The organism is Silvanigrella paludirubra (assembly GCF_009208775.1).
GTDB lineage: Bacteria > Bdellovibrionota_B > Oligoflexia > Silvanigrellales > Silvanigrellaceae > Silvanigrella > Silvanigrella paludirubra.
Genome location: NZ_WFLM01000004.1, coordinates 230,687 through 461,372, shown reverse-complemented (window position 1 = coordinate 461,372; position 230,686 = coordinate 230,687). Strand labels below are relative to the sequence as shown.

Annotated in this window: 194 protein-coding genes and 4 tRNA genes (2 of these 198 cut by a window edge); 110 read left to right on the top strand and 88 right to left on the bottom strand. The window is 28.4% G+C overall.

Translation table 11 applies throughout. From position 1 onward, the window contains the following. On the bottom strand, positions 1-823 hold the 5' portion of the coding sequence (locus GCL60_RS12685; protein WP_153421035.1) for a hypothetical protein. It extends 560 nt beyond the left edge of the window; only the first 823 of its 1,383 coding nucleotides appear in the window; it begins with the start codon at positions 821-823; the stop codon falls past the left edge of the window. A 68-nt stretch (positions 824-891) separates the two neighbouring features. After that, positions 892-1,311, bottom strand: a complete 420-nt coding sequence (gene rpsF / locus GCL60_RS12680; RefSeq protein WP_153421034.1) for a 30S ribosomal protein S6 — start codon at positions 1,309-1,311, stop codon at positions 892-894. Between the two features lie 61 nt (positions 1,312-1,372). On the opposite strand from rpsF, the gene GCL60_RS12675 reads away from it, so the two are divergent. From GCL60_RS12675 to GCL60_RS12665, 3 genes are all read left to right on the top strand, one after another. Continuing rightward, positions 1,373-2,224 carry a hypothetical protein gene (locus GCL60_RS12675; RefSeq protein WP_153421033.1) on the top strand — a complete coding sequence of 284 codons (852 nt, stop codon included), beginning with the start codon at positions 1,373-1,375 and terminating at the stop codon, positions 2,222-2,224. A gap of 17 nt (positions 2,225-2,241) precedes the next feature. Beyond that, a complete protein-coding gene (locus GCL60_RS12670) occupies positions 2,242-3,672 on the top strand; it encodes a neutral/alkaline non-lysosomal ceramidase N-terminal domain-containing protein (RefSeq protein WP_153421032.1) in 1,431 nt (476 codons plus the stop codon). Between the two features lie 67 nt (positions 3,673-3,739). Continuing rightward, positions 3,740-4,708: a glycosyltransferase family 2 protein gene (locus GCL60_RS12665; RefSeq protein ID WP_153421031.1), complete on the top strand. Its 969-nt coding sequence runs from the start codon at positions 3,740-3,742 to the stop codon at positions 4,706-4,708. 2 nt (positions 4,709-4,710) lie between these two features. Here the strand turns inward: GCL60_RS12665 and GCL60_RS12660 are convergent, their stop codons facing one another. After that, positions 4,711-6,207, bottom strand: a complete 1,497-nt coding sequence (locus tag GCL60_RS12660; RefSeq protein WP_153421030.1) for a hypothetical protein — start codon at positions 6,205-6,207, stop codon at positions 4,711-4,713. 113 nt (positions 6,208-6,320) lie between these two features. Then, positions 6,321-8,873 (bottom strand): CHASE domain-containing protein, encoded by a 2,553-nt coding sequence (locus GCL60_RS12655; protein WP_153421029.1) that lies wholly within the window; start codon positions 8,871-8,873, stop codon positions 6,321-6,323. Between the two features lie 127 nt (positions 8,874-9,000). Between GCL60_RS12655 and GCL60_RS12650 the strand changes: the two genes are divergently transcribed. Next, complete coding sequence (locus GCL60_RS12650; protein WP_153421028.1) at positions 9,001-9,381, top strand: hypothetical protein; 381 nt, start codon at positions 9,001-9,003, stop codon at positions 9,379-9,381. A 9-nt stretch (positions 9,382-9,390) separates the two neighbouring features. Here the strand turns inward: GCL60_RS12650 and GCL60_RS12645 are convergent, their stop codons facing one another. After that, on the bottom strand, positions 9,391-11,583 hold the full coding sequence (locus GCL60_RS12645; RefSeq protein WP_161998201.1) for an RCC1 domain-containing protein: 2,193 nt from the start codon (positions 11,581-11,583) through the stop codon (positions 9,391-9,393). 438 nt (positions 11,584-12,021) lie between these two features. On the opposite strand from GCL60_RS12645, the gene GCL60_RS12640 reads away from it, so the two are divergent. Further along, positions 12,022-15,045: an amino acid adenylation domain-containing protein gene (locus GCL60_RS12640; RefSeq protein WP_153421026.1), complete on the top strand. Its 3,024-nt coding sequence runs from the start codon at positions 12,022-12,024 to the stop codon at positions 15,043-15,045. A gap of 65 nt (positions 15,046-15,110) precedes the next feature. Next, complete coding sequence (locus GCL60_RS12635) at positions 15,111-15,593, top strand: hypothetical protein (protein ID WP_153421025.1); 483 nt, start codon at positions 15,111-15,113, stop codon at positions 15,591-15,593. A 77-nt stretch (positions 15,594-15,670) separates the two neighbouring features. Here the strand turns inward: GCL60_RS12635 and GCL60_RS12630 are convergent, their stop codons facing one another. Next, a complete protein-coding gene (locus GCL60_RS12630; protein WP_153421024.1) occupies positions 15,671-16,666 on the bottom strand; it encodes a hypothetical protein in 996 nt (331 codons plus the stop codon). A gap of 542 nt (positions 16,667-17,208) precedes the next feature. After that, a tRNA-Pro gene (locus GCL60_RS12625) sits at positions 17,209-17,283 on the bottom strand. Positions 17,284-17,396: 113 nt separating this feature from the next. Here GCL60_RS12625 and recD2 point away from each other — a divergent pair. Then, positions 17,397-19,736 (top strand): SF1B family DNA helicase RecD2, encoded by a 2,340-nt coding sequence (recD2, locus tag GCL60_RS12620; RefSeq protein ID WP_153421023.1) that lies wholly within the window; start codon positions 17,397-17,399, stop codon positions 19,734-19,736. Positions 19,737-19,767: 31 nt separating this feature from the next. On the opposite strand, the gene GCL60_RS12615 is transcribed toward recD2, so the two are convergent. Next, on the bottom strand, positions 19,768-20,436 hold the full coding sequence (locus tag GCL60_RS12615; protein ID WP_161998200.1) for a substrate-binding periplasmic protein: 669 nt from the start codon (positions 20,434-20,436) through the stop codon (positions 19,768-19,770). A 197-nt stretch (positions 20,437-20,633) separates the two neighbouring features. On the opposite strand from GCL60_RS12615, the gene GCL60_RS12610 reads away from it, so the two are divergent. The 5 genes from GCL60_RS12610 (at position 20,634) to GCL60_RS12590 (ending at position 28,008) form a co-directional block, all read left to right on the top strand. Next, positions 20,634-21,197, top strand: a complete 564-nt coding sequence (locus tag GCL60_RS12610; protein ID WP_153421021.1) for a flavodoxin family protein — start codon at positions 20,634-20,636, stop codon at positions 21,195-21,197. Between the two features lie 165 nt (positions 21,198-21,362). Continuing rightward, positions 21,363-24,587: an efflux RND transporter permease subunit gene (locus GCL60_RS12605; RefSeq protein ID WP_153421020.1), complete on the top strand. Its 3,225-nt coding sequence runs from the start codon at positions 21,363-21,365 to the stop codon at positions 24,585-24,587. Continuing rightward, positions 24,587-25,699: an efflux RND transporter periplasmic adaptor subunit gene (locus GCL60_RS12600; protein ID WP_153421019.1), complete on the top strand. Its 1,113-nt coding sequence runs from the start codon at positions 24,587-24,589 to the stop codon at positions 25,697-25,699. Before GCL60_RS12605 ends, GCL60_RS12600 begins: the two co-directional genes overlap by 1 nt. Positions 25,700-25,705: 6 nt before the next feature. After that, positions 25,706-27,118, top strand: a complete 1,413-nt coding sequence (locus GCL60_RS12595) for a TolC family protein (RefSeq protein WP_153421018.1) — start codon at positions 25,706-25,708, stop codon at positions 27,116-27,118. 167 nt (positions 27,119-27,285) lie between these two features. Continuing rightward, a complete protein-coding gene (locus tag GCL60_RS12590; RefSeq protein ID WP_153421017.1) occupies positions 27,286-28,008 on the top strand; it encodes an acetolactate decarboxylase in 723 nt (240 codons plus the stop codon). 74 nt (positions 28,009-28,082) lie between these two features. Here GCL60_RS12590 and GCL60_RS12585 read toward each other — a convergent pair whose 3' ends face one another. Beyond that, positions 28,083-28,940: an NmrA family NAD(P)-binding protein gene (locus GCL60_RS12585; RefSeq protein WP_153421016.1), complete on the bottom strand. Its 858-nt coding sequence runs from the start codon at positions 28,938-28,940 to the stop codon at positions 28,083-28,085. 120 nt (positions 28,941-29,060) lie between these two features. Between GCL60_RS12585 and GCL60_RS12580 the strand changes: the two genes are divergently transcribed. Continuing rightward, positions 29,061-29,996 (top strand): LysR family transcriptional regulator, encoded by a 936-nt coding sequence (locus GCL60_RS12580; RefSeq protein WP_153421015.1) that lies wholly within the window; start codon positions 29,061-29,063, stop codon positions 29,994-29,996. On the opposite strand, the gene GCL60_RS12575 is transcribed toward GCL60_RS12580, so the two are convergent. The 3 genes from GCL60_RS12575 to msrA all read right to left on the bottom strand — a co-directional run bounded on the left by GCL60_RS12575 (position 29,993) and on the right by msrA (position 31,921). After that, complete coding sequence (locus GCL60_RS12575; RefSeq protein ID WP_153421014.1) at positions 29,993-30,451, bottom strand: YybH family protein; 459 nt, start codon at positions 30,449-30,451, stop codon at positions 29,993-29,995. The genes GCL60_RS12580 and GCL60_RS12575 overlap by 4 nt on opposite strands. 333 nt (positions 30,452-30,784) lie before the next feature. After that, a complete protein-coding gene (locus GCL60_RS12570) occupies positions 30,785-31,171 on the bottom strand; it encodes a histidine biosynthesis protein HisIE (protein WP_153421013.1) in 387 nt (128 codons plus the stop codon). Positions 31,172-31,432: 261 nt separating this feature from the next. After that, entirely contained in the window at positions 31,433-31,921 is a 489-nt protein-coding gene (gene msrA / locus GCL60_RS12565) for a peptide-methionine (S)-S-oxide reductase MsrA (protein WP_153421012.1), read from the bottom strand. Positions 31,922-32,311: 390 nt separating this feature from the next. Between msrA and GCL60_RS12560 the strand changes: the two genes are divergently transcribed. Genes GCL60_RS12560 through GCL60_RS12540 form a run of 5 tightly spaced genes read left to right on the top strand, consistent with a single transcriptional unit; the run spans position 32,312 to position 37,951 of the window. Then, a complete protein-coding gene (locus GCL60_RS12560; RefSeq protein ID WP_153421011.1) occupies positions 32,312-33,898 on the top strand; it encodes a homocitrate synthase/isopropylmalate synthase family protein in 1,587 nt (528 codons plus the stop codon). Between the two features lie 10 nt (positions 33,899-33,908). Then, positions 33,909-35,306: a 3-isopropylmalate dehydratase large subunit gene (gene leuC / locus GCL60_RS12555; RefSeq protein WP_153421010.1), complete on the top strand. Its 1,398-nt coding sequence runs from the start codon at positions 33,909-33,911 to the stop codon at positions 35,304-35,306. A 14-nt stretch (positions 35,307-35,320) separates the two neighbouring features. Then, entirely contained in the window at positions 35,321-35,920 is a 600-nt protein-coding gene (leuD, locus tag GCL60_RS12550; RefSeq protein WP_153421009.1) for a 3-isopropylmalate dehydratase small subunit, read from the top strand. Between the two features lie 9 nt (positions 35,921-35,929). Beyond that, a complete protein-coding gene (leuB, locus tag GCL60_RS12545) occupies positions 35,930-37,009 on the top strand; it encodes a 3-isopropylmalate dehydrogenase (protein WP_153421008.1) in 1,080 nt (359 codons plus the stop codon). Positions 37,010-37,021: 12 nt separating this feature from the next. Beyond that, positions 37,022-37,951 carry a branched-chain amino acid transaminase gene (locus GCL60_RS12540; RefSeq protein WP_153421007.1) on the top strand — a complete coding sequence of 310 codons (930 nt, stop codon included), beginning with the start codon at positions 37,022-37,024 and terminating at the stop codon, positions 37,949-37,951. Position 37,952: 1 nt separating this feature from the next. Here GCL60_RS12540 and fliW read toward each other — a convergent pair whose 3' ends face one another. Then, a complete protein-coding gene (gene fliW, locus GCL60_RS12535; protein ID WP_153421006.1) occupies positions 37,953-38,474 on the bottom strand; it encodes a flagellar assembly protein FliW in 522 nt (173 codons plus the stop codon). A 93-nt stretch (positions 38,475-38,567) separates the two neighbouring features. Then, positions 38,568-39,686, bottom strand: coding sequence for a hypothetical protein (locus tag GCL60_RS12530; RefSeq protein ID WP_153421005.1), 1,119 nt, complete (start codon positions 39,684-39,686; stop codon positions 38,568-38,570). A gap of 72 nt (positions 39,687-39,758) precedes the next feature. On the opposite strand from GCL60_RS12530, the gene GCL60_RS12525 reads away from it, so the two are divergent. The 6 genes from GCL60_RS12525 (at position 39,759) to GCL60_RS12500 (ending at position 50,133) form a co-directional block, all read left to right on the top strand. After that, positions 39,759-40,115, top strand: a complete 357-nt coding sequence (locus GCL60_RS12525) for a hypothetical protein (protein WP_153421004.1) — start codon at positions 39,759-39,761, stop codon at positions 40,113-40,115. Positions 40,116-40,219: 104 nt separating this feature from the next. Beyond that, positions 40,220-41,464 carry an efflux RND transporter periplasmic adaptor subunit gene (locus GCL60_RS12520; RefSeq protein ID WP_161998199.1) on the top strand — a complete coding sequence of 415 codons (1,245 nt, stop codon included), beginning with the start codon at positions 40,220-40,222 and terminating at the stop codon, positions 41,462-41,464. After that, positions 41,464-44,586: a multidrug efflux RND transporter permease subunit gene (locus GCL60_RS12515; protein ID WP_153421177.1), complete on the top strand. Its 3,123-nt coding sequence runs from the start codon at positions 41,464-41,466 to the stop codon at positions 44,584-44,586. Before GCL60_RS12520 ends, GCL60_RS12515 begins: the two co-directional genes overlap by 1 nt. Beyond that, positions 44,579-47,665 (top strand): efflux RND transporter permease subunit, encoded by a 3,087-nt coding sequence (locus GCL60_RS12510; protein WP_153421002.1) that lies wholly within the window; start codon positions 44,579-44,581, stop codon positions 47,663-47,665. The genes GCL60_RS12515 and GCL60_RS12510 overlap by 8 nt, the downstream gene beginning before the upstream one ends. Then, positions 47,646-49,061 carry an efflux transporter outer membrane subunit gene (locus GCL60_RS12505; RefSeq protein ID WP_153421001.1) on the top strand — a complete coding sequence of 472 codons (1,416 nt, stop codon included), beginning with the start codon at positions 47,646-47,648 and terminating at the stop codon, positions 49,059-49,061. Before GCL60_RS12510 ends, GCL60_RS12505 begins: the two co-directional genes overlap by 20 nt. 76 nt (positions 49,062-49,137) lie before the next feature. Then, positions 49,138-50,133, top strand: a complete 996-nt coding sequence (locus GCL60_RS12500; protein WP_153421000.1) for a S1 family peptidase — start codon at positions 49,138-49,140, stop codon at positions 50,131-50,133. Here GCL60_RS12500 and GCL60_RS12495 read toward each other — a convergent pair. From GCL60_RS12495 to dapA, 5 genes are all read right to left on the bottom strand, one after another. Next, positions 50,125-50,442 carry an AzlD domain-containing protein gene (locus tag GCL60_RS12495; RefSeq protein WP_161998198.1) on the bottom strand — a complete coding sequence of 106 codons (318 nt, stop codon included), beginning with the start codon at positions 50,440-50,442 and terminating at the stop codon, positions 50,125-50,127. The two genes, GCL60_RS12500 and GCL60_RS12495, sit on opposite strands and share 9 nt — an antisense overlap. Next, positions 50,429-51,133, bottom strand: coding sequence for an AzlC family ABC transporter permease (locus GCL60_RS12490; RefSeq protein ID WP_153420998.1), 705 nt, complete (start codon positions 51,131-51,133; stop codon positions 50,429-50,431). The genes GCL60_RS12495 and GCL60_RS12490 overlap by 14 nt, the downstream gene beginning before the upstream one ends. A gap of 20 nt (positions 51,134-51,153) precedes the next feature. Then, on the bottom strand, positions 51,154-52,539 hold the full coding sequence (locus GCL60_RS12485) for a class I SAM-dependent methyltransferase (protein ID WP_153420997.1): 1,386 nt from the start codon (positions 52,537-52,539) through the stop codon (positions 51,154-51,156). Between the two features lie 321 nt (positions 52,540-52,860). Continuing rightward, the gene (locus GCL60_RS12480) at positions 52,861-53,775 is read right to left on the bottom strand and encodes a nucleoside monophosphate kinase (RefSeq protein WP_153420996.1); all 915 of its coding nucleotides are present in this window, start codon (positions 53,773-53,775) and stop codon (positions 52,861-52,863) included. 19 nt (positions 53,776-53,794) lie between these two features. Further along, complete coding sequence (gene dapA, locus GCL60_RS12475) at positions 53,795-54,721, bottom strand: 4-hydroxy-tetrahydrodipicolinate synthase (RefSeq protein ID WP_237639065.1); 927 nt, start codon at positions 54,719-54,721, stop codon at positions 53,795-53,797. A 137-nt stretch (positions 54,722-54,858) separates the two neighbouring features. Here dapA and GCL60_RS12470 point away from each other — a divergent pair. After that, positions 54,859-54,935, top strand: a tRNA-Ile gene (locus tag GCL60_RS12470). A 2-nt stretch (positions 54,936-54,937) separates the two neighbouring features. Here GCL60_RS12470 and GCL60_RS12465 read toward each other — a convergent pair. After that, positions 54,938-55,426, bottom strand: a complete 489-nt coding sequence (locus tag GCL60_RS12465; RefSeq protein WP_153420994.1) for a glutathione peroxidase — start codon at positions 55,424-55,426, stop codon at positions 54,938-54,940. 155 nt (positions 55,427-55,581) lie between these two features. Here GCL60_RS12465 and GCL60_RS12460 point away from each other — a divergent pair. Together GCL60_RS12460 and GCL60_RS12455 are read left to right on the top strand one after the other, a co-directional pair. Continuing rightward, a tRNA-Val gene (locus tag GCL60_RS12460) sits at positions 55,582-55,658 on the top strand. Positions 55,659-55,674: 16 nt separating this feature from the next. After that, entirely contained in the window at positions 55,675-56,394 is a 720-nt protein-coding gene (locus GCL60_RS12455) for a ubiquinone/menaquinone biosynthesis methyltransferase (protein WP_153420993.1), read from the top strand. Here the strand turns inward: GCL60_RS12455 and rfbB are convergent. Next, positions 56,364-57,383, bottom strand: coding sequence for a dTDP-glucose 4,6-dehydratase (gene rfbB / locus GCL60_RS12450; protein WP_153420992.1), 1,020 nt, complete (start codon positions 57,381-57,383; stop codon positions 56,364-56,366). The genes GCL60_RS12455 and rfbB overlap by 31 nt on opposite strands. Positions 57,384-57,412: 29 nt before the next feature. Further along, a complete protein-coding gene (rfbA, locus tag GCL60_RS12445; protein ID WP_153420991.1) occupies positions 57,413-58,282 on the bottom strand; it encodes a glucose-1-phosphate thymidylyltransferase RfbA in 870 nt (289 codons plus the stop codon). Between the two features lie 118 nt (positions 58,283-58,400). Between rfbA and groES the strand changes: the two genes are divergently transcribed. The 3 genes from groES to GCL60_RS12430 all read left to right on the top strand — a co-directional run bounded on the left by groES (position 58,401) and on the right by GCL60_RS12430 (position 61,820). Next, the gene (groES, locus tag GCL60_RS12440; protein WP_153420990.1) at positions 58,401-58,697 is read left to right on the top strand and encodes a co-chaperone GroES; all 297 of its coding nucleotides are present in this window, start codon (positions 58,401-58,403) and stop codon (positions 58,695-58,697) included. A 36-nt stretch (positions 58,698-58,733) separates the two neighbouring features. Continuing rightward, positions 58,734-60,416 carry a chaperonin GroEL gene (gene groL / locus GCL60_RS12435; RefSeq protein ID WP_153420989.1) on the top strand — a complete coding sequence of 561 codons (1,683 nt, stop codon included), beginning with the start codon at positions 58,734-58,736 and terminating at the stop codon, positions 60,414-60,416. Between the two features lie 93 nt (positions 60,417-60,509). Next, complete coding sequence (locus GCL60_RS12430) at positions 60,510-61,820, top strand: NCS2 family permease (RefSeq protein ID WP_153420988.1); 1,311 nt, start codon at positions 60,510-60,512, stop codon at positions 61,818-61,820. A 2-nt stretch (positions 61,821-61,822) separates the two neighbouring features. Here GCL60_RS12430 and GCL60_RS12425 read toward each other — a convergent pair whose 3' ends face one another. After that, positions 61,823-62,932, bottom strand: coding sequence for a glycosyltransferase family 9 protein (locus GCL60_RS12425; RefSeq protein ID WP_153420987.1), 1,110 nt, complete (start codon positions 62,930-62,932; stop codon positions 61,823-61,825). Positions 62,933-63,177: 245 nt separating this feature from the next. Here GCL60_RS12425 and fba point away from each other — a divergent pair, with 245 nt between their 5' ends. Then, on the top strand, positions 63,178-64,215 hold the full coding sequence (gene fba / locus GCL60_RS12420; RefSeq protein WP_153420986.1) for a class II fructose-bisphosphate aldolase: 1,038 nt from the start codon (positions 63,178-63,180) through the stop codon (positions 64,213-64,215). Further along, the gene (locus tag GCL60_RS12415) at positions 64,208-64,798 is read left to right on the top strand and encodes an NUDIX hydrolase (protein ID WP_153420985.1); all 591 of its coding nucleotides are present in this window, start codon (positions 64,208-64,210) and stop codon (positions 64,796-64,798) included. Before fba ends, GCL60_RS12415 begins: the two co-directional genes overlap by 8 nt. Here the strand turns inward: GCL60_RS12415 and GCL60_RS12410 are convergent. After that, entirely contained in the window at positions 64,782-66,371 is a 1,590-nt protein-coding gene (locus GCL60_RS12410; protein ID WP_153420984.1) for an Rnase Y domain-containing protein, read from the bottom strand. The genes GCL60_RS12415 and GCL60_RS12410 overlap by 17 nt on opposite strands. A gap of 149 nt (positions 66,372-66,520) precedes the next feature. Between GCL60_RS12410 and GCL60_RS12405 the strand changes: the two genes are divergently transcribed. Continuing rightward, complete coding sequence (locus tag GCL60_RS12405; protein WP_153420983.1) at positions 66,521-67,342, top strand: inositol monophosphatase family protein; 822 nt, start codon at positions 66,521-66,523, stop codon at positions 67,340-67,342. A gap of 41 nt (positions 67,343-67,383) precedes the next feature. Here GCL60_RS12405 and GCL60_RS12400 read toward each other — a convergent pair whose 3' ends face one another. Then, positions 67,384-69,981: a penicillin-binding protein 1A gene (locus tag GCL60_RS12400; protein ID WP_153420982.1), complete on the bottom strand. Its 2,598-nt coding sequence runs from the start codon at positions 69,979-69,981 to the stop codon at positions 67,384-67,386. A 277-nt stretch (positions 69,982-70,258) separates the two neighbouring features. Between GCL60_RS12400 and GCL60_RS12395 the strand changes: the two genes are divergently transcribed. Together GCL60_RS12395 and gloA are read left to right on the top strand one after the other, a co-directional pair. Beyond that, a complete protein-coding gene (locus GCL60_RS12395) occupies positions 70,259-71,203 on the top strand; it encodes a tetratricopeptide repeat protein (RefSeq protein ID WP_153420981.1) in 945 nt (314 codons plus the stop codon). 28 nt (positions 71,204-71,231) lie between these two features. Then, complete coding sequence (gene gloA, locus GCL60_RS12390; protein WP_153420980.1) at positions 71,232-71,621, top strand: lactoylglutathione lyase; 390 nt, start codon at positions 71,232-71,234, stop codon at positions 71,619-71,621. Between the two features lie 9 nt (positions 71,622-71,630). On the opposite strand, the gene GCL60_RS12385 is transcribed toward gloA, so the two are convergent. From GCL60_RS12385 to GCL60_RS12360, 6 genes are all read right to left on the bottom strand, one after another. Then, positions 71,631-72,680 (bottom strand): ABC transporter ATP-binding protein, encoded by a 1,050-nt coding sequence (locus GCL60_RS12385; protein WP_153420979.1) that lies wholly within the window; start codon positions 72,678-72,680, stop codon positions 71,631-71,633. Continuing rightward, positions 72,681-74,234: an ABC transporter permease gene (locus GCL60_RS12380; RefSeq protein ID WP_153420978.1), complete on the bottom strand. Its 1,554-nt coding sequence runs from the start codon at positions 74,232-74,234 to the stop codon at positions 72,681-72,683. Positions 74,235-74,262: 28 nt separating this feature from the next. Then, entirely contained in the window at positions 74,263-75,312 is a 1,050-nt protein-coding gene (locus GCL60_RS12375) for an extracellular solute-binding protein (RefSeq protein WP_161998197.1), read from the bottom strand. 166 nt (positions 75,313-75,478) lie between these two features. Continuing rightward, positions 75,479-76,393: a methyltransferase gene (locus tag GCL60_RS12370; RefSeq protein ID WP_153420976.1), complete on the bottom strand. Its 915-nt coding sequence runs from the start codon at positions 76,391-76,393 to the stop codon at positions 75,479-75,481. 17 nt (positions 76,394-76,410) lie between these two features. Further along, the gene (locus tag GCL60_RS12365; RefSeq protein ID WP_153420975.1) at positions 76,411-77,667 is read right to left on the bottom strand and encodes a hypothetical protein; all 1,257 of its coding nucleotides are present in this window, start codon (positions 77,665-77,667) and stop codon (positions 76,411-76,413) included. 367 nt (positions 77,668-78,034) lie between these two features. Continuing rightward, positions 78,035-78,502: a hypothetical protein gene (locus GCL60_RS12360; RefSeq protein WP_153420974.1), complete on the bottom strand. Its 468-nt coding sequence runs from the start codon at positions 78,500-78,502 to the stop codon at positions 78,035-78,037. 217 nt (positions 78,503-78,719) lie between these two features. On the opposite strand from GCL60_RS12360, the gene GCL60_RS12355 reads away from it, so the two are divergent. Together GCL60_RS12355 and GCL60_RS12350 are read left to right on the top strand one after the other, a co-directional pair. Then, the gene (locus GCL60_RS12355; protein WP_153420973.1) at positions 78,720-79,448 is read left to right on the top strand and encodes an alpha/beta fold hydrolase; all 729 of its coding nucleotides are present in this window, start codon (positions 78,720-78,722) and stop codon (positions 79,446-79,448) included. 149 nt (positions 79,449-79,597) lie between these two features. Then, positions 79,598-80,911, top strand: coding sequence for an MFS transporter (locus tag GCL60_RS12350; RefSeq protein WP_153420972.1), 1,314 nt, complete (start codon positions 79,598-79,600; stop codon positions 80,909-80,911). Between the two features lie 9 nt (positions 80,912-80,920). Here GCL60_RS12350 and GCL60_RS12345 read toward each other — a convergent pair whose 3' ends face one another. From GCL60_RS12345 to GCL60_RS12325, 5 genes are all read right to left on the bottom strand, one after another. Beyond that, positions 80,921-87,505 (bottom strand): TcdA/TcdB catalytic glycosyltransferase domain-containing protein, encoded by a 6,585-nt coding sequence (locus GCL60_RS12345; protein ID WP_153420971.1) that lies wholly within the window; start codon positions 87,503-87,505, stop codon positions 80,921-80,923. A 290-nt stretch (positions 87,506-87,795) separates the two neighbouring features. Further along, positions 87,796-88,320, bottom strand: coding sequence for a methyltransferase domain-containing protein (locus tag GCL60_RS12340; protein WP_153420970.1), 525 nt, complete (start codon positions 88,318-88,320; stop codon positions 87,796-87,798). A 95-nt stretch (positions 88,321-88,415) separates the two neighbouring features. Then, positions 88,416-88,703: a hypothetical protein gene (locus GCL60_RS12335; RefSeq protein ID WP_153420969.1), complete on the bottom strand. Its 288-nt coding sequence runs from the start codon at positions 88,701-88,703 to the stop codon at positions 88,416-88,418. A 132-nt stretch (positions 88,704-88,835) separates the two neighbouring features. Then, positions 88,836-89,849, bottom strand: coding sequence for a lysozyme inhibitor LprI family protein (locus GCL60_RS12330; RefSeq protein ID WP_161998196.1), 1,014 nt, complete (start codon positions 89,847-89,849; stop codon positions 88,836-88,838). Between the two features lie 19 nt (positions 89,850-89,868). Continuing rightward, positions 89,869-90,639, bottom strand: coding sequence for a GNAT family N-acetyltransferase (locus GCL60_RS12325; protein WP_153420967.1), 771 nt, complete (start codon positions 90,637-90,639; stop codon positions 89,869-89,871). Between the two features lie 230 nt (positions 90,640-90,869). Between GCL60_RS12325 and GCL60_RS12320 the strand changes: the two genes are divergently transcribed. The 3 genes from GCL60_RS12320 (at position 90,870) to GCL60_RS12310 (ending at position 93,559) form a co-directional block, all read left to right on the top strand. Further along, positions 90,870-91,481 (top strand): HAD family hydrolase, encoded by a 612-nt coding sequence (locus tag GCL60_RS12320; RefSeq protein ID WP_161998195.1) that lies wholly within the window; start codon positions 90,870-90,872, stop codon positions 91,479-91,481. Between the two features lie 82 nt (positions 91,482-91,563). Continuing rightward, on the top strand, positions 91,564-91,851 hold the full coding sequence (locus GCL60_RS12315; RefSeq protein WP_153420965.1) for an alpha/beta hydrolase: 288 nt from the start codon (positions 91,564-91,566) through the stop codon (positions 91,849-91,851). A gap of 412 nt (positions 91,852-92,263) precedes the next feature. Next, a complete protein-coding gene (locus GCL60_RS12310) occupies positions 92,264-93,559 on the top strand; it encodes a hypothetical protein (protein WP_153420964.1) in 1,296 nt (431 codons plus the stop codon). A gap of 4 nt (positions 93,560-93,563) precedes the next feature. On the opposite strand, the gene GCL60_RS12305 is transcribed toward GCL60_RS12310, so the two are convergent. From GCL60_RS12305 to GCL60_RS12280, 6 genes are all read right to left on the bottom strand, one after another. After that, positions 93,564-94,322: a DNA topoisomerase gene (locus GCL60_RS12305; protein WP_153420963.1), complete on the bottom strand. Its 759-nt coding sequence runs from the start codon at positions 94,320-94,322 to the stop codon at positions 93,564-93,566. 4 nt (positions 94,323-94,326) lie between these two features. Continuing rightward, positions 94,327-94,752 carry a hypothetical protein gene (locus GCL60_RS12300; protein ID WP_153420962.1) on the bottom strand — a complete coding sequence of 142 codons (426 nt, stop codon included), beginning with the start codon at positions 94,750-94,752 and terminating at the stop codon, positions 94,327-94,329. Between the two features lie 3 nt (positions 94,753-94,755). Beyond that, positions 94,756-95,484 carry a hypothetical protein gene (locus GCL60_RS12295; RefSeq protein WP_153420961.1) on the bottom strand — a complete coding sequence of 243 codons (729 nt, stop codon included), beginning with the start codon at positions 95,482-95,484 and terminating at the stop codon, positions 94,756-94,758. Next, positions 95,484-99,857, bottom strand: coding sequence for an AAA domain-containing protein (locus GCL60_RS12290; RefSeq protein ID WP_153420960.1), 4,374 nt, complete (start codon positions 99,855-99,857; stop codon positions 95,484-95,486). The genes GCL60_RS12295 and GCL60_RS12290 overlap by 1 nt, the downstream gene beginning before the upstream one ends. Positions 99,858-100,086: 229 nt before the next feature. Continuing rightward, on the bottom strand, positions 100,087-101,334 hold the full coding sequence (locus GCL60_RS12285) for a neprosin family prolyl endopeptidase (RefSeq protein ID WP_153420959.1): 1,248 nt from the start codon (positions 101,332-101,334) through the stop codon (positions 100,087-100,089). Positions 101,335-101,480: 146 nt separating this feature from the next. Continuing rightward, positions 101,481-102,392, bottom strand: a complete 912-nt coding sequence (locus GCL60_RS12280) for a LysR family transcriptional regulator (RefSeq protein ID WP_153420958.1) — start codon at positions 102,390-102,392, stop codon at positions 101,481-101,483. A 123-nt stretch (positions 102,393-102,515) separates the two neighbouring features. Here GCL60_RS12280 and GCL60_RS12275 point away from each other — a divergent pair, with 123 nt between their 5' ends. From GCL60_RS12275 to GCL60_RS12265, 3 genes are all read left to right on the top strand, one after another. Next, positions 102,516-103,064, top strand: a complete 549-nt coding sequence (locus tag GCL60_RS12275; protein WP_153420957.1) for a carboxymuconolactone decarboxylase family protein — start codon at positions 102,516-102,518, stop codon at positions 103,062-103,064. Between the two features lie 82 nt (positions 103,065-103,146). Further along, the gene (locus GCL60_RS12270; RefSeq protein WP_202614025.1) at positions 103,147-103,575 is read left to right on the top strand and encodes a nuclear transport factor 2 family protein; all 429 of its coding nucleotides are present in this window, start codon (positions 103,147-103,149) and stop codon (positions 103,573-103,575) included. A 197-nt stretch (positions 103,576-103,772) separates the two neighbouring features. Then, entirely contained in the window at positions 103,773-104,441 is a 669-nt protein-coding gene (locus GCL60_RS12265) for a peroxiredoxin (protein WP_153420956.1), read from the top strand. A 57-nt stretch (positions 104,442-104,498) separates the two neighbouring features. On the opposite strand, the gene GCL60_RS12260 is transcribed toward GCL60_RS12265, so the two are convergent. The 8 genes from GCL60_RS12260 to GCL60_RS12225 form a co-directional block, all read right to left on the bottom strand. After that, a complete protein-coding gene (locus GCL60_RS12260; protein WP_153420955.1) occupies positions 104,499-104,834 on the bottom strand; it encodes a hypothetical protein in 336 nt (111 codons plus the stop codon). 56 nt (positions 104,835-104,890) lie between these two features. Further along, the gene (locus GCL60_RS12255) at positions 104,891-105,229 is read right to left on the bottom strand and encodes a hypothetical protein (protein WP_161998194.1); all 339 of its coding nucleotides are present in this window, start codon (positions 105,227-105,229) and stop codon (positions 104,891-104,893) included. A 251-nt stretch (positions 105,230-105,480) separates the two neighbouring features. Continuing rightward, positions 105,481-105,801, bottom strand: coding sequence for a hypothetical protein (locus GCL60_RS12250; RefSeq protein WP_153420953.1), 321 nt, complete (start codon positions 105,799-105,801; stop codon positions 105,481-105,483). A 56-nt stretch (positions 105,802-105,857) separates the two neighbouring features. Next, complete coding sequence (locus GCL60_RS12245) at positions 105,858-106,193, bottom strand: hypothetical protein (protein WP_153420952.1); 336 nt, start codon at positions 106,191-106,193, stop codon at positions 105,858-105,860. Between the two features lie 39 nt (positions 106,194-106,232). Then, positions 106,233-107,102: a hypothetical protein gene (locus GCL60_RS12240; protein ID WP_153420951.1), complete on the bottom strand. Its 870-nt coding sequence runs from the start codon at positions 107,100-107,102 to the stop codon at positions 106,233-106,235. Continuing rightward, complete coding sequence (locus tag GCL60_RS12235) at positions 107,099-107,542, bottom strand: hypothetical protein (RefSeq protein ID WP_153420950.1); 444 nt, start codon at positions 107,540-107,542, stop codon at positions 107,099-107,101. The genes GCL60_RS12240 and GCL60_RS12235 overlap by 4 nt, the downstream gene beginning before the upstream one ends. A gap of 43 nt (positions 107,543-107,585) precedes the next feature. Then, complete coding sequence (locus GCL60_RS12230) at positions 107,586-108,635, bottom strand: C39 family peptidase (RefSeq protein ID WP_153420949.1); 1,050 nt, start codon at positions 108,633-108,635, stop codon at positions 107,586-107,588. 481 nt (positions 108,636-109,116) lie between these two features. Then, the gene (locus GCL60_RS12225; RefSeq protein WP_153420948.1) at positions 109,117-109,851 is read right to left on the bottom strand and encodes a substrate-binding periplasmic protein; all 735 of its coding nucleotides are present in this window, start codon (positions 109,849-109,851) and stop codon (positions 109,117-109,119) included. A 256-nt stretch (positions 109,852-110,107) separates the two neighbouring features. Between GCL60_RS12225 and GCL60_RS12220 the strand changes: the two genes are divergently transcribed. From GCL60_RS12220 to GCL60_RS12210, 3 genes are all read left to right on the top strand, one after another. After that, complete coding sequence (locus GCL60_RS12220; protein WP_153420947.1) at positions 110,108-111,355, top strand: hypothetical protein; 1,248 nt, start codon at positions 110,108-110,110, stop codon at positions 111,353-111,355. A gap of 258 nt (positions 111,356-111,613) precedes the next feature. Continuing rightward, entirely contained in the window at positions 111,614-111,907 is a 294-nt protein-coding gene (locus tag GCL60_RS12215) for a hypothetical protein (protein WP_153420946.1), read from the top strand. Positions 111,908-112,112: 205 nt separating this feature from the next. Continuing rightward, positions 112,113-112,631, top strand: coding sequence for a hypothetical protein (locus GCL60_RS12210; RefSeq protein WP_153420945.1), 519 nt, complete (start codon positions 112,113-112,115; stop codon positions 112,629-112,631). Between the two features lie 145 nt (positions 112,632-112,776). On the opposite strand, the gene GCL60_RS12205 is transcribed toward GCL60_RS12210, so the two are convergent. Continuing rightward, positions 112,777-113,532, bottom strand: coding sequence for a type 2 periplasmic-binding domain-containing protein (locus tag GCL60_RS12205; RefSeq protein WP_153420944.1), 756 nt, complete (start codon positions 113,530-113,532; stop codon positions 112,777-112,779). A gap of 683 nt (positions 113,533-114,215) precedes the next feature. Between GCL60_RS12205 and GCL60_RS12200 the strand changes: the two genes are divergently transcribed. The 10 genes from GCL60_RS12200 to GCL60_RS12155 all read left to right on the top strand — a co-directional run bounded on the left by GCL60_RS12200 (position 114,216) and on the right by GCL60_RS12155 (position 121,696). Further along, the gene (locus tag GCL60_RS12200; protein ID WP_153420943.1) at positions 114,216-114,725 is read left to right on the top strand and encodes a GNAT family N-acetyltransferase; all 510 of its coding nucleotides are present in this window, start codon (positions 114,216-114,218) and stop codon (positions 114,723-114,725) included. Between the two features lie 971 nt (positions 114,726-115,696). Then, positions 115,697-115,996, top strand: a complete 300-nt coding sequence (locus GCL60_RS12195) for a PAAR domain-containing protein (RefSeq protein WP_153420942.1) — start codon at positions 115,697-115,699, stop codon at positions 115,994-115,996. A 14-nt stretch (positions 115,997-116,010) separates the two neighbouring features. Continuing rightward, positions 116,011-116,541, top strand: a complete 531-nt coding sequence (locus tag GCL60_RS12190; RefSeq protein ID WP_153420941.1) for a PAAR domain-containing protein — start codon at positions 116,011-116,013, stop codon at positions 116,539-116,541. Then, the gene (locus tag GCL60_RS12185) at positions 116,531-117,433 is read left to right on the top strand and encodes a glycine zipper family protein (RefSeq protein ID WP_153420940.1); all 903 of its coding nucleotides are present in this window, start codon (positions 116,531-116,533) and stop codon (positions 117,431-117,433) included. Before GCL60_RS12190 ends, GCL60_RS12185 begins: the two co-directional genes overlap by 11 nt. A 13-nt stretch (positions 117,434-117,446) precedes the next feature. After that, positions 117,447-118,055 carry a hypothetical protein gene (locus GCL60_RS12180; RefSeq protein ID WP_153420939.1) on the top strand — a complete coding sequence of 203 codons (609 nt, stop codon included), beginning with the start codon at positions 117,447-117,449 and terminating at the stop codon, positions 118,053-118,055. Positions 118,056-118,131: 76 nt separating this feature from the next. After that, entirely contained in the window at positions 118,132-118,449 is a 318-nt protein-coding gene (locus GCL60_RS12175) for a hypothetical protein (protein ID WP_153420938.1), read from the top strand. A 253-nt stretch (positions 118,450-118,702) separates the two neighbouring features. Then, the gene (locus GCL60_RS12170) at positions 118,703-119,170 is read left to right on the top strand and encodes a hypothetical protein (RefSeq protein WP_153420937.1); all 468 of its coding nucleotides are present in this window, start codon (positions 118,703-118,705) and stop codon (positions 119,168-119,170) included. A 36-nt stretch (positions 119,171-119,206) separates the two neighbouring features. After that, complete coding sequence (locus GCL60_RS12165) at positions 119,207-119,785, top strand: hypothetical protein (protein WP_153420936.1); 579 nt, start codon at positions 119,207-119,209, stop codon at positions 119,783-119,785. Between the two features lie 288 nt (positions 119,786-120,073). After that, positions 120,074-120,481 (top strand): hypothetical protein, encoded by a 408-nt coding sequence (locus GCL60_RS12160; protein ID WP_153420935.1) that lies wholly within the window; start codon positions 120,074-120,076, stop codon positions 120,479-120,481. A 330-nt stretch (positions 120,482-120,811) separates the two neighbouring features. Then, complete coding sequence (locus tag GCL60_RS12155) at positions 120,812-121,696, top strand: hypothetical protein (protein ID WP_153420934.1); 885 nt, start codon at positions 120,812-120,814, stop codon at positions 121,694-121,696. Between the two features lie 47 nt (positions 121,697-121,743). Here GCL60_RS12155 and GCL60_RS12150 read toward each other — a convergent pair whose 3' ends face one another. Next, complete coding sequence (locus GCL60_RS12150) at positions 121,744-122,031, bottom strand: hypothetical protein (RefSeq protein WP_153420933.1); 288 nt, start codon at positions 122,029-122,031, stop codon at positions 121,744-121,746. A gap of 686 nt (positions 122,032-122,717) precedes the next feature. Here GCL60_RS12150 and GCL60_RS12145 point away from each other — a divergent pair. The 10 genes from GCL60_RS12145 (at position 122,718) to GCL60_RS12100 (ending at position 133,811) form a co-directional block, all read left to right on the top strand. Further along, positions 122,718-123,095 (top strand): hypothetical protein, encoded by a 378-nt coding sequence (locus GCL60_RS12145; RefSeq protein ID WP_153420932.1) that lies wholly within the window; start codon positions 122,718-122,720, stop codon positions 123,093-123,095. Then, positions 123,028-123,591 carry a hypothetical protein gene (locus GCL60_RS12140; protein ID WP_161998193.1) on the top strand — a complete coding sequence of 188 codons (564 nt, stop codon included), beginning with the start codon at positions 123,028-123,030 and terminating at the stop codon, positions 123,589-123,591. The genes GCL60_RS12145 and GCL60_RS12140 overlap by 68 nt, the downstream gene beginning before the upstream one ends. A 155-nt stretch (positions 123,592-123,746) precedes the next feature. After that, positions 123,747-125,480 (top strand): ATP-dependent nuclease, encoded by a 1,734-nt coding sequence (locus GCL60_RS12135; protein ID WP_153420930.1) that lies wholly within the window; start codon positions 123,747-123,749, stop codon positions 125,478-125,480. A 1,388-nt stretch (positions 125,481-126,868) separates the two neighbouring features. Further along, positions 126,869-127,120 carry a hypothetical protein gene (locus GCL60_RS12130; protein ID WP_153420929.1) on the top strand — a complete coding sequence of 84 codons (252 nt, stop codon included), beginning with the start codon at positions 126,869-126,871 and terminating at the stop codon, positions 127,118-127,120. Continuing rightward, positions 127,117-127,923, top strand: coding sequence for a hypothetical protein (locus GCL60_RS12125; RefSeq protein ID WP_153420928.1), 807 nt, complete (start codon positions 127,117-127,119; stop codon positions 127,921-127,923). The genes GCL60_RS12130 and GCL60_RS12125 overlap by 4 nt, the downstream gene beginning before the upstream one ends. A 228-nt stretch (positions 127,924-128,151) precedes the next feature. Further along, positions 128,152-129,342, top strand: coding sequence for an MFS transporter (locus tag GCL60_RS12120; protein ID WP_153420927.1), 1,191 nt, complete (start codon positions 128,152-128,154; stop codon positions 129,340-129,342). Continuing rightward, the gene (locus tag GCL60_RS12115; protein WP_153420926.1) at positions 129,343-129,501 is read left to right on the top strand and encodes a hypothetical protein; all 159 of its coding nucleotides are present in this window, start codon (positions 129,343-129,345) and stop codon (positions 129,499-129,501) included. It abuts the gene before it with no gap. Positions 129,502-129,604: 103 nt separating this feature from the next. After that, a complete protein-coding gene (locus GCL60_RS12110) occupies positions 129,605-130,567 on the top strand; it encodes a glycoside hydrolase family protein (protein WP_237639060.1) in 963 nt (320 codons plus the stop codon). Next, the gene (locus tag GCL60_RS12105) at positions 130,564-132,072 is read left to right on the top strand and encodes an ABC transporter substrate-binding protein (protein ID WP_153420924.1); all 1,509 of its coding nucleotides are present in this window, start codon (positions 130,564-130,566) and stop codon (positions 132,070-132,072) included. Before GCL60_RS12110 ends, GCL60_RS12105 begins: the two co-directional genes overlap by 4 nt. After that, positions 132,051-133,811: a sensor histidine kinase gene (locus GCL60_RS12100; RefSeq protein WP_153420923.1), complete on the top strand. Its 1,761-nt coding sequence runs from the start codon at positions 132,051-132,053 to the stop codon at positions 133,809-133,811. Before GCL60_RS12105 ends, GCL60_RS12100 begins: the two co-directional genes overlap by 22 nt. A gap of 125 nt (positions 133,812-133,936) precedes the next feature. Here GCL60_RS12100 and GCL60_RS12095 read toward each other — a convergent pair. From GCL60_RS12095 to GCL60_RS12080, 4 genes are all read right to left on the bottom strand, one after another. Beyond that, positions 133,937-134,011: transfer RNA gene (locus tag GCL60_RS12095), tRNA-Arg, on the bottom strand. Between the two features lie 77 nt (positions 134,012-134,088). After that, positions 134,089-135,900: a peptidoglycan D,D-transpeptidase FtsI family protein gene (locus GCL60_RS12090; protein WP_153420922.1), complete on the bottom strand. Its 1,812-nt coding sequence runs from the start codon at positions 135,898-135,900 to the stop codon at positions 134,089-134,091. A gap of 371 nt (positions 135,901-136,271) precedes the next feature. Next, positions 136,272-136,556, bottom strand: coding sequence for a hypothetical protein (locus GCL60_RS12085; RefSeq protein ID WP_153420921.1), 285 nt, complete (start codon positions 136,554-136,556; stop codon positions 136,272-136,274). 52 nt (positions 136,557-136,608) lie between these two features. Then, positions 136,609-138,159: a UDP-N-acetylmuramoyl-tripeptide--D-alanyl-D-alanine ligase gene (locus GCL60_RS12080; protein WP_153420920.1), complete on the bottom strand. Its 1,551-nt coding sequence runs from the start codon at positions 138,157-138,159 to the stop codon at positions 136,609-136,611. A 106-nt stretch (positions 138,160-138,265) separates the two neighbouring features. On the opposite strand from GCL60_RS12080, the gene icmF reads away from it, so the two are divergent. Continuing rightward, positions 138,266-141,544, top strand: coding sequence for a fused isobutyryl-CoA mutase/GTPase IcmF (icmF, locus tag GCL60_RS12075; protein ID WP_153420919.1), 3,279 nt, complete (start codon positions 138,266-138,268; stop codon positions 141,542-141,544). 1 nt (position 141,545) lies between these two features. On the opposite strand, the gene GCL60_RS12070 is transcribed toward icmF, so the two are convergent. Beyond that, on the bottom strand, positions 141,546-143,138 hold the full coding sequence (locus tag GCL60_RS12070) for a methyl-accepting chemotaxis protein (RefSeq protein WP_153420918.1): 1,593 nt from the start codon (positions 143,136-143,138) through the stop codon (positions 141,546-141,548). A gap of 147 nt (positions 143,139-143,285) precedes the next feature. Between GCL60_RS12070 and GCL60_RS12065 the strand changes: the two genes are divergently transcribed. The 10 genes from GCL60_RS12065 to GCL60_RS12020 all read left to right on the top strand — a co-directional run bounded on the left by GCL60_RS12065 (position 143,286) and on the right by GCL60_RS12020 (position 158,375). Beyond that, entirely contained in the window at positions 143,286-145,043 is a 1,758-nt protein-coding gene (locus tag GCL60_RS12065; protein WP_153420917.1) for a chemotaxis protein CheA, read from the top strand. A gap of 3 nt (positions 145,044-145,046) precedes the next feature. Continuing rightward, the gene (locus tag GCL60_RS12060; RefSeq protein WP_153420916.1) at positions 145,047-145,535 is read left to right on the top strand and encodes a chemotaxis protein CheW; all 489 of its coding nucleotides are present in this window, start codon (positions 145,047-145,049) and stop codon (positions 145,533-145,535) included. 8 nt (positions 145,536-145,543) lie between these two features. Further along, the gene (locus GCL60_RS12055) at positions 145,544-147,574 is read left to right on the top strand and encodes a methyl-accepting chemotaxis protein (protein ID WP_153420915.1); all 2,031 of its coding nucleotides are present in this window, start codon (positions 145,544-145,546) and stop codon (positions 147,572-147,574) included. A 2-nt stretch (positions 147,575-147,576) separates the two neighbouring features. Continuing rightward, a complete protein-coding gene (locus GCL60_RS12050) occupies positions 147,577-149,817 on the top strand; it encodes a methyl-accepting chemotaxis protein (RefSeq protein ID WP_153420914.1) in 2,241 nt (746 codons plus the stop codon). Next, positions 149,817-152,168, top strand: coding sequence for a chemotaxis-specific protein-glutamate methyltransferase CheB (gene cheB, locus GCL60_RS12045; protein WP_153420913.1), 2,352 nt, complete (start codon positions 149,817-149,819; stop codon positions 152,166-152,168). The genes GCL60_RS12050 and cheB overlap by 1 nt, the downstream gene beginning before the upstream one ends. Positions 152,169-152,186: 18 nt before the next feature. Further along, positions 152,187-152,903 carry a response regulator gene (locus GCL60_RS12040; protein ID WP_153420912.1) on the top strand — a complete coding sequence of 239 codons (717 nt, stop codon included), beginning with the start codon at positions 152,187-152,189 and terminating at the stop codon, positions 152,901-152,903. 201 nt (positions 152,904-153,104) lie between these two features. Next, positions 153,105-154,595: a leucine-rich repeat domain-containing protein gene (locus tag GCL60_RS12035; RefSeq protein ID WP_153420911.1), complete on the top strand. Its 1,491-nt coding sequence runs from the start codon at positions 153,105-153,107 to the stop codon at positions 154,593-154,595. 132 nt (positions 154,596-154,727) lie between these two features. Beyond that, positions 154,728-156,056 carry a P-loop NTPase fold protein gene (locus tag GCL60_RS12030; protein WP_153420910.1) on the top strand — a complete coding sequence of 443 codons (1,329 nt, stop codon included), beginning with the start codon at positions 154,728-154,730 and terminating at the stop codon, positions 156,054-156,056. Next, entirely contained in the window at positions 156,034-157,380 is a 1,347-nt protein-coding gene (locus GCL60_RS12025; protein WP_153420909.1) for a class-III pyridoxal-phosphate-dependent aminotransferase, read from the top strand. Before GCL60_RS12030 ends, GCL60_RS12025 begins: the two co-directional genes overlap by 23 nt. A gap of 35 nt (positions 157,381-157,415) precedes the next feature. Further along, a complete protein-coding gene (locus GCL60_RS12020) occupies positions 157,416-158,375 on the top strand; it encodes a sucrase ferredoxin (protein ID WP_153420908.1) in 960 nt (319 codons plus the stop codon). A 35-nt stretch (positions 158,376-158,410) separates the two neighbouring features. Here GCL60_RS12020 and GCL60_RS12015 read toward each other — a convergent pair whose 3' ends face one another. Next, the gene (locus GCL60_RS12015) at positions 158,411-159,331 is read right to left on the bottom strand and encodes an OmpA family protein (RefSeq protein ID WP_153420907.1); all 921 of its coding nucleotides are present in this window, start codon (positions 159,329-159,331) and stop codon (positions 158,411-158,413) included. Between the two features lie 427 nt (positions 159,332-159,758). Here GCL60_RS12015 and GCL60_RS12010 point away from each other — a divergent pair, with 427 nt between their 5' ends. Next, on the top strand, positions 159,759-160,541 hold the full coding sequence (locus GCL60_RS12010) for an ABC transporter ATP-binding protein (RefSeq protein WP_153420906.1): 783 nt from the start codon (positions 159,759-159,761) through the stop codon (positions 160,539-160,541). Position 160,542: 1 nt separating this feature from the next. Here the strand turns inward: GCL60_RS12010 and GCL60_RS12005 are convergent, their stop codons facing one another. The 5 genes from GCL60_RS12005 to GCL60_RS11985 are packed head-to-tail and all read right to left on the bottom strand — an operon-like array spanning position 160,543 to position 165,451. Next, entirely contained in the window at positions 160,543-161,544 is a 1,002-nt protein-coding gene (locus tag GCL60_RS12005) for a FecCD family ABC transporter permease (protein WP_272914826.1), read from the bottom strand. Beyond that, positions 161,537-162,475 carry a FecCD family ABC transporter permease gene (locus GCL60_RS12000; protein ID WP_161998192.1) on the bottom strand — a complete coding sequence of 313 codons (939 nt, stop codon included), beginning with the start codon at positions 162,473-162,475 and terminating at the stop codon, positions 161,537-161,539. The genes GCL60_RS12005 and GCL60_RS12000 overlap by 8 nt, the downstream gene beginning before the upstream one ends. A 55-nt stretch (positions 162,476-162,530) precedes the next feature. Next, entirely contained in the window at positions 162,531-163,436 is a 906-nt protein-coding gene (locus tag GCL60_RS11995; protein ID WP_153420903.1) for a DMT family transporter, read from the bottom strand. Continuing rightward, positions 163,427-164,488 (bottom strand): NAD/NADP-dependent octopine/nopaline dehydrogenase family protein, encoded by a 1,062-nt coding sequence (locus GCL60_RS11990; RefSeq protein ID WP_153420902.1) that lies wholly within the window; start codon positions 164,486-164,488, stop codon positions 163,427-163,429. The genes GCL60_RS11995 and GCL60_RS11990 overlap by 10 nt, the downstream gene beginning before the upstream one ends. 18 nt (positions 164,489-164,506) lie before the next feature. Then, on the bottom strand, positions 164,507-165,451 hold the full coding sequence (locus GCL60_RS11985) for an ABC transporter substrate-binding protein (RefSeq protein ID WP_153420901.1): 945 nt from the start codon (positions 165,449-165,451) through the stop codon (positions 164,507-164,509). 184 nt (positions 165,452-165,635) lie between these two features. Between GCL60_RS11985 and GCL60_RS11980 the strand changes: the two genes are divergently transcribed. After that, the gene (locus tag GCL60_RS11980) at positions 165,636-166,217 is read left to right on the top strand and encodes a YceI family protein (protein ID WP_153420900.1); all 582 of its coding nucleotides are present in this window, start codon (positions 165,636-165,638) and stop codon (positions 166,215-166,217) included. 22 nt (positions 166,218-166,239) lie between these two features. On the opposite strand, the gene GCL60_RS11975 is transcribed toward GCL60_RS11980, so the two are convergent. From GCL60_RS11975 to flgM, 5 genes are all read right to left on the bottom strand, one after another. After that, positions 166,240-166,848, bottom strand: a complete 609-nt coding sequence (locus GCL60_RS11975) for an NADPH-dependent FMN reductase (RefSeq protein WP_153420899.1) — start codon at positions 166,846-166,848, stop codon at positions 166,240-166,242. A gap of 80 nt (positions 166,849-166,928) precedes the next feature. Further along, on the bottom strand, positions 166,929-167,837 hold the full coding sequence (gene flgL / locus GCL60_RS11970; RefSeq protein WP_153420898.1) for a flagellar hook-associated protein FlgL: 909 nt from the start codon (positions 167,835-167,837) through the stop codon (positions 166,929-166,931). Between the two features lie 15 nt (positions 167,838-167,852). Next, positions 167,853-169,280: a flagellar hook-associated protein FlgK gene (flgK, locus tag GCL60_RS11965; RefSeq protein WP_153420897.1), complete on the bottom strand. Its 1,428-nt coding sequence runs from the start codon at positions 169,278-169,280 to the stop codon at positions 167,853-167,855. 9 nt (positions 169,281-169,289) lie between these two features. Further along, positions 169,290-169,868 carry a flagellar export chaperone FlgN gene (locus GCL60_RS11960; RefSeq protein ID WP_153420896.1) on the bottom strand — a complete coding sequence of 193 codons (579 nt, stop codon included), beginning with the start codon at positions 169,866-169,868 and terminating at the stop codon, positions 169,290-169,292. Positions 169,869-169,894: 26 nt separating this feature from the next. Continuing rightward, positions 169,895-170,260 carry a flagellar biosynthesis anti-sigma factor FlgM gene (gene flgM, locus GCL60_RS11955; RefSeq protein WP_153420895.1) on the bottom strand — a complete coding sequence of 122 codons (366 nt, stop codon included), beginning with the start codon at positions 170,258-170,260 and terminating at the stop codon, positions 169,895-169,897. Positions 170,261-170,604: 344 nt separating this feature from the next. On the opposite strand from flgM, the gene GCL60_RS11950 reads away from it, so the two are divergent. Together GCL60_RS11950 and GCL60_RS11945 are read left to right on the top strand one after the other, a co-directional pair. Next, complete coding sequence (locus tag GCL60_RS11950; RefSeq protein ID WP_153420894.1) at positions 170,605-172,341, top strand: AMP-binding protein; 1,737 nt, start codon at positions 170,605-170,607, stop codon at positions 172,339-172,341. Positions 172,342-172,378: 37 nt separating this feature from the next. Next, positions 172,379-173,359: an SGNH/GDSL hydrolase family protein gene (locus GCL60_RS11945; protein WP_153420893.1), complete on the top strand. Its 981-nt coding sequence runs from the start codon at positions 172,379-172,381 to the stop codon at positions 173,357-173,359. Between the two features lie 62 nt (positions 173,360-173,421). On the opposite strand, the gene GCL60_RS11940 is transcribed toward GCL60_RS11945, so the two are convergent. Both GCL60_RS11940 and GCL60_RS11935 read right to left on the bottom strand, forming a co-directional pair. Next, positions 173,422-174,057 carry a DUF4360 domain-containing protein gene (locus tag GCL60_RS11940; RefSeq protein ID WP_153420892.1) on the bottom strand — a complete coding sequence of 212 codons (636 nt, stop codon included), beginning with the start codon at positions 174,055-174,057 and terminating at the stop codon, positions 173,422-173,424. A 233-nt stretch (positions 174,058-174,290) separates the two neighbouring features. Continuing rightward, entirely contained in the window at positions 174,291-175,544 is a 1,254-nt protein-coding gene (locus GCL60_RS11935) for a leucine-rich repeat domain-containing protein (protein ID WP_161998191.1), read from the bottom strand. Between the two features lie 729 nt (positions 175,545-176,273). On the opposite strand from GCL60_RS11935, the gene GCL60_RS11930 reads away from it, so the two are divergent. Continuing rightward, a complete protein-coding gene (locus tag GCL60_RS11930; protein ID WP_153420890.1) occupies positions 176,274-177,017 on the top strand; it encodes a papain-like cysteine protease family protein in 744 nt (247 codons plus the stop codon). Between the two features lie 92 nt (positions 177,018-177,109). Here GCL60_RS11930 and GCL60_RS11925 read toward each other — a convergent pair whose 3' ends face one another. From GCL60_RS11925 to nuoD, 5 genes are read right to left on the bottom strand one after another with little or no spacing between them, the layout of a single operon-like run. Then, positions 177,110-177,700, bottom strand: a complete 591-nt coding sequence (locus tag GCL60_RS11925; RefSeq protein ID WP_153420889.1) for a NuoI/complex I 23 kDa subunit family protein — start codon at positions 177,698-177,700, stop codon at positions 177,110-177,112. Positions 177,701-177,710: 10 nt separating this feature from the next. Then, on the bottom strand, positions 177,711-179,180 hold the full coding sequence (locus GCL60_RS11920) for an NADH-quinone oxidoreductase subunit G (RefSeq protein WP_153420888.1): 1,470 nt from the start codon (positions 179,178-179,180) through the stop codon (positions 177,711-177,713). 5 nt (positions 179,181-179,185) lie between these two features. Next, a complete protein-coding gene (nuoF, locus tag GCL60_RS11915) occupies positions 179,186-180,478 on the bottom strand; it encodes an NADH-quinone oxidoreductase subunit NuoF (RefSeq protein ID WP_153420887.1) in 1,293 nt (430 codons plus the stop codon). Positions 180,479-180,489: 11 nt separating this feature from the next. Next, a complete protein-coding gene (locus GCL60_RS11910) occupies positions 180,490-181,008 on the bottom strand; it encodes an NADH-quinone oxidoreductase subunit NuoE family protein (RefSeq protein ID WP_153420886.1) in 519 nt (172 codons plus the stop codon). 10 nt (positions 181,009-181,018) lie between these two features. Beyond that, positions 181,019-182,722 (bottom strand): NADH dehydrogenase (quinone) subunit D, encoded by a 1,704-nt coding sequence (gene nuoD, locus GCL60_RS11905; protein ID WP_161998190.1) that lies wholly within the window; start codon positions 182,720-182,722, stop codon positions 181,019-181,021. Between the two features lie 183 nt (positions 182,723-182,905). Between nuoD and GCL60_RS11900 the strand changes: the two genes are divergently transcribed. The 6 genes from GCL60_RS11900 (at position 182,906) to GCL60_RS11875 (ending at position 190,679) form a co-directional block, all read left to right on the top strand. Then, positions 182,906-183,580 (top strand): L-threonylcarbamoyladenylate synthase, encoded by a 675-nt coding sequence (locus GCL60_RS11900; protein ID WP_161998189.1) that lies wholly within the window; start codon positions 182,906-182,908, stop codon positions 183,578-183,580. Between the two features lie 303 nt (positions 183,581-183,883). After that, positions 183,884-187,489: a TcdA/TcdB pore-forming domain-containing protein gene (locus tag GCL60_RS11895; protein WP_153420883.1), complete on the top strand. Its 3,606-nt coding sequence runs from the start codon at positions 183,884-183,886 to the stop codon at positions 187,487-187,489. After that, positions 187,479-188,006, top strand: coding sequence for a ribonuclease domain-containing protein (locus GCL60_RS11890; protein WP_153420882.1), 528 nt, complete (start codon positions 187,479-187,481; stop codon positions 188,004-188,006). Before GCL60_RS11895 ends, GCL60_RS11890 begins: the two co-directional genes overlap by 11 nt. A gap of 238 nt (positions 188,007-188,244) precedes the next feature. Continuing rightward, a complete protein-coding gene (locus GCL60_RS11885; RefSeq protein WP_153420881.1) occupies positions 188,245-189,372 on the top strand; it encodes an NUDIX hydrolase in 1,128 nt (375 codons plus the stop codon). A 274-nt stretch (positions 189,373-189,646) separates the two neighbouring features. Next, on the top strand, positions 189,647-190,414 hold the full coding sequence (locus GCL60_RS11880) for a hypothetical protein (protein WP_153420880.1): 768 nt from the start codon (positions 189,647-189,649) through the stop codon (positions 190,412-190,414). Positions 190,415-190,493: 79 nt separating this feature from the next. Next, positions 190,494-190,679, top strand: a complete 186-nt coding sequence (locus tag GCL60_RS11875; RefSeq protein ID WP_153420879.1) for a hypothetical protein — start codon at positions 190,494-190,496, stop codon at positions 190,677-190,679. Here the strand turns inward: GCL60_RS11875 and GCL60_RS11870 are convergent. From GCL60_RS11870 to GCL60_RS11860, 3 genes are all read right to left on the bottom strand, one after another. Next, positions 190,660-191,178 (bottom strand): hypothetical protein, encoded by a 519-nt coding sequence (locus GCL60_RS11870; RefSeq protein ID WP_153420878.1) that lies wholly within the window; start codon positions 191,176-191,178, stop codon positions 190,660-190,662. The two genes, GCL60_RS11875 and GCL60_RS11870, sit on opposite strands and share 20 nt — an antisense overlap. A 76-nt stretch (positions 191,179-191,254) precedes the next feature. Beyond that, positions 191,255-191,467, bottom strand: coding sequence for a hypothetical protein (locus tag GCL60_RS11865; protein ID WP_153420877.1), 213 nt, complete (start codon positions 191,465-191,467; stop codon positions 191,255-191,257). A 90-nt stretch (positions 191,468-191,557) separates the two neighbouring features. Further along, the gene (locus GCL60_RS11860; RefSeq protein WP_161998188.1) at positions 191,558-192,598 is read right to left on the bottom strand and encodes a class I SAM-dependent methyltransferase; all 1,041 of its coding nucleotides are present in this window, start codon (positions 192,596-192,598) and stop codon (positions 191,558-191,560) included. A gap of 323 nt (positions 192,599-192,921) precedes the next feature. Here GCL60_RS11860 and GCL60_RS11855 point away from each other — a divergent pair, with 323 nt between their 5' ends. Beyond that, the gene (locus GCL60_RS11855; protein ID WP_153420875.1) at positions 192,922-195,036 is read left to right on the top strand and encodes a sensor histidine kinase; all 2,115 of its coding nucleotides are present in this window, start codon (positions 192,922-192,924) and stop codon (positions 195,034-195,036) included. Between the two features lie 6 nt (positions 195,037-195,042). Next, the gene (locus GCL60_RS11850; RefSeq protein WP_153420874.1) at positions 195,043-195,432 is read left to right on the top strand and encodes a VOC family protein; all 390 of its coding nucleotides are present in this window, start codon (positions 195,043-195,045) and stop codon (positions 195,430-195,432) included. A 3-nt stretch (positions 195,433-195,435) separates the two neighbouring features. Here GCL60_RS11850 and GCL60_RS11845 read toward each other — a convergent pair whose 3' ends face one another. From GCL60_RS11845 to hutU, 3 genes are read right to left on the bottom strand one after another with little or no spacing between them, the layout of a single operon-like run. Next, positions 195,436-195,801: a DoxX family protein gene (locus tag GCL60_RS11845; protein ID WP_153420873.1), complete on the bottom strand. Its 366-nt coding sequence runs from the start codon at positions 195,799-195,801 to the stop codon at positions 195,436-195,438. Between the two features lie 44 nt (positions 195,802-195,845). Continuing rightward, positions 195,846-197,180: an amidohydrolase family protein gene (locus GCL60_RS11840; protein WP_153420872.1), complete on the bottom strand. Its 1,335-nt coding sequence runs from the start codon at positions 197,178-197,180 to the stop codon at positions 195,846-195,848. Then, positions 197,146-198,915 (bottom strand): urocanate hydratase, encoded by a 1,770-nt coding sequence (hutU, locus tag GCL60_RS11835; RefSeq protein WP_153420871.1) that lies wholly within the window; start codon positions 198,913-198,915, stop codon positions 197,146-197,148. The genes GCL60_RS11840 and hutU overlap by 35 nt, the downstream gene beginning before the upstream one ends. Before the next feature lie 36 nt (positions 198,916-198,951). Between hutU and GCL60_RS11830 the strand changes: the two genes are divergently transcribed. The 7 genes from GCL60_RS11830 (at position 198,952) to GCL60_RS11800 (ending at position 204,864) form a co-directional block, all read left to right on the top strand. Continuing rightward, positions 198,952-199,797, top strand: a complete 846-nt coding sequence (locus GCL60_RS11830) for a TrmH family RNA methyltransferase (RefSeq protein WP_153420870.1) — start codon at positions 198,952-198,954, stop codon at positions 199,795-199,797. Between the two features lie 58 nt (positions 199,798-199,855). Further along, entirely contained in the window at positions 199,856-200,845 is a 990-nt protein-coding gene (locus tag GCL60_RS11825) for a hypothetical protein (protein ID WP_153420869.1), read from the top strand. Positions 200,846-200,963: 118 nt separating this feature from the next. Beyond that, positions 200,964-202,145 (top strand): hybrid sensor histidine kinase/response regulator, encoded by a 1,182-nt coding sequence (locus GCL60_RS11820; protein ID WP_153420868.1) that lies wholly within the window; start codon positions 200,964-200,966, stop codon positions 202,143-202,145. Between the two features lie 8 nt (positions 202,146-202,153). After that, complete coding sequence (locus GCL60_RS11815; RefSeq protein ID WP_153420867.1) at positions 202,154-202,447, top strand: HNH endonuclease; 294 nt, start codon at positions 202,154-202,156, stop codon at positions 202,445-202,447. A 33-nt stretch (positions 202,448-202,480) separates the two neighbouring features. Continuing rightward, a complete protein-coding gene (locus tag GCL60_RS11810; protein ID WP_153420866.1) occupies positions 202,481-203,695 on the top strand; it encodes a tetratricopeptide repeat protein in 1,215 nt (404 codons plus the stop codon). Between the two features lie 3 nt (positions 203,696-203,698). Further along, on the top strand, positions 203,699-204,082 hold the full coding sequence (locus tag GCL60_RS11805) for an Hpt domain-containing protein (RefSeq protein WP_153420865.1): 384 nt from the start codon (positions 203,699-203,701) through the stop codon (positions 204,080-204,082). Positions 204,083-204,093: 11 nt separating this feature from the next. Continuing rightward, a complete protein-coding gene (locus tag GCL60_RS11800) occupies positions 204,094-204,864 on the top strand; it encodes a response regulator (RefSeq protein ID WP_153420864.1) in 771 nt (256 codons plus the stop codon). Between the two features lie 2 nt (positions 204,865-204,866). Here GCL60_RS11800 and GCL60_RS11795 read toward each other — a convergent pair whose 3' ends face one another. Next, the gene (locus GCL60_RS11795; protein WP_153420863.1) at positions 204,867-205,523 is read right to left on the bottom strand and encodes a phosphatase PAP2 family protein; all 657 of its coding nucleotides are present in this window, start codon (positions 205,521-205,523) and stop codon (positions 204,867-204,869) included. 28 nt (positions 205,524-205,551) lie between these two features. Then, positions 205,552-206,232, bottom strand: a complete 681-nt coding sequence (locus GCL60_RS11790) for a DUF6901 family protein (protein ID WP_153420862.1) — start codon at positions 206,230-206,232, stop codon at positions 205,552-205,554. 195 nt (positions 206,233-206,427) lie between these two features. Here GCL60_RS11790 and GCL60_RS11785 point away from each other — a divergent pair, with 195 nt between their 5' ends. Both GCL60_RS11785 and GCL60_RS11780 read left to right on the top strand, forming a co-directional pair. Continuing rightward, complete coding sequence (locus tag GCL60_RS11785) at positions 206,428-209,322, top strand: response regulator (RefSeq protein ID WP_153420861.1); 2,895 nt, start codon at positions 206,428-206,430, stop codon at positions 209,320-209,322. Between the two features lie 31 nt (positions 209,323-209,353). Beyond that, positions 209,354-211,579: a response regulator gene (locus tag GCL60_RS11780; protein WP_153420860.1), complete on the top strand. Its 2,226-nt coding sequence runs from the start codon at positions 209,354-209,356 to the stop codon at positions 211,577-211,579. Here the strand turns inward: GCL60_RS11780 and GCL60_RS11775 are convergent. Next, on the bottom strand, positions 211,569-215,126 hold the full coding sequence (locus GCL60_RS11775) for a transglycosylase domain-containing protein (protein WP_161998187.1): 3,558 nt from the start codon (positions 215,124-215,126) through the stop codon (positions 211,569-211,571). The genes GCL60_RS11780 and GCL60_RS11775 overlap by 11 nt on opposite strands. A gap of 120 nt (positions 215,127-215,246) precedes the next feature. Here GCL60_RS11775 and lgt point away from each other — a divergent pair, with 120 nt between their 5' ends. From lgt to GCL60_RS11725, 10 genes are all read left to right on the top strand, one after another. Then, on the top strand, positions 215,247-216,419 hold the full coding sequence (lgt, locus tag GCL60_RS11770; protein ID WP_161998186.1) for a prolipoprotein diacylglyceryl transferase: 1,173 nt from the start codon (positions 215,247-215,249) through the stop codon (positions 216,417-216,419). Then, positions 216,416-217,222 (top strand): phosphatase PAP2 family protein, encoded by an 807-nt coding sequence (locus GCL60_RS11765; RefSeq protein ID WP_153420857.1) that lies wholly within the window; start codon positions 216,416-216,418, stop codon positions 217,220-217,222. Before lgt ends, GCL60_RS11765 begins: the two co-directional genes overlap by 4 nt. Positions 217,223-217,306: 84 nt before the next feature. Continuing rightward, positions 217,307-217,798, top strand: coding sequence for an LOG family protein (locus GCL60_RS11760; RefSeq protein WP_161998185.1), 492 nt, complete (start codon positions 217,307-217,309; stop codon positions 217,796-217,798). A gap of 19 nt (positions 217,799-217,817) precedes the next feature. Then, complete coding sequence (locus GCL60_RS11755; protein ID WP_153420855.1) at positions 217,818-218,537, top strand: LolA family protein; 720 nt, start codon at positions 217,818-217,820, stop codon at positions 218,535-218,537. A 9-nt stretch (positions 218,538-218,546) separates the two neighbouring features. Then, positions 218,547-219,926: a diadenylate cyclase CdaA gene (cdaA, locus tag GCL60_RS11750; RefSeq protein ID WP_153420854.1), complete on the top strand. Its 1,380-nt coding sequence runs from the start codon at positions 218,547-218,549 to the stop codon at positions 219,924-219,926. Further along, positions 219,926-220,888 (top strand): CdaR family protein, encoded by a 963-nt coding sequence (locus GCL60_RS11745; protein WP_153420853.1) that lies wholly within the window; start codon positions 219,926-219,928, stop codon positions 220,886-220,888. Before cdaA ends, GCL60_RS11745 begins: the two co-directional genes overlap by 1 nt. Positions 220,889-220,901: 13 nt before the next feature. Then, complete coding sequence (gene glmM, locus GCL60_RS11740) at positions 220,902-222,251, top strand: phosphoglucosamine mutase (RefSeq protein ID WP_153420852.1); 1,350 nt, start codon at positions 220,902-220,904, stop codon at positions 222,249-222,251. Positions 222,252-222,295: 44 nt separating this feature from the next. Then, positions 222,296-223,336 carry an alpha/beta fold hydrolase gene (locus GCL60_RS11735; protein ID WP_161998184.1) on the top strand — a complete coding sequence of 347 codons (1,041 nt, stop codon included), beginning with the start codon at positions 222,296-222,298 and terminating at the stop codon, positions 223,334-223,336. Next, positions 223,326-224,357, top strand: coding sequence for an anthranilate phosphoribosyltransferase (trpD, locus tag GCL60_RS11730; protein ID WP_161998183.1), 1,032 nt, complete (start codon positions 223,326-223,328; stop codon positions 224,355-224,357). Before GCL60_RS11735 ends, trpD begins: the two co-directional genes overlap by 11 nt. A gap of 18 nt (positions 224,358-224,375) precedes the next feature. Next, on the top strand, positions 224,376-225,116 hold the full coding sequence (locus tag GCL60_RS11725; RefSeq protein WP_153420849.1) for a beta/alpha barrel domain-containing protein: 741 nt from the start codon (positions 224,376-224,378) through the stop codon (positions 225,114-225,116). Between the two features lie 30 nt (positions 225,117-225,146). Here GCL60_RS11725 and GCL60_RS11720 read toward each other — a convergent pair whose 3' ends face one another. From GCL60_RS11720 to GCL60_RS11705, 4 genes are all read right to left on the bottom strand, one after another. Then, a complete protein-coding gene (locus GCL60_RS11720) occupies positions 225,147-225,581 on the bottom strand; it encodes a glycine-rich domain-containing protein (protein ID WP_153420848.1) in 435 nt (144 codons plus the stop codon). 445 nt (positions 225,582-226,026) lie between these two features. Continuing rightward, complete coding sequence (locus GCL60_RS11715) at positions 226,027-227,004, bottom strand: L-histidine N(alpha)-methyltransferase (RefSeq protein WP_153420847.1); 978 nt, start codon at positions 227,002-227,004, stop codon at positions 226,027-226,029. Continuing rightward, positions 227,001-228,251 (bottom strand): ergothioneine biosynthesis protein EgtB, encoded by a 1,251-nt coding sequence (gene egtB / locus GCL60_RS11710; RefSeq protein ID WP_153420846.1) that lies wholly within the window; start codon positions 228,249-228,251, stop codon positions 227,001-227,003. The genes GCL60_RS11715 and egtB overlap by 4 nt, the downstream gene beginning before the upstream one ends. A 181-nt stretch (positions 228,252-228,432) precedes the next feature. Beyond that, positions 228,433-230,124 carry an SGNH/GDSL hydrolase family protein gene (locus GCL60_RS11705; protein ID WP_153420845.1) on the bottom strand — a complete coding sequence of 564 codons (1,692 nt, stop codon included), beginning with the start codon at positions 230,122-230,124 and terminating at the stop codon, positions 228,433-228,435. 523 nt (positions 230,125-230,647) lie between these two features. Here GCL60_RS11705 and cas3 point away from each other — a divergent pair. Further along, positions 230,648-230,686 carry the 5' portion of a CRISPR-associated helicase Cas3' gene (gene cas3, locus GCL60_RS11700; RefSeq protein WP_153420844.1) on the top strand. 2,937 nt of this gene lie beyond the right edge of the window, so 39 of the gene's 2,976 nt are visible here — the first part of the coding sequence; its start codon is at positions 230,648-230,650; its stop codon lies beyond the right edge, outside the window.

The window sequence follows — 230,686 nt, the reverse complement described above, 5'->3', positions numbered from 1 at the left end:
GACCTGGGAAGGATGCCGAATTTCTTCTAACATAATTCACAATAGCTCTTAAACGCTCAATCTGCTCAAAACCAAAATCAACGAACACAACATTAGCAAAACAAATAAGCAAAACAACCAAAAAAGTTAAAGATCCAGCTCCATAAACCAAAAAAGCTAATCTTTGCCATGGAGTGTAATTTATAAGCTCTTGAAATTCTTTCATTTGTCCAGAATCTTCAAGGACTGCTAAAATTTTCGAATAATTATCTGATAAGACTTGTTTTGAGTTTTCATCAATCGTAGTTTTTTCAGTGCTTTTGTTAAGAGTTTCATCCCCTTTTTTCTCTGCAAGAGAAGAATTAGGAGGTGTCACAGGCGAAACAAGCGCCTGGTTTTGTTGAATATTATTTTTAAATTCATCAAATTGAGCTTTATTTAATCCGAAAGTAAATATCCCAAAAATAAGTAAAGCAGGAATAAAATGAATTATGGCAGCAAGTACCCAAGAACGCTTTTTCTCACGAAGGGCAATTGCTGACATAAAAAAAGGAATCGCAATTAAAACAAATACCCCTGTAATTACAAAAGCATAGCTTCCAAAAAGATTTCCAAATAATATAAAACCAAATGAAACAGCAAGCATAAGATAAAAAGCTACCCTTTTTCCTAATATTGCAGCAACTTGAGAAACATTAAAAATAGCAAGCGGAATTAACATAACGGTAAAACTAATAGCCACAAATAAACCAGAAAATAACAACGCAGGCGTAAATTTCTTTACAGGCTGGTTATTTCCTTTTAATGGGTTTGAGCCTTGTGAATTATTTAATTTTTGAGTCATGAAAACCTCAATTTGTAACTCATATTCATTAAGATTTACTTTAATAAAGCTACCTTAAAAAATATTAATTATTCGTCGTCACGACCTCTACGAGCACCGAGAGATTCGGACTCAGCTTTTTCACGAGCGGCTTCTGCTGCTCTTTGAGCTGCTGCTTCTGCTTGTTTTTGAAGTTCTAAACGGCGATCTTCAACATTTACGTTGTCAGCAAGTTTAATAACCATAGAGCGAAGAACATTTTCTTCTAGTTTTAAAACGCGCTCTAGTTCATGAACATTAGCTTGATTTGTAGCAATGTCGTAAACAAAATAGTTACCGCGATTTTGCTTATTGATTGGATAAGCAAGGCGACGGACGCCCCAAGTTTCTTTTTTGACGACTTGTCCGCCATCTGTTCCAATGATAGTCTCCCATTTAGAAACCATCTTGGATAGTTCAGGTTCAGGTAAGTCAGCCTTAGCAATAATCATTGCTTCGTATTCACGCATAGAATTCTCCTTATGGATCGCGCAACTAAAACTTGAGCCCCAGACATGAGGAGCAAGGAGTTTGGTCGAAGTATGTCCCCTAACTTTATTTCTTACTTTTTTCAAGTCTAATTTAAAAAGACTGATCTGTTTTATTACAGGTGTAATAAGTTTTTTTTTAATAAGACCTGAAGCTTATGCTTATGAAAGGGAAATCACTTTATTTCCCTCATATGACGTACAACTATTAGATAATAATGAAAAAACTAAATTTATTCGACTAGGTGTTACGGAGTCCATTTTTAACACAAAGATATTGCCCTGTTTATTTATAGTCAATCAAATTCCTCTGCTCTACTCTGTATTTCAAATAGGGTTTAATTGCGCTTTTAAGCCTTCAGAAAGAAATAATTTAAGCATTTCTCTGGTACCTGAAGTAGCCTACAGAAATAGCAACGGAATTGGACAAAAAAAATACGCTTTTGGCCTTGGATTTGCGGATACATACGAACTTAGCAGCGAGAAAAGAGATTGGCTTGCTTCTTTAAGTTTAAATTACAAATTTTGGGATAACCAAGGAATCAACTCAACATATAACTTAAGCCCAAATCAACTCATTCAAATTTGGGGAGATGTTTTTGATTCAAACTTAACTGTAGGAATGATACACAATCACTTTGAACCGGAGACATCAAATAAAACAATATCTTCATTATTTGTTTATTATTTACAAAGTATTCCTTTAGAATGGAGACAAATTGGAGGCGCAAGAAATACAGCTTCTGTAGAGTACAACTCTATTGGAATTAAATATAGAAAAGAATTTGCGAATACATTTATATTTGGACTTGGAATTGCCTACTGGAGTTTGACATTTGATGGTATCAGAATATCAGGCCCACTTCCCGATGCTTATTTTGGTATTGATTTTTAAAGCATTGGAATATTTTTATGATACAATTAAATATTTTAATTATATTTTCTATTCTTTTTTTGAATTCATGCCAAATAGAACTAGCTAAATCTCTCTTTAATTCAAATAATTCCTCTAATGCATTATTTTTTTCTCCTGACTCCGTTGGTGGCTTTGGTACCTTAGCAGGGAATTTACAAGTAGGTTTTAGTTCAAGAACAATATATCCAACAGAACCCGTAAGTTTAACAGGATTTGGCTCGCCTTTAAGAAGATTAATTCCCCCTAATTTTGTAAATATAGGAAATGGACCTTCTTATTGCAAACCATATTTAAATGTTGATAAACAACCAAGAGTAAAAACATTGTTATTTAAAGGTCAAAACAATAATTCAGATTCATATTATTTAATAATAGATTTAGATGTTGTTGCTATTCCAATAGATTTAAATTTAAAATTATTAACTTTACTAAATAAAAATTTTCCAAATAAAAATTTCACACATGCAAATGTTCAATTTATAGCAACTCATACACATTCTGGACCGGCTGGATTAGCTGAAAACCCTTTTTGGGCAATAGCTGTTTGCGATCGATTTAATTCAAGTATTTACAATATTGTAGCAGATCAAATTATTCAATCAGTGACAGAGTCAATTAATAATTTGAACAGCATTCAATCAATTGATTTGGGAGAATCTATTATATCAGGTTATAATTTTACTCGATTTCCTGGAATGCCCGTCGATCAAAATTCATTATTTCTAAATTTCAAAGATATTAATTCAAACTCTATGGGCTGCTTTCAGATTTTTAGTGGACATCCGACTTGGTATGGAGCAGAAGATTTAACATTTAGCGCTGATTTTGCAGGATATATTGAAACATCTTTACAGAGTAAAACAGGAGCTAATACTTGTATTTTTTTTAATGCAACTGTGGGCAATGCAACAGTAGTAGCTCCTCCTGATAAAAATGCTTTCACAAATAACTTTACAAATGTAAACTTATCAAGTGCAGTAAATCAAACAGCGCCTACTTCTCTAAGTTATGGAACAATTTTTATTACTCTACCTGGTTTTCAAATTAATTATTCTGGCTGTGGAATTGATTTAGGATGGATTCCTCAAAGTTTTTTTGAAAGTGTTGTCTCTCTCAAATCTTCTGATATTACAAATAACATAACTAAAATATCATGGTTTTCTTATGGGGGAATCTATTTTTTCATGTTTCCAGGTGAACCCCTTTACGACACAAAAATGGCTTTAAAAGATTTACTCGCTCAGAATTTCCCAAATATTAGTAAATTTTATGTATTATCTACTGCAAACGACTATGTTGGCTATTTGATGACAAATGGAAATTATAGTACACAGAATATGGATACCTGCTCAACTATGCATGGTCCAAACGCAGCTTCCACAATTGTTAATGGATTTATAAATGGTTTACATCAATCAGGGTTATAAAACTTTCTTATTATATCCTACCTATTTTAAAATTTACCAAAAATGAAATATTATTTAAAGGATTTTTATGACTATTATTTCAATTGTTGTTCCTTGTTATAATGAAGAAGAAGTCATTATAGAAACGAATAAAAGGCTAACTAGTGAACTAAACAAACTTGCTGATAAAAGAAACTTAAAATATGAAATAATATATGTAAACGATGGCAGTAAAGACAATACTCTAAAAATTTTACATCAACTAGAAAAAGAAAATCTGGAAAAAAATTCAATAAATGGAAAACTTATTATTTTATCTTTAGCCAAAAATTTTGGTCATCAAATTGCTTTAAGTGCAGGCTTACATCATGCAAAAGGAAATGCAATAATCTCTATTGATGCAGACCTTCAAGATCCTCCTGAAGTCATAGAAGGAATGCTAGAAATGTGGAAAGAAGGTTCTGACATTGTTTATGGAGTTAGAACAGTCCGTGAAGGTGAAACCTGGTTTAAATTAATTACAGCAAAATTATTTTATATAATTGTTAGAAAATTAACAAACTGTGATATTCCTCTAAACTCAGGTGATTTTAGATTAATGAGTAGACGTGCATTGGATATATTCAATTCATTACCTGAAAAAAATCGTTTTATTAGAGGCATGATTCCATGGATAGGACTAAAACAAACTCCAATTTATTATGAAAGATCTGCAAGTTTTGCAGGAACAACTAAATATCCTCTTACAAAAATGATAAAATTAGCTTTGGATGGAATTATTGGTTTTAGCAATACTCCTCTTAAAAGTGCCTATTATTTAGGTTTTACAGTTGCCTTTTTATCCTTTATTTATGGGTTTTTTATTTTAGTATATTCACAAATTAAAGGTTTTCCCGTTCAAGGCTGGAGTAGTATTATGGTAACAATTTTATTTATTGGAGGAATTCAATTAATTACCATTGGAATACTGGGAGAATATATTGGTAGAATATATGATGAAGTGAAAAAAAGGCCTTTATTTATTATTAATGATAAAGAAAGCAGGTTTGGCAATTAATTTTATTCCGATTCTTCTTCTGGCGGTGTATATTCATCACATTTTATAATAACTACCTTACCCGATCTATCTATTACATTACAATGATGCGGAAGTTTTGTTTTTATTGTTATTAATCCATATCTATACTTATCTTTTAATTTTGGATTTTCAAAAGAGTTTTGTAAGTTTTCAGAAGGATAATTCGTTCTTTCTCCAAAACAGGCACCTAAATAAGGAGCTTCCGTATTTTCAGAGATAAAAACATAACCTTTATTCCATGGAAATTCGGGATTTCTATTTTTTAAAAGAAAACAATCGACAAAAGGAACATCCGCATTTACCCTTCTATCTGAGTGAAATAACAATCTTGTATCAAAGTAACAAACCTCAAAAAAACGTGCTATAAATATTCCAAAAAATATTACTTTTAAAAATATTTTGAAATAATTTGAGTCTTTAGAAAGAATATCCCAAGTACCAAGTGCTAATAAACAAAATGAAGGGGCAATTCCAAACCAATAATAAAAATGGACAATACTATGAGAACCATCAAGTATTCCTATAATAATAACCTGAATTACAATAACTATCCATAATTTAAAATGATAAAAAGTAAATCTTCTAAAGATATAGAAAAGATATATTAATAAAACAAAGACTATTCCATAAGGAAAAAGTGGATGATAATTAATAAATTCTAAAAATTCATTAAAATGTGAAAATAAATCTTTTAAAGAGGATAAACCAATATCTTTATGAACACCAAAATTTGTAGGAATTTCTCTGAATTTTTCTAAATAGCTTATTCCTTTAGTATAATATAAAAATGATAGTAATGTAGCAGGTATAAGCCAAAGAAGATTAAATGCCGATTTAAAAATGTTTTTATTAAGTAAAAATAAAGGAAATACAACTACAGTAACAGGTTTTAATAATAACCCTAAAAGCGCTAAAATAAAAGGCTTAATATAAGTTACTTTTTCCCAAGCAAGGCCAATAGCAATTAAACATAATTGAACCGAAATAAAATCGGGGATAAATCTCCAACCTATTGATGCAGAAAATGAAAAAATAGGGAATAATAAAATCATATTAAATGCACTAATGCCTAATATTTTAATATTTTTCCAAACTCTTAAATTTATATGTGTAAAAAATAAAACGAGAAAACAAACAAATAAACAAGCTAATATTTTACCAAAATATGGACCAAAGAAAAAAAAGGGAGCTGTAACCATATTTAAAATTGGAAACTCCATTGGCATAAAACCATAACTTTGGCCACTATTTAGAACAGCTGGATAAAAAATATTTTCAGAATAAGGCTCATAAGCCCAGCGTGACCAATATCTAATTGCAACAGAAATGGTATCTGTTTGTCTAATTATATGAGGTAAATCAAAAGGCAAAAAACAATTTATAACTGCGGCTAAAGCTCTGATCATTAAAAAAATAAAAAGAAATTTTTGGAATAGAGTTAAATTTTTTATATATTCAAATTTTTTAAAATTAATCAAAAGAACACCTCATCTCAACACAAACTAAAAAATCTTAGTTATTAGTCAAATTTTTTTAAACTAGCAAAATTTTTTAACTTGTCAATATATAAATATAAATTGAAAAATTCAAACTAAATATATTTTATTACTTTTAGAGTATTGCTTTCATTTATCATAAATTTAATATATTTTTTAGGAATGAATAATTGAAAAGTGGAACCTTCACCATTTTTAGTAACAATCTTACAATTAATTTCAAATTTATGGCAAGAATTTCTCACAGCGTCAAGCCCTATTCCTCTTCCACTCAATTCAGAAATTTCTTCTTTCGTTGAAAAACCCGGTGCAAAAAGTAGATCTATAATATCTTCTTCTTTATAAGAATCAAAAGAGTTAGAAATTAATTTTTTTTCAAAAGCAATATCATATACTTTTTTTAGATTAACACCTCTCCCATCATCAATTATTTGTAAAAGATATGAATTAGATATTTCTTCAAATTTCATATATAATAATCCTTCTTCATTTTTTCCTTTCTGTTTTCTTTCTTCTATTGTTTCAATTCCATGATCAAGAGCGTTTCTTAATGAATGAGTAAATGCTTCGGACAATGAAATACTAATTTTATTGTCCATATAAATATCCCAATTTGGAAGTTTAAGAATTATCTTTTTATTTAAATTTAAAGACAATTCATTTAAAGTATCATTAAATGAAATAAATAAATTTTTTAGACTAAAAAAAGAGTCACTTTTAAATTGAGATATCCAGGAAATAATATCTTCAATTGAATTATTTTTTTGAATCAAAAGTGAATCTATAATATCAATTGCTACTTTTGACGGATTGTATGAGTTATTTTTTTCAAATAAATTTTTATAATTTTCTCTATACTCTTTATATAGAATATTTAAATTTATTAATTCTTTATTATTAATATCAAATGAAATTTTTTCTTTATTAGTTAATGAAATTCTTATTGGTTCCAAGGCATCTTCAATAACGTGAACCTTTTTAGCTAGAAACTTTAATCCAACACTCCTTGCTGATCCTTTAATCGTATGAAGATCTCTTAACATGATTGAAGCTTCATTTTCATTTAATTTTTCATTGTAATTTAACAATGATTCTGCTCTTAAATCATTTTCTTTATAAAATGTAACTAAATTTTCTTGTTTTGAAAATAAATTCTCTTTTAAGATAGTTTCTTTTAGGCTTGTTTCTTCATTCTTTGCAGCAAGAGAGGCTCTTAGAGCTAAAACTTCTGTAATATCCGATATCACAAGAACAATTTTTTGAATTTGATCTTTTAAGAAGATGGGAGAATACTTTAATGACAAAGTTTTTTGGACTTTATTTATATTTATATTTATTACTTTTAATAAATCACTTGAAGATAGACCCCACTGAAAATCATCGGCAAACTTTAAAACACCTAATGTAAATAAGTGTCTAGAAACTTCTTCATTGTGTTTATCTAAATGCGAAAACAAAATATGTTTAAGATCTTTCAAATACAAATTATCAATTCCTAATATTTTTAAAGCTGCGGGAGAATATGTTTTTCCAATTATAAGATCTGGCGATACAGTTATAACTCCATCTTCTAGATTATCTAATATTTCTTTTATTTCAGAGTGTGCTAATGCTAATTCTTTAGTTCTTTCTTTCACTCTTTCTTCAAGAAATTGATTTGCATCTTCTAATTTATAATTACTTACTTCTAACTTTTGATATGTAATAATTAAATATATTGACAATAAGAATAAAATAATACATCCGACCAAAGTAATTAATATGATTCCAAAATTAATACGATCAATTGTCAAAAATCGATTAAATTTTAATCCAAATTTTTGACCAAATTTTTCAACATAATTTTCTGTATATAGTTTAGATAAAATAATTTTATTTTGCACTTCAGGATCTATTTTTCTAAATATATCCTTTTCAGTTTTTTCTCCACTTAGTATTGTTGTCAAAGTAATTTCAACACCCTTACTCCATTGCTCCTCGCCTAATAATTGAGTTAAATCAACTGTTACACCAATAATTCCAGACAATTTATTTAAATTATTTAATTCTAACACTGGAATAAATAACTCTATAGCAACATTCCCACTTTCTAATAAAAATGTTTTAGAAGCCTGAATATTTTTTGTTTGAATAATATAATTTAAAGTTTCTTTTTTTGTTTTATCGGAATAAATATCCCATCCAAAATAAGAAGATTCTATTGCTTTTAAGTTAACAAAAATAACTGGTAAATAAAATTCATGCTCTGCTGATGGACCTATTTTAGAGTTTTCTTCATCTCCTCCTTCAAGAATAGATTTCCCTAGTTTTAATTTTTGCAATTTATTTTCAAATTCAGTTCTTTTACTTTTTTCAACATATTCATAAAAATTGACACTTTTTAAAAAATTATTTTTTTTCATTAATTCAGTTGCAAAATTACCAAATTTAAACTGATTCATATCTTTATCAAGATATGAAAATGCATAAAATGCTGTTGAAACATCTTCCATTGCTTTAATTCCTTGATTAAAGCTTTGTTTTATTCGAATTGTATCTGTTTGAAATGTACTATCAGATACACTAATCGTATATCTCCATGACCCATATAATATAATAAGAATAACTAATGATAGAATTGTTAATATGGTATATTTCATATTTTTCATTCAATAAGACCTTTATTATATTTTAAATTTTAATTATATATATTTTTATTAAAATAATAATATTGGTATTTTGACATTTTGTTTAATCTTAAATTTATTATAATTAAATTTTACTAAGGAGATAAAAATGGATAATAAAAAAAAGCAAATTTTAAATGCTGTAATGGTAATTATATCAGCAAATGCCATTTCAATGAATTCAGATGCAGCTCCTCCAAAAAAAGGAGAAAGTCATGTTGAATGTTTTGGAATAAATAGCTGTAAAGGAAAAAACGGATGCAATGTTTCTAATGAACAAATTAAATATGCAAATCAGGTTTATAAAAATAAATTTACAAAATCGGTTAAAATTGAATGCTCTGGTATGTCTGATTGCAGCACGGATAAAGGATTTTTAGCATGGATTAGTAAAAATAATGAAAAAGAATGTATTGCATTAGGTGGATTTATCTTTGAAAAAAACTCCGATAAAACTTTATCTATTAAAGATAAATCCGGTAAAAGGTAAGATTAAATATTAGCCACCCCAGCATTGTGCAGTATTGTCTAAGCTAGAAACCCCACAAGCCTCACGAATACCAAGGTTTAAAGAAGAGAATCTTTTATCTGTTTGAACTTGCACAGGACTCAAAAATGATTTTGTGTCTTTATTATTTATTATTTTAGATTCATTGCTTCCAAAACAAAATGCTTTGTTATCTTGATCTACAGCACAAGTTGTATTTTGGCCTAATGCGACTGAAACAAAGTTTTTAGAGTTTTGGATTGCATATGGTGCCTTAGTAATATTATTTTTTGAACCTGTTTGTCCTAAAGAATTATCACCCCAGCAAACCATTTTATTGTCCGCATCTGCTGCATCTTTTAAAATTCCGCAATAATGATTTAATCCAGAAGAAATACTATCTAGCTTTAGATTAGGAATAATTTGAGGATTTGAATTCATTTGAACTCCAACATCGGAAATTCCTAATTCTCCATATTGATTAGATCCAAAACAATATACACTATTGTCATCTGCAATCGCACAAGTTGAGTTTTTTGTAACTGCAAAATCAATAAATTTTAAATTTGAAGTTGTAATTTTTTCAAATTCACTTAAATAATTTGTGTTTTTATAACTACCATCTCCTAATTGCCCCATTGTATTTTCACCAGAGCATTTTAAAGCGCCTTTATCTGTAATCAAACAAACATGATTAGATCCTAAAGCAACTTTTGTTACTTTTTCTCCACCAATGTTTACTAATTGAGGATAAATATCTTGAGGTGATGATGTTGGTACTTTAGACCAGCAATATAAATTATCATCCATAGAGACACCACAAACTTTATCTGAAATTGCAGAAAGATTTTTAAATCTTTGTTGACTTACCCAAGGAGTAGTTATAGGAGAATTCCAAGGATTAGCTAATTGATCAGCTAAACTATTTGATGAACTTGAGCACATTGCTCTGCCACCGTTTAAACTTATCCCACAAAAATTTCCACTTCCTACATTAAGACTAGAATAAGTATTTTTACTTATAAAACCCCAGCATTGTAAATTGTTATTTTTTGTTACTCCACAGGTTGATCTTGAATTTCCTGTTAAAGAAACAAAGCCATAGGATAAATTTTGGAATGGTATTTTTGGTTCAAAATGAGAATATAAAGAATTTCCAAAATCATCTTTTACAGAAATACTTCCTTCGCTTGGAGTACCACCTAATTGACCATAATTATTATCACCAAAGCAGTATGGAATTCCATCTGTAGTAAGAGCACAGGTTGAATTATTATATAAATAGACAGAACTAAATTTTAAATTTTGAAAATCAGGATAATTATTACTCATAATTTCCCTTGGAACAGGTGATAATGTAACGTATCTTGGATCATTTGAAAGCTGTCCAATACGATTATTTCCCCAGCATTCCACTTTTTGGTCAGTTGTAACAGCACAAACATGCGCTCTACCGGCTGAAACGCTTGTATAGTTTTTATTTCCAGCTAAAAATAATTTAGTTTCAGCAGTACTAATATTTCCATTACCCACTTGTCCAGAGCTATTATCTCCGGAACAATATACTTTTCCAAAATTCCCTATATTATTTTTGCCTTCATTTGTAATTGCGCAAAAGAAACGATCTCCTGCAGTAACAGCAAAAAAAGATTTACCATTTAAAGTAATTTCTTTTGGTGAGCGATTTACTGCAGGATTGATTACCGATGTTGCCAATTGACCTTTTGAGTTATCACCCCAGCCATACAACTTACCCTTAACAGTCACAGCATATGTATTTCGGTAACCTGTCGCATAAGAAATAAATTGTTCATTAGGTAACACTCTTACTGTTGTAGAAGCATAGACATCGGATCCATTTCCAATTTGTCCATAAAAATTACTTCCCCAACAATATAGATTTCCACCTTTTACAGATATTCCGCATTTATGCTCTGTGCCCAATGAAATAGAAATATATTTTCCTAACCAACCAGATTCATTTGGAGGTAATTTTGCACTGTCTTTATAGAGATCAAAGCAAACCAAATCACCACTTGGATTTTTAACAGTACAAAGACTGTTATCATTGCTAGATATATTAGAATACTCCTGATTATTATTCCATATTATTGAATAAGGAGTAATTTTTTGATCTTGTTTTGCTGCAAACGTATAATTTTGAAAAAGTATACCAGTTGAACAAATCAAAAATATATATTTCATTTTCATTTTTCCCATATAAAAATTTTTAACGATAGCAAGAAAATATATTTAATTACTGCAGATATATTAAAAAATTAAATAAATAAAATCAAGCACAAAAAAAATAAATAAATATTTTTAACTAGCCAATTTTTAAATAACTTCTTTTTAATTAATTTAAAAAATTTGAAAAATAATTATTATAAAATATTTATTATAAATTAATTTTTGGTTATCTTTTAGATAAATTATTTTTTTAATACAATAATATTATAAATAATTGTTATTTTAATTTATATTTATTAATATTTTTTATAAATATTTTAAATTTAAAAATTTTTTAATATTTATTTGCTTTATTTAAAATAATTTGTTAGGAGGGTTCTATCGTTATACAAATTTAAAATAATGAATATAAGCTTTATTAATTTTAATTATTAATAAAAAGGGAGATTAAATATGAACAAAGAGATTATTGTTCCAAAAATTTTATTGCCATATTATTACTCTTGGAAAATAAATAATAAAAACACAAATTACAATGTGTGTTTTTCATATAAATTAATAAAAAATATAAATCTAATAAAAATGAAAGAATCAATTTGCAAATTGGTTGATATTAGGCCAAACCTGAGGGCAAATTTTAAATTTAAAAATAATGAAATTAAATATGTTATAAACAATAACCTAGATCCAATTTTTTATGAGAAAGAAATTTATTCAGAAGAAGAATACAATATAACAGTTGAAAAATTGACAAAAATTCCTCATGATTTACATAATGAATCTTTACTAAAAGTAAATTTTCTAAAGAGAAATTATAATGAAGATATCATAATGTTATTTAATATTCACCACTCAATTATAGATGGAACATCTTTAGACAAATTTATATCTGATCTACCAAAAATTTATCATGATGAAGAAGTAATTGAAGAGACAACTGAAAGTCATTTAAGTAGTATGTTTATTCAAAAAAAGAATACGGAAATTTTAGAAAATTCAAATGACATTAAAATAAAAAATTATATTAAGCTTTTAAATGAAATATCAAGTGTTTCGGAAAAATATGATATAAAAGAAGATGAAAAAATTATTTCATCTTCTGAAATTTTAGATAAAAATATTTATTCAAAGCTTTCTAAATATTCAGCAGAAAATGAAATCAGTATATTTAATATATTATTAAACGCATGGTGTATTTTTGAAGCAAAATTATTTAATAAAGATAATTTAATTGTCAGCTATCCCGTTAATATCAGAAATGATAAAGATGAAACAGGTTGTATTATTAATAATATAAACTATCCTTTCATTTATAATAAAGATTTTACTTTTGATGAAGCAGTTCATAATTTCAAATTGCAAATGCCGCTTCTTAAAAAACTTCATTATTTAAATGCAATTGATATTTTTGATAAAAGCGACTCCTACTGTAGTCATTTTGCTTATTCTGGGTTTGCCAAACTAAAAGATCTTATTTTTAAAAATGAGATCATGAATCCAACTGCTTATCCTCAAATGGCTAAATCTGCCTTTGGAATGAAATATATAAAATTTGAAGATAATCTTTATTTTTTAAGCGAAGTATATGAAAATATTTTACCACAAAATATTTCATCCTCATTAGCTCATCGTTTTAATCAATTTCTTGATAAGATTTTAACTAATTCAAATGAGAAACTTTATAAATTAGACACCTTAAATACGGATGAATTTAATGACATTGTATATGAACAAAACAAAACAGAAAAAACGGTTAAAAATACATCATTACCGAAATACTTTAATGAAATTGTACAAAATTTTCCTGATAAAATTGCTGCAATTGATGAGTTTAAATCAATTACTTATATTGAATTAGACAAAAAATCAAATCAATTAGCAAGACTCCTAGAAAATCATACGGTAAAAAAAGATGATATTATTGCAATTTTAATAGATAATAGAATTGAAATGTTAATTGCAATATTAGGTGTTTTAAAAATAGGAGCCATTTACTTACCCATTTCACCAGATACCCCTAAAGAAAGAATTGACTATATTTTAAAAGATAGCAATGCAAAAAAATTACTAAGCACTAAAAAGTTGGAAAATGAAAACTTTAAAAATATTGATTTTATTGACTTGGAAGAAATAGATTATCATAATTTAAATTCAAACGATCTTCATATTGAGTTTTCAAATATGAGCGCTGCTTACATAATTTATACATCCGGATCAACAGGAAATCCAAAAGGGGTTTTAGTAAATCAAAACTCAGTTATAAACTTAATTGAATGCTGTATTCATAAATTTAATCTTACAAATGAAGATAGTCTTTCTAAGTATTCTTCATTTAGTTTTGATGCATCAGTCATTGAAATATTTTGTTCACTAATGAGTGGAGCTTGTCTTTATTTTATACCAAACCATATTAAATTTGATATATACAAATTAAATGAATTTTTTAATGAAAATAACATTACCTTTTCATTTTTAACTACAAAATTTGCTGAAATATTTATGAATTTAGAAAATAGATCATTAAAAAACTTGCTTGTTGGAGGCGAAAAGCTCAAATATTTAAAAAAGACATCCTACAATATTACAAATGCTTATGGGCCTACGGAAACAACTGTTTTAGCTACAATGCAAGATTTAGATGTTCATTCAGATAATATTCCAATTGGAAAACCCATTCAAAATGCTAAAATTTATATACTAGATAATGAATTTCATCCTAGAAACTATTCAATGGAGGGAGAAATTTATATTGGTGGTGAAATTTTAGCTCAATCTTACATAAATAACGATGTGTTGACTGAGAGTAAATTTATTTTAAATCCATTTCAAACTGAAAAAGAAAAAGAACTAGGATTGAATTCAAAATTATATCGAACGGGCGATATTGGTAAAAAATTGGAATCAGGTGAAATTTTAATTTCGGGAAGAACAGACTTTCAAATTAAAATATATGGCTATAGAATAGAGCTGAATGAAATTGAGCAACAGATTTTAAATTATCCAAATATCACAAATGTAACTATAAAAGCTTTTAATGACAAACAAGACCATAAGTATTTATGCGCTTATTTTGAAGCAATAGAAAATATTGAAGTTGATAACATAAAAAAACAAATTGAAAATCATTTACCCGCTTATATGATACCTAAATTTTTTGTACAATTAGAAAAATTACCGTTAAATTATAATGGCAAAGTTGATTTAAAATCATTAAAAGAACCCAACATCAATCTTGCAAAGACAAAACAATATATCGCACCTTCTACTCCGATTGAAGAAATGATTTCTCAAAAATTTTGCGAAATTCTTTGCTGTGAAAATATAAGTATTCATGATGATTTTTTTCTTCTTGGTGGAAACTCTATTAAATCTATTTTACTTCTTTCCAAACTCCAGGAAGACTTTGTTTTAGATTTGTCTCAAATATATTCAAACAAAACAATCTATAATTTAGCAAGAAATATTAAATTGAAATAATTCTAATTTTATTTCTTAATTTTGGTTTATTTTCTTTAACTTATTATGATATAAGGTTTTATAATATGATTAAAAATTTGATTCTAATAAGTATAATTTTATTTTTTGAAAAAAGTATTTATGCCGATAATACCTATGTTTTTTGTGCTACTGAAGAAAGAAAGTGGGAATGGTTAAAAGTAGATAATAAGTATGTCTCTGTTTCTGGTGATTGGAATGAGACAGAGATTTCATTAAAAAATTTTCATAATAATAAATCTTTTTATTTTTTATATTTTAAAATAATAGACAATACATTCAATTTAAAGCAATTAGAAACTGAGTGCCAAAAAAAATTTGGAAATGATTATATCTTTGCCCAGCCAGGAAATTATAGATTTGACAATAACTGGAATCTTTTTGGATCAAATAAAGATAACTTAGGAAGTGGATTTGTATCTTATTGTCTTACATCTGGTAATAATACGTGCTACCTAGGTATTTATAATTCGCTTATTAAGGAGTTCCACCCAAAACAAATGAATAATAGACCAAATACTAGGTTTTAAAAAAATGAAAAACTCATAGACAAATCTTTATAAGTCTATGAGTTTTATTTTCTCAAAATTTTTGAGGAAGGATAACCTTATTTTTTTATATCTAACTCAACATCAAGTGTAATTGTTTTAGAATAGCTTGAATTGTGCCATCCTTTAGCAAGAATATTAAATTTAGCAGTATAAAGTCCACTTTCTAAATTAGGATTTTTTGCTGGGTCAAATTTCACAGTTAAAGCAGAAATAAAGTTACTATAGCAAATTGCGGCATCATTCATATATTTTCTTCCGCAACCACGATCAGTAGATCCATTTAAAATAATTGGTACTAATTTATCGTTAAAATTTGCATAAACAGTAAAATCTGTTCCATTTACGTATTGACCAATTCCCCAAGCAGCTTTTAAATCATTAACTAAAAAGTAAACAGAACTTTTTTTGCTTTCTGTTGATGCTTCAATTGATAAATCTTTAGAAACAAATGGCTTATCCACTGTAATTAAATTAGCAGATTTGTAATCAATAGAAAGATCAATTGTAATTACTTTTTCAAAATCAGGATTATGCCAACCTTTTGCAAGAATTTCAAATTTACCAGTATATAAACCATTTTCCAAACCTGGATTTTTAATTGGGTCAAATTTTACTGTAAGAACAGATAAAGTATCTGAATAACATGATTGAATTCCATCATTCATATTCCAAATTCCACACGCTTGTCCGTCTTTAGATCCAGTAAGAACAATTGGAACTACTTTATCATTTAAATTTGCCAAAACAGTAAAATCTGTTCCTTTTGTTTTATATTGATCCACTCCCCAGACAGGTTTTAAATCATTAACTAAAAAGTAAACTGTACTTTTTTTGCTTTCTGTTGATGCTTGTAAAGATAAATCATCAGATACATAAGGTTTATCTGCAGTTATTATATTTTTAACTTCTTGGCTTGGATTTACATCTTGCGAAGTAAAATCAGCAGCATTACTTGTTACGTTATTTGAATTATCTTTTTTGCCACAAGAAGCTAATAATAATGAAGCCCCTAATGTTAAAGATAACATAATATTTGAAAAACTATTTGACATAAATATTTCCTAAAAAATAAAATAGTGAAAAAAAAATAAGTAACAAGAACTTTGTTACTTCGAATTAATTAGCACCTTAAATTTAATAATTAAACCAAAAATTAACATCACAATAACAATCTAATATTAAACAAATAAAACAAATATATCATTTTTATTACAGCATAATCACTTTATATTACTATATTTTTTAAATCTTAAATAAGTTTATATTTAATTAACGAAACATTAAGAAGCGATTACGGATTTTTATTTACAAGGATTTTTGTCTGAAATTTAAGACAGAATACTTCTTTATTTAAAAAAAAGTAAAAAAATAAAGGAATAATTTATCAAATTAGACTGAATTAATTGTGATTAGATCATTAAAATTATATTTATTTAACTAGTAGCCTAGTTATTATAAAGTTATCTAAGTTTAAATAAAAAAAAACAAAATCTTAAACTATTTTAAATTATTTCAAACTAGTATTTTAGTTAAGTGATTTAATAAATTCTAGGATGTTTCATAGGAAAAAAAGATAAAGGAGAGCATAAAAGAATGGTCGGGGATGCGGGATTCGAACTCGCGACCCTCTGCTCCCAAGACAGATGCGCTACCACTGCGCTAACCCCCGACTCAGTGAAACGATACTTGCCACAGAAAAAATTTAAGTGCAAGCTCTGAATCTGATTTTTTTGTTATGTTGCTTATATTTTTTTATAAGCAAATAATATCAAGGAGTTGCACGTGTCTCAAGAAGTTGTTGGCGTTCTTTCAAGGGTAATATTTGAGTCAGATAAGGGCGACTTCCTCGTAGCCGAATTTATCAATGCACAATCAGCTAAAAGATTTAAAGCCTCCGGTAGAATCCTTCTCTCTGGCAAAGCCGATGCCAAACAACGTTATCGTTTAATAGGACAGTGGGAAAATAATGGAAAATACGGTGAAACATTTGTCACAATATACTCTGAAGCAGCAAGGCCATCTGAACTTTCGGGTATCGCCCCCTATTTAGCTAACAATGTTAAGGGTGTTGGAGAAGTAACAGCAAAAAAACTAGTCGAAACCCTTAAAATTAAAGACATTGATTCTTTAGTTCTAGTCTGCCGCGATGAAAAAGAGAAAATTTATCAATTCTTTGGTGAAAAAAAGCGTAAGGTAGCAGAAAACGTAATTACCTCTATGGTAACAGATGAAGTTTTTCGAAACGTGATGATCTTTTTACATGAACACAATATTCCGCCACGTTTCGCGAAAAGAATTTATGAAAAATATGGATCTGCCTCTTTAACCAACCTCATGGAAAACCCTTACCGCTTAATTGCTGACTTCAGGCAAGTTGGTTTTTTACGAGCAGATGCTATTGCACAGAAATTAGGTTTACCTAATACCTCTCCATTTCGTTTAGAAGCTGCTTTTGTTTACTCCTTAGAAATTGCTCAAGAAGACGGACATTGCTGCCTACCAAGAGATCAACTCATTGATAAATCAAGAGATTTATTGGGAGGAAAAACAGATCCTACTTTTTCAAGAGAGTTTGTTTTAGAACAATTAAGACTTATTTATAAGAAAAATCGAGATTCAAAAAAAGAATCTTTTTTAATTCGTGAAACATCTGCTTTTACAAATTCAAAAGTAGAAAATGGAAATTCTGAAATATTATTTTATCTGCCCGAAGTTTTAAGAATGGAAGATGAAGTATCCGGATTTATTTCTAGTCTCCTGAATACATCACACGTCTATGAGCATAAAGAAAAAATAACTAACCAAGAAATTGAAACAGGAGAAAAATCTTTTGAAGAATTATTTCCAAATTTACCATGGGATAAACTTTCAGAAGAACAACAAGTAGCAGTAAAAATGAGTTTAAGCTCTCATATTATGGTACTTACAGGGGGCCCTGGTTGCGGAAAAACATTTGTCTTAAAAGCAATTTATGGAATTCAAAGAGCTTTAAATAGACGAGTTGCTTTATGCGCCCCAACAGGATTAGCAGCTAAAAGAATGAGTGCTTCAATTGGGGAACAAGCAAGCACTTTACATAAATTACTTGGTCTTGGAAAAAGAGCGCAACAAGATGAAACACAAAATGTAATTGAAGAACTCGAAGGTAACACAAGCGCACTTGATAATGTAAACGTCGTCATTGTGGATGAAAGCTCAATGTTAAGCCTTGACCTTCTGCATTCTCTACTCTCTTCCTTAGGCCCAAATCGCAGACTTATCTTAGTGGGCGATGTAGATCAATTACCCAGCGTTGGAGCGGGAAATTGCTTAAGAGACATCATTCAATCGACAAAAGTACCCATTGCAAGACTTACTAAAATTTTTAGGCAAAGCTCAGAGAGCCCAATTCCGATTGCAGCACGTGAAATTATTTCAGGTAACAAACCTCAATTTAGTTACATTAGCAGAATTGCCTCTTTTCCGCGTGCCGAACCTTTTGCTTTTATTCCTTGTTCGCAGCAAACATTTTACGATATTTTATTGCCTTTTTTAACAGATACTATTTCAAATATATATAATTTAGATCCTATAAAAAATGCTCAAATATTAGTACCTATGCGCAGAAGTGATGTAGGACAAGAAAATATCAATAAAATTATGCAAAATCATTTAAATCCCGCTTCAGATAATAAAAAAGAATGTTCCTTACCTTATGGTGGTATTTTAAGGGAAGGAGATAAAGTCATTCAAACAAAAAATAATTATGAACTAGATGTTTTTAATGGTGACTTAGGGTATTGCAAAACAATTATTAAAACAAAAGAAAAACTTGAGGCAATTATTGAATTTAGCGACCGCATAGTTACTTATGAAGATGAAGAAATTGATGATTTACAACTTTGTTACGCAATGACAGTACATAAATCACAAGGATCTGAGTTTCCTTTATGCATCATACCTATGTTTGGAGTTTATTTTACGATGCTTGACAGGAATCTTCTTTATACAGCAATTACAAGAGCTAGTAAATATGTTATTATCTTTGGGGAAGAGTGGTCTATTAAAAAAGCAATTGGTAGTCAAAACACAATTAAAAGAAATACTTTTTTAGATAAATTATTAATGGAAATAACAAAATAATGGAAGGATTTTCTGATAATAATAATATTTATTACTTAATTTGATATTCATATTTTTTTATAATTTTTTCTATTAAACCTCGTCTTTTTATATTTTTATATCCTTTTTCATATATTTCTAAAAATTTATTGTTTTTTGTAAAACCAACATGAGTTTCTTTTGTTAAAATTAAATCAGAACGAATTAATTTATCTTCTAAATTCAATTCTTTTACTAACCAAGGATATATTTGAAGATCGATAACCCCTATATCAGCTCTATTTGTAGCAATCATATTTAAAATTTTTGCATAAACAAAATCAGATGAAGTTACTTCTATCTTTTCAAAATTTTTAGCATCATTAAAATCTTTTGAAATAGAGTAACCCTTTCCTATTAACACAACTAATCCTTCTAGATCAGATATATTTTTTATCTTTTTTTTAAAGTTTTTATTTACGATAAAAAAATTTCCTCTTGTTCTCATTGAAGATCCCAATGAATATTTTAAATTTCTTTCTTCACTAAATACCATAGGAATAACGGCATCAATTTTATTTGAATCTAACTCAGATAAGCATCTATTCCATGGCATCATAATAAATTCAATTGCCACATTTTGTGAACCCATTGCGCTTTCTAATATATCAACATCTATTCCAACTGCTTTTTTATTTTCAAAATAAGCAGATGGTCTAAAGTCTTCAAAACAAACTTTCATTTTTTCACTTTTATTTTGTGCGTATAATTTAAAAATGAATATATTTATTATTAATATAATAATTAATTTTCGCATAACCAACCATTTTAAAATTTATTACTAAATTAAAATAAGTTTTTAAATATTTCAATAGATATAAAATTGACAAATAAACAAAGTGAATTAGAATAAATTGTTTTTATACAAAGGAGAATAATATGTCACAAATATCTATTGTTTATCATTCAGGATATGGTCATACAGGGCACGCTGCAAATGCTGTTTATGAAGGAGCAAAATCAGTTGCAAATGTCCAAGCTCATTTAATTTCTGTTGCCGACATTGATAAAAATTGGGACGTTTTAAAAAATTCACATGCCATTATTTTTGGGGCACCAACCTACATGGGAAGCGCATCGGCTCCCTTTAAAGAATTTATGGATAAAAGTTCTAAAATGTGGATGACTCAGGATTGGAAAGATAAAATTGCTGGTGGATTTACTGTTTCTGGAAGCCAAAGTGGTGACAAACTAAGTACCCTTGAACAATTTATGATTTTTGCGGCTCAACACTCCATGATTTGGGTTTCACTTGGATTAATGCCAGGCAACAACTCAAGTAAATCAAGCGTAAATGATCTCAATCGACTTGGCTCTTCGATTGGAGCTATGTCTCAAGCCAATGTCGATCAAGGTGCTGACGCTATGCTTGAAAGTGATTTAAAAACCATGAATTTATATGGGAAAAGAGTTGCTGAAATTGCTTCGCGTTTTCATAGATAATTATTTTTCATAATTGGTTATTTGTTTATTTATTTTTAATTCAAAATTAAAATCATTTCATTTAAACTATGCAATTTATTCCCAATTCAAACTTGCAAATAAGACAAATAAAATTAAAATAATAAGGAAACAGATTACAAAACTTAAATTAAGATAGGCTTACTAATGTGGATCATTGAACTTGCATTAAGAAGACCTTATACAATTGCAGTTGGCGTTATTTTAGTATTTATCCTTGGTTTTATTTCATTGCAAAAAATGATTGTTGATATTTTTCCAACTATAGATATTCCTGTTGTAAATGTAATTTGGAATTATCCTGGATTAACACCAAATGAAGTTGAAAAAAGAGTAATATTTCTTGCAGAAAGAGCTTTTACAACTACGGTTAATGGAATTTCTAAATTAGAATCAACATGCATTCAAGGTTTAGGATTACAAAGAGTCTATTTTGAAGAAGGAACTGATATTAGTTCTGCGATTGCACAAATTTCTGCTGTTTCTAATTCAGTACTGAGATCAATGCCTCCAGGGATGACATCTCCCGTTATTTTAAAATTTAATGCATCCAATGTTCCTGTAGCTCAATTAACTTTATCTAGTAATTCATTAAAAGAAGAACAAATATTCGATTATGCGATTAATTTTTTAAGAGTCCAACTTTATACATTGCCAGGAATTTCTCTACCCGCTCCCTATGGAGGTAAACAAAGACAAATAAATGTAGATTTAAATCCTTTTAACCTGCAAGCAAAAAAGCTTTCTCCTCAAAATATTGTCGATGCTTTAACCTCTTCTAATATTATAGTACCAGCTGGTAATGCAAGAATAAATAATTATGAATATAATATTTTAATGAATTCAAGTCCAAGTAATGTAAATGACTTTAATAAAATTCCTATAAAAGTTACCAATGGAGCTGCATTAACATTAGGTGATGTTGCTCATATATCAGACTCATTTGCAGATCAAAATAATATTGTACGCGTAAATGGAAAAAGAGCTTCTTATTTAAATATATTAAAAAAAGCGGGCTCCTCAACACTAAGCGTTATTGATTCTGTAAAAAATAAAATTCCTGAATTGAGAAAAATTGCACCAAATGATTTTAATATGCAACTCGACTTTGATCAGTCTGTATTTGTAAACGCTGCAATAGAAAACGTAATTACAGAAGCACTCATTTCTTCTATACTCGTTTCTTTAGTTATTTTATTATTTTTGGGAAGTTGGAGAAGTGTGATTGTAGTTTGTACGTCGATTCCTACAGCGATATTTACTGCATTTATTGTACTTTTTATTACTGGAAATTCAATTAATATTATGACCCTTGGAGGATTATCATTAGCAATTGGTATGCTTGTTGATGATGCCACAGTTGCAGTTGAAAATATTCATAGAATAAGAGATTTAGGAAAACCATTAACAATTTCAATTTTAGAGGGTTCTAGTCAAATTGCTTTACCCGCATTAATGGCAACACTCGTTATTTGTATCGTATTTTTTCCTGTAGTTTTGTTAACAGGTCCATCAAAATTTTTATTTTTTCCTTTAGCTCTATCTGTTGTTTCAGCAATGATTGCTTCTTATATCCTATCAAGAACTTTAGTTCCTTTATTATCTAAAATGCTACTTGAAAATGAAAATCATTATTTAAATAATAATATTTTAACAAAAATAACTGAAAATTTTAATCATTATTTTAATATTTTTCAAAATAAATTCTCTAATGTTTTAAATGTATGCTTAAAAAATCGTGGATTTATTTTATGGATGTGCCTTATATTTATATGCATCACAAGTTTTATTCCTTTTATCGTAGGAACTGATTTTTTTCCAAGTACCGATGCTGGTATTATGAAATTGCATTATAGAGGAAAAGCGGGAACAAGAATAGAAGTAACAGAAAAACAAGTTGCTAATATTGAAAATAGAATAAGAGAGATTATACCAAAGGAAGAAATTTTAACAATTAATTCTATGATTGGTATTCCAATCAGTTTTAATTTAGCTTTTGTACAAACGGATAATGTTGGCCCAATGGATGCCGAAATATCAATTTCATTAAATAAAAATCACAAACCATCAAAAAAATATATGTCTGATATTCGTAAATCAATTTCAGAGCTCTATCCAGAGTCTGTTGCCTTTTTCCAACCTGCAGATATCGTAAATCAGGTCTTAAACTTTGGAGTGAGTGCTCCTATTGATATTCAAATTGAAGGCACGGATGTCTATCTATCATATGATTATGCTACTAAACTTATAAAAAATTTAAAAAAAATCCCTGGACTTGAAGACATTGCGCTAAAACAAATATTTAATTATCCTGCTTTATTTTTAAATGTAGATAGAATCAAAGCAGCACAAGTTGGTATAAATCAAAGAGATATTTCAAATAGCTTGCTTGTTTCTTTATCATCGAGTTCATTAGTTGCTCCTTCTTATTTTTTAAATCCTAATAATAATGTAAACTATACTGTTGTAGTAAAAACTCCTTTAGAAAATCTTTCTAAAATATCAGACATATTACAAACACCAATTACAGGTTCAGGCAGTATTCTTGAAAGTAATTTAGCTTCTACATTTTTAAATCAACCAACCCAAAATCCTCTTGAAAAAGTAACAGTTCCTTTAGGAAATTTAAGTACGGTATCAACAACAGAATCAATTACTGCAAACTCACATTTAAATGTGCAGAGAGTTGTCGATATTTTTGCAACTCCTGAAGGAAGAGATCTTGGTTCTGTGATTAGAGAAATAGAAAAAGAAATTAAAAATCTAGGCGAATTGCCAAAAGGAATGAAAATTTCTATCAACGGCCAAAGTAGAGTTATGAAAGAAGCATTTTCAAAACTCAGCGTTGGTCTCATTTTAGCAATTATCTTAGTTTATTTATTAATGACTGTATTATTTCAATCTTGGCTTGATCCATTTATTGTTATGATAGCAGTTCCTGGAGCCCTATGTGGAATTTTATGGATGCTTTTAATAACAGGAACGACAATAAATGTGGAATCCTTTATGGGTGCCACTATGGCAGTTGGTATTGCTTCATCAAACTCAATTTTACTTGTTAGTTATGCAAATGACATAAGGATTGAAAAAGGCCTTTCTGCAATTCAAGCAGCATTAGAAGCTGCAAAAACCAGAATGAGACCTGTATTAATGACAGCAATTGCAATGATTATTGGAATGTTACCTGCAGCATTAGCTTTTGGAGAAGGTGGAGAACAAACTGCACCTTTAGGAAGAGCTGTAATTGGGGGATTATTAATGGCTACCATTGTAACCTTAATAATTGTCCCTATCGTTTATTCTTTATTAAGAACAAAACTTCCTCAAAAATATTTATTAGATGAACAATTAAGAAAGGATAGGCAACAATAATGTCTCTTTTTAATGTTCAAATGAAATTAAAAATAACTTTTTTAATTATAATTTTTATATCAATTATAATTTTTATTTATTTTTTAATAAGAAAAAATATTGAAATACGCAATGCCGAAATTCAAAAGTTAGAAGAAATTGCGAAAGGCCCACTTGTCCATACAGCTAAAATTTTAAAATCACCCGCTGAAAGAGAAATTATCATTAATGGAGAAACAAGGCCTTATCAAAGCGTTACTTTATACTCAAAAATTAGTGGTTATTTAAAAAAAATAAATGTTGATAAAGGTGATATTGTAAAAAAAGGTCAAATATTAGCTGTTATTGAATCTCCAGTTACAGATGAAGCTTATCTGGCGGCACTAGCTAATTTTAAAAATAAAGATCTTATTGCAAAAAGAGCCATTCAGTTACAAAAAGAAAATTTAGTTTCTATTCAGGAAAAAGATCAAGCTGTTTCTGATTCTGATATTGCTCGTGCACAATTAAACGCACAAAAAATATTGAAAAGCTATGAGACAATCCGAGCTCCCTTTGATGGAACGATTACAGCCCGCTTTGCGGACATGGGAGCGCTTGTTCAAAATGCAGAAAACTCTCAAAATAGCGCTTTGCCCATTGTAACTATATCAGATATTAATAAACTCGTAGTAAATATTTTTTTAGATCAAAATGATGCTCCTTTTATTCAGAAAAATGACCCCGTAAAAATTGAAGTAACAATCCCATCAATAAAACAAATTTCAGGAAACATTAATAGAATAACCAGCAATTTAGATCAAAAAACAAAAATGATGCTTGTTGAAGTTGATATTCCAAATAAAGAAAAATTTTTAGTTTCTGGAAGTTTTGTCAAAGTGTATATAAAGGTAAAATCACAGGCCTATTATATTTTACCAGTTGAATCCTTAATAATGAAAAAAGACAAAAGTTTTGTCGCATTAATAAACAATCAAAACAAAGTTCATTTTAAACAAATAAAATTAGAAAATAATGATGGTAAAATCATTGGTTTTCAATCCGATGTAAATGAAGGAGACCTTGTGATCATTAATCCAGGGAGCGAATTAAATGAAGGGACTCTCATACGACCTATTTTTGACCCAAAGTGAGGAATTGTGATAAAATTAGGTAAATATTTTATTTTAAGCCTTTTGATTTTTAAAATACCTCAATTTAAATCATATTCGATTGAAATTAAGGGAACAAAAGCATCGTTTGATCAAAACATTTATAAACTTAGTTTAGAAAGCTGCTTAAAAATTGCTATCCAAAACTCAACAGATATCTTAAAACAAAATAGTTTTAATGAATTAAATGGAGTACAAGTATTAAGAAATTATGCAAATTTTTTACCTAACTTAACGACACAAGTGGCAGCAAACTACACGACTGGAACTTCATATTTAACAACAGCTACTCCTACTTATGTAAATAGTTCAGGAACAACCTCAACAATTTCAATCTCAAGTAATTTCAATATTTTTAATGGATTTTCTGATACCTCTTCTTTAGAATCTTATCTTTTAAAGAAAGATGCTAGTGAATTTACTTTAAATCAAGTAAAACAACAAATTGTTCTTGATATTGTTCAAAATTACTTACAAATTATTTTAGATAACAAAATGATTGAAATTGCAGAACAAAATTTACAAGAATCTGAAACAAGAGAAAAATTACTTACAGCTCAGTCCCGATTGGGATCAAAAAGCATCGCTGATCTATATTTGCAGCAGTCACAAACAAGCTCCGCAGAATCTTATTTACAAACATTAAAAAATAAAATTAGGAATGATCAAATTATTCTTCTTCAAAAATTGCGCCTTGATATACAAAAAAATTATAAGTTTACAGAAGTTAATTTAGAACAAACACAATCTGAAAAAAAATATGAAGATGAAAATGAAATTATTAAATTAGCATTAAATAAAAGGCTTGATTTAAAAGCCTCTCAAAGGCTAACAAAAGCTTCTAAATATGATATTGAAGTTGCAAAATCTGGTTATTATCCTAAAATAGATTTTATGGTTTCAGCTTCATCAAGTGGAGCTATTTTAGATACACAAACGGTAAATGGAAATAATGTAGTACCAAATAGCCAAGATAATTTAAATGACCAACTATTTAGTAATATAAAATATAATTTTGGCCTTACGTTTAGTTGGACTGTATTTGATCGTCTTGTTACTTATGCAAATGTAAAACAATCTACGACAACCTCTTATCAACTAAAATTAGATGAAGAAAATATAAATGCAAAAGTTCTCGCAGATGCAAGGACAGCTTTTGGTAATTACAAATTAGCAATACAAGAACTAGAATCCTCGGCAAAAGGAATTTTTGCTTCTCAAAAAGCCTATCAAGTGATGACTGGCAGATACAAAGTTGGATCAGCGAGTTTTATAGATCTCATGACAGCACAATCAAATTTAGTCCAAGCAGAATCAACTAGAGCACAAGCGCTTATAAACTTTAAATTACAAAACTGGAATATAAGATATGCAACGGGAGATTTAGAAATAAAAAATTAAATCAATCATGAATCTTGGAAATAGATACGTATGAATGCCAATGAATCATACTGATGCATAGCAACAAAATGTAGCTTATATCAAATAGAATCTTTATAAAAAAGTGGATATAAAATTTTAAAACCAATCGGTTTTGACTTGTTTTTTTTTACATAAGGTTTCATAAAATGAATTCAAATTTATTCAACATTTTAAAAATTCTAAAATACTATTTTTGTATATTTTTATTCATAATGGTTACAAAAATTTACTCTCAAGAAGTATTTTATAAGGGAAGTATACAATCTGTAAAAAGCAGAGATTATTCTGCTAAAGTAATTTTAGAAGATTTTGTGAATAAAAAAAATCTTTATGCCTTAGGACCTGTGGAAAACCTAAATGGTGAAATTACAATCATGAATGGTAAATATTATATTTCTTCTGTAAATAACAATCAATTGATAACAATAAATTCAAATGAAAAAAAAGCAATTTTTTTAGTCTGGAGCGAAGTAAAGGAATGGAAAAAGGCCACAAATTTAAATAAAAAAGTAATTAACATAAAAGAATTTCAAGATGAATTGGAAAAATTAGCTATAAATTCAAAGATTGATTTGGACAAACCTTTTGTTTTTAAAGTGACGGGTATCATAGAATCTATAAATTATCACATATTGTCCCCTATCCCTTTAAATAAACCAAATTTGAACCACCGAGATTCATCAAAAAATATTTTTAAAGAAAATATGAAAGGTGATATAATAGGATTTTATTCTAAAAAACATGAGGGGATTTTTACTCATCACGGAAGTTTTATTCATTTTCATGTAGTCGATGATTCTGGTCATACAGGCCATATTGATAACATTACTTTAAATAAAAATGTAAGCGTCTATTTTCCGGAGTTTTAATAAGGACCCTTTATAGTGGGGCCCTATTAAATTTTATTTGACTGAAACGATTATAAAAAACTTTAAATTTTCAATTATAGCCAATATGTTTTATAATCATTTACATATTTACTTATACTTATCGCACTTCTTCCTAATATATTACTTACAGAATCAGTTACTTTTGAGTTAAAGCCTTCTCGTAAGAATCCCATTATAGTAACAAGAAAGTCTGCATAATGTTCAGGCAATTCAGCATTTAGTAAATCTTTTTTAAATTCTGAAGAAGATATATTTTGATAAAAAACTTTTTTATTTGTAATGCTTGAAATATAGTTAGCTACTGTATCATGTGTTATAGATTCGGGACCTGTTAAATCAAATGCTTTATTATTATGAATATTGCTTGTAAGTAGTTTTGTAGCGACATCCGAAATATCTCTTGCATCAATAAAGCTTACTTTAGCATCACCCGCAGGAAGTAAAATTTTATTTGACTCAATAATACCTTTTATCCAAAAGGTATTAAAATTTTGCATAAACCAATTTGGGCGAATGATATTATAATTCAATCCAGAATTTTCAAGTTCAACTTCTGCTCTTCTAAGTGGAGATGTTTCAATTAAGTTAACGCCCATAACAGACATTAATACTACTTTTTCTAAATTTTTATTTTTTGCTTCACGAATTAATGGTGAAAGCAATTTATATTGATCCAAATAACCTGCAGGAGAAAGAAAAAATGCTCTATCTGTATCTTGAAATGCCTCTTTAAGTCCTTCCGTAGTTTCTAAATCTAAATAAACATATTCAAAGTTTTTTTCTTTCACATTCAACAATTTTTTATCTTTTGTTGTTCCGCGAACAATATAGCCTTGTGAAATTAAATTTTTCACAATTTCAGAGCCTACTTTTCCTGTAGCTCCAACTACCAAAACTTTTTTAATTTGCATGATTATCTTCCTTCATTAATAGTGAATAATAGAAACAATTTCTATTATTCACTATTTTAGCTGAAGAATTATTGTTGATATATAGAAAAAATAGCAATATAGTGTTGCATTGGAGGAACAATGAGTTTAGATTTAAACACAATATATCTATTTGTAAAAGTTGTACTTTTTGGTAGTTATTCTCGAGCGGCTGAAAATTTAAAATTACCTAAATCCACTTTAAGTCGCGCCATATCAAGACTAGAAGAAGAAACAGGTACCAAGTTACTTTTAAGAACGACCAGAACCATTGCCTTAACAGAAGCTGGTAGAGCATTTTATGAAAACTGCGCTGAGCCATTACAATTACTCGAAGATGCGAAAAAAGCTTTAAACGAAAAAAATAATTCCATTTCTGGGATTATGCGAATCACAGCACCTGAAGATATTGGAATGAATTTAATATCTAAGGTAATTGCTAAATTAACAAAAGATTATCCAATTTTACAATTTGAATTATTTTTTACAAATGAAATTATTGATCTTATTAAAGAAGGATTTGATATTGCAATTCGAGTAGGGAAATTAAAATCGAGTAATTTAAAAGCAAAAAAGGTGGGCGATATTATTATGGTATTGGTTGCTTCACCAGAATATTTAAATAGTATAAACAAAATTGAACACCCTGCTGATTTGTTAAATTGTCATTGTTTAGATGTCACAACAAGAAATATCAAACCAAATTGGAAGTTGATTTTTGATACGGGAAAAACAATAAATTTAGAAATAAAAACAAAAATAATTGCAAATCAAATGGATAGTCTTAAAAATTTAGCGATTCAAGGTGCTGGTGTTGCTTTAATTCCAATATTTATTTGCCAAGAAGAATTATCTTCGGGTTCTTTAAAAAGAGTATTACCAAACTGGAAGAGTGAAGCTATGCCCGTTTATATTGTTTCTCCAGTTGGTTTTAATTCTTCAAAAAGGTTACAAGTAATTTCAACAGCCCTCATAAATTCTTTACAAAATTTATTAGATCAAAGCCTCTTTCTTCGTAATAATAAGGAACCAAACTAATTAGCAGGTTTTGGATCTTCTGGCTGTGGTGAAGTATGATCTACTATAATTTTCCATTTTCCATTTTCTTTAACAGCGACATCCGTAAACCGACCTTTAGCTGTAGTAATTGAATTATCTTTTTTATTTTTTATGGTTGTTATATAATCACCCCAAGTAACAACCATATTCCCCCTAATTTCATGGTATGGGTTTATAATTTTTGAATTTAATTCAACATTTGCAAATACATTCGTAAAATATTTTCTTATTTCTTCTCCTTTTAAAGGCTTTGCAACATCGCCAGCATACATTACAGCATCTTTTGAATAAGCCGCCATAAGATCATCTATTTTTCCTTCTCTCACAGCTTTTACCACTTTTTCACTTGATTCATGTAAGCCTTTTGATCCCATTGCCCAAACAGAATTTGGTATAATAGTAAGAATAAGAGCCAATTTAACAAAAATTTTCATAACGAAATCCTTTAAAAAATTAATCACAAAAACTAAAATATTAAACAAATGTAACAATTTAAATACAATTCCATACTTAAATCAAAAATAATTAGCAAAATTCCATAACAAAAAATATCATTATTTTTAATTTTCATCAAATATTATCTTAATATTTATAAAGATATTTAAATTGTAAGACTTATTATTTTTAATTTTATAGGTAGAAGGGAATTTATGTATACCCAATAAATATATAAAGTTTTATAAAAATTTATTTCATAGCAATAATTAAAAAAAATCAAATTATTTAAGAAATTATTTGATTTAAATTAATTATTTTAGCTATTAAAATTAATTTAGATTCATTCCAGAATCAGAACTTCCACCTTCTGAAGACTCAGATGCTGCTTTTTTCTTTCTAGGCGCTCTTGTTTTCTTTTTTAATTTATCGAGTTTACTTGGACGACCACGTTTCTTTACAGTTTTTGCTCCTGCTTTTTTTGGACGACCACGTTTAGCCGTTTTTTTCTTTGCTCCTGCTTTTTTAGTCGTTTTCTTTTTTACAGTTTTTTTAGTCGTTTTTTTAGCTGTTTTTCTTTTAGTTACTTTTTTCATTACTGCTTTTTTAGCAGTAACTTTCTTTTTCTTTGCTCCTGCTTTCTTTACAGTTCTTTTTTTTGTTGTCTTCTTTGTTCCTGTTTTCTTTGCTGCTGGTTTTCTTGTTTTTTTAACTACCATTTTTTTTCCTTTCTGATTAAGTTTCTCTTCATTTGATTTTATCAAGAATTTATAAGGATAAAAGTCAAATGATTGACTTTAAGTTTTTTGTAAATATTAATATAAAAACAAAATTATTATTTATAAATTTTTATATGCATAAAATTATTTCCATTTCAAAAAAATAAATATTACAAACCATTTTTGATATTAAATTTGTTTTCCAATGATCTTTTAAATTTTTGCTCTCATATCAAAAAAAAGAAGGAAAAAATTTCTCATTCAGTCTCTCAAAAAATGGCACGTATACCCATTTGGGTTTTTTTTCAAATATTTTTGATGAAAATCTTCAGCCGAATAAAATGGAGTGGCTTTTACAATTTCAGTAACAACAGGATTTTTCCATTTACCGGATTTGTTTATTTTAATTTTAATTTCTTCAGCTGATATTCTTTGTTTCTCTGTATGATAAAAAATGGCGGATCGGTATTGCGACCCGACATCATTTCCCTGTCTATTTAAAGTTGTGGGATCATGAAGCCTAAAAAAATATTCCAAAATTTTTTCAAAAGATGTTTTTGTCGGATCAAAGTGGATTTGAATTGCTTCTGCATGACCCGTTTTTCCTGTTTTTACGTCGTTATAAATAGGATTAACTGTTGAACCACCTGTATATCCTACTTCTGTTTTATGAACTCCTTCTAATTCAGAAAAAAGTTCTTCCACACCCCAAAAACAACCTCCCGCAAGGGTAGCTATTTCAAATTCCATGTCGTATCCTTTCCCAAATAAATTTTTTCATAGACGATAATATAGAAAAATTATTAAATTCACAAAAAATTCTTTACACGTTATTTTCCTTATGCTACTTTCTCATTGGTTGCCTAGCCAGATTGATGGCGTAATTCATAGTTAATATAAGGGCTTTTCTAATGAAGACTTTTGAGTATTATCAATATTCATATTTCAATCAAAATAAACCTCATACTTCTATTAGTTTAAAAACATCAATTCTTCTCGTCCCATCTCTTCTGATTAAACTCTAAAAAATTAAATCTCTTAAATTTAATATTTAACACTTTAAACAAAATTAAAGTTCATTTTACATAAAAATTACAAAATGATTACATTTAAAGTTTTACTTTTTATATGGGAAAACAAATGAATAATAAACAAATTATGATTTTTGATACGACTTTAAGAGATGGGCAACAATGTCCAGGTGCTGGCATGTCTTTTGAAAATAATATTGAATATGCAAGGCTTGCTGCAAATGCTCAAGTCGATATTTTAGAAGCTGGCTTTCCAAGTGCTAGCAAACTTGATTTTATGATAGTGAACACAATCGCTAAAGAAGTAACAAATACAAATTCTAGCCCAATTATCGCGGCTCTATGCCAATTAAAAAAAGAGCAATTTGAAATTACAATTCGATCTTTAGAACCTGCTATTTCAAACAAAAAAGCAAGGTTACACACTTACCTTCCCGTTGATCCTCAATTAATGGACGCACTTGGAAACTATGGTAAAAATTTTTCTAAAATAACGAAAGATGTATTTGAACTAATTAAAATGGCGCATCATGAAGGTGTTGAAATTGAGTTTAGTCCTGAAGGTTATTCACGAATGGGAGAAAATTTTGATTTTGTTACCGATGTGATTCGTGCTGCTGTTGAAGCCGGAGCCAAAATTATAAATTGTCCGGACACGATTGGAGGCGCATGTAAACTTCAAGGAGAAGAATATTTTGTAGAAAAAATGAAAATACATTCCAGAATTATCGAAAAAGAATTTCCAAATAAAAATATAATTTGGTCTACACATTGTCATAATGATTTTGGTCTAGCTCTTGAAAACTCGATGAATGCCGTATTTGAAGGACCAGCAACCCAAATTGAAGGATGTTTTAATGGCATTGGCGAAAGAGCAGGAAATGTTTCTTTAGAGCAATGTATTCTTTACTTAAAAACATTTGGAAAAAACTTAAAATATAAAGAAACATTTTACACCAATTTTAAAACTGAAACCTTACAATATATTTCAGACTTTGTTAGTTTAAATATGTTACAGCGACAAACTCATTGGCCTATCACAGGAGAAAATGCAGCAAAGCATTCTTCTGGAGGTCATACAAATGCAATTATAAAAAATCCTTTATCTTATCAACCGTTCGATCCACGAGAAATTGGAAATGAAATTACATTTCAATTTGGTCCTTTTAGTGGAGGCAATCATGCAAAAGATATTATTGAAAAATATGGTTACATTTGTAATGATGATGAAAAAGCAAATATTGCCCAATATATAAAAAATGAATATGCGGATCGAAGAAAAGGAATCACAGATAGAGAACTGATTCAAACCTATATTAAATTTAGAAATCCCATTAAAATGGAATTCATAAATTATACAAAAAAAGCTTTTGAAAGTAACTTAGAACTTTCTGGTGAATTTTTTGGGAATAAAAAAATATTTGAATTTAAGACAATGGAATCAGGATCGGCTTTTACATCTTTATACAATGCTATCGTGCAATATATTCCCGATTTAAAAATTGAAAAATATACGAGCCAATCTCTTTCCAAGGGAATAAACTCAATGAGTCATTCTAAAACGATTATCAAAGACGCAAACAAAAAAATATTTACAGGAATTGGAGAAGATTTAGATATTGAAATTTCAGCTTTGAAATCTTTAATAGATGCAACAAATCAATGTTACATTCAAAACAATTATATTCAAAAATAAAAGGACTGAAATGAAAAAAAATATTGTTGAAAAAATATGGGAAAATCATGTTATAGATAATTCATCGAACGGCATTTCGGTAATTGCGATTGATTTTGGATTTTTACATGAAGTAACATCAGCTCAAGCCTTTCAAACAATAGAAGATAGAAATATTCCTATTTTAAATCCAAAACAATTCATAGCTACTATTGATCATAGTATTTCAACAAGTGAAAATAGAAATGAAACGTTTGATCATGCTGCAAAAAAACAAGTAGAATTGCTTCGAAAAAATACAAAAAAACACGATATTCCTTTTTTTGACTTTGATAGCGGATACCAAGGTATTGTTCACGTTGTTGGTCCTGAACTTGGGATCACACAACCTGGATTAACAATTGTTTGCGGAGACTCTCATACGGCAACTCATGGTGCCTTTGGTGCATTGGCATTTGGCATTGGTACTTCAGAACTCACACATGTTTTTGCCACTGGATGTTTGTTACTTCATAAACCGAAAGTAATGAAAGTTGAGTTTAAAGGGGAAAGACCAAATGGAGTTTTTGCTAAAGATCTCATTATGAAATTAATTTCTGAAATTGGGATTGGGGGAGCGACAGGTCACATAATTGAATATACAGGAAATGTCATACGCAAAATGTCAATGGAAGAACGTATGACTATTTGTAATATGAGTATTGAATGTGGAGCAAAAGGTGGATTAATTTCCCCTGATGAAACTACTTATAGTTACTTAAAAAATCGCCCCTTTGCCCCCTCTCATAAAAATTGGGATAAATTAACAAATTACTGGAGTTCTTTTCAAAGTGATCCAAACTGTAATTATGATACTCAAGTAACAATAGACATAAACCATTTAAACCCAATGGTAACTTGGGGGACAAATCCTTCCCAGGCTATAGAAATAAATGGATTTATTCCTAAAGATAGTGAAATTTCTGAATCTGAAAAGTTAATGTACCAAAAAGCTATAGATTATATGAAAATTTCTCCAGGTACAAAAATTGAAGGAACTAAAATTGATTGGGCTTTTATTGGTTCATGTACAAATGGTCGGATTGAAGATCTTCGTATTACTGCTGAAATTCTTAAAAACCGTAAAATTCATCCTTCTGTTACTTTATATATTGTTCCTGGTTCAGAATCGGTATTAAAGCAAGCAAAAGAAGAAGGGTTAGATAAAATATTTATAAATGCTGGTGCTGACTTTAGAATGCCAGGATGCTCGATGTGTCTTGCCATGAATGATGACAAAGTACCAAATGGCAAAAGATGTATTAGTTCTACAAATAGAAATTTTGTTGGCAGACAAGGAACGGGTAGTTACACCCATTTAGCATCACCAGCAACGGTAGCTGCCAGTGCTCTGGAAGGTAAAATTACATCTCCCTTAAAATATTTATAAATAGGAAATTGAAAATGAATACAAATCAAACTATTTTTGGAAAGTGTATACCTCTAGAAATGAATAATGTAGATACCGATCTTATTATTCCAGCACAATATTTAACTTCCGTAACAAAAAACGGATATGGAATAAATTTATTTAAAAGATTAAGAGAAAATTCAAATGATTTTGTTTTTAATCAAAAAAAATTTCAAAATTCCAGTATATTAATAACACAAGAAAATTTTGGTTGTGGATCTTCCCGAGAGCATGCCGTATGGGCTTTAAAAGAATATGGAATACAAGTCGTCATTGCCTCATCTTTTGCTGATATTTTTGCTGGAAATAGTTTAAAAAATAAATTGCTTCTAATTCAATTAGATAAATTTACTATACAAAAATTAATATTAAATTCTTCTGAAAATGAATATTTTTTAAATATTGATCTAAAAAATAATTCTATTCATTCTTCTTTAAATGAGGATTTTGAATTTGTAATAGATTCCTTTCAAAAATCTTGCTTTATGAATGGATTTGATGAAATTGATTATTTAATGACCTTCAAAAATAAAATTGTAAATTTTAAAAATGCACAAATAGAACAAGGGATTATTCCTTCTCTAAATCATTAAGGATTCGTCATGAAAAAAACGATTTCAATTTTACCAGGCGATGGAATTGGCCCTGAAGTGATGGAACAAACAATCCGTATCATCAAAAAGATTGAAAATAAATTTGACCATTATTTTACTTTAAATCATGGTTATATTGGTGGAGCGGCCTTTGAAAAATATGGATGCCATTTTCCAGATACTACATTGCATGTTTGTAAAAATTCGGATGCCATTTTATTTGGATCTGTTGGCGGTCCCATTTTAGAATCCCATTCTGTAAAATGGAAAGATTGTGAAAAAAATTCTATTTTAGCTTTAAGAAAAAACTTTCAATTTAGCTCAAATATAAGACCAGCAAAAGTATATCCAGAACTTCAAGATATTTGCCCCTTAAAGGACAGTGTCATAGGAGAAAATGGGATAGATATTGTTATCGTTAGAGAATTGCTTGGTGATATTTATTTTGGTGAACATAAATCATATATCATAGATAATATCAGAAAAGCCCATGATATTTCGGAATATGATGAAAAACAAATTGAAATTGTGGCTCATCAAAGTTTTAAATTAGCTAAACTTAGAAAAAATAAAGTAACATCTGTTGATAAGGCTAATGTATTAGATACTTCTAAACTCTGGAGAACCATTTTAACTGAAATCTCAAAAGAATATCCAGATGTTACCTTAGAACATATGTTAGTAGATAATTGCGCTATGCAGTTTTTTATAAATCCCTCCCAGTTTGATGTTCTTGTTACGGCAAATTTATTTGGAGACATATTATCTGATGCTGCAGCTGCCATCCCAGGAAGTTTAGGTTTAATGCCTTCAGCAAGTTTTAATGTGAAAGGATTTGCTTTATACGAACCCTCAGGTGGTTCAGCACCTCAAATTGCAGGTAAAAATATTGCAAATCCAATTGCGCAAATACTTTCTTTTGCCATGTTATTAAAACAATCTTTTCATCTTATTGAGGAAGCAAACTCAATAGAGCAAGCGGTGCATTCTACATTAAAAGCAGGTTATCGGACTCAAGATATATGCTTAAATAAATCAAAAGCAATTACAACTTCAGAAATAACAGATAAAATATTAAGTTTTATATAAGGAATTGATACAATGTCATTAGAAAATAGAGATTTTGGTGAAATTTGGATGGATGGAAAATATGTACCTTGGCAAGAAGCAAAAGTACACGCATTAACAAATACGTTACATTATGGTGCTGGAGTTTTTGAAGGCGTAAGAGCTTATGAATCTGATAAAGATTCCTCTATTTTTAGAATGCACGATCATACAAATCGTTTATTTCAATCCGCTCATATTATTGGAATGAAAATTCCTTATACAAAAAAAGAAATAAACGATGCTCAAATTGAAATTTTAAAAAGAAATAAACTCAAATCCGCTTATATTAGACCAATGGCCTATTATGGTGGTGAAGCATTAGGTCTTTTAATGAATAAACTTTCTGTAAGGGTGATGATTGCCGCTTGGGACTGGGGATCTTATTTAGGAGAAGAAAATTTAATTCATGGAATAAAAGTAGGAACTTCTTCTTATACAAGAAACCATGTTAATAGTGTTTTATCTAAAGCAAAAGCGAATGGGAATTATTTAAATTCCATTATGGCACGTCAAGAAGCAGTTCATAATGGCCATCAAGAGGCTTTATTATTGGATCACCAAGGGTATGTGGCAGAAGGAAGCGGAGAAAATATTTTTGTAGTTAAGGATGGAAAAATATATACTCCAACTTTAACATCCGCTTTAGCGGGGATTACTAGAGATACCATTATTCATATAGCTCAAAATCAAGGAATGGAAGTAAAAGAAATTCAAATAACACGTGACATGATTTACATTGCTGATGAAGCTTTTTTTACAGGCACTGCAGCAGAAGTAACACCAATACGTGAACTTGATGGAAGAACAATTGGTTCTGGCAAACGCGGAGAAATAACAGAACATCTTCAAAAAACTTATTTTTCTATTGTTAAAGGGAAAATGCCTGATTATGAAAAATATTTAACGAGATATAGTATATAAATTATTTATTTACTGTTTCGTTATCCATTTTATTCGCAATTTGCTGTTGAATAGCTTTTTTGAGATCGTTTTGTGTGTCTCTTTGAGAATAACGTTTCATTTCTTCCATAATGAAGTGTTTTGTTTGATACTGAGGATCTTTTAAAACAACTTGTTTCCCTAACCTGTTACTTAAATTAAACACCAATGGGGCTTTTAAATTAGCACTCATTTTTTTAGGATCCATTGGAATAGTAACAATAACTGAAATAACGGCTTCATTGGGGTTTGATAATTTTAAAGCAGAAACTTCTTCTTCAGTTACCTCAACCATATAATCTGGTCTAAATGATAATGGACTTATAACGATAAATGCCATTGCAGGATCTGAAACAGATTGGAGCCACTTAAATGGAGAATCATTATCATGATCTAATAATATAAATTGATTAAGTTCAGGAAACCCAATAAGTCCTTCAGGCAGTGAAATCATATCACTTTCATTGACTTCAACTTCTCCGAAGCGTGATGTATTTATTTTCAAGCCAGCCCCCTTATTAAACAAAATTACATTCATTTATCAGGTTATGTGAGAAGCACAAATTGTGCAATAAGGCCTAATTTTTTTATTGACGTGTCAATTATCCTGTCTTCCCGATGAATCAAAATGATATTCAAGCAATAACGAAATTTTATATTTAGGAATAACAGGAACAGCTCCAGGACTTATTGAAATATCACTTGATTGTCCATAAGGTGTTGAAGTTTGATATCTGTATTCAAGTAGCGCATTCCAAGATTCCAAAAAATCTTGAGAAAATTTTACATCTAAAGCAGTAATTTGAAATCCTGGATAATAATAGGAAGATAATGAAGAAGGAGGAACTGAACTTTGTTCTGCATAATATTTTATATAAGCAAAACTTAAGGAATTTGTTTTAAAATGAATCTTCTCTTCTATTCCAAATATTTTACCTTCATTAAAAACATCGGAATCTAAATTTTTCCAATACTTTAAAAATATTTTTGAAAAAATCAAGTTATCATAGTCGAGACTAAAATCACTGTAAAAATTAACAATTCGATACTTTTGATCGTGATATGTTACTGTCTTATCAATATACTGCTCACGCCCAATACTTAAAGAACTTAGAGCATAGTCAGGATCCGAAAATTGATCATAGTTTGATTTTAAATTTAATTTTAATTCCAAATTTTGAGATGTCATTTTTGAATTTAAATCTAGCTCAACTCTTGTTCTTTCAATATTTGTTGCTGTAGATCTATTAGATTGATAGGAATATACAGACAAAAGATCTTGCCTGACAATTATAAAAGGATTTATTTCAGGGTCTTTATAAAAATCAATTTTTGAATATAAAGAATAGTATGGCCAATATAATGGTGTTGTTTCATCTGGTGTATCAGAAAATCTTCCAGCTTTAAGTTCGAGTTGATTAAAAATTTGATAACGTAACCAAAGTTCTGCTATTTTTGAGAAATCATAATCACGTAATGGGACTTCAATAAAACCATCATCTTCTTTTGATGGAGATTGTGTCATTATTTTAAATTTAGCTTCAAAGTTTTTATTTTCTTCAAAAGGTCTAAATAAAAGTGAGAAACTAGATTGAAGAATCCCTGTCTGAAAATTGTTCATATAACCAACATTACCTATACCAAAAGTAACAGTTGATTCCCAATCATTTTTAATTTCTTTTGCATAAATTTTAGAAACAAAAATACTCAAAAGCAAAAATAAAGCACTTATACAAATCTTCCGATAACTTTTTAAAGGTAAAAATAGAATCAAGATGTGGAGTATCATATGCCAATATTAGATGACCTCAACAAAAGGAAAAAAGATCTTGAATCAACAATAGAATCTTTGCATGAATTGATTGAGAGAAGAAATGCAATTCTTGCAAGTGTTGAAAGGTTGGCATTTGATCGTGTCATATCAAGAAAACGAACACTTTTAAATTTAAATAGCAAAGGTGATAAAGTAAATTACATGCATCGTTCAACTAAATCTTTAGATCTTGAATCTAAAAATAGCCGAAGATGTTTATTTATTTTAACAGCTAGAAGACGTTATCTTTTAAAAATACTCGATGAAATAATTGAAAGAATTGATGAATTACAAAGTCCTAATGATGATTTTGTCCCTAAAGAAACTGCCTAGTTACCATTTTTTCCTATTTACACCTATAAATAATATAAATATAATTAAAGCATAGAAAATATAGGGCAATTTTGCAGTGCAATTTATTCATGGTTGATAAATTTATGAATAAAGAAAAAATACATATTATATTAAACAAAATAAAAAGTAATTGGCGTATTTTATTTATTATAATTATTTCAATTACTGTGGCTATAACGACAATATTTTTTATCCTTAATTTTTCTCCATTAAAAATAATTTTTAATAATAATGATAAATATTATAAAAAAAATTCAAATGATAATTTAAATAAAAAATCAAAAGAAGATACTAATTTAAAAACAAATGAAAATTTAAATAAATTCAGCACTATTCTTGTTCAAACATCTAAAGTGCAAAAAAAAGACGTACCCGTTTATATAAACGCTTTAGGAACGGTAACTCCTATAGAAAGTGTTACTGTAAAAACAGAAATTAATGGAGAATTGCTTAAAATATTTTTTAATGAAGGACAACTTGTAAAACAAGGAGATATTCTAGCAGAAATTGATTCAAAACCATTAAAAGCACAATATTCACAATATCAAGGACAATTATTTAAAGATCAAGCTTTTTTAACAAATGCAAAATTAGATTTAAAAAGGTATAAAATTTTATATCCTTCAGGTGGCATTTCGAAACAAACATTAGATACACAAAGCTGGCTTGTAAAACAATATGAAGGAGTTATTCAGTCAGATAAAGGGCAACTTGACGCTGTTAATGTAAATTTAAATCATTGTAAAATAAAAGCTCCTATTTCAGGAAAAGTTGGATTAAGACAAGTGAATCCTGGAAATTATGTTCAAATATCGGATCCAAATGGAATTGTTATCATTAATAAAATACAACCTATTCATATTGTTTTTTCTATTTCAGAAGACTATTTGCCACAAATTCTTGAAAAGACAAAAATTCAATTTAAGATTCCTACCTTAGCATTTAATAAAGAACAAACAGAACAAATATCTTCAGGTGAATTAGTTTCAACGGATAACCAAATAGATTTAAATACAGGAACAATAAAATTAAAAGCTCAATTTTTAAATGAAAAACAGAATTTATTTCCCAATCAATTTGTAAATATAAAACTCCTAATAGAAACATTACCAGAAGCAAAAATTGTTCCTATTTCAGCTATTCAGCATGGAAAAATTGGTGATTATTTATTTATTTATGAAAATAAAAAAGCAAAACTTAGAAAAGTAACAACAGGCCCGACAGATGGGGATAATATTGTTATTAAAAGTGGTTTAAATTTAGATGAATTTGTCATAATCGATGGCTTAGATAAATTAGCTGATGGAATAGAGGTCTCTGTTCCATGATGAATATTTCTGCTCCTTTTATAAAAAGACCTGTTGCAACAACGCTATTTATGATTGCTATTTTTCTTGTGGGGTTACTTGCATATAAATTTATTCCCGTTTCCGCGTTACCTGAAGTAGAGTATCCAACAATCCAAATTTCTACATTTTATCCAGGAGCAAGTCCTGAAGTAATTGCATCTTCTATAACAGCACCACTTGAAAAACAATTTGGTCAAATGCCCGGCTTAAAGCAAATGACATCAGCAAGTTCTAATGGAGCTTCTTTAATAACACTTCAATTTAATTTAAAGATGAGTTTAGACATAGCAGAGCAACAAGTTCAAGCCGCAATGAATTCAAGCTCAAATTTGTTACCTTCTGATATTCCAAATCCTCCTGTTTATCACAAAGTAAACCCAGCTGACACCCCAATATTAACTTTAGCTTTAACTTCACAAGTATTATCTTTACCTAAAATTGAAGATCTTGTTGAAACAAGATTTGCTCCTAAAATTTCTGAAATACCTGGAGTCGGTTTAGTTAGCATAAACGGAGGGCAGCGCCCTGCCATTCGAATTCAAGCTAACCCACAATATTTAGCATCAAATGGATTAAATTTAGATGATATTCGAACAACAATTATGTATTCAAATGTAAATACGGCAAAAGGTAACTTTGATGGAACAAGATTGGCTTACACGATAAATTCAAATGATCAATTATTAACAAAAGAGTCCTATGAAAATTTAATTATTTCATATAAAAATGGCGCTCCTATTCGATTAAAAGATGTTGCTAACGTTATTAATGATGCTGAAAATAATAAACAAGCTGCTTGGATGAATTTAAATCAAGCTATTATATTAAATATTCAAAAACAACCAGGATCAAATGTTATTGAAGTGGTCGATAGTATTAAAAGCTTATTACCAAAATTAAAATCAACACTACCAAATAATATAGATGTAGAAATATTAAATGATCGAACAATTACGATTCGTAATTCGGTCAAAGATGCACAATTTGAATTAATATTAGCTGTTATTTTAGTTGTTTTTGTTATATTTGTTTTTTTGAATAATTTACCAGCAACATTCATTCCGAGTATAGCAGTTCCTTTATCCTTAATTGGAACTTTTGCTGTTATGTATCAATTAGGCTACAGCTTAAATAATTTAACCATAATGGCTTTAACAATTGCAACAGGATTTGTTGTTGATGATGCTATTGTTATGATTGAAAACATAGCAAGATATATTGAAGAAGGTGAATCTTCATTTCAAGCTGCACTAAAAGGATCTGCTCAAATTGGTTTTACAATCTTATCTTTGACTGTTTCTCTAATTGCGGTATTAATTCCATTGCTTTTTATGAGTGATATAATAGGAAGATTATTTCGAGAATTTGCTGTAACATTATCTGTTTCTATATTAATTTCAGCTATAGTCTCTTTAACTTTGACTCCCATGTTATGCAGATATTTATTAAAACATAAACAAATAAAATTAAAAAATAAGTTTGAAGTTTTTATTCAAGATATATTAGACAAAATGATTCATTATTATTCTATGAGTTTAAAATTTGTACTAAACTATCAAAAAACAACATTAATTATTGCCTTTTTAACTTTATTTTTAACAATTACTTTATTTTTAATCATACCTAAAGGGTTTTTTCCTATTCAAGATACTGGATTAATACAAGGAATTACAGAAGCCCCTCAATCCATTTCTTTTAGTGAAATGTATAAAAAGCAACAAGAAGTGATGTCTGAAATATTAAAAGACCCCGCTGTAGAAAATTTATCCTCTTTCATTGGTGTAGATGGTACTAATTTTACATTAAATAGCGGAAGAATATTAATTAAATTAAAACCAATAGAAGAAAGAAATTTACATGCCTCAAAAATTATCGATCGAATTCAAAATAATGTTTCTAAAACAAAAGGAATTACTCTATATATGCAACCCGTTCAAGATATAAATATTGATGATCGGATTAGCAGAACTCAGTATCAATTTAGTTTAAATTCACCTTATTCTTCAGAAATAGAAAAATGGGGAACATTATTAGTTGAAAATTTAAAAAAATCGCCTGAATTAAAAGATATTGCCAATGATACGCAAAGTTTTGGTCTACAAAGTAGAATAAATATTGACAGAAATAGTGCTGCACGCTTTGGAATTACAACAGCAAATTTCGATTCCACTTTATATAGTGCTTTTGGACAAAGACAAATTTCAACAATGTTTAGTCAAACAAATCAGTATCACGTTATTTTAGAAGTTAATCCTGATTTAAAAATTACCCCTAGCAATGTCTTAGATTCTTTATTTATTCAATCCAACTCAGGAAGCGCCATCCCATTATCTTCTTTTGCTAATATAAAACAAAGCTCAGAGCCTTTAGTTATTTATAGGCAAGGACAATTTCCTGTTTCTACAATATCTTTTAATTTAGCATCAAAAAAATCATTAGGAGACGCAGTAACAGCAATTGAAAATACAAAAAATAGTTTAAATTTTCCTGAAAGTATTCAGACAACTTTTGAAGGAGCTGCTAAAAGTTTCCAAAATGCTTTAGCAAATGAAAGTTTATTAATATTAGCTGCTATAGTTGTTGTTTATATTGTATTAGGAATTCTATATGAGAGCTATATTCATCCATTAACAATTTTATCCACCCTTCCTTCTGCAGGTATGGGAGCGTTATTTGCACTACAAATAACGAATTCTGATTTTGATATTATTGCTTTAATTGGAATTATTCTTCTTATTGGCATTGTGAAAAAAAATGCAATTATGATGATAGACTTTGCTCTAGAAATGGAAAGAAATGAAAAAAAAACTCCTCTAGAAGCAATTTTCCAAGCTTGTTTACTTAGATTTAGACCCATATTAATGACAACTTTAGCATCTTTATTAAGTGCAATTCCACTCGCTTTTGGCTCCGGTATGGGATCAGAACTAAGACGCCCCCTTGGCATTTCCATTATGGGAGGTTTGATTGTCAGCCAATTTTTAACTCTATATACAACACCAGTTATATATCTTTTATTCGATAAATTAGCTCGTTCCTTTAAAATATTAATTCATTCTAATTCAAAAAATTCAAAAACAATTGAGGATATAAATGAGTAATTTATCCTCTCCATTTATAGAAAGACCTAAAGCTACTTCTTTAGTAGGAGTTCTTATTATATTATCTGGTATTCTTGCTTATTATTTCCTACCTGTTTCTCAACTACCACAAATTGAATTTCCAACGATTTTTGTTCAAGCCTCACTTCCTGGAGCAAGTCCAGAAATTATGGCCACTTCAGTTGCCACTCCCATTGAAAAACAAATTGGTCGCATTTCTGGAGTAACAGAAATGACCTCAAGCAGCTCCTTAGGTAAATCCAGTGTTGTTATTCAGTTTGATTTAAATCGAAGTATTGATGCCGCAGCAAATGATGTTCAAGCGGCTATTGATGCTTCTTTATCCGATTTACCGAAAGATCTTCCGAGTAAACCAACCTACCGAAAAGTAAATCCAGCAGATGCTCCTATTATGATAATTGCATTAACATCTAAATTATATACAAAAGGACAAATGTACGATGTGGCATCTACTATTTTGCAACAAAAAATTTCACAATCAAATGGGGTTGGTCAAGTTATTGTAGGAGGTAGTTCTCTTCCAAGCGTTCGTGTTGAATTAAATCCGCTTGCTTTAAATCATTATGGTATTGCAATAGATGATGTGAGAACAACTCTTCAAAATGAAAATGCAAATAAACCAAAAGGACAACTAATAGAAAATACAAGGTCTTATAATATAGCAACAAATGATCAATTAATTCATGCTTATCAATATAAACCACTTATTATTTCTTACCATAATAAAACACCTGTTACATTAGGTGATGTTGCTGATGTAAAAGATTCTGTTGAAGATTTAAAAAATGCCGGTTTAGCAGATGGAAAACCTTCTGTTTTATTAATTATTTTTAAACAACCGGGTGTTAACGTAATAGAAACTGTAGATGGTGTTAAACAAATGATGCCTCAGTTAGAAGCTTCAATACCTCAAGGAATTGATTTAACAGTCGCAATGGATCGAACAACAACAATTAGAAGCTCTCTTGTCGATGTCGAAAAAACTCTTATTTTAGCAATTGTTTTAGTCATCATTGTTGTTTTTTTATTTTTAAAAAATTTAAGCTCTACTTTTATTCCCAGTGTAGTTGTTCCTATTTCTTTACTTGGTACTTTTACCATAATGTATTTCTTGAATTTTAGTTTAGATAATTTTTCATTAATGGCTCTCACAATTTCAACCGGATTTGTAGTAGATGATGCCATAGTTGTTCTTGAAAATATAATGAGACATGTTGAAAATGGAGTAGCACCTAAACAAGCTGCTCATCTAGGATCAAAAGAAGTTAGTTTTACCGTATTATCTATGAGTATATCTTTAATAGCCGTTTTTATACCAATATTGCTCATGGGTGGAATTGTCGGAAGATTATTTCGAGAATTTGCTATCACTATTTCCATTGCCATATTAGTTTCTTTATTTGTTTCTTTAACTATCACTCCATCAATGTGTTCTAAAATATTAAAAGCAAATCCAAAAGTTGATTTTAATAAAACAAAAAAAAGTAAAATAACAGAATTCTATAAAAAGAGTCTATTATGGTCAATAAATCATGAAAAAACCATGTTTTTCATGATTATTATAACAATAATATTAAATATTTTTCTTTATATTAAAGTTCCAAAAGGTTTTTTCCCTCAGCAAGATACGGGAAGAATTATGGGATTTATTGTAGCAGATCAAAATATATCTTTTAAAAATATGGAAAAAAAATTTACTGAACTTGTAAACATCATAAAAGAAGACACAGCCATTGATCATGTTGTTGGTTACGTTGGAGGAGGAACCGTTAATAGTGGTAATGTTTTTATAAGCCTTAAACCTCTTGAAGAAAGGAAAATATCTCCTGACCTGATTATTGGCCGACTTCGTAAAAAGTTATCTCAAATTGCTGGTGTGAATGTTTATTTACAATCAGCCCAAGATCTCATGATAGGTGGCCGACAAGGTGGTGCCCAATTTCAATACTCAATTTCTGCTTCAAATTTAGATGAATTAAATAAGTGGGGCGATAAACTGATTCAAAGATTATCTCTTTTACCTGGTATTGCAGATGTTAATAGTGATCAAAAAAATCATGGTCTAGAAGCGTTTATAAATATAAATCATGATAATGCAACAAAATTAGGAGTAACCCCCTTAGCAATTGATAATACTTTGTACGATTCTTTTGGCCAAAGACAAGTATCTATAATCTATAAATCAACAAATCAATATCATGTTGTAATGGAGGTTGCTCCCGAATTTTGGATGAGCCCAGAGTTTTTAAAAAATACTTATATTAAAAGCAAAAAAAATGTTTTAGTTCCATTATCTGAAATTGCTAATTTTTCTACTAAGTCATCCTTATTATCTGTAAATCATCAAAGTCAATTTCCAGCTACAACACTTTCGTTTAATTTAATACCAGGAACTCCTTTAGGAGATGCTGTTAACTTAGTTGAGAAAACAGTTAACGAAATGAATTTACCTTCCTCTTTTAATGCTTCTTTTCAGGGGGCAGCAAAAGCTTTTCAATCTTCTTTATCCAACCAACCCTATTTAATTTTAGCTGCTTTGATAACAGTATATATTGTTTTAGGAATATTATATGAAAGTCTTATTCATCCCATAACAATTTTATCAACACTTCCCTCTGCAGGAGTTGGAGCTTTACTAGCATTAATAATTACAAAAACAGATTTTTCATTAATTGCATTAATTGGAATTATTTTACTCATTGGAATTGTGAAAAAAAATGCAATTATGATGATTGATTTTGCCATTCAAGCAAAACGAATCGAAAATAAAACTTCTAAAGAAGCAATATATCAGGCGGCGATATTACGTTTTAGACCTATTATGATGACAACAATGGCCGCCATTCTTGGAGCTGTTCCCTTAGCTTTTGGTACTGGAGTGGGCTCAGAATTGAGAAGACCATTAGGAATATCTATTATAGGTGGTTTAATCATTAGCCAATTACTCACTTTATATACAACTCCTATTGTTTATTTATATTTTGAAAAAATAAAATTCTGGGTAGAAAATAAATGGTTAAATCTTAAGGGTGAAACTTATGAACAACCAAAATCTTAAATTTATTATTTTTTTATTCCTAATATCATTTTCTGTATTTTCATGTGCTGTTGGACCTGACTACAATCCAATTTCAATTGAACTTCCAGAAAATTATAAAGAAACAATAAACGAAAAATGGAAAATGGCCGAACCAAACGATGAATCCCAAAAAGGAAAATGGTGGACGGTATTTGAGGATCCAATCTTAAACGACCTTGAAGAACAGATTGAAATTTCTAACCAAAATATAGCTTCCTCATTAGCACAATACGAACAAGCACAAGCCTTGCTAGGCCAAGCTGAATCAAATTATTTGCCGACCATAAATGCTTCAGGAGGAGTAACAAGACAAAGACAAAGCGCAACTTCATCTTTTTCTGCCTCGGAATCTACAAATTATAATACATCCTTAAATGCATCTTGGATTCCCGATTTATGGGGAAATACAAGAAGAACAGTTGAAGCAAATAAAGCAAGCGTTCAAGCAAGTGCCGCTCAGCTTGAAAATGTTAAGTTAACAGCTCAAGCATCTTTAGCACAATATTATTTCCAATTGAGAATGGTAGATAATGATCAAAAAATCTTAGAAAATATAGCTGAAAATAATAAAAAGCTTTTAGATATCTTAGAACTACAAAAAGGGGCTGGGACTGTTTCTTTAACGGATTATAATTTAATCGCAACACAGTTAGAACAAGCTCAAACCCAAGCAGTAGATAATAAAATTTTAAGAGCTCAATACGAACATGCCATTGCAACTTTATTAGGAAAAGTACCTGCTCAATTTTCTTTAGAAATGAAATTATCTAAGCTAACAGCTCCCAATATCCCTTTGGTACTTCCTTCAAAATTATTAGAAAGACGACCAGATATTGCTCAAGCAGAAAGACTTGTTGCTCAAGCAAATGCTCAAATTGGAATAGCTGTTTCAGCCTATTTTCCAAATTTAAATTTATCAGCAAGTTCTGGTTATTCAAAAACTTCTTATATAGATTTATTTTCATTTCCTGCTTTATTTTGGTCTTTGGGAGCCTCACTAACAGAAACTATTTTTGATGGTGGACTAAGGGAACAAAAAATCAAAGCGGCAAAAGCAAATTATCAATCTATCGCGGCACAATATAAACAAACTGTCCTTGTTGCCTTTCAAAACTTGGAAGATAATCTTGCCGCATATAAACATTATAAAGCAGAAGAAGACTACCAAATAAATGCTACAAATAATGCTAAGTTAACAGAAAAAATTATCAATCAAGGATATGAAATTGGCACAAAAACATATTCTGATTTATTAAATTCACAAATAACTTTATATAATTTACAAAAAAATTTAAATGATATAAATGGAAAAAGAATATTAAACACAGTAAATATAATAGCTTCTTTAGGCGGCACTTGGGATAATAATAAATAAATAAAATTAAAAAAAAAAATGCAAACATACATTTTTAAGGATATAATCAGATTATTAAAAATTCTGAGGACGTAGTATGAAATCTGGAATGATATTTTTTTTTAATAGTTTACTTATTTTTTTAACATTTTCTTGTAATAAATCAGCTAATAATAGTAATTCTTTTAAGTCCTATTCGGGACCAGCACAATGTAATATGAGTAAAAGTTCTTCTATTTCTGAAATGATAATTGGTGGAGAACCCGCAAATGGAAGTTCTGTTCCTTCTGGTAATAATACAGTAGCCATTTTACTTTATATCAACTCAAATAAAACAATTTTATGCTCAGGAACCATAGTTGCAAGTAATTTAATTTTAACTGCAGGTCATTGTTTTGATGATATTGAGTCGGATAATATCTCGCCAGGAAAGGTTGTATTTTCAAACTCCTATTCTCCTGCTACTTCTTCAAATTCATCAGAAATAAGTTGCTGGCAAAGGCCTCCTAATTATAGACCTTGTTCCGCAGATAATTCATACAATTGTGTTTTAAATGATATTACTTGGGTTAAAATAAATGGCACTATCAAAAGTGGCTATAGTCCTGTTTCTATATTAGCAAACCCGCAAAATATATTAGCAACTGAATCTAAATGGATGCTTGGTTTTGGTGATAATAGTGATAATGGATCAAATTCAGGTTTTAAAAATGTGGTTGAATCCACTTCATCTTCCTCCAATCCAGACACAACACCAAACGGTGCTATTGAAACCTTTAACAACCAAACTTTTTCAAATGCATTTCAAAATTATCTGACAGTCATTGGTCCAAATTCTGGTAAAGGAACATGTGAAGGGGATTCAGGAGGGCCTGTTTATGTTAAAAGAGATTCTAATAATTATGTATTAGCTGCATTAACTCAAGGATCGAATTCGTTACTTTCCCCTCACCCTACAACAACTTCTCCGCCCTATTCTTTTGATACTTCAAAATATGCGTCCTGCTCGGATGGGTATGGAGTTTATACTACGGTAGGAAATTATGTAAATTGGATACAATCTACAAGTGGAGTTTCGCTTTCATTATATTAAAAAAATATAAAAAAAGATCACACCAGATAAAATAGAAAAAACTGCGTTTTTTTTCCAAACATAAATTAATGTAACAGGAATAGCAGCTAAAAAACTAGCTGTTATAAATTTTTGATTTACATGTTCTTCTGATAATCCCGTAGAATATAAAAATAAGATGATCATAATTCCAGAGGGAAGTTTTTTTCCAAAATTTAAGACAAGTGGACTTTGAATTACGTTTTTGGGCAAAATAAAAGGAGTAAATCTAAATAAAAAAGTAATTATAGTAATAACACAAACAAGAATTAAGAGTTCAGTTAATGACATGTTTTTTTCCATAAGATTTATACCATTCAAAAATAAACATAATTATAAAATAAAGAAACACCGCTATTAAAAGGTTCTTTTTAAAAAGGAAAAAAGATATAAAATAACACACTATACCACTAATAACAGGCGTAAAATATTTTGAGGATAAAACACCATCTATAGCCATAATTAAAAATAAAGCAGTTAATGCGTATACTAAAAACTCGGTATTATAACCTGCTAAAAATTGATATGAAAAAACACCTATAATTGTTCCAAAGACCCAATAAAAATGACATAAAAACGAAACATAAAAACTATATTGATTATTATAAGATTTTGGATTAGTTGCAAGTAAAGCATAAGATTCATCTGTTAAAGCAGAGATCATATACAACCTACTATAGGGGTGACCTTTAAATTTATCTAAGAAGGAAAATCCATAAAAAATATGTCTTAAATTAACAATGGACGTTAAATAAACAATACTCCAAAATGAACTATGAGCTAGTAATAAACTGACTAATATAAACTGAGAAGCGCCAGCATAAATAAAAAGACTGATTAGGGGAGCAATAAACCAAGGGTAAGCGAGTTTTTGACAAACAATACCAAAAGAAAGACCAATTGGTATATACCCTGTTAACGCAGGAATACTATCTTTAAATGCAGCTTTAAAGGGACTCAATTCTAGCTCTGAATTTTTCATAATGGAGTCATCCTAATTTCTTATATTTTTTTAAAACAAACTAAATGAGTTCCTGAATTAAAATTTCCACCAGATGTAGTCGTATAAATTTTTTCATGATGCTCCAACGAAAATCCTTGTGACTCTGCCATTTTAATTAAATTCTCAACATATGTTTTACATTCCACATCGTAGTCAATGCCCGCAACCAACGCTTGAAGCTCTAAAAAGGACAAACGATAATAAGATAAAAAAGAATTCGAAATATTTAAATTATTATCTACAATAATGCTTATTCTTTCTAAAAGATCTCTACACATTTTTTCTGCATTTTCTATATTACCTGCTAAAATTTCTAATTTAATTCTAGGATAAACAGAATGTGAAACTCTTAATAACTCATATTCATCATCATTACAAGATGAGACAAATTCATTATTTTGATTGCCTAACTTAATTAAATCAAAAATATAACTTATGTGATGAGAAATAATATTTTTTGTTCTTTCTCTTCTATTTGAAAAAGGGCTGATAAATTCATCTGAAATAATTAAATATCCATCTTTACTTAAAATTTTTCTAGCATGCTGAAATAAAAAATAGGTATTAAAATGATGTGATGAACCAACAGAAATCGCAAGTTTACATGGCTCATCGGGATGGTAATCAAAAAATCCTTTTTGAATAGGATTTATAAATGAATTATTTTTAAATCTTTCTTTTAAATACCCAAAAGCTGTAGGGCTAGGCTCAATGACATCAATTTTAGAATAGGATGGTAAAAGCTCAATTAACATTTGTAAAGCAGCACCTGGTCCTGCACCAATATCTATAAAGTGCGAAGCATTAATATTATTTTTATACAGAAAATCATATATTCTTAGCATTTGGTAAGCATATGCTGGATGCACTGATTCAAAAAAATTATATGAGTTTACATCTATTTTTGATTCAAATAAATCCCTATCATAACTAATAGACATAACATTACTTACGATTGAATTATTTTGATAAGAAATAAACCTGGGAGCTGAAAAACATTGATTTTCTATACTATTTATTTCGCTTGAAATAGATTCCTTAATATACAAGTTATTACTCAATGAATTTAAATAATAATTATAATCATTTTTTAGATTATTTAAATAGTATTCGTTATGATTTAAAAAAGAAAAAATTTCAATATGACTCTTTGTTTCATTAATATGATAATGAATTTTCCAATTAAAATTGGAATTTTCAAATAGAGACTTTACAATTTTTTTAATTTCATTTAATTGAAATATTGATTTTTGAATTAAAACATAGGAATAATCAATTCCATTTTGAATTTCAATCCATTGTTTTTCTAATACCTGGAACAATTGATCTCTATTTTGTAAGTTAGAAATTATTATTTTATCTTCGCTTGAAAAGTCGGAAAGCATTTGAGTACAAACTCCAAAATATTTAATTTTTATTTGATAAAAAAAAATCTTAAAACTTTTTATTCAATAGATAAAAAGTCCAAGTTTATTAATAAATAAGTTTAATTTTTTTTAATCAAATATAGGTTTATAAATCATTCTTTGAATGAACGAAAAAACAATACTCAAGTATCATTTATTTTCAGTTTTAGCAAATTTTATAAATAATAATTTTATTAGCTTACCATTAAGTAAAGTTACAAATCCAAATTAGATTCCCAATTCATAAAAATAAGATTTATATACTTAAAATCTTAAATCATTTTAAATACTGATTTTCATTTAGCATTTATGAGAACCTGTTAATTGATCTAAGAGGTCTTTCACAGTCATTCTAGATACACCTAAATTTCTCAATGAAGATGCAACTACATTTAATATAGATTTCTCTAAATCAAATATTTTTTCATCACCAATTTGCTTATAGACAGGTTGATGGGCATCTATTAGTGCTATGGCATCGGATCCCAATTCTGTTTTTAAATAATCCACACTAGGATGAACATTCTCTATGTAAAATTGATACCTACTTAATAATGAAGTTTCATCATCATCAGCTCTTCCTCTTTTAGTTGCACGAGAAAGCATTTCTTGTTTACTTATACTTAAATGAAGAACTTTTATGACAGGAATATTAAAACGTCTTAAAAAACCAATTAAATGTTGAGCTGCTTTTACAGTTCTTGGGTAGCCATCTAAAATAAATGGATGCGTTTTAAACTCTGGGGAATGTTCTATATGAGCAGCAATAAAATCTTGAGTCCATCGGTTTGGAACAAGTAATCCATTCATTGTACAAAATTCAAGCCAATCGAGCTGACTGGTGAATTTATCCATATCCTGTCTTTTAAAATAAGCTTGCATTTCTGGAATATAATTTAATACTTTTTTAGAAAGTTCATCCGTAGAATCGATGCAATCAAAAATATTTGAACTTGATGAAATTTTATAGTTATCAGAAAGCAGTTTTGCATAACTTTGTTCGTTTTTAGCGCGTTGAAATGTCTTTCTTAAAATTTCGCCCATAGACAAATGAGATTCTGGAGGTATAGACATGACTTTTGATAAAGCAGAAGCTACCTCACCCTTACCACAACTAGAAGGCCCAGTAAGAATTAATACTCCAGGACCTTTTAAAGTAACTTTATCCACTTTTATTTTAGATTCTAACTCATAAGCAACTCTATTGAGTGTCATATATATCCTTGTTGTTACGTTAAAATTGAATGTTATTTTGTTGCAGCTGCGCAAGTATCCCCTTCAGGATATCCACTTCATTTCCTTCAGCAGAATAAAGAGGGGCTCTTAACGTGGTGCCACAAATACCTAAATGTGACAACATCCACTTAACACCAATGGGATTAGGCAAAGCAAAAATGCCATTATTTATACAATATGTCGCTAAATGGAGCTTTTGAACTTCTTTCACCTCTCCTTTTTTAAACATTTCTAATATTTGAATTAAGGTCTTTGGAATAATATGTGAAGTTACGGATATAACCCCTTCTGCTCCACATAATAAAGCGGGAACATATGTGGCATCATCACCAGATAAAATGCGAACCTGCTGTTTATTTATTTGATTTAATGCATTTCTCATTTCAACAATCGCATTTACATTTCCAGCAGCTTCTTTAATTGCAACAATATTATCATTTTCTTGAGCAATCTTAGCTAAAGTATTTGGTAATAAATTAATGCCAGTTCTGCTAGGCACATTATAAATACAAAAAGGGGTATTTCTAACAGATTTAGCTACTTCACTATAATGCTTAATTATACAACTTTGACTTGGCTTATTGTAATATGGAGTTACAACCATAACTCCATTTGGAGATTTTCCAGAGGCCGATTTTAAATTGGAGAATTTAATAGTTTTTTCAATACTTGTTCTTGTATCATTTGTTCCTGTACCAACATAAATATGAAAGTCTTCACTTTGGTGCTCCAAAGCATATTTTACAAGGTTTTCAGATTCTTGATCTGTTAAAGTTGCATTTTCACCAGTGGTACCAAGAACGACCACACCACTTATTCCTGATTTTTTTTGGGATAATAATAATCGCTCAAAGGCTTTAAAATCAATTTCTCCATTTTGCTCAAATGGCGTGATAATAGCTGTAATGACTCCAGAAAAAGGCATATGGCTCAAGAGGTTCTCCTTCTAAGAATAGATTTCGATTCGCCTCTTACAATAGCTACCTTAAAGAAACTTAGCAAGATTTCTTCTCGGCAGTTGACCTCTTCCCTCGGATTTGCTAACCACTCAAATACCAAAGTGGGCCGGTAGCTAAATGGTTACGGCAGCTCGCTCATAACGAGACGATCTGGGGGTTCGAGTCCCTCCCGGCCCACCACTTTAATTCAAAAGCTCTTCTAAATCTTTTGCAATATCATCTGGAGTATCTGTAGGCGCGTAGCGTTTTAATACTTCACCATTCTTCCCAATTAAAAATTTGGTAAAATTCCACTTAATAAATTCAGTTCCTAAAAATCCTTTGCTATTTTTCTTTAAATATTTGTACAATGGATGTGCATTATTTCCATTTACTTCTACTTTTGCAAACATAGGAAAAGTAACATTATAATTTAAACTGCAGAAGTTTTTAATTTCATTTTCATCACCTGGCTCTTGGCTTCCAAATTGATTACAAGGAAATCCTAAAATTTGAAAACCTTTGTTACTATAATTTTTAAATAGTTTTTCAAGGCCATCAAATTGAGGAGTAAATCCACATTTACTTGCCGTATTTACCACTAACAAGGCAGTTCCCTTAAATTCAGATAATTTTTTTATATTGCCATTAATATCTTTTGCTTCAAAATCATAAATAGATTCATTTGGCATTTCAATAATCCCTTCATTCCTAAAATGAGTAAGTTAACAGAGGAAACGATATTAACATTGTAATTATATGTGTCTATAGATGATATAAGGGTTTTTAGGAAACTAGACACTTTCTATTGACAATGTTATTCTGCTTAGGTAAACGAATTTTCACTGCAGTCGTAGCTCAGTTGGTTAGAGCACCACGTTGACATCGTGGGGGTCAGAAGTTCGAGTCTTCTCGATTGCACCATTTATGAGTGTCCTAAATGGATTCAAAAAACTACAATATTGTCGATGGGTTCAATACAATAGCCCCAGCCTATGATATTGCAAACGATGCCTTCACTCTTGGAATTCACCGTATTTTACGAAAATTCCTTTGCCGCGCCGCTATAAAAATAAGTCCAAAAAATGCCAAAATTCTAGATGTTGCAACAGGTACTGGCGAAGTCATTCTTGGCATTATTTCTCAAAGACCAGACATACATATCACAGGAATTGATGCTTCGGAAGGAATGCTTAAAGTAGCAAAAGAAAAAGTACAAAAAAAAGCTTTTTTATTTAAAGAAAATATTGAGCTAAAATTAGCAAACGCATTGAGTATTCCTTACCCAAATAATAGTTTTCATACGATAACTGTTTGCTGGGGAATGAGACCCCTTCGCCCTCACTCTGCCGCCCTTCGTGAAATTTTCAGAGTTTTAAAGCCGGGTGGACATGTTGTTATTCTTGAAAATGGAAAACCCGATTTTAAATTCATTCGAAAAATATATCATAATTACACAAAATTAATTCCCATTTTAGGAAAAAAACTTTCTAATTTAAAATCAACTCATTATTTTTATAAAACATCTTTCGATAATTTTCCCAGTGGTAGCCACTTTGTTGCAGAACTTTTTGATTCTGGATTCATAAAAGCGAAATTTAAAAATTTAGGAACGAATATTGTGTTTCTTTATTCAGCACAAAAACCATTCGATAAATAAAACCGAATTGTATCTTCTAAGCCCGATTTAATTTCGTAAGAAGGTTTCCATTCAAGCTCTGTTTGGATTTTTGAATTGTCTATTGCATATCTCCAATCATGGCCAGGACGATCTTTGACAAAAGAAATAAGATCTGAATATTTAAATTTATTTGGTTTTAATTTATCTAATAATTCACAAATAAGATTTACCAATTGAATGTTACTTAATTCTGTTTTTCCACCAACATTGTATGTTTCTCCGATTTTTCCATTTAATAAAATGGAATCAATAGCAGAACAGTGATCCACTACAAATAACCAGTCTCGAATATTGCTACCATCTCCATAAACAGGAATCGATTTATTTTGCAGACAAGAACGAATGACTGTTGGAATTAATTTTTCAGGATGCTGATAAGGACCGTAATTATTAGAACAGTTTGATGTCGTTACGGGAAGACCATATGTATGAAAATAGGAACGAACAAGATGATCAGAACCCGCTTTTGTAGCAGAATAAGGTGAATTAGGGGCATAAGCTGTTTTTTCTGTAAAAGCAGGATCTGATTTAGATAAAGTACCATAAACTTCATCAGTAGAAATATGATGAAATCTACAATTTAACTCACTCCATTTTTTTTCATTTAGCCAATAATTTCTGGCTGATTCTAATAATTGAAACGTACCAAAAAGATTTGTTTGAATAAATTCGGCAGGACCAGATATAGAACGATCCACATGACTTTCAGCTGCAAAATGAATGATATGATTTATATTATATTTTCTTAAAATAGAATCAATCAGGTTTTTATCACAAATATCCCCTTTAACAAATTCATGGTTATGTTCATTTTTTAAAGCGGATAAGTTTTTTAAATTTCCAGCGTAAGTTAACTTATCAAAACTAATTATTTTTATATTTTGATATTTTTCAAGCATATACCTAACAAAGTTACTGCCAATAAAACCAGCAGCACCCGTGACTAAATAATTTTTATTATCTAACATAAATATCCTTAAAATATTACTTTAATAAATTAAACTTCTTTTAAAACCCTCATTAAATACTTTCCATATCCGCTTTTTATAGATTGAAACGCTAATTTTTCTAACTGCTCTGATGAAATAAAACCTTTACGCCAAGCAATTTCTTCGGGGCAAGATATTTTTAAACCCTGTCTCTCTTCTAATACAGAAACATATAAGGAAGCGTCTAATAAGGAACGGTGTGTACCTGTATCTAACCAAGCTGTACCTCTGCCAAACTCTTCAATATATAATTGATCCATTTGCAAATAAATGTTTATGAGATCTGTTATTTCGAGCTCTCCTCTTGCTGAAGGTTTTAAATCTTTCGCAAATCTAGAAACACGATCATCAAAAAAATAAAGTCCTGTTATGGCAATATTTGATTTTGGATTTTTAGGTTTTTCTTCTATTGAAATTACTTTTCGATCGTTGCCAAACTCTACAACACCATAGCGCTCTGGATCGCTCACAGGATATCCAAATACCGTACAACCTTTTAAACGTTTTGCTGATCCTTCAAGACTCGTAATTAAACCATTTCCATGAAAAATATTATCACCAAGAATTAAACAAACATTTTCATCTTGAATAAACTTCTCACCAATAAGAAAAGCTTGTGGAAGTCCATCTGGACTAGGCTGTTCTTCATAGGATAAAGAAATTCCCCATTGCGAACCATCACCAAGTAAACTTTTAAAAGAAATTAAATCTCTCGGAGTAGAAATAATTAAAATATCTTTTATGTTCGCCATTAACAAGGTTGATAATGGATAATAAATCATTGGTTTATCATAAACGGGAATAAGCTGTTTACTTAAGCAATTAGTTGATGGATACAACCTTGTTCCTGAACCACCAGCTAAAATAATTCCTTTCATAAAAACTCCCCAATTTAAAACCTTAAATATAGCCCCTCTTGACACAACACCAATGTTGTTTAGCCTATAGCTAATGCCACTTGTGGGCAAATACCAAACCTCTCAATAGGAGATATTTATGAATAAGTCTATTCGCCCTCTTAATGACCGAATTCTTTTAAAACGTTTAGAAGCGGAACAAAAGACTTCTGGTGGAATTCTTATCCCAGACAATGCTAAAGAAAAACCAGTTGAAGGCAAAGTAATCGCTGTAGGAAATGGCAAAATACTTGAAAATGGCTCTCGTCAAATCCCTGCTATTAAAACAGGAGATAAGGTTTTATTTGGCAAATGGAGTGGAAATGAAGTAAAAATTGATGGGGAAGAATTTTTACTTATCAAAGAAGAAGAAATACTTGCCGTTATTGAAGCTTAGTTCTATAAAAAAACACTAAAAACAAGGAAAAACAAAATGGCTATTAAAATGATTTCTTTTAATGAAAATGCTCAAAAAAAGATTCTATCTGGTGTAAATACTCTAGCAAATGCCGTAAAAGTTACTTTAGGTCCAAAAGGACGTAATGTACTTATTGAAAAAAGCTATGGTGCTCCTTTAATTACTAAAGATGGTGTTACCGTTGCTAAAGAAATTGAACTTGAAGACAAGTTTGAAAACATGGGCGCACAAATGGTTAAAGAAGTAGCTTCCAAAACCAATGATGATTCCGGTGATGGAACAACAACAGCTACTGTACTTGCTCAAGCAATTTATCGCGAAGGTTTTAAAATGTTAGCAGCTGGTCATGCACCAATCGAATTAAAACGCGGTATTGATAAAGCAGTTCAAACTGTAGTTGATAATCTTAAAAAAGTGGCTCGTCCTGTTAGTGGCACTAAAGAAATTGCTCAAGTAGCAACAATTTCTGCAAACAACGATCCAACGATTGGCAACATGATTGCTGAAGCAATGGAAAAAGTTGGTCAAGACGGCGTTATTACCGTTGAAGAAGCAAAAGGTCTTGATACTTATGTTGACGTTGTTGAAGGTATGCAATTCGATCGCGGATACCTTTCACCATACATGGTAACAGATCAAGAGCGCCTTGAAGTTGTATTTGAAAATCCATACATTCTTCTTTTTGATAAAAAAATATCTGTAATGAAAGATATGGTTCCTCTCCTTGAAGGAATTGCACGTAGTGGCCGTCCTCTCCTTATTATTGCAGAAGATGTTGAAGGAGAAGCTCTTGCTACTCTTGTATTAAACAAACTTTCTGGAACAATTAAAGTTTGCGCAGTAAAAGCACCTGGATTTGGTGATCGCCGTAAAGCCATGTTAGATGACCTAGCTATTTTAACAGGCGGTACTGTTGTATCTGAAGAAATTGGTATGAAACTTGATACAACAATTATCGAAGATCTAGGACAAGCAGATAAAGTTGTTGTCGACAAAGACAACACTGTTATTACTGGCGGTAAAGGCTCTGAAGCTAATATTAAAGCCCGCGTTGCTGAACTCAGAGGCCAAATTGAAAAAACAACTTCCGATTATGATCGTGAAAAACTACAAGAGCGCCTTGCTAAACTTGCAGGTGGTGTTGCTGTTATCCGTTTAGGCGCTGCTACAGAAGTTGAGCTTAAAGAAAAGAAAGATCGTATCGAAGACGCTCTAAATGCAACACGCGCTGCTGTTGCTGAAGGCATTATTGCTGGAGGAGGCGTCGCTCTTGCTCGTGCTTCTTTAGAATTGGTAAATCTAAAAGGAGATAATGCAGAACAACAAGCTGGTATTGAACTTGTTCGCCGTTCTTTAGAAGAACCTGTTCGTATTATCGCTAGCAATGGCGGTCATGAAGCAAGTGTTGTTGTTGATAAAATATTATCCAATAGCAATACAAGCTTTGGTTTTAATGCTTTAACAGACAAATACGAAGATTTAATCCAAGCTGGTGTTATCGATCCTGTTAAAGTAACTCGTTGCGCTCTTCAAAACGCAAGTTCAGTGGCAAGTTTATTACTTACTACAAATGCCATGATTTCTGAAAAGCCAAAGAAAGATGCCGCACCTGCTGGAATGCCAGGAATGGGTGGCATGGGTGGCATGGGTGGCATGGGTGGCATGGGTGGAATGGGCGGAATGGATTACGATATGTAATTTTTGCCTTGTTGCCTTTTAAAGCAATACCGCTTAACAAAAACTCTATACACTTTTTGTGTATAGAGTTTTTTTTTACAAGAAAGAGCAATCATGAAAATCAAAAAGAGCACAATATCTCAAGAGGTTATAGCAGGATTAACTACTTTTTTTACCATGTCCTATATTGTTATTGTCAATCCTCAAGTGATGTCTTCTCCAGGAACAGGAATGACAATTACAGGAGCCTTAACAGCAACCGTATTAATTTCATTTTTAATGAGTTTCATTGCTGGTATTTATATAAAACTTCCCTATGCATTAGCACCAGGAATGGGTTTAAACGTTTTTATTGCTTATTCTCTTATCATTGGTGAAAAAATTCCTTGGCCTACAGCTTTAGGTCTTATTTTTTGGTCAAGTATTTTATTTATTGTTGTTTCTATTTTTCCAATTCGACAAAAAATAGTGGAATGTCTCCCTAGTAATATGAAACATGCGATGTCATGCGGCATAGGTTTGTTTTTAGCTTTTATTGGATTAAAAAATTTAGGCCTTATTGTTTCTAATCCTGCTACATTTGTAGCTTTAGGTGATATAAATTACACTGTAGCTTTAGGCTTATTAGGTTTTATCATATCTTTTATTTTATATTATAAGAAAAAACCTTATGCCTTTTTATTTTCTATCATCGTCGTTACTTTAATTGCATTCTTAACAAATCAAATTCAATTTCCAAGCCAATGGTTTGCATTACCAGATTTTGATTCTCATTTTTTTAAATTAGACTTAATAGGATCTCTAAAATGGAGCTTTATCCCTGTTATTTTAGCGATTTTTATTACTAATTTATTTGATTCTCTTTCCTCAATCATTGGACTTTCTACGTCAGCAGGCTTTATTGATAAAAACGGTAATCCACTTCAATTAAAACAAACTTTACTTGTTGATTCTGTTGCTTCAGCATTATCTAGTTTATTTGGGACTGCTCCTGCAACCGTATTTATTGAAAGTTCAGCAGGAATTCAAGCTGGAGGAAAAACAGGGTTAAGTTCAATTGTAACCGCACTTTGTTTTTTACCTTGTTTATTTTTAGCTCCTATTATCACTGTTATTCCAGCATATGCAACAACTCCTGTTTTAATATTTGTTGGAATTTTAATGTGCCAAACCGTAAAACATATTCAAGCTGAGAAATTGGACGACATTATTCCTATCTTTTTAACTATTTTTCTTATGCCCTTAACGTTTTCTATTACTCAAGGAGTTTTATGGGGAATAGTCAGTTATGTATTATTAAAAGTATTTGTAGGAAAAGCTAAAATTATATCACCAGTTCTTTGGTTATTAGCCGTCATTTGTTTAATTGCTTTAATTACAGAGCACAGCACCTTAATTCAGTATTTATCTTCTTTAAAAAATTAAAATCAATTCAGTAAAACTTCCTGCGCTTTTTCAAAAACTAAATTCACAGGAATTTTATTATAAGCAATTTGTTCCTTTATTTTATCTAATTTCTTTTTTGAGATAAATATTTTTTTAAAATTTTCCTGATTTTCATTTATTTTTAAACAATATGATCCTGAACCTAATGCGCCCCATCTTTCAGGAGATGCACTTCCCATTAAAGTTAAAGTTGGAGTACTTGTACCAGCTGCAATAAATTGCATAGAACTCGTATTTGTTATTAATAATGAAGAACTTTTAACGATATCTACTAAACTTAAAATGTTATCCGGTTGTATTATTGAAAAATCATCTTGCGCAACTTCTTTTAACCATTCCGTTTCTTTAGGTGAGCCAATAATTTTTATTTCTGTATTCATATCTTTTAGTTTTAAAGCTAGCTCTCTAAATTTTTTACTTTCCCATGCTTTTTCTCTTATACTTGCAGTAGGGTTAATCAGTATTATTTTTTTCTTATTTAATAAATTAACATGCTCTTGATAATCAGTTGGAAACCATTTTAAAGGGGGTAATCCTTCTTTTTTCCAAAATTCTTTTCTTTTATCAATATATTCTTTATTTATAGAAGACAAAATATCTAAATATCTATCTCTTTCATGAACTTCTTTATTTTTATCACGCAAAGTAAAATGTGTAAAAAGTCGCTTTACATATTTATTTTTACTTGCACCAATTCGAATTGGTAATCCATATAAAAAAGATTTTAATGAAAAACGAACGCTTTCGCTTCGAAAATCAATCGAAATTTGATGTTCTAACAATATTTGTTTAAAAGTCTTACTTGTATTTTCCAGATCCCAAGTATTATTTTGTTTATTTGATTTAAGAAGTTTTATCTTACTAAATTTTTTATTTTTAATTTCTAAAATATGAGATATATGTTGCCAATAAATTGGAATTAATATGTCTTTCCATAATTCAGAGCCTATTAAAGTAAATTTAGCTTTTGGATACAAATTTGCCAACTCAAAAAGAGCGGCTGTTGAGACCAATAAATCGCCTAAAGCACCCGTATGATAAATGGCAATCTTTAGTGGATTATCTAATTCATGATTATGATTTTTTTGCAAAGAATACCTTCCTTAGATTTTTTGCTTATTTCCCGAAATACACTTTGATTTCTTATAAAAAATACCTCAACATCAATAAATTTTCAAATAATATCTAAGATCTAATGAAATTTGATCAAAATCAATTCGTTTTCTTTTTCACATTCTTTGCCCTTCCCTTCGTCCTACTGCTGATGTTCTTTGCATGCATCAATAACCTGGTGTATGAGGGATCTGATTTGTATTCACTTGATATGGAGGCTAAAATGGCACTTATTTCTTTAAGACAATTACTTGATCACGCAGCAGAAAATAATTATGGCGTTGCCGCTTTTAATGTAAATAACCTTGAACAAATTCAAGCCATCATGGAAGCAGCAAAAGAAACAAACAGCCCTGTTATACTTCAAGCGAGCCGCGGCGCTCGTTCTTATACGAATGACGTATTTTTAAGACACCTTATTTTAGGTGCTGTCGAATTATATCCAGATATTCCCGTTGTGATGCACCAAGATCACGGCAATAGTTTACAAACTTGTTTATCCGCTATTAGAAACGGATTCACTAGCGTAATGATGGATGGAAGCTTAAAAGAAGACGCAAAAACTCCTTCTGATTTTGAATATAATGTACGCATTACTGCAGATGTAGTTCGTATTGCTCATTCTATGGGAATTTCTGTTGAAGGAGAGCTTGGATGCCTAGGATCTCTTGAAACTGGAAAAGGGGAAAAAGAAGACGGTCATGGTTTTGAAGGCACTCTTTCTCATGATCAATTATTAACAGATCCTGTTGAAGCAGCTCAATTTGTTGAACTTACAAAAGTAGATGCACTTGCTATTGCAATTGGTACAAGCCATGGAGCTTATAAGTTTACAAAAAAACCAGACGGAAAAACTCTTGCCATTGATCGTATCCGTGAAATTCATAGACGCCTTCCAAATACACACTTAGTTATGCATGGTTCAAGCTCTGTTCCACAAGAACTCCAAGCTGAATTTCGTAAATACGGTGGAGAAATGAAAGAAACTTGGGGAGTACCTGTAGAAGAAATTCAAGAAGGTATTAAAAATGGTGTTCGTAAAATCAATGTAGATACAGATAACCGTCTTGCAATGACTGCTGCTATTCGCAAACTTTTATCTACAAATCCATCTGAATTCGACTTAAGAAAATATATGGTACCTGCACGCGATGCTATGAAAAAAGTTTGTGCACAACGTATGGTTGAATTTGGACAAGCTGGTCAAGCTTCAAAAATAAAAGCAATTCCTCTTGATAGCATGGCAAAACGCTATGTCTAATTCAAACGAGAAAAAGCTTGAATTATTTCCGCTAAGCGAAGAAAAAACTGTTTATCAGTGCAGTATTTTTCGTGTAAAAGAACAAAAAGCTCAATCGTTAGATAAAAAACACAATCTTAATGTTTATACATTGGATTGTTCAAATTGGGTTCATGTTGTTCCAGTAACAGCATCGGGTCAAATTGTTATGGTAGAACAACATCGTTTTGGTACAAATAGTTTTACTTTAGAAGTGCCAGGCGGAGCTGTTAATTTAGGTGAAAAAGACTTTACTCTTGCGGCCATAAGGGAACTTGAAGAAGAAACTGGCTTAACAAGCCAACGTATTTTATCATTACCAGGTTATTCACCAAATGCAGCTATCCTTAGCAATAAAGTAACTTATTTTATTGCTTTTGATGTTCAACCTCTTCAAACACCTGTTGCGCATGATGATCCATTTGAAAATATTAAATTGCATTTAATTGATTTTAAAGAAGCATTACAGCTTGCAAGGACAGGACAAATAACCAATGCTTTATCTGCATTGGCTATATTGCTTGCAGAACCTTATTTAAATGCAAAGTTTAAGCAACCTCAGTAATTTCTGTTCTGCGAATAACAGTGACTCGAATTTGGCCTGGAAATTCGACCTGTTCTTCTAATTTTTTCGCAATTCCTTCAGCAAGCCCATTAATATCTTTTTGTTTTACTCGATTATTATCGACAAATACATGAACTTCTCTTCCGGCGTGCATAATTGCCGAACCTGTTACACCTTGCTCTTGGAAACTATTTACCACTCCTGAAATACCATCAATTCTTCTATGATATCCTTCTTCCATATCAACACGCGCACCGGGGCGTGCTCCTGATAAAGCATCGGCAGCTTTTAGAATATAGGCGTACGGAGTTTCTACGATTTTATCATCGTGATGAGCAAGAACAGTATCAACAACTTCTTCTTTTTCACCATAACGAGTTGCATAATCACCACTAATTACGGCATGACTGCCTTCAATTTTATAATCAAGAGCTTTTCCAATATCATGCAATATTCCAGCACGTTTTGCGTGCATAGAATTTACACCAATTTCTTCCGCTATCATGCCAGCAAGCCTAGCCACTTCAATGGAATGAAAGTACTGATTTTGTCTGTGACTTGTTCTGTAATTTAAAGAACCTATTAATTTTAATATTTCAGGATGTACATCCAAGGGAAGTCCCAAATTTTTAATCGCATCTTCACCAATTTTTAAAATATATTTATCTACAAAACGTTTATGTTTATCATAGATATTTTTTATTTTATCTTCATTAAAAATATCTTTATTTAGCATTTCTTCTAGAGTTAATCGAATTACTTCTTTATCTACACCAGCACCACCAGCTATTTTTAAAACAGAAGGCATTTCTTCATTAAAAGTTAAAACGCTAATTGAAGATTCCGTTCCTTGAATTAAGGATTGAATAATTGGGGATTCTTCATGAAAATGTTTTGCTAATAATTCTTTTGAATTTACAGGAACTATAAAAGAAGATTTAGGCCAAATAAAAGAAGGTTGATAGCGTAAATAAACAGAGTTTAAAGAATCTCGAGCTAATTTTTGAGCTTCTGTTTTTAAGTTTTCCGAATTTTCCATAAGCCATTTTGTAATGCCTAATTTTTCTGCCGCAATAAGATCTTTAGACATTTCATTATAAAATTCGTTTTTAGTTTTTCCTATTTTTTGCTCTAAATGAGAATGATAGTTTTTATAAATACCATTACATTGATTTTCAATTTCTTTAATAGATATGTTTGAACTTTCAATTTGAATTTTCTTTTTATTTAGTTCTTCTTCAAACTTTTCTAACTCATTTGAAAACTTATCAACCTCAGATTGTTTTTCATTTAACTCTTGTTCATAAATTTCTTGATGAGCCATGATAATTTCACGTTCATTATCTAATTGAACTGATTCAGAGTAATACTGTTCTTTAGTTGCAATTAATGCCTCTTCTAATATCATTTTTCTTTGGGCTTCTGCGCTTTTTAAAATTGCCTCTCTATTTTCCTTAACAGGAATATCGCCCATACTTCCAAGTGAACGGCGAGCAAATACCTTTGCTAGAAAAATACCACTTGACACGCCAACTACGGTTGCGCCTAAAATGGAATATATTGACCAATGCATTTTAAAACCTTCATATTTAAATTACTTTTTAACTTTAGAAAAAAGGGTTCGTTTTCCTCTTTTCAGTTATTCCTTTGTGAATAACACCATCAATTAGAGTATCACGGATAATTACAGAGAGAAACAACAAAGAATTCAGGAGTGATTTCATGACAGAAAAACAGCCAAATAAAGAATTTTTAGAGCAGTTGATTCAAAAAGCAGGGGCTAGCACTCTACATTACTTTCAAAAAAACTTTATAATCACTGAAAAATCAGGGGATCAGGGCATTGTAACAGAAGCTGATTTTCATTCCGAAAATCTTATAAAAAATGAAATTCATGCATTATTTCCAGACCACGATATCCTAGCGGAAGAGTCTGGTCTTACAAAATATTCCACTTTAAATGAAAACACATTTCCAACTTGGATTATTGACCCACTTGATGGAACTACAAATTTTTCAAAGGGGAACCCTTATTATTGTGTCTCAATTGCTTTTGGATATACCACAAATGGAAGATTTAAAGCGCAAATAGGGGCCATTTATCAGCCTACAACAAATTCTCTTTATTTTGCTGAAAAAGGTAAAGGAACATTCTTCAATGGAAATCAAATTTATATTTCTCAATTAAAAGAATTTCGTATGGCAAGTATTACGACAGGTTTTAGTTCGAATAAAGGAGATGCTCTTGTTCCTTTAACAAAAACAATTCTAGCGATACAAAATAAATCGTTAGGACTTCGTATTAATGGCGCTGCTGCATTAGATCTCGCACATACTGCAAGAGGAATTTCACAGGGATTTTATGAAACTCCATTGGCACCTTGGGATACAGCTGCTGGAAGTTTATTAATTGAAGAAGCGGGTGGTATCGTAACAAATTTTGCTGGTAAAGAATTTTGCCCAATTCAAGACAGAGGAATTATTGCATCAAGTCCTCAATTATTCGATGAGTTATTCAACACAATTAAAATAAATTATCACTAAAAATTTTAGTGATAATTTATTTTTTTATTCGTTACTTTAAACTATAGATCTTTATTTTTAGATTTTGCTTTAGATGGATTAGGCAATCCATCTGGAATTTTATTTAATTCGTCTGGATTGTTACTTATTTCAAGGTGATTATCCATCGTATTTTTACCATCATCTAAAGCATCTCGCGCATAAACAGAGCCTGGCTCTGTCCCATCTATAACATGAACAGAAATAGCATCGCTTGATGAACTCAACTCGCCAGTATTTTTATCTATGGTAATTTCATGAATGCCAGAGGGTTTTACCCAATTTTGCAAAGGATAAACCCGAACAGCGGTTTGCATCATGGTTTTCCAAATAGGAGCTGCCATACCTGCCCCCGTTCCACCACCACCTAATGTTTTTGAATTGTCATCATAGCCAACCCAAACACCACCAATAAGTTGAGACGCTACACCCATAAACCAAGCGTCGGTATTTCCATTTGTTGTTCCTGTTTTTCCACCAACATAAGATGAAACACCCAAAACACCTTGCCCTGTTCCCATATTAACTGCAGCACGAAGTAAATCTAAGGTAACATAAGCAGCCTGAGGTGAAATCATTTGCAACGAATTGTTTTCTTCTACTTTATCTGATGATTTTCCTGGTAAATAAGGAGCGTCTTCTTGTGATTGTGGTGTTACTTGATTAGGATATATTTTTTCATTTTTAGAAGAAAAAATAACTTCACCATTTCTATCAACAACCTCATGAATATAATAAGCTAAACTCATTTTACCTTGATTTGGAAAAATGGAATAAGCTTGAACCATTTTAAGCAATGAAGATGTTCCTGCACCTAAAGCTAAACTTAAATCTGAATATGGCCAATTAAAACCAAAGCGAGTCAATTGCCTTGTTACCTTAGAAGCGCCTAAAGATTGATATAAAAAAATACTTGGAATATTAAAACTTAGTGCTAATGACTGTAATAAAGTAGTTCGCCCCGATTCTTTACCACCATAATTTTCTGGCTGCCAACCATCTAAATCAATTTTGGGACTATCAATTTTAGAGGCAGGGCTGAATCCGCAATCAATGGCATAAGAATAATATAATGGTTTTACACTACTCCCTACTTGTCTTTCTGCTTGAGTAGCACGATTAAATTGGCTTAATAAAAAATGTTCTCCACCCACCATAGCAAGAACTTCACCCGTTTTCGAATCCATTACCATTGCAGCAGCTTCAATTCCAACGGTATCTGATAAAGTATAACGTAATATATTATCTTTCACTTGACTCTCAAAATATTTTGAATAACCCAATAAAGTAGAAATAAATTTTTTATCTTTTGAAATTCGTGACTGCATTTTTTTATTCACTTTTTGAACATGAATTTCATCACCTACTTTTAAAACATTATTTATATCGGGTTCTCCAGATTCTTTATCACTTTCTGCACTTAATGCCCAACTAATGTCTTCATCTAAAATTACCCCTAGTCCTCTCTGAGTTATAATACCAACAGCATGAAGAGGTTCATCTATAAAGGCAACAAGAGCTCTTTCATCTTCTGTTTCTTTAATAGATAAGTTCACAAGATCTTTAATACGATCTTTAAAAGAATTCCCATATTGTTTTATTGGTCCTTTAAAACTTCTTCTTGATTGATATAAATCAGCAAAGTTTTGAACTGCTATTTGTGCTGCATTTTGAATTTTAGAATTTAAAGTAGTATAAACAGTTAAACCGCTTTTTCCTAAATTTTCAACCTCTAATTGATTTGTAAGTTGTTTCTTTATTTCAGCAACAAAATAAGGAGCAATTTTATTATTTGGCGATTCTGCTTTAAATACTATTAACTTTTCTTTTACTGCTCTGTCATATTGATTTTTAGTAATCATGCCTATTTTTAACATTCTATCTAAAACATAGGATTGCCTCTGTTTAGCTGCAGTCATATTGTCCGTTGGATCGTATGCTGAAGGAGCCGGAGTTAATCCAGCGATCATTGCCGATTCTGCTAAAGTCAATTTCATATTATTTTTATGAAAATAATTTTGTGCTGCCGCTTCAATTCCATAGGAGCCATTTCCTAAATATATTGTATTTAAGTAAAGTTCCAATATTTTATCTTTTGGAAAAGATTCTTCTATTTCTCTAGCAACAATAATATCTTTTATTTTACGAACAATGGTTCTTTCTTTTGTTAATAAAACATTTTTTGCCAATTGCTGTGTTATCGTACTTCCACCTTGTTTTTGATTTGAAAAAGTAACAAAATGTAACAATGCTCTTCCAAACCCTCGCCAATCAAATCCATGATGATTATAAAAATCAGCATCTTCAGCTGCAATAAATGCATTTTTAAGAAACGGAGACATTTCATTATTTAATACTGGGTATCTTCTTTCTTCAAATATTTCAGCAATTTTAACTCCATCTTGGCTATAAATCACCGTAGGCAATGCAGGTTCATAATTTGAAAGTTTTTCTAAATTTGGTAAAGATTTTCTTATTTTTTGAAACTCATAGACAAAAAACACCCCAAATAAAATAATAATTAATAAAATAAATTTTTTAATATTTCGCATAATAAATTGAAATATTTTAAACTTGTCTTGAACAAGCAACCTGATCTTATTAAAATAATCTTTGATCATTGTAGCTTCCTTGGTTTCAATGGATTTTTACCATATAAGATTAGGATTTGCTAACTTATCTCTTTCGGTTAAGAACCTTGCGAACTGAGAAAAGAATTCATGACCCCTATATAACATATTAATATTTATACTATATTTAAAAAACTCTTCCCCTTTTTCAGATATTGTCTTAACACTAACCTTGATTGCTAGTAACGCTCTTTCTATTGAAGTACTCTTTCATACGGGAGCGGAGCAAAAATTCTTATTCCATTTAATTTAACAAGGAAACCTTGCCATGACATCTCAAGATAAATCATTAAATTCAGATAGTAAAAAACACTCTCATCATGACCACGATCACCATGACCATAAGAATTGTGGACACCATCATGACGATCATCATGAACACGACCACCATGATCATGAAAACTGTACTCACGACCATCATAATCATGAGCATGGACCACACTGCAATCATGAACACGAAAACCCTGAAAAATATCAACGCCATACCTACAACAGCGAAGAACTTGCAAATTTTAATAGCCAAGGCGTTGAAACGTTAATTCTTTCTGTAAATGATTTACTTGAAAATGAATATTATGGGAAAGCTGTACCAATTCTTGAAATTATTTCATTAAAATTAATTTCCTCTAGCGCAGATCTTGCTGTTCATTTGTTTGAAACAAAACACCACTTAGCTCTTTCCTATGGAATTATTGGGGAACATGACAAGTCTTTGCCTTTATGGAAAGAAGTCATTGCAGGACTCGAAAAACAAGATGATATCCATGAAACATTAGAAGCTTATTACAACGCTGCTTTATCTGCAGAACAAGCTAAAGAAGAAAAAGACTTTTTAATGTACTTAAATAATGGTCTTGAGATCGCAAAATCCAAAGAACTTGAAGAGTGGGTTGCTACTTTTGAACATGAATTAGGAGTTCATTATTTTGATAATAATGAATTTAAAACATCTGAGGCTAAATTAACAAAAGCCATCGAAATTTTTACTAAATTAAATGAAGATGAGTCTGTTATTTCTTCTTATTATTATTTAGCTTACTTATACGAAAAACAAAATAATATTTCTAAAGCAAAAGAAACATACGAAAAAGGTTTAAAACTTTCGAAAGAAGAAAGCATTCGTGATTTCGTAGAATATGAAAGATCTTTAATTGAAGAAAGATTATCTAATTTACAAAACAGCCAATTACAAAATAAGTTATTAAATTTTTAATAACTTATTAATAATTTGAAAGGTTATTATGAAATATTTACATACAATGATACGAGTTGGAGATCTTGATAAATCAATTCAATTTTATTGTGAAGTTTTAAATTTCAAATTACTTTCACGCCAAGACTTTAAAGACGGTGAATTTACACTTGTTTTCTTAAAAGCACCCAATGATGAAGATAACGCTTCTGTTTTAGAGCTAACATATAATTGGGGCGTAACAAAATATGAAATGGGCGGAGCTTATGGCCATATGGCATATGAAGTACCATCTATCATTGAATTTCAAAAAAAATTACAGAAACAAGGACACGATTTAAGTTGGGGGCCTAAAAAATCTCCTGATGGCACAATTAATATTGCTTTTATAATCGATCCTGATGGCTATAAAATTGAACTTTTAGAGCCTCATTGTTAAATAAAATTGCTATTCATTTTCTTGAAATACAAATAACATATTTTCATTGATTTTTAATTTTAAAGTATTTCCAATCTCTAAATTCTCTGCTGAAGAAAAATAACCTGTAATCGTTCCATATTCACTAATAGAAAATAAAACAGAAATATAATTTCCATAGTATAATATATCAATTATTTTTCCTTCAAAAAAACTAGAGTCTGAATTTATTTCATTTAATATAGTTACAGCATCAGGGCGAAAATAAATATTTATGTTTATATCTTGCCTTTGGTTATTTAATTTTGAAATTTTAAAAATATTATTCAATTTTTGATAATTTTGAATTTTATTTATTGTTCCAAAAAAAGAAGCAACTGTACTATTGAATGGTTTAGTATAAATATTTTTTGGAGTATCAAACTGCTCCATTTGTCCATTATTTAATATTATTATTTTATCAGATAACATAAGCGCTTCATTGGCATCATGAGTAACAAAAATAGAAGTCATTTTACTTTTTTTTAAAATATTTTTAATTTCTATACCAAGATCTTTTCTTAAAGATATATCTAGTCCTGAAAATGGTTCATCTAATAACAATAATTTTGGCAAAGGAGCAAGAGATCGTGCTAAAGCAACTCTCTGTTGTTGTCCACCAGATAATAAATGAGGATATGTATCAGCAAATTTTTCCATTTTAACAAATGCCAACATCTCTCTTACTCTTTGTTTTTTTTCATCATTTGATAAATATGAAATTCCATATTCAATATTTTTTCTAATTGAAAGATGAGGAAAAAGCGCTAAATCTTGAAACACGAGTCCAACATTTCTTTTTTCTGTAGGCACATGATAAGCACCATGTGACATTATATTTTTATCAATTTCTAAAATCCCATCCTGAATTTTTTCTATTCCTGATATTATTTTTAAAAGAGTTGATTTCCCACAGCCTGATGGACCTAATATACTAATTATTTCCCCATCAATAATCTCAAAAGATATATTGTTAATAGAAATATTATTTCCATATTTATGGGTTATATTTAATGCTTTAAGAATTATTTTATGATCCATTTACTTCTTCTTTTTTTGATTATAAAAATAAATTAAAATAACAGGTATGATTCCAAGCAAAATAATAAATAAAGCGCTAGGTGAAGCTTCTTTAAGTCTTTCATCTGAAGCTAAATTATAAGTCTTAATGGATATCGTTTCATAATTAAATGGCCTTAAAACCATTGTTGCTGGCAATTCTTTTATAATATCAACAAATATAATGATAAAAGAAATAAAAATTGAGTTTTTTAATAAAGGTAAATATATTTTATATCCTGTCTGAAAGATGGATTTTCCCAAAGTTTTTGATGCCCATTCAATAGAAGGCGATATTTTATTCATGCTTGCATTCGCACTTTGAAATGAAATGGATGTGAATCTAATTGAGTAAGCGTATAAAACAGCAAATATAGTTCCTGATAAAATAAGATCTTTATATTCAAAATGAAATAAAAATAAAGTAGTATTTTCAATTAAATTATCTAGAATTTTAAAAGATGTTAATACTGATATTGCAATAATTGCTCCAGGTATTGCGTATCCAAAAGAAATAATTTCATTTAAATTTATAAGTTTGTTTTTACTATGAATTTTTTTTAAGATAGAAAATATCATTCCAATAAAAATACATAACAAAGCCCCTATAGAAGAAATCTTAAATGAACGAAATACAATTTCAAAAAACTCTTTATCAAATGATTTCATTCCTAATTGATATATATTTACAAATATAATTATAAGTGGCAAAATAAATGAAACTAAAATTGGAGCAAGACATAAAATAAAAGCTAAATATTTATATACTCCATTTAAATTTTTTTCAAAATAAGAACTATGAGGAATCTGTTTTTGATAAAATACCATTTTTTTTCTGAAAAAGCTCTCCAAAATAACTAAGGTAATGCTAAATGTAAATAAAATAAATGAAATTTGAATGGCTCCCGTTATACTTCCCAATCCAAACCAAGTTCTAAATATACCTGTTGCCAAAGTATCTATTGAAAAAAAGTCGACTGTGCCGAAATCACCGATGGTTTCCATACAAACCAGAAGCATACCCGAAAAAATAGCGGGTCTAGATAAAGGTAAAATTACTTTCCAAAAAGTCTTCAATTCCGATTGATTTAAAGTTTTCGAAGCATAAATTAAAGTTGGAGAAATCTCTTGAAATACTTGTTTACTAAATAAATAAACATATGGATATAATGATAAACTCAATATTATTATTGCCGCTAGATAAGAATTTATGGTAAAAATATTTTCTTTAATCGAGTAATAAATATAGGCCAGTAAATAGGATGGTATAGCAAATGGTAAAAACAAAGCCCATTCAAAAAATTTTTTTCCGAGAAAATTATATTTTGTGGTAAGCCATGCTAACGGAACGGCAATAAAAGCACTACATAACATAACACTTAAAGATAAAAATAAAGTATTAAATATATAAATATTTAATACAGTACTTCTTAAATGCGCCCAAATATTTTGGGCTGGCAAAAATAAATGATAAAAAAGCGATAACAAAGGAAATATAATAATAAGAAATAAGAAAATGGGAAGAAATTTATTCACAAATATCCTTTGAAATTTTTACAATAATTTAACGCCATCCAACTTGATCAAGTATCATAATAGCCTTAGGAGTGTTTTCACCCACTTTTGATAATGTAACGGTATCAAATTTAGGTTTTCCCATATTTTTTAAAACGTTTGTCCATTCAACATCCGTTCTTACTGGGTATTCATTATTCATCTTTGCTAATATTTCTTGAGCATCTTTGCTGACTAAAAATTCAATAAGTTTAATTCCATTTTCTTTATTTGGAGCATATTTTGCAATTCCAGCAATACTTGCATTAATATGCATGCCTCTATTCGCTTGATTTGGAAATATAATTCCTAAATTTTTTACCACTTTTTGATCTTCGGGATCTTCAGATTTTAATAAACGAGCATAGTAATAAGTATTTACAATCGCAATTTCTCCCTTGCCATTGTAAATTGCTTTCATTTGATCAATATCTCCACCTTCAGGTTTTCTAGCTAAATTATTCGTAAATTTTTCGCACCATATTTTTGTTTTTTCTTCACCATTAGCTTGAATAAGAGAAGCAACTAAAGATTGATTATAAACATGATTAGAGGTTCTAGCTAAAACTTTTCCTTTGAATTTTTCATTTGATAAATCTTCATAATTTTGAATTTCATTCTCTTTTATTTTTGTTTTATCATATACTATAGCGCGGCCTCTTAATGTAATGGCATACCATGAGAAATTTTCTTCTACTAAATTACTTGGAACGGATTTTTGTAAAAGATCTGTTTTAATCGGTTGAAAAAGGTCTGCATTTTCGGCCTTCCAAGCATTTCCTATATCTACAGTTATTATAACGTCAGCTGGACTTTTTTTTCCTTCACTTTTAATCCGTTCTATCATTTGTGAAGCTTCTTTAATTTGTAATAAATTTACTTTTATTCCGCTTTGTTTTTTGAATAATTCAAATAATTCATTGTCAACACCATAATGGCGAGAAGAATATAAGTTCACAACTTTTTCATTTTCAGATGCTGCATAAACTTCGCCGCTTATAAAGACGGATAATAAAAAACCGAAAATAGCGGGTGAAAATAATTTTCTTTTTAATTTCATATAACTTAACCTCATTTTTTGGTAATTTTAAATCGCTGTAAAAAGCGATAAAAGAGGTATATTGAAATTAAGAATCATTATCAATGGTCAAAGCTATTTTTTTATAAACAAATGATTTTTTTATTTTAATTTTATAATTCGCTGCTCAATAAGCCACTTTTTATTGTCAGGGAGCATTAACATTAAAATAACAAACATGAGCAATGCTTTTTGTTTGTAGTCTATGATTCTGATTTTCTAAACGGAATTTTACATTAGATAAATATTCTAATAGCATTCCACTATTTCCAAGAATTTCAAGTGGTTTTTCTATTATAAACTCAAGCAAATACTTAGCTATAACAAAATTTTCTTTCAAACAAATTGAATTAAAATTAAAAGAATTTTCGACTAATTCATTCCAAAGATCTTCCATATTATATGGAAAATATACTTCAGATTCTATTGCCCGTAATTCTAAACTCATATTTTTATGTTCACGAATATAAAATTGAATTGCTTTTGTTAGGTTATTTACAATATCTACAAAATCGTTTCCTTTATATTTCTCCCCTAAACAATTGATATCTGAATCTTTAGACTCATGGATGAATAATGCCAAACCATTTATATTTATTTTATGAAATATATTTTGAATAAAATGAAGCAAAAAAGAATAATCATTTATATAGTAAGCTGAGTGAGAAACAAGCAAAATATCAATTTTGTCATTAAAATGAAGAAGTATTTCACCAAAAAAATCACCCTCTAAAATTTCATTTTCAATTCCAATATCATTTAGTCTGTTTGATGTTGATCTCACAAAGTTTGAATTTTTTTCGACACCATAATATTTTAAATTTAATTTATTCTTTAAAAATAATTTACCTATATGTTCAGATAATATTCCATTTCCACATCCTAAATCTAAAATAATAAAATCTTTTTTTACTTCTTTATTTTTATCAATATATTTTTGAAATAATTCAGAAATAAATAAATTTGTATTTTGTTTTTCATTTGTATTTTTTAAAAAAGTCTCAAACCACAATGATGTTCTTTTATTTCGTAACAAATTCTCAAAATTAGAAATAGAATTCATATGAATTTTCTCTCCTTTTATGAATCTTGATAACAATCCATATCAATTAAAAATTCAACTTTAGCAGCAAGTTCTCTTGCTAAATCGAGTGCTTGCTCAGCAGTATCATGAGTAACAATAATTGTTCCAATCACTTCTTTATCTAAAGAATTAAAATGAACCCATTTATCCATATCACTATGAAAATTTATGGCTTCCATATTTGGGTGAATTAAAAATTCATGTAAATTTTTAATTCCTTTAAATACACCATTATTTGGCAATAATAGCTTATATATTGCAACTACTTTTAAACTTTCTGGATACCAATTTATATTTTGTCCTAAAGCAAGATCTATTATCAATTGGGAAAGTTTTATACCAGTTGAAATTTCAATCATTTGACTCGCTAAAGGATTATTATTTAGACTTGGAATAATATCTAAAATTTTCACAGCACTATTTTCAATTTTACAGTTTACTTGAATAGCACCAACATCAAATCCTAATTCATGAATTATTGGAGAAATTCTTTTAAAAAGTAGATCAGTTTCATCATAATTAGCAGGATAAACAGTTGCAATATCTAAAAAATGATTTTTTTTAATTTGAATAACTTCTTTAATAAACACTCCCGTCAAGACCAATCTACCATCTATAGATTTTATAAAATGAACAGAATACTCATTTCCTTCAATCATGCTTTCTATTAAAACACCTTTTCCAAAAGTGTCACCCACAATGTTTTGTAACTTATAATTATTTTCTTCAAAATATTCTTTTAAATCATTCTCATTATCTAATTTTTTTGAAAATATTTCTTTATTTCTTAATAAAGATTTCATAACACAGGGGTAGCCAATATCTTTTGCAAATAATTCAGCTTCAAAAATATTATTTGATAAGGAATACTTTGGATTTAAATTAGGATCCATTTTTTTTAACATCTCTCGTAATTTGTAACGATTATTCATAATCGAAATATTTATAGCTTTATTACTCGGCAATTTTAAAAAATCACATAATGAAGCTGCATTATTTTCAAAGTCTTCATTCAATGAGGATACAGCTAATATTCTATATTTTTTTAGAATAAAATTTGTCGCCTTCAGAAGAGATTTCATATCCGTTGTATTTAATTCAATTACTTCATCAAAATATCTATAATTATAATGATCAAATTGATTTTTATTTTTGCAAAAAAATATTGATTTTAAACCTAATTGACTCACATATTTAATTGATTCCATATTAAATTCCGTGAAATTTGCTTCAATAAAAATAAAACAATTCATAAATTTATTCTCCAAAAGTAGAAATTAATGACATATAATTTAAATTTATTGAAATCATTAAAATTTAATATGATATTTAATGTAATTTTATTTATTATTTTTAAAAATAATCATTTCAATATTTATATATAATTAACAAATATAAATTGTCAATCAAAATTTTATATTATTTATATCTTTAAGACAAATTTAAAATGGTACTCTTAAAATATCATATAATATAAAAATATCATTAATTAAATAACAGCATTTTTAATATACTAAATTATTTTAAAATTAAAAATATAAATTATAAATATTGATACTTATTTAATTGTTTTTTATTTAATAGTTTTTAAAATAATGATTACCAAAAATAATAATATTTTTAGTTGCATAATTTTTTATTTTCATCTCGCGCCTGATTTTCAATTTCTTCTAAAACAGGGAGAACATTTGATTTCTGAATTATAATAGGTGAGTTTATTTTCATACTTTCTTTGGTTACATTTGAATATACAATGTTTAATTGTAACCAAGTCCCAGAGACAAGATTAGAAACAGCCTGTTTTGAAGCTATTATAACTTTATTATTATTTTGAAGAATATAAGACGCTATCGTTGCTGTTTCTCCTTTAATAATAAACTCACTTTTTATCTGATTTTCTTTACTTAATTCCTTAAAATTGCATCTTTTTATTATTCCTACAATTTTATTATCCATATTATTTCTGACTTCTATTGAGATATCTCCTCCACCTGTTCTTTCTATTAAAAAATAGTCTAAAGAATCATGCTGAGAAGTTGCAAATACTGCCGAATGCAATAAAAAAACTGCTGTAAGGAATTTAAACATAAAAAAAGACTCCAATTCATCAAACAAAATAAATCATATTATAATTATATTTTTTAGTAAATATTAATTATATATATATTTACTATTTTATAATTTATTTTTATTTTAAAAACTAACAGTTTTATATATAGTATTTACATATATTTAGACATATGTTATAAAACTTCACGGAAAGAGGAATAGCTTTCCTTTCTAAAAGTATAAAGGAACTCCAAATTTGAAATTAAATTTTATCCATGGCTTTTTGGGGCACCCCTCAGATTGGGAAAAAATTAGAATCTATTTTAAAGATTTTATCAATGAATTTCATAACATTTCAGACTATATTTTAGATAAAAACACAAATCAGGATAATGATTTTATAAATTGGTCCCAAAATTTTAATAATTATTGTTTATTAAATAAATCCATCAATAAAAATATAGTTATTGGGTATTCGCTAGGGGGAAGGCTCGCTCTTCATTCTCTGCTTTCAAAAAAATCTCACTGGGATGCCGCTATCATTATTAGTGCAAATCCAGGTTTAAGTGATGAAAATGAAAAAAAACTCCGCATAGAAAAAGACCTTAATTGGTCCTATCGCTTTTTAAATGAAAATTGGGAAGATGTAATAAAAGACTGGGACTCTCAACCGACATTTGCCGGAATTCAGAATACCTTAGTTAGAAATGCAAATGATATAAACAAAAATGAAATATTTGATATATTAAATCGATTTTCCCTTGGAAAACAAGACAATTTAAATGAAAGAATTGCAAATTTAAAAATACCAATTCTTTGGGTCAGTGGTGAAAAAGATACTAAGTTTTCCAGTATAACAAATAAAATAAAAAACCTAAATTCATACATAGAAACCGCAATCATCTCACATGCAGGACACCGAGTCCCCTGGGAAAACCCTAAAGAATTTTCTGATTTATGTATTTCATTTTTATCTAGACTATAAAATAATTGCAAAATAAAAAAAACAAAGCTCCTCTTACGAAAATCGAATAAAGATTGTGGTTGCATCATAATATATATTCATTTAATTTAAATTTATAAGATTAATTTTATAAGATAATAAAATGATATATTTCAAAGGATATGTAAACAATGACATTTCATTTTCCCTTTCGCAAAAAAAAATCAAAAGAAAATCATATTTATAAAAATCTTTCTAAAAATGAGATAAAAACATTCACAATTTCTGCAGTTGGTGGTTCTCTTGAATTTTATGACTTTGTTGTTTATATCTATTTTGCTACTATTATGTCTAAATTATTTTTTCAAAATGACTCCCCCGTTGCAGGATTGATCTTAACCTATTCTGTATTTGCCTGTGGCTATTTAGCAAGAGTCCTAGGCGGATTGGTCTTTAGCCATTTTGGAGATAAAAACGGAAGAAAAAATTCGTTTTCATTTACTGTTTTTTTAATGGCAGCACCAACATTTATAATTGGAATTTTACCAACTTATTCACAAATTGGAATAACTGCTTCTATTTTATTATTTATCTGTCGTTTTGCACAAGGATTAGCTATTGGAGGAGAAATTCCTTGTTCAATAACCTTTATCTATGAGCATGCACAAAAATCACATAGAGGTTTAGCTTGTGGAATTCTTTTCTGTGGAATCATATTCGGTATTTTTTTAGGTTCAAGCGCAGGTTATTTAGTTACAAAATTTATGAGTGAAGAAACAATTTATTCATGGGGATGGAGAATTCCATTCTTAGTTGGTGGAATCCTTGGCTTGATTGGTGTTTATTTAAGAAGATATTTAACAGAAACTCCTGTATTTAGACAAATGAAAAAAGAAAATATAAAATACCCTGTTCAACTTATATTTAAAGACCATAAATTTTCTTTAATACAGACGGCAAGTGCTATATGGGTTGTTGCGGTTGCTATAACACTTTATCTTTTGTATCTCCCAAATTATTTTAAAACGTATTATTCATATCATTCCGAAGATATTTTAAAAATAAACTCTATATTTGTTTTAATATATGCTTTATTTATTGTTATTTTTGGATACATATCAGATAAAATCGGTGGTAGAAAAGTTTTTAATTTTTCTTGTATTTTATTTATCATTTTCTCTTATCCTATTTTTATCTCATTTAGTGAAAATAATTTTACTGCTATTTATATTTGCTATTCTATTGTATCCGTAGCTTCTGCAGCTGCAACGTCCTCTGCAATTTTATTATTAGCAGAATCATATCCTGCAAAAATTAGATATTCAGGTTCTTCGCTAAGTTACAATTTAGCCTTTGGAATTTTTGGAGGATTCACGCCACTTATTGCTACTACTTTAATTGAACATTTTAAATCAAAAAGTGCACCCGCATTTTACATGATTTTAGTTGCAATAATTGGTTTTATATTAAGCATAATAAAAAAGAATAAAGTTCATGATTCTTGAAATTTATTCTTAATTAATTTTTACATAGTCTACTTTTAAATTTGATTTTTTTTGAATAAGATTCGATATAGGGTAAATATAATATCCTTCATATTCACTAGTTTTAGTACTTTTTTTATATAAAATAATGTCATGTTTTAATTTAACAATATAATCAATATTTTTTATCTCAAGGCTTGAAATATTTGGAAATAATTCTTCTATAAAGCCTTTTTTTAATAATGAATAATGAGTTGTATTTAAAATATCATAGGTACCATCTTTTTTTAAGACATATAAAAATTTATTTCTATTATCTTCTATAACAAAAACAGCGAAAATTAATGATAAATATTTTTCATCCCATATTTTTTCAATTACATACTTTCTTTCATTGTTATTTTCTATACTGTCTAATTTTAATATATTCCCCTTATTATCAACAAATCGAATATCACCCATAAATTTATTTCCATTTATGATTTCTCCGAATGCAAATAATTTATAATTTAAGTGAAAAGGTTCAGAGGAACTAATCCAATTTTGAACTCCCCAATATTCATCAGCTGTATTTTCATAATCGAAAAAATTTGTTGAAGAGCTTAATTGCCTAAAGGAACCTTGATCATTTGTTAGAAATAAAGTGGAAGAATTAATTTGACTATAAGCATTAATTAGAGTTTTTTTATTACTATTTATGTTTCCAGCTATTTTACATAATGACTTCTTTAAAGAACTTCTTAATACTAACAAATTAATGCAAGATTCTTCTTCAATCTTAGAAGAATCTTTTCTTTCACTATTAAAATGTTGTAAAAACAATGCTATTTTTTTATTTATATCAATATCTCTTATTAATATTTCGTTTTTATTTATATCATCTTCAGTCCAAATTAAATTTTGATTATATTCCAATTTATATAAATTTGAATTGCTCACAATCTTAAAGTTAGCGGGATTTATATAACCCAAATTTGTATAAAAATATTTGTTAATATCTGTCTGATAAAAATAATATCTGTCATTGTGTTTTAAGGATTCCCCAATTGCTAGTCTATTTTTTTCATGTATAAAAACATGATTTTTTTCTCTATCATATTCTGCAAAATCAGTTTCATTTAAAAGTATAGAAATAATTTTGCATTCTGTATGTAAAGAAGAAATAACATCTTTCAAATTTTTATTTAAATTTTTAGATAAAAATACAGATTTTAAACCTATTATTTGATATTCTAATTCTTTATTAAATTCAAATATATACTCTTCATTAGAAAATACAAATTGATCCTTATTTAATAACTCATTCTTTAATCCATTTAAATCAAATTGTTTGAAAGTCACTTCACCAGTTGAACTTTCTATAATTATATAAAATTTGAGGCCAGCTATAAAATGATAAGATTGCCCTGTATCTAAATCCTTGTAACTTTGAATTTTATTTGCATTCTCATCATTTTCAGAAAAAATTTGATTATTTTTTATAATATAAAATTTATTTGTTTTTTTATTGTCTTCTTTGAGTAATCTAATTACAGGAGATATATTGAAATTGTTATAACCATTTTTTAAAATCAAATTATCATTCAGACATTCTGTAATCCCAATTTTACAATAAATATCTAAATTTAAGTCCGAATTCATATCAAAATAATAAAATATATTCGCTTTTTCATTTTTCATTTCAATAAAGAGATGATTATCTCTTTCTATAATCTTTTTTTCAGTACCCTCAAATAATTCAATATTATTATAGTATATTTTATTTTTATCTTTATTTGTAAAAATATAACCATTTTTAACTTTACCATAAACTTCCAAATCTCTTATATTTAAACCAGAATAAACCATTAAGTCATTTTTATTATTATAAAAAATAGTTTCTTTATTTGAATTTAAATCTCTCATAAAATTAATAATTCTAATACTATCATTGTTCAATGAAAAAATATTTTCAAAATAACTATGATATCGTTTTAATAAATCTTTAATTTCATTTATACCATTAAAATTATTCGCATTTAACTCTGAATTAATAAATACAGGAGTCTTTTCACTTAACAAAACCCCATTGTAAGAAAGATAAGTTATTCCAGTATTGTCGTGTATATAAATTCTTGATGGTTTTTTATCATTAAATATTAAAGAATGACTTTTTATCATATTATTTTCTTTTTGAAAAATAACAAATTCATTCCCATTTAACCTTGCCGAATCATATTTTGAATTGATATGAAAATGCCAGTGATCATTTTCCAATGGGTTAATTTTATATTTAGCCCCTTCCCCTAAATATAAATGAAATGAGTTATTTTCATTTTGATTCGTATTTTCAACATTAAAAATATAATTTAATTTATTTTTAGCATATTCAGGAATTTCAGGAGTTAAAAAATAAATATTTTGATTATTTGAATTTAATTTTATTTTAATATCTGTATTATTATGAATAAAATTTAAGCCACCTACAGAACGATCTCCTAATCCATGCATAAATGTATACCTATATATAAATTTTGCATTATTTTGAATTTTATCAACAGATGAAAACTCGCTATCATTTCGATTGATATTAAATGGAGTAGACATAAAACTATATTCTATTAAATTTTGTATCTGATTGGGTAAAATAATTCTTTGCATTTTATTGATCTTGAATGTTTTCTCTTTTGGAATCTCTAAAGCTTCTCGTAACTTCACTCTTTCACCAGTATCTCTAATTAATGTAGGATTGGGAGCAAAGACATGATAAAAATATTTCCCTTTTTCATGCCTTGAAATAGGATAAGTAATATGATCTCCAAACACTATTTTGTAATTATTTTGAACCGTTAAATCTACTTCTTCAATAACAACATTTAAAGAATTTCTCTGTATTTCATTATTTATTTTCTTAAAATCTTTATGGGCTAATGATAAAACAGTATCGTTGGTTTCTGGAAAATAATTCTCTGCATTCGCTATAATTTCATGATCTTTTTCATAATCTCTAAAATAGCTAGCAAATTTTTTGGTGTCGTCAATATTACGACCAACTATTTCAGAATAAGAGCTTATTCCTACAGCTAATCCACCAAATATTTCTCCAATTCCACTTAAAAATATTCCACCTACGGATTCTCCTAAAAGAAGACCTCCCGTCATAAAACCAAGTGATGCACCATCAAGTGCAAGTTGTGTACCATACTTAGCAGTTTCTGCCGTTGTTTTTGCTAAATATAATTCTGTTGCATCAAATGCGACATTTAATATATTTAAGCCAGTACCAAGAACGGAAGAAATTTTGGAAAATGCTTGCAGCGAGTTTATATTTTTAAATTCACTGCTTTTTAGCAATTGAACTACCTGTGCTACTTTAGCTCCACTGTCTAAAACATCAAGAGAAAGTTGAGTTAAATTAGTATAAATATGTACTTTTATGACTTCATCTAACATTGAATTTGAGTTTAATAAATTATTTTCATTATTATTTTTGCTAAAATAATCTATAATATTTTTAATCAAATAAGCATGAGATAAATTTAATGAAGGTCTAGATATATTAAAGTGTGGATCACCTGTTACCATGTCTCTATAAAATAATTTACTTTGATTATCTAATAAATTTTTAAATTTATTTAAATTATTTATATCTACATCGTCCATATTAGATAAATACTTATTATAGGTATTTTTTCTTTTGTCATTATAAACAGTAATTTTTTTATCTAGGATATCGAGAGAATGAAGAATTGGCTTTTCATTCTCATTTAAATTCATTTTATTTAAAGTCTCTTCAAATAATTTTGAAGAACGATTTGCTTCTAATATAATTTTATCTTTTCTTAATTGCATTTCTTTTTCAAACAGAATTCTTACTAATTGAATAAATGAATTTGAATTTAAATTATTATATTTATTTAGTAAAATTTCGAATTGCTTTAAAGATAGAAAAATTCTATCAAAGTCTTCAAAAGCAAAATCATCCTTTGAATTCGTAGTTTCTTTTAAATTTTTATAAAAATTATAAAATTCATCTTCTGTTATTAATTTATTAAAGCTCTTTTGATCAGTTTCTAATTTAGGTAAATTTTGTTGAGTGGTATCAACTCCTTTTTTCTGCAGTTCATTTATTATTTTATAATTATTTTCAACATCAAGTTTTTTAATTTCATAATTATAATCATCAATTAAATAATTAAAGTCTGCTAAATGTTTAGTTTTTTTAGAAAATATATCATGTATAATTCCGTTAAAATTTCTTAATTTATCAAAATGTGTTTTATTTTTATTTTGATTTAATATACCCCTACTTAAAGTAAGATACTCACCCAGATTATTCCTGATAATAAACAAACGATTATCAATATTGTTTTTATAATATAATCCAAAACCCTGTGGATATAATTCTTCACCTGTACTTGTAATTTTTAATAAGTCATTTCTTACAATAACCATTTTTGTTTCAATATTATTATTATTTAATTCTTCTAATAACACTTTTGCAAAATTTTCAATTTCTGCAGTTTCATTTGTATTATTATTTGGATTACAACTTAAAATATTTATATATTCAATCTTATTATTTGTAGAAAATAAATCTTTTAATTTAGTTGAAATTTGACTTGAAGAAAAATGATTTATAAATAAAAAACCATTTGTTATATTTGCATTTCCTATGATATGTAAATTTACTTTATTAGTAATTTCAAGCCTATTATTATCAAAATAACTTATTACTGAATATCTTTCATTATTTAACTTAAATTTATTTTCATAATATTTAATTGCTTTTTGTGTGTTAGCATCAATCCCAATCTTTAAAATAATATTCTCATTTGGCTCCTCTTCTGAATTTCCTATAATCCAAGAAGATTTTTTATCTTCTTCTGTATGCCTATTATAAAGATCATTATAATCATCATAATGATTTATAAAACTTAAACTTTCATGTTTTATATTTAATTCTTTTAACAAATTTTCATAAACCATGGGTCCTGATACATGTACAGTAACAGTAGCATCTGGAGTTATAGAATCAAATCTGTATTTAAAAATATTCATATCAAAAGTATTATTAAATTCTTTTGTTTTTTTATTAAACACATCTGAAATATCATGGTTATATGGATAACGAAATTTTGGATTATTAATTTCAAATTTGTTTAATTCTTTATAATTTTTTTTAATTTTTTCAATTAATAAATTAATAAAATCTGAGTTTGATTGTTTTTCATGAGAAATAATTACATTGTTATTTTTAAAAGAAGTTTTTATTTCTAATGGTCTCGTATAAGTACTATCAATTAAATTTAATATTTCTGAGATATCTTTATGTTCCTTAAAAGACAAAAAATGTTCTGACATTTTTAACTTAAACTCTTCCATTCCGTATGCTTGTATAGAATCTATCAATTTAAATAATTTTACTTTATTTTCATCACTAAATGCTCTTGAGGGTAGTAAATCTAAATTATTATTAAATAGCTCTTCATAATAAGCATAGGATATTTGTTTGAAATGACTATTAAAAAAGTTTTTAACTGCTTTTGAATTTATCTCTAACAATTCATTCATTTTTCTTATTGGGGGCAAAACATCTACATCTAAATACATTCCTCCATATTTGCTTAATATCTCTAATCGAGCATTATCAGACGCAGCTGCAAAGTTCCCTCGTAAATTAAGCTCTTGAATATATGCATCTTTCAATCTCCAATCCATCTTTTCATTTGCAATATTCTTTAGCTCTATATTTGCATTTTGAGTCACTAAATCTTGAGTGCTAGCAGTAAAATCGTTAAATAAAACCATAGCATTACTATTTTTTCTACTATTTATGTGTACCAAAAATTCATTTAAAAAATTTTCTCTTATTTCATTTAATGATTTTTTAGGATTTTCATTTGATTTTTCAAAAATATATTCATTCATTTTATCTTGTAATTTAATTAATTCTTCTGAATACAATGTTTGATAGTTTTCTTGATTTTTTTTATCAATTAAAAAATTTGACAAGTATTCCCGCATTTTTTTATTTACATTATAATTATTTAAGTTATCAGAATCATACCATAATTTTATATTGTGTTCAGGATTTAATTTTGCCCAAAGATTTATATATTCTTTTTGTATATTTCCTAATTTCCCACCAAGCCATATAAAATGTATTATTTTTGGAACCCTCTTAGACGTTCTTCTATTTAATCTTTTGCAGTAATCAATCAACCTGTCATAATTAATTTTATATTCACTATCTATATCTAGAGCATAAGGAATTGGTAATTTTTTAACGAGGTCTATTAGTGTTTGATATTTGACCTCATTTGTCCAGGAGTCATTATATTTTTTAAACTCAGATAATAAACCTATGTCGATATTATATAACTTACTATTTAAAACTGTTTTTTCAAAGTCCTGAATAAACTTATATTCAATATAAAAATCTTTTGTGCTATTATTTGATTTTGCAGACGCCTTTGAAAATTTTTTCTTTAAAGAATAATTTTCTTGAGGATTTATTTCATAATTATTTTCTAAAATAGAACTATTTTTTTGATTTTTACAACCCATGACGTCAAATAATATTAAAATAATACAAATAACTCTTACATATTTTTTATTCAAAAAATATTTCATTTATAAATTCCCTATTTTTAATTTATTTATAATCTAACCTGAGTGGTTAAGAAAAATTCTCATACCTTGTTTTTTTACTCTCGTATAGGGTTAATTATAAATATTATTTAATTAAAATGAGTTTTTTATGTTTTTATGCGATGAAAAATTATTCAAAAATGGATTAATTTATAATATCTAAAATTTTCAATATAAAATAAAATAATTAAGTTATTTTATTAAAAATTTACTTTTTTTCTTAAATTTCATTAATATATAATAATATTTATATTTACTTATTCAGAATTATTTTATTTATGCGCAATAATTGTTGCAAACATCCCAAGTGAATCTGGTAAAATTTCAAATTCGGAGAATTGGGCTTCTTTTAATTGCTCAATTGTTTTTTGAATACTTCTTCTTGCTTGAAATTTAACTTCTAAAAAATCTTGAAGAATAATTTTTTGCAAATGAAGATTTTCTTGATTTATTAAATTCATATTCCAACTAGATTCGTTTGATTCTAAAGGGGATGGAGTAATTGTACTTACAATAAGAACACCAGTATTATTTAAAGATTCAAAAAACCTTTGATATAATGATATAATTTTATTGTCATCTTGTTCATAAATATTTAATCCATTACTTACCAATAGATCAAACTTTTTATAAAATTCAATCTTCCATGCATCCACTTGATAAAACTCACAATACTGTTGTAGCCCCTTTATTAAAGCGTTTGCTTTAGCTTGTTCTAAGGCAATATTGTCTAAATCCAAACCTATAAATTTAAAATCTTCAATACCAGTACAATCCAACAAAAGAAAATCGGACATTAGACCGCAAGGTAAAGAGGCAAAACGAACTCCATTTTTAAAATATTTTTGAATGACTTGCTTAAAAATTTGATATCTTTCTTGAGTAGCCCGTCCTAATAGACTTTTTCAAGAACAAATAATTCAAATAAATTTGATGGAATTTTTTTTCCTTGCTTTTTATAATCAGGATAGGAGCAAACATATTCTGTCCAATATGCGTTAAAACCTTTATGTTCCAAGATAAATTGGCCCAGCTCACTTTTAATGAGCTCTTCAAAAAGAATTTCTGCTTTATTTTTATATTCGAAATTCTCAAAATTGGTACTTAAAAATGAATCTCTTTTCGATTGAATTAAATGATCAATACTTAAATTTGAACTTTTGTGAGATATAATATTCATATAAACTCCATTATAAATATGATAAAATCAGTTTATTCCAAAATAATTGATAATTTATAATGGAATAATAGCTACTGACAATTTCCAATCTATACCTATTTTTTATAAAATGAAATCATTTCTGATATAGAATCACCGATTCTTTAAATTCTCTAATAACTCTTTTAATTGAATAATTCTATTTTTTGTTTCCCAGTTTTTCCAATTTTCAGGATTTGTCTTAGGATATTTTAAAGTACCAAATTGAGTTAGGGCATCACGATATTTTAGCCAAGCCCTTTCAGCAGAAATAAACCCTTTTTTTGTATAAGTTGTTCCCACAGGAATTTTTTGCTTAATGACTCGTAAATAGATTTCATTTAATTCTTTATCTGTTTTTATATATTCTTCTTTACTCTCATTTGGAAGATTTCCTTCCTCAAATTGAAGTAGTGATTGATAAAACAACTTTTGTAATCTTTCTTTCTCCTCTAATGCAATTTCACCTCTTGCAGTACCACTTAATTCTAGCTCATTATATCTATTTTTTATAAAATGATTAAAAGCATTTTCCAGCTTTTGAAATAAATTTTTCTCTTGATAATTCCAATTTTTTGTCAGATTCTGAATTTTCACTTTTATTTCTTGCTCAGAAAGATCTGTTTGAATTTCAGCACAAACACCGGCCATCATACCACTCATAGCATGATCACAAACATCAAATACTTTTGTGGATTCATTAGTTAATAAAAATTTTAAATGATCTATTCGATTCCTATCTTCAAGAGCATAACGATCATCAATTTTACAAGCGAAATGAGCTGCTAATTTAATATTTTTAGAAACCTCAAATCCATTGGCATAGATCATCATTAGTGTAACAGCACCCTGTATATAATTTGTATTTCTTTCTGGATTGTTTAATTCTATATAAGCACATTTTCTAGCATTAGTGTAATTTTTTTTACTTTCTATACCGTAGTACAATTTACGTGACTCACAATTTTTAAGTATTTCAAAATCCGTTTTTGTAGGAAGATCATTTTTAGGATAAAATTCTTTTTCAACCTCTTTACAAAATTCATCTGTTGCTTTATTTTCTTGAGCAATGATTTCATTATTCCATAAAAAAAAGAGCAAAAAATAAAAAAATAATTTGTTTAACACTTCAAGATTTTCCTTTATTTTATTCATGATTATATTCAAATTTATCTAATAATTTTTCTAATTCTAAAAGATGATGAGTTCCTACAATTTTAAATCCTAATTTAGGTAATGTGAACTTACTTAACGTATTGTTAACATTCGTTTGTAAATATATTTCTTTATTTTTATTTTTATTTAATAACAGACTTAATAATATTCTTGAATAACCTTTATTTTGAAATGTATCTAAAATTCCTAAGTTAAATAAAAATATTTTATCTTTTTCAAATTCAATAGAAGTGATTGCACCAATAGTTTTATCATTGTAATTAAAAAAATAGGAGTTTGTGTTAAAAAATTTGTTTAATTCCTTTAATAGTTTTGCAAGTTTATTTATTTCTGTAGGACTCATTTTAAATATATTATTTATATAGTCTGTAAATAAATAAGTATCTTCTATTTTAACCAATTGAAATTCCTTCGATATATTTATATCATTTTGTGCCCTGATGTTATTTAAGTACATATAACAACCATGATAAAAGGAAAATTCTTTATATAATTCGCTCATGCTAAGTATGTACCCTTTTGTTCCTTTTTTATGAAAGAACTCCGAAATTTTTTTTAAATTTATATGATTAAATTCAATATCATTATCAAATTGAAAAAATGTATTCCAAAGAAACATATTTGGGCACTCATGATCATAGTAACAGATATATTTATTTTCTAATATTTCATTTGGAATATAATCCATTGAAAGCTTATGATAATATTTTATAACTTCTAATTGATTTATCTCTTTATTCATTTGTAAATTTCTCTAATTATAAAAAAAAGGTTGCATTAAAAAAAAATTATTTATAATAAAAATAATAAAATGTCAATTTAATAATCTTATTTTATATAACTTCTTATGAATGATTTTTTTTAGATTCCCAAATAAAAAAGAAGAGTATTCATATTTTATAAAAAAAGAGTTGACCATAAAAAATGTTTTATTATAAATTAAATATTATAATTCTTATAAAAGGAAGTAAAATGGATTGCTTAGAAAATTTAATAAAAACAAATAAAATTAAACTCTTCATATTTGATTGTGATGGAACTCTCATGGATACATTAGACTCTCACTACAATTCCTGGAATGAAACATACGATTCTTTAACCTATAATTTTATTTCTAAACAAGAGTTTGTAAATTTTTATGCAGGAACAAGTGGTGACGAATTGATATCTATTATAAATGAACGTCTAAATTATAATCTAAATATTAAAGATGTTCATAATCTTAAAAATAATATTTTTATGGAAAAATATTTAAATAAAGTTCAACCTATTAAAAAAACACTTAATATTATTAAAAAATATCATGGAGTCTTTCCTTTTATTTTAGCCTCTGGTGGAGAAAAACATATTGTCCATAAACTTCTTGACTTAAATAATTTATCTCATTATTTTGTAGATATTATTTCCATTAGCGATGTTAATTTAGGTAAACCTGCACCCGATTTATTTCTTACTGCTTCTAATAGAATACAAATTTCTCCTGAAAACTGTTTGGTTTTTGAAGATGCTGAAACCGGATTTCAAGCAGCAAAAAATGCAAATATGAAATATATAGATATCAATAGTTTTAATTTGTTTATTTAAAATTTGGGTAAATCTTAAATATCGATAGAATAGAATTATATCTTCCTGAAAAAATAACAGGAAAAACGCCACTTGTTCTTTTATACATGGAAGTGCTTTTAAATTTGGATCAAAAACAGATCAAATTCAAAATTTTAAATACTATCTAGAAAGAGAAATTGCTATCGCTATTATAAATAATCGACTGAGTGGCGAGGCTCATTTTCCTGCAACCGTTCAAAATGAAAAAGCTGCTGTGAGATGGCTAAAAGCAAACACGAAAAAATATCAGTTTAACTCATCAAGTATTGGTGTGTTTAGAAACTCTGCAGCAGCAAATATTGCATCTATATTAGGTACAACTTCTCATATCATTAAGTTTAATGTTTAAGTAAATTAAATTTCAACTCTTATGTAAAAGCAGTGACAGTGATTTTTCCTCCCGTAGATTTTTCCACGATGGATAAAATGTTAAATAAAGTTTTTGATAAATCAACATTCCCTCCTAGCTATCCCGAAAGAGAATCTCATGTTGGTAAAAACTTGCCAGAATCTTTTTAAATTGGAAAAGCAATCCAAACCGCTTTAGATATTGTAAAAAATGCGGGTTATGTGGATCCCGTATTTGATGAAAAAGAAAATACTTTAAAGGTGGTTCAGTTTTTTAAATTAACTTCTTTAATCTTATTTTGATTTGTTAAAGACACCCAATAAATAGAAGATAAATGTATACTATTTTCTGTTTATTTATATTAAAAAATATTCTATATATTTTAGATTCAAAAACTAATTAAGAGGTTTTTATGTCTAATATTTTTATGTTTATAAATTTAGCTATTATTTTAATAATTATTGCATCTATAATCATCTTACTAAGGTCATACCAGAAAAAAAAATTAAATATAATGACAAATTTAAAGGAAATTAAAAGAAATAATCAAACAGAATATAAAGAATTAAATTCAATTAATAAAACAACAAAATCATTTTTAATAGGGAAAGATTGCTTTAATTTCAAAAAAGACAACAATATTTTAGATAATAATAAAACAACAATACCTGAAAAACAAAAATTTTTTTTATCAAATCTAATTTCGCAATCTACAGATCTGATGTCTCAAATATTACTTTTAGAAAAAGGACAATATTCTCTTAACTTCAGTAAAGAAGTAACTGAAATGATCTCAAGTGGAAAATTAAAATTAATGGATGCAATAGGTGGTGGTAAAAGAGCAATTGTAGTAGATTCTAATGGAAAAATAGTTGAACATGCTAAACTAGCAAATATAGACAACACAGCATTAACTCTTGCCTGCTCTGGTTGGAAATTATTATCTATAGTTACAGCTCAGAAATATTTAGCGGACATTGATAATAAATTAAGCGGAATAAAAGAAGATATAAAAATTCTTGATAGATGGGCTAAGTCAGAAGAAAAAGGAAAAATTATTGGCCAATATGAGTATCTTAATCTAATATTAAAAGAGATTCATTCCATAAGTTATTTTGATTATAATTTTAAAAATTATGAAAATATTATTGAAAATATAATAATATGTATCCTACAAAATTTAGAAATAAATTTAATAAGGTTAAATAACTTAAATCAGGATATTCTTGGAATAAATGAAGGTTTAAGTATTAATGATTTTATTGAACACATTCGTAAATACATTGAAGAAGTTCATAGAATATATATTATATTATTCTTAAATTTTAGAAATTTACTTTGCGCATTAGTTTTAAAGAAATTACTATCTGAAAATTATAATGAAAATAACATTAAAGAGTATGTTTTTAAAAACTATGAACAAATTGAAAAAATTATCCAAACAATTCAAAAAACGATAGATTTAAAAATAGCAAAAATGAAACCTTCAATTACAGAGAGAATGTTTACGAAGTGGGAAAACACCTTAAAACACTGTCAATATTCAATTGATTCATTTAACATAAGAAATTCTTTTAATTTGAAAGAGCTGAATGACTTAATAAATAATATAGAAATACAGACTGAAAAAATTTCTGACTTAAATCTTCCTATTCATATTTATGAAAAAGGCAAATTTAGCATTGAACATGCAATATGTAACAGATAAAAAATCAATCACAATTATCAATCCATTTTAAAGTTATTTTATTTAAAAAATTTTGAGGAAATATTGAAAAGTATTTTTTTTCAAATTCATCTCTTGTTAATTCACCATTAGAAATTTGTTGAAGATAATTTTCAAATTCTTTTGCTGCATTTAAATCTAGAAAAGGATCATTTATTTGAGAAAATTTCTCTAAAAAATTTTCTCCTTTATTTGTAATTTCATATGCAGTGCATTCTTTTTGCTCCAATCCTTCTTTAATAGATTTTTTTTCTATAAAGCCATCACGAATATTTTTTTCTAAATTTTCAAAAATAGAAGCATATGTAGAAGGTTTTCCTATATTAAATATTTCAAGTTGAGAAATAAATTCATCTAATTTAATAAAAGGCTCTTCCACTGAAAAAATTCTTACGCCATCAAATTCCAATAAATCTGCTTCTTGATAAATTTCATTTAGAGTTGTGTCTGAATTCGTAAATTCTTTCATATATTCTTGGCGTTTATAGTCATCTACACCTAACCATCCTTCTGTTAATAATACTGCAGAAGTAAATAATAATTTAATTTCATTATTATTACATGAAGTTAAAACAAAGCCACTCATATTGATTACCGCTGGCTCTTTAAGTGTAGCAAAAGCTCCTTGATAAATTAATTTATAAACCTCTTTATTTGGTGAAATAAGAAATTTATCCATTATTTCAGGGGTAAACTTAAAGTTAACAGGAGAAATTTGTGGATGTGCGTATTTAGAAAGATTCATTTTTTTACCTATTTTCTTCTAAATTATCATATTTTAAAAGTCCTTCTTTAAATTCATTTTCACGTAAACCAACTTTTTCGTGTTGAAGTAAAATAATAATTTTATCTAAAATGCTGTTATATAAAGCCCCGCCATTCCATAAGTTAGACCATGCTAAATTTTCATCACTAAAATATTTATAAGTACCTTGAATTGAACAAAGAGAATAAAATATTTTTCTAGGATTTATTGAATTTATTGCCCTAGTAAGCGCATCTTTTTCAGCTAACATGTTTCTTTTTGCAACAGGAATAAATCCTGAACAAATATCTTGAAACCCTTCCTCTTCTCTTTTTTTACCTTCTTTTTCCATTAACTCTAAAAGCATAACAAGTTTTTGTAGATCATTTTCTATTTCATGACATTGTTTTACCCATTCTATGGCATTCATATTTTAGTTTTCCTTTTCAAAATTCCATGGGGAACGTTTTGTAATATCTTTTTTAGAAAAACCATTTTTTAATGGATTGATTGTATTTTGTGGTACCCATATTTGAATTTTTCCACCTCGTAAAATAATTTCATTATCTTGAAGTGATTGCGGACCTGTAATTCCTAACCAAACATTTAAGCCTTCTTTTCCTATAGTATATTCAATATAACCGCCATCTCCATTCCAATGATCCCAAACAGCATAACCTGAACGCCACATTGCTTCCGTTGCAGGAGGTGGTTCTAAGGCCCACCATTCTCCACAATAATCATTGGTTTTATATTCATTATTAAGAGCTCCAACAAGTCGATAAACTTTAGTTCCTGCCTCTAAGGTAACTGGCTCTGGTATATCCTTAAAGCAAGTTAACAAATAATTGGTATGCTTTTGATCATTACCAAATTTAGGCCAGCCTTCTTTAAAAGGAACTATATTTTTAATTTTTGACTTTGCTTCTTGGAATAATTCAAAATTTACCTCTGCTCCCACACAATTCGGATTTGCGCTTTCCGCAGCAAATTGTAAAAAAGTAGGTACATCATTATTTTCAGCACTCTCAAATGGATCTCTGCTTAAAAAAGGTGATGCACTCTCTTTTACATCTTCAGAAGTATGATGTCCGTCTGTTCTTGGATACTTAATAATAGAATTTGGAGGAAGTATATTTATCTCATTTTCATTGTGAATCATTAATATTTCCCTCCAAAATTAAATCGATGTGATTTTGGATTATGAGTAGAAGATTGAATCATTGCGGAGCCGTCATAAAGTGATTGCAGAATTTCCATTGTTTTTTCTGGCGAAATGCCGTGCATACGAGAAACTCGTTTTATCGTTTCTGCTGTCGTCATACCTGTTTTGGGATGAATCGTTTTTGTAAGTGCATAAAGAGTTGATAAATTCCAATTGGATATTGATATAGAATCTGCATATTCTTGTGCTTCTTGAGAAGTTTGAAATACTCTCTGTTGAGCAAGAAGGCTATTTGAAATAACAATTTTACCAAAAAGAGATTTTTTTCTTAACTGATTTGTAAATTTTACCCGAAGTGTATAGCCACTTCTTAAGCTTTTTTCCTTTTGTTGTTGTAGCAATTTAAATATAGATAAATGGTTTCTTGACAAAAATGGATGATCTTTATTATCACCAATTATTTTTTTTGCTTTATATTTTATAAATTGAGAATAAATCATATCATATACATGCCTTAATAGCGCAGATTGTATTAATTTTTTGTTTAATTTATTTTCTGCATTTTTAATTGAATTTAAAATACTCTTTTCATCAATTGAATCAAATCGAATTCTTTTATAATTAATCTGATTTTGTGAAAGCTCTTTTTGCAAATATTCTTTTAAATGCCATGAAATCAATTCACCTTCTCTATCATTATCCGTAGCTAATATAACTTCACCAAAATTAGCTACAAATTTCCTAATTTCATCTATAAAATATTTTCTATCTTCTCTTAATTTCCAAATAGGATAAGTTATAGATTTTTCCATAGTATCATGAGATTCTAAATCCAACTCTCTAAAAAAACCACCTGTAGCAAATACTTTATATTCTCTCGGTAAAATTTTTTGTAATGTTTCAATTTTATTTGGAGATTCTACAATAAATGCAATTGTTGGATAAATTTGTTTTCCATTTTTAAACAAATACTGTCCCAATTTAACACTTGGTTTCGAACTTTTTTCGGCTAAGACTTTTTCTGAAAATAATAATTCTTTATGACAAAAAACGAGAAAACAATCTTTTGCACGAGAAATAGCAACATTTAATAAATTCGTTTTTTTATCCCAAAAAACAGTTTTTCCTTCTTCTTTATGATTTACCATAGAATAAATAACAATAGGGCGCTCAGCTCCTTGTAAAGAGTGGACTGTACCTATTATAAAGTTTTCTTTATACAACTTATATTGAAGCGGATCTTTTATTTTAGAAAACCATTCTTTTTCCATAAATTCTTTTATGACAAATTCTTGAGATTTATAAGGTGTAATAATAGCAACAAGTTCATAGAATTGTTTTCTTATAATGCCATCAGGATTATATTTATTTATTATTTTTTGTTCATTTTCTTTTAGCCAGTCAATAATTTCAAAACATTCTTTTTCGTTTTGCCAACTTCCTTTGTATTGAGTTGCTTGAAAATAATGACATGCATATCCCATAGAAGGAAAAAGTGTATCTTTATTTTTTGTAACAGGGATTAAATCACCATCATAAACTAATTCATTACAAAATTCTATAATATTCGGAACACAGCGGTAATGCCTTGTTAGTATTAGTCCATTTGAATAAGGTTTTGTAAAATAAGATTTTGTTTGAAGCAATGACATTAAATTATTTTTGGATGCTAGTATTTCTCTTTCAATAAATTTCTCTTTATCCTGTTCAGTTAATTTCATAGTTTTTGCAATAGAATGTTCTGCTTCTTTATCTAAATTATAAACTGGCTCTAATTGTTTTACATCACCAACAATAAGTGCTTTTTTAGCAAATGAAAATGCAATAATAGAAGTTTCAAGGCAGCATTGTCCTGCTTCATCGACAATTAATAAATCAGCTTCATTAGAATAACGCATTCCATTTTTCTTATCATAAAAAAGCTTTGGCATCATGTGAAATGTAGTAACAATACAAGGAGCAATCATGCAAAATGTTCTTAAATTTTCTATAAGTAAAGATTTAAAATTATTTTGAGTTTTTTTCTGTTCAGGAAATACATCACAAAGCCAGCGACCTTCCCAATAACGAGCTGTCATATGAAAATTATAAGTTCTAATTGTACAATCTAGCAATGCTTGAAAAGACTCAAATATTTTATCAGTATAAACTGCATTTATTTTTTCATTTAGATCATTCATTTTGTATAAATTTTGAAATTTTTCTTCTATTATTTGAATCTGACTTGGATAATTATTAGAGAGTAAATATATTTTACTTTGATTAATGATATATTGAATTGAATTTTCATAGTCTTTTAAAATTTTATATTTATCGTACTCTTTTTTAATTTTTTCATTTTTCTCTTCTAAATATTGATTATATTCTTCGTCATTTTTTAAAATAGAAAGATTTAATATTTCAACATTATTTTCATATTCCCTTATTTTTAAGTTTAAAGAGTTTATAAAGCTATCAAAATTCTTAAAAATGCCATTTAATTTAGGGCTTACAATAATCTCTATTTTTTCATCTTTTATAAATTTATGTAAAATGATATTTCTTTTAATTACCATAAAGTAGAATGATTTAATGATATAAACGAATAATAAAATAATATACTTTAAAAATATATTATTATAATATTTACTTCTTTTTATTATCTCAAAAAATTTAGTATATTTAATTACCCAATCATAAAGAAAATTTTTTTTCTTTTCTAAAACATGAATTTTTTCTTTGTAATTATCTTCTCTCTCTTCTTTTTTATTTTTTTCAATATTAATTTTAGCTTTAATTGTGTCAACTCTTTCAAGACTTTTTTCAAGTTCAGTCATGTCATAAGATGTGACTATATGAATAGCATCTTTATAATTTTTGTAAAAAGTTGGTAGTATATTTTCGCATTGTGTCTTTAAATTTTTATGAAGATGGCTTATACAATCTTCCATTAAAGAAAAATTTTGCCCAAAAAATTCATTAACAATTTTTAAATAGTTTCTTTTTTCACGATTGGCAAAATCTGTTTTAGAAATATTTAATTCATTCGCTGCACCATCTCCTTGAAAATTCAACTTAGGATTTTGTTTGTTTTCACTAAAAATTAATTGGTTAAACTGTTGAGATTCTTGTTTTTTGCCTTCGGATGGGAAAAACCAGCCATAGCTAAAAATGCCAGAAATCCAGCGTTTTAGTAAAATATGCTCTTCACTACGGCCAGGTATTTCAAAAAAGCTCGCAATAATATTCTTTGTAGCATTATTTGTGGAAGATGTTGCAATAATAATTGGACTTTGGGGATAATTACTTTCAATTGTTTTATTCACCCATAAGGTTGCAATTACTCCTTTTAGCATGCTTGTTTTTCCAGTGCCAGGAGGTCCACTTATAGCAAGTGGATAACCATTTGGTGTGCTTAGAAAATGCAGCAAAGATTCTCTCTGAGAAGGATCGAGTGGAAAGTTAGATCTTTTCTGTGAAATATCATCATAAGAATCCATATGGCCTGTATGCAACAAAGTATTAGATTCTATAAGTTCATTTTTTAAAATATTCTGTGTGAAATTATCATGACAAATATGGTACACAAGTGGAAATTCATTTTTAAAATTTTCAATTTTATGAAGTACCTTTTTTTCTACATAAATAAAAGCATCTCGAATAGAAGCGGTCATGTTTTGACCGATAAATTGTGAAGCTAAGGAATACCAAGATTCGCCATCTTTGCTTTGTGATCTTAAAAATTGAGTCAATAATATTTTTTTATCATGATCTACATCTGGCGAATTGTAAGTTTCTAAAAACATAGTGTAAGAATATTCCCACCATTGCTCCCATTCACATTGAGGAAACCTTTTATAGTCTAGCTCACCTTTTGAAAAAAATTTCTTTTCTATTTCATTATCGTAGCTAATATATGAGCTAGGCAATGGTCGATTTTTTTGGTATTTTTCGTAAAGATTTAAAGTACCAATTTTAGGGCATGTTGCATAAATTTCATCAACAGGTTCCAAGTAATTAGAATTCAAAAAAGGTTTTGAATCTAAATTTGGAATAATGTGACCTTGTTCATTGATATAAATAGGAACGGCAAGTATAGCATCTAAGTCATTTTGTGAAATTTTATAACCAAAGATGAGCCAAGTGTCAGCATAATATGCGATCGAACCATCTGCAAGAATAAATTTTACAACTCCTTTTGTTTTATCCTTAAAGAAGTTTTTAAATTTAATATTTTCAACTACTTTTTGATCAAATTTACCAGAATTTAATGCTGTAGTATCAATAAACTTTATTGAGTCATTTGAATTTGCAAGTTGTTTTATATTCGAAAAATTTAGAGCATTTTGCCAATATTGCAATGTTAAAACTGATGTGGAGCGATTTTCCATATTCAACTTTCTTAGGTAACTAGATCTAAATTATTAAATCAATCATATTCTAATTTTATAGAACAAAAATTACAGTAGATTATAATAGATAAGTATACAAGATTTCATTAAAGTAAACTAAATAAAAATAAGAATTAATTATAAAAATATATGAAATAATTAGAAATTATTTTTAAAATACATTACCAAAATAAATATTTGATATATATTAAATTACCAAAATTTTTATTTATTCTTTCTGCCCAAACTTCCAAACTGTAAGAAATGGGAATATTTTTTTATCAATATAAGACGGGAAATTATTTTTATTTTGAGTAAATATTCCAATTTGTTTTTTACGGTAATAACCTTCTAATGGGTTTAAATAATTTCCGTATAAAATAGTTCCATTCGCAGGCGCATCTGCATAAATTTCAGCGCCAGCACTAAACGTATTTGGCAAATTATCTAATGGATAAATGCTATCTGGATAATATCCTAAAATTACACTTTCCTTATGGAATACATTATTTAATGGATCAAAAATTTCAAGAGTTAAATAATAACCTGTCTTAAAATCATTTTCTTTTTTATGATGAACTTTAAAAATATAGTCAGCATTTTTATCAGTGATAGGGACCCCGACAACGGGTGTTCTTGGAAATTGAACAAAACCAGGACAACCAAGATTATAACAAGACTTTGCTCCATAATTATCAATACTCGCATATACAAATATACTTGTAGAAGGATGAGTCGTAAAATATCCACTAGCCATAATTCCAAATTCAACACTAAATCGTTCTTTATTTTTACCTGTATAAAGTAACCAAAATTGATCGAGAGAATGATCATCTTGGTTACTAGATGTTACCGATTGGAGTTGTGGTCCTTTAAAATGTGCCTCACCATGATCTTTATTTAGGTATATTATTTTATTTGTTGGCGTGACTCCCACTTGCCAAGTATATCCAGAAACGCTGTCACTTGCTTCATTTTCTCCATAAAGTAACGAGTCATTCAAACTTTTCTTTAATATAAACTTAGATGCAAGAGATGTTTGAGATGGTCTGATAATCCCAACACTTTCATTTGGACATTCAGTTGCGGTGTTAAAGTCAAAATTGCTCCCTATTTCTTTTAAAGATTTTTGATGATTCTTTTTTTCAAACTCCTTTAATAACTTTATAGCTAATTCAGGCTTATCAATTAACGAAGGTTGTTCTGTAAAAGGAACACAATCTACAATATATTCTTTATTTTGGAATGTTTTCAATATATGTACTTTTTGATAATAATCTACAGTTTTTTGGATACGCTCTGAAAGCTCTACAACTTTAGGTTGGTATTGCGAAATCGTATTTATATAATTTGTAACATTAAAAGAATCTTGAATAACAATATTTTTATTTTGTAAAGAGTTATTTTCAGCATTTGCTATATTGTAAAGAAACAGGCTTGATATTAACAAAGTATTTCTTGTCATTTTTTTAATCATAAAAATCCCTATTTAAGTATAAATTTTATCTTTAAAATTGAAATTTATTTTTACCAGATTTCTAAAAATAGATGAATTGAAATATGAGTCAAATTTTTGAATATTGAAATTATATTTTGTGAATTTTATTATTTTACCAAAAATAATTATTTTCTATTATTTATATTGCTTAATGCCAGTTTTAATCTTGGCTTTGCAAAATCTAAAAAAGCTCTTAATTTAAGAGGTACAATTCTTCCAGCAGCGTGAACAAGATGCACAGGCCAAGGATCGGGTTCATAATCTTCTAAAATAATTTCAAGTTTATTGTTGTTAAGGTAACTAGACACTTGGTATGAAAGAGCTCGGGTAATTCCAACACCTAAAACAGCAGCTTCAATTCCTGCTTCCGCAGTCGTTACCTCTAAGCGAGGGCGAATTGCGACATTCAGTTTAGATTTCCCAGAATAAAAAACCCAATTTTTTGAAGCCCCCAAAGCTGTTATGCTAATGCAGTCGTGTGATTGTAAATCTTGTGGATTTTTTGGTTTGAGTCGCTTTTTAAAATAAAAAGAACTCCCACAGGTTAAATGACGAATTTCCCCAACACGTACTGCTATTAATGAACTGCTTGGAAGTTCTCCAATTCGCAAAGCCAGATCTATCTTTTCTTCTAAAAGATCTACTCCTCTATCAGTAAGCATGAGTTGCACATCTACTTCAGGATAGGCCTTTAAAAACTCTGAAAGGATAGGAATAATATGGATTTTTCCAAATACAATGGGTGCTGTGATCGTAAGAATTCCTTTAGGAGCTGTGTATTCTCCAGTTACTGCGCGTTCTGCTTCCGAAATATCATCGAGTATACGGCGACAATGCGCGACATAGGATCGTCCATAGTCTGTAAATTCAAGGGCCCTTGTGGTTCGAGTTAATAACTTCACATTTAAATAAGATTCTAATTCTGAAAGTTTTCGACTCACACTTGCTAAAGGAATCTTAAGTTTTCGAGAAGCTTGAGAAAGACTGCCACCATCAGCTACCGCAACCAAAATAGACATAGCCTCAAATCGATCCATAAAACCATCCTTCCATTTTTGGAAGAGTGTATCACAATTTGCAATCTACTAAAGCAATTTGAAAGGATCTAATCTTAATTTATAGAGAAGCAATCACGCTTCATTCTAAAAAGGAGAATCACCATGCCACGTATTTATACACCAGAAAACATTGAAACCGCTCCGCAAGCTTCTCAAGCAATGCTTATGGATGTGAAAAAAAAATTGGGAGTTGTTCCAAACTTGTTTCGTATGGTTAGCACCAGCCCATCTGCATTGGAAGGTTACTTAAGTCTTTCGGAGGCACTTGGAAAAGGAAAACTTTCTGCCTCAACCCGTGAGCGCATTGCTCTAGCTGTAGCAGAATTGAACGGATGCAGTTATTGCCTTTCAGCACATACTTACTTAGGTAAAAACTTAGCAAAGCTTGATGACGCTGAAATCACTGCAAATAGAAATGGAGCATCAAACGATCCCAAAGCAGATGCCGCTGTCCGATTTGCTGTAAAAGTTGTGAGTGAACGTGGGCACCTTCAAACAAGTGATGTCGATGCCATAAAACAAGCGGGTTACGATGATGGACAAATTCTTGAAATTGTTTTGCATGTCGCATTAAATACATGGACAAATTATATTAATGAAATTGCACAAACAGAGATAGACTTCCCGGTTGTTCGCCCTAATCAGAAATAGAGATAATCTTTCAAAATGAGGACTTGGTGGTCAGCTGAATTTTGCTATCAAGTCTTTTTTCTATTTTCATAAAGGAGAATCTATGATTATTGAAAAAAATGGCAAACTATTTGCAGTCCCTCCGTTTCATTATGAATCCGCGTTACTTAAAGTAAAAGCCGCTGAAGATGCATGGAACTCAAAAGATCCCGAAAAAGTGGCATTAGCATATACAGAAAACTCGGAATGGCGAAATCGTTCTGAATTTTTCATGGGCCGCAATGCTATCAAAGAATTTTTAATCCGCAAATGGAATAAAGAAACAGAATATAAATTAATAAAGGAACTTTGGTGTTTCACAGAAAATAGAATCTCTGTCCGATTTGAATATGAATGGTTTGATAAGGAAAATTCAACATGGATGCGAACGCATGGCAATGAACATTGGGAATTCAATTCGGAAGGTCTAATGAGCAGACGAGACATGAGTGCAAATGATTATAAAATTAAAGAATCAGAAAGGCGTCTCTAATAGAAAATCATTACTAATCATTGTTTATACAATTATAACCACACTCAAAGCTTCTCCTTCTAAAACTTGAAACTCTGCTTTTTCTCTTCTATTGTAACTTTGCTACTGTCCCAGTTTCTTTAAAGTATTTACCGTTGAATGTAACAGAAGGAGCAATCCTAATTTTCTTTTATTTTAAGAAAGGATGAGGTTTTTCTATGACGTTGCGCATTAATTCTACCGCACCTAATTTCACGGCACAAACGACACACGGCTTGATCGATTTTCATGAGTGGTTTGAAAATCAATGGGTGATTTTATTTTCACACCCCAAAGATTTTACTCCGGTATGCACTACTGAATTAGGCTACATGGCGAAAATTGAATCTGAATTTACAAAACGTAACACTAAGTTAATTGCCTTATCAATTGATTCGGTTGAGGATCATAACAAATGGCTTAAAGATATTGAACAAACACAAGGAGCAAAAGTAAATTATCCAATTATTGCAGACACAAATTTATTAATATCGAAGCTCTATAATATGCTCCCCGCTGAAGAAGAAACGGGAACTTTACAAAATAGAACTCCCGCATCAAATGCAACTGTTCGCTCAGTATTTATATTTAGCCCCGATAAACGGATTCAATTAATGTTAACTTATCCTATGACGACAGGCCGTAACTTTGACGAAATTTTGCGCGCAATAGATTCTATGCAATTAACTGCTAAACACAAAGTAGCAACACCAGCAAATTGGCAACCTGGACAAGATGTAATTATTTCAAATTCTGTTAGTGATGCTCAAGCAAAAGAACTATATCCTGAAGGTTGGAATGCGCCGTGTTCTTATTTACGTTTCGTTAAACAGCCAGCTCCTTTGTAAGATAATATTTTTTTTGCAATCTAAATTGAAAGTAAAATCACTAAATTTAAAAAAAATCTAATCTTTATCTTTAGGCCTTTGATCCCCTGGGACTTGATATTGATATGATGGCTTGGTATCAATACTTTCATAAACAATATATCCATAATTATTATATATTTCAAACCCTTTAAATATAATTATAGTTGTATTTCTACCGTCATAACTATATTTTGTATGAATATATTTTTCTAGAATTCCACAATATTGAAATATCTTAGTATCTATTATTTGATTATTTTTATATGAATTTTCCCTTATTTGATGTAAACTCTCTCCATTAGCACATGACTGCCCAAAAGCAGAAAATGGAAAACTAAAAACGAAACAAAGAAATGCTATTTTTTTTAACATACAAAAACCTTTCTAAAAAGATCAAATATTCTTATACATATTTTTTATAAATTATTTTATTCAACATCAGTTGGAACCTGATCTCCTGGCACATAATATTCATAAGATGGCATAGTATCTATTTCCTCGAAAACAATATATCCAAATTTATTATAAAGTCTAATTCCGTTAAATGTTGTTATTTTAGTGTTATTGCCATCATAATAATATTTAGTTTGAACTAAAACTTCTCGAACTCCACAATATTTAAAAACTTTACTATCATTCAATTGATTATTTAAATATGTTTTTCTAGTTAATTCATATAAACGCTCGCCATCAGCGCATGACTGTCCAAAAGCTGAATATGGAAAACAAAAAACAAAACTAAGAAACGCTATTTTTTTAACATACAAAAACCCTTGTATAGTGATCAATTATTCTTATTCATATTTTTCATATATTATTTAATCTTTTTCTTTCGGAAACTGATCTCCTAGAACTTAATAATGATAATTAAGACTATAACATGATTCTAAAATTTCAAAAAATAATATTCGCACTTTCAGCTTAATATTTTTATCTCCAAAATGGGAAAATAAATTTTTTTTCATATTATATTCTAGTAAAAGATAAAAAATTAAATAAATCTTTTTTTTATTGAGATCTAATTTTCATTTGGAGGAGTTTGATCCCCTGAAACAAAATATTCATAAGAAGGTACAGTGTCAATACTTTCAAAAACAACATAATTATTTCTATTATAAACTCTCACGCCATTAAATGTAGTTATTTTAGTTTTTTTACCATCATAATAATATTGTGTTTTTACTATATCTTTGGCAATTCCACAAATTAATGAAGTTTTTACATTTATATTTGTGTATTGAGTTAATTCATATAAACGCTCGCCATCAGCACATGATTGTCCAAAAGCTGAATATGGAAAACAAAAAACAAAACTAAGAAACGCTATTTTTTTTAACATAAAAAAACCTTTCTAAAGAGAATAATTATTCATATTTATATTTTTTATAAATTATTTTATTCAACATCATTTGGAACCTGATCTCCTGGCACAGTTTGGTAATATGAAGGATAAGTATCAAGACTTTCAAATACGAGAGCTCCTTGTTTATTTAATATACGTCTACCCATATATGTCATAATTAATGTATTTCTTCCATCATATACGAATCTAACTTTACTAAATCGATATAATGTTCCACAGTAGGTAGAAACTTTTTCTGCAACTACATTATTATTCGAATATCTTTGTTCTCTTAATTCAATTAATCTTTCACCACTTGGACAATAGTTAGCAAATGCTACGGATGGAAGAAAAAACGACAAATTTAATAAAAATAATTTTTTAAGCATAAAACATCCCTTATAATATCTAAAAATTGTTAATAATATCTATTTATATTCAGAACTAACACACTCTAAATTATTTAATGCAAGTTTAAAATTATTTGTTTTTTTATTTTCATAAAACTCATCACTAAAATAATTTTTTAAATAATCATTAATTAATATACTATCACCTAATTTAAAAAAGAAAATAAAATTATCATCCTCCAAACACTCTTTTATTTTAATTGAATTAAAATCATCAAAATATGAAATATTATTTATAATTTTTTCATAGTAATCTTTATATTTATATTTAATATTATAAAACAAATAATCCAAATCCAAAGAAACATATAAATCTTTAATACTTGAGGGTTTATAATTTTGATTCAAATCTAAACTAATTTCCATTTTACTTTTATAATTATAAAATTGCTTTACTTTAGTTTCATTATCTATCGTAATTGTATTTTCCTTTGTATTAATTTCTACTTCTGAGTTTCTAGAAATTGTATCTGTATAAGGATCTTGATAAAAGTGCTTCATTTTATCTATCAAAAAATGTTTATTTATATTTTGCTCATTTATTGTTATATATAAAACATGATTCTCATATTTTTTAAAAACAATATCTGCACTTTCAGCTTTATATATTTCACTATCTCCAAAATGATAAGATAAATTTTTTAAATATAAAACTCTAGTCTTTTCATCGTATACAAAATCTTGGTATTTATAAATATTATCTGTGTATTTTTTAAATATATCCATATAAATATCTTTATTTATATCTTTTATAATTTCTTTTTTTTCTTTGGTTTCAATTTCTACAATTGAATCATTAATAATTTTTTCATTTTTACCATATTTTAAATATAAAATTAATATAATTGGAGAAAAAATTACTAAAATTATTATAAAATATTTTCTCATTTTTTCTCATTTTTTAAATTTATTTTTAATATCTTTTTTTCAGACCTTGCATAACCAGGTAATGATGATACAATTCCATATCTTTTTGTTTTATAAAATCGACCATAAATCGAATATTCAATCTCAATATCACCCGTAATTATATAGCAAGAAATATACTGACTTTTTACACAGTTTTCTGAAAAATCCAAACCTTTTATTAGTTTTGTTGAAATATTATAACCTAGTTCAAAAAAGTCGTTATGTTTATTTATTGATTCTGGTGATATTCCAATAGAAAAAATGTCACCAACATTGAAATTTTCAGTCTCATTATTTGGATAAATATACATTTCAGATTCGTTTATTCTTCTATTTGCTTCCGCTTGACTTTTAACTTCTTTTCCACAAGAAACAATGAACAAAAGGAAAAAAGAGAGAGATATTATATTTTGCTTCATTTAAATTCCAATTAAATATATAAAAAATAATGAATAAATGGAACTAGCGCCTCCATTTACAGCACCAATTTCTTGGATTTAATTGATTTTTAATTCTATTTGCTTCTTCTGCAATTTGATCTCTTACTCTTTGCGCTTCTTGTGCCGCTTGTTGTGAAACTCTTGCTGCTTCTTCAGCAACTTTTTTTGCCTGATTTTTTAATTTCACAACATCTTCAAGAGTCATAGGCACTGTTAAATCGGGCACAATTCCTGGTAGACCAATACTTTTTAATACCTCATTTGCTCCTCTAGGCCCAAAATTTACAATTTGGTTAAATTTTTCAGCTCCTAATTTATGAAGATTATAAATTTCGCCTACAACGGGAATTTGGTAAATTGCGTTTTCTGTACCTAAAAATAGATGATCAAAAAAAGCATCTAATTTATTAAATTCAACTTCTTCAATTTTTACTATAGTATTTGGCAATATTCCCGCAGCAGCCCAATTCCAATTATTTACTCTTTTTCTATCAAACTCATATTTATTTTCATAATTAATGGTACCATCAGATTCTGCATAAATAACAGAAGAATTTGAATTCATCCATCCTATAACCGTTACCCAATGCAATTGTGAACCCGCATACACTAAAACAGCAACAGGTCTGTTTTTATACCTGACTTCATTTTCAATATCATTTATACTAGCATTTATTCTTACTTCAGCTTTGTATCCTTTTGTTTTTATACCACCGTATTTAATACTTTCTGCTACTTTTTGCGCAATATAGGAATTAAAAGTTAAGGCTAATTTATCTGGAGTTAATCCAATATCAGTTACAGTATTACTAAAGCGTCCAGCAAAAGCGCTAAAAACTTTTTGTGCATAATCATTTTTAATAGTATTATAACTAACGCCGTGTCCAACAATATTAAGCATTTTTGTAGCAGAATATGCGCCACAACTCCAATTGTCATTTTGAGCGCCTATATATTTATCAGAATTTGGAATTATCTTTCCTTCTCCTTTATACTCGTAATACGTAGAATATGCATTCATTGTAAAAGAGAGGGAGATAGCTGCCATAGATAAAATTGTTTTAAAATTCACAAACAGATCCTCATTATAAAATATTTAATTACAGACACAGATTCCTTATTCATGATTATTTTTTTTAACAAATTTTATTTAAATATTTTTTTTAATTATTATTTTTATTAAAAAACAAAAATATTGGAATTAATTTATTTATTTAGGAATGACAAATATTTAAGATATTATTTGGTATGGTATTAAATTATTGGTGACTTTTGTTTTTTTAGAAAAGTTAATGTAAATATCTAAAAATATAAAATAATATTTAATGTATTTTAACAATTAACATCGGCCTGTATTTTTTTATAGCGATAAAACAAATTACAATATTTAAATATTGCCATAATCTATAAAATAAATTCTCAATTAAATTTTTTTTTATACATTTTATTAATCCTATATTTTATCTCATTCATGAATTGATATAATAATTTGATAAGCTTCATAAGTTTTCCATTCTTTAAATCTTTTATATCTAAATTTATATAAAACAAATTCACAAAGCTTCAAATTCTCGGTGCTCTTTAGGAAATATGGTATAAAACTCTCCACTTTTTTTTAACTTATTTATTCCTTCAGCTAAATAATTATCTAATTCTTTTGATTTTAATTTATCTTTAGATAATATCATACTTATAGTTTTATAACTATATAAATTTGACTTAATTTTAGAATATTCTTTTTTATTTTTTGGTTCTTTTAATACTTTATTTGCTATAAATTGGGTAAAAATAATAGCATCAATTCTTCCCGTTTGTAATTTTTTTAAGGCACATTCAAGACATGTAAAATAGGTTATTGGAAACTTAAAAAAATTCTCATATGCTAATAAGGTTTGTACTTCTATCTTTTTTTGCTCTGCTAAAATAGCAATATTATCTATATTAATATAGGGTTTTTTAGAAGAATTATAATAAATAACAATGGGAACATTAAATAGAAATGCTTTTTTAGCAATATTATATTTTTTTGGAGTCACATCATTAATTACGATTGGTAAATGATAATCAACAGCACCTGTTTCGACATCATGAATCGATCTTGCGTATGGTTGAACAATAATTGTTGTTTTTGTTCCCATAACTTTATCTATAGCATTGACAAAATCAATAAAGATTCCATGTTTGTCATCGATTGCATAAAAGGGCAATTGCCCAATAGATACTTTTAAATTTTTGTCTAAGGAGAAAGAGTTTCTAAATATAAATAATTGTAAAATAAAAAAAATCAAAAATAATATTTTCCTTTTTTTTCATTAATTACACTCCTAGATTAAAATGAAATATCAATTCATTTAATGAATTTTAAAAAATAAAACACTTAGTTTTAATATATAATTTTAAATTATAACAACCTATCTAAAAATTTAGAAATCAATAAAAAAATGACGAAAATACAGAAAAATACTTCTTATTATATTCCATAAAAAGTCGAAATAGATTTCATAAATAATAAATGTTACTTATAACCGTTTCATTGGGTTTTTTATGAATCTGTTTTTGTTTCGTTTTGCCATTTGTATTTTAATTTCTTTACTTGAGTCTTTTTTATTTGCTTTAGAAAACAAAGAAATTCCCAATCGATTTACTCTAACAAATGGTTACCTTGAGGAGTCTTTTAACTCAAATGAAGGAATGGCCTATTTTCCCATGAGTATTTATGAAACTTATGATTGGGGATTTAGAAAAATATCTGCAGATAAATATGGATTTGGTAGATTTTCTTCTTGGTTTATTTCTGGCCTTTTTCAAATGTTTTACTTTAATTCTACTTATATGAGTACACCTTACCATGAGTTTGGTCATGGTACCCGATTTCGTAGTCTTGGTAGCAATAATATTACTTACTATATTGATAGTAACCATACTGTGACAGCGGGATCTTATTTTGAAATGGTATTTAATCGAGTAAATTATTCGAATGAAGGCGCTGCTACATCATCTGTTATCATTTCACAAAATCCGAATGACTCTATCAAGAACGATCTTATTGTAAGTGCAGGTGGAATGAACAATGAAATTTTATTAAGTAAACTAATTACGGAAAGAGTTTATGATAGAGGAGGATCTGTTCCCGATTTTTTCTTTTACTTAGAAAACAAACTTTCCCCCTATAATTACTCTAGTTTAAATACATCCGAATTTAAAGGCGGAGATCCTCAAACCATACAAAACGACTATGCCTCCCTTGGAAAAAACATCACAACTACAGATTTAAAAAATTCTTATTTATTTAGCCTTCTTGCCAGTGGATCTTTTTATTCACTCTTATGGGGAGATCTTTATTATATTGGAACAGGAAATCACAATGTGAAAACGATTGATATTTATGGAGTCTCACTTCCCGATTTTTCAACTTACATTAATTCAAAAGGTCTCTCTATGGAGACTATGATGCACTATCGTGTAAATGAAGTTTTAACTTTTGGTTTATCCTATGAAAAAGTTTACATAGGGGATAATTATGATCAAATAAGCCCACAATTTCGTTATGTCATGAAATTAAATTCAGGGATGTTAAAATATTTTATTGCAAAACCTCAACTTATCATTGGATTAGGTAACAATGGTGTAGACCTAGGGGGTAGTCTTTTAAGCGAAGTTGAAGGAGATTATTTAGGATTATTTTTAAAATATACCTATTATAATCAAAATAATCTTTATGGAGAAAGAAATATTCCTTTTATAAATAAGCCAAATGAAATATTAGGTGGAGTTTTTTTTAATTTATTTTAAGAACATGTTCTATTGATATTATTTATATTTTAATCTGCATTTAGAATAAGAACTATGCTTCTGAAATTTCATATATAAATTTATAAAATGGATAATCCATTAGAAAGAATAGATTGATTTATTGACAGGCTATTCTTTCTCTTTTATTAAATCTAATATAATATTTCATATATTTATGAATCTATGAATATAATATCTCGTGTAGAAAGTAATTCTAAAATAAATTTGATTCAATCAACTCAGAAAGGAATTGTTTTTATGAAGTATCTATTTCCAATAGCAGTTACGATATTATTTTCAGGTTGCGTTAGTGTTCAAATGGTAGCCTTCGATAAAGAGTCTAATACAGTCACTTTTCAAGGTGAAGAATGGACATCAAAAGAAGATTATCAAAAAGAAGCTGATACTTATTGTGGCAAAAAAGCAACTTTAATAAAAATGAATCAAGTTACAGAAGGTTCAAGTGCGACAGTTAAAAATCAATCACCAGGCACAACAAATGCCCAAATCGTTCCCATTAAAAAAAATCAATATACTTTTAAATGTAAATAGATAATTTCATGTCTACTAATTAAATTATTCCTCTTTTTTTACCTTTCAAGTATAAATTCCATGATTTTTTTCTGTTTTTATTTTATATATTTTAACAATAAAATATATAATAAATTAAATATTGTTTGAAAAAAATAAATTATTTTAAGTGACATTTAACCAATGTTACTTTAGATAGTTTTATACATTTACAGGGAGTTTATTTATGACAATTTCGGATATTTCATTACCGAGAAATATTACAATTGATTATTGTTCTCGAATTTCACTCCTACTTGGAAAAAAAGAGAATGCATTTTGCGGATTATTTAGTATAGATTTAAATGAAATTTATGTCGTTCCCTATATTCCTACACTTGGCGGCACTCACTTTCCGTATCCAAATCTTATAAAAGTTGCAGAATTAAATATCAAACCCATATTGCATCAAGGAGCTGATGGCTTACCTGGTCATGAGCAATTAGCTTCGTTTTTAAAATCAAATGTACCTAAATTGAAGAACAGTAGATTTCTTGGATTTTCAATATTATTTTCAAAAACTAAAGGTGGTTTTGGTGGAACTTCCCGTTCTCAAAATAATCTTCATTTTAGAGATTATTTATTTGACAATAAAGACAAAGCATTTCATTTATATAGAAGACAAAACTCTTATTATAAATCTGGGGCATTTGGGCCTCCCACATTTTTTGAAGTAACAAAACCAGGTTCAGGTGTATTGCCTTAAGAATGGATAAACCTTTTTAAAAATTTTCTTTTAAATGAAGTTTTATATAGATCTGAATTTGATATTGAATTACAAGGAAGCCAAGACTCTTCCAAAAAAAATATTACGTAACAATAAATTTTTCAGAATACTTTTTTTTAAAAAATTATTGCCCATATTTTTTTAATATTTTTTTCCATTCTCTGTCTTTATCTATGATTTTTAATCTTTTCTCTAAATAATCAAATAACTTTTTGTTGCTCCGAGGAATAAGTAAACTTCTTTTATAAAGAGGATTAAGAGGTTTTTTGGAAACATATGAATTATTTAAATTTATAATTGTTTTATCAATATTTTTAAAAAAATTTAATGTTGTATTTTCAATAATACAAAAATCAAGACCTTTATTTGCAGATAAAACATTTTCTATTGCTGTCACATATCTTATCGAGTCTACCCTTTTTATTTCAGATGATTTTATAAAAGGCTCAAGAGTTCGATATCTCAAACCCGCGACAGCCGAAAAAACTTTTCCTTTTAAAGAATTTAAATTATAAAATAAAAGAGGATTTTTTGCAGATGATAAAATGAGTTGTGAATCAGAAATAAGAGGTTTAGACCAATAAAATTTTGTTTTATTCTCATCATCAAAAAATGCAGGCTGAACCCAGGCAACAACGATAGGTTCATTTCCTTTTTCTAAAATTTGATTAATACGATTTCTGACAATAAACTCTGCTGCAAAATGAAAGGGAGAGTTTTTATCCGAATTTAAAAAAGTCGCTAATTCATATGAAAGCCCCTTTAATCCTTGGATATTTGTTTGCCAAGGTGGAGTCACATTTTCTTTTGCCATTGAAAAAAATGGAGCTAAAAGAATAAAAAAAACAACGCAGGATCTTATGATGATGAATAAATGCATCGAAAATATCCTTTAAAAAATTATATTCCTTCTTATTATTTACTTCCCTTAAAGATTATATCATTTTCTTAAACTTAACAAATTACTTTTTTTCTTATAAATTATGATGTTTCTTTAGAAAACCTATTTATGAAATTTTTATTTACAAGTAGTCATATTTTAAGCATATTTTTTATGATTTATGAGCTGAAATAAACAAAAATCCATTATAAAAAACGCAGGTTTGCTTTGCACCATGAAGAGTAAATTCAGTTTTTTCTTCCCTAGCAGCTTTTAAAATAAAATCAAAATCCTGTACTTCGCCCTCAATGATTTAATTTGTATACGAACTAATAGTTTTGAATGCTTATTTTTGGAGAAGTAGATGGCGGCCTAAGTAAAAATTGAACCGACCTTGCCGCATTTTTTTTGTTTCAAATTTCTTTGATTTAATGAGCTTAACAATATCAAACTAGACAACAAAGCTAGAAAACAAGTTCAGCCATTAATATATCGATCAAAGAATAATTTTAATTTAAATATTATTTGTTAGTTTCTAATGTGGCTTTTAAACTTGATATAACTTATTTGTAGTTTGAACTAAGTGTTATATATATTTTAGATAACCAACTTAGTAATAACGATTATTCTTAGTTGTTTAATTTGTAATGCCGCCTACTATTTTTTAAAGGGTTTATTTTAAAATGGATGATTTAATACCACAGATTGTATCTGTAAAAAACGTTGATACTGGCCCTTTTTTTCATTTACAACAATTATATGAATTTGAATTTAGCCCCATAACAAAAAGTCAAATAGATGAAAATGGTTTGTATGATTATAAGTCACTACAAGCCTCTTGGAATAATCATAGTTACGATGCACATCTATTTATGTATGATAAAAAACCTGTAGGATTTTGTGTTGTTAATTTAAATAGTCAAATAAATCAAGATCCAGATACAAAAGATATTGCTGAATTTTTTATTATGCCAAACTTTCGTAACAAAAATTTTGGTGAAAAGTTGGCTCATCAAATTTTTGATCAATATGTCGGTAAATGGGAAGTAAGACAACTCATCGAAGCAGTCCAAGCTAGAAAGTTTTGGCTTAAAACTATTAATAATTATACCAAATGTAATATTGAAGAAAATATTGAAGAAGATAAAAATGGATGTTTTTATGTTCAAAGATTTTCAAACAAAAAAATATGATATAATTAAAATTAAGACTCACCATATGATATAATAGAGAAAATTTATCATTAATTAATAGGATATTTTCATACTTGATCACAATTAAATAGAAATATTAATATTGATATTATTTGTAAATTCAATTTAAAAGATAATTCAGTATTAATAACTAGTAGATATGATGAAGATAGTGTTCAAGAGAAATGTTAAAGATTAGGGATTAAATTATTTCCCAAAGGGATTGCATACTATCTACCAATTGAAATTATATAATTAAAAATTAATTCTTCATCAATTTTTGCATGAATTATATATAGTGTCACAACCAAAAATTGGGATTAACAATTGGGACTATCTTGCGGGGAGTCTTGAATGCTTATTTTATATGGAGAAATAGATGGCGGACCCAGCAAGAATCGAACTGGTAAACTCCTATCTCTTCCTTAAGGTGGCAAAAAGGTTTCAAAATAAATACTTATTCCTATCAACATAAACACTTCATACGTGTAACAAATCTGCATTTTCGTAAAGCAATATAATTGGGACTAAAAAAGTGAATTTCTGGAGCCTCGTATTCTTAACGGCATCACCGGCAAATTAGACTTATTTATATAATATATAAGAAACTATGTGCCGGTGAAGCATTTTTCTCTCAACGGCTTCACCGGCATCACCGGCAAATTTTGTTGAAATGGGATGGGTTGGGATTTGGGGTATTGAAATGAAAATTAAAAAGGTTGAATAAATTTTGAGCAAAGATCCAGCTTAAACCAATCCCTGACAAGGTTTAAAATTAATTTTACTATTCAATGTTATTTTATTTATAATTTTGTCTATATAAAAAAATATCTAAAAAATTTGTAAAACATAAAATAAAATATTTTTTTAGGAAATTGAACTAAATTTATTTAAAATATAAAAACATAATTAATTTTTTGCTTTAAATAGCAAATTTAAAAAATAAAATTAATTTAAGATTGGTATATTTAATGAAAGTAATAATTGTTGGTGATTCTTTAAATAATGGCGGAACAGTAATTACTGGCAGTCAAGATCCTGAGGTAAACTTAGATTTATTTGCTGCAGTTGGAGATAAGGTCATTTGTCATATTCATGGAGAAAGTGAGATTGTTGAAGGATCACCAGAAGCAACTATTGATGATAGAGCAATAGCTTTAGAAGGACATAAGACATTATGTGGCTGTTCTCTAGTTGCTTCTAAAAAACGAATTTTAACATTTGAAATACACCCTGACCAACCGGGAAATTTAAAAATATATACAAAATAATATAGGTAAATTAAATGAAATTTGCGGCAATCGTTTTAGGAGATCCATTAAGCAGTGGAGGCTCGGTAACAAGTGTTACTCAAGAATTTGTAAAAGCGAATGGCTTTCCCATAGCAAGAAAAGGGGACTCTGTTTTTTGTCCAATACCATTGCATGGTTCTGGTACAATAACTGAAGGTTTTGAATTTATAAAAATTAACGGATTAAATCCAGCTGTTCATGGAAATAAAGTTTCGTGTGGATGTACTCTTATTGCCAAACAATGCGCTGGAAAAGTTTTGTTGTCATATGCGGATAAAATAGAAAATGATTTGGATGAAATTGAGAAAAAAATAAATCAAAAATATGACCAACAAATAAGAATTAAAAGTAAAGATGGAAATTTTTTATCAAATGTTCCTTATTTTATCATTGATGAATCAGGAAATGAATATAAAGGAATTACAGATTCATCAGGATGTTGCAAAAGAATATATACAAAAAAAGAAGAAGAATTAAAAATTTATATTGGGGTTGCGGCATTGGAGAAATGGAATGTCAAATAATGAATTCAAAACAAAAACGAATACTGAAAAAGATTCAAAATTTGATATTACAGATTATTTAATGCCTGCAAGAGGATTTTTCTTTGTAATAGTTGAAGAGTTGGGAAAAGATGGATTTTTAGTAAGAAGAACTTATGCAACATTAGATGATCCTTACCTAAGAGAAATGAATTTATCTTATTCTCAAAATCTTCGTGAAGTTTGGCCAGAAAAATATAATTTAGAACCAAGAAATTACTCATCAACTTCTTCAATTGCTGAACATATAATGGGTAGCACAAATAAGAATTCTTCATATATTTCTACAAGTTCAAGTTTTCCTGACGGATCGCCAAGATTTGATGTAAATAAAAAAACAGTTTATATAGATATAAATAAAGCTAAAAAAGCAGGTGCTAAATTAATATCTACTGAAGAAATATTATCTTCTTTAGAAGAATATAAACAACAGAATCCACATTTAAAAAGAAGAATCGATAAAATTGCTGGGTATGTTAAAGATATTGATAAAGAAGTATTACTTCAAGGGAAAAAAATTCCTTCTAAAGCTGTTTTCACACCTAATTCTTATGATAAGGCAATGAAAATTAATGGCATTGGAAAGGTTCTCCATGTATTTGGTATTGCATTCACCGCATACGATTTAAAACAAGCCTTAGATGAGTCGTATAAAGTTGAAAGTTTGAAACCAATAACAGCTGAAGTTGTTAGACAAGCCGGAGGATGGGGAGCCGCATGGGTTGGTTTTAAAATTGGTGGAGCTATTGGAGTTAGTGTTGGAATTGAAGCAGGACCTGGCTGTGTTATATCAGGTTTAGTCGGAGGTGTAATCTTTGGAACTTCGGGTTATTTTGGATTTGATTGGGTAGCAGATTTTATTTACAAAAATTAAATTGGAGTAGACTTTGAGCACTAAAAAATTAATTTCATTTTTCAAAAATTTAATAAATTTGAAAAAAAATGATGAAGCCTTAACTGTAAATAAAAAGGAATTAGAGTCTACTTATCTTTTTAATAATCTATCAAACCATAATTATAAATCAAATAATTATCCCTATCCTTTCTACATGGAGGAGAAGAAAATATTTGCATATAATTTATATTTTATTTGCACATGTGAAAGAAAAATAGATATTTTAAATACTATTTTATTAAACTTTAAGATTGATCAAACAAATGAATATAGGCAAGCAAAAGGAAAAAATGATAGTAACGAATCGATTCATTTCTCAATAGTAAGTGGATTTAATGGATATCTATTTCAGATAGTCACAAACTCTATAAAACTTTTAAATGAATTAGATATTTTAAAAATAGAACCACCACCACCTTGGATTTCATTTCCCGAAATAGATCCAGACAGTCTTGGAAGTTTACAAGGCTCTATTGATTATTGGTGGTATGTTTATTGGACTCCATTTTGGGAAAAATTGACTCCTCAAGAAAAACAAGATTATTATAAAATAAAAAATGCAACTCCAGAATGGATTGAGTGCATTGAAATTCATAACTAATAATTTTCATATTAAATATTGGTAAAATGAAAATTTTTCTCTTTATAGTAGAACAAATTATCCTGAAAAAATTAATATGAGTGATTCTCAAATATATGCTTACTTTCTAAAAATCATGGTTAAAGAAGATAGTTTTGAAACGATCAAGGCTTTATTTTTTAAGCATTTCATGTTTGATTTACAAAAGTATAAATCAAATATCATAATAAATAAAATGGATAATATCGAAATTAAATCTTTGTATTTATATAAAGACCAAGGCATTGCTGTTTCTATAACAAATGAATTCAGAGGAGTAGTTGTCAATCTAATTACTGATAATAATTTATTTTTTCGAGGTATAGACAACTCAATATTACATCCGCCTCCGCCACTGGATCGTTTATTCAAATGAAGATCAAAGAGGCCTTGGAAACCTTCAAGGTGAAATTGATTATTGGTTTGATTCTATTTGGCATCCATTTTGGAATAGTTTGAGTTTAGAAGAGAAGAAGAATTATTTTAGAAAGACAAAGCCAAATAGATATTGGGCATATTATTTAATTTAGAGCTCAATATACAAAGAAAAGAAATAATGAATTAAGTATTTTAGATATAATAAAAAAATACTTAATTTTCTCAAGAATAAATTTAGAAAGTATTTGATAATGAATGAAAGTATGCTTGTTTTTTTTGTTATATTTCCTTTTTTATTTTCAATATTTTTAATGTTATACTATGCTTTATTCTCTTTTTTAATGATTAAAGTAGTAGAAGATGTTACTAATAGGTATGAAGTTGATTTTAACTCTACTATTTATGGAGAAAGAAGGTTCGCTCATTATATTGCAAAATGTTATTTTTATGAAAAAAAGATTCTTTTCTTTAAAAATAAACCTAATTATTTAAGATATGGTATAGTATTAAAACCAAGATATAATAGAAAGTATAAAAACTATAGCATTAACAAGAGAAATTATGACAAAAACGAACCTATCAATTATGATATCAAAACTGAAAGTAAATTTAACATATTTATTTCAATAAGTTTTTTCTTAGCATTTCACGGGTTTTATTTACTAATTCTTTTTAGTACAACTGTTTTTGTAATAAATGATTTAATATTAAAAAATTAAATTATAAACAAAGAAAAAATATATTAGGAGTTAAAATTGATTTTAAAATATTTTTCACATTTATTTAAAAGAAAAAAAGAAGATGAGAAATTACAGTTAACAAAAAAAGAACTTTTATCAACTTATCCATCTTTATATTTATCCGATTTTAATTATCAATCCAAAAATTATCCCTTAGTATTTTTATTAGATAATGAAAAAATATTTGCATATAATCTTGTTTTTTCATGTATTGAAAAAAATAAATTCACAATTATTGAACTTATTCATTCAATCTTTCAAATTCAACAGACCAATAATTTTATGCAAGCTAAAGGAAAAAGCACGAATAATGAATCCATTCATTTTTCAATTATCTCTGAATTTAATGCATTTACTATTCGACTTTTAAAAGAAATTGATAATTTAAGAGTTGAGCCTCAATCTCCTTGGATTTCATTTCCTGAAATAGACCCAGATGGACTTGGCAGTTTACAAGGAGTAATAGAATTTTGGTGGTATAAATATTGGGATAATTATTGGTTAAATCTATCTAAAATAGAGAGATCGGAATACTATAAAAACAATGAAGCCCCACTTGGCTGGATAGAATATATTGAGTTTAAATATGAATAATAATATAATTATTTTATTCTTTTCATTTTAATTAGAAATACAAAAAATATAATGAAATATACCTTAAATAATATTTTAAAATTTCTATACAAGAAAGATAAATTATATAATTGTTATATAATAGATTTACAGAATCTTTTCCCCAAACATAATTTTATTCAATATTTAGAAAACAAATATCCATATAAAATAAATTTATGTTTTGATGAAATATATGCTTATAATATTAAAATAATGTTAACTAGCAAAAATTTTATAACACTTAAATCATTATTATTGAATCACTTTATGATAGATTTAGAAAAATACAAATCAAATTATGTAATAAATAAAATGAATAATAATATTGAAATAAAATCTTTGTATTTATATAAAGGCCAAGGCATTGCTGTTTCGATAACAAATGAATTCAGAGGAATAGTTGTCAATCTAATCACGAATAACAATTTATTTATACAAGATTTAGACAATTCTTTATTACAACCACCTCCACCTTGGATCGTTTATCCAAATGAAGATCCAAGAGGCCTTGGAAGCCTTCAAGGTGAAATTGATTATTGGTTTGATTCTATTTGGAATCCATTTTGGAATAGTTTGAGTTTAGAAGAGAAGAAGAATTATTTTAGAATGACAAAACCAAATAGATATTGGGCAAATTATTTAATGGAGAGTCCAATTTACAAAGAAAAAATATAATTTTTAAATAAAATTAACTTATAGACATAAAATATTTATACATTAATTTCATAATAGAAATTCTTAATAGAACTTATTTGTATTCAAAAACCTAGAAAATTTTTCTGAAATAAAATGAAAAATTTAAATTATTAAATTTTTCATTTTATTTCATAATAATTAATTTCAATATTATAAGTAAAAATTATTTTTGGTAATCTATTTAATTATAAAAAATAATTCTATTATATTATTTACTTTTATTTTAAAAAATATTATAAATAGTTATGTTTATACAAATAGAATATTGCTATTTTTAACATCATTATTTAAACTTACACAGAGGTTTTAATGGGTAAAAGAAAAAAAAATATTACAATTACATTTTACAAAATTTTGAATGAAAAAGGTACGCTCTTTGATAATAATATATCATTAGAAGAAAATTTTGATGCCTTATTTTCAAACAAAAAAACTTCTTTCGGAAAAGAATTTTTTGAAAATGATGACTCTTCCTATGAAATAACATATTTATCAGATAAGATGAATGATTTTATGGGAGCTTATTTTGGAACATTTGCAAAATACAGAGATAATGCCTTTCCTTATTGCGAAACGAATAAAAAATTGGAAGAAATTAATTCCGATTATATTGTTGAAGAAACATATTTTTTAATAATTCCAAAAAGAGAAATACTAGTTTTTGCTACAAAAAAAGAAATTGGAGGAATTGAAAATTTTTCAAATTATTTAACTAGAAAAACAAACTTTAATTTTGACATTTTAAGCATCATAAGAAAAGATTCTTTAAAAAAATTTTTAGAAAGAAACATTGAACCATCTTTTTTATCTTTTAAAATCCCATCTCCATTAAATCCAAGTTATTTCAAAGAAATATTAGGTACAGAAAAGTATTTTACTGAAAATTTATTTGCAATTTCTGATAGAACAGGATCACATGAAATTAAACTAGAACTTTCAAGCCCAAAAAGGCAATTAAGAAATACTATTGGATTCTTAGGTAATTTATTTAAACAAAAACAAATAAATATAAATGAATTAAAAATAAAAATGCCAAACTCAAATAAAATGATAAATTTACTTTGCGATGTCGTTAAAGCTTCAGTTTCCATTAATAATAATGGAAAATATTTAAATAGAGATGATGTAATGGAATCAATGAAAATTCAATTCAAAAAAAATGAGAAAGACATATCAATATACTCTGGAGTTTAAAATATGAATTTCAATATAATTAAAATATATTCAAAAAGAATCTTTATTTATATTTTAATTTTGATTTTTTCATACATTGCCAAGTTCAGTTTTAATGATAATGTTTTTGAGAATAGACTTTCAAATTTAATGTCAATATTTTTAACTTTATTAGGTTTATTATTAACAACTATTGGCATAATATTCTCAATATATAAAGAACCTTCCGTCCAATTTTTAGTTAAATCATCATATTTATCTGAGCTATTAAAATCAATGATTTCTACAATTAAATTTTTAGGAATAATTTCAATGTGTTTATTTATTATTATATTAATACCATATGATATAATCAATAAATACTTTATTAATTATTTAATATTTTTTGATAACTATAAAGATTTATTTTCATTTTTAGGAATATTTTTAAGTTTAATCTGTGCAAAAAATTTATGTCAGACCATTTTGAAATTTAAAAGAATTATTGAGTTTATAATTAGAACTTCATAATTTCTTTTCATCATATTTCAAAATATGAAAAAACCAGCAAGAATCGAACTGGTAAACTCCTATTTCTTCCTTAAGGTGGCAAAAAGGTTTCAAAATAAATACTTATTCCTATCAACATAAACACTTCATACGTGTAACAAATCTGCATTTTCGTAAAGCAATATAATTGGGACTAAAAAAGTGAATTTCTGGAGCGTCGTATTCTTAACGGCATCACCGGCAAATTAGACTTATTTAAATAATATATAAGAAACTATGTGCCGGTGAAGCGTTTTTCTCTCAACGGCTTCACCGGCATCACCGGCAAATTTTGTGGAAATGGTATGGGTTGGGATTTGAGGTATTGAAATGTGATTTTAACGGCAAATGATGAATCATGATTTTGTGGGTTGGTTAGAGAAGAGCGATCCACTGACAAGGGATTAGATTATCGGCAAAAAATACTTATTATTCATTATTGATTCTAAATTAAAGAAACATTTCATACATGCGATAATAAAAATCATGATACTGTTGTCAAATGGAGAAACTATTGATTTCTAAAAGATTTAAAATTTTAATATTTATCTTCTTAAGTGTTTTTATCTTAACATTTCAAAAAAAAAGTATCTATGCGAATACTTGTGAGAAAAGTTGTAATGATAAAGCATGGCAATGTGATAACATTAAGAATAATATTAAGATAAATAGAGAATTATTTGATTTTATTTTTATTAATAACTTAGATGCTTTAAAAGCATCTGATATAAGTGATAATATCAAAGAATTTAATGTAAAAATTTTTAGTAATAAAAAACTTATATTTGAAGCAAAAGACAAAAAATTAAATGGGAGAATATCCATTGTATTATCAAAAGAAACATGTGATAAAAGCCACAATACATGCATTAAAAAATGCCAAAAAAACTGAATTATTAGAATTGAATTGTAAACGTAGAACTGAAATTTTTATAACACTTTTCATCTCAATTTTAGGAGCAATTATTGGAGCATTTGCAGGAGGATATATTACATACTTCTATCAAAATAAGTTAGAAAAAAAGAAATTTTTTTCTTCTGAGTTACCAAAAATTACTTTATCATTTAACCAAAATATAAATTATTTACTTGATAATTCAAAAAAATACATAGATTATAAAAATAATCGTAATAATACAAGTTTTACATTTAAACAGAGAAAAGAAGAAATAATGAGTCAACTATATTTTTTTGAATTTATTTCTATAATTTATAGTTTTAACTTAAAAACAGAAATTGAAAATTGTTCTTGTGAATTACAAAATTTTTCAGACTATACATTACATGCTAATGATGAAAATAATTTCATGAAATATAATAAATTATTAACTAAAACCTGCAAAGAAGTGACAATTAAAATTATAGAAAATTCAAAGTCATATTATTAATAATAATCATTATATATTTAAAAAATGACGAATATAGGAAAATATATTCATAAATATATCATAAATTTAACCGATATAAATTAATATTTAAATAAAAAAAGTTATGATTACATTAAGAATTATTACTAATTTAATTTTTTATGAAGAAGCAAAATATGAAAATTCAAAAAATTATGATCCACAACTATAGATCTATATTAGAAGTAGAAATTGAAGTTTTTAATTATTCACTTCTTGTTGGTTCAAATAATTCTGGAAAGAGTTCCATTCTTAATGCTATTCGACTATTTTATGATGACGATAAATGGACAAAAAATGATTTTCCAAAAATTACGACTGAAGATGATGAATCATGGGTTCAACTTACATTTTTGCTTAATGATACTGAGTGGAAAAGTTTGGAAAAAAAATATAAAAATGAATCAAGTAGTAATTTATTAACATTAAGACGCTATTTTAAGTCAGACAATAAAAAATATTTTCAAGAAAAACAGAGTAATATTTTTGCTTTATTAGAAGGAAAAGTTGATGATGAACTATTTTATAATTCAAAAAACATAAGTACTGCTAAAGTAGGTCAAGTCCTCTACATTCCAGCATCAACCACAATTGATGAACAAACAAAAACAACTGGCCCTTCACCTATGCGAAATATTCTCAATTATTTGTTAAATAAAGCAATGTTAAGAAGTCAATCATTCATAACTTTGAAAGAAATTTTTGATAACCTAAATATTGAAGCAAAAAATGAAACTGGTTTTTTAAGTGAAATATTAAAGCCATTAAATGATGCTTTTTCAAATTGGAATATTAAATTTGATTTAACTATAAATAGTATTACAGCTGAAGATATATCTAAAATATTTGTAAAACATAATTTTGTGGATTCATCAATAAACTCTGATAATGGTTTTGAATTAGATCGTTATGGACATGGATTTCAACGATTAGTTATTTATGAACTTATACGATTAGCTACAAAATTAAAAAATAAAGATAAATTAGTTAAAAAAGAGTTCAATCCTGATTTCACTCTTTTATTAATTGATGAACCAGAAGCATTTTTGCATCCTGGTCAACAAGAAAGTTTTGCAAATAATCTAAGACAACTTGGGGATACAGAAGAAGAACAAGTTATTATTGTAACTCATTCTCCTATTTTTGTTGGGAAAGCTGCAAATGAAATTAAACAAATTGTTAGAGTCCAACGTAAATCTGGTATAACAAAGATATTTCAACCCAAAGGTGATAAAATAAATGAAATATTTAAAGAAGGATTAAATTTATTAGAAGAATTAAAAAAATTTGTTGAGAATACAGAGGTTGCTGAGGTAAAAAAGAAAAAAGCACGCGAATTAATTCAAAATCCTCCAACAATTGAAATAGCCGAACAAGAAGAAAATTTTAGATATCAACTCTGGTTAGACGGAGAACGAGCACAGCTATTTTTTGCCGATCAAGTTTTATTAGTTGAAGGAACAACTGAAAAGGTATTATTTAATTATCTATTAACAAATCAATGGCATGGTTTTTTTAATCAAAATATTTATATTCTTGATGTTCTTGGAAAATATAATTTTCATCGATTTATGAATCTTCTTAAAGTTTATGGTATTTATCATGGAGTTATTCTTGATGGTGATAATAACAAAGATCATCATCAAGTAATAAATAACTTCGTAGACACTCAAAAAAATGATTATACATTAGCAAAACCTGTTAAATTTATTGATTGCTTAGAGACTTTTTTAGATTTATCTTATATAAAAAGTCGAGGCGACAAAAAACCAATTGAAATTATGAAAGCAATTATAGATCAAAAAATTTCAATTGAAAAACTTCATTTATTAAAAATAGAATTCTGCAAAGCTCTTAATCTTGATATATAATTATCACTATTTAAAACATAGTATAAAATTAATTCAAATCTTCGTAAATGTTTAATAGTTTATTTTTCTAAAATCATGTTCAATATTAATCAGCTTCTCAATTGTAACCTTAAAGAAATTATGAAAAATATTTATAATCCATATTTTTAATGATTAAAAAATAAGCAAATTTCACGAACTATCTAAATTCAGATCTCATTTCGATGCTTTGTCAATAATAATAAAAACACTATTATAATATTAAATACAAAATGAGTATTACAAATACTATTTTTGGCCATACGGACTGATTAAAGTCAAAATGCCTATGTCAGTCTGCTCTATACAGAATCATAAAAATTGGTTATTTCTAATGCAAAAATGTTCATAATAGCATAATTATAAAGCGGATTGTCACAAATAACTTGTATATGCGTCAATCCGTTAATCAAGAATTTCAATCAATTAAATGAGCATCTATATACTTTAAGTAAAATGTAAGACATATCTTATTTTTTGCACTTTGAAAATAATTAAAAATCTAAGTACAGACCGTCACAATTAATCCGTGATATCGTCAGTCCGCACACTAGTATAAAAACACAAAATGAATAAAATCAGAATAATTCTAATTAATTAACTATCTAATATATTTAGATTAAGAGTTGATTAGCTATTATTTATTGCATTTTAATTGTATTCAAAAATAAATTTGCGGACTGACACAATTGATCTTTCATTTCGTCAGACTCTTACCCCATTATAAATATTCAAAACTTTAAATTTTCGCGATAATTTTAATCAATTAACAGACTGTCTAATATTTTTAGTTACAGAGGCGGTCTGTAATTATTTTAGAAGGAAATTGAGTGATGATTTACTGAATATTGAAATGTGGCAAAATACGTAAATGAAATACTAATAATTTTTACATAATAGCGGACAGTCTAAATACTTTAGACAAAGTGCAAGTCTGTTAAAACTGAATAAACAGACAATCTTTAAACAGAACAAAACCCTTAAGTCACATTTAATAATTAAAAAATATAATAAGGAAACATTACATTTTAAATATAAACTTTAGTTAAATTCAAATTCAAATTAAATATATTTCAGAACTAAATTGATTTTCTATTTCCGGTCAAATTTAAAGTTCATAATCCAACAGTCAAAAAATTAAAACATAAATTTATTTTTAAAATTAAATAGTTAAACCGGTTTTTAAAAATAGCTAATTTTTAATGCTTTTTTAAATTTCTATAGTTTGCAATCTTTTCTTGCATCAATTTTAACGAATTCAAATCATTTAGACAGTCCGTAACGTTACATGCAAAATTTTTTTTAACAGAGCAATTTCGCTCTCAAACCACAAGCGCAAGTAAGCGCATTTAAGAAAAGGATTTAATTTTATGGATAGTAAGGATCAACCAACTTCACCGAAAGACAAATACAAAGAACTTGCAACCCAAGCTTTAAAAAAGGGTTTACGGATGTGTGGAAACATAACAAGACTAGGACAACATTCAGGCATAACAAGGCAAACCCTGACAAGTATTGCAAGAGGAAAATCATGTTCACATGCAACACGTTTAAAGCTTGAAGCATTTATTGAAGAACAAGAACAAAGGAAAGGCAGACCATTTAAAGGAGCACAATTATGAATTTTGAATCCATTGCATCAGATAAATGGAAACAAGCTTTAAATATATGTGACATTAAGTTAGGCGAAGGCAAGCAACAAGGAAATGAGATTGTATTTAAAAATATATTTACAAATGGCCAAAGCTATAATTCATTAAGATATTTACCTCATAAAGAAATATTTATGAATCATTGCGCTATTGGTAACGAAATGCATCTTAACCCTGTTAAGTTTATTTCAAAATATAAAAATATATCTCAAATTGAAGCTTATATTTTGCTTAAAAAAAGCTTGGGGGAATGGAAAGAATCCTTTCTCCCCTTTGGGGAAAATAATAATAAACTTATTTACACACCTATTAAAAAAGAAATTAATTCTGAAGTTGTTCTAGGAAAATTCACTCAGCAATTTAGAACTCTACAAGAATGTTGGCAAAATGAAACCTATAGAAAAAGGTGTAAATTGTTAACTTTGATAAGTGAGAAGCTGGAGAATACTAGAAATCTAAATGCATCAAAAGAAGCGAAAGAATGGTGGGAAAGTAGATCTTTTGATCCAAAGTATATAACAGAGGGAAAAAAATCTTTTGTATTACTAGAATCTCCGGAGCAATTAGAAAATTTATCTTGTATAAAACAGATGACTCTTGAAGAAAAATATTTAACTGGAATATGGAAACCTCATGCCAAAACAGGAAAACCCGTTTTACAATGGATTAGCAAAGATTACTTAGTTTTATTTTTTTGTTGGAATTATATACAGGATCAATTCACAAACGTTACAATAGAAATTAAACATAAAATAAAGTTTGATTCATATTAGTTTTATTTAATATTTAAAAATATCTTAATAAAAATAAAATAATATTTAATATTTAATATAATTTTAAATATTAAATATAAAACAATAAAAGCTTACCAAAATATATAAATAATTTAAAATTGACATAATTAATTTATGGTATTATATATTAAATTGATAATTTTTATTAATAGATCTCAAATTACAAAATTTATATATGTTAATGATCTATTATTAGCAGGAAGTATTATGTCAGATTTTAATCCATTTTTATTTCAAGTATTAATATCAAATGTTCCAACAGTACTTACAAATGGTTTTATACCTATTTTGGGAAGCTCTTTTGGAACAAGCCTAGTAAGTCTTGGAGTATTTTTTTTCTTAATGCGCTTTGGAAATGTAGTTGGAAGTATCATTTCACCACTTATACACAATCGTTTTTTACCACATAAAATTGGTACAATTTCTGAATTATTATTTTTTGTTACCACTTCATTAATTTTATTCTCCGTGATAATTAAATCTATAGAATTATTTATTATTTGCGCATTCTTTAAAGGCGTAATAGGCGGTTCAATTTCAATTCTCAGATTTTCTTGGCTTAAACAATTCCCTAATTATAAACAATCAAGTCATTTAAACCTATTAGCTAATGTTTTAATACAAGGATCGTATTGTCTTGTAGGAATATTTTTATTTATAGCTCCATCATTAGAAACTGCAAAAATTATCCTTTTTTTAGACGCAATTGGATCGCTATTTGGAGCTTTAATATTTTGGAAAATGAAAAAATTTAGCTCAAAACCAAACAATGTTTCAAAAAATAAATATAAAGAAATGATTACTTCATTAATTTCAACTCCTTCGCGTCGAATTATCCTTTTTACTGATATTTTAGTTTGTTGCGGACTAGGCGGAACAAATATCATGCTATTTAAATATGGAGATGAATTCTTTGGTAAAGAATATGGTTATGCTATAACTTTAATATTATATGGAATTTTTTACTTTATTGGAGGAAAAATAATTGAATTAAAAAACAAGAATAAAGAAATAAGACTTAATGAATATTCAGTAATAGCATCTCTAATAATTATGATATTTTCCTTAATTTTAATAATGAATACAGAAATTTTTGTAGTTAAAATAATATCATTTTCTTTAATATTTCTATTTTATCCATTAGTTAATTTACAAATTAATAGTGAATGGTTTAGATTATGTAAACCTCAAGAAGCGGCAGGAATATCCTCGGCTGAAATAATTTACTCACAAATTATTTTAGGTGTTTTTGAAATTATATATGGTTATATGATCTATGATAACTTCTTAAGAGTAATTTTTTTAATAACAGCAATCATATTTATGCTTTTCTATTCAGTTGCAAAGAAAAATGAATCAGAAAAAAGTTTAACTTTTATTAATAGCAAAGGAAACTAAATGAAAAATATAAATAATTACATTATAAAAAGTGAAGTAAATATTGATGAAAATAACTTAGAAATAATATATTTAGAAGAATTAGAAAAAAAACTTTTTAAATACGAGAAGACAATCAATATTTCTATCGAAGATTCAGAAATAAAATATAATAAATAAAATGAAAATTATTGGAGATCCTCACAACGGACAAAAAAGAGTATGCTTAGACATTTTTAATAGAATCTATAAACCCAGAAATATTTATTGGGAGTGGTTATTTTTGTCTGAAAGTAGTCTATTAATTGAACATCTTAAAAGTTATAAAAATATAAATACTGAATTTGATTTATATGATAAATGGTATACACTAATACCATCAATGAAGTTTACGCCTGATAATAATATATTTAATTCGGGATATATTGAATATCATAATATTTCGGAAATAACAGAGCCTATTTTAAATGAGAATGATTGGGAATCGTGTGGAGCAATTATTGCAATGTATGCTATGTTTGGAATAACAGATTTGCACTTTGAAAATATATTATTTGGGAAAAATTCTGATAATAAAATAGTTTTTTGTGCTTTAGATATTGAGTCTATTTTTAACAAAATTGGATTACTTTCTCAAACTCATCTTTTGCCATTTTATGATTTATCTGAAAATATTTGTGGGCTAAAAAAAATAAAAGATGCTTTTAATTTAAAACCTAAAAATAAATTTTTAGGGGCACTGGTTTTCGGTTATTTAACTTTTATGGATAAGTATAAAGAAGTATTCTTAAATATCTTAAATAATAATTTTTTTCATCAAATTCCAATCAGAGTTATAATAAGATCCACTAATTTTTATAATGAAATTATTCAAAAAAAATCTTTTAATTTTGACAATATTTATCCAGAAGAAAAAGAACAAATTTTAAGAAAAGATATCCCATATTTTTTCAGATACATAAACTCAAGAGATATCTTTTATTACAGTGAAAGTAAAAAAAATATAAAATTTTCTCATATAAGAAATAACAGTATTAATCAAATAAGAGAGCAATTCGTTACTAGTAATACTGATATAAAAAAAATATCAAATAATTTATTATTATTAAAAAAAACAGGAGCTGCTCAATTAATAAAATTTTTTAATCAAGAAAAAGATTTTTTCATATACAAAAATACTCGGTTTTATTTAAATTGTGATTATATAAAAATTGAATATAGAAATAATTTATGGATATATAAGTGAAGTACATTTTAATAATAATATTAATATTAATAAATACTCATTACTATTCTTTTGCAAAATCAGAAAAAAATAGAGAACAAAGTAATAATGTAAATGTTGCTTTAATCCAATTTCCAGAGACACTAGACCCTATAAAATCATGGAATTTTCAACATTTTATTTTAACACAATGCCTTTTTCAGACTTTAATTAGAATAGATGAAAATGGATCATTAATCGGAGATTTAGCTAATAAATGGGTTCTTTCAAATAATAACAAAACATATACATTTCATTTAAATAAATATTCCAAATTTCAAGATGGAAATAATATAACTTCAAGAGATGTTGCATGGAGTATATCAAGACATTTTTGGCCAAATTCAGACTCAATAACAGCAAGTTACTTATCAAAAATATTTAGTATTTCAAAAAATTTGAATCATGGTGAAATACATCCTAGCATAACAATTATAGATAAAAACACTATCCAATTCAACTTAAGGAAAGCTTATCCTCCATTTATTTATATATTAAGTATCTCTTCTTTTTCAATTATAAAAGAAAATAAATCAAATTTAACTTTTATAGGATCTGGACCTTTTTATGCAAAATTTTTTAATAAAAATAAAATTGAATTGAATAAGAATATTCAATACTCTAACGTTCAGCCAATTATTAATAATATTACTATTTTTAAATTAAATAATAATAATGAATTAAATAAACTAATAATAGATAATAATATTGATATTTTAGTCGGATTACCAAGAGGTGAATTAGAAAACATAGAATTACCTAAAGATTTTGAATTAAAGCACATAAGCTCATTATCGTTTACTCATATGTTTTTTAACTTAGATAAAAATATTTTTAAAAATAAAATACTTAGAAAAGAATTAGTAAAATTAGTTCAAAAACCTTTTAAAACTGAACAAGATTTTTCAAAATTTTATAAATTTAATCCAAGTTTTTTTCCAAAAGGAATATTACCAATAAGCTACTATAAAACAATAAATCATGAAAATATTGATTATAAAAACTTAAATATTTTAAAAAATAAAAAACTAAATATCTTAGTTCAAAAAGGTTATTTAAATATTAAAATGATTGATAAATTTGAAAAAACTTTTGCAAGTATTGGAGTAAAAATAAATTGGCAAATTGTTGCTACAGATTTTGTGGATGAAATAAATAAGAATCAATATGATTTATTAATTGCTGGATATATGGGAAATTTTCCTGATCCAGACGGTTATTTAGATCCTTTAAGAAATGATACTTTTCTTAAATTTGGAAATATTCCATCGGAAAATTTATTTAAAGAATTAGAAAAAATTCGATTTACAGAAGATCCCATGGAGCGACTAAAAAACTATTCAACTACATTTAAGAATTTTGAAGAAGAATATTATTTTGTGCCACTATTTCAAACAAATATCTCTATTATTAAGAGAAAAAATCTTAATATACCTGAGTCGAGATTTATTTATGAGAGTGAATTATGGAAAGTTCATTGGAAATAAAGAGAAGTTTTAAAAATCTTAGTTTTAAAAACTCAATTTTTATTCTTGCTTTTTCAATTTTTATTATTACATTTTTAGTCTATTCACTTGCTACTTTTTTTATTGTAAAACATTCTCTCGATACTTCATTTAAAAAAAATATAATTTTTTCACAAAATCTTTTTACAGACTCCATCAGAAATGATATTTTAACAGGACTATATTCTGAATTATTTAGAAAATGTAAATTATTTTTTGATTCAGGAAGGTTAGAATCTCTTCAAGTTATAGATTCCTCAGGAAATGTTATATGCAGTTTTGAAAATTCAATTTTACATGATATTGGTTTTATTAAGACAAATATTTATTTTGATGAAAATAAATCCCAGATAGCTTCTACAATAACTACAAATTTCTCTTATGCATCCATAAAGGAAGTTCTAGTTAATTCAATATATATAATTATTTTTATTGTTATTTTTATTTCAATAATTCTAGCATTTTTCGTGAATATCATGAGTAAATATTTTGGAGAACCTGTTCAGAATATTTCTAATATATTACAAAATTTTTCAATTGAAGACATCGCTAAAGGTATGCTTCCAATAAGAACTAGTTTTATAGAGATTGAAAAACTAAATTTAAATGTTTCTAAAATGGCTGAAAATATTTTATATTCTCAGAAACAACTTGTTCAAAAAACAGAGTCTGAAGCAATTGCAAAAGTAGCTTCACAGGTAGTACATGATATTCGTTCACCACTTTCTGTATTAAATATTTATTTAAAAAAAATATCCACGCTTCCAGAAGAAGAAAGAGTCTTTATTAGAAATGCTACAGAAAGAATTGATGATATTGCAAATAATTTAATTCATAAATTAAATAAAAAAGCAAATAATAATTTAATTTCTAAAGAGATTATTTCTTTATTAGTTGAAAAAATTGTTTCAGAGAAAAGAGTTCAATTCTCAAATAAAAATATTAAATTTATAACACAAATAGATTCAAATTCTTTTTTGGCTAATTCTGAAGTTAATAGCACACAATTTCAGTCTGTTATTTCAAATTTAATTAATAACTCAGTTGAGTCAATTTCAAATTCAGGAAATATTATAATTTCATTATTATCTAATGAATTTTTTATTGAACTAAAAATTATAGATGATGGATGCGGAATTCCAGACGAAATACTTCAAAAAGTTATAATTGGAGGAATAAGCACTAAAGCTAAAGGCACAGGAATTGGTTTATCAAGTTCTATAAAATTCATAAAATCTTGGGGAGGAGATTTAAAAATATCTTCAAAAATAAACGAAGGTACTATTATTGAAATTAATTTGAAAACATCAGAACTTCCACATTGGATTCCCAAAAAAATTCAAATACAAAAAAATAGCTCACTTTTAATACTTGATGATGATCAATCAATTCATGATGTAATGAATCATAAATTAAATTCTATAATAAATTCAAATGACAAAATAAATATTTTACATTTCAAAAGCCCTGAAAAATTAATTGATTTTTATGAAAATTTTCATAAAAATCAATCTGATAAAATATATTTTTTTCTAGATAATGAACTTATTGGCTATAATCTAACTGGTATTGATATTATTTGTAAATTCAATTTAAAAGATAATTCAGTATTAATAACTAGTAGATATGATGAAGATAGTGTTCAAGAGAAATGTAAAAGATTAGGGATTAAATTATTTCCCAAAGGGATTGCATACTATCTACCAATTGAAATTATATAATTAAAAATTAATTCTTCATCAATTTTTGCATGAATTATATATTGTGTCCCAACCAAAAATTGGGACAATCAATTGGGACTATCTTGCGGGGAGTCTTGAATGCTTATTTTATATGGAGAAGTAGATGGCGGACCCAGCAAGAATCGAACTTGCGCTTCAGGCTTCGGAGGCCTACGTGATATCCACTTCACTATGGGTCCTTAGATAAAGAATTTGCAAATCTTACTAAGTGGATTGTGGCACATTAGCCTTGCAACAGAGAATTTGTAAAGTCAAGTTATTGTAAAGGGGTTTTATCTTCGGTTTTTGAAAGATAAGCGTTGGCAAAAGGTTCAACGCTAAACACACCTTGTGAATTTAAGTAGTCGACCGTTCTTCTCCCAATTTGACTAAACACAGGGCCAGCGAGCATGGCTCCATAAGCGGGTCGCACTCTTACTTCATCGAGCACAACAATAATAGCAAGTTTTGGATTATTTGCTGGAATAATTCCTTGATAAACAGCAGTTCTTTCTGAATAAGCTTTATCTTTATTGGACCAAATTTGTGCTGTACCTGTTTTGCCACCAACATAAACACCAGGAATTCTTCCTGCGTTACTTTCTTCAATTACTTTACCCATCATATTAGAAACCAATTTACTTGTTTCTTTAGAAATAAATTGAATAGGTGGTCCCACAAAATTCTTTTCTGCTTCTTTGTCTTTTGCAATTAAGTTAACACCACGATCTTGTCCGCCACCTGCCATAATAGAGACGGCATGTGCAAGTTGTAGAGCAGAAATGGCGTAACCTTGTCCAAAGGACATATTTGCAAAACGCATTTCACTCCAGTTTTCTGGCTTATGAATACGTCCTTTCCATTCTCCTGGGAATCCCGTTCCTGGTGAGCGGCCAAATCCGACTTTCATAAGAGATTCATATAATTTTTCACGTCCTGCTTTTAGAGAGATTTGATACATTCCTACGTTACTGGAGTATCTAAGAACACCTTGTGTATCTAAGCTATGATCTACAGGGTGGTCATCGCGAATTTTTCCACCTGGCAAAAACATTTTCCCGCCACGGACATCGAACATGGTGTTTGGAGTAATAATACCAAGGTCAAGAGCTTTGGCGATCCACATTGGTTTAGAAGCAGAACCAAGTTCAATGGCATCCATTACAGGACGAAAACGGCGTGCATCGGGATCATTATTTGGTGGATTATTTAAGTCATACGTAGGATAACTTGCAATAGCTAACAATTCACCAGAAGTAACATCGATCACAACCGCACTTCCGCCTTTTGCTTTTGACTTTATGGCCCCATCACGCAGTGCATTTTGTGCAAATTGTTGAATAGAAAGATCGATAGACAATCTTAAATTTGGGAGATTTTGAGAAGGTTTAGAAGCATCGTTTGGCGTATCAATCACAACACGGCCGCGGGCATCGCGACGAGCGTCTACTTTTGTTGGTTTTTCAGTAAGACGGGTGTTATAAATTTTTTCAACGCCTTCAAGGCCACTTCCATCTGCTCCGACAAATCCGATCAATTGGGCGGCGACATCTTTTTCGGGATAAATACGTTTTGGTTCTTCAACGGTGTCTAAAAAGTTTTTCCATTTTTTAATAGAACCGATTTCATTTAGTTCGGTTTGAGTCATTTGTCTTCTAAGCCAAACAAAATTCTTTTTTTCTTTTTTTAACGCTTCTAAGTCTTGGTATGGTACTTTAATTTGTTTTGCTACTTTTCTAAGCGTTTCTTCGTCTTTAGGCATTTTACGAGTCAAAATAAATAAACTGGTACTGGAAACACTCACTGCAAGAACCTTTCCATTTCTATCGGTAATGGTTGCTCGCGGTTTTGATAACGTAACACTGGTTTCAAATTGCCTCGAACCAGTGGCTAGTAATTTTGTTCTTAAATCTGTAGGAAGAACAGTTAAATAGGCGTATCTCATTAAAATTAAAAATAGTGCTGCAAAAAAAATGGCACTCATGATGAATGCTCTTTTTCTATAATTAAATTCAACTTGTATTAATTTAGGATTAAAATAATTTTTTGCTTTTTGTATAAATGATGTTTTATTCTTATAGTTTTTCATACTTATTCTTTCAAAATTTAAACTATTTTAGTTTTTGCTTGAAATTTATTAGGAACATTTTCATTTTTTTTTAAATGTGCTTTTAACCAAAAAAAGAAAACAAAGAAATAAATATGATTTAATTCTATTTACTTAAAAAACCTTGTTTCCCTTTGAAATTTAACTAAATATCAGACAATAAGTTGATACAAAGAAAATTTCTTAAAACACAATTAAGATGTAACTCAAGCCTTTGGCATTTTCAATTTTAAATGAATCCTATTTATACTGAGAGGCATTGAAGCGATAGGTTTTTAAGTTTTTAGAAAAGAAAAATTTTTAGATACAAAAAAAAGCAATAATTCATTTTAAATGATTTTTATTGCTTTTTTTTATTGATATGCAGCATCACTATAATAAACTAACCATAATAATGAACTAAAATCCCGAGCGGCGATATGTTTCCCGTTATCACAGGCATCAAATAAAAGTTTTCTTTGATCCTCTGTAGCTAACGAAAGATCGATCCCAAGCTCTTCTCCTAAAATATTCCAAAGTTTAAACATCTGATCCTCATTCAATGAGAGAACTACATCATCCTTGGGATCAGAGTGGCGATCGACAAAAGAGTTTTCAAGGATTTTTAATAGTTCATTTTGAAGTACTTCAGGTCGCATAGTATACACCTCCCGAATTTCAAAATTGCTCATATTACCGAGTGTTGCTAACTCAACAATATTTCTCCTCAATAGATTTAACCACTCTATCAAGTTTCATTCCTCGGCTGCCTTTAACCAAAATAACATAATCAGAAAAGTTCACATCAATATCAGTTAGAAACTGACTAGGCTCTTCATCAGCGGCACGCCAGAAAAGCCTAGTATTATTATTCGATATTAACGTATCTTCTTTTTCTTTAAGTAACTTATAACAATCATACATGGCGGATCCATAAAGGCACAAGTAGGCGTTCTGGATATTTTTTAGCGAGTTGAACACTTTCTCATGCCAGTATTTTGACTCGCCGCCGAGATCAAGCATGTCACCTAAAATAACTACCTTATTTTTTTCTTTCCATTCCTTATTTTCAATTGATTGTAATGCTGCCTCTAAACTCATTGGACTCGAGTTGTAACAGTCATTAAATAAAATGATTCCATTTTTTAATGTTGTTACTCTTGAACGCATGGGTGGTGAAACGAATTGCGACCAGCCCGAAACAATTTCGTTCAAACTTCTATTTTGCATTATAGCAGTTGCAAAGGCTAAAGCAAAATTTGCAGCATTATGTTTTCCGGGCAAAGGAACATTGAATTTAATATTTCCATTTAATTTTAGGGTATTTATATTAGAAAAAATTTCAAATATAATATCACTTTCTGTACTAGATTCTTCAGGTACTTGCCAGACAATAATTTGAGAAATATGTTCTAATAAACTTTCTTTATCAATGAAAATTGTTTTCAGTTTGTTTTTTTCAATAACAACAAAATCATTTTCAGTATTCATAAAATGATTTGAACCTAGCTTTTTCGATTTTAAATTTTCTTCAAAAGCTTGTAATATTTTATCATCTTCAAATTGCCAAACTCTTTTTGTATTTGGATTTTGAAAGATAATAAGTTCTTCTTTTGCAGCCGTTTCCCAATTGATTAAATGTTCTAAATGTTCAGGTCCTAAAGCAGTTATTATAGAAACATCGGGAGTACCTAAAGCAACATGTTGCTCCATAGCTCCAATATCATCTATTCCAATTTCCAATACTAAAGCATTTGGTGGATTTATTTTATTATGCTCTTGTTGGCACAAAGTAACAGCCATACCCAAAAAACCATTTTCACTTTTTTCTGTTTTCGTTACCTTAAATTGATTTCCACCTAATAAACTGGCAAGCATTTCTTTTGTTGTTGTTTTTCCGTTACTTCCCGCAACCCCTATTACAGGAAATGAAAAACGAGAACGCATAAATTTTGCAAACTCTCTAAATTTATCAAGAACATTTTCAACTTCGATACATTTTTTTCTATTTTCAATAGACAGATTATTTAAATAACTCGAATTTTTATTTACAAGGGCAACCTGTGTTCCTTTTGAAAAACAATCCTCTAAAAAAGAGTGTGCATCAAAACGTTCCCCTTCAATGGCGACGAATAATAGTTGTGGTTTTACTTTTCTACTATCTAAACAAACACCATCTATAATTATATTTTCGAAATCATTTCTTTTTTTTGAATCTTTTGTAATTACTTGATAAATTTCATTAGCGGTAAGAGGCCACATTTTGTGTTTTCTCCATATTTATTATAACTTAAATCAATTTATGCTACTTTAAGACACGCTCATATGCTTTTAAGGCATGTTTGATTACTATAGAGGAAATAAAGCTATGGAAACAAGTTTTAAATATAAACTAAAAAATAAAGTGAGATTCGTAACAGCAACAGCATTATTTGATGGTCATGATGCAAGTATCAATATTATTCGGAGACTATTGCAACAAGGCGGAGCAGAAGTAATTCATCTTGGCCACAACCGCAGTGTTAGCGAAGTTGTACAAGCAGCTATTGAAGAAGATGCTCAAGCAATCTCTGTCAGTTCCTATCAGGGAGGTCATTTAGAATATTTTAAATACATGAGAGAAATGCTTGATAAAAATGGAAGACCCGATCTAAAAATATTTGGTGGTGGCGGTGGTGTAATTGTTCCAAAAGAAATTGATGAATTGCATCAATTTGGGATCACACGCATTTATTCTACCGAAGATGGTTTTCGCATGGGTCTAGAAGGTATGATATGCGACATGCTTGAAAAATCGGATTTTCCTTTAGATAAATGGCCTATTGAAATGGAAAATCGCAAAATATCGGCTCTCGATCATTTAAGATTTGCAAGAGCATTAACAATAATTGAAAATAATATTCATGAACTCCCCAGTGAAATAAAGAAACAAATTGAATCCGGAAAAAGATCAAAAGATTTAAAAGAAATTAAAAAACCTCCTCTTGTTCTTGGGGTAACAGGAACAGGAGGAGCAGGAAAAAGTAGCTTAACAGATGAATTAATCCGTCGTTTTACCTTTGAATATCCTGAAAGAAAAATTTGTATTTTTAGTGTGGATCCTTCTAAAAGAAAAACAGGGGGCGCATTGCTGGGTGATCGCATTCGCATGAATGCAATAAATCATGCCAATGTATTTATGCATAGTTTTGCAACTCGTGGAAGCAAAAGTGAGTTATCTTCTGTTACAAAAGAAGCTCTTTGTTTAGCAAGAGAAGCCGGATTCGATCTCATCATTGTGGAGACAAGTGGAATTGGGCAAGGTGATACAGGAATATTAGATGTTTCTGATTTAAGTTTATATGTCATGACAAGTGAATTTGGGGCACCAACACAACTTGAAAAAATTGATATGCTCGATTTTGCCGATTTAATTGCAATTAATAAATTTGATCGCCGTGGTTCCGAAGATGCTTTCCGCGATGTTAGAACAACAATTCGCCGCAGTCGTTTTGCAGGAAATAAAAACATTCCTGAAGATCAATACCCAGTTTTTGGAACCATTGCATCTAAATTTAATGATGATGGTGTAAATGCTTTATACAGAGAACTTCTAAAAATATTAGAAGAAAAATCTGAAAATGTTTCATGGCAAGAACGAGTTCAAATTCAAACTTCTAAAAAATCAACAAATATTTCACCTATTATAGCACAAAATAGAACTAATTATTTAACGGAAATTGCGACAACAATTAAAGAGTATCATAAAGAAACAAAAGAATTCATTAAAACAGCAACAAACATTTATGCATTAGAAAAATCTCATCAAATTTTAACAGATTCAAATATAAAAGATAAAATTCAGAATGAAACAAAGAAATACTGGGAATTCCTTCCAAAACAAATTGCAAATGATTTAAAATCATGGCCTTCTGTTAAAGAAAATTATGAAGGCGACGCTTTTAAATATGAAGTTCGTGATAAAAAATATGAGGTAAAAACATATACGACTTCATTGTCAGGACTCAAAATAAAAAAAATAAGCGTTCCTCAGTATGAAGATTATGGAGAAATTACTAAATTTTTACGCAATGAAAATTTACCAGGCACTTTTCCTTTTGTAGCGGGCGTGTTCCCATTTAAACGCTCCGATGAAGATCCTAAAAGACAATTTGCAGGAGAAGGTGGCCCCGCGCGTACTAATAATCGTTTTCATTTTTTAACCCAAAATGATCCTGCAAAACGACTTTCCACAGCTTTTGATAGTGTTACGCTATACGGTGACGAACCAAATAAACGACCAGATATTTATGGAAAAGTAGGTGAAAGCGGCGTCAGCATTGCTACTTTAGAAGATATGAAAACACTGTACAAAGGTTTTGATTTATGTGATCCAAATACAAGCGTGAGCATGACGATAAATGGACCTGCTCCCATTATATTAGCTTTGTTTTTTAATACGGCGATAGATCAGCAAATTGAAAAAGAAGAAAAGAAAAAAGGATCTAACTTAACAAAAGATGAATATCAAAAAATAAAAAGTCATACTTTGCAAACAGTCAGAGGTACCGTTCAAGCGGACATTTTAAAAGAAGATCAAGCTCAAAATACCTGTATTTTTTCAATTGATTTTGCCTTAAAAATGATGGGAGATATTCAAGAATATTTTGTGAATCATAAAGTAAAAAATTATTATTCTGTAAGTATTTCGGGATATCATATTGCTGAAGCAGGAGCAAATCCTATTACACAGCTCGCCTTTACTTTAGCAAACGGATTTACATATGTTGAATATTATTTAAGCCGTGGCATGCACATTGATGATTTTGCATCAAACTTAGCCTTCTTCTTTAGCAACGGAATGGATCCTGAATATTCTGTCATTGGGAGAGTTGCTCGTCGCATTTGGGCTATTGCCTTAAGAGATAAATACAAAGCTAACGATCGTTCTCAAAAATTAAAGTACCATATTCAAACAAGTGGACGTTCCTTACACGCACAAGAAATGAACTTTAATGATATACGAACAACGTTACAAGCTCTTTTAGCACTTTCAGACAATTGCAATTCGTTGCATACAAATGCTTATGACGAAGCAATAACAACACCTACTGAAGAAAGCGTACGCCGGAGCATGGCAATTCAATTAATTTTAGCAAGAGAGTATGGTGTTCTTAAAAATGAAAATCCAATGCAAGGTAGTTACTTTATAGAACAACTTACAGACATTGTAGAAGAAGCTGTATTAGCAGAGTTTGATCGCATTTCAAGTCGTGGTGGTGTTTTGGGTGCTATGGAAACACAATACCAAAGAGGGAAAGTGCAAGAAGAAAGCCTTTATTATGAAACCTTAAAGCACTCTGGTCAGTTGCCTATCATTGGAGTAAATACCTATTTAAATCCAAATCAAGATGAAAATGCTTTTAAAATGGAGATTCAACTTTCAAGAGCATCTTATGACGAAAAAGATGATCAATTAAAACGACTTGAAGAGTTTAAACAATCAAATTTAAATTCTTGTAAAAAAGCATTACTATCTTTACAAGAAACCGTTTTAAAAAATGGCAATGTGTTTGAAGAACTTTTGCATACAACAAGACATGCATCATTAGGAGAAATTACCCAAGCTCTTTATGCTGTAGGTGGTCAATATAGAAGGGCTATGTAATTTAAGCTGCTTTTTTATCTGTATTACCATTTATCATTAAGTTTAAGTAGTCAATAATTTCGGAAATTTCATTTGCTTTTAAATTTAGTTCAACTCCCGATTTCGCTGAGTCTTCCGAAATTTTTGCATTTTCTTGTGTTGATTTTTCTAGTTCATGAACTGCATTTACAATTTCATTAATTCCATATTCTTGTTCTTTTGTTGCTGTCGTTATCTCTAAAACAGATTTATTTACCATGGTAACATTTTCAACTGTATCCTTCATAACAATAGCACATTGATTTGCTATTTGAGTACTTTCTGCTATATTTTCATCGCCAATTTTAAATAACTTTTCAACCTCAGCTGTTGTACTTAAAATTATTTTTTCAACTGTATCTATACTTTCACTTAACATATTATTTATATCTTTGGCTGCATCACCACTCATTTTTGCTAAATTTCCAACTTCTTCAGCAACAACAGAGAAGCCCATTCCATGTTCACCCGCTCGTGCGGCCTCAACAGAAGCATTAAAAGACAATAATTTTGTTTGAAAAACAATATCATTTATCACTTTTGTTTTATTTGAAATATCTGAAATTACTTTTATAATATCATTAATTTTTTTATTCCCATGATCCACTTGTGCCATAATTTCTTTATTACTTGTTTTTATTTTATCAATACAAGAAATCAATGCAAATACAATTTTTTCACCATTTTTAACAGCGGATTCACTTTTTTTGGATAATAAACTAGAATGTTCTGATCCTTCAGAAGTTTTTTTAATCATGGAATTAATTTGTAGAATTGCTGAAGACGTTTTTTGCAATGATGCATTTTGCTGATTTGTACCTGAGCTCAAATTTTGTGAAGAACTATTTATATCTGTTGCACTTTGTAAAATTGCATTACTCTGAAAGATCAAACTCTCAATAACTTGATTCATCATTTTTGAAATTTTCAAACTAATATAGTAAGCAAAAACAGAAGTGATAGATAAAAATAAAATCATAAATAAAATACTTAAGTATTTTAAATTATTTGAAGTATTTTTTGAATTTAAAATTTCATTTTCACTTTCTTTTTCTATTTTATCTGAAAGAGTATCTAAATCTTTTTCCAATTTTTTAAATAACTGCATAAATTTTTCATGTTCTACAGCAGCTACTTTTTTATTATTTGCAAAAGTATTTTGAATGACCACCGCACTCGTTTCGACGTATTGATTAATAGTTGGGATCACATCTTTTACTAAAGGTCTAATTTCATTATTTAGTGATAGTTTATTTATATTTTCAATATAATCTTTAAATTTTTTTGCCATTTCTTTATTTTCATTTATAACTTCATCTTTTTCTGCTTGAGAACCTCCCGTGGCAGCTAATAAAAGTGCGTTCGTAACGTTACCACGAAGGCCATCATGCATCATATCAACCAAAAGGGTGTTTTTTATTAATGGAAAATTCGTATTTCCTAAGCCGTTTAAAAAACTATTTGAAATAGTTGAAGATATAACAGAAAATAATCCTAATATAATGATATTTATTAAAATAACAGTTATTAATATATAAAACCATTTTTTCAATGAAAAACTATTATTTTTTGTCATAAAATTCCTTTAAATTTTTATATCAAAACAGAATCGGAAATTTTTATCTAAATATTTAAAGTCTAAAAAATGACATGTCGTTATACCAATTTTCAAAGCTTCCGATATGGCTGAAGAAAAAATAAATCATAAAAAAGGCATTCTATTATGGATGACGATTTTGAATTAGAATTACAAAAAACATTTTTTCAGGAAGCTTCAATAAATATTGAAGAATCTGAAGAAGTTTATTTGCAATTTAGTGACAATACCCCAATAGATTTACTGGCAAGAAGTTTTCGTTTAGCCCATAATTTAAAAGGAAGTGCGAAAGCAGTAGGTTTTAGTGAGATAGCAGAAATTCTCCATACATTAGAGACTTTATTATTAAAACTTAAAAAGAAAGAAATTGAAGTTAACAACAGTATTATCAATGTCCTATTAATGACAAATGATAAGTTAAAAGAAATAATTGAACAATATAAAAATGATCTCAATTTCAAACCAAATCAAAAGGAAATTATAGAAGAAATTACTAAAGTTTTACAAGAATCTCAAAAAAATTCGCCTAATGACAATACGGACAATAAAGTAACTTTAGAAGACAACAAAGAAACACCTCAAGAAGAAGTTGTCTTCTTTAAAAAAGAGAAAAAAGAGGATAATAAAGTTAATCACGATGTAAAAATTCAAAAAAATAAAATTAAAAAAGAAATGTCAGAAGAAATCATTCGCATTCCATTAAATAAAATTGAAAAATTACAAAATTATATAGGTGAAATTGTCATTATACAAAGTATGTTTGAAGAACAAATCAAAAATTCTACGAATCAAAATTTAAAAAATCATTTTAGATTACTAAATAAAACTACAAAAGAAGTTCAAGATATTGTCATGAATTTAAGACTAGTCCCTATTAAACCTGCTTTTCAAAAACTAGCAAGAACAGCTCGTGATACATCAGTAATGCTAAATAAAGAGATTATTTTAAACTTTTTAGGTGAAAATACGGAAATTGATAAATTTATATTAGATGAAATTTCTGATCCATTGATGCACATGGTTCGCAATGCCATCGATCATGGTTTAGAAAGTAATGAAGAGCGCTTACAAAAAAATAAAAATAAAGAAGGTACAGTAACAGTAAAAGCAAGCCATGAATCAGGAAACTTAATATTATGTGTTCAAGATGATGGCAAAGGTTTAAATCCAAAAACTCTTTATGAAATAGCAACTAAAAAGGGTGTGATAAAAGGAAATGAAACATTAAGTGATGAAGAATGTTATCATCTTATATTCGCCCCTGGATTTTCAACAAAAGCCGAGACAACCGAAATTTCTGGCCGTGGCGTTGGTATGGATGTGGTTAAAACCAATATAGAAATGTTAAGTGGAAAAATTGAAATATTTACAGAAATTGATAAAGGAACAACATTTAAAATTAAAATTCCTTTGTCCGTAGGAATTCTTGATGCATTTATTACAGAAATTGCTAATGAAAAATTTATTATTCCTGTCAATCAAGTAATTGAATGTCTTAGTCTAAATAAAAGTAACATCAATCATTTAACAGGAATGGAAAGTGTTATTATTTTAAGAAGTGAAGAAATTCCAATAGTAGATTTATCTATGGGACTTCAAAATAAATATAATGATAAAAATAAAATAAATGAAAAAGTGATTATTATAGTTCAAAGTAACGGTAAAAAAATAGGAGTTATTGTTGATAAAATTATTTCTATTCAATCTGTGGTTACAAAGACAATTGGAGAAGAAATGAGATGCGAAAAAGGAATAGTTGGAAGCGTGATATTAGGTGATGGTAAAGTAGTTCCTATTTTAGAAGTTTCAGAATTAATTACAGGAAATATGTTTCAACAAAATGTACAAAGAAATAAATCCATTCTTTCATCAAAAGCAGGGTAATGTATGACAGAAGAAACAGGAAAAATACAACGATTATATACTACAGATAATAGATATCTTTGTTTCACTTTAGGAAATGAACATTTTAGCATTCCTCTTTTACAAGTGAAAGAAGTCATTGGTATTCCTGAATTTACGGGTATACCATACACACCTTCTTATTTTTGTGGAATAATGAATTTAAGAGGTAAAGTAATTAGTGTTATCGACATGAGAAAAAAACTAAATATCGTTTCAAAAGGATCAGAAGAAAATTCCGTCATAGTTTGTGATTTAGACAATATAACAATTGGAGCACTTGTCGATTCAGTTGATAATGTCATAAATATTGAAAAAGAAAAAATACTCCCAAAACCAGATATGCAAACAAGCATTAAAAATGATTATATTGAAGGATTAATTGAATACAAAAATCAACTTATAGTTTTAATCAATTTAGCAAAATCGTTGAGTGTAGAAGACTTAGTTCATATTGAAAAAACGGCTGCTTAGAGGTACAAATGAAAGAAATTTATTTTGCGGATAAATTTTCTTTAAAACTAAAAATTTTAATACTATGCCTTGCAGGATCATTTTCAATTTTTATTATTTCAATTATTTTTGCTTTTTTTAATTTTAATTCACAAGAAGATCTTATTAAAGAAAGAATGTATCAATCAGCAGAAGATCTTTCCAATTCTATTCAAGATCAATTTTATGAGCGTTATGGTGATGCAAAAACATTTGCTTTGTACTTTAAAAACATTTCTGGATATTCAAAAGAAGAAGTAAATTATTTAAATAAACTTGTTAAATTTTATGGGTTTTATAACTTAATCCTCGTTTGTGATTTAAATGGTAAATTAATAGTCACTAATGATGAAAATGCCGATGGAAAAAAAATAAACAGTGAAATTTTATATAAAGAAAATTTTTCTCAAACAAATTGGTTTAAAGAGACATTAACAAAAAGGTATTCCGAAGATGCTGCAAAAGGTTTTACTCAAGTAAATATTCAAAAACCAGATTTTAATGAAATTATTGAAAAAGTTTATAAAGAAAAAATATATTCAACTATTTTTTCTACATTAATTTACAATTCTAAAGGGGATACGATAGCTATATTAAGTACTCACCCAAATTTTTATTGGGTTGAAAATACGGTAACAAGAATGTATGATAATTTCGTAAATTCAAATATTAAAACACTGCATGTTTCCATGCTAGATAAAGATTTTAATGTTATATTAGACTACAATCCATCAAAAAATGGAAATAAAACAGAATTAGTTCATGATGAAAAAATATTAAATAAATATAATTTGTTAAAATCTGGACAACCCGCTGCTCTAAAACTATCTAAGGGCGAAGAAGGCACTTTAGAGTCTATAAACTCCCGATATAAAGTAAAACAAATAAACGCATATAAAAATGTGGTTGGAAAAAAAATAGTAGATGATATTGGATGGAAATTATTAGTTCGATTTGACAGCTCAGAAGCCTATGCAAGAACAAATTATTCTAGAAACATTTTCTTAGTCTTATTTCTTATCATATTCCTAATTATTACTGGGATTAGCTATTATTTTGGAACATTTTTAGCAAATAAATTAAAACATATTGCAAATAGTTTATCTAAAGGAAATCAAATTTTAATTCAGACTTCAACTGAAGCCACATCAGACAGCCAAAAGCTAAGTACTTCTGCAACTCAACAAGCAACTTCACTTCATGAAACGGTTTCTGCAGTGAATGAAATTAATGCTATGATGAGTAAAAGTTCAGAAATGGCGATTAGTTCTCAAAAGAAATCAGAAGAAAATATATTAAAAGTAAATGAAGGAAAAAAAACTATACATAATATGATTTTATCAATTAATAATATAAAGCAAAGCAACCAAGAAATTATGGAAGAAGTGTTAGAAAGTAACAAAAATATTTCAAGCATTATTAAAGTAATAAGTGAAATTGAACATAAAACAAAAGTGATAAATGAAATTGTTTTTCAAACAAAACTATTGTCTTTTAATGCATCTGTTGAGGCAGCACGGGCTGGTGAGCATGGTCGGGGTTTTTCAGTAGTAGCAGAAGAAGTTGGAAACCTTGCAAAAATGAGCGGAAATGCTTCTAATGAAATATCTACTTTACTAGAAAATAGCATAAATAAAGTGCAGTCTATAATAAACCAAACTAAAAATAATATTGATCAAATTTTAACAAAATCAAAAAATACTATTAAAGAAGGTGAAGAAGTAAGCAAAGAATGTGTAGATATTTTCGAACAAATATTAATAAATACAGAAGAGGTTAATACACTTGTATATGAAATTACAAATTCAGCTAAAGAGCAAGCCAAAGGAATTTACAAAATTAATAATGCGATGCATGAATTAGATAATGTAACAAATCAAAATAATAGCATTGCAGAAAAAACAACACAAACTGCACATGAATTATTAAAACAAAGTAATGAATTAGAAGCTATGGCAAAAAGTTTGATGGAAATTATTAATGGTAATGGATTGAATATTTTGGAAAAAGTTGAGGATTAAATATGTTTAAAAATATGTCTTTGAAATTAAAAATACTTTTATTAAGCATGTCTGGTGTTGTGACAATAGCCATTGTTTCAATAATTTTGGCTATAAGCAACTTTAATTCTCAAGAAAAGCTATTAAAGTCTAAAATGTTTCTAGCATCAGAAGACCTTTCAAATTCAATTCAAGATCAATTTTATGAGCGCTATGGCGATGTAAAGACATTTTCTCTTCATTTTAAAAATTTTTCAACAAACTCAAGAGAATATATCAATTACCTCAATCAAATTGTTAAATTTTATGGTATTTATAATTTAATCATGGTTTGTGATTTAAATGGAAGATTATTAAGTGTAAATGATGAAGCACCAGATGGAAAAAAAATAAATAGCGAAATATTGTATAAACAAAATTTTTCAAATACCCAATGGTTTAAAGAAACATTATCTAAGAAATTTCTTGAAGATGCCAAAAAAGATTTTACTCAAGTAAATTTTCAAGATGCCTATTTCGATGAAACCACAGAATCTGTATACAAAGAAAAAGTATATTCAACAACATTTTCGACTTTTATTTATAATTCAAAAGGTGAACCCATTGGCATAATCAGCACACACCCTAATTTTATTTGGGTAGAAAGTACTATAACTAGAATTTATGATAGCTTTTATAAAGCAAACATGAAAACATTAGAGCTTACTTTATTAAATAAAAATGGTGATGTCATTATTGATTATACACCTTCGTTAAATAACGGAAAAAAAGATGTTATCCATGACGAAAAAACATTAAATAAATTTAATTTAATAAAAGCTGGGCAGGCAGCTGCTGTAAAACTTTCACAAGGTGAAGAAGGCGTAATAGAAGCAAAACATGCAAGACGTGGCAATTGGCAAATAAATGCATTTAAACAAGTAATAGGAGATAAAATAGTAGATGACTTAGGTTGGAAAGTTTTGGTTAGAGTTGATAGTGATGAAGCTTATTCTGAAATTATTAATTCTAAAATAATATATACAATCATTTTTACACTCATTTTTATTATAGTCATTTCATTGAGTATATTCTTTAGCAAAAATTTAGCGAATATGCTTATGAATGTTGCCAATCAATTAGCAAATGGCAACTTGTTATTAAATAAATCATCAGCTGAAGCATCTTCGGAAAGCCAAAAACTTTCTGCTGCAACACTTGAACAAGCCGCTTCTCTTCAAGAAACCGTTACAGCTGTTAACCAAATTAGCGCCATGATGAATAAAACTTCAGAAATGGCTGATTCTTCAAGACGAAAATCGGATGAAAATAAAATCAAAGTCAATGAAGGTAAAAATGTTATTCATAAAATGGTTGATTCTATTTCAAATATAAAATCAAGCAACCAAGAAATTATGGATCAAGTATTAGATGGCAATAAAAGAATTTCTGAAATTGTAAAAGTAATTGCAGAAATTGAAAGTAAAACAAAAGTAATTAATGAAATTGTTTTTCAGACTAAACTTTTATCTTTTAATGCTTCTGTTGAAGCAGCTCGTGCAGGTGAACATGGCCGCGGTTTTTCAGTTGTTGCCGAAGAAGTAGGGAATTTAGCCCAAATGAGTGGAAATGCATCAAAAGAAATTTCTTCCATGCTTGAAAGCAGCATCAATAGAGTGAAAACAATCATAGATCAAACAAAAAATAATGTTGAAAATATTTTAACAAAGTCAAAAGAAACGATGAAAAATGGTGAAGCGATTAGCAATGAATGCGCTTCTATTTTTGAACAAATATTTATAAATTCTGAAGAAGTAAACCATCTAGTATATGAAATTGCGAACTCAGCTCAAGAGCAAGCAAAAGGTGTTACGGAAATCAATCATGCAATGCAAGAACTAGATAACGTAACACATCAAAACAGCAATATTGCTCAAAAAACTTCTAAAACAGCCGCTGATCTTTTAAGACAAAGCTATGAAATTGAACAAATGGCTTCACATCTGGTAAAAATTATTGTTGGCAATGAAAGTAACATTTCACAACTTAAAGCAAGTTCAGGTAACAATAATGACAAAGGTAATTACAACCCACCTGTAAATAAAAACAAAGATTATGATACTAATTCTAAAAGACAATCATTTAATATGAAAAGTACAAAATCACCAACAATAGATTCAAACATTAAAAAAGATTCCTTACATAATAAGGAAAATTCTCAACCAAAAGCAGTAACAAGCGAAGAAGTTCCTTCTTATAATGATCCTAGATTTGAGGACCTTTAATGAATAGCGAGTGGTATTCTTTAATTCAAAAAATATGCCATATTGCCAATGAAGAAACAGGGAATCAACTGAGTGAAAAAAACTTCAGTATGGTAGAATCTCGTTTAAATAAAAGATTTACCACTTTAGGAATTAGTTCACCATCAGAGTACTTAAAGCATTTAAATGCTAATTTTGAATCCGAAAAAAAAGCTATTATATCTCTTTTAACAACACATCATAGTTACTTTTTTAGAGAATACTTTCACTTTGAAGACATTGAAAAAAAATATTTAAATCAAATTATCAATGAAAAAAGAAATAAAACAATTCGAATTTGGAGTTCAGCAAGTAGCCAAGGTCAAGAAGCTTACTCTTTATCCATGTTTTTTAATAAATTAAAAAAAGAGAATAAAATAAAAGATTTTGATTATAAAATTATAGGTACAGATGTTGATCATGAGTCTGTTAGATATGCACAAAATGGAGTTTATTTTTATAGAGATATTTCTCAAGTTCCCATGTCTTACGTCCATGGAAATTGGGTAAGAGGTCTTGCGAGTATTCGAGATTTTGTGAAGCCCAAAAAACATATTAAAGATCCTGTTTCTTTTGAAGAGGCAAATTTATTGAAGTTGAGTAACAAATTTATAAATGATAAATTCGATATTATTTTTTGCCGCAATGTTTTAATTTATTTTAATCAGCAACAAGTTTCTGAAATCATCAATTCATTGCTAAGTAGACTGGAACCAAATGGATTATTGGTTTTAGGAATAAGCGAATCTATTTTAGGGCTAAACTTACCAGTAAAACTTCTTTCAAATTCAATTTATTGTCACAAAAATTATTCACCAAAAGAAAAAGTTACTTTTGAAGAAGTTAAACCAATCGAAAAATCTTTAATAAATGTTTTATGTGTAGACGACTCACCAACCATTCTTGTACTGCTTAAAAAAGTTTTAACAAAAGAAAAAGGATTTCAAGTTATTGCTACTGCATCAAATACAAGAGAAGCAAGAGAAAAATTAAAAACAAATAAAGTAGATATTATCACTCTTGATATTCATATGCCTGAAGAAACAGGGATTGAATATTTAAAAGCAGATTTTCGTAAAGACAGACACCCCCCCGTTCTCATTGTCAGTTCCATAGAGCGTGATGGTACAACCATTGCAAAAGAAGCTTTAAGCTTAGGAGCTTCTGATTATGTTGAAAAACCTGACTTAAAAAATATAGATGAATCAAGCGAAGAAATATGCTTTAAATTAGAAACTATTTATAATGACTTTAAAAAAACAAAATCAGTTTCTAAAAACGAAACAACAATAAATTATTCGCATAGTATAAATAATGAAATTATAAAAGTATTAATCGTTGATGATTCTAAAACCATCCGGATGCAGCTTAAAAATATTTTATCAAAAAATAAACAAATACAAGTTGTCGGTGAAGTAGAAGATCCAAGAACATTAGAAGATCAAATTAAAATTCTTAATCCAGACGTAATTACTTTAGATATAAATATGCCTTTTTTAAGCGGTATTGATATTTTAAAATTAATTTTACCAAAATATAAAATTCCAACGATAGTTGTTAGTGCACTAAATATGGAAGAAGGATCATTAGTAATGGAAGCATTAGAACTTGGTGCTTTCGATTTTTTTCAAAAACCAGATTTTCGTCAACTAGAAGATGAAAGTAAAGTATTAATAGATAAGATTATCCATAGTAAAAATGCTAAAATTCCTTCATTTAAAGCTCCTGTAATTAAAAGTAGAATAGAGCAAAATACAATGGATGGTGATTATTTAATCGCTATTGGATCATCAACTGGGGGAACTGAGGCATTAAAACATATTTTAGAAGAGCTTCCATCACAAATTCCCCCAATTTTAATTGTGCAACATATACCGGAAGTTTTTTCAAAAGCACTTGCAGATAGATTAAATAAACTTTGTCCTTTTGAGGTTAGGGAAGCAAAAAATGGGGATATAATAGAAAAAAATAATGTCTATATTGCACCCGGTAACAAACATATGATTGTGAAGAAAAATAATCAAAACCTTCAAATTGAAATTACAGAAACAAATACAATAAATGGCCATAGGCCTTCAGTTGATGTTCTTTTTAATTCAGTGGCACAATTAAAATTAAAAAAAACAATTGGAGTAATTTTAACTGGAATGGGTAGTGATGGAGCTATAGGGCTTAAGCAATTAAAAGATTCAGGATCAAAAACAATAGCTCAAAATGAAGCAACATGTGTTGTTTTTGGAATGCCAAAAGAAGCGATAAAGTTAAATGCGGCCGACTTTATTGAACCTATAGATAACATTTCAAATAAATTAATTCATATTACACGGAGCTAAAATTAAGAAAGGTTTGTTATGATTGAAGAATTTAAAAACAAAGCCATTGCTATTATTGATGATGAAATAGATATTCTAGAAGTATTAAAAGATATGATAAAGTCACATATTAACGTCACTTTATACGATTTTAATTCTCCTTTAAAAGCAATTGAAAGTTTACAAGACGGCTTTCAACCGAATATATTTTTAGTAGATATAAAAATGCCGAAAATGAATGGTCTTGATTTTATTGCAAAATTAAAAAAAATGAATATTCATAAGCCGATTATTGTTATATCTGGCCATGCTGAAAAACAAGAAGCAATTGAATGTTTAAAATTAGGGGCTTTTAACCTACTAGATAAACCTCTATCTTTTGAGATATTAATACATACAATTCTTCAAGCTTTAACTCTAGAAGAAGTTACTTTAAATAATGAGACTTTAAACAGAGAAAAAGAAATATTATTAAGTCTATTTCAAGAGTTTACAAATAAAAATGAAGAAAGAGTAAGTGAAATTGAAAACTTAGTTCTAGAGAAAACAAAATTAATCCAAAGCGATAAAAATATTCTAAAAAACTTTTTAGAACGTATTAATGAATGCAATCGTATAGATAGAGAAATTGCTAAAACCTATAAAGATATTTCCAGTTTACTGCAAAAACAAAACTCTGTTATTTCAAGAAATATATCTCAGGAATTTTTTGAAAAAAATATAAAATTTAATAAAAGATCTTCAAATAAACAATAATTCAAATATATTTAAAATAATAAATAAATTATTTATCATATTTGTTATTTTTAGCTTTATAAATAATCAAAAAATTAAATTAAATTTTATAACAAAAAATATAGACTAATTTATAAATTTATGTAAATAAAAGAAAGAAAACTCAAAAAAAGAGAAACAATGAGTTTTTTTTAATTGATAAATTAGATTCACGGACAAAATATGAAATCGCTATTGACTGTTAAAATAACATTAATCATATTTATTTTTTTCTCTTGCTCAAAAAAAAATGACTCTAATATAACAGAACAAGATCCTTTATACCAAGGAAATTCTATAAAAATATTAGACAAAGAAAAATATGAAGAATCATTTATTTATATATCAAAATCGGAGACCTATTTTTTTAATCATAAAAACATTTTTTTATATGGGAAACAATCCGATACATTAGAAAAATTAAAACATTTTAATTCAATTGAATTATATATTCCATCTCATATAAATACAAATTCAATAGAAATTTTTCCTGAAAAAAATTCTGATATTTTCTGTTATGATATTCAATTTAAAATTAGTAACAGAAAAATCTATATTTCTAAAAAATTTGGAATATTAAAAACAATTACAGAATGCAGATTTAAATTAGTTTCATCAAATGACCAAATGACAAATATTGGATTTAATTTAAAATTTAACTATACCTTATATGATTGGGCTTCAGAATTAGGAAATAATACAGAAGCTCAAAAAACAGCAAAATTTATTTTAGCAAAAAAATATAATTTAAATGAAAAAGAAATTAATTTAAAAAGAACAAAATTAAAAGATTTCTCCCCATTAACCTCTTTTTCAAATCTGGAAAAATTAAACATAGAAGAAAATAAATTATATGATATTGACAAATCTATTTCATATTTAAACACATTAAAATACTTAAATTTATCAAAAAACAGATTAAGCAAAATACCTGAGAACATAAAGCGTTTAAAAAACCTAGAGACGCTAAATATTGAAAATAATAAAATTACAAAAATTGAAGTAAACCCAAATGAATTTGAAAATTTAAATACTTTAAATTTATCATTTAACAATATAGAAGTTATTAATAAAGAAATAATTAATCTTGTTAAAATTAAAAATCTTAATTTATCTTTAAATAAAATAGAAGAAATACCAGATTATATTTCGAGCTTAAAAAATTTAGAATCTTTAAATTTTAACCACAATAAAATAATAGAAATAAATGAAAAATTAAAAAAAATAAAATGCCTAAATAAATTCTTCTTAGAGGGCAATAAAATAAAATTAATACCTAAATCTATAAGTAAATTTAAAAATTTAAAATATTTGGATTTATCAAGTAATGAAATAAAAAAATTACCATCCACATTTATTCATTTAAATAATCTAGTATACTTAGATATTTCATTTAATTTTATTGAAACTATACCTGAAAAAATCAACAATTTAGTTTTATTAAAATATTTTATAGCTGAAGGAAATAATATTATAAGAATTCCTGAAAACCTATTAAAAATTGAAAAAATCAAATTAATTAACTTAAAATCGAATGAAATTCATTTTATAGATAAAAATCTTTATAATTTTATAATTAACAATCGATCAATATTACTAGAAGAAAATCCAGGTTATCCTAATTTTGGAAACTCTTCAGTTCAAAACATAAACATTAAAAATATTGGAAGTTAAAAAAATTTTTATAATTTTAAAATAATGACACTAATTAACCCACATTATTTCTTTCCTTTTTAAAAATTTCCTATAATATATAATACATAGATTCGTTTCATTTTTTTATTCCATAAATTTCAGAGGAATGATATGATTGAAGGAAATAAAAGTAAGAGTTCTATAAAAGAATGTTTTATAAATTTTAAAAGAATTGTTTCCAATGATCCTCCTTTACTCAAAATTGTAAAAGAAAAACTAGAAGCTCACGACGGAATAGATGAACATAAAAGCTTAAATTACGATACGATAAAGCACCAAATTGATATCTTTATTCGAAAAAATGAAAATCTTATTTTCATTATTGGCCCTTGGGGCTCGGGAAAAACTTATTTAATTGAAAAATATTCTCATGAAATACAGACAGATGGTTTACATTTTGTTAAAAAAAGTTTTTTTGGGATTACCTCTCTAAGCGAAGCTTATATGCACCTTTTAGGTTTTTTCAAAACAGTTCTATTTTTATTTTTTATTTATACTATTATTTATGAATTTGGTTTTTATCACTCTTATTTTTTTGCTCCTATTTCTATCATAATTAGTTTAATGCTTCTCACTAATAAATTTAAATTAACATACTCTTTATACAAACTTATTAGTAGTAGTGTTGATATTATAATTACGAGTGGTTTTCAATTTGCAATTTTGACGAGAAAAGTTCTCGACATGAAAGACTTTAACAATTATAAACATAAAGTCTATATTTTAGATGATTTAGATCATAGTTCTCTAAAAGAAGATGATAGATGGGCTTTACTTGCAAATTTATGGAATTTTAATACAACTTATATTGTACTGCTTGGCTATTCTGAAAACGAAAGAATTAAAGGCAAAAATAAATTTGAAATAATAGAGTTATGTGAAAAACTTGAAGGGAAAATCATTTTTTTACCTATTGCATGGGAGAGAAATGAAGAAATTATGAACCACTATTTATCTCAAATTTTTGAAAATAATAAATTAGAGCATCCTTTAAAATTTCCTACTTGGTTAAATTCCTTTACACCAAGAGAATTAATTAATATTGCTGATAATTTCAAAATTCGTTTTGAAGAATATCAATTAAGACATAAAGGTTATGAATTAATTGGAGGCGTTTTTTTCAATTGCCTACTTGTTCGAATTATTATTGAAATTTATAGTGAAAAGAAGAATATTGAACTTGATAAAAGAGTTTATCTCATTAAAAAAACAGATAATATCATTGCTAAAGATATCATGCGTTTTTATGAATCCGTTGAATACTATTTAAATGAATTTTTATTAAAAAAAATAAATATACTAGATGACAATCAAGCACCAAACAATTATGAAGACATTTTAAAAGCGATCTTTCTTTTAAAAGAAGAAAAAATGATCGAGTTTTTTGATAAAACCGAACACCTTTGGACTGAGAAAAATGATAAAAAAACAATCACGTAAAGTCACTGACAAACTTCTCTCCCGCCTTCAAAAAGTAGAATGCCCTGATACCACATTTTTTGGTGAACGTTTTCCCATTGTTATGAAGCGTGGCAATGGAATGTTTGTTCATGACATTGATAAAAATCGTTATCTCGATTTCACAGCTTGTTTTGGAGTTTTAGCATTAGGCCATAGACCTAAAGTAACAATTCAAGCTATTCGAAAGCAATGTTCTCAATTAATTCATGGAATGGGTGATGTTCACCCGACTCTCCCAAAAATTAAATTATTAGAAATTTTAGCTGAGATATCACCCTTCAAAAATGCAAAATCTTTATTAGGACAAAGTGGTGGTGATGCAATAGAAAATGCTCTAAAAACGGCAATGCTTGCGACAAATAGAAGCCGCTTTTTATCTTTTGCTGGTGGCTATCATGGACTTCAGTTTGCTCCTCTGACATTAAATCACAGAGAAGAATTTACGAAAGGATTTGAGTCTTGGATAAAAGATAAAAGTGTTTCTTTACCTTTTCCTTATTTCCCAAGTGAAATCAGCTCAGATAATATAATTCTAGACCCTAATATGTTAAAAAAGAAGCATCATCTTTTTTCTCCGGAAGAAGTACTTGAGCTGCTTGAAAAAGAATTAAAGAAAAAAGAGTTTGCAGCTCTTGTTTTGGAACCTTATCAAGGCCGCGGTGGAAAACGAGGTTTTTCACCGGACTTTATGAAAAACTGCCAAACATTATGCAAAAAATATGGGACATTAGTTATTTTTGATGAAATATATACCGGTTTTGGTAGAACAGGAAAAATGTTTGCATTAGAACATTATAACGTAATTCCCGATCTACTTTGTGTAGGAAAAGCGATGGGAGGCGGTTTGCCAATTAGCGCTTGCATTGGAGATATTATGGATGTTTGGGAAAAGTCGAAGGGAGAAGCACGACAAACACAAACATTTTTAGGCCATCCATTAGCTTGTTCTGTTGCTTACGAAACAATTAAATATATACAAAAATATTTACCAACTTTTCAAAAAGAATTAATAAATATTGATAATGCTTTTTTTAAATTTAAAGAAAATATGGAATTAAAAGCCTTATCCCAAAAGTTTCCTTTTGAAATTCGGGGAAAAGGTTTTATGAAAGGGATTTGGTTTTATTCTCAAGAAGAAGCTTTTTGTGTTTCTTTAATGGAAACTTTATTAGAAAACGGATTTATTGTTCTTCCAGAAGGGCCAAGAGCTGACGTTTTATCGTTAACACCCCCACTCATTGCAAATGCAGGACAATTTAATAAAATCTTAAATTCTATTGTATCAATTCTAGAAAATAAATAATTTTCATTTAATTATTTATTAAAAATGGAGTCAAAATGGATATTGAAAATGAGTGCTCAACATTAACAAAATTCAGCCCTGAAAATATTATTTGTTCTGTTTCAAAATTAGATGTTCAAATTGCAATTGAACTTGAAGAGCCTTGGGACTCTATTCCTATAAAATCTGTGCACTATCCAAATTCATTACAAATGTTACTTCCTCAATTAACAAAAAACAAAATAGAGTTTGGAATAAATTATTTTGCTAAAAGTGAATATTCTATTCAAAATCAAACTAAAATCTTTATTTTTAAAAGAAACCAGAATGAATTTGATCCATATATTAAAACAGAAATTTCAATACCTAATGATGAATTAATTCATTTAGGATCATATATTATAGATTATCTTTCGGGAAATACAGAAATTTTTGATAAATGGAAACAAACAGACACTCAAAATAAAAACGAAATATTTATTTGTGTTCATGGAAAGAGAGACCTCTGTTGTGGAAAATATGGCTTGCATATTTATAATGAGTTTTCCTCAAAAATCGAAAAAAATAAATTAAATTTTAGAGTTTGGAAGTCTACGCACATTGGGGGTCACCGATACGCTCCTACATTTTATGAAGCACCTTCCATGCGTTGGTATGGTCTTTTTCATATTAATGATGTGGAAACATTCTTAAATCGAAAATTAAATGAATTTAAAGTAAATAATAATTATCGTGGGATGAGTGGAATATTAAATAAATATGCTCTATTAGTTGAAAATGAATTATTTAAAATTTATTCATGGGCATGGTTGAATGCTACCGATAAAAAATATGAAATCATTTCTTTAGGTGATCATGAACTAACAGAAGTTCATTTTTACTTTAGAATAAACCATAATTCCAATTTAATAAAAAAAGTTTTTAAAATTGAATTTTTGAAAGTGATAGAAGGAAAATCTAGCTGTAATTCAGCGGATACAAAGTCAGTAAAACAATATTCTGTGATAGAATGTTAAACTGACTTCATATTGCTCTAACAAATTTATTTTATTTATATTTTAAAGCCAATATTCATACCAAATCTAACAGAACTTTCCGTTCTACCAGCATCTAAAATTAAGGAGAATGCTTTATATTCGTATCCTGCTCTTATTTCTCCACCTAGATCACGACCAGTTTGACCATTTTCGTTTGTAACAGCACCTGCAAGCCCTCTCACTCCAATTAGAAAACCAGAATTTGTTAGATAAACACCTGGAGCGGCATAATATGTATAAAGATTTAAAACAGGATCACCTGTTACATTTGTTAAAACATTTCCTTGTGCTGCTAATTCGTATCGTACCCAATTATTTTGTTGATATTGAACGCCAACTTCAGCTCCTGTAGCAAGATAAGGAGCGTGAACATCATATGTATAATAATCTCTACCAACTCTTAGGGAAAAATTTGTATAAAATTTGTTATCATTATAATTTAAATTGACTTCTTCTTTTACAGATAGTTCTTCTTTAGAGTTATTCTCAACAGGTTTTTCAACTGATTTCTCAACAGGTTTTTCTTCTTTTGGTGTTTCTACTACCTTAGGAGTTTCTGTTACATTTTGAGAAACAGCAGTTAAATGAACAATGCCAGAACGTCCATATTCTTCATTAACTCCTAAAGAAGACGAAGCAATTTTTACATTAGGAATTTCTTTACTTATAAATTGATTCAAAGCTTTTGAGCGTTTATCTGTTAATTTTTTATTATATAGATTAGAGCCACCTTTACTAGCCGAAGCAATAATTTCAATATTTTTAACGTCTTTTTTATTTGTTGATTGCTCTAGACAGTCCTTTAATTTTTTTTCATCAAAGGTTGTCTTGTTAAAATCAAATAGAACTTTACAGGTTATACTATTATTATCTAAAGCAAAAGTTGGACTAGAAAAGTAAATTGAACAACCAATTGCAAGATATATATTTTTCATTTGTTTTTCCTTAATATTATACAAATTATAAATTATTTATAACTAAAAGTTCTTGATAAAGAATAGAAAATTCTATTCTTAAAAAAGATTTAAAATTCAAATCTGATTTTTTGTCAATTTAACTTTGCCTAAGTTAAACAGATTTAAATAAATACCACTAATAGCATTAAATTTTAATTAAATTTTAATGAAGAATTCAATTAAATACTGTTATTAAAAAGCATTATTTATTTTGTGAATAAAATTTTATTTTTAGGTATCAATGACTAAATTATTAAAAATACATATTTCTCTTTTATTTTTTTAATGCCCTATAAATGTTCATTAATTGATTTTATTTTACTTGAAATATAATTTTAAAACGTTAGAATATAAATGATAATAATTATTATTATCATTTATATTCTAAAATAAAGAGCAAAAAAAAATGATAGATATTTCCTTACAAAACTTAAATATTTCTTACGGAAAAGAAGACATCATATCCAATGTAAATTTAACTTTTATCAAAGAAAAAATGACTTCCATCATTGGTCCAAATGGTTCAGGAAAATCAACTCTATTAAAAGCAATATCAGGAAACATCAAAACAAATCAGGGTAAAATTTTAATCAATCAAAAACTTATTGATAGTTACAATAAAAAAATTTTAGCTCAAAAAATATCAAGTTTACCACAATCTCCTGAAAGCCCCAAAGATATCACTGTAAAACAACTTGTATCTTATGGAAGATATGCTTATCAATCTCTTTTTAAAAAAAATAAAATTGAAAATGAAAAAATGGTAGAATGGGCTCTTAAAGTTACTGGTTTAAAAGAACTATCAGAGCATTTAATGGATGAATTATCAGGGGGACAAAAACAAAGAGCCTGGATTGCAATGTCGATTGCACAAAATAGTGATTGTCTATTTTTAGATGAATTAACAACATATTTAGACATTAAACACCAATTAGAAATTCTTGAATTATTAAAAAATTTAAATAAAAAAGAAAAAAAGACGATTATTATGGTTCATCACGATTTAAACCATGCCCTACGCTACTCAGATTACATTGTTATTATAAAAAAAGGGAAAATAATAGCACATGAAAACATTGAAAACATCATAAAACATAAAATTCTAAATGATGTTTTTCAGGTAAATTTTAAAATTTTAAGAGATGAAAAAAATAATCCCATTATTTTTTATGATGGAATTTTAAATTAATTTATATGTGAATTTTTATTTTTTTCATTAAATAAACAAAGTATGGAACGCCAATAATTATTGTAATGAGTCCTGCAGGAATTTCATATGGTGGAAATAAAATTCTACCTAAAAAATCAGAAAATACAGTCAAAACGGCTCCAATTAATGCGGAACCAATTAGGTTTAATTTATGAAAACTTCCAAATAATATTTTTGAAATATTTGGTGAAATTAAACCAACAAATCCTAAACTCCCACAACCACTTACCGCAACTGAGGCCAACACCAAAGATATAAATATAATAATTATTTTCCACTTTGTTACTTGAAAACCAATACTATTAGAAACATCTTCATTCAAAAGTAGAACATCGAGTTTTTTATGCATAAAAAAGGAAATGATTATAAAAAGCAGTGAAGGTATAAAAATAGTATATACTGTATCCCAACTTACCAAATATAATGTGCCTGTTATAAAAGAAAAAAATGCACTTTGTTTTTCATCAGATTGCATAATTAAAAATTGACAAAGTGATTTAAATAAAACGCCAATTGCAATGCCAACTATAATCAATTTGGCATGATAAATTTTTTTATTTTCAATAGAGGCTAAAATAGCAATTAAAAATCCGGATAATGCACCTATAAAAGAAGATAATAAAAAAGACAAATTGAGATCTTTTAAAAGATAGATTGAAAATAATAAAATGCAAAAAGAACAAGCTGAATTAATTCCTAATATATCGGGAGCAGCCATTGGGTTTCGAAAAACAGTTTGTAGTAAACTCCCTGATAAAGCAAAAGCAGCTCCACACAGAATACCAACAATTAGGCGAGGTAATCTTACATCATAAATTATAAATTGGTTTTCATACTCTAAATTTTTTTTAATTATAGCTTCATAAATATTTAAAAAAGAGTAATTTGACATTCCAAATTTTAAAGAAAAATAACAAAGCAATAACAAAAACAAAAAAATATAGAATATAAAATAATTTTTATTTATTAAACATTTATACACTTATTATTTTCTTTCTTAATTTAGATGAAAATATTAATATTGGAGCACCTAATATTGATATAAATAAACCAATAGCGACTTCTTTATCATGAAATAGAACTCTCATTACGATATCAGAAATTAACATAAAATTAGCACCAAAAATAATCACAGCTGGAGCAAGTATGAAAGGATTTTCACCTACAATTTTTTTTGAAAAATGGTTTACGATTAATGGAAAAAATAAAATAGGTCCAATCATCGATACAGAAAACGAGCACATCATTACAACTATAATAAGAAAAAATAAAATTAATTTTTTAACATTTAATCCTAAGGATGAAGCTACTTGTTCACCTAAACTCAAAATATGAATTTTTTTTAAATTCAACATAATAAAAAATAAACAAATAATTAATACAGGAAAATGATATTTGAGAAGTTCCCATGAAGAACTAGATAAAGAACCATTGATATTTATTAAAATAACACCGGATCGAGTTGGTAAGAAAATAAGAATAGCCTGTGTTAATGCATAAAACAATGCGTTTATAGCTTGCCCTGCCAAAATGAGTCGAAGTGGTGAATATCCAATAGAAGAAGTAATGATATAAATTAAAAATGCTGCCAACACTCCGCCCAATAAAGAAAAAGACATATAAATAGGAATGGCACAAAAAGGAAACAGTGCAAGAATGACAACAATGCCAAAACCAGCACCCTGATTGATTCCTAATAAACTTGGGCAAGCTAATGAGTTTTTAGTAATAAATTGTAAAATCATTCCAGATAAAGCAAGGGAAGAGCCTGTTAGAAATGAAGTGATGCTTCTTGGTAAACGCGTTTCAAAAATAATTCGATGATAAATGCTATCAGACGAAAAAAATAAACCATCAATAACTTGATAAAATGATAATTTTAAGGGACCAACAGTTAATGAATAAAAAAACAAAAAAGCACTAAAAACAAATGAGAGAATTAGGAAAAGATAAAATTTATATTTCATATTAAATAAAGCTTGCTAAAGATAATCCTAAGCACAATAAAAAGACAGAAAACTTCTGAAAAAGAGATAATCTTTCTTTGTGTAAAAAATAGGATAATAAAACTATAATCAAACTTCGAGCAGAAAAAATAAGAGCAACAAGACTAGTAGGACCTGTTAATAATGCTTTTGAATACAAATAAAGCCCTAGACCAGAGCATATTCCTGTAATAAGTCCAAAATAGATCCCATTTAAATTATTTTTTTGGTTAATTTGCAATATAAATTCTTTAAAGTCAGTTTTAACTTTATAATTATTCTTTAATTCTTTTGTTTCTTTTTTATACAAAATTATGCCTGAAAAAATCAAACATAATAAATATGAATTAAGTAAAATCTGGGTGTTATTGATATTTAATTCTTGGGTTATTTTTAAGCCACCTTCTCTTAAAAATAAAAATGTTGAACCTAAAATAACCCATATAAACCATTTTTTATTTTTTATAACTAAATTTTCATTTGGATCTATTTTGACAATTATAATAGCTACTAATAAAGTTAAAATAATTAAAATCTTAATTAAATTTAACTCTTCACCATAAATAAACACTGACATTAAAATGATAAATGGCAAGTTTAAATTTAGCATAGGTGCCGTTAAACTTGCAGGCCCAAGTTCCAATGCTTTAATCACAAACCAATTACCAAAAAATGAACCTAGCGCAATTAAAATAGACCATAAATATACATTAAAGCTATAAGTAAACTCAATTACAGAAAAGGATTGGTATAAAAAAAACAAACTACCAGAAAAATAAAGACCAAACAAAATATAGTGATCGGGACATTTTTTTATCGTTGCCGATTTCATTAATACACTAGCTATTCCAAATATAATTGAGCTTAAAATAGCAAGAGCTATCCACATGAATGAAATTCTTTCAACTGAAGATTCGTAACGATACGTCCTTTTTCATAATAATTTGTTTTGTTCATAGTAGATGTTATTTCAATTATATTTTTCATAGATGTTGCATTATAACCTAATCTTTCCCCTATACTATACCAAGGAACTAAAGAATAGGGCACATCTTCAGAAACGTAACGATGTGAAATGGAATCTGGACAAAATGTTTTTTTGTTATGAATAGGGGATAATTTATAAAAATCATAAATACTAGTAAATGAAAGATCGTAATAATTATTCATAACTTCATAAAAGCGAGGTAAATTTAATCCTAGCTTTTGTCCAATTAATATTCTTTCATTGTCTAAAACTTCAAGAAATTGAGCTGTTTCTTTTGTAATTCCTTCTTTATAGAAATAAAATTCTTGTTTATTTCCAATTCGTCCTGCATTAAAAACCACGTTTGCTGGATGAGTTATACCACAAGGATCATAAAGTCCGGCCTCAATAAAGCTTGACATAACTTCCAATTTACTTGGAAAAAAAGATTTTATAATATCATTTATTTCATAAGCAATGGATTTATTAAAAGAAGCAATTCCCATTTTTGTTTTAATAGATACAATATTTGCATTAGAAGGACTTTCCGATCGACATGCATAAGGAAAAGAAGTAACATCAGCAATGATAATATTTTTTTCCCAACCAGAACGATTTAAAATTTCTTTTTGATAAATACCTGAAAATTGACCAGATAAATTAATGACAATATGATTTTCATTTAAAAAAGGGAGCATGTTTATAAAAATAGATTCATGAGCAATTACAGGCAAACAGATAAAAACAATATCTGTTTGATTTAATACAGCAGCAAGATCATTTGAAACGATATTGATTTTTCCAAAGCCATGGACAGCTCCAAAACACTCAACACCCCCTCTTTTTTTTATTTCTTGAAATCCACCTAAATGATTTGGATGAGCATATAAGTTTACATTGAGTCCTAATAAAGACAAATGTCCTGCTAAAGCCTGCCCACCATTTCCACAACCAATAATTGCTACTTTATTCATATTTATTCCTAATCATAACTAATTATTTTTTATGATATGGCCCTGTGGCTTTGACTCTAAAAATCCTGTTTCTTTAGCTTCTTTGTACATAATTTCCATTGCTTCAATACCATGAGTTTTTGCCCAAATATTTCTGTCTAAGAAATATACTTGATTGTCTTTAACAGCTCGTAAATCATTCCAAAGCGGATTTTTCGAAAGTTTTTCAAATGGTTCTTTATTTCCATCTGTTAGAAGAATTGCGATTTGATCTGGGTTTTTGCTTAATACACCCTCAACTGTCATTTCAATTCTATGCATCACATTTGTTTCTTTAACTAAATTTTCTTTATTAAGTTCTTTTAATATAGGTGTTGCAATTGCATTTGCACTTAATACTCTAAAAATTCCACTTGGTGTAACAAATCCCATTAAGATTGTTTTTTTAGGAGATTTTTGAGCAACAGCAATCGCATCATTTCGAATTGCTTCATAATGTTTTATTATGGACGGAACTTTTTTTTCTGTATCTGTAATTTTTGCTAAGATTTTAAGATTTTTAATTTGTTCATTAGGATCACCTAAAATTCCATTTAATAAAACAGTAGGTGCAATTTTATTTAATTGAGGAAGTATATTTGTAACAAATGAAGCATCTCCTATAATAAGATCTGGTTTTAATTTTGCAATTGCTTCAAGGCTGGGCTCATCTCTTGTTCCCACACCTGGAATGTCTTTTATAAAATTTTGAAGGTGGGCAGGATCTTGGCCTTCAGTATTATCACTTTTACCTATGCCTACAGGCTTAACACCTAGCAATTTAAGTTCATCTAAAATTCCAAACTCAAGGACAATAATTCTTTCTGGTTTTTTATTTAACTTTACAGAACCATTTTCAGCTTTGATAGAAAGAGGAAAGGGAGCACTGTAACTGGCCGTAGTGATGAAAAGAGAAGCAAGAACGATGAAAATTCCTTTTTTCATTATAACCTCTTGATATATTTATAATAACTAATATGATACTGATTATCAATATCATATTGATGATTTAATAATTTACTTAAAAAAAAATGTCAAATAACAAAGAAAAATGATTTTAAGTTGATTCCGTGATTTTTAATTAAAAAACATTTAAAATTTTAAATATTTTTTATAAAAGGATTTTTTTATGAATATGCTTAATGTATTAAAGGCAACAGTTTTATCTATTTCCATTTTTTCATTTATTTCTATAAATGCTGACATTATTAAAGAAACAGAATATCAATTAAATAAAACGGAATCCGAAATAAAATTTAAGATTAAAAATTTTGGACTTTTAACCGTTGAAGGCAAATTTGAAGAATTTTCAGGGTCCATAAAAATAGCGAATGATTTTGAAAAATCTCAGGTAAATGCAAATGTGAATATTTCTTCTATTAATACAGAAAATAAATCTCGCGATGAACATTTAAGAAGTAAAGATTTTTTTGAAACAGCCAAATACCCTATTATGATTTTTAAAAGCACAAATATTAAAGGGAACGTAGAAAATTTTAAAATGGAAGGAGATTTGACAATAAAAGGCATAACAAAAAAGGTAACATTTGATTGTAATTCTTCTGCAACTAATGCAAAAGATGATACTTCAAAACAAACAGAAATTTTTAATGCGGAAACATCAATAAATAGAAAAGATTTTTCGATAGAAAATGGTGCTACAATTGGTGATGAAGTTAAAATTTATTTAAAAATAAAACCAGAAAAATAATATCCTACTTAATAAATAAATTTTACATTCCATTCGGAAATGTTTTGTGATCTATTTTGTCACTTTCACGAACCAACTTTAATGCTTTGGAATATTCTAATAATATATTTAATGCATAGGTTATTCTACTACGAATTGATTCGTCAGCAGGATTTTCTGGGGCCTCAAAGTTTAAAACATGAGTACAGTCTCTAATTATTAAATGTTCCGGAATATAGCAGAGTCTTGAGTTTTTAAACCCGCTCGTTCTTAATTCATTAACAGGATAAGATCCACTTATTCCAGCAGATACAGATACAATTAAACCTGGTTTATGTCCAAATTCTTTTGCAGAACTTAATAATAATAAATTTTTTAAACCCGCTGGAACCATTCCATGCCATTCAGGAGAAATAATAATGATACCATCACAAGACTGTAATTCACTGGAAATGGGTTGCCAAACTTTTTTCCAATTAGGATCTTCAGGATTAAAAAAGTCTTCATCCATTAAAGGAATTGGATTTTCCGATAGGGATAATAAATAAGTTGAAACTGAAAATTTCAAACTTAATTCTTTGATCAAATATTTAGAAATTTTTTCTGATTGAGAATTTTTTCTATGACTGCCTGAAATAATAGCTAATTTCATTCGAGCTCCATTTATTTATCTAAGGAGTTTTAGTTATAAAATTAAAAAAATAAATTATAACATTTTGGAAGCATATAAGATTATTTTAGAAATTCAAGTAAGGAAGGAGTTAGCATTTTTGAACTTGCTTGTAACGTAAAATTTAAAGCATTTTCCGCTCTTTTTAAATCCAAAGCAGATTTTACCATATCTGCTCCTTCTAAATTATTATTATCGCTATGCAGTTGAGACTCGCCACGATCTAGCCTTTCAGAAACATCTTCTAAGGCCACTCTTCGCGCACCAAGCGATGCTGTTGCCGTAACAACAGAGTTCATAGCCGCATCGAGATCAACCATGGATTGATGTAATTTATCTCGATCCCAAGCAAATAAAGAGTCATACATGTTTTCTAGAATGTTTACTAAAGGTGGTCTTTTTCCTTCTAATCCTCCAGGAACATCAAAAACGGTTCTTCCATTAACATTAATAGGACGAAAACTATCTTCATCAACCTGAACAAAAATATAACCATCATCTCCTAAGTAATGTCCATCAGGAGAAACAGGAGGTTGTGTCGTTTGAAATCCTCCAAAAACATATTTATCGCTGTATGTTGTGTTACCTAATATAATAACATGATTTAAAATTTGTCGAACTTCTTCTGCTACTGCTTTACGTGATGGTTCATCATAAATATTATTTGATTGTTGAATAGAAAGTTCTTTTGCTCTTATTAAAGAATCATAAATGGAAGTTAAAGCATCTTCTGTTTTTGCCAAAAATCCTCTACCAAAATCTAATGATTTTCGATATTGGTCTAAGTTTGTTATTCGCGTTCTGTTACGTAACACTCGAATAGTAGCAACAGGATCATCACTAATTCTTTTTAATTTTCTTCCAGATATTGCAGTATCATTTACATCATCGGCTATATTTTTTACAGTACCAATACGGTCAAGAGTTGTTCCATATCTATATTGTTCTGAGATACGAGGATTTATTGCCATAATATCACCTCATAATTAACGTTTTAAATCCAACACAGTTTTATACATTTCATCCGCTGTTGTGATAACTTTCGAACTCGCTGTAAATAAATGTTGATACTTTAATAGATTGGCAGCTTCATCATCTAATGAAACACCAGCAACACTTTCTCTTTGCGCTTTTAATCGATCATAAATAATTTGCGAAGCTGTCGCATCTTCTTTTGTTTTTAAAGCCGCAATTCCTAGTTTACTTATCATTTTATCGTAAACACCCGTTACCGTTGTTGTGTTGTCATCATATAAAGGCTCATAAAATAACTTAACAAGTTTATTTGAAACAACGTTATCACCAGGAGATGTTGTTGACATTGCTGCGCCAATAGCATTTGGATTATAAACAATTCCTAAGGAAACCTCGATGTCTTGTGCGGGCTCACCTGGACCATCTAATCCTTCAAAAAAATCTCTGCCATTAATATCTCGCATATCATTTATTCCATAACCTTTAACATGGATTTCATTAAATGATTCTGCAAAACCTTTGGCAAGAGTATTGACTTCATCTCTTAATCCTTGGGCATATTTATCTCGAATTTGTAATAAAGCACCCATTTTACCTGTTTTAATATTATGGGTCATATCAAAGTAACGTTCTTTATTAAATTCAGAAACAACCACATTGGGCATATGATTTACAGTATATGTATCTTCCATCATAAATCGGGATGCTAAATTACCTTCAACCAACAAACACTCTGCTGGTCCACGAATTGTAATTTGATCATTATTATCTTTATAAACATTGATATCTACAATATTTCCAATTTCTTTAATTAATTTATCACGTCTATCCTCTAAGTCATTTACGTCAGATAGATTTCCAGCCCCCATTTCACGAATTTGCCCATTTAATTTTGCTACTTCAGCAATTTTCTGATTTACAAGATTGATATTTTGTCTAATTTCTTCATTTGCATCTGTTTGGACTTGCACAATATTAGCATGAGTTGAATTAAATGATTGGCATAATCCTTTACCACTTTCTATCATATTAATGCGAACAGAAGGCTCTTCAGGATAATTTGAAAGTTCCCGAATTGAATTTGTAAAACTTGTAAAACGATCCCGAATGGTAGAAGTTAAATCAGGATTAAAAAAACTTTCTAGCTTTTTTAATCCTTCCGATAATGTTTCTGTCCTGCTTTGTACTTGAACTTCTCTTCTTAATTGTCCTTCAATAAATTTATCATGGGAGCGTCTAATATTTTGAATACGAGACCCATCACCAAATATTTGCATTCCGTATTGAATAGGCCATTTTGTTTCTAAGTTTACTTGTTGGCGGCTATAACCTGGAGTTTGAGCATTTGAAATATTGTGTCCTGTTACGTCTACCCCAACTCTTGAGTTTTGTAAGGACTCGCTCCCCATATTAAGTATGTGGTTTAAAGTAGCAACCATTTTTTACCTTTACGCTTTTACGCGCATTGAAGAGAGTCCATTATTTTTATTTGTTAATGATTGAGCTTTACCTAAGGAATCATAGTTCATTCCAACTTCTGCTTCGGATTGAAATAAACTAATAGATAAAGAAACGTTTTTCATTAGTTTCTTTAAAATAGCTTGGTTTCTATATATTCTTGGATAAACAACTTCAAATGTTTTTTCAAATTCAGAAGAAATTTCATTAAATGTAGTTTCTTGTTCAAGCAATTTGTTATATGTTACTTCTCCAACTAACGTTTTTATATTTTTTATATAGGTTGAAAAAGTAAATTTAAATAATTTTAAAGAAAGATTTTGTCCTCTGGGATCAAAAGCCATCATGTAACAAATTTTTTTAAGAACGATGACTCTTCTTTCTTCTAAGGATTGAGCAATGCGTGAGTGCTGATCTTTTATAATTACCATTTTTTCTAAAGATGCTAAATCATAATTTGAAATAGCAATTTCTTCTTCATCTAAAATAGGTAAAAACTCTAAATAAGATTGAATTTGTTTTCTTAAAATATCATTAAATTGTATAATTAAATTTAATAGCTCTTCCATTTTTTCTTATCACTTTGCAATTTAAATTATCTTAAAACAATACCTGGATCACGTGCGATTTCATCTCTCATTGCTTCTTGAACAATTGCATTTGCTATTTTTTCGGAATCTGCTTTGTATTCACCTTTTTCAATTAAATCTCTAAACTGTGCAACTTTATCTTCACGCACATCAGGTGTTTCTTCCGCAACTTTCTTAGCCATGCTCATTTCTTTTGCACGCTGTGAAATTTGAACATTTGCTGCTTCTTTAACAGAAGGAGGATTCCCTGCTTTTGCATAAGCTGCAGCCGCATTTTTGGGAGATGCTTTTTCTGCTTTTCCTGTATCAGATGTTTGAATCGAGTTTGGATTCACCACATTTGGGGAGTTTTTTACATTATTAACGCTCATGATGACTCTCCTATTAAAAGGTTTGATTTAGAGTAACTTTATTTTAAAAAACTTTAGAGGCAAAATAAGACTTTCTTGTCAAAAAATTATTCAATTTAGGTAACATTATCCTTGCAACAAAATAACAAACAATAAATTTCTTAGAATAGGAAAAAAAGTATTGTTTTGAAAAAAATTTTAAAAATCATAAATTTAATAATTATAATATTTTAAAAATCTTCTTCATAAATAAACAGTTTTTTTTTAAAACAAAAATAAGAAAAGATATAATATTTGAACATTGAAATTGACGTTTCTACATGTTTCTATACAATCCGCCTAAAGTTGAATAGAGGAGAGCTGAAATGGTGGATCGTAAGATAGAATGCAAAGAACGTCCCTGGCAGTCGCACTACGGAGCAGGAACAAACCTAGAGCTTGCAAATTTCGAATTTTTAAACTTAGCTGATATGGTAACAAAATCATCAGTTAAATGGAAAGATAAAATCGCATGCAGCATGATCTTACCAAATGGCATGGAAGGCAAACTCAGCTTTAGCGATGTCGAAATTTATTCTGATGCTTTTGCTATTTATTTAAGAGAAGAATTAAAGATAGCAAAAGGCGATAGAGTAGCTATACAAATGCCAAATTGTTTATCTTATACTATCGCTGTATTTGGAATTTTTAAAGCTGGTGCTGTTGTTGTTAATGCAAATCCATTATATACAGCCTATGAAATGCAACATCAATTTAAAGACAGTGGCGCAAAGGCGCTCATTATAATTGACATGTTTGCAGATAAATTAAAAGAAGTTGTCCCAAATACAAATCTTGAAACCATTTTATTAGTTAGTGTTGCCGATTTTTTTCCACTTATAAAAAAGACTATAGTTAAAACAGTTTTAAAGTATGTAAAAAAACAAGTACCAAATTGTGAAGTTTATTCCACCTCATTTACAAAAGCTGTTAATTTAGGCTTAAGCCTTCAAAGTTCTAAAAAATTAAATCCTTATAAATATTGGAACTCTGTTACTTTAGACGATTTAGCAGCACTACAATATACAGGCGGAACAACTGGTGTAAGCAAAGGTGCTATGCTGACACACAGAAATTTAATGGCAAATATGTATCAAATAGTAGAAATGGGCAAAGCTAAAATAGTGCCTGGTAATGAACAGCTTTTATCTGTTCTTCCTTTATACCATATATTTGCTTTTACTGTTAACTTACTTACATTTTATTATTGCGGCGGAGAAAGCGTTCTTATTCCTAATCCAAGACCGCTTACGAATATTAAAAAAGCATTTGATCTAAAAGATATTACTTGGATATCTGGCGTAAATACTCTGTTTAATGGACTATTAAATGAAAAATGGTTTGCAGAAAACCCACCTAAACATTTAAAAGCATCTATTGCTGGAGGAGCTGCACTACATAAAGCGGTTTCAGATAGATGGGATAGCGTAACAAAAACAAAAGTAGTAGAAGGTTTTGGTTTAACCGAAGCTTCTCCTGTTGTTACTTTTAATCCTATTAATGGTGTTATCAAATTTGATACCGTCGGAGTTCCTGTTCCTAGCACTGAAGTTGTTATGCTAAATGAAGAGGGAGTCCCTGTTGCTTTAGGTGAAACTGGCGAAATTGCCGTAAGAGGTCCTCAAGTCATGAAAGGATATTGGCAACGTCCTGAAGAAACCTCCAAATGTTTAAAAGAAGATTGGCTTCTTACTGGGGACATTGGTGTCATGGATCCTGATGGCTATATTAAAATTGTTGATCGTAAAAAGGATATGATTTTAGTAAGTGGTTTTAATGTTTATCCAAACGAAGTGGAAGATTGTATCGCAAAACTTGCTGGTGTGGGAGAAGTTGCTGTCATTGGGATTCCAAGCGATAAAACAAGCGAAGCCGTTAAAGCCTATATTGTAAGAAAAGATCAAACATTAACAGCCGAAAAAATAATTGAGCATTGCCATAAATTTATGACTCATTATAAAGTTCCAAAACTAATTGAATTTAGAAATGAGCTTCCTAAAACACCAATTGGAAAAATTTTAAGAAAAAACTTAAGAGAAGAAGCACTCAAAACAATAAAATGATATTTTAATACAAATAAATATTTTTTGTGGAGTGAATATGCCTTTTCCTTTTAAAGCAATTTTTATTTCTGTTTCCTTATTTGCTTTTTCTCCTTTAAAAGCCTCTGAAGCAAATACAGGTTTTAAAAATATTATCGTTTTTGGTGACAGCTTGTCTGATAATGGAAATTATTTAAAGGCTTCAAAAACTTCAGAGAAACCTATGCCCTTACCTCCTTATTATGAGGGACGAGCAAGCAATGGAATCGTTTGGGTTGAATATATTTCACAGTCATTAAAAACAAATTTAATCGATTTTGCCTATATTGGAGCTCTAACATCTGGAAATAACCCTCGTTATCCTGCCGCTGTCGATGTATTAACGCAAATTAATCAATTTATTAAAAATCAAAATGGAAAAAAAATAGAAGGGAAAGATACTCTTTTTGTAGTTTGGGCTGGTGCAAATAATATATTTTCTATGGACTTTAAAAAACCAGTACAAACATTTAAATCTCTTTGGAACCTTTCTGGCGATCTTATGAAAGGGATTCAAATTTTAAAAGAAAATGGCGCTCAAAATATTTTTATAGCAAACCTACCCGATTTAGGAAAAATAGCTTTAACAAATGATGTTGAAAGCTTTAAAAAAATGAAATGGGTTTTAAGCACTATAATAAAAATGGAAAACTATGCTATTGAAAGAGAAGTCGAAAAAATAAGAGATAAAAACAATGACTCAATGTTTAAAATTGTTTTTTTCAATGCAAAAAAGATGCTATTAGAAATTGAGAATAAACCCGAAAAGTTTTTCGTTAAAAATACAAATAACTCTTGTTACGTTGGGGTTCCAAGCGATCCTGCAAATCCAAATGTTTCATGCAATAATCCTAAAGATTATGTATTTTGGGATTTAGTTCATCCTACCACAAAAATCCATTGTTTTGCTGCTTATGAAATTCAAAAAACATTATCTGAAGAATTTAATACCGTAACAAAACCATTAGATTCTGATCAAAAAAAGTGTGAGAGTTTATAAAACTAATTTAAGAATTATATATTATAAACTCTCTAAAGAAATATTGGCATTTATTCGTTAAATTAACGACAGCGTTGCCATTGTAAAGCATAAGTTGTTTGTACACTTCCATCGGCAGAGTCTGTTGTCAATTGAGCATAACCATTTGGATTATTAGGGCCAACTTTAGCTAATAAGGATGTATTTATATTTAAGCCACTTTGGGATCCGCAAGGAGCCCATACTAAATTATTAATTCCAAGTGTATCACTTAAAGTATAATCTCCTGTAGTAGGACCATTAAATACAGTGTTTAAACGTGCCTGTTGCAAGTTACCTTGAAAATAATACAAAGCTTGTTGAGAACCAGAAGCACCTGCTGAAATATCATAAAATCCGCGATAATCCATACGTGCTATAGAATATGTCCAGCCTTGAGGAAAATTTAAGTTAACTAATATTTGGCAATTTTTGCGATCAAAAGAATTTGATCCTGCTGCATTAACAACATATTTATCAAAAATCATTGTAAAAGATTTAAGATCTGGAGAAACAATAGCGCGTGCTGAGCCAGCAGGACATCCACTACCACCATAAGAAGGATTTGCTTGTCCGTTTACTACTGGCGGAATAGTTACGTAAGCAGGAACATCTGCAAATGCTGTTGCTGCAAAACCAAAACTAAAAACAGAAGATAAAATAGCATTATGTAATTTCATAATAACTCCTTTACTACCATTAATAAACAAGCACAATGCTGAATTTAATAGATAGTATTATAAAAAAATAAAATATAATTTTAAAAATTCTGGACAAAAACTAGCAGGAATATCTTTCATTGTCTAGTACATAATAAATTTTTATTTTTTATTATTAAATTAATAAATTTAGTGAATAGTATGAATTATATTTTTTAATTTACATTAATTTTAATAAATGAATATATTTTTTTTTAATTTCCAAAATTTGGAAAACCTGGATTATTACTTAAGTCATTCGTTATAATTGAATTTATCCATAAAAAAGTTGGTTTTGAAAGATTTGAAATTTGATTATTTTGCAAATAAATTTCATCTAATTTTAAATGAATAAGATTATCAGACACCGAAGTAATGGAGTTATTATATAGCCAAAGTTTTTTTAGACTTACTAAGTCTCCAACAGAATCTGGCACATCCGTAATTTTATTATAACGAAGATCGAGAAGCTCTAAATTTGTTAAATTAGAGATACAACCTGGAATAGAAACCACTTTTGAATTAGAAAACCACAAATTTTGTAGGTTAGTTAAATTTGTGATTGCAGCAGGAAACTCTTGAAAAGAGTTAAAACTGATAAGCAAATTCTTTAAATTTAATAATTTAGAAAAAGATTCTGGCAATGATGAAATTGAGTTATTTCTTAGATCCAAATAAATTAAATTTTTTAATTCTGAAATAGAACTCGGTACATTTTCAATTGCGTTATCTTGTAGTTTTAATCTTACTAAATTTATTAAAGAAGTAATTGGAGAAATATCTTTAATATAATTTTCATTAAGGAATAATTCGAGTTCATAAGTTGGATCTAAACAGCCCTGATTTGGTATATTTTTACATGCAGATTCAATTTTTTGTGCTGTAATTTGAGCTTGACTAGAAGCACCTAAACTTGTACTCCAATCTTTAATCGTATAATTAAATTGTAAATTTATTTTTGTGTGATTTACTTTATAAAAATCGGAAGTGATTTTATAATTACAACTTGTCATTGTATACAGTTTATTATTTTCCGTATTTTGAAAAGTAATATTATTATTTTTAATTGAAAAATTGACGCCACTGCAAAAAGAGTCTTGCTTATCATCATATAAGCTGACTTTAATTTTATTTGCATCTAATTTATTTATGTTTGATGTAAATACAATTCCAGTAAAAGGAATTGTTTGATTTCCATCATATCCACCAGTTGTTGCAATACCATGAATATCTTGTGCTAAAACAGGAGTATTGCCATTTTTTAAATAAATAACAGGGCTATTATAAGTTGTATTTCCATTAAAATGAATGATTAAATTTTTATCGCTTCCGCTTTGTATAATTTCTGTTGTTTGATTGTCTGCTGAACTCCCATCTCGTGCATATTTTCGTGTACAATTCGAAATTGTAATAAGCGATATAGTAGTAAGCAAAGTTATTTTTATTTTTTTTGATTTCATTATTTTCATAAAAAACACCTCATTTATTGTGCACATAAGTCTTAATAAGAAACAATATAACTATTTATTATTCCTTATCGTAACATAAAAATAATTAAGCCTCAATGTAAAAATAATATTTCAATGTTTTTTATCCAATATTTATAAGAATAAATCATTTCGACAATGAATTGACTACTCAATTGAATTTTTTTTATTTTTATTATATTGATTAAAATTCAAGGCAAATTAAATTATCTAAAAAATTTAGATTAATTAATTTTATTTTAAAAGAAGTAATTCACAAAAAAAATTAAATATATACGAAATAAAGTCCTTGCAAGTATAGAGAGCATTCTGTTTACTAAAAAATAAAATAACTTTTATACCATTCTAAATTGTTATATGTAATTTTGATATTACTACCTGATTTTTCAGAAAATTAAAATCACAATAAAGCTTCATAAAATATGTTAACATCCTTGTTACCTTGAATAAATATAAAAATATTTGCTAAAATTTAGATAAACATAAATAAAAAATCTATTAATTTATAAAGAATAATTAAATAAACCACTTATAAAAAATTATTTAAAATAACATTAATAATATCAATTAATTTAGTAATTTAAAAAAAAGATAAAAAAGTAACAGAGTATTTTAAAAATTAAATTTCAATGCTATAACTTAAATTGTTTTTGGTAACTTATCTAATTCGGAAAAAAATTTGATATTCAATATTATTAAGGATGATAAATTATGAAACTTATTAAGGGAATGTTTGGATGGCATTCAAATAAACAAATTTTTAAAAAAGATACGATTCAGTTAAGTGGAAAAAAATATAATGAATCGCAACTTTCGTTAATAACTCACCCAACAAGCTTTCCACCATATGTAAACTTAAATTGCCCATTTTTTTTCCAAGATAAAATAAATACTTGTGGTGATACCAGTGTTAAAATGGTGACATCATTTCAAATGCTTCATTTTAAATCAAGTAATGTATTTTCGGAGCAACTAAAACCCATTAACCAATTCCTTTCAAACTCAGATAAAAGAGGAGCGTTCACAGGAACTACAGATGATGAACTTCTTAATATTGGAATGAAATCTATTCGATTGCCATACGAAATAAAAAATAACGCAAGTTATTTTAGCTCATGGCTTGGGTATGCCTTGTTCCATTTAGGGCCTCTAATTATTACGATAAATATTTTTAATGGAAAAGTTCCCCATGCCGTTGTGGTCAAAGGAATTGAAAAAGAAACTTTGCTCATACATGACCCTTGGTATGGAGCAAATCAATTTGTTCATTATGAAAACTTTTTTAGCATATTTGATAAGCACAGTGAGTCATTTATGTACTTACCAAACAAATTTTTAAATACAATTTTCAATACACGTGAGAGAGACTTGGTTGATAATTTATTTTATTATAAAAAGCCAACTCCTGTTCCATTAATAAATTCAAGTTATCTTATAAAATCAACTTTAGTTTAAAATAAAATGAATCTATTTTACGAATAAAAAAACAGAAGAAAAATTAAATATATAATTTTTCTTCTGTTAAAAGTATTACCAATAATTATAAATTAATGGCCATGACCATTGTGACGATGAATATTTGGTAAATTACTACTTACAGATTCATCTTTTACATTTTCTTCTTTTTTAGAAATTTGTTTATCACCAAGACGTTTTTTATTTTCAGGACGATTTAATAAATAATCTTTGGTATAAACCCATTTTTGTTCCGGTAAACCTGCCATAGAATATTCTGAGCCTAATCGAATGGCATCGACAGGACAAGCTTCTTCACAGTATCCACAAAATACACAACGTAAAATATCAATTTCAAAACGAACTGGATATTTTTCAATTCCTTTATCTTTAGATTGACCCGCTACAATTGTAATACATTGAGCAGGACAATTTGTAGCACATAAAAAACAAGCCGTACAACGAACTTCACCAGTTGGTCGTTTTGTTAAAAAATGCGCGCCTTTAAATCGTTCGGAATATTGATATTCCACTTCAGGCCATTGAATGGTAACGGAATCTTCCAGTTTCAAAAGTTGTTTCGCAAAAACAGATATGGTTTGCCCAAGACCTAAAAGAGTAGTGGAAAGATATCCATTTTTTAAACTTTTTTGAGGATCTTTTGATACATTGATATATCCCATATTGAATGCCTCACACTTTCATTTCAGAAAAAATATCCTCAATTCCTAGCATTGCTGGGAACACAGGAGGATTTGCTTTGAGTTTTTGTGCAATACCATTGTAGTTAACAAAAGTTCCATTTTTCTCGGAAAATACTTTTGTAGGTACAGCAAGAGAAAATTTCTTTGTAATTGGATTTTTTGTAGTTCCAAAATAAATAACATTTGTTAGCTCTGCAAATCTTGTTACTTCATTTGAAAATTGAGAGTATGACTTTTCAATTTCAGGACCAAATACAATTGTAAGAGAAGCATTTTGAGATGCTAATACCGAAAAGTCACCACTTAAAGAAACAGGGCTTATAGAATTACGCTCTAATAATTGTTTTAAACCAACTGTATTTGGATTGTGATCTCCACGGAATAAAATTCCATCAAAACTATCTGCTTTTTCATTCGCATCACGCCAAACATATACTTTAGGCAACGAACCTAAAACAGATTTCAAAGATGAAAATATATTTTCATATTCTTCATTTGTATATTGAGGTGTTAATACCACAGCAACTTGATCGGCTTTTCCTTTTAAAGAGGAAAGTTTTTGAGATAACTCTTTTTTCACGGAATCCCAAGGTAAATGTTTTCCAACTGACATAGGAACTGCCAAACGTTCATCTGCATTTAAATGATGGTACATTGTTCTACCATAATCACACATCCAATGACCGTTAACTTCTTTATTTTTACGTGGTTTTAACCGGTAATATTCACGCTGATTTTTATGTTCAAATAATGTTACGTTACAGCCTGTTGAGCATCCTGGGCAAATTGTTTTTGTTTCACTTAAGAACCAAACACGACATTTAAAACGGAAATCTTTTGCTGTAAAAGCTCCAACAGGACAAATATCAACAATGTTATAACTATAATTATGTTGAATTTTACGATTAGGGAATGTTCCAATTACAGAATGATCGCCTCTATTAAAAATTCCAAGTGCACTTGTTTTTGTTACTTCGTCTTCAAAACGAACACAACGAGAGCATAAAATACAACGTTCGGTATCAAGCACAAGATTATCACCGACATCTAGCGCTTTTGGTTTAAGTACTTTATCTTCATCCATTTGGGATGTGTACTTACCAACTTTCATATAATAATTTTGTAATTCACATTCACCAGCTTGATCACAAATTGGACAGTCGAGTGGGTGATTGATAAGGTGAAATTCAAGAGCCCATTTATGAGCATCTTTTACTTCATCACTCACAGTAATGACCTTCATGCCTTCCGTACATGTTGTATTACAAGCGATTTGAAGTTTAGGCATGCCTTCAATTTTCACCATACAAAAACGACAAACACCAGCAACAGAAAGTCCTGGATGCCAACAGAAACGAGGAATTTCAATTCCAAGCAATTCAGTTGCTTCAATTACAGAAGTTCCTTTTGGTACAGTTACTTCTTTGCCATCAATTGTTAACGTAACAGTTTCTGACATTTTATTTACCCTTTAAGATATGGTTCAAATTCATGCGCATATTTTGCAATAATTGCACGGGCAGGATCGGCAGCAGCATCAGAAAGAACACAAATTGTTTTTCCACGCATATTATTTGCAACCGTGTTAATGCGATTGAAATCTGCTTTTGTCGCATTTCCTTTTAAAATGTGTTTGGACATTTTATAAAGCCAACCCGTACCTTCGCGGCAAGGTGTACATTGACCGCAAGACTCATGCGAATAAAAATCCATTAAATTTTCTAATACAGAAGGCATACCAACACCTTCTGGAATAACAATGATGGCTCCAGAACCCAACATAGAACCTGCTGCAGCAATGGATTCATAATCGAGTGTTACGTTTTCACATTCTTTTGCCGTTAATATAGGAGCTGATGATCCACCTGGAATAACAGCTTTTAATTTTTTCCCGTCTAATAAACCACCGCAGTCTTCATTTAAAAAACGCATCAATGGATAACCAAGTGGCAATTCATAACACCCAGGACGTGCAATAGGACCACTGACATTAAATAATTTTGTTCCCGGAGATTTTTCTGTGCCGAATTTTTTATAAGCTTCGGGACCATTATTGATAATCCAAGGAACGACAGCAAGAGATTCCACATTATTTACAACAGTAGGTTTTCCTAAATAACCTTTTACAGCTGGAAAAGGTGGTTTTAATTTAGGTTGTCCTTTTTTACCTTCAAGAGAAGAAATTAATCCTGTTTCTTCTCCACAAATATAAGCACCTGCTCCCGAATACACATCCATATGATGTGTAAAGCCAGAGCTCATAATATTTTCACCAAGGTAACCTGCATCATAAGCTTCTTGTATTGCTTTTTCGCACCATTTTATTTCGTTATAAAATTCACCACGAATATAGATATAACTTTTTTGTGCTCCAATTGCATAAGATGCAATAATTTTGCCTTCAACTAAAGAATGTGGTGTTACTTCTGAAATGTAACAATCTTTATAGGTACCAGGTTCACCTTCATCAAAGTTTGTAATTAAATACTTTTCACCAGGTCCTTTTGGAACAAAGCTCCACTTTAATCCTGTAGGAAATCCTGCACCACCACGACCACGAAGACCCGATGCTTTTACAGTATTGATTACATCTTCAGAGGACATGCCGCCTTTTAATACTTTTTCAAGCGCTTTGTATCCGTTACTTTTTTCAATGTATGTTTTTATATTCCGTGAATCAGGATGACCTTCAAGGCCGAGCAGAATACGAAATTCATCAGGCTTACGACCTTGATATTCGTTCTTAATTACGGGCATGAAAAGTCTCCTTATTTCTTAGCATTTGCTGCACAGTTTATCGCAGCTTTTGGCAATTCTTTTGAACAGTATTCTTTAATAAGCGCCAATGCCTTTTCAGGTGTTACGTTATTATGGCGATCCTTGTTAATTAATGTTGAAGGAGCATAACCACATTGTCCTAAACATTCAACGCCATGAACTTCAAATGGAAGTGGTCTTCCTTCTTTTTCTGCTTTTTCAATTTCTTTGCGAACAGCAAGAATCGTTTCATTCGCGCCCAAAAGCCAACAAGAAATACTTTTGCATATTTCAAAACGATAAGGTTTGGGAGGTGATTGTCTATACATTGTATAAAACGTGAGAACTTCACGAATATCTACAGCAGATAGCCCAAATTCTTTTTCTAGGGCATCAACATCTTGATCAGAAATCCAATCTTTTTCATCTTGGACTGCATGAAGAATAGGGAGAATGCTAGAACGTTTTGTCTCATATCTTTTGAGATAACCTTCTATGATTTTAGTTAATTCTTGTGAAAAATATGGCATATATTGCCCCTTATCTATCTAGTTCGCCTGCAATGATGTTAATGCTACCAAGTGCTGCTACGGCATCGGCAAGAAAGTTACCGTGTACCATTTCTGTAAACCCACCCAATATTGAAAAACATGGTGCTCTACATTTCACTCTGTATGGATTTCCAGAACCATCAGAAATGACATAGAATCCAAGTTCACCATTGGCAGCTTCGCTGCGATGATAAATTTCACCTTTTGGTGGTTGAACACCTTTAATAATCAACATAAAGTGATTCATTAATCCTTCAATGTTACCATAGACATCTTTTTTAGATGGCAAAACGATATTTTTATCGGGAACATTAATAGGACCTTCTGGCATATTTTTAAAACACCAGCGTAAAATTTTAATACTTTGACGGACTTCTTCCATTCTAACAAGGTAACGATCATAAGTATCACCATGTGTCCCAACAGGAACATCAAAATCAACTTGATCATAAAACCAATAAGGTTCTTCTTTACGAATATCGTATTCAAAGCCAGTAGCTCTTAAACATGGACCTGTATATCCATATTGAATAGCACTTTCTTTTGATAATATTCCTGAGCCTTTTGTTCTTTGTACAAAAATTCTATTTGAAGTAACAAGACTTTCAATTTCTTGGTGACGTTTTTCAATTTTATCGACAACGACACTGCACTCATCGAGCCAACCTTCAGGAACATCAAAACCCATTCCACCAATTCTCATTAAAGAAACAGTAAGTCTTGCGCCACAAAGTTTTTCAAATAAGGTGTAAATATGTTCTCTTTCTTCAAATAAATAGAAGAAACCTGTAATTGCACCTAAGTCAACAAGATTTGCACCAATACAAACATAGTGATCCATAATTCGAGAAAGTTCATCGATGATCATTCGCATCATTTGTGCACGTGGTGGTACTTTAACACCGATTAATTTTTCGACTGTTTCACAAAATGCACTGTTATTCATAGGAGAAGAACAATAATTTAAACGATCAGTATATGGAATAATTTGATTATAATTATGTGTTTCACACATTTTTTCAAAACAACGATGTAGATAACCGATTTCTACATCCATTTCTTTAATACGTTCTGCGCCATCTATTACAGACATAAAACGTAACGTACCATGTGTTGCAGGGTGCGCTGGACCGATGTTAATCCACATGAGATCTTCGTGATCGTATTTTGCCATAAGGCGTTGACGATCTTTATCAAATGTATTTTCAAGCGCTTCACCGCGCATGGATTGATTTTTATCTGCTGGATAATCCTTACGTAAAGGATGACCTACAAATTCATGATGAGTTAAAATACGACGCATATCGGGATGGCCAGAAAAATCAATTCCGTACATATCCCAAGCTTCACGTTCATGCCAATTTGCGGTTTTCCAAATATCATGAATAGAAGGAATGGATTCTTTTTCTCCAACCATACATTTTACACGCAAACGTTTTTTATGTTTTGGTGCCAGTAAATGGTAAACAACATCAAAACGCTTTTCTCTTTGAGGCCAATCCACACCACAAAGATCAATTAAAAATTGAAATTCATGTTTATCACGAAGACAAAGCATGACTTCTCTAATTTTTTCTTTGGCAACTGTGAGTGTTTGTTCACTTTCAAATTGCGCGCGTTCTTCAAACTGCCATGATTCAGCAGAAACAATATTTTTTAAATCTTCAATAATAGTAGCGTAAAAAGCATCCATCGCGGATATATCCTCCCCTGACGTGCTACATTTTCGGTGCCATAAGAATTCATATCGAATCATATGTCAACTTGCCGTTAACAGAATGTGAAAGAAACTCAAGCAGTCAAAAAAGATTAAATGACAAATGCAATTTCACATTGTAAAAACTCATTCTCTCATAATGAGAAAGAAGGCAATCTCATGACCCAAGTTTTAAGCATACATCAAAAGAATCCTGATAAAAGACGTATAAAGGAAGTCATCGAAATAATTGACAGGGGAGGTATTATACTTGCACCAAGTGAAACGGGTTATTGTTTCATTGGAAGTGCTTCCTATGATTCCACTCATGAAAAATTATTAAAACTGCGTCCAGGACATCCTAAAAACAAACCATTCAGTCTTTTTTGTAAAGATATTTCTCAGGTAAGTAAGTTAGCGTATCTTACTACTCAAACATTTCGGATTGCAACAAGAGCATGGCCAGGTCCTTATACATTTATATTACCTTGCACAAAAAACACGCCAAAAATTGCTGCTGGTCCAAAACGAAAAACTGTGGGCATTCGAATTTCCAATCATCCTATAATTCAAAGTATCACAATGGAAATAGATAATCCTCTTTTGGTAACAAGTATTACAGATGATGAAGAACTCTTAGCACAAGATTATTTCGATGAAAATAATGTCCACGATTTTTGGTGGACAAACGTAACAGATATTTGCAAACAAGCATCACCTGGAATTATAGATCTAGCTATAAAAAATGATGAAATTGTTCCCATAAAAGTATCTACCATTGTCGATTTTTCGCAAGAGCCGCCTGAAATAATTCGCGATGGCGGATGGGATCTCGATTTTTTAGGTCTAAAATAATTTTAATAGGAATTAAATCCATTTTTAGAAAATGAAACACTCTCATTATTCCATTTCTTTTTTATTATTCATAATATTTAATAAATAAAAAAGGCAAAAGGTTATGGAACTCAAGGCCATCTAACTTTAAAATATTTTTATACAATTTTTAGATATTAACTTGATAATTTATATTTTTATGATATTTCAAAAATCGTCTAAATTAACATTTAGATAATTAAAATAAAATAAAATAAAAAACATATAATAATAAAAAATAATTTAATTATTATTATATGTTTTTTTTAGTAAAAAGGTGATTAAATGAAACTCCTTATTCTAAAAGAATTAAAATATACGCCATTAGTTCTTGCTATTTCCACTTTAATTTTAGGCTGTAAAAAACATGAAAACAAAGATGATAACAATAAAATTAATTTAGTTCACTTAAATAGTGCTACAAATCCTTGTACTTTTTTTAATTCAAATATTGATAATTCATTTGAAATTATTGAAGAAATCACTACGAAAGAGAACTTTGAAAAATACAAAAAAAGACTAGCATCTCTTAAATCATTAGAATCAGATGATATACATGAGAAATATAATATTATAACAGATCTAATGTCATTTTTAAACAATTTTGGAGATGGAAATGAAAAAATTAATAAATTAAAAAATGACTTTAATAATGAATTAAAATATATAAAAGAAGAAATAAAATATAAAGCCGAATATTACTCAATGCATTTAAAAAATGCATTAGATAAAATAAATAATAATAAAAATTTAGTTCCAAACTTATTTTCACTGAATAAAAATTCAAAATCAATTGAGTTTTACGATGAAATTTATAAATCAAAAAAAGAAATCAAAATTAGCTCGAATGAAGATTTTCAAAATATTCAAAAATTTAAAGAACAGTTAGAATATCACAACAATAGCTTAGCTTTTGAAAACCATCCTAATCAAAATGAATATTTTTCTAATATAAACTTTGGTCTATCTCATGCTTATATGATTTCATTTATGATTGAATATTTTTCTGATAAAAATTCAGATTATTCTATTCATAAGAATGACACAACATTACAAAAAGTTATAAAAGCACATACTTATGTAAATATAGCTCAATTAGCGAATGATGTGATAACAGATACTTCAAAATCATTGCTATTAATAACTGAAATAAATAATAATTATAAATTTAATTTAAGAAACATAATAAAGATTGAAAATAAAATCGCAAAAATTGGAAACAAACTATCAATAAGTTTAAATACAGCAAATTTTATTTTTGATCTTATAGAAATTATAAATGCAAAAACTATTACAGAGAGAGTAAAATCCGAAGAAAGATTGGCAACAGACTTAGCTTCGGCAAGTTTAGGGTTCTTAGGAGATGGAATCGCTTTTATTGCCGGAGAATCAGCCTCTGCCTTTTCATCCTTTTTAGCCGTCCCTATATTTGGAGTAACTTATGGGATTAATGCCTACGCAGATGTAGTAGCTGACGTAATTATTAAGCCTTTAGAAATAGCAAAATATTTTTACGATTATGAAAATAATCATTATCTTATTTCTGATTCAAATGTCTTTATTCCTAATACGTCAAATAATATTCTTTCATTAGCACATAAAAATTTTAAAAATACCTTAGAAAAACCAGATCATTTAAACATTGTTATAAGTGAATTAGACTTTAGTAATAATAATTTACTCAAAATAAAATTTGGTAGTCATTATATTTACCCAACATCTAGAACAAAGAGTTATGAAGAAACTCAAAAAATTCTTGATTCAAAACCATTTTTTGATCCTACAACATTATATATCTCACATGGAGAAAATCCTATAGCAATTTTAGATAAATCAAAAGCTTTTCCATTTAAAAATTCATTTATTCCTAGAAATACAATTAATGAATCTGAAATTAGAAAAAAGCTTGATTCTGCTGAAATAAAAATACAAGATAGCACAAAAATTATTCTCCCAATTCAGCCAATATCCTATATTAAATATAAATATCAATTGAGCCCTACTATTACTTTAAGACATGATAAAGAAATTATGAGTGCTTACAAAATACAACAAAATGGAGGATTTTTATTTGAATATATATATGCTGAACCAGTAATATCAGATTATGCTATAGAATCTCTTGAGCATGAATATCAAAAATCAAATATTAATATTATTATTGGCGATAAAAGTAAAAAATTTATTACCCCAGAAATTCCTAACGAATTTAAAAATTTTATAAATTACAACTTTAAATCAGATCAAGATGGCAATCACTTTTTAAAATTATCGGATGGCGCAAATTATTCAATAGATTCAATTGGATTAGAAAATTGGTATTTTGGAATAGATGCTACAGAAATTAAATTATCTAGACTTATTGATAATTCAATTAAAATTAATGATATTGTTATCTTATTTAAAAATAAAATTCCTAATAACCTATATATACAAGATAAAATTGGAAGAATATATAAAATACATAAATCAAATTGGGAATTACATCTTTTTCATCCAAAAAACGTACTAGATGTGAATAAAGAAATTGATGCAAAACATATTAAAAATTTAAAAAATCTATATGAATTTATTGAGCAGAATTATTTAAATAATAGCGAAACAAATTTTAAATTTTTAAAAATTAAAAACCATCCAGAAGCAAAATTAATTCACAATTTACTCGCCCCTGTCTTTTATAACATTGAAAAAAGAGAGTTAATTCATATTGACGAAGCTCATTCATTTAAAGATATAAATAATGTTGATATATATCATGAAATAAATGGTAATATTATCTTTTATAATAAAAAAGAAAAAGTCATTTCATATAAAAATAAAAATGGGAAAAATTATATTATAAAAAATGTTACAGATACTTATAAAAACGGCGAAAATGTTATTGTAGAAACTAGCAATTTTGAGCATTCATTTTATGAAATTAGAGAAGACGGCGTATTTTTAGTAGAAGCTCAATTATACAATAGTGATTTCAATCAAATTTTAGATCATAAAAAAGATTTTGAGATTGCTGATATTGTTACTATAACAAAAAGAAAATGGCCTATTTTTATATTAAAAAGTTTATTTGGAAAACATTCTGGAATGATCCATGGTTGGTATTTTAACGATATTCAAAAAACATTTATAATACCCTATAATTATGATGATATTCGTATTAAACTTGTTGGATATAGAAAAGAATCAAACAATTCATCTTCACTATTTATATCAGATGAATACATAAATAAATCTTTATTAAAAAAAGTAAATTATAAAAATGGTCAATTTAGTCCATTAGAAACTATATTACTCCCAGAAAATGAAGAAATATTAGATATTAAAATGTATCTAAATGAACCCGTTATTCTATCAAAAAATGGAATAATTTATAAAATCGATAATGATTTTAAGCCTTATGTTATAGCATATAATCAAAATTGGTTAAAACAACATATTGGAAAAAATCTAAATGATATTGTTAATAATTTAAATAATAAAAATAATGAATTAATATTCCTCACAAATGATCAAAAAGTGAAGTTAGATTTAAATCAAAGAAAAGTATACTTATATACAAAAAATAAAATTCCGTTTTTTAATTTAAATATGAATAATGATAATTATTACTTTTATGATATCATTCAAGATAAACCATATTATATAAATAAAGCTTATCTAGAATTTACTAATTTTGAAATAACCAAAAAAAATATTGTTAATTTAGAAAATATAATAACATTAAAATATTTAAAAAATGATGATTTTGAGAAAAGCGAAAATACAAAAGACTACAATTTAAATAAAGAAGGAAAATTTAATAAATCAGAATTATTTCTAATGAACTTCTTACAAAACAATTTTAATTTTATAAATATTGACTCAGATAAAGGTAATAAAAATGTTAATTAAAAATTACAAATATTTTAAAAATTTAATTATATACTTATTTTGCATTCTTATTTGTGCTCAAGCAAACTCAATGCATTGTAATACAGTTCAACAAGAGCAAACACATTATTATACAAATATAAATAATATTCCAAATGAAGTGTATCAAGTGATAAATAATATTTATCATGCAAGAATTAATAATTATTCAAACACAAATATTTGGAGCCGATTTGGAACTGATTATATTTCATATAATGGTGGCATTCATTACTATTCAACAAAACCATGGCATAATAGAGAGCAACAACTTCCTATTTTAAATTCTCAACATAATTGGTGGCCAGGAAATAATAATCAAAGAGAATTTTATATTGAACACGATATTATCCCCTATTACCAAGGAATAAATAGAGGGTCACATAGAATTATTTATAATTCATTTACGGGTGAAAGTTTCTATACAGCAGATCATTATAATTCTTTTGTAAGGATTCAAAGAAATTGGACAAATGATTATACATTTATTATTCATTAAATTAAAAAATTCAGCATCTGAAGAATAATTTACGATTTTTATCACTTAAAACCTCTTAAACATATTTTTTAAAATTAAAAAATACTATAAATATAATGATATTATCAAATAAATACAGTTATTCATATTTTTTATTCATAATTATGTTATTTTTATTGCAACATAATTCACTTTATTGCTATTAAGATTTTGTTTAAAAACTTGTAAATTTTAACAAGTATAAATGAGGGAGTTTTAAGTGAAATTATTGATTCGTATCACATTATCATCATTCTTTTTATTAAGCTGTGTCCATTCAACAGAAAAACAAAAAAATTCGAATCAAGATAACTTATTACAAGAAGATTCTTTTGATGATTTGTTTGAAAATACTCCAAAAGAATCTCCCTTTGCGAGACCTGTTGGAGGTAATATAGGATTCGATATAGATGGAGTATTGCATACAGAAGTTCAATATTCTGCTTTTGGTGATTATAATGACCCTGTAAGACCTATTCTTGAAACAAAAGGAAGAAATAAAAGATTAATTAAAGAAATTGATCTTCTACTAAAAAACGGGAATAAACCATATATCGTTACTCATAATGCAAGCTTTTGTTCTCCTAAAACAATAAGTAAGAGACAAATTTTTTTGACAGAGAATCATCTTAGCCAAATTGAAAATAATGAAATTTTTTGTATTAAGCCTCCTACAGGAAAATCGGGACAGCTAAAGGAAACAAAAATTGATACTTTTTATGATGACAGCCCTAAAGTTTTGGCTGAAGTGTCTAAAAATAAACCCAATACAAAGTTATTTATGGTTCTACCCCATCAAGAAAAAGTAGCTCACTATTTTGCAGGTTCTCATACAGAACGCGTTGAAAATTGTGGTGTTCTTGTTGTAGATAATTCTAAACCTAAAAAAAGATTATTATTGCAACTTCGAAGTGAAAGCCTGGGTAGTTGGTGGAATTTTCCGGGTGGCTCATGTGCTTTATCAGAAAATAAACTAAAAAATTGCAGTTTGGGAGAATGCGAAGACCCTATTACCGGTGCCATTCGAGAGTTTAATGAAGAAACTGGCAAAGAAAATGATTTTAATCAGGATATCATACATGCAAAAAGGCTAATGGTACTTCACTCAAATAATTATATGCTTCTTGTAGCTAAATTTGATAATAACTATTTAACGAACCGTTCCTTTATTCCTGATAAAAAACACTCATTTGAAGTTTCAAATACAATTTTTAATATTCAAAATAGTCCTGGCTATCGTTGGTTTGATTTAGATGAATGCGATGAAAATGTTTATATAGAAGGACACCCTCTTAATATAACAGGAAATTTCTGCAAAGAATTCAAGAATTATTTAGATAAAATATAATACAAAAAATACTCATTAAGCATATAAATTAAGATAATTATCTAAACAATCATGATAATTATCTTAAAAAAAATCAAAACACTCGAAATTTAAAAATAATCTCAAAAATTAAATTATTATATTTATTTAACAAATAAACATATATTATTTCATGTTAATTTATTATAAAATATTTTATTGAAAATTATGATATTTTTTTGATATAAAAAAATATATATTATAAATATTAATTGGTAATTGTTTTTTAAAAGCCTTAAAAAAAGGAATATCCAAAGTGCCAATTAATAATTTAGATCTTAAAAAAGGTTACAGCATTAAAATAATTAATAAAAAAAATCATATAAAAACATTTTTAATTAAAGATTCTAATCATATATTTGAATTTCCTCAAAAAAGTATTCATTCTATTTTTCAAACATTTTCTAAATCAGATAAATTACATGTATCTGTTGATTTAATGAGATTTACTCTTTACATTAACCAAAAATTATTTAAAACAATATCCGACGAACAAGACGAATCTCATTTCATTCAATTTACTAGAATATTGTCAGAACAAAAAATAAACAATCCTAATTTGATTAAATTTTTCGAAAATTTTTTCCATCAAGGTGGATTATTTGGCGGATGGATTATATTTTTTATGCAAAATTTATCTTTTAAAAATCCTCCGATTTATTTTACCCAAAAAGAGTCTATTCATATGTTAGATTTTGTTGATGCAAATACATTTTTATATACTTGTTTTTTTTCAGGCGGAATTTTTGATTTAGAAAAACATCGTCACGTTAATTCAAATGATTTTGCACTTGTTTTTCAATGTAAAGTTAAAATAATTTCTTTCGATAAAATTGATATTATATATTCCAAAATTGGTCTTGCAAATTATAATTATATTTATAGTAATGACAGAAAATTATTAGAAGAGTTAAAATATTCTATTTTTAATACTCCAAAAATTTTATTTAAATCTCGTAAAAACTCTCTTAAAATAGATGAAGGCCCTATTTGGAGAAAATACCTAGGCACAAAAGCATTTTAAAATAAAAACTAAAGCTCCTTGCGTTATTGTTTTTGAAGGTTATGGAATAAATCATTTACATTGTAAATTAATACTTTGCATGGCACAAAAAAAAGATCAAAAATGGATACCTATTAACAACGTTAAAGAAATGAGTCATTATTTTGATAAATATGAAGGCTTTATTAGAAGCCATGATGGTCATCGTGTTTCGAATGAAGAATTAGAAAAAGTCATTAAAGAGATTTTAGTTAAAAATGTATCCTTTAAAAATCTAAAAGCATAAAAAATCCTACACTTAAAACAACCCCGACGTAACTAAATTGAAGACCAAACCATTTCCAAGCAAGATCGTATGTTACTTGTAAAAAAGGAAAAAACCTTATTTGTTCTGCTATCGAAACCAATCTTCCATCATATCCATGAACAACACCTAAATTATAACCAAAATCTGTTGAAAAGCCCGATGAATCAACTGAATGGAAGAGACTGCGGTGGACCCCAAAAACGTAACACCGTTGATTAAAGGAATTAACAAAAGTACCTAATATAAATCCACGATAAGCTGCTGCCACAAGAGCATGTTCCCATTCTTCATGAGCATCTTCACCAATTAAAATACTCAAGTGAAATGACCACATTCCTAGATATAAACCATCTGCTCCTGGTTTGCCCCATATTGAAAATTCAGTCTCAGATTGGGTCTCAAAGGCATTTATTTTTTTATCCGAAGGGATTATTAAATTTTCTTTTTCTGTATTATTATTTTCAGATGCATAACACAATGAAATAAGTGTTAAGTTCGCCGAAAAGTAGATTAGAATTTTTAATATTTTTAATTTTATCTCTTTTCCCTCAAAGTTATTTAGATGTTTTCATAATTTCTATTATTTTTTTCTTAATTTCAACATATTTAGAATTATTAGTATTACCAATTTTGCTAACATCTGTTTGCCCTGTAGATAAAATATCATCAAATATTTTTAAAATATCTTTTTGACCTTCAATATATCCTTCATTATGACCCTCTTTATACTCATGTGTATCTTTAGAATGATGCTTTTTATTTGTCATTTTATACCTTTGATATTTATAAGCTTTAAACTAAGAAGAACATCAGTTGAGTATATCGGTTATTATAGAGTTTACTTAAAGATTATGCTTTTAGTTGTGACATAAAATACTTTTTGATAAAAACCTAATTTGAGTTTCTAAATCTTTAAAATCATAATTTTTTATAATATTTAATAAAGGATTTTTTATATAATTCATATAAAATGGCTCGTGAAAATTAAGAGGAAAATTTTGAATTGCCCAATTATATTTAGGAACATCATCCATTTGAATAGAGTCAATATGAAACATAATTCCTTTTGGATTAAGAACATTATAACAAGACTCTATTATTTTAAATCTTTCTTTTTCAGGAAGCTCATGAAATAAATACACTGAAAAAACAATATCATATTTGTTTTGAAGAGCTGATAAATTTGTTCCATCCATTTTAATAAAGTCTACATTGCTATATTTCATCATTTTTTCTTTGCCATATTCAATATAAGCTTTACTCAGATCGATTGCTGTTATTGAAACATTTTTACATGAGTTTAATAATATTTGTGTACTTTCCCCAGATCCGCAACCAATTTCAAGAATTTTTAACTGTTTTTTTTGATTTTGAATATGCTTAAGCAAAGGTGCTAATAACAATCTACGAGATAGTCCTAAGGTACCTTTAAATAATATTTCTGTTTGATGAGCATACAACTCTGCCGACTTTTTAGATAAATAACCATCTGTTTGAAAATGAAAATTTCTTCTATAGTACTTTGGATAACTATTGATATCATCTTTAACATTTTTAGAAAATTTCTGATATTCATTATTTTTTGCACGCATAGAAGAATTTAATGAATCAATTAATATATTAAAATATCTTTTTGCATGAGTTATTGGATTTTCTGGATATATTAAATCTTTAAAATAAATATTTTCATTTATATTTTTAATATCTTCTTCAAGCATATGTTTAAGTTCTAAAATTAAAATCCTTATAAATTCTGAGAGTGAAGTATTTTTTGGCTTTTTATGAATTCCAAAAACATTTCGCACAATATGAATAGGAAAACCTTCAAAAGTATATAGTGCAAAACGAGATGTATTAAGAGCTCTTAAAAGGAATTCATTCGTTTTTTGAGTAATCATAATGTTCTCCATGCAAAAGGAAATTTAAATTCTTGGAATAAGAAATTAAGCATAAAGTTCTTTTATTGAAGCAATTCATATTTTACTGTTCTTTTAAAATAAAGAAAAGGGTAAGAATTAAAATATAAAAAAAATTTTATTAAATTTAATAAATTAACTTAAAATAGACTACCAATAAATTAATAATTTTTTGGTTTGACTTATTTTTTAATTAATGTAAAAACATTTGCTAATATAGGTTTATTTAATTATATATTAAATATGTATTTAAATTTTTATGTATATTTACAAATCAAAATGAAATATTATTAAGAAAAATTAAAATGAATATAGAAAATAAGTTTTTAACATTAATTATTTCTTTTACAACTCTCCTAAATATATCAATAGCATTTATAATACATCAGTTCATTTCTGCGCAAATTTTAAGCAATTTTAAAGAAAAATATTCAGAAATATCAAATACTTTAAGTTCTGCATTTCAACTCCATGAAAAACAAATAGAGGACTTGATGCTGAGTTCAGCATTATTAATTGAGCAATTAATAAAAACTGAAGGCTTACCCAATAATAACAAATTAAAAGAAATTTCTAAACAATTAAACTTAAGTCATATATACATTACTGATAAAAATGGTAATTTTATTAGATCTACCAGAGAAGAACCAGCTAAACTACCTAATATTTTCATTTTTTGTAATATGTATAAAAGTTGGTTTGAAAACTCGTTATTTATTAATCCTACGGGTTTCTTACCTGGAATACCAGCAGGAGTTTCTTCTAAGTTTTTTTTACATGGCACAAAAGATAAAAAATATATTATTGAAATAAATGTGGAAGCTGGTTTTATTTCAAATACTTTTCAAAAAATATTTGAAATTGATCATAATATAAATTCAATGGAAATCCTATCTCCAAATGGTACTAGTTTAGGACTTTTCACAAAAAATAATCCCATTTTATATGAAAAAAATCCTGAAAAAAAACCGAATAAAATAAATTCAATTGATAATAAAAATTATTTTATATTAAATACAAAAATAAATGCTACACATAATACCTGCTGCAGTTGCGTTAGGAGAAAATTAACTCTTGAAAATAATCAATACTATTATTTATTATCATTAAATATTTCTAAAAATTCATTAAATCAACACTTAAATAAAGTAACGTTTTTCATTTTTTTAATATCTATTTTAATTTTAATAATGAGTATTTTAATCTCTAAAATTTTTTCAAGAAGAATAGCAGGAAGAGTTGATGAGTTAATTTATAAATTAAAAAAATATAAAATAAACGAAAGATTAAATATTAAAGGAGATGACGAAATAAGAAAAATAGCAGATTCATTTGATAAAATAATTAGTATTCATGAAAAAAACCAAATAAAATTAATTGAAATTGAAAAAATAAATACCCAAAACAAATTATCTAAACAAATAGCTCATGACATTCGCTCTCCACTTACAGTAATAAAATTAATTTTAACACTTATCAAGAATAATATAGATGAAAAATATAAAAATACTATTATGAATGCATGCAAAAGAATAGATGATATAAGCATTCAATTATTAAATAATCAAATCAAATCACAAATAAATACTATTGAGCACATTCCAAGCTTAATAGATAAAATCATAATAGAGAAAAAAGTAACTTGTTTTAATAAGAATATTAAAATTAATTTAAAATTAAAAGAACACGCTTTGTTTTCTATTATAAATTATACTGAATTTTCTAGAATTGTTTCAAATATTATAAATAACTCCATTGAATCAATTAAAAATTATGGAATAATAAATGTTACATTAATCAGAAAAGATAATTTTATAACAATTATCTTTTCTGATAATGGGAAGGGAATTAAAGATATATATATTCCGAAAATTTTAAGAGGGGAGGAATCGAGTTTTGAAAAAGAAGGCGGATCTGGATTAGGTCTTTCACATGCAATAAAATATTTAAAAACGATTTCAGGGACAATTGATATAAATTCAGTATATTTGAGAGGAACTTCTGTAACTATAAAAATCCCTATCACAGAAAAACCCAATTACTATTTAAGTGAAATTAATATAAAAAATAAAACAACAATAATTGTAGATGATGATAAAATTTCTCATGAAATATGGGATGATAGACTTTCAAAAATAAAAACAAAAATAAATGTAATACATTTTTATAGTATTTCTGATTTAAAAATATATTTTTCTAAAAATCAAGATCATAATAAAAAAATTATCTTATGTGACTATCAGTTTAATTATTGTATTGAAAATGGATTAGATGCTATTTTATTACTCAAAATTGAAAATAATTCAATTATTGTATCGAACTATTTTGATGACCAAGAAATTTTAAAAAAACTAGAAAAATATAATATTAAAATAATACCAAAATCAATTATTTCAACAATAAATATAATTGAGGAATAGATCTTTATGAAAATAGATCATCTGATTATAGGCTCTCATAATCTTAATATTTCTAAAGAGTTTTATATCAAGATTCTTGGCTTTAATGAACATGACTCTTTTATTGATACTGGAACTGGTAAAAAGGGATTCATTTTAATTCATAATTATTTAAAAATTTTACTTGTTCCTTTTGAAGAAATCCGTCTTCCAAATCCTCAACATATTGCTTTTTTAGTAGATGAAATTCAATTTAATAAAATTTATTATACTGCTATGAATAAAAAACTTAAAATAAGAGCCGAACCTAATTTAAATACTGAAAAATTTGGTATAGGTTCGTTAGATGTTAATTATAAAAATTTTTATATATTAGACCCAAGTAACGTTAATATAGAAATCATGAGTCATATTTAACGATTATTTTTTCTTCCATAAAAAATAGGAGATAAGAACAATTACAAGACCAACTAATGGGACTATCACTTTAGATAAAGGATCACCTGAAAAATGATGCGAAGCCGCAGCACCAATTAAATTAATAACAAATCCAGCATATGCCCACTCTTTTAATGTTTTAAATTTATTATAAAGGATAGCAATAACTCCCAAAAGCTTTGCTGTACCTAATATTTTTAACATATAAAGCGGATAACCCAAAGATCGAATCCCTTCAACTGCCTGTGGAGCAGAGCTAAAATAGCTAAAAACAGAAAAAAGCATCAATACAACAAATGGAATGGTAAATACCCAATAGACAATTTTTAAAGTTTTTGACCCTGCCATTCTTTCCCCTTAATGCGAATTATAAATAAACAAAAAATTCAAATTTATAATACCACGTGTCTTACATGATCACCGATCGGAGAAGTAAAAAAATCGTCTGCAGAATTTCCTTCAAATGCAACTAAAGTTGCTTTTTTTCCTTCTTCAATTATTCCATAGCTATCTTCTACTCCTAATGCGAGTGCTGCATTTACAGTAACACCTGCGTAAACTTCAGGAAGTGAAAAAGCACATTGAGAAAGTGCAAGGTAACAAGCAAACCAAATATTATTTATAATGGCGCTTCCTGGATTAAAATCACTCGCTATTGCAATTTTAACACCAGATGCTCTCCATCTTTTTGCATCAACATATGGAATACGACTAAAAAAACTTGTCGAAGGAAGAGCAACAGCAATTACACCTAAAGTTGCCAGTCTACCTAAATCGGATTCAGTTGAATATTGACAATGATCAACTGTAAGTACACGTCCTTTTTGTCTTCTTTTAGAAGCTGTTTGCTCTACTCTCCGTGCAAGTTCTGCTGCAAGCTCAGCACCACCACTCCGTGAAAACTCATCCGAATGAATATGAACATCTAAACCATGTTGTAAGGCAGCTCCCAACCAACGCTCAGACTGTTCCTTAGTAAAAAAGTTTCTTTCTAAAAATATATCTGCTGCTAGCGGTAAAGAAATTCCTTTTTTAACCGCTTCTTCACCTAATGCAGCTATATTTGGTAAATCTTCTACCAGAGCTTGAATATAATTATCGAGTCCTCTGTATTCTGGGCTGGCAGCATGAGGCCCTAAATAAGTTGGAGATAACGCAGGTAATTCCTGAGCATCTTCACCATTATAGGCTTCATAAAGAGCTTCAAGCATTTTTCTTTCTTCTTTAGGATTTAATCCATATCCTGTTTTTGCTTCGAGAAGAACAACACCTTTTGCAAGAGCATCTTTTGCATTTAATTTATAAATTTCTGTTAACTTTTCTTTACTAACAGCTCGAGTTGCTTTCATTGTTGCAGCAATACCACCATTTTTTGCTGCAATTTCTTCATAGGTCATTCCCTGAGATTTTAATACAGTTTCGTTAGCACGGCTGCCTGCAAAAATAGGGTGATTATGACAATCAATTAAACCTGGCATTAAAACTAAATTAGAAGCATCTATCACTTCACAATCAGATAAGTTAACATATTTATCCGCAATATTTTCTCCAATTGCCTGAAAAACACCATCAGATATATATACATCTTGATTTTTAAGAATTTTCATATCTTTTAAAGTAATAATATTATTTTCTAAGTTATTCAATCCTTGCATAGTTACAACACAAGGAGAGTTCTTGAAAATAATTTTTTTATTCTTTTTTGTAGACCAAATCTTTGCTGCCATGATTCACCTCAGCGTTTGATAAATATCGAGGATAAAAATAGGGAGAGTCCGCTTCTACAGAACGATTCATTTGCTCCCCAGCAATTTTTCGCGAACTTTCATAACCTGCATCTGCATGACGAAATATACCCATTGCAGGATCAAATGTGAGAACTCTCTTTAAACGTTCAGAAGCTTCTTGACTTCCATCTGCCACAATCACCATTCCTGCATGAAGCGAATATCCCATTCCAACTCCACCGCCATGATGAAAACTCACCCAAGAAGCACCACTTGAAATATTGCCAAAAGCATTTAAAAGAGCCCAATCAGCAACGGCGTCACTACCATCTTTCATATCTTCTGTTTCACGATAAGGAGATGCGACACTTCCACAATCCAAATGATCTCTTCCAATAACAACGGGACAAGAAATTTCACCGCTTTTTACCATCTCGTTCAAGAGTAACCCTGCTTTTAATCTATCTCCATATCCTAACCACAAAATTCTGGCAGGCAATCCTTGAATAGATATCCTTTTTGGAGCTAAAGATAACCACCTTTGAATGTCATTATGATGAGGAAATAAATTCATAAGCGCTTGATCCGCTTTTTTTAGATCTTCAGAATCACCACTTAACATTACGAATCGAAAAGGACCTTTTCCTTTACAAAAAAGAGGACGAATATATTCAGGGACAAATCCTTTAATATCAAATGCATTATCTACTCCTACTTTTTTCGCCATTGCGCGAATATTATTGCCATAATCAAATGTTGGAATCCCTCTATTTTTAAGTTCTAACAAATATCGAACATGTTTTCCAATGCTTTGCATTGCATCTTGTTCCACCTTTTTTGGGTTTAACTTTCGTTCTTGAAACACTTGTTCCATAGAATAACCTTGGGGAACATACCCGTAGGTAGGATCATGAGCTGAAGTTTGATCGGTTACAAGACTCGGATGGAAATCGTTACGTTCTAATAATATGGGAAGAATATCAGCTACATTGCCAATAATGGCAATGCTTTTAGCAAGCCCTTCGGATAATGAATTTTTAAGAGAGTTCATTGCGGAATCAATGTCATTGTGAATTTCGTCAAGATATCCAGATTTTAAGCGCATTTCTGCTCGTTTTTTATCGACTTCAATTCCTAAAAAGCAGGCTCCTGTTAATACAGCTGCAAGAGGCTGCGCTCCTCCCATTCCCCCAAGTCCTGTAGAAAAAACGTAACGCCCTTTTGTAACACCTTTATAATGTTGTTGAAATGCTTCATAAAAAGTTTCGTATGTGCCTTGGACTATTCCTTGTGATCCAATATAAATCCAGCTTCCTGCAGTCATTTGACCATACATCATGAGGCCTTTTTTCTCGAGCTCGTCAAAATGATTCCAATTTGCCCAATTTCCAACTAAATTGCTATTTGCTAAAAGAACACGAGGTGCATTTTGCCAAGTTTTAATACGAGCAACCGGGCTTCCACTTTGAATCAATAGGGTTTCCTCATTTTCAAGTTCTTGCAATGCTTTTAAAATATTATGAAAATCAGGCAAAGATCGTGCTGCTTTTCCTCTTCCCCCATAGACAACTAAATCTTCGGGTTTTTCAGCAACTTCAAAATCAAGATTATTTAATAGCATGCGTAAAGCGGCTTCTTGAAGCCATCCCTTAGTAATAAGGGACTTTCCTCTTGGAGCTGGTTGCCCAGGGGTAAATATTTTAGTTGATGAAGGGAATATATTTTGAGTAGACATAGAAATCCTCACAAAAAAAGGGGAGAAAGGATAAAAATGATTTGGACGGAATCAACGACTTCTTCAAATGTGCCTACACAATACTTTATTCCAGAGCACTTGAGAAATGACTTTGGAAAAATTAATGCTGCACTAAGAGGCTTTTTTACAGATGCAAGAATCGGCAAAATGGAAAAAATAGCGCAGATAAGAAGTAGACAAGTTTTAACTGTGTTTGAAAATACCCATCACGCTCATAATATTAGTGCTATTTTAAGAACAATTGATTCTTTTGGATTTTTAGATTTATTTTTTTTATACTCCAATAAAGAAATGAGATTTAAAGCAGCTGACACTATTGATAGAGGTGCAAGCCAATGGCTAATGCCAAAACGAATAAATACAGTTGAAGAATGTGCTGATATTTTAAAAAATAGTGGTTATAAAATTGCTCTTGTTTCTTTACCTGATTTTTCGAGAACCTCTGAACATTATATTGATAAAATCCCTTCTTTTCCAAGTAATTCATTTCATTCAAATGAATTTAAAAACTTTATAGGCGATCAAAAAATAGCTCTCATTTTTGGGAGTGAATTACACGGTGTTTCCCCAGAGTGGAAAAATTATGCGGATATGTATGTTTCGGTTCAAATGTATGGTTTTACAGAATCTCTAAATGTTTCCGTTTGTGCAGGAATAATATTACAAACATTAAGAGAATCACTTTCAATCCATCAACCCAATTTTTTATTAAGTAAACAAGAACAAAATCTAATTCTTGAACACTGGATTGCAAAAACTTGTCCAAATGCATTTGAATATATTTCTACTAGAGAACCCGATCTTTTAAAATGGTTCGAATTTGTTCGATCTGGGAAATTTTTTCAGCCTATTCCAAAATAAAATATGAAGCCGATAAGTAAGTTGAATAATTAAAACCTTATTTTTTGGAATAAGATTTATGCAACTTATTAAAAGGAAACCGCATTTAGGTTGGATCATAAATGGCCTTGCCATTTCTCTAATCTGTTTCCTAATGCTTAATAGTCTATTTGGTTCGATATACGTCAATCAATTAAAAAAGAAAATTTTAGGACTAACTGATAATTATTTTTTAGCACAACGCGAAATATTAGAAGCAAAAGAAACATTATCAAGAGCTCATAGTAATATTTATAAATTTATTTTAACAAATCAACAAGAATTATCAATAAAACAAAAAAAAGAATTAAAATCTGATTTTATTAAAGAAATTAGAAAAGATTTTATTGCCATTGTCTCTCATTCGAAAGAAATTAATAAATTTAATATTGATCCTTTTATGACAGCGAATATTAAAAGTTTAACACCAATTATTAATGATTATACTTTAACAATTCAAAAAGAAATAGATTTAAGTTTAGAAAAGGAGCAAAATAACTATGATGAAATGCTAAAAGTTTTAAATAATGAAAATGAAAATTTTACTAAAATCATGTTTAATTTAGATGTTTTATCTAGACTAATTCAAGACAAAGCAATAAGTATTCGCATTTCAGATGACCTACTTCTAGAATATTTGCCTTCTGTTTTTATTTTAACATTTTTTGCCGCTGCCATAAGCGGTGGAAGTTTTATTTATGTTTCGCGTAGAGAAGTAAGAAAATCCATAATTGATAATACTTTACAAATTTTAACTGAGGCAAAAGAGTATCAAATGGATTGCATTGAAACTTTGGAAATTTGTAAAGAAATTTCTGAAAAAGGGGCGCAAAAAATAACAGAAATTTATAACTCTATAGATAAAACCAATAATTACGAAGAATTAGAAATATTGATTGAAAAATTTAAAAATCATTCAGCAAAAATTGAACTCGCTTTTGAAATTAGACGGTTTCTTCACGAAAAAGAGAAGAATAAGATTGAAAAAGAGATTATTGAGAACAAAAAGAAAGCAAAATCAATATATTAAGAAACTTTGTTGTTTTTGGAAAATTTTTGCACCCAAGCTTCTCTTAATTAAAGAAACAAAACACCGATAGAATATTGTTACTTTTTTTGAATTATTTTTGTTTACAAGGATCCACTTGATGGACTTAGGAAAACTAAACATACTCGTGGTCGAAGATGATAGTGATACGCAGGAACGTATTGTTCGTGAGTTTAATTCACTCAATTTTGCCACGACAACGGCAAGTAGTTTTTATGAAGCCAAAACAATTATTCAAAACTCTGCTAATAATTTTGATCTTTTTTTAATTGATATTCAACTTCCGGATGGAGATGGATTTTCACTCATTAGTGAAATTCGTAATAAAAATAAAGATGCTTTATTAATCATAATGACTGGATATATTAACAATAAAATAATGGATAAATCGAACAAAATAGATTGCTACGAAGTAATTCAAAAGCCATTTTCTATAAAAAATGATATTATTCCATTAGCAAAAAAATGTTTAAAAAATATTTATTTAAAAAAAGAAAATGATTATTTAAATGCACAAATTCTTCATATTTCAAAACTTGCCGCATTAGGTGAGTTATCTGCAACAGTTGTTCATGATATTAGAGGACCTCTAACTATGATACAACTTACTTGCGAAGACATTAAAGACGAAATGAAGAAAACAGATAATAATGAATCTTTTGAAACTAATTTAAACTCACATTTATCTCAAATTACGAGAGCTTGTCATAAAATAAATAAACTTGTTGATCATCTCAGAAATTATTCAAGAAAAGATGCTCAAGAAGAGGAAGAAAGTAAAAGTGTAATTGAACTAATTGAAAATAGCGTTTTCTTAGTAAAACAAAAAATAAGAAATCATAATATTAAAGTTGAAATAAAGATTGATGAAAAATATAACAATGCAGAACTCATTTGTTTCCCAAATAAGTTTGAACAGGTTCTTATGAATTTAATGAGTAATGCTTGTGATGCTATGAAAGAATCATCTAAAAAAGAATTAAAAATTAAAGCATTTTTAGATGATAATTCGTTTAATATTTCTGTAAATGATACTGGATCTGGAATTCCAGAAGTAGTCCTTCCTAAAATTTTTGATAGTTTTTTTACAACAAAGCCCAAAGGTGAAGGTACAGGTTTAGGTTTAAGTATTGTAAAAAATATAGTAAAGGAACATTTGGGTGATTTAGTTTTAAGCTCAGTTGTTGGAGAAGGCACAACCTTTACAATAAAACTGCCAATTTCTAAATTAATTATTAAACCGTCCTCTGGTGGAGGACCTTCACCATCACGGGCAGCTTAGAATAATAAATGAATTTAAATAGTTATGAATTTGCAGATGAAGAACATATTAAAAGAGAAAAAGCCAAAGTAAAAGCCGCCAAAAAAAGTAGATGGTGGCAACAAAAATGTGCCTCTGGGTTATGCTACTATTGTGGAAAAAAATTTTCCTTTAAAGAACTTACGCTAGATCATATTGTTCCCTTAGCACGTTTTGGTACAACCACACCAGGCAATGTTGTACCAGCATGCCGAGAATGCAACAAAAATAAAGGAGTTGACACTCCTGTCGATCTTCTTTTTAAGAAAAATATGATAGACTAGGAGAAATATCCTTCTCTTAAAGGTTGCAATAATATGGCCGCCAACGTCATTGAGCTCTCATCAGATATGAATTTTATTGTTGTTGATGATGCACCCGCATCACGTGAAGGTATTGTAAAATCATTAAAAACGTTAGGTTTCAAAAATGTTTTTGAAGGGGTAAGCGAGGGCGAGGCTCTTAAATTTCTTCAAGAAAAAAATTTTGATTTTATCATTTGTGAAAAAGATATGAGGCAAATTAATGGACTTGAATTTTTAACAGAAGTCAGAGAAAATGTTGAAATTAAAAGAACTCCTATTTTAATGGTTGGACCTGAGCTCACAAAAGATGAGATGTTACGTTTTCCTGAAGCTGCGCCCGATGGCTATTTACGTATCCCTTTTGTTATGAAAGATCTTTCCTCACAAATTTCTCAAACGTTGGTTAAATACCGCGATATAAATAATATTGAAGTAGAGTATGAATTAGCTCGTTATTTATATATAAGTGGTGAATATGAAAATGCATTAGAAGCATATAAAAGTATTTCACTTAGAAATTTATCTTCTGCAAGAGCTTTTGTTGGAATTGCAAGATGCCATAGAGCTTTAGGTAACATACCTGAAGCGGAAAAAAACTTAAGACTAGCAATGCAAAATAATAAAAATTATGTACAAGCATATTTTGATTTAGGTGTTTGTTTATTAGCATCAGATAGAAAACAATCTGCAATTAAAGCATTTGATCAAGCCATAAGCATTAATCCAAAAAACCCGATTCGTTATGAAGAAGCGGCAAATGTGTTAACTCGCTGTGAACTTTATGAAGAAGCAGAAAGTTACCTTATGCGAGCAATTAATATGAAAATAGTTTATCCTAAACTATATGCTCAAGTAGGTAGAAATTTTCTAGCTCAAAAGAAAAAAGACAAAGCTCTCGATTTTTTACAAAGAGCAGTAGAACAAGATCCTAAAAATCCAAGTTTTTTAAATAGTATTGGAATCTGTTATAAAGAAATGGGTAAATTCGAAGATTCTATTTCAAGCTATAATTTGGCTTTAAAAATTACACCTACTGACGTAAAAATTATGTATAATAAAGTTCTTTGTTTAGTTAATATGAAAGACTATGACAGAGCTAAAAAAGTTTGCCAACAAATTTTAAAATATGATCCTAAATTTGAAAGAGCACAACAAAAAATTCTTGAAATTGATAAACTCAATGAAACTCCATCCGAACCAAAATATAGAGGGGTTATTCCAAAATAATATATGAGTACAACATCACTTTTAGATGAAGAAATAATAAATAGTATGAAAGAATTGGGCAATGGAGATGAAGAGTTCTCAAATAGACTCTTAATTGTTCAATTAATGTCTGTTTATTTAGATAACTTACAAGAACGAATTAAAGAATTAACTCTTGCAATGCAAAATAGTGACGCTGCTATCATAGAGCGATCCGCTCATACATTAAAATCAAGCTCTAGACTAATTGGTTTGGTTTCTTTATCTGAAGATTGCCAATTATTAGAAGACATCGGATTTTCAAAAAAGCTAGATGGAGCCCAAGATATTTTCAATAGAATAGATTCAACATGTAAAAAAGTTCCTGAAGTTTTAAAAAATAAAATTAAAGAACTAGAAGCTTCTTAACAGAGGTCAATGTGGCTACCAAATCTATATTAATTGTTGATGATGCTGCCGAAACAAGAATTTTTTTAAAAGGAATTATCAATTCTTTAGGATTTGCTCACTTTGAAGCAAAAAGTGGAATAGATGCTTTAAAAATTTTAAATGACCACATGATTGACCTTGTGATTTTAGATGTCTTAATGCCAAACTTTGATGGCTATCAAACACTCGAATTTATAAATAAATTAAAACAAAAACAAGATATTAAAGTTGTCTTTTTAACTGGAAAAAAAGGGGAATTAGATCAGGCTAAAATTGACGAATTAAAACCCGATGATCTCATACATAAAACGGTAGAAATTCAGGTTCTAAAAACAAAACTTAAAAAGTTACTTGATGGTAGCATTCCTCCTACAAAACCACCGATAGCATCTCCTGTAGCCTCACAGACACAAGCACCAATTGCGCCTCCTCCAGTAAGTGCACCAACCCCAGCGGCAGCAAAACCTGCAGCACCGACTCCTGCACAACCAGCACCAAAACCAGCTGCTCCTGCAGAATCAAAATTAGACTTAGCTGCAAAAATAACAAATATGCCTATTGAACTAGACATCAAAATAATTAAGTTAACACAATCAGGAATTACTTTTTCTGCTAAGTTTCAATTTAAAGAAGGGGCTCAACTTTCCATTGATTGTCAAAAGGCAGCAGCAGCACTAAAGAAAACGGGAGAATTAAGTGTAAAAGTTTTAAAATGCACTCCCGAAGCTGATCTTTATATTGTAAATACTCAACACACTTGAAATTAAATATTTTGAGTATATTCTTTTTTTGCGAAATATTTAAATGAAAAATATACAAAAAAACTTATAAGTGTACCCAAATAAATAGAAAATAAAATATCACTTAAAAAATGATATTTTAATAAAATTAAGGAAAGAACAGTTAAAAAAGAAGCAGTAAAATAAATTATTTTATATTTAGGGTAAATTAAATAGAATAGAGACGAAGCAGAAACTACTATTATAGTATGACCAGATGGAAAAGCTGATAAAGAATGAAAGTCTTGAAACCATTTAAAATTATCATTATTTGTTTTTAAAAAATAAAATACATTATTACGACTAAAAATAAATTTAAATATAACTTTCATCCCTAGTGCAATATTTAAGGTTATTGATAATAAAAACAAAGCAATATGGATTTTTTTAATTGCGTTTTTAAACCATAAATTAAATGCTACAAAAACAATCATTAAAGGAGATAAACCAAATAAAATATATGGAATATAAGTTATCCATTTAGGAATTTTATAAAATAGAATAAAATGAAATTGATTTGAATGTGCATTAATATCATTCATTAAATAAACAATTTTTTTATCTAAAAAATTAATAGAAAAAACAATAAATAGAATAAAAAAAAGGTTTATAATATAGAACCTTATTATTTCTTTTTTCATTTCAAATTTCCAATCTCGATAAAAAATTCTAGAAAGTCACAAACTGACTTTTCAAAACATCTAAATACTCTTCTATTGCTAAAGAAAGCAATTGAGATTGTGAAGAAAAAGATACTATGGCATTTAAATTTGCATCCGCTTTACTGGCTACTTTGATTCTTTCAAAAAAACAAACATTTACAATTTGAATTTGATCAAAATAATTAGGCAAATTTTCTAAAGTCCAATCAGGTACTTCCCCTTCTTTTACTTTAAAATATTGTTTTAATAAATAAGAAGAAACAGTTCTAAAAACAGTTTCTTCCATAGAAGCAAAAGGCAAATGATAATATGCCATTCCTTTTAAATCTTTTAGAATTGGACAAGAACTGGTTGCCATAATAAGACCAATAAGAGCTTTTAAAGCGGTTTGTGCATCGCATTCCTTATAATATGTCCGATTTTCTGATTCCACATAAGTTTGAATTTTCTCTGTAGATAAAACAGAATGAAACTCTCGCATAGCTAACTGAACATCTAAAGCAGGTGGGCATTTTTTATGTTCATCTAATTTCAAAGGACAGTTTGTACATTTATTAAACTCTAAGTTTGTCCATTCAACATCATTATTTTCTTTATTTTCAATAATAGAACCAATTCTGTCTATATCTACCGTAAAAATAGACTCACGTTTATCTTCAAAGATAAATTTATAGACAATTTTTGACAAAATTCCTCCGAGAAATAAAATGAATTTCTAAATAAAAATCGGAAAATTATCCTTAAGATGTAACTTAGAGTCAAAATATCAACATTTAATAACAAGTTTTAATGTGTCATTTTTATTTCGTTTTCTTAAAACAAAAAGATTATTTGAGTTTATCCGATAAAAAATGGGGAAAATTTGAATAGGACATTTAAAATTATGTTTTGTTATTTGGAAGAAAAAATCCAAAGTCTAAATATAGGAAAAAGAAGGCTCTTTACCATGGGCACAATTCTTTGTGCCTTATTCTTAGGTTATTTTGCAAACTATTATACTTCTGAAAGTATTTTTAAATCTTTCGAAAATATTATTTTTATTGGAAATATGCTATTCTCTTTTTCCTTAATTTCTTTTTTCTCATTTAGAAGAAAATTTTCAAAAAGACCTTATTCTAAAATACATTATTTTTCTCAATCATTTATTATACTATCTTTAATTACAATTGTTTTTATGGATAATAATGTTATAACATTCCAAGAAAAAGATAAAATAATTTCAATTATTAATATATTTATTTGGTATGCGGTATCTTTAAATATATCTATTATTTATTCTATTAGCAAAAATAATAGAATGGAATATTTTGTAAGAAACAAAACAAATCCTATAGTTTATCTAATTTTTATATCACTTTTATCTATCCCTTTAATTAATTTACTTAATTTAAACTTAATTATTTTATTAGGTATTATTCAAATAGCACCCATAGCATCTTTAATAACATCTGTTGAAAATATGCCTCAGAAAAACGAGAAAAACGAACTTATTTATTTGACTCTATTTATCGCTATTTTTTGTTCTTGTTATTCATTAGGAATTGCAATAAGCCCTATTAAAATTCAAAGCCATTTATTAAATGAATTAGCTCTTATGCTAGTATTGAGTACATTATCACTTAGAAACCATATAAAATTAACAACAGAATTTAATAAAATCCATGAATTCTCAATTACCCTTGCTAGAAAAATGGGTGAATTGAGTTTAATGCATATAGAAGCACAAAAATCTGAAATTGCAAAAGAGAATTTTTTAGCCACAATGAGTCATGAAATTAGAACTCCAGTTAATGGAATTATTGGCCATGCTGAACTTTTGAATGACACTAATATCAATGAAGAACAAAAACGATTATTAAGCATGATAACAATTAGCAGCAACAATTTAATGAAGTTAATTAATGAAGTACTCGATTTACCAAATTTAATCTCTGGACATATTATTTTAAGTAAAGAAAAAATTGATGTTTCTGAACTTGTCGAAAGTGTCATTGACGTTGTAAGCCCAAAAAGTTTTGAAAAGGGTTTAGATTTAACTTATTTTATTGAACCATCTGTCCCCCAAGAAATTATTGGTGATCACAAAAGAATTGGACAAATTTTACTAAACTTATGTAATAATGCGCTAAAATTTACTGAAAAAGGTGAAGTTTTTATTGGCGTAACACAAATAGATCAATTAGATGAAAAACATGTTGAACTTTTATTTGAAGTAAAAGATACGGGTATTGGAATTCCTGCAAATAAAATTAAAAAATTATTTAAAGCCTATTCACAAACAGACGCTTCAATTTCTAGAAAATTTGGTGGCACTGGTCTTGGTCTTGCTATTTCTGCTCAATTAATTGAACTTATGAAAGGAAAAATTTGGGTTGAAAGTATTGTAGGAAAAGGAACCCGATTTTTATTTACTCTAAAAAGCGAAATTCCGTCTGAGTTTTCACCACCGAGCTATAATATTTCTAATTTAAGTGGTTTAAAATGCCTTGTCATTTCTGAAAACCCAACTATGCGGTATATTTTAGGAAGAAGATTTAAACAATGGAAAATGGGTGCAAAAATTGTTTCTAAATTTGAAGAAGCACAAAGCATTATTGGAATTGAGGAATTTAGAGTATTAATTGTAGATATTGTAAGTGAAAGCAAAAAAGCGGTCATGTTTTTAAAAGCGAATCAAATAAACCCTACAGGAAGAATTCCTTCCATTGCTCTTATCTCTTTAGGAAAAAATGCTACTCCCGATTTACATCAAATTGCAAATGAAACAATTACAAAACCACTTAAAACAGAAACATTAGCAAAAACAATTGCAAAAATTATAAATAGAAAAGAAGCTCCAAAAGATATTCCTTTAACAATACAAACTCAAACTGAAATTCCAACAATTAACGCATTTAATAAAAATTTACCTTTAGATAAAATCAAAAGTTTAAAAATTCTTGTTGCTGAAGATAATCCTGTAAATCAAAAATTAATTAAAAGTGTTTTGACCAAAATGGGATTTACTCCTAAATTAGTAGAAAATGGAAGACTTGCAGTTGAAGAAGAAGAAAAAGAAAAATATGACCTTATTTTAATGGATCTCCAAATGCCAGAAATGGACGGCATTAACGCTACTAAAAATATAATTATTAATGCCCGCAAAAGAACTCGCCCTAAAATTATTGCCGTAACAGCAAATGCCATGCCAGGTGATAAAGAAAGATGTATTGATGCTGGAATGGATGATTATATTTCTAAGCCTATTCAATTTCAATTATTATCAGAAAAAATTGCTCAGTGGATTAATTTAGATAATTTAGCAGAATCAAAAAATGAAAATGATACAAGTAAAAAAGAAATATCAAACCAAATTACAACTCCAAATACAGGAGTCCTTCCAATGAATAGTGAAAAAACACCACAAACTCTAAAAATACTTGTCGCAGAAGACAATGCTGTAAATCAAAAACTAATCATAAGTATTTTAAAAAAATTAGGGTACAGTGCTACCTTAGTTGAAAATGGACTTCTTGCTTATGAAGCTTGCTTAAAAGAAAAATATGACATTATTATTATGGATCTTCAAATGCCCGTTATGGATGGACTTGATGCCAGTAGAAAAATAAAATCAAGCGATACCATAAATCCCAAGCCAATCATTATTGCCTTAACAGCAAACGCCATGACAGGAGATAAAGAAAGATGCCTTGGAGCAGGAATGGATGATTATATGACAAAACCAATACAAATTAAAATATTGGAAGAAAATTTAAAAAAATGGGGAAATATAAAGTAATGCATTATGTTATTACATAAGGTGAATTAAGATGATACAAATTAGAAATATTTATTGGAGATTCCCTTTTTTCCTGGTAAGTAAAAAATCACTTTCCGTTCTTCTAATTTTATCTATTTTAATATTATATTATAATAAAAATATTTTAGATCAAAAACTATTACTAACATTTTATTGTATATCTGCATGGATTATTACAGCAACATTTTTATTATTTAAATTAGTTTATATTAGTGGAATAAATCAATATTCACTTTATTCAAAAATTGTGGCGGTTTATGCTGTTTTATCCTGGCTCGAATTATCAATCCTTCTTATAAACGATCCTACATTAACTAAAATCGTTCCATTTATTCAAAAAATTCCTCTATTATTTTTTTATATGTACATAATTGTATATAAATATAAATATAAAATGAAAGTAAATAGAATGGAGCCTTGGATTACAGGTATATACTATATAACAATTCCTTATTTAATTTTATCAATATACAATTATTTTATTCCTAACAATGCAGGAAAATTCATAGAAGTTTTTACTTTGTTTTACATAGATTTAATTGCTTTTTCTCATGCTATTTCTGTTTCTTTACAAGAATATTTAAGGCTTGGAAAACTTCAAGATGACATGGAAAAAAGAAATATTGAAATTTTACAGTTTGCAGAAAAAGCAAAAGAATCGACAAGAATGAAAGGCGAATTTTTAGCCAATATGAGCCATGAATTAAGAACGCCTCTTAATGGTATTTTAGGATCTGCAACTCTTTTAATAGGTACAAAATTAAATCAAGAACAAAGAAATTATCTTGAAACTTTAAGAATATGCGGTAATAATTTACTTGTTATTATTAATGAAATTTTAGACTATTCAAAAATTGAGGCTAATAAACTAGAGTTAGAACATATTCCCTTTGAAATAAATTCTTGTATTGAAAATGTATTTGAATTACTTGCCCCTGCTGCTGCTGCACAAGAAACAGATTTAATTTATTTTATTGACTATGATGTTCCAAAAATAATTGTAAGTGATTATACTCGAGTTCAGCAAGTACTAACTCATTTAGTAGACAATGCCATCAAATTTACAAATAAAGGTCATGCTTTAGTAAAAGTCAGCAATGAAAAAAAAGATAAAGGAAAGTTTTTAATTAGATTTGAAATTATTGATACTGGTAGAGGTATATCAAGAAAAGATATTAATAAACTATTTAAATCATTTTCACAAATTGATGACTCATCAACTCGAAAATATGGTGGAACAGGTTTGGGATTGAGCATTGCAAAACGACTTACCGAATTAATGGGTGGTGTTATAGGAGTTAAAAGCGAATCTGGAAAAGGCTCTACATTTACTTTTACTGTTGCTGTCGATTTTGAGGAAGCAGAAAAATTAAGCTTTGAAAAAGATAAAGAAAATGAACCTAAAATGTTACATTTGCAAAATAAAATTGCTTTTATTGTTGAAAAAAATCCAATTCAACTCGAAGCAATTAGGCTGAAATTAGAAAAATGGGGACTAGAAGCATATACGGCATCAAGCAACTTAGAAGCAATCGAAATTCCATCTCAAGTCCCACCAAACTTTGTTATTATATCTATTGATGATTTTGATTATGAAAAATTAAGATCCGATTTAATATCAAAATATATGGATCAAACAATTATCTTTTTAGCCATATTAAAGAACTCTAGTATTTATTATTCAGAAGAAAAGTTTTTACCAAAAGGTTTTGCTTCGGCAATAAATAAACCAATTCGTATATCTCAAATTTTAGAGGCTTTGATCGATACTTCCACAGCAAAACAAAAAGGAAGTATTGCTGGTATAAAACTAGATCAATCCAAAGTTTCTGACTTATATCCTTTAAGAATCCTTGTTGCGGAAGATAATGTAGTGAATCAAAAATTAATTACAAACATGCTAAAAAAATTTGGTTACCTTTGCGATATCGTTGCAAATGGAAATGAAGTTTTAGAAGCCTTAACACGAAATCAATATGATATTATTTTAATGGACGTACAAATGCCAGACTTAGACGGCATAGAAGCTACAAAAAGAATTGTTATTAAATATCCAAAAAGTGCGAGCCGCCCTCATATTATTGCGATGACAGCACACGCACGCGGTGCCGAAGGACAGGTTTGTTTAGATGCAGGAATGGAAGGTTACTTAGGAAAACCAATTGATATGAAAGAACTCAAGCAAGTGCTTGAGTTCTGGGGAAACAAAGTGAACAAATTAAAATCTACGGCTTAAGTTTTAAAACAGGAGGCGGTGGAGGAAGATCGTCACCTAAACCTTTATCACCTGCCCGAGCTTTTGGTAATTCTTCATCATCAGCAGAATTTAAAGAACTTTTATCGCTATTTGTATCGGCTTTTCCTGAAATACTGGATAAAGGAACAGGAATTACAGGAGCATTTTGTTGCTGATTTTTTTCGTTACCTTCTGTTTGTTCTGTTACGCCAAGACTTACAACCTGTGCTTGTGGAGGTGGAATTGGGGTATAAAATGAAACTCTTCTTTTAGGAACAAAAATACCGTCTGAAGTAGATCCTGGTAAATAAACTTTAAATAATCTTTGACCTGTATCTGAATAATCATTTGCATATGGATTATCTGCTTGAGTGGTATCATTGTCTTCTTCTGGATCTTGAGAAGATACAGAAACCCAAGAGTTTATAGGAACAACAACCTGTGATAAACCAGAACCATAATCAAATGGAATATTATGAGCTTTTTTACTAATTAAATATTTCCAATCTAATTTTTCTGCAAAATCTTGGTCTTTTATAATAGCGAGTGCAATTTCTTCCCAGGCAGGAATGGCAGCACCACCATAAACACGATATCCTTTGCGGACCATTGGTTCATTACTATCGTAGCCAATATAAGAAGCAATTGTATAAGCATTATCTGGCGAAAGTATGTCACCTTTTGAATTTGGATAAGGTAAAAATCCAATGTAGGTACCATTTTTATATTCATTTGTTGTTCCTGTTTTACCAAAAGCAGGAACTTTTATTTGTGATTCTAATAATTGTTTATCAATTTCATCATCATTAGATCTTAAAACAATACTCTTATTTAAGACATATGCAGTCCCGCCAGTAACGGTTCCCCTTAAAGTATTAAGCATAGATGCGGAATAAAAATTATCTGAAAATTGATACTCTTTTGCTTTTGCTTCCCATAGTAAGTTGCCACTTGCATCTTCTATGCGTTTAATTAACAACAACTGATTTGGTTGTGCAATATTAAAATAACGATAGGTTTTTCCAGTTAAAAATGTTTGGTACATTAAAGCAAGATCCGCTAAAGTAACATCATTTGAACCTAGAGAGAACGATGGAACCCATTTCATTGGTTCTTGAACACCCATATCATTAACCATATTTGCCGCATAATACATACCTAAAGAGTATCTAAAATCTGCATTCCAAAAGAGTCTTTCTAACGGTGGCGCTGACTGAACTTCTTTCCATTTTTTAGCAATTTCTGAGTTTATATTATCTAAAATAGATAAAGGAACAACGCCGTCTAATAATACATTTGAAATATTTAAACTACTTGGATTTGCTCTTACATAAGTTAATAAAGAATCAATACTCATTAGGGTTGCACGTACAGGCGGAACAATATTGATTGTTACCTCAGGACGCCAAGGGTTTTGAGATTGGAAAACAAGGGTTCCATCTTCTGTTTTTGCAAATGAAGAAAAATAATCTCTATCTGTTTCTGATATAGGAGAACCACTAACAATTTTATTTAAGGAGTCTATAGCTTTACGAGCTTGAGAAGCAGATTTATTCCATCTGATTAAATTATTTTTTAAAATATTTAATCTTAATTCTTTTTCTTTTGGGGGTAGTTCTTTTTCATCAGTTAATATTTGTTCTTGTTTATCAAAACCATTTCCAAAATGTAATGTTCTTAAAAAAACTTTTAATCTAGAATTTCCAACAACAGATAAATCGGAAAGTAAATCCGATTTAACTTTTTCAAGAATCCCAGACTTAATATAAATTTCATTATCTGCAGAAGCATTAAACTTATTCGCAATTAAAGATAAAGTTTGTTCAATAGACTTTCCGTTACCCGTAATTTCTAGGAAATTTAATAAATCTAAATATTGGTCATAACTTAATTTATCTAACAAATGTTTTAATAACCAAACACTAGCTAAGTTTTCAGACTTTGCGCCAGCACCCAATATTGTGGTTTCTAAACTTGTAATAGCATGGTCTGGTCTAGGATAGTAAAATACGCCTTGCCAAGTAAAGGCATCTCTAATATTGGAAAGAGGATCTAAGACAGTCCATCCTAATTGTTGAGCTGCATAATAAACTGGAGTTTTAAATGAAGAACCTGGTTGTCTTTCTGCAAAAATAGCTCGGTTATATTCACTGGAAGAAAAGCCACCGGCCATTGCAATAATTTTACCTTTATCAAGAACAATAGCAGCCCCTTGAACTCTTGGCCTTGATTCTAAATCACAAAACATAGTGCCATCAGATTTGATTTTTGTAACACTTGTTAAAACATATTGGCCAACATGCATTGAATTTAAGAGACTCTCTACGGATTTCTTTTTACCGCGTCTAAAAGGCTGATCCGACACTAAAGAAACACGATTTATAGCATCTGTATTTATTGTACAAGTAGGAATACCAAAACTAATAGTTACTTTTTCGCTTTCTGGTGATTTATCTATATTTTCAATTTTACCCACATAAAAACCATATAATTCTGGTTTTTGAATATTAACAAAATTGGATTGTGGTTCTGCACTAAAACCATTTAGAATAATTTGAATTCGACTTAAGTTTTGTCTTAAACCATATTGAGCTGCCCCTTGAATATCTTTTTCAAGAGTTGTGGTTAAACGAAGACCCATTGTACCAACTTCATCGACATTATTTGCGCCTATGGCTGATAATATTTCAGGACGTGAAAGTTGTTTTAAAATAATTTGATTAACCGCAAGTTCATTAAACTGAAACTTTCCTTGATTAAAAGGAACAGGTTCTTTTATAGAATCATCATATTGTTGTTTCGTTATTTTTTGAGTTTTGAGAAGTCTTTCTAGAACATAATTTTTTCGAATTAAAGCTTCTCTTCTTGCTTTTTCCTGACCTACAACAGAAGTTTTCGTAAAGGGATTATATTTTTCAGGTCCTTTTACACTTCCTGCAATAAAAGCAGATTCTATTAAATTTAAATCTTCGACATTTTTATTAAAGTAATATTTTGCAGCAACACCAACACCACGCCCATTTCCAGTTACATGAAATTGATTTAAATAAAACTCAAGAATTTGCTCTTTTGAATACATTTTTTCTAATTTAAATGCATTAATCATTTCTTGAAACTTAGTATAAATATCTGTTTCTTTACGCCCAAAAAGATTTTTTACTGTTTGTTGCGTAATTGTAGAGGCACCCTGCCTTGTTTTAAATATAATATTATGAATAGCTGCTCGCAAAATACCTTTGGGATCTATACCAACATTCGTATAAAAATCTTCATCTTCAGCAGCAACAATGGAATCTTTCATTGTCTGAGGAATTTGATCAATATTTACATAAATTCTATGTTCTTGGCCAAATAAACTACCAAGTTGTGATTGCCCATCAGCATAATATAAAACAGTCTCTTTCGATAATATTTCAATTATTCTTGTTTTTTCAAAATCAGAATAATTTCCCGCATACACTTGCCAAGCGACATAACCAATACCTGCAAAAATCGGAATACAAGAAACAAAAATTAAAAATAAAAACAAAAAAATAATCTTTTTCATATGAACTCCATAATCAAGCACTCTTCTTAATGCCTTGCTTGCTTGATCAAAGCAACCTACTGTCATACAGAAAGCTAGTGTATGATAAATTTCCAAGCATACAAGAGGAGACATCGTGCCATGACACCTTCACAATCTTATTGGACATTTGACTTAAGTCCCTATGTTTTTCAAGTTAAGAACATAAATTTTAATTGGGTAACAACTTGGTGGGGCATTTTATTGCTTCTTGCTGTTTTTGGGGGAGGTTTATTTTTTACATGGACTCAATCCAAAAAGTTAAAAACGAGTGAAAAACTAAACAAAAATCCTGAAAATACATCTTTGTTATCAAAAAAAATTCAAAATATAGAATTAATTCAGACAATTTTAATATATTCATTAGCTATTGTTTCAATCCTATTTGTTTTACAAATTATGAAAATAAACTGGGGATTAAGATGGTATAGCACCATGTATTTAATTGGATTTATTTCTGTATATGTCGGTTGTATGATTTGGATTCGTAAGCGTACACTTATGCTGACTGAAGGCATGCTTATGAATTTAATTACTTTATGTATTATTGGTATGCTTATTGGAGCAAGAGCTGCTTACGTATTTGTTTATAACTGGGATTTTTATAAAACACGTCCTTTAGATGCCATAGCAACATGGGAAGGTGGCTTGTCTTTTCATGGTGGTATTATTGGTGTTTCTTTAGCTATTTTATATTATTGCCGAAAATACAAAATTCCATTTTTTCATTTAACCGATAAACTTGTTCGCGTGATCCCAATTGGAATTGGAATGGGACGTATTGGAAATTTTTTAAATGGAGAATTATGGGGTAGACCGATTGAAGGCAACGTACCTTGGGCTATCATTTTTCCTGAAGGTGGTGCGGTAGCAAGACATCCAAGTCAAATATACCAAAGTCTCGGTGAAGGTTGGGGTTTATTTATAACCTTATATATTATTTCAAGATGGAAACAAAAAGAAGGAACTATTTCTGCTTGTTTTGTTATTTTTTACTGTCTCTATCGTTTTATTGTTGAATATTTTAGAGCTGCCGATGCACAAATTAGTTATCTTTATTTATCAAATTTCTCTTGGGCTCCTTTAAATGCTTATCCAAATGCTTCTTGGTGGCAAATATTAACAATGGGTCAAATATTATGCTTATGTTTCCTTATATCTGGATTAATAATGCTTTATTTTACTCGTAAAAATATATTAGAATATAGTTCAGAGTGGACAAAAAGAATTGAAGAATTTCATAAAATGCATGCAGCAGAGAATAGTAAAAAATGATTTACACCGATCCCATTGAACCGCCTCAAGATAATTTTCAAAGCTCTTTAAGTTGGATGAGTTTTAATCCAGGAGACTTAAAACAAGATATCGTTACCTTACCATTAGAAGGCGCAATTATAGGAGTTATGAATGCTTTTTATACTCCTAAAGCAAATCCAGTATGGCCATTTAATAATGAATATCCCGATTTAAATCATAGCCCTACTTCTTTGCCTGGAACAAAACTGTTACCTTATGCCCTTGGCTCTGCAACTCTTGTTTTAGGAGGACTTACTCTAACAAATGATAATTTTTTCTTAGGAACACATATGAGAGGATGGCTACATGCTATCCTTTTAACAGAAATTGCAACATCAACAGCAAAAATATCCTTTCAAAGAAAACGCCCATTTTATGATAATATAAATTCAGATGGCCCTTCAACATATGATAATCGATTTTCATTTTTTAGTGGACATTCATCCCATGCCTTTTCTTTTGCAACATATTCAAGCGCCCTTATGTTTGAATATTCCAATAGTCAAATTCTAAATTGGTCCTACGCTGCTTTATCTTATTCTGCTGCAACATGGATTGCTTCTTCTAGAGTAAAAGATCATGCACATAATGTAAGTGATGTTGTCGTTGGTGGTTTAGTGGGAACTCTAATTTCAGCTGCTGTATTTTACAGAGTTGAAAATACGATTCAAAATAAAAGAGTATCCTCCTCTAAAAAATATGAAATGTTAGCCATTCCTTATGCTTTTAATGATGAAAACAATAGATCATGGTATGGCGCAAATTTTGAAATTAAATTTTAAATAAATTTTCTATTTTCATTTATATTTTATTCTTTTCTATAATGAAATTTAATAGTATCTTAAATAATGGAGGTGCTTATTATCATGGTTTTTTTAACACAGCCTTCAATTGGCATTATTTGTTCTTCAAAAATGGAGGTGCCTAAACCTTTAACTGATTTTGCTTTTGAATTTGGAAATCTTATAGGAAAACTTCATTTTAATGTTATTTATAATGAAAATAATTCAGGATTAATAGAAGCCTTAAAAAATGGAGTAAAAAATGCTAAAGGGGATTTAAATTCTTTAAATAAAGATATCTCTAAAACAAAAAAATCTCAATTTATTTACGAAAATTCAGATATTCTTTGTATTTTACCTGGAAGTTTAGATACCCTAAGTGAGTTCATAAAATTTATAAATATAAACAAAAATAGTAACACTAAAAAAACAATTATTATTGTAGATATTTTAAATTATTTCTCAAATTTATTAAATTGGCTTGAAGAAATCTCTTTAATAAATATGACAGAATCTCCTGCAGAAATGTTTTGTATTGCACGCTCTATTTCTGATCTTGAAAAATTTTTAACTTGAATTATTTTTAGAGGCCATAATGTTTAAAAAACTTATTAAAATAAATTTTATAGTTTTATCCTTATTAGCAATAAATCCTATTTATTCCCAGACAAAAAAAACAAGCAAATCATTTGAGACTAGATATACAGAAACAATGAAATTGGCTTCAAAGCAAGAAATTTTTACCGTAAATTTTAAACAGGAAATTTATTCCGCTCTTCGAGATAAAATTTCTTTATCCGATGGTGTTTTATCAATAAAAAAACCATCTTCTTTTCGATTTGAAATTACTTCACCACGTAAGGAAATTTATCTTTCCAATGGAAAAAGTTTTTGGAAATATATTCCAGAATTAAAACATGCACAGCACTTAAATGCGAGTTCAAATGAACTTGGATTCGTTCAACTTTTAACTGATCTTTCAAATATTAAAAAATTTTATGACGTCACTGAGTGGAAAAAAAGTGAAGGCAAAAAAGCACAACACGACATAAATACCTCTCATGTAAAATCTGACACTCCCCCACTACAAAATGACGATGATATCCTTTTGAGACTAACTCCCAAAGGAGACAAACAGCAAAAAGTTTTATACGCTGTTATTCAGGTGAAGACTGGTTTCATTCAAGAGCTTCGTATTGTGCAGTTAAATGGAAACCGTACAAGACTTCTTTTTGATACTTATTCACCAAAGCCAGTTTCAAATGATTTATTTGAATTTACCCCACCACAAGGAATTGTAGTGGATAAGATGTAATGGGAAGGAATGAATTACTTAGAATCAATTAAAACAATAATATCTTGGAAAGCTATCCTAGACATTTCTCTAGTGGCATTCTTACTTTATCAAATTATATCTCTTCTTAAAGGAACAAGAGCCGCTCAAGTTCTTATTGGAATGCTTGTCATATTTATCACTTATGTTTTTTCAAGCATGCTTCAATTTGATACATTGCATTGGATCATAAGTAAATTTTATTCTTCTTTTATTATTGTTGTTATTGTACTTTTTCAAGATGATATTCGTCGTTTACTTACAAGATTCGGTCGTGGCCCGTTTACAACAGGACTCGATTCCGTTTCTGGAACAAATATTATAGATGAAATCACAAATGCAGCAAAATCTTTAAGCCATGAGCGTATTGGGGCTCTTATCGTTTTTGAGCGTTCAGTCGGATTAGATAAATTATACGATCACAGCATAATGCTTGATGCTGTTGTCTCAGAGCAATTATTAAGCAGCATATTTCAATCATTTTCTCCACTTCATGATGGCGCTGTTATCATTAAAAAAGATAGAATTAATTGCGCTTCAGCTCAATTACCACTTTCAAAAAACCCACGATTTTCTAAAAAAATGGGGACACGTCATAGTGCGGCCGTTGGAATATCCGAAGAAACAGACGCAGTTGTCCTTGTTGTTAGTGAAGAAACGGGGAATATATCTATTGCCTGGGAAGGTAACTTACAAAGACAAAGTTCTTCTGAAGCTGCTCGAAAAATGCTTTCCATTCTTCTTTTACCAAGAGGACAAAACTCAAATATAATTTATTGGATAGAAAATTTTGTATTATTTAAATATCATAAATTTATTTTAAAATTAAAATCTATTTTTAGTTCTAATAAAATACAACCATTTGATAATGACAGAAGAAAATCTAATGACAAATCAAACTCCTTGCAAAAAAAGGTATCTTCACTGGAGACTTTGGCTATACAACAAGCAGAGTTGTCTATGCAACAAGTAGAATATGAAAATAAAATTGCTTCAAACGTACCAAAAAATATTCATATAAGGTTTCCTAGAAGTTCAAAAATTAAAGATATAAAATCGTCGGATATTCAATTTATATCGAGTAATATTTTAAATAAACATCAAAGTTTGAATAATGACTCTAATAATTTAAAAGATGATGATATTGATAATTTAGAACATGAAGAAGAAAATAAAAATGCAAGCGGAAAAAATAAGGCACTAAAAGCAATTGCTGAAATTGCACCTGAAGATCGCTTTGATCCACCAATACCCAAATCTCCTCCACCTCGGGATGTTTCCATTGGTGGTATTCCTCTCGATCCTCCTATAGAAAAAAACAAAAATGAGGAAACTCCTTTAGAAAAAATAAAAAAGGATGATAAAAAATAATGCCAGCTGGATCACACGAAAATACATCTTTTTTAAGGGACTTTATTAAACTTATTACCAATAATTTTTGGTTAAAAGTTCTCTCTGTTTTATTTGCCATAGTTATATTTTTTATTGTGAGAACAGACAAAGATTTGAGTTTTGAAAAAATTGCGAGAGTTAAGTTAATAACTTCACCCTCTATGATTATTTTAGGACAAAAAGAACGAACTCTTGATGTTACGATAAAACAACAAAACTCTATTTTTTCCATTTCGCCAACAGATATGGAACTCACGGGTGAAATTGAAATTATCAGTGAAACCCCAGGCCGCGTTCGTGTAAAAGTAAGTAGAGAAAATTTTCCAAAACTTCCAAAACAATATGCAATGTTAATTGAACGTCCATACATTGATGTTGATATAGATAAAATTCAAGAAAAAGTCTTACCAATACAAGCTGTGCTAAAAGGAGAACCTCAAGCGGGGCTCATGGTTGAGCAAGTAAAAGTAACACCATCACAAATCAAAGTATCTGGTTCTCGCCAACAGCTTGCAAGAACACAAAATATTTTTACAATACCCATTGTAATTGAAGGGATAAATAAAAATTTAATTACTGATGCAAATGTTGAATTAGAAGAATCTTCTGCAATTAAATCTTTTGAAAAAAGCGTTGTTGTTGCAATTACTTTAGGACCGAAAAAATTTAATCGCATTTTTCGTTCCGTTCCCATTGAAATCAAAAATGCGAATAAAAAGAATTTTTCTAAACTTCAATTACGCCCAAGCTCCATAGACGTTGAAGTTTCTGGGCAAAGAGTTATTCTCAATAAACTTGATCCGTCTGATGTTCGTGTTTTTATCGACGCATCAGACTTAAAACCTGGATGGCAAGACAAGCCAATCATTTTAAAAATTCCTGGGAATGTTTCCTTGGTTAAAATGATTCCAGACTCTATTTCAGTACATCTTAATCCTTGAAGGCATAAATGTTATGGCAAAATATTTCGGAACAGACGGCATTCGCGGCGAAGCGAATTCTGGATTGATGACACCTGTTAACTTATTAAAACTTGCTCAATCTTTTGGAGTTACTTTAAAAAGAAGATCAAATCGCCCTAAAGTTCTTTTAGGAAAAGACACTAGAGTTAGCGGATATTTAATTGAAGGCATAATTGCATCAGGACTTTGCAGCGTCGGTGTAGACGTTCTTTTTGTTGGTCCCTTACCAACTCCAGGAATTGCTTATTTAACGAGAGGCATGAGAGCCGATGCTGGCATTATGATTTCCGCAAGCCATAATCCTTATTATGATAATGGAATTAAATTATTTGATCATAACGGATTTAAATTACCAGATAGCGATGAATCCTATATTGAACAACTTATGGATAGTCCTGACCTTGAAAAATATTTAGTCAATTCCGAGCATATGGGCCGCGCAAAAAGAATTGATGATGCCATTGGTCAATATGCTGTATTTTTAAAAGAAAGATTTCCAAAAAATTTAAAATTAGATGGCAAAAAAATTGTTTTGGATTGTGCTCATGGTGCAGGATACAAAGTGGCTCCAAAAGTATTTGAAGAATTGGGCGCTGAAGTCATAAGTATACATAATGATCCCAATGGCTTTAATATCAATTTAAATAGTGGCGCTCTCCACCCACAAATTTTAGCAGAAAAGGTTGTGGAATATAAAGCGGATATTGGCTTTGCTTTAGATGGTGATGCCGACAGATTGATCGTAGTAGATGAAAAAGGAAACATTCTAGATGGAGACCACATTATCGCTATGTGTGCTCTTGAAATGAAATCACAAAATCAATTAAAAAATAACGGTGTTTGTGTTACGATAATGAGCAACAAAGGTTTTGATGTCGCTATGGAAAATGCAGGTATCCATGTAGTCCGAACCAATGTTGGGGATCGTAACGTTATGGAAAGTATGCTCTCAAATGACTTTTATTTAGGTGGCGAACAATCTGGTCACCTTATCTTTTTGGACTCAAGCACAACAGGAGATGCTGTTATTGCTTGTTTAAAAGTTCTTGAAATGATGTGCCATACGAAAAAGAAAATATCTGAACTCACTTCTGTTATGAAAAAGTTTCCACAAATCACTAAAAATGTAAAAGTTAACAGGAAACCACCATTAGAGACTCTTCACATGACCACATCACTTGTGAGAGAATTTGAGAAAGAACTCGGTTCTTCAGGTCGGGTTTTGTTACGTTATAGCGGCACAGAATCCTTAGCTCGTATCACGCTTGAAGGACCTGAACTTAGCCAAATAGAGGTCATGGCAAGTAAAATTGAACAAATCCTCTTAAAAGAGATTGGATAAAAATGACCCAGAGGAATTTTAGCTTAGGTTTCCTTTCCGGCAATATGGATGTGAATAGATACCTACAACTCAAACTCCTTCAAATTATTATTCGCCCTGCCGGTAAGGTAGAAAACTTTGATGTAATAAAATCAACAGAAATAAAAGTAGATAGAACAATATCGAAATGTTTTAAAAAAATTCTTAACGTAACAGGATTTAAATCAAAAGTAATTCCAACAAAATTCGGACAGTTACATTATTATGATAGCGATCCAAATTCAAATTTAAAACCTCTTATTTTTGTTCACGGACTTGGTAGCAGTGCGCAAAGTTGGTGGATTTTAGGGAAAATGTTTGAAAATAAAAGGCGAATTATTATTCCCGATTTATTTCATATGTCTGGTTTTAGTGAAGCTAATAATCCTGTAATGGATTTTTTACAACATGCAGAATCCTTAATTGAATTTATTTCAACCACAACAAATCAATCTGTGGATCTTTGTGGGCTAAGCTTAGGCGGCTGGCTTTCTATGTATATTGCTAGCACAAATCCAAAATTAGTGAACAGCCTTATTTTAATGAACCCAGCTGGTTTAAAAATAAATCCCTTTGAATTAAGAGATACTCTTACTTTTTTAAGTTGGAAAAAATTTCAAAAATTATATCCTGGTATTTTAAAAGCCTTTCCTTATACGGGATTCCCATTATTAAGTAAAACAGCAAAACGTTCTTTATTTAGAAATTTAAAGGATGATAGAATTAAAGATCTTTTAAAATTAACAAAAGAAACTCATTTTGTGGACGACAATTTAAAAAATATAAATTGCCCAGTTCTCCTTCTGTGGGGTAAAGAAGACAGATTATTGTCAAGTAAAATACCTATTGTTCTTTCTAAAAGCATTAAAAATATCGACGCCAAATGGGTCGAAGGTTGTGCCCATGTTCTTTCCTTAGAGGCTCCTGCTACTTGTTTTCATGAAATAAATGAATTTTTAAATTTAAAATCTATAAAAAATAATCCATTTACACAATCCGTTTTATCTGCTAGTTTCGCATATCATACAACACCAATTCAAAAAAAAGAGAATGATCATGATTATTGATAAAAATTTCTCTCCCATAATGGAACAAGTTTTTGCAGGACGTGGATTTTCAATAGATGAAGCAGAAGCTCTTACACATAGCATGATAGATGGTACCTTATCTGATGTTCGAATAGCCGCTGTTCTTACAGGATTTCGGTTTTTGCCGATTTCTGAAGATGTGATCATTCGAATTTTAAATACAATTCAAGAAAAAAATAAAATAATAAAAGACCACAATTTAAATCATATTGTTGATTGCGCTGGTACTGGTGGAGATAGGCTTACAACCCTAAATATTTTAACGACAGCATCTATTGTAGCAGCAGGAGCAGGAGCAAATGTAGCTAAATTTACAGGAGTTAGTGTATCAAATAAATCGGCAAGCAGTGATGTTTTTCAAATGCTAAATTTATCTCCCGTTCAATCCGTTGAACAAGCATACGAAAATATAAAAGATTTTAAAATTGCCTTTTTAAGTTCTAAAACTTTTTATCCCACTCTAAAGCATTTAATGGATATAAGAAAAACATTAGGATTTAAAACAATTATTGATCTTTTATTTCCATTAGCAAATCCTGTTCCGTTAACAGGACAATTTATTGGGGTTTATCATAAAGATTGTTTACCTCTATTAATCAATTGTCTAAAAAAATTAAATAAAACAAGAGGAATGATAGCGCACGGCGAAGATGGCTTAGATGAAATATCTGTTTGTAGTGCATCCTATATTTCCAAATTAGAAAACGGAAAAATCACTCATGAAGTCATTAAACCCAGTGATTTTGGAATTCAAAATCATCAAATTAAAGACCTTCTTGGCAAAGATATAGAATACAATTCTAGAGTATTAATTGATGTCTTAAAAAACCAAGCCCATCCGGCAGTAATGGATGCCGTTGCCATGAACACAGCGGCAACACTTTGGTGCGCTGAATTATGTCAAGATTTAAAAGATGGATTAAAATTAGCAAGAAAAGCAATTCAATCTGGAAAAGCGCTTCATGTATTTGAAAAATGGAAATCAATTTCACAACAATGAAGAGAAAAATATTTTTTTATGTTTAAACGGAAAAATATATTAGAATTTTTTTTAAATCAGCAAAAAAAATTAACCGAACTTCAATTAAATGATTGTGCTTTATCTGATAAAAAAAAATTAACAGATAATTATTTTTTAAGAAATCAAATTAAAGTTAATTTTGAACAAAAATTAGAACAAATAAATAAAAAAAATAAGTCCCAAACTTCAATTATTCCTCATTATATTTTAGATCATGATTTTTGTAACCTCTTTCATTTAAAACAAGAGCAACAAGAAAATATTCAAAAAGAAGAGATATATTGTTTATTTACTTCTCCATTACATGATGAGTGGATTGAAACCATTTCAATTAAATATGAAGATTCTATGATTTTAAGATCTGGTTTTTTCACACAAGAATATGAAATATATGATTCTATATTAAATGGCTTTGATGGCATGTTTATTTACAGCCAAGGTTTAGATAAATACCAAATTCAATATCTTACAGAAACAGCAAGAGAATATCGTTTTACAATTATTTTTATTATTCATAATAAAAATGAATTAAATACAATTTTAGATACAGATGCACCTTATTTTGCAGTCTCAGGATTTAAAGCAAATAATTTTGATATCGATCTCTCTTTATTTATTCAACTGGCAAACCACATACCCAAAACAGCAAACCTAATGGCATGGGCTCCTAAATTAGATGATAATAAAAAATTATTATTAGGAAATTTTGGATATAAAGTTGTTTTTGAGGTTTGTTAATGAATTAAAATTATAAAGAAAAAATATTTATCAATTAGTCAAATTATATTTTTCAGGAAATTCTCTAAACCATAAGTTCAAAGTTTCTTCACCTAATTTGTCATATATATAACTATACATATTAGTTAAATCTCTTTCAAAATAAATATTTTCTTTATCTTGATCAACATTAGGCTCGTGATGAATAAATCTTCCAAAGTATTTATGACAAAATTCATGATAATCTTTAGTAAATAAAATAAAATTATGCCACATTTTATCTATGATTAGAGAATCTTCATAGATAAAAATATTAACATTTTCATTTTTATCAAGGTAAGATTCATTACATAACCAAAGCCATTTTAAAGTCTCTTTAAATATTATTTGACTATCATATAAAGAAATTTTATCATAATCTTTTGTAAACTTATTAATAATATTATCATTATTATAAAGCATCACTTCATTTAAAATATTAAGCATATAACCTACTTTATATAAAATTTATCATCCTATTTTTTTAATAATAGGATGATAAATTTTATAAATTATTTATTAATTGCAAAACAAGCGTGACCTGGACACCAACTATTTTTTGATTTTATAAGATTTTTTCTTTCTAACAGAAGTTTTGCGATAAAATCAGATTTTTTCATACAATCTCCAATTTAATTTTAAAGTATTGAGTTTTATTTGAGTCGACTCAAATAAATATTAGCTCTTTTTTAAAATGAGTCAAATATTTACAATCTCCATTTTATTGGTAAATTAATAAATTATTTACTAGAATAATTTTAAATATTTTAATATTTTCTTACAATTTAATCCTTAAAAATAACAAAATAAACAAGTATAATTCATTAAAAAAACATTTTAAAATTAGTGATTTTTTTGAGGTATAGTTTCCAGCTATGATTATGATATAAAATTATGATAATTCTGAATTGAGTTTTTTTACTTTCCAAATAGAATCCACGAACATTTTTTTTTCATCTTCAAGGTTATGAACTATTGAAAATCCTGCGCTTACTGCCATGTCTAAAATATCTTTATCAGAATATTTAAAAGAATTTTCGACATGAATCGCTTCTCCCAAATCAAAATGAAAGGACTCATTTAAAACTTTAAAATAAATTTTTTGAACTTTTTCTGATACTAAAAAACTCTGCATTGCCCCAATCATAGGATTGTATGTGCCAAAATGCGAAAAATCAGATTTTACAAAATTTGCTCCAAGCTCTGTATTCATTCTATCTATTAAATTGAAATTAAATTCTCGAGCTATTCCTGCTAAATCGTTATATGCAGCTATTAACTTAGATATTTCTTTTTTCTTGTCAAAGCCAATAATTAACAAATCTTTACTTGTCATAAGTAAACTTATTTCTTTAAGAAAATTCACCGCTTGATTTGGTTCATAATTGCCAATGCTCGATCCTAAAAAAAGAAACAAACGTCCTGTATGATTTGTCGAAAATTTAAAGGAACTAAAATCCCCTATGTGGTAACTCAGTTTTAAATTTTGAAATTTACTAAGGCGACTTAAGGAGGTTTTTATGGCTGAAAAACTAATATCAACCGCCTTATAATTAAAACCCAATTGTCTCCACCTTAAAAATTGTCTCAAAATAATTTCAGCCTTTGATCCATCGCCAGGTCCAAATTCCACAATTTCGTCAATTTGTGAAAAAAGTTGTTCCAGTTCGGAAAATTGAAATTCTAAAATTTGTTTTTCCGTTCGAGTTAAATAGTATTCCTCTTGTTCCGTTATGAGATCAAATAAATTACTTCCCTTTTGGTCATAAAAATATTTACAAGGAATCTCTTTTAAATTTTTACTTAATCCTTGTTTAACATCCCTTGCAAAATCAATCTCTAAAAAACTCTCTTCGTTATTTATTTTCATTTTATATCCTTAGCGAGACGTAATCCCGTAAAAGCCCATTTTTGAGACGGATAAAAAAAATTTCGATAAGTAGGTCTGAAATGAGATTGAGGAGTAACAATACTTCCCCCTCTAAGAACAATTTGATTTACCATAAATTTTTGATTGTATTCTCCAAAAGCTCCTTTTGGACGTTGATAACCAGGGTAAGGAGAATAAGCGCTGTTTGTCCATTCCCATAAATTTCCTGTAAGACCAAAAAAACAATTTGTCGTTTTTTTGATTATAGGATGAAGTTTTTCAGACTCATAAAAACCATAGGTAGGACCGGAAAAGTATTTACTTTTATAGCAAAGTTCCAACTCAAATTCTGTGGGTAAACGAGCCCCACTCCACTCCGCAAAGGCATCAGCTTCATAATAATTAATATGACAAACAGGAGCATCAAGCTCAAGTGGAAAATAACCGTTTAAAGTATATTCAAACCACACACCCTCTTTTTTTTCCCAATAAAGCGGAGCGAAATCTTTAGAAGAATGGATATAATCCCAACCATCGGATTTCCACAATAAAGGATTTGAGTAACCCCCATCATTAATAAATGCAAGATATTCTCTATTACTTATAGGTCTTGTTGCAAGTAAATAGGGATATTGAAAATATTTAAATTCAGGAGCTTCATTATCAAAATAAAATTTATTTTTTGAGTTGGCACCTATTTCAAATAATCCTCCTTCCATACATAAATATTCATGAGCAAACGTTTCCGATTTAAAAAAAGATTTTTTATTTTGGTAAACTTCATTTAAAAAACATTTACTTAAAATATATTTAATATCCATTAAAAGCAGTTCTTGATGTTGTTGCTCATGATGAAGTCCCAAAATAATATTTTTCTTAACATCATTATTCTCTGAATTAAATAAAAGCTCAAAAATATGATTATCAACAAAACGACGGTATTCCATTACTTTACTAAAAGTGGGTCGCAAAATTTGGCCACGTTCTTTTCGAGGACAATGCTCTCCTTGGCTTTTATAATAGGAATTAAAAGCGAATTGGTAAAAATCATCGATTGGTTTATAATTTTTAAAATAGGGTCTCAAAATAAATTCTTCAAAAAACCAAGAGGTATGTCCAAGATGCCATTTAGGAGGACTTGTAAATTCGATAGGCTGACTCTCAAGAACATCTACAGATAAAGTCTTGCAGATGCTCTCTGAAATTGTGCGTGTCTTTTGATAATATTCTAAAAGTTCATCACTCATGGATTGACCTTACTCTAAAATGAACACCACAGATTTTTTTTTATAAATCATACTTAATAAGAAAACAATTAAATTTTATATTATTTAAAATTTAATTCACTCATAACCATACAGCGCAAATTTTAAGATTAGGTATTATTTTTAAACAATAAGGAAAGCAATTCATTTTCTTTAAACAATTTCAGTCAATAAAATAAAATCCGCTTGCCATTAACTTAGCAACTTCACTGTTGGCCTCTTTGCCACCATGCAAGGCATCAATATAAAAATAATTATCCTGATTACTAGAATTACAATCTTCTTTATATTTAAATAAATCTCCCGATTTTAAAGATACATTTAAAAGATCATTTAATTGAAAATTTTCATTTGGAATTTGAAATATATTTTCAGACAAAAATTTATTCATTTTAGAATTATCTAATGTAAAAATATTTTCCAAGCAGTAATTTTTAATAATTGTTTCTCTATAATATTCCTTTAGATGTTTTTTTTCTTCTAAAACATCATCCATATCTTTTTTTAATTCAGATATGATATCTTTCATTTCATCTTCAGAAATATTTTCCCTCAATTTACTTATCTTATCTTTATTTTTTTCACTGACTATTTTGTTGACAATTGAGATATATTTTTTAGATATTGTTCGATCTATACTGTCATTAACTGCTTTATATAAATCAAATATTTTTATTATTACATCTGGTCTATTTTGCTTAAATTCATATATTTTGTCTTTAAGTTTTTCGTTAAACATAATAGAGTAATTTTGATTCTTATGTTGATAAGATGTGTTATAAAATAAAGGTGTCTTCTTAAAATCGGGAACATTAGAAACAATAAAACTCCGCACTCCTTTTAAATATAGGGTATTTAAATTTGCATTGATACTTTCTATTGCCTTATCAATATTATCCGTATTCTCAGAATAAATAGATGACAAAACATCATTTCCTCCAACGGAAATAATAACAATATCATCAATACCAATTTTGGGATGATCCATTTTTAAGCTATTGACCTGTTCCGTTAGTGAAAATCGATCCATTCCATATTCAACGTAATCCTCAAAACCATAGAGAGCAAATAATGATTTTGTTCCTTTAATTGCTTTTGCACCTGATATGGAGTAATTTGAACCTTTATTTTTTGATCTTAAAACAAGTAAATCCAAGTTCCAACCTGGAGTTAACTCTTTTCCAGTAATTGATTTTGTAAATATTTCAATATAATTTTGAGAACTTACAAGTGTTTTTTCTGAGGAAAGAGGAGATAAATTTATTTCTGGAATAGAATATGGATAATAGTTTTGAATAAAACTCTGTGTTTTTAAATCATTTAGTATTCCATATAGAGCTCCACTATCCGATGTACTGTCACCTAAGACATATATATCTTTATTATCGATCTGAACGGAAAGCTCATAAGGGTTTCCTGAATTTTCTATTGCATATTTTACATTAAAAAATAAATTTTTTTGCGCTGTTTCTAAAAATTTTGCATCTAATTTTATTTCTTTGCCATTTATAATTCGCTCTGGTTTTGCAAACAAGCCTATTCCCGTTAAAATTTTTAAATTAAATTTACCTAAGTTACTTTTATAAATGTCTGAATAACGAACACAGACATCCTGAGACGTATTTGCTTTTATAACAATTAAGGACATTCGATTTTTATTGCCATTGCATCCAACATCAAAATTAGGAAACTGCTTTAATTCTAAAAGCGCTGAGTTATTTGTATTATTATGAAAAGTTATTTTTGCATTTGCAGAATAGCCAAACGCATTTGTAGAATACAATACCAAAGAAGCACAAACAAAAGACCTTAAGGTTTTTTTGGAATTATAGAAAGTAGAAAAATGATAAAGCATATGTATCCTTTCATAAAAAAATTTTGTTAAATTATATAAAAAGCAATTTTATGATTAAAACTATATTATTCATTTTTTTATTATCGAAAATAATCTTAATTTAAATATCTAATATAAATAGAATAAAATTTAGTTACAAATTAACTAAATTAAACGAAAATTTTGTGAAATAATTTCGTAATCAAATAGTTACTTAAAGTCAAGTTTTCAATAGACTTTAATTCTATCATAAACTAATAAAATTTATTTAATTGTTAACAAAGGTTTTAATTCAAGATTAAATAAAAATATGATATTTTTAAATTACTTTGCAAAAATCTTAATAGAGAATAAAACCACCGATATATTATAAAAAAAATAATTTTCCTTATATTCCTAAAAAATTAGAATATAAATAGAAAATATCTAAAAAAATTGTATTTCATTGTTACATATTAAAATAATCATTACAAATGGTTGCATATTTTAAAAAAATAAAATATTTAATTTAGTGTAAATTTTATTATTAAATAGGCTTATTATTATGCATAAATTTGATATTCATTTACTAGAACGATTTAAA

Bases quoted from the DNA above. Each gene is read 5' to 3' on its own strand.
- GCL60_RS12235 (WP_153420950.1), bottom strand. From the start codon at position 107,542: ATGAAGCAAAATATAATATCTCTCTCTTTTTTCCTTTTGTTCATTGTT.
- GCL60_RS12260 (WP_153420955.1), bottom strand. From the start codon at position 104,834: ATGTTAAAAAAAATAGCATTTCTTTGTTTCGTTTTTAGTTTTCCATTT.
- GCL60_RS12085 (WP_153420921.1), bottom strand. From the start codon at position 136,556: ATGCGACCTGAAGTACTTCAAAATGAACTATTAAAAATCCTTGAAAAC.
- GCL60_RS12590 (WP_153421017.1), top strand. From the start codon at position 27,286: ATGAATTCAAATTTATTCAACATTTTAAAAATTCTAAAATACTATTTT.
- GCL60_RS12515 (WP_153421177.1), top strand. From the start codon at position 41,464: ATGAATATTTCTGCTCCTTTTATAAAAAGACCTGTTGCAACAACGCTA.
- GCL60_RS12520 (WP_161998199.1), top strand. From the start codon at position 40,220: ATGAATAAAGAAAAAATACATATTATATTAAACAAAATAAAAAGTAAT.
- GCL60_RS11925 (WP_153420889.1), bottom strand. From the start codon at position 177,700: ATGGGATATATCAATGTATCAAAAGATCCTCAAAAAAGTTTAAAAAAT.
- GCL60_RS12540 (WP_153421007.1), top strand. From the start codon at position 37,022: ATGTCATTAGAAAATAGAGATTTTGGTGAAATTTGGATGGATGGAAAA.
- GCL60_RS12670 (WP_153421032.1), top strand. From the start codon at position 2,242: ATGATACAATTAAATATTTTAATTATATTTTCTATTCTTTTTTTGAAT.
- GCL60_RS12560 (WP_153421011.1), top strand. From the start codon at position 32,312: ATGAATAATAAACAAATTATGATTTTTGATACGACTTTAAGAGATGGG.
- GCL60_RS12035 (WP_153420911.1), top strand. From the start codon at position 153,105: ATGAAATCGCTATTGACTGTTAAAATAACATTAATCATATTTATTTTT.
- GCL60_RS12580 (WP_153421015.1), top strand. From the start codon at position 29,061: ATGAGTTTAGATTTAAACACAATATATCTATTTGTAAAAGTTGTACTT.
- GCL60_RS12040 (WP_153420912.1), top strand. From the start codon at position 152,187: ATGATTGAAGAATTTAAAAACAAAGCCATTGCTATTATTGATGATGAA.
- groL (WP_153420989.1), top strand. From the start codon at position 58,734: ATGGCTATTAAAATGATTTCTTTTAATGAAAATGCTCAAAAAAAGATT.
- GCL60_RS12325 (WP_153420967.1), bottom strand. From the start codon at position 90,639: ATGAATAAAGAGATAAATCAATTAGAAGTTATAAAATATTATCATAAG.
- GCL60_RS12205 (WP_153420944.1), bottom strand. From the start codon at position 113,532: ATGCATTTATTCATCATCATAAGATCCTGCGTTGTTTTTTTTATTCTT.
- GCL60_RS12385 (WP_153420979.1), bottom strand. From the start codon at position 72,680: ATGGATCATAAAATAATTCTTAAAGCATTAAATATAACCCATAAATAT.
- GCL60_RS11985 (WP_153420901.1), bottom strand. From the start codon at position 165,451: ATGAAAAAAGGAATTTTCATCGTTCTTGCTTCTCTTTTCATCACTACG.
- GCL60_RS12080 (WP_153420920.1), bottom strand. From the start codon at position 138,159: ATGTGGCCTCTTACCGCTAATGAAATTTATCAAGTAATTACAAAAGAT.
- GCL60_RS12600 (WP_153421019.1), top strand. From the start codon at position 24,587: ATGTCTCTTTTTAATGTTCAAATGAAATTAAAAATAACTTTTTTAATT.
- GCL60_RS12480 (WP_153420996.1), bottom strand. From the start codon at position 53,775: ATGACACTCAATAGAGTTGCTTATGAGTTAGAATCTAAAATAAAAGTG.
- GCL60_RS12160 (WP_153420935.1), top strand. From the start codon at position 120,074: ATGATAGATTTAGAAAAATACAAATCAAATTATGTAATAAATAAAATG.
- GCL60_RS12155 (WP_153420934.1), top strand. From the start codon at position 120,812: ATGGGTAAAAGAAAAAAAAATATTACAATTACATTTTACAAAATTTTG.
- GCL60_RS11785 (WP_153420861.1), top strand. From the start codon at position 206,428: ATGTTTTGTTATTTGGAAGAAAAAATCCAAAGTCTAAATATAGGAAAA.
- GCL60_RS12455 (WP_153420993.1), top strand. From the start codon at position 55,675: ATGGATTCAAAAAACTACAATATTGTCGATGGGTTCAATACAATAGCC.
- GCL60_RS11975 (WP_153420899.1), bottom strand. From the start codon at position 166,848: ATGAAATTAGCTATTATTTCAGGCAGTCATAGAAAAAATTCTCAATCA.
- GCL60_RS12645 (WP_161998201.1), bottom strand. From the start codon at position 11,583: ATGAAATATATATTTTTGATTTGTTCAACTGGTATACTTTTTCAAAAT.
- GCL60_RS12375 (WP_161998197.1), bottom strand. From the start codon at position 75,312: ATGAAATTAAAAAGAAAATTATTTTCACCCGCTATTTTCGGTTTTTTA.
- GCL60_RS11765 (WP_153420857.1), top strand. From the start codon at position 216,416: ATGATTTACACCGATCCCATTGAACCGCCTCAAGATAATTTTCAAAGC.
- GCL60_RS12250 (WP_153420953.1), bottom strand. From the start codon at position 105,801: ATGTTAAAAAAAATAGCGTTTCTTAGTTTTGTTTTTTGTTTTCCATAT.
- GCL60_RS12070 (WP_153420918.1), bottom strand. From the start codon at position 143,138: ATGACAAAAAATAATAGTTTTTCATTGAAAAAATGGTTTTATATATTA.
- GCL60_RS12025 (WP_153420909.1), top strand. From the start codon at position 156,034: ATGATAAAAAAACAATCACGTAAAGTCACTGACAAACTTCTCTCCCGC.
- GCL60_RS11795 (WP_153420863.1), bottom strand. From the start codon at position 205,523: ATGAAAAAAGAAATAATAAGGTTCTATATTATAAACCTTTTTTTTATT.
- GCL60_RS12350 (WP_153420972.1), top strand. From the start codon at position 79,598: ATGACATTTCATTTTCCCTTTCGCAAAAAAAAATCAAAAGAAAATCAT.
- GCL60_RS12060 (WP_153420916.1), top strand. From the start codon at position 145,047: ATGACAGAAGAAACAGGAAAAATACAACGATTATATACTACAGATAAT.
- GCL60_RS11725 (WP_153420849.1), top strand. From the start codon at position 224,376: ATGTTTAAACGGAAAAATATATTAGAATTTTTTTTAAATCAGCAAAAA.
- GCL60_RS12130 (WP_153420929.1), top strand. From the start codon at position 126,869: ATGGATAGTAAGGATCAACCAACTTCACCGAAAGACAAATACAAAGAA.
- GCL60_RS12465 (WP_153420994.1), bottom strand. From the start codon at position 55,426: ATGCCAAATGAATCTATTTATGATTTTGAAGCAAAAGATATTAATGGC.
- GCL60_RS12195 (WP_153420942.1), top strand. From the start codon at position 115,697: ATGAAAGTAATAATTGTTGGTGATTCTTTAAATAATGGCGGAACAGTA.
- GCL60_RS11815 (WP_153420867.1), top strand. From the start codon at position 202,154: ATGAATTTAAATAGTTATGAATTTGCAGATGAAGAACATATTAAAAGA.
- GCL60_RS12655 (WP_153421029.1), bottom strand. From the start codon at position 8,873: ATGAAAAATATGAAATATACCATATTAACAATTCTATCATTAGTTATT.
- GCL60_RS12215 (WP_153420946.1), top strand. From the start codon at position 111,614: ATGAAGTATCTATTTCCAATAGCAGTTACGATATTATTTTCAGGTTGC.
- GCL60_RS12055 (WP_153420915.1), top strand. From the start codon at position 145,544: ATGAAAGAAATTTATTTTGCGGATAAATTTTCTTTAAAACTAAAAATT.
- GCL60_RS12500 (WP_153421000.1), top strand. From the start codon at position 49,138: ATGAAATCTGGAATGATATTTTTTTTTAATAGTTTACTTATTTTTTTA.
- GCL60_RS11830 (WP_153420870.1), top strand. From the start codon at position 198,952: ATGATTTGGACGGAATCAACGACTTCTTCAAATGTGCCTACACAATAC.
- GCL60_RS12210 (WP_153420945.1), top strand. From the start codon at position 112,113: ATGACAATTTCGGATATTTCATTACCGAGAAATATTACAATTGATTAT.
- GCL60_RS11845 (WP_153420873.1), bottom strand. From the start codon at position 195,801: ATGGCAGGGTCAAAAACTTTAAAAATTGTCTATTGGGTATTTACCATT.
- GCL60_RS12495 (WP_161998198.1), bottom strand. From the start codon at position 50,442: ATGTCATTAACTGAACTCTTAATTCTTGTTTGTGTTATTACTATAATT.
- GCL60_RS12345 (WP_153420971.1), bottom strand. From the start codon at position 87,505: ATGAAATATTTTTTGAATAAAAAATATGTAAGAGTTATTTGTATTATT.
- fba (WP_153420986.1), top strand. From the start codon at position 63,178: ATGGCACTTATTTCTTTAAGACAATTACTTGATCACGCAGCAGAAAAT.
- GCL60_RS12310 (WP_153420964.1), top strand. From the start codon at position 92,264: ATGTCTAATATTTTTATGTTTATAAATTTAGCTATTATTTTAATAATT.
- flgL (WP_153420898.1), bottom strand. From the start codon at position 167,837: ATGGCAATAAATCCTCGTATCTCAGAACAATATAGATATGGAACAACT.
- rpsF (WP_153421034.1), bottom strand. From the start codon at position 1,311: ATGCGTGAATACGAAGCAATGATTATTGCTAAGGCTGACTTACCTGAA.
- GCL60_RS11855 (WP_153420875.1), top strand. From the start codon at position 192,922: ATGAATATAGAAAATAAGTTTTTAACATTAATTATTTCTTTTACAACT.
- cheB (WP_153420913.1), top strand. From the start codon at position 149,817: ATGAATAGCGAGTGGTATTCTTTAATTCAAAAAATATGCCATATTGCC.
- GCL60_RS12280 (WP_153420958.1), bottom strand. From the start codon at position 102,392: ATGGATCGATTTGAGGCTATGTCTATTTTGGTTGCGGTAGCTGATGGT.
- GCL60_RS11920 (WP_153420888.1), bottom strand. From the start codon at position 179,180: ATGTCAGAAACTGTTACGTTAACAATTGATGGCAAAGAAGTAACTGTA.
- GCL60_RS11810 (WP_153420866.1), top strand. From the start codon at position 202,481: ATGGCCGCCAACGTCATTGAGCTCTCATCAGATATGAATTTTATTGTT.
- GCL60_RS11850 (WP_153420874.1), top strand. From the start codon at position 195,043: ATGAAAATAGATCATCTGATTATAGGCTCTCATAATCTTAATATTTCT.
- GCL60_RS12365 (WP_153420975.1), bottom strand. From the start codon at position 77,667: ATGAATTGTTTTATTTTTATTGAAGCAAATTTCACGGAATTTAATATG.
- rfbA (WP_153420991.1), bottom strand. From the start codon at position 58,282: ATGAAAGGAATTATTTTAGCTGGTGGTTCAGGAACAAGGTTGTATCCA.
- GCL60_RS12395 (WP_153420981.1), top strand. From the start codon at position 70,259: ATGACATCTCAAGATAAATCATTAAATTCAGATAGTAAAAAACACTCT.
- GCL60_RS12190 (WP_153420941.1), top strand. From the start codon at position 116,011: ATGAAATTTGCGGCAATCGTTTTAGGAGATCCATTAAGCAGTGGAGGC.
- GCL60_RS11940 (WP_153420892.1), bottom strand. From the start codon at position 174,057: ATGAAATTACATAATGCTATTTTATCTTCTGTTTTTAGTTTTGGTTTT.
- GCL60_RS12020 (WP_153420908.1), top strand. From the start codon at position 157,416: ATGGATATTGAAAATGAGTGCTCAACATTAACAAAATTCAGCCCTGAA.
- GCL60_RS12485 (WP_153420997.1), bottom strand. From the start codon at position 52,539: ATGCTTTCCGACTTTTCAAGCGAAGATAAAATAATAATTTCTAACTTA.
- GCL60_RS12270 (WP_202614025.1), top strand. From the start codon at position 103,147: ATGATTATTGAAAAAAATGGCAAACTATTTGCAGTCCCTCCGTTTCAT.
- hutU (WP_153420871.1), bottom strand. From the start codon at position 198,915: ATGTCTACTCAAAATATATTCCCTTCATCAACTAAAATATTTACCCCT.
- GCL60_RS11930 (WP_153420890.1), top strand. From the start codon at position 176,274: ATGAAACTTATTAAGGGAATGTTTGGATGGCATTCAAATAAACAAATT.
- GCL60_RS11990 (WP_153420902.1), bottom strand. From the start codon at position 164,488: ATGAATAAAGTAGCAATTATTGGTTGTGGAAATGGTGGGCAGGCTTTA.
- GCL60_RS11760 (WP_161998185.1), top strand. From the start codon at position 217,307: ATGGTTTTTTTAACACAGCCTTCAATTGGCATTATTTGTTCTTCAAAA.
- GCL60_RS12200 (WP_153420943.1), top strand. From the start codon at position 114,216: ATGGATGATTTAATACCACAGATTGTATCTGTAAAAAACGTTGATACT.
- GCL60_RS12415 (WP_153420985.1), top strand. From the start codon at position 64,208: ATGTCTAATTCAAACGAGAAAAAGCTTGAATTATTTCCGCTAAGCGAA.
- GCL60_RS12605 (WP_153421020.1), top strand. From the start codon at position 21,363: ATGTGGATCATTGAACTTGCATTAAGAAGACCTTATACAATTGCAGTT.
- GCL60_RS11780 (WP_153420860.1), top strand. From the start codon at position 209,354: ATGATACAAATTAGAAATATTTATTGGAGATTCCCTTTTTTCCTGGTA.
- GCL60_RS12640 (WP_153421026.1), top strand. From the start codon at position 12,022: ATGAACAAAGAGATTATTGTTCCAAAAATTTTATTGCCATATTATTAC.
- GCL60_RS12185 (WP_153420940.1), top strand. From the start codon at position 116,531: ATGTCAAATAATGAATTCAAAACAAAAACGAATACTGAAAAAGATTCA.
- GCL60_RS12245 (WP_153420952.1), bottom strand. From the start codon at position 106,193: ATGCTTAAAAAATTATTTTTATTAAATTTGTCGTTTTTTCTTCCATCC.
- GCL60_RS12615 (WP_161998200.1), bottom strand. From the start codon at position 20,436: ATGAAAGTTTGTTTTGAAGACTTTAGACCATCTGCTTATTTTGAAAAT.
- GCL60_RS11865 (WP_153420877.1), bottom strand. From the start codon at position 191,467: ATGACAAATAAAAAGCATCATTCTAAAGATACACATGAGTATAAAGAG.
- GCL60_RS12340 (WP_153420970.1), bottom strand. From the start codon at position 88,320: ATGTCCGATTTTCTTTTGTTGGATTGTACTGGTATTGAAGATTTTAAA.
- GCL60_RS12090 (WP_153420922.1), bottom strand. From the start codon at position 135,900: ATGAAAAACTATAAGAATAAAACATCATTTATACAAAAAGCAAAAAAT.
- GCL60_RS12575 (WP_153421014.1), bottom strand. From the start codon at position 30,451: ATGAAAATTTTTGTTAAATTGGCTCTTATTCTTACTATTATACCAAAT.
- GCL60_RS12300 (WP_153420962.1), bottom strand. From the start codon at position 94,752: ATGAATGCCATAGAATGGGTAAAACAATGTCATGAAATAGAAAATGAT.
- GCL60_RS12170 (WP_153420937.1), top strand. From the start codon at position 118,703: ATGAATGAAAGTATGCTTGTTTTTTTTGTTATATTTCCTTTTTTATTT.
- GCL60_RS11705 (WP_153420845.1), bottom strand. From the start codon at position 230,124: ATGCTTTATCATTTTTCTACTTTCTATAATTCCAAAAAAACCTTAAGG.
- msrA (WP_153421012.1), bottom strand. From the start codon at position 31,921: ATGGAATTTGAAATAGCTACCCTTGCGGGAGGTTGTTTTTGGGGTGTG.
- GCL60_RS12115 (WP_153420926.1), top strand. From the start codon at position 129,343: ATGAAAAATATAAATAATTACATTATAAAAAGTGAAGTAAATATTGAT.
- egtB (WP_153420846.1), bottom strand. From the start codon at position 228,251: ATGAGTGATGAACTTTTAGAATATTATCAAAAGACACGCACAATTTCA.
- GCL60_RS11995 (WP_153420903.1), bottom strand. From the start codon at position 163,436: ATGTGGATAGCTCTTGCTATTTTAAGCTCAATTATATTTGGAATAGCT.
- GCL60_RS12305 (WP_153420963.1), bottom strand. From the start codon at position 94,322: ATGAATCTTTCTAAATACGCACATCCACAAATTTCTCCTGTTAACTTT.
- GCL60_RS11755 (WP_153420855.1), top strand. From the start codon at position 217,818: ATGTTTAAAAAACTTATTAAAATAAATTTTATAGTTTTATCCTTATTA.
- GCL60_RS11895 (WP_153420883.1), top strand. From the start codon at position 183,884: ATGAAACTCCTTATTCTAAAAGAATTAAAATATACGCCATTAGTTCTT.
- GCL60_RS11980 (WP_153420900.1), top strand. From the start codon at position 165,636: ATGAATATGCTTAATGTATTAAAGGCAACAGTTTTATCTATTTCCATT.
- GCL60_RS12015 (WP_153420907.1), bottom strand. From the start codon at position 159,331: ATGAAAAATATATATCTTGCAATTGGTTGTTCAATTTACTTTTCTAGT.
- GCL60_RS12120 (WP_153420927.1), top strand. From the start codon at position 128,152: ATGTCAGATTTTAATCCATTTTTATTTCAAGTATTAATATCAAATGTT.
- GCL60_RS12175 (WP_153420938.1), top strand. From the start codon at position 118,132: ATGAGTGATTCTCAAATATATGCTTACTTTCTAAAAATCATGGTTAAA.
- GCL60_RS12490 (WP_153420998.1), bottom strand. From the start codon at position 51,133: ATGAAAAATTCAGAGCTAGAATTGAGTCCCTTTAAAGCTGCATTTAAA.
- GCL60_RS12295 (WP_153420961.1), bottom strand. From the start codon at position 95,484: ATGATTCACAATGAAAATGAGATAAATATACTTCCTCCAAATTCTATT.
- groES (WP_153420990.1), top strand. From the start codon at position 58,401: ATGAATAAGTCTATTCGCCCTCTTAATGACCGAATTCTTTTAAAACGT.
- GCL60_RS12570 (WP_153421013.1), bottom strand. From the start codon at position 31,171: ATGGTAGTTAAAAAAACAAGAAAACCAGCAGCAAAGAAAACAGGAACA.
- cdaA (WP_153420854.1), top strand. From the start codon at position 218,547: ATGAATTACTTAGAATCAATTAAAACAATAATATCTTGGAAAGCTATC.
- GCL60_RS12665 (WP_153421031.1), top strand. From the start codon at position 3,740: ATGACTATTATTTCAATTGTTGTTCCTTGTTATAATGAAGAAGAAGTC.
- dapA (WP_237639065.1), bottom strand. From the start codon at position 54,721: ATGCCTTTTTCTGGAGTCATTACAGCTATTATCACGCCATTTGAGCAA.
- leuD (WP_153421009.1), top strand. From the start codon at position 35,321: ATGAATACAAATCAAACTATTTTTGGAAAGTGTATACCTCTAGAAATG.
- GCL60_RS12065 (WP_153420917.1), top strand. From the start codon at position 143,286: ATGGATGACGATTTTGAATTAGAATTACAAAAAACATTTTTTCAGGAA.
- leuC (WP_153421010.1), top strand. From the start codon at position 33,909: ATGAAAAAAAATATTGTTGAAAAAATATGGGAAAATCATGTTATAGAT.
- nuoD (WP_161998190.1), bottom strand. From the start codon at position 182,722: ATGGATGCTTTTTACGCTACTATTATTGAAGATTTAAAAAATATTGTT.
- GCL60_RS11950 (WP_153420894.1), top strand. From the start codon at position 170,605: ATGGTGGATCGTAAGATAGAATGCAAAGAACGTCCCTGGCAGTCGCAC.
- GCL60_RS11735 (WP_161998184.1), top strand. From the start codon at position 222,296: ATGGATGTGAATAGATACCTACAACTCAAACTCCTTCAAATTATTATT.
- gloA (WP_153420980.1), top strand. From the start codon at position 71,232: ATGAAATATTTACATACAATGATACGAGTTGGAGATCTTGATAAATCA.
- GCL60_RS12635 (WP_153421025.1), top strand. From the start codon at position 15,111: ATGATTAAAAATTTGATTCTAATAAGTATAATTTTATTTTTTGAAAAA.
- GCL60_RS11890 (WP_153420882.1), top strand. From the start codon at position 187,479: ATGTTAATTAAAAATTACAAATATTTTAAAAATTTAATTATATACTTA.
- GCL60_RS12100 (WP_153420923.1), top strand. From the start codon at position 132,051: ATGGAAAGTTCATTGGAAATAAAGAGAAGTTTTAAAAATCTTAGTTTT.
- GCL60_RS11910 (WP_153420886.1), bottom strand. From the start codon at position 181,008: ATGCCATATTTTTCACAAGAATTAACTAAAATCATAGAAGGTTATCTC.
- GCL60_RS12370 (WP_153420976.1), bottom strand. From the start codon at position 76,393: ATGAATTCTATTTCTAATTTTGAGAATTTGTTACGAAATAAAAGAACA.
- nuoF (WP_153420887.1), bottom strand. From the start codon at position 180,478: ATGCCCGTAATTAAGAACGAATATCAAGGTCGTAAGCCTGATGAATTT.
- GCL60_RS12360 (WP_153420974.1), bottom strand. From the start codon at position 78,502: ATGTTTAAATTCCTTACAGCAGTTTTTTTATTGCATTCGGCAGTATTT.
- GCL60_RS11960 (WP_153420896.1), bottom strand. From the start codon at position 169,868: ATGGAAGAGCTATTAAATTTAATTATACAATTTAATGATATTTTAAGA.
- GCL60_RS11840 (WP_153420872.1), bottom strand. From the start codon at position 197,180: ATGGCAGCAAAGATTTGGTCTACAAAAAAGAATAAAAAAATTATTTTC.
- GCL60_RS12410 (WP_153420984.1), bottom strand. From the start codon at position 66,371: ATGCATTGGTCAATATATTCCATTTTAGGCGCAACCGTAGTTGGCGTG.
- GCL60_RS12320 (WP_161998195.1), top strand. From the start codon at position 90,870: ATGGATTGCTTAGAAAATTTAATAAAAACAAATAAAATTAAACTCTTC.
- GCL60_RS12290 (WP_153420960.1), bottom strand. From the start codon at position 99,857: ATGGAAAATCGCTCCACATCAGTTTTAACATTGCAATATTGGCAAAAT.
- GCL60_RS11900 (WP_161998189.1), top strand. From the start codon at position 182,906: ATGACCCAAGTTTTAAGCATACATCAAAAGAATCCTGATAAAAGACGT.
- GCL60_RS12335 (WP_153420969.1), bottom strand. From the start codon at position 88,703: ATGAATATTATATCTCACAAAAGTTCAAATTTAAGTATTGATCATTTA.
- leuB (WP_153421008.1), top strand. From the start codon at position 35,930: ATGAAAAAAACGATTTCAATTTTACCAGGCGATGGAATTGGCCCTGAA.
- GCL60_RS12010 (WP_153420906.1), top strand. From the start codon at position 159,759: ATGATAGATATTTCCTTACAAAACTTAAATATTTCTTACGGAAAAGAA.
- GCL60_RS11945 (WP_153420893.1), top strand. From the start codon at position 172,379: ATGCCTTTTCCTTTTAAAGCAATTTTTATTTCTGTTTCCTTATTTGCT.
- GCL60_RS12430 (WP_153420988.1), top strand. From the start codon at position 60,510: ATGAAAATCAAAAAGAGCACAATATCTCAAGAGGTTATAGCAGGATTA.
- GCL60_RS11825 (WP_153420869.1), top strand. From the start codon at position 199,856: ATGCAACTTATTAAAAGGAAACCGCATTTAGGTTGGATCATAAATGGC.
- trpD (WP_161998183.1), top strand. From the start codon at position 223,326: ATGATTATTGATAAAAATTTCTCTCCCATAATGGAACAAGTTTTTGCA.
- GCL60_RS12030 (WP_153420910.1), top strand. From the start codon at position 154,728: ATGATTGAAGGAAATAAAAGTAAGAGTTCTATAAAAGAATGTTTTATA.
- GCL60_RS12220 (WP_153420947.1), top strand. From the start codon at position 110,108: ATGAATCTGTTTTTGTTTCGTTTTGCCATTTGTATTTTAATTTCTTTA.
- GCL60_RS12650 (WP_153421028.1), top strand. From the start codon at position 9,001: ATGGATAATAAAAAAAAGCAAATTTTAAATGCTGTAATGGTAATTATA.
- icmF (WP_153420919.1), top strand. From the start codon at position 138,266: ATGGAAACAAGTTTTAAATATAAACTAAAAAATAAAGTGAGATTCGTA.
- GCL60_RS12050 (WP_153420914.1), top strand. From the start codon at position 147,577: ATGTTTAAAAATATGTCTTTGAAATTAAAAATACTTTTATTAAGCATG.
- GCL60_RS12285 (WP_153420959.1), bottom strand. From the start codon at position 101,334: ATGATTAAAAAAATGACAAGAAATACTTTGTTAATATCAAGCCTGTTT.
- GCL60_RS12405 (WP_153420983.1), top strand. From the start codon at position 66,521: ATGACAGAAAAACAGCCAAATAAAGAATTTTTAGAGCAGTTGATTCAA.
- GCL60_RS12610 (WP_153421021.1), top strand. From the start codon at position 20,634: ATGTCACAAATATCTATTGTTTATCATTCAGGATATGGTCATACAGGG.
- GCL60_RS11745 (WP_153420853.1), top strand. From the start codon at position 219,926: ATGCCAGCTGGATCACACGAAAATACATCTTTTTTAAGGGACTTTATT.
- GCL60_RS12400 (WP_153420982.1), bottom strand. From the start codon at position 69,981: ATGATCAAAGATTATTTTAATAAGATCAGGTTGCTTGTTCAAGACAAG.
- GCL60_RS12510 (WP_153421002.1), top strand. From the start codon at position 44,579: ATGAGTAATTTATCCTCTCCATTTATAGAAAGACCTAAAGCTACTTCT.
- GCL60_RS11805 (WP_153420865.1), top strand. From the start codon at position 203,699: ATGAGTACAACATCACTTTTAGATGAAGAAATAATAAATAGTATGAAA.
- GCL60_RS12240 (WP_153420951.1), bottom strand. From the start codon at position 107,102: ATGAGAAAATATTTTATAATAATTTTAGTAATTTTTTCTCCAATTATA.
- GCL60_RS12135 (WP_153420930.1), top strand. From the start codon at position 123,747: ATGAAAATTCAAAAAATTATGATCCACAACTATAGATCTATATTAGAA.
- GCL60_RS11820 (WP_153420868.1), top strand. From the start codon at position 200,964: ATGGACTTAGGAAAACTAAACATACTCGTGGTCGAAGATGATAGTGAT.
- GCL60_RS12525 (WP_153421004.1), top strand. From the start codon at position 39,759: ATGCCAATATTAGATGACCTCAACAAAAGGAAAAAAGATCTTGAATCA.
- GCL60_RS11715 (WP_153420847.1), bottom strand. From the start codon at position 227,004: ATGAAAATAAATAACGAAGAGAGTTTTTTAGAGATTGATTTTGCAAGG.
- GCL60_RS11875 (WP_153420879.1), top strand. From the start codon at position 190,494: ATGGCACAAAAAAAAGATCAAAAATGGATACCTATTAACAACGTTAAA.
- GCL60_RS11935 (WP_161998191.1), bottom strand. From the start codon at position 175,544: ATGAAAATAATGAAATCAAAAAAAATAAAAATAACTTTGCTTACTACT.
- flgM (WP_153420895.1), bottom strand. From the start codon at position 170,260: ATGAGCGTTAATAATGTAAAAAACTCCCCAAATGTGGTGAATCCAAAC.
- GCL60_RS11860 (WP_161998188.1), bottom strand. From the start codon at position 192,598: ATGATTACTCAAAAAACGAATGAATTCCTTTTAAGAGCTCTTAATACA.
- glmM (WP_153420852.1), top strand. From the start codon at position 220,902: ATGGCAAAATATTTCGGAACAGACGGCATTCGCGGCGAAGCGAATTCT.
- lgt (WP_161998186.1), top strand. From the start codon at position 215,247: ATGACACCTTCACAATCTTATTGGACATTTGACTTAAGTCCCTATGTT.
- flgK (WP_153420897.1), bottom strand. From the start codon at position 169,280: ATGGTTGCTACTTTAAACCACATACTTAATATGGGGAGCGAGTCCTTA.
- GCL60_RS12275 (WP_153420957.1), top strand. From the start codon at position 102,516: ATGCCACGTATTTATACACCAGAAAACATTGAAACCGCTCCGCAAGCT.
- GCL60_RS12265 (WP_153420956.1), top strand. From the start codon at position 103,773: ATGACGTTGCGCATTAATTCTACCGCACCTAATTTCACGGCACAAACG.
- GCL60_RS12630 (WP_153421024.1), bottom strand. From the start codon at position 16,666: ATGTCAAATAGTTTTTCAAATATTATGTTATCTTTAACATTAGGGGCT.
- GCL60_RS12125 (WP_153420928.1), top strand. From the start codon at position 127,117: ATGAATTTTGAATCCATTGCATCAGATAAATGGAAACAAGCTTTAAAT.
- GCL60_RS11720 (WP_153420848.1), bottom strand. From the start codon at position 225,581: ATGCTTAATATTTTAAATGAAGTGATGCTTTATAATAATGATAATATT.
- GCL60_RS12505 (WP_153421001.1), top strand. From the start codon at position 47,646: ATGAACAACCAAAATCTTAAATTTATTATTTTTTTATTCCTAATATCA.
- GCL60_RS12585 (WP_153421016.1), bottom strand. From the start codon at position 28,940: ATGCAAATTAAAAAAGTTTTGGTAGTTGGAGCTACAGGAAAAGTAGGC.
- rfbB (WP_153420992.1), bottom strand. From the start codon at position 57,383: ATGTTAGATAATAAAAATTATTTAGTCACGGGTGCTGCTGGTTTTATT.
- GCL60_RS11775 (WP_161998187.1), bottom strand. From the start codon at position 215,126: ATGAAAAAGATTATTTTTTTGTTTTTATTTTTAATTTTTGTTTCTTGT.